Genomic DNA, 230,686 nt, shown 5'->3' on the forward strand with positions numbered 1-230,686 from the left:
GCAGCCGCCTCCCCCGCAGCAGCCCCCACAGCAGGGACAGCCGCAGCCGGCACAGCCGCAGTTCCAGTACGCCGGCGGTCAGCAGTATCCCCACGGTGGGCGCCCGCACCCCTCCGGCGACCAGCCGCCCAATCGCCGCCGTCCCTGGCTCATCGCACTGGTCGCGGTCCTCGTGCTCGTCCTCGGGGTGGGGATCGGGTGGGGGATGACGAATCTGCTGTCGCAGGACGACACCACTGCAGTAGCCGCCCCCAGTGAGGCGCCCTCGGCCCCGGCCTCGGCGTCGGCAGCACCTGCCCCCTCCCAGTCAGCAGGAGCGGAGGACGGCGGCCCCGGATCGGCGCCGGCAGAGGAGCTCCCCGACGACCCGTCGGAAGCGCTCACGCAGATCTCTGAGACCGACGAAGAAGAAGTGGTCGCGGAACTCGACGGCAAGTGGGTCCCGCAGATCAGCTCGAAGAAGGCCGGCATGGAGATCGACGGCAAGACGTGGACGGACGAGGACATCCTCGCCGACCACCAGGCGCTGCGCGACGAGCACCCGCGCGTGCGACTCGTCTGGTCCGGCAACTTCGGAAGCTTCAAGGAAGGCGACTTCTGGATCACGATCGCCGGGATCGGATACTCGGACGCCGAACAGGCACTGAGCTGGTGCGCGACGAACGGGCTCGGCCCCGATGACTGCTACGCGAAGCAGCTCAACACGGGCGGCGGTCACGAGGGAACGACCAAGCTGCAGTAACAGGTTCCCCACCGCATTCGTAGGGGATTCCCCCTCCCCGCGGGGCGGCTCCGGTCGTTAGCTTCGAAGTATGGGCACTCACTCATTCCGGCGCACAGGCTCATCCCGGCACACGCGCTCACCCCGACGAATTCACTCGCTTCGACACAGGGGCACCGTCGGCGCGCCGATCCCCCGTTGGGTCGCGATCGCCGGATGGGCGGCCCTGCTCTTGCCGCTGCCATCAATCGTCTGGCGGCTCGCGATGCTCAGCGGCATCGACATGGGGTTCCGCGACGCGGCGCTGTACCGCGATTCCGCGGAAGCCGCGATCTACGTGCTGGGACTCGACACCGTCCAGGTCCTGGTCGCGCTGCTGTGCTTCGGGCTCATCCGCCCCTGGAGCGAGGCACTGCCCCACTGGATTCCGGCCCTGGGCGGCAGGACGATCCACCGGCTGATCCCCACAGCGGTCGGAGCCGTCGGTGCCATCGCGCTGTGGTCGATCCTCCTGTCACTCGCAGTGGCCTTCACCCGCACGTGGATCGGGGCCACCACCGGGTGGACGCCAGACCTCGGGATGTCGGGCGGCGAGCGCGGCCTCCTGCTGGTCGCCTACATCCCGTTCTTCCTGTGGCCGATCGCCGTGTCCGCCGTCGTCGCGGGCTACTGGGTACGCCGGTCCCCGCACGGCACAGCCGGCCGCACACCGCTCACTGGTACGACACGAACCACGGGGTCGGTTCGACGTCCATCGTCTGCTCCGGCGTGAACGTGGGGTCGTCCTCGTCGTAGAAGTTCTTCCACGCCATCCGGATGCCCTCGGGCAGGTCTGCGCGCAGGCTGTCGTACGTGCCCATCTTCATGCCGGGAGTGCCGTTGCCGTCGGCGTGCAGCACCATGGCCAGCTCTTCGCGGGAGGCGTCGACATCCTCACGGTCGGCGATCATCGACCCGGAGAACTGATGCAGGATGAAGACCTTCTGCGGCAGGTTGTTCTCCTGCGTGAGATCGGCCAGCCAGGTGGCGACCTCGTTGACCTCCGCCGCATCGACGGAGCCGATCTGCTCGAGATGCTTCTGCCCGTCCTCCAACCGCCATTCGGGATCGAGCGCGAGGCCGACGTGCGGCTCCTTCAGCAGGTCCTCGTACAGCTTCGCCTGCTCGAGGAAGTGCGTGGTGCCGGGCTGCAGGTCGAGGACCACGTAGATCCCCTCCTCTGCCGCGCGATCGATCCACGGCCGCAGGGTCTCCGGGTCGACCTCCGCCGAATAGTCGCCGTCCGCCCCCGGCTGGCTCGAGGCGATGGTCGTGATGATCTCCATCGCGGGGAGCGCCGGGACGTCGCTGTGGTCGTCGTACTCGGCGGCGAGGTCCTGCACCCGTTGGACTGTCGCATCGAGGTCCTGTTCCCCCAGGATGCCCATGGACGGGACGCCCGGGGATCCGTAGGCGGCGATCATCCGGCGACCGGGGAACGCGAGCTGCCCGCCGCCGGGCAGCTCCGGCGCGGTGCGTGCGGTCGCCATGCGGCGCTCGACGACCTCGGCATCTCCGAAGGCCGCTCCCAGCGCGAGGACCCCGTCGCCGTCCGATGCCTGGGCCGCGGCGACACTGTCCGAGGTCGCTCGCGGATCTGCGGTCGGCACCTCGGCGACGGCGCCTGCGGCGGCCTCGACCGAGGCCCGGGCCACCACGGAACCGGGCGCCTCGGCCGGATCGAGCAGGAGGGTGGCGGCGGCCTCGGCGTCGGGTTCCGCGATCTGCGGCTCGGAGCCGTCCACTGAGAGGTCCTCGGGGTCGAACTCGAGGGTCTCGAGACCGGAGTCACCGGCCTCACCGTCGGCGCCGGAATCATCACCGTCCGCGCCCTCACCGCCGGTGTCGGACCCCGTCCCCGCGGGGACGAGCACGGTCTCCGCGCCCAGGCGCTCGAGTTCGTCGGCGAGCTCTGATGCGGAACCCAGCAGACCGGGGACACCCAGCTCGCCGGCCATGCCGGCCACTGCCTCGGCGGACTCAGCCGGTCCCAGGACGACGACATCGGCGGATTCGAAGGCGAGAGTCGATGCTGCGACGGTCGCCTCGACGGGATCGTCCGCGGGGGCTGCGGTCGTGGCGCCCGCCTGGGTCCGGGGGACGACCTCGGCCTCATCGGTGCTGCAGGCGGCGAGGCCACCGGTCGCGAGCACTGCGGTGAGCCCGGCAGCGGCGAATCGAGCGGTGGGGAACCGGTCGGCGGGGAAGGATCGGTGACGCGGCATGGATCTCCTCATCTGAGCGGCGGGCACATCAAGAATATCCAAGGTCAGTTGTCACCATGGCAGCACCCGGTCGGCCTGTCGCGCTCCGATTCCCGGAGGGCGCAGCGACCTCGCGCGGCCGCTGGTCGTGCTCGCGCGGCCGCTGGTAGCTTCAGGGCATGGATGACTCCGGCACGACCGCGATCGCGACGGTCCAGATCGACAACGACCTCACACGCGTGACGGAATGGCGGTTCCCGCCCGGCACGCAGACCGGGATGCACACCCACGCACTCGACTACGTGGTCGTCCCCACGACGAGTGGGACCCTGCGCGTGCGCACCCCGGACGGCGACTTCGACAACGTGCTGGAGCCCGGAGCCTCCTATACCCGCCCGATCGGCAGCACCCACAACGTGGTGAACGAGACCGATCAGGAGTGCGCGTTCGTGGAGGTCGAGTTCAAGCAGCGCGGCTGATCCGGTCCCGGGTCGACTGCTCACTCGGGCCGGATCTGAGCCTCAGACCAGTGCGACCTTCCGGTTCCACGACCGCACCGTGCGCCAGTAGCACACGACTCCGAGCAGCATCATGGGCGGGATGAAGGCCAGCGGCATGGCGTCGTCGGGTGTGCTCACACTGGCAGTCACCTCTGCGAGGAAGTCGAACCGCACGAACCCCAGCGTGCCCCCGGTCATTCCGATGCCCACCGGGAATGCGAAGAACGCGGCGAAGACGAGCACCTGGCAGAGTCCATAGAGGACGAGGTAGACGACGACCGGGCCGCCCAGGCCCAGTCGGTTGATCGGCGCCTCGCTGCCGATCGACGCACTGAAGGTGAACATCGCCTGCCCCGCCAGTACGAGGCCGAGGAGTGCCGCAGCAGCGCCGAGCAGCATGAGCGGAGAGAGGACCGCAGTGGTGGTGGCCCACAGCTCCCGCACCGCAGCGACCAGGCCGATGTCGACGATGCCGCCGGCTGCGAGACCCCACCATAAGAGGGGGATCAGCAGCACCGTCACGACCATGCCTGCGAGGACCACAAGGGTCATGTGCAGGAACTTCGCCGCGAAGATCTTTCCTCCGCTGATCGGCAGCGTCTGCGTGAAGTATCCGGTGCGGCCGTAGCTCGAGCGCCAGTAGTCGACGGCGAGGAGCACCTGGAGGACAGGAGCGTACGCACTGAGGACCACTGCGCCGAGGACGACACCGAAGATTGAGAGCCCTGGCCATCCGGGAGCGACCAGCAGCGTGGCCCCGACGACGCCGAGGACGGCGCCCCCCGTGACGGTTCCCACCATCACGCGCGTGCGCTTCCATTCGTATGCCATGAGTGTGGCGATCATCGGAACATCCCCCTGAAGATCTGGTCGAGGCCCGCGGAGTGCTCCTCGCGGAGCTCATCGGCTGAGCCGGCGAGGACGACTCGGCCTCGGTTCATGAAGACTGCCTCGTCGAGCGCCTGCTCGAGGTCGTGCACGAGGTGCGTGGAGATGAGCATGAGCGCGTCGTCGTCGAATCCGCGGAGGATTCCGTCCAGGATCGTCTGGCGCGCGGCGGGGTCGACTCCGGAGATCGGCTCGTCGAGCAGGTATATGCGAGCCCTCCTCGAAAGGGCGAGCGCGATCTGCACCTTCTCCCGCATGCCCTTCGACATCTGCTTCAGCCGCATGGACTCGTCGAGTCCGAAGAATCCGACGAGCTCATGGGCCCGGTCCTCGTCGAAGTCCGCGAAGAAGTCGCGGAACATCGCGATGCACTCGCTCGCCCTGGCGCCGTTGGGCAGCGCGCTCGCATCCGGGAGGTAGGAGACGAGCGCCTTCGATTCCGGCCCGGGCGCATGGCCGGCGATCGTCGCCTCTCCCGTATAGCCGGTCAGCACTCCGGCCAGGATCTTCAGCAGCGTGGTCTTCCCACATCCGTTCGGCCCCAGCAGCCCGACGATCCGACCCGGACCGAGGTCCAGGTCCACACCGCCCAGCGCCTGCCTGGCGCCGTATCTGAGCTGCAGGTCGCGGGTCCGCACGAGTGGCGGATCGCTCGTCTCATCGGTCATCGTGCCCGTGCTCCTCAGCTGTTCAGTCCTCATGGCTCGTGCCGTTCTCAGATATGCGGACAGCGGTGTCGCCGTCAGATTGCTCTTCCCACCTGTCGCTGCACCGGTCTCTGCCGTGCCTGTCGTCGCCGTTGCTGCGGTCATCGTGCTCGGTCATCTCCGTCATGCTGGTTCCATCTGTCATCGAGGAGTCGTTGGATCTGTGCGCGGTCCAGGCCCAGCCCCCGCGCCCGGGCGATGAAGTCATCCGCAGCGTCACCGACGAGCTCGACGCGCAACCGGTCCAGCCGGTCCCCGTCGTCGGTGACATAGCGGCCTGCGGTGCGCTCCGACCGGCAGAGGCCCTCGCGCTCCAGTTCCGCCAGAGCCCGCTGCACCGTGTTGGGGTTGACCCCCACGTCCACCGCGAGTTCGCGCACACCGGGGACGCGAGCACCCGCCGCCCACTCTCCCGTCGCCATCCGGCGCGAGAAGTCGGCGACCAGCTGGACCCAGATGGGAGTCGATGTATCGAACTGCATCCGCGCCTCCCCTCTCGTGTCACTGTATTAAGTGATTAATACAGTGACACAGAGTGCGCGGCGACGTCAAGAACTGCGCCCCGCGCCCTCGCCTGGTTGACGAGTCGCACCTGCTTGTCGAGTGCGCCTGGTTGACGAGTCGCACCTGTTCGTCGAGTGAGTGCAAACCGGCCCGCCGGACGGCTCGCCGGGACCAGGTTGTACTCACTCGAGCGCGGCCCACCCACTCCCCGGCGACTCACCCGGACTCCGGCAGCTCACGCGGGCCCCGCCACTCATGTCCACCGCCCACGCCCCACCACCCACGTCCACCGCTCACCCCACCTCCCACGCCCACCACCTACGTCCGCCGTTCACTCGCCGTTCCCCCGCGCGTCCATCGCACGTCGCTGATTCTGTGAAGAACCTGGGTAGTGTGTGAGCGTCACGTCACAGCCCTGCACGCCGTGCGGGCACCGACAGAACGAGGACTGGACTCCATGCACTCTCCCGCTCGCCCGCCCCTGCGGGCCGCGCTCGCTGCCGCCGTCACCGCCGCAGTGGTCACAAGCCCCCTGCTCCTGCCGATCTCCGCGCAGGCTGCGGACCAGCCCGAGATCTCCGAGATCGCCTATGCCGGCGGCAACGACACGGACTTCGTCGAGATCGCGGCGGAGCCCGGCACGGACGTCTCCGGGTGGACCGTCGGAACCGTCACCCGCGGGGGCAGCCCGCAGTCGGGCGAGCACGTGACGACGCTCGCCGACGGGGCGACCGTGGGCGACTCCGGCGCGCTCGCCGTCGAGGTGCCCATCACGAACTCGGTGAACTCCGGATCCGCTGCGGACGGGTCCTACGGATCCTCCGCGTTCGTCGTCGACGCGGACGGCGCACTCATGGACTTCGATCAGGTCGGCGGAGTCGTGGGCGGCGCCGGCGTCACCGCGACGAACTCGGACTCCCTGCCGGAGTCGGTGCGCGGTCAGGAGGCCACCCCCACCGGCGCCACGTCGTCACGCAGCGAGTCGATCCAGCTGGTCGACGGCTCCTGGGCCGCAGATGCGCCCACTCCGAACGCGCTGCCGGGTGACGACGGCGGCGAGACCGACCCGCCGGTCGAACCCGGCGAGGTCATTCCGATCGCAGAGATCCAGGGCACCGGTGCAGAATCGGACCACGTGGGCCAGACCGTCACGACCGAAGGCGTCGTCACCGCGGTCTGGGCCGATGGCGGCCTGAACGGCTACGCCATCCAGACCGCCGGGACGGGCGGAGCCGCGAAGTCGGCCGGCGATGCGTCCGACGGCCTCTTCGTGTACTCCCCGCAGACCGCCGCCGAGGTCTCCGCCGGCGATTCCGTCCGGGTCACCGGCGAGGTCTCCGAGTACTACGGGCAGACGCAGATCACCGTAGCGTCGAACGGCCTGCAGCCGCTCGAGGAGGCACTCGACGCCCCGACTCCGATCGAGGGGGCGTTCCCGGAGGGCGATGACGCCCGCGAGGCGCTCGAGTCGATGCTGATCCTGCCGACCGGCGACATCACGGTGTCGGACAACTACGGCACCAACCGCTACGGCGAGGTCGGGCTGGTCAACGGCACGGATCCGCTGTTCCAGGCGACGGACGTCGTCTCCCCCGGCGACGAGGCGATCGAGTACGAGGCGGAGAGCGCGCAGCGCGCTTACGTCCTGGACGACGGTGCGTCGGCCGATTACACCGGCTCGGCCTCCGACGTCCCCGTCCCCTACCTGTCGAACGATGAGCCTCTCCGTGTGGGCGGCGCCGCGACGTTCGAGGACCCCGTCGTCGTGGGCTACGGCTTCGACATGTGGCGCCTGCAGCCCACCCAGTGGCTGACCGGCGAGAACGCCGACGAGGTCCAGCCCGCGACGTTCGAGGACACCCGTGAGGCGGCACCGCAGGATGTGGGCGGCGACATCACCGTGTCGAGCTTCAACGTGCTCAACTACTTCACGACGACCGGCGACCAGCTGAACGGGTGCACGTTCTACGAGGACCGTGAGGGCAACCCGACGACCGTGCGCGGCGGCTGCGACGCCCGCGGCGCGTGGGATGCGGACAACCTGGAGCGCCAGCAGTCCAAGATCGTCGATGCGATCAACGGTCTGGACGCCTCCGTCCTGTCACTCGAGGAGATCGAGCAGTCCGCCGCATTCGACAAGGACCGCGACGAGTCGCTGTCGATCCTCGTCGACGCGCTGAACGAGGATGCCGGGTCTGAGAAGTGGGCGTTCGCGGAATCGCCGGAGGAGCTCCCGGAGAGCGAGGACGTCATCCGCACCGCGTTCATCTACCAGCCCTCCGATGTCCAGCCCGTCGGCGGATCCACCATCCTCACGGGCAGCGATGCGTTCAGCAATGCGCGCGAACCGCTCGCCCAGGCGTTCACGACGGGCGAGGACGACGAGCCGTTCGTCGCGATCGTCAACCACTTCAAGTCGAAGGGGTCCGGCTCCGGCGAGGGCAACGTCGACGACGGTGACGGTCAGGGCAACTCGAACGCCGACCGTGTGAGCCAGGCCGAGGCCCTCGTGGACTTCGCAGACCAGCAGAAGGAGGCCGCGGGTACGGATGATGTCGTGCTGCTCGGCGACTTCAACTCCTACACGGAGGAGGACCCCATGCAGGTCCTCTACTCCTCGGGATACGCGAACATCGGCAAGGACTTCACCGACGAGCAGACGTACCTGTTCGGCGGCCGCGTGGGCAGTCTGGACCACGTCCTCGCATCGGACGAGCTCGTCGCGGATGTGACCGGCGCAGACATCTGGAACATCAACTCCGTCGAGTCGATCGGCCTCGAGTACAGCCGGTACAACAACAATGTGACGGACCTCCACGCGGAGGGGCCCTTCCGGTCCTCGGACCACGACCCGCTGATCATGGGCCTCGCCCGCAGCGACGAGGCGCCTGCACCGGACCCGACGGACGACCCCACCGGTGACCCCACGGACGACCCGTCCGGGGATCCGTCAGAGGACCCCACCGACGACCCGTCGGATGATCCGACCGGCGACCCCAGCGATGACGCCACACCGGAGCCCTCCGATGACCCGTCCGACGACGGTCGCGATGACGACCAGGACGACGGCGGGGACCGGGACAACGGAGACGAAGGTGACCGAGGAGACGACGGCGACCGGGACGACAACGGCGACCTGCCGCGCACGGGTACCGGCCTCACCGCCCTCGTGGTGGGCGGCGTGCTCGTCGCCGCAGGAGCGATCGCCCTCCTCGTCGCACGCCGCCGCACGGTCTGACCAGACGGTCTGACCGGATGACCTGACCGCACGGTCGGGGCCGATCGATCGGCTCCGACCGTGCGGTCAGTCCTTGCCAGACGGCACGTCTGACCTCACCCTCCGGCACCGCGACGCAGGCGCGCCCCCGTGTCCGTGAGGGGCAGCGCGCCGGTGGACGGTGCCAGGTCTTCACCGATGGCCCTGCCGATCGCGTCGCACTGCGCGTCGGTGAGTCCCGTACGCAGCACTGCGTTCCAGTAGTGGACGGTCTCCGCGTGGTAGCTGTGCCCGTGCCCGCCGGGCAGCTCGACTGACCGGGGCATGTCCGCGGTGAGCTGCCAGAACGTGGCGAACGGGCGCCAGCGCACGCCGGGTGCGACATCGAAGCCCCGCGGTTCGCGCAGCCAGTCCGGCCGGCGCAGGAGCAGTGCGGGACCCCACCACACGACAGGGTCGGATGGGTGCTGCGCGTAGACGATGCGCGGACTCCCCCAGCTCGAGTAGGCGAACTCCTCCGGCGCACGGCCCAGATCCTCGGGGCGCGTGACGACGCGGATGTGGCGCCCGGTTCCGTACACGGGACGGACCTCGGTGCTGCCGTGCCTCCGATCCCGGAGCACGTGGGCGAGGATCCCCGTCGTCCGCGGCGTTCCCGTCCACACCGCACCGTCCAGTCCGCGCAGCATCGCCCCTGCGGAACGGAAGGCGCCGTGCCCGCCGAAGGCCCCGAGGGACTCCCCCGCCGCGTACAGGAGCGGCCGGCGCTCCGGCGGCAGCGCCCGCAGCCGGGCCCGGACGGCACGGTGCACCGCCCGGGCGATCTCGCGCGCGGGTCCCCTATGGATGAGGAACGCGAGCCACGAGCCGGCGAAGCTGTACTGCGCCGACACGACCGCGCAGTCTCCGCCCATGAGGTGTTCGAAGGCAGCCGTCGACCATGGCGGGACCCAACCCGAACCGGTGCCGGTCACCATGAGGATCGCCCGTCGCTCGAACGCTCCGGTCCTCTCCAGCTCGGCGACCGCGGCGGCAGCCGCCTCCTTCGGATCGGGGTGGCCCAGCCGCCCCACGAACACACGGATGGGCTCGCGCGCCTCGCCCGCACGGCGGGTCGTGCGCAGGACCTCGGCGATCCGGTCGCGGCGAGGTCCGCCGGTCACGAAGTCGCGCCCGTGCAGACCCATCGTCGCGAAGGGCTCCGCCGATGAGCGCGAGCCGGACCGCTCCGGTTCGACCGGGCCGGGACCCGCGCCCAGCGTCGCGAACGAACGGATCACAGCGTTCGTGTCCGCCCGGGCAAGCACCCGGGAGAGCACCCAGCCGTAGATGCGGACCGTCACGACCACGAGCGCTCCCGTCACGATGACCGGCGGGACGATCGGCAGCCGCTGCCGCAGGCGGGTGCCGATGCGAGCGCGCAGCCGACGCGACACCCGTCCCGTCGCGTCGAGCACCGCCCACCCGATGAGGCCCGCCCCGTATCCGGCCAGGTGGTGGATCCTGTCCCCGTCACCCGCGTCACCCGCGTCACCCACTCCGGTCACGCGGGCGACGTCGCTCTGCTCCCGGGCCGACCTCGCCAATGACACGCCGATGCCCACCGCGGATGCGCCGAGCACGCCGGCGCCGGCGGTCGACCGGAGTCCCGGGCGCGGGCCGCGCTCGTCACGGACGGGAGCGGGACGGGACCGGCCCAGCAGCCCGGGCACCGCACGCACACCTGCCCCCACTGCCTGCGCAGCACCCGATGCCAGCGCCGAGGCCGCGGCCACCGATGCTGCCGTCATCCACCACCGTCGGGGCACCAGGCTGGGAGTCAGTGCCGCCCAGGACGCGAGGAGTCCTGCGGTCAGCGGCACGGGGCTCATCTGCGCTCAGCCCGCCGGGACCACGACGTCGTAGCCGCCGCCGCTGTAGACGGTCTCCCAGTCGCCGCCGAAGCGCTCTTCGGCCCATGGCTCGATCGCTAAGTCGACGTCATCGGGTCTGAGAGCCACCGCCTCGGGGACCGCGTCCTCCATGCTTCCGTACCAGTACGTGCGCGCGTGCGGCGCGAGGTACGCGAGCAGCCGGACGTCGGTCGCGACGGAGCCGTACTGGGAGGCCTCCTCGATCGCGCCGCTCGCGTCGACCGCATAGCCGTCCGAGGTCCAGAAGAGGTCCATCTTCGTCTGGCTGAGCAGTGCGACGGCGGCGACCGCGGCGACGAGCGGTGCGAGGGTCCGATGCGCCCTGCCCGCGCCGTCGATGAGGCTCACGGCCGCGATCGGCATGAGGACGGCCGAATAGTGGAAGCTCGTGTCCCAGTAGCCCTCGACGTTGCCCGCGAACCGCCACGCGAGGGTGGGGAGCATGAGGAGCATGTACGGCGACCGCAGTCCGATCGCTCCGGCGGCGAGCGCGAGGAAGCCCACCGTGCCGATCTTCACCGTCAGACCGTCCGTCAGCGTCTGCGCCAGCGAGACGTTCTCCGTGTAGTCATAGCCGCCCTCCGGATTGAACAGCGGGAGGAAGAGGGCGACCGCGTAGACCGTCCAGCCCACGCCCCACGCGATGAGCGCCAGCGCGAGCTTGAGCTCGGACCGGTCCCGCAGCCAGATGGCGAGGCCGAATACCGCGACGGTCAGCCCCAGGTCCTCCTTGACGAAGACCAGCAGCCCGATCGCCACGATCGCGGGCAGCCGCTTGCCGCGCATCCACCACACCAGGCCGAACGCCAGCAGCGGCACGCCGAAGGCGATCTCGTGGAACTGGGAGTGCACTGCATTGAGGAGTCCCCAGGACAGCACGTAGGAGAAGGCCAGCAGCCAGGCGCCGCGCACGGTGAGCCGCTCGAACGCCAGGGACACGACGGGCCAGACCGATGCCGCGAAGAGCGCGGCCTGCGCGAGCATGAGGGTGAGCCCCGACGGGAAGACCCAGAAGAGCGGGGTCAGCAGGATGAGGATGGGGTGGAAGTGATCACCCCACAGGTTGAATCCGGGCCCCTTGATATCAACGATCGGAGCGCTTCCCTGCGCGTACTGCGTCAGCATCTGGGTGAAGATGCCCAGGTCCCACGACGGCGAGTAGTGGATGCGCCACATGAGGATCGCGAACGAGGCGTAGAGCACGAACGCGAACGCTGCTGCGATCGCGGGAGCGTGGGGAGTCAGGTGGCGAGCGGCGAACGACTGCACACGAGAACCTTACCGGGGTGGGGACGAAGAGGCCCCCGCCTGCGTCTCCGCTGGCGGGGGCCTCTTCCTGTGGTGCGCCACGAGGGATTCGAACCCCCAACCTTCTGATCCGTAGTCAGATGCTCTATCCGTTGAGCTAGTGGCGCGCCGTCGTTGCGACTCGCACTACTATACATAGAGGGTTCAGGCTTCTCAAACCCGCGCAGTGAGCTTCGCGTCACCCTCTGGAAACGACTCGCTGAAGCGTGACGATGGCCCTCCGAAGAAGCCTCGCCGGGACACCCGTCGGACAGATCACGACGGATGGCAAGAACGGTCACACATACGGCAAGACACGTCAGTCGATTGACCAAAAGACGCCATCGATGCGCTTCCTGTGAGTCACAGCACAGATCTATGGCGCCGCACAGGCGGTCCGCGCCGCGCTTCATCCGTAGCGTGTGAGTCAACCCGGAGGACCCGGGGGTGCCCGACCCAGGAGATACCCCACCATGACCGTCATCGACCGTGGCTCAGTCGAAGACCTTCTCGCGAACGCGCCGACGAAGAACCCCAAGGTTCTGGACTTCGTCCGCTCGATCGCAGAACGTACGACTCCCGATGCAATCGAGTGGATCACCGGCTCGGAGGAGCAGCGTCAGTCGCTCCTCTCCCGCGCGATCGACACCGGCACCATCGTCAAGCTGTCCGGCCCCAAGGACTCGTACTACGCGGCGTCCGACCCGGACGATGTCGCTCGCGTCGAGGACCGCACCTTCATCTGCTCGGAGAAGGAGGAGGACGCCGGCCCGCTCAACAACTGGGTGGCGCCCGCGGAGATGAAGGGCATCCTGAACGACGTCTTCGCCGGTTCGATGCGCGGCCGCACGATGTACGTGATCCCGTTCGTCATGGGACACGTCGACGCGACGCAGCCGATGTTCGGCATCGAGGTCACCGACTCCCCCTACGTCGTCCTCTCCATGGGGATCATGGCGCGCTCCGGTGACGTCGCACTCGAGGCGATCGATCGCCTCGACGCCGACTTCGTCGAGTGCGTCCACTCCGTCGGCGCTCCGCTGGAGCCCGGTGAGGACGATGTCGCCTGGCCCTGCAACTCCACGAAGTACATCACCCACTTCCCGGAGGAGCGGTCGGTCTGGTCCTACGGATCGGGATACGGCGGCAACGCGCTGCTGGGCAAGAAGGCCTACGCACTGCGCATCGCCTCCGCGATCGCCCACGACGAGGGCTGGCTCGCCGAGCACATGCTCATCCTCAAGCTGACCAACCCGGAGGGCGAGGTCAAGTACGTCGCCGCCGCGTTCCCCAGCGCCTGCGGCAAGACGAACCTCGCCATGATCGAACCCAACATCCCCGGCTGGAAGGCCGAGACGCTGGGCGACGACATCGCGTGGATGCGCTTCGGCCCGGACGGGCAGCTGTACGCGGTCAACCCGGAGTTCGGCCTGTTCGGCGTGGCGCCGGGCACCGGCTACGTCACCAACCCCACCGCGATGTCCGCGATCGAGGCGGGCGGCAACATCTTCACCAATGTCGCTCTCACCGACGACGGCGGTGTCTGGTGGGAGGGCATGACCGACGAGAAGCCGGCGCACCTCACCGACTGGCGCGGCAACGACTGGACTCCGGACTCGGAGACTCCGGCCGCGCACCCGAACTCGCGCTTCTGCACCCCGATCGCGAACGTCCCGACGATCGCGCCGGAATGGCAGAACCCGGACGGCGTCCCGATCTCCGCGATCCTGTTCGGCGGACGTCGCAAGACGACCATGCCGCTCGTGACGCAGACGTCCGACTGGAACCACGGCGTCTTCATGGGCTCGATCCTCTCCTCGGAGACGACTGCGGCAGCCGTCGGCAAGGTGGGCGTCGTGCGTCGCGACCCCATGGCCATGCGTCCGTTCATCGGCTACAACGTGGGCGACTACCTGCAGCACTGGATCGACATCGGCAAGACCGAGGGCGCCCAGCTGCCGAAGATCTTCTACGTCAACTGGTTCCGTCGCGCCGAGGACAACTCGTTCCTGTGGCCCGGCTTCACGGACAACTCCCGCATCCTCAAGTGGGTGTTCGAGCGTGTGAGCGGAACGGCAGATGCCGTGCAGACCCCGGTCGGCTTCGCGCCGGTCGCAGGCGGCATCGACCTGGACGGCCTCGACATCTCCGAGGAGCAGGTCCAGAAGGCACTCGAGGTCAAGCCTGACGAGTGGGCTGAAGAGCTCCAGTCGATCGACGCCTGGTACGACGAGCTGGGTGAGCACGTCCCCGCCGAGCTGCGTGCCGAGGTCGAGGAGCTGCGCGAACGCCTGGGCGTCAAGTGACGTCCTGAGTCCTCACGAACCAGAGGGCCCTTCGCATCCACGAGCCGGGATGCGAAGGGCCCTCTTTCGTACCCGCTCAAAGCTGTTCAGATCCGATCAGACCCGTTCAGTTCCGGTCAGACCCGCGCGGGCCCCTCCACCACGTCGAAGCGCACGGACGAGCCGGGAGTCAGCTGCGCGAGGACGTCGAGGTCGTCCGCGAGGACCGTGGCGATGACGGGGTATCCGCCGGTCACCGGACGGTCCGGGCCGAAGACGACGGGGGTCCCGCTGGGTGGCACCTGGACCGCGCCGGTGACCGTCCCCTCGCTGGCCAGTTCGCCGTCGCGACGGCGAGTCAGCGCGGCTGCGCCGTCAGCGGGCTCCAGTCGCGTGCCCACCCGGTTGGACTGCTCCCCCACCACCCAGCGCATCGCTGCGAACCGCGCGAACTCCTCGTCGGCGAACCAGTCATCGCGCGGACCCGCGACTGCGCGGAGGACCACGGCATCCGGCCCTGCTGCATCCGACCCTGCCGACCCCTCTTCCTGCGTCGCGCGCTCACCAGCAGACGGCTGCGCGGCCGAGGCGGCGGCCCGCTGCTCGTCGCGCCGCACCCGCGCGGGGTTCTGCGTCCCGTACCCCACGGAGGCGGCGGGACCGCGGACGGGGACTGCGACCTCGGCTCCGGCGAAGAGAGGGTCCGGGCCCAGCCCCGCCAGGACGTCCGCCGAGGCCGACCCCACCTCGTGCGCCGCGGACACGCCGCCGCGCACGGCCAGGTACGACCGCGCAAGGTCGGGGGCCGGGTCGAGGCCGAGGGTGTCCCCCGCTCGCAGCAGCTGCGGTGCCACGGTCGTGCCGCAGGCCGCACCGGCCACGGCGACGACCACATCGGCGACGCACGTGAGGCGCGCGGTGCCTGCGACCTCCAGGACGGGTGCTCCGGGCGGGTTGCCCACGGCCGTGTTGGCGGCCTCGGCTGACGCGAGATCCGCAGCTCCCGACGGAGACACTCCCAGAGCTCCGTGGCCAGGGCGGCCCGCGTCCTCGATGAGGGTGAGGAGACCCGGATCGTCGACGCGCAGCACCGTGCGAGTGCGCGGAGCGGAGTCGGTGTCGCCTGGGCTTGTGTCGCCATGGCCGGTGTCGCCTGGGCCGATCTCGTCCTGGCCGGTGTCGCCTGGGCCGATCTCGTCCTGGCCGGTGTCGCCTGTGCCGGTGTCGCTGTCTCCGTCCGCCGCGTGGACCTCGTCAGGGGACTCGCCGGACTCCGGTCGGGGTCGATCCGGGTCGACGGTGCGGGCGAATGCACGGACTGCCCGATAGCGGACGCGGTCGCCGGGGGTCAGGAGTGCGGGGCGCTCCGACTCCCCGGCCCACAGCACCGCATCCGTGCGTCCGATGAGCCGCCAGCCTCCCGGGCTGCGGCGGGGATAGGCGGCGGAGAAGGCGCCTGCGAGTCCGACGGCGCCGGGAGGGACTGCGGTGCGCGGCTCGGCGAGCCGGGGCACATCCCACAGTGGCTCGTCGGCCGCTGGTCCGGAGATCGCGGTGCAGTAGGCGAAGCCCGGTGCGAAGCCGCCGAACGCGGCCTGCCACACCGTCGCGGTGTGCGCGTCGACGAGCGCGTCGGGACTCATGTCGAGCAGGCGGGAGGTCTCTGCGAGATCGTCTCCGTCGTAGAGGACGTCGAGCGTGTGCTCGCGGGGCGCGGCGATCCCGGCCTGCGCGGGGGTGAGGGCGAGCAGGGAGGCGACTGCGGCCTCGGCGGCGGCAGCGGAGTCGAAGCGGACGAGCACGGTCCGTGCGGCGCCGACGACCTCGAGCTGACCGTCCAGCGGGTCGCTCTGGAGTGCCGACTGCCACGCCATTGCGGTCGTAAGCGTTCCGACATCGACGAGCAGGGCCCGGTCGCCGGCAGGTCGGATGTCGGGGGCCGACGGTCGGGTGTCCGGACCCGCGGGTCTCATGCGAACCCCTCGATCCGGGCCCCCGCACCCAGGAGAGCGCTGCGGATCGATCGGGCGAGGGCGACGGCATCCGGCGAATCGCCGTGGACGCAGAGTGATTCCGCGGCGACCCGGATCTCCGATCCGTCGACCGCGATGAGGGTGCCGCGGTCGGCGAGGCGGACGACGCGCTCTGCGACCGCTGCCGGGTCAGCGACGACGGCCCCGGGTTCTGTGCGGGGGACCAGCGTTCCGTCCGGCGCGTAGCCGCGATCCGCGAACGCTTCGCGCACGGGTCGCAGTCCGGCCGTTCGTGCGCGCTGCTCGACGACGGAGTCTGGGAGCACAAGAAGCGGCAGGTCGCCGAAAGCGCGGACTCCGTCTACGACGGCGCGCGCCTGCACGTCGTCGTGGACGATCCGGTTGTAGAGGGCTCCGTGGGGCTTCACGTACGCGACGCGCGTGCCGGCTGCGCGGGCGAGGGCGTCGAGTGCCCCGATCTGATAGAGCACCTCGTCCGCCAGGACGCCGGGGTCGTACTCCATCGGGACGCGGCCGAAGCCGGGCTTGTCGTCGTAGGCGACGTGCGCGCCGACCGTCACTCCGCGCGCGGCCGCGGCCGCCAGCGTCCGTGCGATGTGCGAAGGAGTGCCCGCGTGGAACCCGCACGCGACGTTCGCGCTGGACACGACGGTGAGCACGGCGTCGTCGTCGCTCACGGCGATACCGTCGATCGTCTCGCCCAGGTCGGCGTTCACGTCGATGTGCATGCTGGCCACTCCTCGGGGCCGGGGATCCGTGCGGAGCGCCGGATCAGACGTCGTCTTCGTAGGCGGGACCGCCCTCGCCCTCCCACGTGTCGATGCGACGCGCCTTCTCCGCGCTGAACTTGAGGCGCACGCCCACGCCGGTGCCCGCACCGGCGGCCTCATCGTCTGCGATGAACACGGCACCCAGCTCCTCGAGAGCGTGCTGGAGGGCCAGACGCTGCTCCTCGGTGAGGCGGATGCGACCCCGCTCGAAGTCCCGCACCTGTCCGCGGGTGAGTCCCGCTCCCTGGCCGGTGGTCGTGGCCGAGGTCTCGACGAGTGCGCGAGCCGCCCGTGCGAGGTACGAGGTGAGGGTGAAGGACTGCTCCGTCATGATCGACTCCGATCTCCGCGATGAGTGTGCGAACTGCTCCCCACCAGTATGCGACACGGAGAGGAACGCCGCGTCAGGGACCGCAGTGCGGACCGGAATGTCCGGCGAAGGTCAGAGAGCGGGGTCGTCGATGAGGAATCCCTCGACACCGAGCTGCGTGTACTCAGGATCATGGGCCACGAGGCCGGCCCCCCATGTCCACAGGTGCGCGCCCGTGGCAGTGATCCTGGAAGCAGTCTCGTGGCTGATGCGGTCCAGGTGCATGCCGACCGCATAGACGCCGTCGACGACGTCAGGGTGGCTGGTGCCGGACACGAGCTGCAGAGCGCTGAGACCGGCGCGGGTGAAGCTTCTCGTCACCTCATCGTCGAACGATTGGACGATGATCTGTCCTCTGAGTGGGCGCACGGCGTCGATGAACTGGTCCATGGCTTGCGGTGCCTTCAGCTCGACGAGCAGGATCTGGCCCGTTTCCGCATATTCGGCGAACAGCTCATCCACGAACAATGCCGGTTCGGACGCGCCGCCGTCGGGGTGCTCGATGCGGAGCGCCCGCCACTGGTCCGCAGTCATGTCCTGGACGCGGCCGCTCTCGCCATTGCTCGCCACTCGGTCGATCGTCTCATCGTGGTTGACGACGAGCGTTCCGTCGCTCAGGGCGTGCACGTCGCATTCGAGGATCACGCCAGGTCGCTCGCGGAGTGACGTCCGGGCGGCAGCGAGTGTGTTCTCCGGCGTGCGGACCTTCCCGAGCCGATGCACTGCTGCAGCCGGGTATTCGAGTTCCGCGACCGGAGTGCGTGTCCGATCGCGGACGACCAGGGCAGTCAGCGCACCGATCGCTGCGACGCCGGCGCCGGAGAGGATGAGGCGTCGTCGAGTGATGCCCACGTTCCGTCCGCCTCTACGTCAGCCGCCCCTCGACCCGTCCGCAACGATTGTTCCGGGTTCGAGCCGAGTCGTTCTCGCCATTCGTCGCTGAATGCAGCGGAAGGCTCCTCGATCCGCTTGTTCGTGCGGATCGAGGGGCCTTCCGAAAAACGCGGAGCCGGTGGGATTTGAACCCACGGTCCCCCTAACGGAGGACTCCACCTTAGCAGGGTGGTGCTTTAGGCCGCTCAGCCACGACTCCACTGCTGCGCACTGAGGCACAGCGTCTTAAGAGTACACAACGGGCAAGCCGCGCGGCAAAAGACGGGTGGTGTCACCAAAAGCTCAAGTTCAGTCCCTACTATTACCCGCGAGACACCTGACTGACACAGACGCGCTCCATCCGGCCGGACGATCACCTCGACCGTGTTCCGGGATGCGTGCCGCCCCGAGGAGACCCACTAGTGGCCGATGCCGACGACCGCCGCGGAGACGAGCGCCCAGGAAGTGACCCTTCCGCCCAGAGGCGCCCGCTGCGCGCGTCAGACCGTGCCCGACTCCGAGGCGAGGACGGTGTGCGTCGCGACGACTACTACGGTCCGCGCGCCACGGAGCCGGAGGCGCCCGCCGAGGAGGAGGCGCCTCCGGCTCCTCGTACCGGCACCGCTCCGTCGCATGCCCCCGCGGGTGACCCCGCGCCCCGCCACGCAGCGCACTCTCCTGAAGCGCAGTCTCCTGCCGCTCGCTCGACCGATTCCGCGTCAGATTCCGACGCGCAGGGCTTCATGTCCCGGCGTGCTCGCCGTGAGGCGCTCGCTCGCGACAAGAAGACGCCGCGCGGGCAGCGGAGCACAGGCACGGGTGCCTCCGCCCCGACGGCCGCCCCCACGTTCGAAGAGGAGCCCCGCCGCACGACCGACCGCACGAAGGCTCCCGCAGCAGCCGGTGCCGCAGCCGGTGCCGGCGCAGCAGCAGTGCCCGGCGCTGCAGCCGCTGCTGCGCCGAGGAAGGGGACAGCTCCCGGCCGAGCAGCCGCCACCGCAGACACCCACGACGACGACTTCCCCCGCCACTCCCGCAGGGAGGGCGACGCGTTCCCCTCCATCGTGAAGTGGACGACCCTCGGCACCCTGCTCCCGGGGCTGGGGATGATCCGCGGACGCTCCCGCGCCGGATGGATCCTGCTGCTGGGGTTCCTCGCGATGATCGTCGTCGTGCTCGCCTGGGTCGCCTGGCGGTCCCCCATCAAGGCCATCGCCCGCGTCGCCGGCTCCCCGACGATCCTCTATGCGCTCGCTGTGATCCTCGCGGTCGGCATCATCATCTGGGGATTCACCATCCTGAGGTCCTACGCCGTGCTGCGGAAGGGCCACCGGATGACGGACGTCCAGAAGTGGCTGGGATGGGGCCTCGTGGCCTCCCTCATCCTGTGCGTCGGCATCCCCCTGGGAGTCGGGTCGGCGTACTCGAAGGTCCATGCCGACGCCGTCGTCGAAGTGTTCGGTCGCGACGGGAAGCAGGGAGTCGACATCGAGACCCTGTGGGGGGACAAGGAGCGCATCAACGTCTTCCTGATCGGCCGCGACAACGGCGACGGACGCGAGGGCACCCGCCCGGACACGATGCTCGTCGCCTCGATCAAGCCCCACACCGGTGACGCGACCCTCATCAGCGTGCCCCGCAACCTGAATGCCGCCAGGTTCCCCGAGGGTTCCCAGCTCGCGGAGCGCTTCCCCGAAGGCTTCGACGCGTTCGGTCCCCAGGAGAGCATGATCAACGCCGTGTGGACCTGGGCGGAGGAGTACCCCGAAGACGTCGGCGAGGTCCCCGATGCGCTCAACCCCGGCATGGAGGCCACGATGCAGGCCGTCGAAGGATCGCTGGGCCTGGGCCTCGACTACTACGCGAGCGTCGACATGCAGGGCTTCGAGGACGTCATCGACGCGATCGGGGGCGTGGCGATCGATGTCGAGCGTCCGATCCCGATGGGCGGCGGCACGAACCTCAACACCGGCATGAAGAACCAGATCTACGGCTGGATCGACCCGGGAGAGCAGAAGCTCAGCGGGCAGCAGGCCCTCTGGTACGTCCGGTCCCGCGACGGCTCGGACAACTACGACCGCATGTGTCGACAGCAGCGGATGATCAAGCTCACGCTCGACCAGGTGAACCCGCAGGAGCTGGCGATCGCCTACCCGAAGCTCGCGGGATCCGCCGGCCGGAACATCCTCACGGACATCCCGCAGAGCCAGGTGAGCGCCTTCGTCGAGCTGGCCGCCGCGATGCAGGGCGGAGAGATCAAGTCCGCGCAGATCAACAACGACGTCACCTCGACGTCCAGCCCCGACTATGAGGAACTCCACGAGTGGGTGGAGGAGCAGATCAACCCGGCCGAGCCCAGCCAGGCGGAGGAGCAGGCGGCCCCTGAGACCGAGGAGCCGGAGGAGACTGAGGAGCCGGAGCCTACGGAAGAGCCGAAGTCCGGCATCGAGGACGACCAGGGCAAGTGCTACCCGAAGGGCTACGAGCCGGGATCCGGCTGGCCCGGCTGGCCCGGCCCCGAGGAGGCCTGAGCGGTGACCGCCCCTCTGCGGGTCGGCATCATCGGTGCGGGCCCGCGCGGCCTCACCGTGCTCGAACGGCTCGTCGCACACACCGTCGATGCCGGCGCTCCCGTCCACATCCGCGTCGTCGATCCCTTCCCGCCCGGAGCGGGCCGCGTGTGGCGGACGGACCAGTCACCGCATCTGCTCATGAATACGGTCCTGGAGGAGCAGACGGTGTTCCCCGACGCCACCTGCGACGTCGCCCACAGCGGAACCGGCCCCACGATGGCCGAGTGGGCGGACTCCGCGCCTCCCGCGGGCCGCTTCCCGCAGCGACGCGACTACGGGCGCTACCTCGCATGGAGCTGGGAGCAGATCACGGCCTCGGCCCCGGACCACGTGGAGATCGTCCACGAGCCGGTCGAGGTGACGACGATCCTCGACGCCCCGTCCGACGCGCAGACGCTGTGGCTGTCCGACGGACGCTCCGTCGACGTCGACGCCGTCGTCCTCTGCGTGGGGCACATCCCGGCCGCCCTGAGCGATGAGCGCGGCCAGTGGCAGCGGTTCGCCCGCGACGCCGGGCTCTCGTACCTCCCTCCGGGGCTGCCCGCAGAGACGCCCGTCGACGCGCTGCCGCCGGGCGAGCCCGTCCTCATCCGCGGATTCGGACTCAACTTCTTCGACCTCCAGTCACTGCTGACCCACGGTCGCGGCGGGACGTTCCGCTCCGATCCGGAGCGCGGCCCCCTCGCACTCACGTACACGCCCAGCGGTGACGAACCGATCCTGATCCCGGGCTCGCGTCGCGGCGTCCCCTACCGCTCCAAGCCGATCAGCCCGGACCACCCGCTGCCGGCGGATCCTCACGACCCCACGCAGCGGCTGCGGTTCTTCACCCCCCAGACGATCGCGCGGCTGCCGGTCCACGGCGACGGGCTGCGCTTCGACGCGCAGCTGTGGCCGCTCATCCTCGCGGACCTGCGCTCCGCCTGGTACTCCACTCTGGCCCGCACGCGCCCCGATGCGTTCGCGGAGGACCCGTCGAAGCTGCTGGGCGCCCTCTCCACCGGTGTCGAACGGCTCGTGCAGGCAGGCGCGGCGCACGAGTCGGAGCGGTGGCACATCCGCGAGGAGCGCGTGCTGCGAGGCGAGATCATCGCCGCCGAACCCCACTTCGTCTTCGATATGCGGCGGCTCCTCCGCCCGCTGGGCGATGAGTCGTTCCCCGACCGGGAATCGCTGCGTGCCGCGCTCATGGAGTTCCTCCGCACGGATCTGGAGGAGTCACTGATCGGCCCGGCGCACTCACCGCTGAAGGCGCTGTTCCCCGTCCTGTGGCAGGCGCGGGCACTGCTCAAGGACCTCGTCGTCGACGACCGGCTCTCCCCCGCGAGCTTCACGCGGGAGGTGCGCGGCTGGTTCGAGGACTTCGTCTCCGGACTGTGCGACGGTCCCCCGCCGCAGCGCTACGCAGAGCTCATCGCGCTCGCAGACGCAGGACTCGTCGACTTCGCGGGCCCACAGGTCCGCGTCACGACGTCTGGCGCCGGAGAGCCTGCGACGTTCATCGCGACGAGCCCCGCCGTGCCGGGCTCGCTCCGCGCACCCGCACTCATCGACGCGAGCTCGCCCGCGAACCGCGTCCAGCAGGCCGACGATTCGCTGATCCGGAGCATGCTCGACCGCGGCCAGCTGTGCGCCGCGACGCATGATCTGGAGGACGGCACCCGCGTCCCGTCCTCGGGACTCGCGGTGACGGGCACCCCGTACCGCACGGTCGACGCCCGGTCACGCGTGCACCCCCGTCGCTACTGCCTCTCGCTCCAACTGTCGTCCGTCCAGCTGGGCCTGGCCATCGCGGCCAACCCGGGCACCAACGCACAGACGCTGCGCGATGCGGACGCCGTCGCCCGCGCCGTCCTCGGCCTCGCCTGACGCCGGTGGGGCCGGTCCCTCACCCGCAGTCCACCGCGCCCGAGGTGCCGGTCGCCCCGCACTTGTGCCGACACTGAACGATCGATAGATTGCCAGAATGACTGCTGACGATGATGTCGCGCTCGCTGCGCCGCCGACCATGGCCTATGACGACGTGGTGCTGGGACGCCGCTCGATCCGCGGGTTCTCCGACAGGGACGTCAGTCGCGAGGTGGTCGAGCAGATCATCGACCTGGCCAGGAGAGCACCGTCCTCCCTCAACAGCCAGCCGTGGAACTTCTATGTGGTGACCGGCGAACCGCTGGAGCGGATCCGGGCGGGCAACGTCGAACGGAATCTGGCAGGCGTGCCGGACACCCGGGAGTTCCGGCCCAACCCCGCCTACGAGGGGCACCATCGGGAACGGCAGATCGGTGTGGCCAAGCAGCTGTTCGCCGCGATGGGGATCGAGCGCCACGACAAGCCGGCCCGCCAGGACTGGGTGCTGCGCGGCTTCCGCCAGTTCGACGCGCCGGTGTCCGTGGTCATCACCTACGACCGCGAACTGCACGGTGCGGACATCCCGGTCTTCGACTGCGGAGCGGTGACGAACGCGCTGGTGAATGCCGCATGGTCGCGCGGCCTGGGCTGCTGCATCAATTCTCAGGGCATCATGCAGTCCCCCGTGGTCCGCGAGCACGCCGGCATCGCCGACGACCAGGTCATCATGATCTGCGTGGCCATGGGCTATCCCGACGATTCATTCCCGGCCAACAGCGTGGTCTCCCAGCGCAAGGACGTGGCCGAGGCGGCTGTGTTCGTCGGCTTCTGAGAGGACCCTCAGGCGCCGCTGCGCGACAGCCGCGCCAGCCCGCTGCTGCCGGCCATGCGACCGCGCACCACCGCGATGAACGCGCCCAGGAGACCCAGCACCAGCCAGCCCAGCAGTCCGCCGTACGCAGCGCCGACCCCGGGGGCTCCCGCAGCCAGAGCGGCCACACCGTTCATCGCCGGCGTGAGCGGGAGGAACGGGGCCACTGCATCGAACCAGCCGGGCACTGCGCCCACCAGCCGTCCGGCGACCGCGAGCACGACCATCGCCACGGAGATGATCCGTCCGACGCCGCCCAGCAGCGCGGTCAGCGCGAAGGTGACGACCGCGAAGGTGACCGCCGCGAAGAGCAGCAGGACCAGCAGCGGGGCGAAGTCGAAGATCGGAAGCCCCAGGACGGCATGCGCGAGGATCGCGAGCACCACCGACTGGATGAGGCCCACGAACAGGCCCGGGCCCAGACCGGTCAGGAGCACCTTCCACGACGGGGCACGTGAGGTCAGTGCCCGGGCGGGAACTGCACGCACGATCGTGTACGTGATGAGCGCACCGATCCACATCGCCATGATGACGAGCAGCGCGATCGTCGATCCCTGCGTGAGGCCGGAGAAGCCGTCCTCGTCGCCTCCGATCGCCTGCGACACGGCTGTCGAGAGGTTGTCGCGCTCCGCGTCGGAGTAGCTGGGCACCTCCTCAGCGCCCTCCTCGATGCCGTCGGCGAACTCACCGGTCCCCTCCGACAGCTGCTCCGTCCCGTCCTGCAGCTGAGTCGTGCCGTCGGCCAGCTGCACCACGCCGTCGGTGTACTGTCCGAGGCCCACGGTGAACTCGTCCATGCCGGTGCCGAGTTCCCCGGCCCCACTCGCAAGCTCGCCCGCGCCGTCGGCCAGCTGGCCCGCACCGTCGCCGAGCTCGCCCACGCCGTCTGCGAACGCGCCGGCTCCATCGGCCAGCTGGCCCGCACCGTCGCTCGACTGCTCCACGCCCTCGACCAGGGGTCCCATGCCGTCCGCCAGCTGCTGCACGCCGTCGGAGAGCTCTCCGGTCCCGTCGGACAGGCCGGAGGCGCCGTCCCGCAGCTGCTCCGATGCCTCGAGCAGCTGCGGCGCATTGTCAGACAGCTCCGTCATGCCGTCGGCCAGCTGCGCGACGCCGTCCTGCGCCTCGCCGATGCCGCCGGACAGTTCGTCAGCGCCGTCCGCGACACCGGACGCGCCGTCTGCGAGCGACATGCCCGTCGCCGGGTCCTGCTCGTCGAGACCGGACGCAGCACCGCCGAGTCCGCCGGCCAGGCCGGAGGTGAAGCCGCGGAGGAAGGTGTCCTCGCACACGGCGGGATCCTCGGCCTGTCCGCACATCTGGCCCATCTGGCCCTCGAGCTGGGCGGCTTCGTCCGAGCCGATCACTCCCGCGTCCACGAGCGTGTCGACGGAGAGCGGCGAGGTCGACTCCGCGAGCCCGCCGGCGCCCGCAGCGCCCTCCTCGAGACCGGACTGGTACTCACCCAGGCCGTCGGAGACGCCCTGAGCGCCGTCGGAGAGCTGGTCGGCACCGTCCTCGAGCTCGCCCATGCCGTCGGCGAGGTCCTGGATGCCGCCGTCGTCGCCGTCGCCGGCGAAACCGCTGAGGATCTCGTCGATCCCCGTCGTGTAGTCGTCGACCCCGCTGCTCAGCTCTCCCGCGCCGTCGTCCAGGTCGGACGCGCCGTCGGCCAGCTGCTGCGTCTGGTCGGGCAGGTCGTCGACACCGTCGTGCAGTTCGCCGAGGCCGTCGGAGAGGTCGCCCGCGCCGCCGGCCAGCTCCTGCGCGCCGTCATCCAGCTGTCCGATGCCGTCCGACAGCGCGCCCGCGCCCTCGGAGAGCCCCGAGGCGCCGTCGGCGATCCCCCCGACACCGTCGTTCAGTGCGCCGGCGCCCTCGGTGATCCCACCCGAGTTGTCGGACAGCTGCCCCGCACCGTCGGACAGTTCGCCGACGCCGGAGTCGAGCTCATCGGCGCCGGTCGCGAGCTCGCCCGCGGCGTCGCCCATCTCGCGCATCTGCTCGCCCATGTCGTTGAAGCCCACGAACACGCCGTCCAGATACTGCTCGGACCACATCTGGTTGAACTGCGACTTCGCGGCGGAGGTGATGGCCTCGATGATGACCGTGTCCGCCAGCGGCGAGGTCTTCGAGCTCACGACGTCGAGCGTCGCCTGCTGCGCCGCCATCGGGTCCTCCTGGGTCCCGGATGCCACGGCTTCGGAGAAGCCCTCCGGGATCGTGACGGAGGCGGCGTAGCGTCCGTCGGACAGACCGGCGGCCGCGTCGTCCTCGTCGGACAGCACCCACGTGACGTTCTGATCCTGGTCCGCGTCGACGAGACCGGCGGACAGCTGACGACCCAGGGGCACTTGCTGCCCCTCGATCTCCGCGCCCTCGTCCTCGTTCACGATGGCGGCGGTGACCTCATCGAGTCGGTCACCGACCTTCCATGTGGCGAAGACGAAGCCCGCCGCGATGAGGAGGGGGACGAGCACGAGGCCCACCAGCGTGAGCCAGGTGACCCGCTTGTCCGTATCGGCGCGTTCGAACATCGCCATCAGTGCGTACCTCCGGTGGAAAGGGCGGCGAGGCGGTCCGCCTCGAGATCGAGCTGTGTGCAGTGAGCCCCGGACGGGATCATCCAGTCCGCTCGCTGGTCGACGAGTCCCAGGACGACGGCGGAGCCGTTCTCCACGGCTGAGTGGACGAGCGCCTCCATCGCGTCGGCGGTCTCGCGGTCTTGGGCACGGTCCGCGTGGTCCAGGACGAGGAGCGCGGGCGGGTTCTTCGCCATCTGTCGCATCGTGGCCGCGTCGACCATGAGTCCCGCGTCCGGGGAGTCGAGTGTGAGGAAGGGGACGTCGCGGCGGATCTTCCGGTTCTCCTCCGGCACCACCATCCCCGCGATCTTGAGCGTGCCGTGGTCCGGGACGATCCTGCCGGAGAGGGTGAGCAGCAGCGCTGAGGATCCGTGGCCGGAGACCGCGAGCACGTCGCCGGGAGCCACGGCGACGTCGAGGTCGGCGTAGACGGGCTCACCGTCCGCGTGCTCGATCGTGAGGCCCTCGCCGTATGCGGCGTAGTCGGCGCCGGCGTGCGGCCAGTCGCGCAGTTCGACCTGATGGACGAGGCCCTCACCCTCGACGTCGACCCTGGGCAGGATGCGGTCCAGCCAGCGCGGCAGCGCCCAGGCCTTGTCGCCCAGGAGTGCGAGCACGGCGGGCACCAGGGTCATGCGCACCAGGAAGGCGTCGGTGAACACGCCGACCGCCAGGCCCAGCGCGATGGATTTGATGATGGAGTCGCCGGCGGGGACGAACGCGCCGAAGACGGCGAACATGATGACGGCCGCGGCTGCCACGACCTTCGCCGAGGACGTGAAGCCTCTGATGATCGCGGTCCGGGCGTCCGCGCCGTGGACGTACGCCTCCCGCATGCCCGTCACGAGGAACACCTCGTAGTCCATCGCCAGCCCGAACAGGATGCCCATGAGGATGATCGGGAGGAAGCTGATGACGGGACCGGTCTCCGCGATCCCCAGCGGACCGGCGAACACCCCGTCGTGGAACACGAGGACGACCACGCCGAACGCTGTGACGACGGACAGGAGGAAGCCCACCGTCGCCTTGATCGGGACCACGATCGAGCGGAACACGATCATGAGCAGCAGCAGTGAGAAACCCACCACGAAGATGCCGAAGGGCAGCAGGGCCCCGCCCAGCTGGGAGCTGATGTCGATGGCGAGCGCGGTCGCACCGGTCACGGCGATCTCGGAGCCGTACTCGTCGAGGAACTGCGGTTCGAGCGCGCGAATCCGCTCCACCGTCTCCTCCGTCTCCGGATCGTCCGGCGCCGTCGTCGGGATCACCTGGATGATGCCGGTGTCCGCGTTGCGGTTGGGAGTGGCCATGACGACCTGCTCGACGCCCTCGACGCCCTCGATCTCGTCGCCCATCGCCTCGATGTCGCCCAGCGGGTCATCGGAGGAGATGATGTCGGCGGTCACCACGAGCGGACCGTTGAAGCCCTCGCCGAACTCCTCCGCGATGAGGTCATAGGAGACCTTCTGCGGAGTGCCCTCCTCTGCCCCGCCGCCGGTGGGCAGCGCGAGCTGGAGCTGGGACGCCGGGATCATGAAGAGGCCCAGGCCGACGACGATGATGAGGATGGTGACGACCGGGGCCTTGATCGCGGCCTTCACCCAGCCGGCGTAGAACCGCTCCGCCGGTGTCCGGCGAGGAGCGGCGGTGACGTCCGCCGAGGTCCCGGCCGGGGCCTCGGGCGCGGTCGCCTGCTGCTCGGCAGCCGTCTGTTCGGCTGTCTGCTGTTCGGCAGCCGTCTGCTTCGGAGCCCTTCGCTTCGAGGCCTTCGGCTTGGGCCGCAGGCGGTCGCCGGCGAAGCCCAGCATCGCGGGCAGCAGCGTCAGGGAGACGGCCACGGCGATGGCGACCGTGACGGCCGCGGCGATGCCCATGACGGCGAGGAACGGGATGCCCGCGACGGACAGTCCGGTCAGCGCGACCATGACGGTGACGCCGGCGAAGACCACAGCGGATCCGGATGTCGCGTTGGCGCGGGCCGCAGCCTCCTCCGCGGGCAGCCCATCCGTGAGGAACGATCTGTGTCGGGACACGATGAAGAGCGCGTAGTCGATGCCCACGGCCAGCCCGAGCATGAGCGCGAGCATGGGGGTCGTGGAGTTCACGGTGAAGAACGCGGTGGCCAGCACGACCAGCAGGAGGCCGATCGCCACGGACAGCAGCGCGGAGATCAGCGGCATGCCCGCCGCCCGCAGGGAGCCGAGTGTAACGAAGAGCACGACGAAGGCGACGATGACGCCGATCACCTCGACGATGGACAGGGACACGCCGGTGACGTTGAACAGCTCGCCGCCCGGGGAGCCCTGGGAGCCTTCGGGCAGATCTGCGATGAGCGCGTCGACGGCGTCCTCGAGATCCGTGAGCGTCGAATCGGGCAGGTTCGCGGCGTCATCGTCGTACTGGAGGGAGATGAGTGCCGCGGATCCCTCGTCGCTGATCGTGCCCTCGACCATCTCGTCGAAGGGGGACGTCGCCGTCTCGACGTGGTCGAGCTCGCCGAAGTCGTCGACCGCGTCCTCGATCGTGTCCCGGTAGGGGGCATCCTCGATGTCATCGCCGTCAGCGGCGACGACGATGACCTGGGCACTCGCGCCGGAGACCTCCGGAAAGGTGAGCGCGAGCGAATCGAGTGCCTCCTGCGCTTCCGCCCCGGGGAGCTCGAAGTCGTCCTCGAAGGACTGGGAGAAGAGGGCCACGGCACCGAGGATCACGGCCAGCAGGGCCACCCACACGGCGACGACGGTCTTGCGGCGGCGGAAGCACGATCGACCGAGGTCGTAGAGGAACGAAGACAAAGTCTCCCTTTCGCACAGCGGGTGGAGAATGGACCGGACGGCTTCGATACAGAACTGTATCGGATACAGTCATGTATTCTGACGCCTGTTCGGCACCGACGCAAACTCACCCAGACGACTCACGCAGATGATTCAGCCAGACGACCACCGAGGGGATCCGTGACCATCAGCCAGCGCCGCCAGCGCACCCGCTCCGCCCTGCAGGACGCGGCCATCACCGTGTTCGCCCGCCGCGGCGTGGCCGGCGCATCGATCGAGGAGATCTGCGAGCAGGGCGGCTTCACGCGCGGCGCCTTCTACTCGAACTACGCGACGAAGGATGAGCTGGTGCTCGGGATCATCGACGAGGAGTTCGCGCTCGCAGTCGCGGGGGCCTCGGACCTCAAGGATCGCCTGGACGGCGGCCCGATCCACCCGACGGACAGCGTCGCAGACCCAGAGGCGACCGGCACGGCGGCCGCGGGCAGCACTGCAGCGCAGCGCGACATCCTCCGCCGCGCGCTCGAGCATTTCCAGTTCCCGTTCTCCAGCACACCCGACCGCATCATCGCGATGCGCGACATCGAGGTCCACTCGCTGCGGCACCCGGAACTGCGGACGCGCCTGGACGAGGTGATGCGCACCCACAAGGAGAGCCTCTACACGACGGTCTCCGACATCCTCACCCACTACGGCGCCCGCTCGACGGTGCCTCTGCGCACGCTCGTCGACATCTGCCACAGCTGCTACGACACCGCCGCGAAGGATGCGGTCGTCGCACACCCCGGCGCCGAATCCGTGGACGTCGACCGATCCATGCTGCTGACCGTGCTCGTGAGCTTCGTCGAGTTCCCCCAGGACTGCCGCACGACGGACGGCGTCCCGTCCTGAGTCCGCAGTTCGGCAGCCGCGACTAGTCTGTGGGGATGTCTTCCGCATCGACCGACCAGACCGACGCCTTCGCCGCGTTCCTCGATTCGATGGATGAGCGGCTGAGCACCTTCATCGAGCATGGACTCCCCGAGACCGTGGAGGTCGGCGGGGAGGAGCGCACCTTCGTGAAGGACCTCTCCCCCGCATCGCTGCCATGGATCGAGGCCTATGCGGTGTCACGACTCCCCACGCCCGCGCTGGCGTCCGCTCCGGCGAACCAGCGCCTGTCCGAGGACCTCATGCGCTATGTGGGAGAGACGTTCCTCCGGACACTCGGCGGGTCGTGGCAGCACGACCCGGACGGGTCCGACCACGGGATGCCCTACATCCAGGTGCCGGATCCGGGTGCGGACGACGCGGCTGCTCCCGCTGAGGCCGATACCGCTGCAGACGCCCCGGCTGACGCCGCCACCGCGCCCGAGGCCCATGTCACCATCGACGTGTCCGTCCTGGGACTGCTCATGGCGGCACTGCAGAACCGGACGGGTGACGTGTTCGTGTCAGCGCTCCTGGGCATCGCGGGCGCGGAGGCTGAGGCTGAGACCGGCGACCAGACGGATCCGTGAGCCGTGGGGCCCGCCGACCGTGAGGCCTGCCGACCGTGGGGCCCGCCACGACGTGAGGACCGCCGACCGTGAGGCCTACTACCCGTGAACCGTGAGCAGACGCCGCTCCGGCGCCTGTGGCTGGCCCTCGGCGTCCTCATGGTGCTGCTCCAGGCGGCGGGGTTCTACACACCGTCATCGGGCGAGGGGACCCTGCCGTTGCCCCCGCACGGGGACAAGGTGTTCCACGCCGCGTCGTTCGCTCTCGCCACGGCCTTCGCCCTGCTGGCGCGGCTGCCGTGGGTGGCCGTCATCCTGTTCATGCTGGGCCACGCGATCGCCAGCGAGCTGATCCAGGGGCTCTTCATGGAGACCCGATCCGGAGACGTCGCCGACGGGGTCGCCGATGTCATCGGCATCCTCTTCGGCGTGCTCGCGGCCCGGTGGCTCGCGCGGAATCCGCCGGAGCAGCGGGAACCCGGCGTGACACCCCCAGAGTGATCTGGCCGGTCAGAGTGACCTCGCCTGCGTCACGCGGTGAGAGTCACCCAGTCGTCGGCTTCGGCCTTCGCAGGGCTGCCGGCGACGAGCCCGACTGAGCGGCTCGCGGCGTCCATGCGGACGCTGACCAGCGTCGCCGGCCGTTCCCACCGCGGCTTCTGCAGGTCGGGAAGCAGGCTGACGGGAGCCTCGGTAGGCGAGGTGCACAGCAGTGCGGCGAGCTCGTCAGCAGAACCTGTCGCCGACATCCCGCCGATCCGCTCCTGCAGCAGCGCGAGGCGCTCGTGCGAGCGTGTGACGGCCGACAGCTCTCGCGCACCGGCCTGCAGCTCGTCCGCGACGAAGTGATTCGTATGAGCGGCGACCCCGGTGACCGGCAGCTCGACGCTTCCGTGCGGACCGATCTCCACCATGCACACGCCGTCGGGCGCCACGACCGTGATCGTCGAGGAGGCCGAGGTCGCTGCCGACCGGATGATCTCCCGCGCCTCGTCGAGACTCGTCGCCCGATTGAGGACCGCTGCCAGGACCGCGTGCACCGGCACGCCGCCCGACCGGTCACCGTCATTCGCCAGGATGTTGAGCATGACGCCCACTCCGGCCGCATTCATGCCGATCTTCCCCAGCATCCCGGCTTCGGCGAATCCGACGTGCCCCAGAGTGCCCTCGCCCGCCTCCACGTGGTGGATGTGCCAGAGATGGGCGAGCGCGACCTGCCAGTCCCACGTCTGCGCGCCGACACCGGAGCCCGTCTGCGACAGACCGGCGAGCGTCGAGCACTCGGCCTCTGCAGCACCTGCCGCCGCGAGCACCTCCGTGCGGGCGACCACGAGGCCCAGTTCCTGCGGCGTCACCTGAGCCGCCTCCGCCACGGCGAGGACCTCCGCGTGCTGGAGCGCGTCCCAGTCGTGCAGCGCCTCGAGGCTCGCCGCCGCGGATGACGCCTGCATCTGCCGCGGGATTCCCCGCGCGTCGAAGAACGCCGTGTAGCCGTCCACCGCCGTGCGGATGAGTGAGCGCAGCTCTTCACCGCGCCTGCGGCCGCGCTCCTGCGCCGTCGCCTGCGGCAGACTGAGCGAGACGGGTCGGATCAGGTCCGGTGATGTGGAGTCGGCGTCTGCTCCGCCGGCGGCACCGAGGCCACCGGCGGCGCCGAGTCCGGCTCCGGCCGATGACGTGGACGCCGACTCGCCCGGCACGGCACTCACCGTCCCGACTCTCCGCCGTCCAGCGACGGGACGGGCATGTCCAGGTAGTGCATGTGTGCGGCGGTCTCCATGAGGGCCGCGTAGAGCTGGAAGCCGGTGAGCCCCTCGAACCCGCGCGCCCATTCCATCCCCTGGCACATCGAGTAGACCGACTGGTCATCCGTGGCCGCCGCGCGTTCCCGCAGTTCGGCCAGACGCTGGTCGTGGTGGGCCACCAGCTGGTCCGCGCGGATGTGCAGGCCGTCGAAGCGGTATCCGTGAGCAGGTGCGACGGCCACGTCCTCCGGAAGTCCGCGCATGCGCTCGAGGGATCCGAGGTAATCGCCCAGGCTGTGTCCGATCGAGGTGATGTCGAGGCCGATGTTCGGCGAGATGCTCGGCAGCACGTGGTCCCCGGAGAAGAACGTCTGGTTCTCCTCGTCGTGGAGTGCGATGTGCCCGAACGTGTGCCCCGGCGTCCACAGGACGCGGATCCGGCGACCGGGGATCGGCAGGAGCTCCTTGTCCTCGACCCGCAGGAGGTTCTGAGGCCAGTCGAAGGCGAATACCGTCCGGTCCGAGCTCGCGGAGCGGGCCTTCCCCGCGAACGACGAAGCCAGCTCTTCGATCCGCTCGGCCGGCAGGCCCAGGTTCGCGCCGAGCGCCATGGCGGATTCCGGCGTCGTGCGCGATGACCGGCTGCGGAACGACTCGACCGACTCGATGTCGTGGGAGTGCAGCGCGAGCCACGCCCCGGGCTGGAGGCTCAGCAGAGCGGGGACCAGGCCCAGGTGGTCGCGGTGGTAGTGGGTCACGACGATCCCGACGATGTCCGCCGGCGTGTATCCCGCGCCGGACAGACCCTCGAGAAGTGCCTGGAGCCGCGCATCGCCGTCCCACCCCGGGTCCACGACGGCGACCCCGTCGTCGGCCTCGAGGAGGTAGCTGTACGTGTACCGGAGAGGGTTGTCCGGGATGGGGACGGGAACCGCCCATGTGCCTTCCGCGATCCGCTCGGTGGCGGGCAGCACCCGGTCCTTCCACGCCTGTGCCTGAGCGGTGCTCAGTGGACGCAGATCGGTCTGCGATGTCATCCGAACCCCTTTCGTGCAGTGGTCTCTGTCACAGCACAGTATCGGATGACTGATCGGTCAATCAGCACCGTCTCACTCAGAGGATCAGTCTGCGACGCCCCTGCTGTCCCGCGCGCTGCGCGGAGGAACGGCGGAATCGGGCTCGTCCTCGCCGGCGCCGTCCTCATCCAGCGCCTCGTCCGCGTCCAGGTCCTCGCCCTGATCCTCGTCCTGATCCTCGTCCGAGTCGCCGGCCTTCGCCGGGCTCGAGAGGGTCATGCCCGGCGGCAGGCGATCGGGCTTCGGGGGCACTGAGAACTTCGCGGCCCACTCATCCTCCGTCGGTTCCTCGGTCACCACCGTGACGTCTGCGAGCTCGTCCGTGGCAGCGTCTTCCGCTGTCGCGTCCTCCACGGCTGTAACGTCCTCTGACAGTGGGGCTTCCTCCGCTGCTGGAGCTTCCTCCGCAGGTTCTTCCGCGAATTCGTTCGTGGATTCCTCTGTGGAGCGCTCGGTGGACCCCTCTGTGGAGCCCTCCGCAGAGCGATGCCTTCGCGTCCCGATGCGGTCGTCCTCGACAGCAGACCGACGGGGGAGGATGTCGGCGCCCTCTGCGACCTCGGCGATGGAGACGTCTCCTGCGGCACCGTCGTCGTCCGGAGCAGCGCCGGCCGGACTGCCGAACATGTCTTCGCTTGCCGAGCCCTCGCTGTCCGAGCCCTCGACCGCCGGCCCCGCATCCACCGACCGTCCGCCCACCGACAGTTCAGCCTGGTGGCTGTCGCCCAGAGTCGCGGCGAGCGCGGCCAGCGGAACGATGAGCCAGGCGGGCCGGTCCCTCATCTCCGAGACGACCTCGACCAGCAGCCGATCGATGAGTGCCGCCCGCAGCAGCGGGTCCGTGACGGACTTCGTCTCGCCGAGCGCATGCCCGTAACCGGACAGGAATGAGTTCGCGGTCTGCCGGCACCAGAGGTGCTCGGGCGCCGCGAGGTAGTCGTCGCGGAGCTCTGTGTCCTCCAGCCCCTGTATCGCCAGCGCACGGATCCGCGGCTCTCCCTCGGCCAGGGACCCCGTTCGCTGCAGCCACGCGTACCCTGCGGCGTAGTCGATGCTCCGGAGCATGGCGACGAGATCGATCTCCACGGGCCGGGGCTCGTCGGGGATCACCGCGAAGCTGATGACGCGGGGGCCCTCCGCCGTCCCGACCGTGATGTGGTCGAGTGTCAGCTCGCCATGGATCCGCTGGAGCGGACCGAGGCTGTCGATGTCGTCGAGCGAATCAGCGTGCTCGCGCAGTCGCTGCTCCATGGAGCCCAGAGCGCCGGGTGCACGGCTGATCGCCCAGTCGATGCGCTCGCGCCACTTGCGGATGAGGCGACGCGTGGGTTCGCCCTCGCTCCGCACACGGCCGAATTCCGTCCCGAGGTCGACGTGCAGACCGCCAACAACGGTTCCCAGCGTCGACGCCTGTCGGTTGAACGAGCCCACGGATCCGGAGTCCACCTGCAGCGCCGTCTCCACCGCCGCGCGCCACGCACGGCGGGAAGCGGGCAGCGCGTGCGACAGGAGTGCGAACGGAGCCGCGATCGTCGTGAGATCCGTGTCGTCGAACCAGCGCGTCTGCGACCACCCGACGGCAGGGTGCACAGACGCCGATTCCCCCGCGGTGAGTGCCAGGGGGTACCGCACGGCGGGAGGGTTCACGGCACCGATCTCCCGCAGGATCGTGAGGGCGAAGACGCCGGCCGGGCCGTCGATCTCGACGCGCGACTCACTGCCCAGGCCATCGGTCCGACGGAAGCGGTGTTCACTCGCCCGCTCCAGCAGGGAAGCGTCCGGCTCCGGTGCTGACCCGCGGGCCTGCTCAGGGTCGGCGTCCGGGAGCTCATCGCCCGCACGGAACGTCTGGAGCTGCTCATCGGCGGTCGCGTGTCCGTCGACGATGGCGTCCGCGAGTGCCAGCACGAAGACCGGGTCCGCTGCGCCGTCGTAGACGTAGCTCTTCCCCAGCAGCAGATCATCGACGACACCCACCAGGTGCGACCGCAGCGAGTAGTCCTCGACCGTCCGGATGGAGAGCGGGACGCACAGCCGCGTGTGACGGCGCGGGCCGCGCACCGTGAGCACCACGAGCAGGCACTGCACCGTGCCCGCATCGTCATCGGAGACCTCGGCGATCCTCGCGACTGACAGGGGCGTGATGTCGGGCTCCTCGCCCACGCTCCCGCCCAATGCCGGCATCCATCGCTGGCGCGGGAGCCAGCGGGCGAGCAGACGCTCCAGATCGCTGCTGATGGCCATGCGTGGTCCCCTCCGCTGCTCGACCGATACTCACCGTGCGACTTCTCTCCGTGCGACGGCGCGCGTTCATAGACTCTAGCCAAAGACAGGACCACGGTGTGGGACGGACTGGCCACCTGAGCGCATGGATTTCTCCGATGACGCACAATTGAGGGGTGCTGATCCATGAGAACGCCCGCCGAGCCCTGCCCACCGCCGATGATGTCGAAGCTGCGTCCGCTCGCATCGCCGATGAGGTCATCACCACTCCCCTCTATGTCTCCGACCGCCTGTCCTCTGCGACGGGCGCCACGGTCTACCTCAAACGGGAGGACCTCCAGGCGGTGCGGTCCTACAAGATCCGCGGAGCCTTCAACTTCCTCCTGCAGCTCACCGCGGCTGAGCGCAAGCGCGGGGTCGTCTGCGCGTCCGCGGGCAACCACGCCCAGGGCTTCGCCCGCGCCTGTTCGGCGCTGGGGGTGAACGGCACGATCTTCGTCCCGAAGACGACACCGCGCCAGAAGATCGAGCGCATCCGGCACTTCGGCGGTCGGCACGTGGACGTGATGATCGAGGGATCGACGTACGATGACGCCTCGGACCTCGCCAAGCGCCACGCCCAGGTGACCGACGCACTCGTCGTCTCCGCGTTCGACGACCCCCTCACGATCGCCGGGCAGGGGACCATCGCGCAGGAGATCCACACGCAGATGGAGCACGACCCGGACGTCATCGTGGTGCCGGTGGGCGGCGGCGGCCTGCTCGCCGGGATGGTCGCCTACGCGGCGGTGCACATGCCTGATACGACGATCGTCGGCGTCGAACCGGAGGGCGCCGCGTCGATGATGGCCGCGATGGCAGCCGGGCGCCCCGTCACCCTCAGCAACATCGACTCGTTCGCGGACGGCGCGGCGGTGCGGAGAGCGGGCGACTTCACCTATGAGCTGCTCGCTCAGCACGACATCCCGCTGTTCACTGTGCCGGAGGGCCGCGCGGCAACGGAGATGCTGGACCTCTACCAGGTGGAGGGGATCATCACCGAGCCCGCCGGAGCGCTCGCGTCCGCGGCCGTGGGCCCCACGGGGTCCGGTGCGCCGGTCACCGTGGCTCCCGGGACCTCGGTCGTGTGCCTCGTCAGCGGTGGCAACAACGACATCTCCCGCTACTCGGAGATCATCGAGCGGTCCCTCGTCCACGAGGGGATCAAGCACTACTTCATCGTGAACTTCCCGCAGGAGCCCGGCGCTCTGCGCCGCTTCCTCAACGACGTCCTGGGGCCCGACGACGACATCGCGATGTTCGAGTACGTGAAGCGCTCCGACCGTGAGACCGGCCCGGCCTTCGTCGGCATCACGCTGGGAGAGCCGTCCGACCTGGGCCGGCTGCTGGAGCGGATGGACGAATCGCCGCTGCAGATCGAGCGCGTCAGCCAGGACTCCCCGCTCTTCCGCATGTTCGTCTGAGCCGCCGTAGAGTGGTCGCATGCGTGCTATCACCCTCACCGAACACGGCGGTCCCGACGTCCTCACGGTCTCGGAGATCCCCTCGCCCACCGCACGGCCCGGGAGCGTCGTCGTCGACGTCCACACGGCCGGCCTCAACCGTGCCGACCTCCTGCAGCGCCAGGGCCACTACAACCCGCCGGCCGGAGCGAACACGGAGCACGAGGTCCCCGGCCTCGAGGTGTCGGGCACCATCTCCTCGATCGGCGACGGTGTGACCGACTGGGCGGTGGGCGACCGCGTCGCCGCGCTGCTCGCGGAAGGCGGATACGCGGAGCAGGTCGAGGTCCCCGCCGGCCAGCTGCTGGCCGTCCCGGACGGGTTCTCCCTCGCCGAGGCCGCGGCACTGCCCGAGGTCCTGTGCACCGTCCACTCGAACGTCTTCACCGCCGCCGGGCTGGCGCCCGGCGAGTGGCTGCTGGTCCACGGCGGCGGATCCGGCATCGGCACGGCCGCCATCCAGATGGCGAAGTCCCACGGTGCGAAGGTCGCCGTGACGGTCGGCAGCGACCGCAAGGGCGACTTCTGCCGCGACCTGGGAGCGGACGCCGTCATCAACTACAAGGAGGAGGACTTCGTCGAGCGCATCCGGGAGATCACCGGCGACGGTGACACCCCCGGCGACGGCGCTGACGTGATCCTCGACGTCGTGGGAGCGAAGTACCTCGACCGCAACATCAAGGCGCTGGCAGTCGACGGACGCCTCACCATCATCGGGCTGCAGGGCGGCGTCAAGGCGGAGGCGAACCTCGGACGGATGCTGCCCCGTCGCCTCACAGTCATGGCGACGACCCTGCGCGCGCGTCCCGAAGCGCAGAAGGCGCGCATCGTCGCCGATGTCGCGCAGACGTTCTGGCAGGAGGCGATGAACGGCGGGATCAAGCCGATCGTCGATTCCGAGTTCCCCCTGGCGGACGCGGCGCAGGCACACGCGCGCATGGAGGCCGGCGAGAACATCGGCAAGATCCTGCTGTCCGTCGCCGCCGACGGCTGAGGCCACGCCGGTGGGACTCCTGTCCGCGTTCCGCAGGGACCGCCGCAGCCCGCAGGAGAAGCGGTTCGGCACGGGGCTGTGGCGCCAGCACCGGGAGCGCTTCTCCCGGGCCGTCGACAGGTTCTTCGAGACGGCGAGTGCGCTGCATGAGGAGCACGGTGCGTCCGATGCGGCGGCCCAGATCGATGAGCTCGCGCAGCTGACCCTCGTGCTCAATGAGCTGGACGAGAGGGTCGCAGTCCTCGCCGAGGCCGCACAGCGCGCCGTGCCGCTGGAGGGGCTGGTCTTCCCGGCAGAGGGGCGCACACGGCTGGGCGACGTGCCGGAGCGGCTGTCGCGGGCCTCGGCGCTGGTCGCGCAGGCACTGCAGTCGGCGATGATGCTGCGCGCACGGCTCACGACGGGTCCGCATGGTCCTCACGGACAGTCGGCGAGGTCCGCCGAGTACGCGGACGCCGCCCGCACCTACGTGGAGCGGGCGGCGGGGCTGATCGCGGAGGCGGAAGCGGGCCTCCCGCCGGACCTCAGGCGGTAGAGGCCTCCAGGCGGTCGAGCTCAGGCGGCTGGGGTCCCGAGTGGAGACCTCAGGCGGTGGCGGCGGCTTCCAGTCCGAGTCGCTCGATGAGTGCGGTTGCGAGGCCGTCGTCGTCGACCGGATCCGTCACCACACTGGCGAGGGCCTTGAGCTCGTCCCCCGCCTGGCCCATGACGATGCCGTAGTCGACCCACTCGATCATCTCGATGTCGTTGCTGCCGTCGCCCGCACCGATCGTGTCCTCACGAGAGATGTCGAGCAGCTCGCTGACGATCTCCAGGCCGTGGGCCTTCGAGACGCCGTCCGGAGCGATGTCCAGCCAGTTGCTCCAGCCCACGGAGTAGGTGACGCCGTGGAGGCCCACCCGCTCCACCGCCTGGCGGAAGTCATCGGACGCGCCGTTGGGGTCGCGCATGACGATGCGGGTCGCGCGACGCTCCTTGAGCTCGTCGAACGGGACGATCGTGAAGTCCTCCATGTCCGCGAGCTCGCCGGAGGGGAACTCCGCCGACGCGTAGCGGTCGAGGTTCTCGTCCTCCACCATGTAGAGCGCCGTCGGCATGACGTCGACCATGCGCTCGAGCGCAGGGCGAGGGTCGAAGGTCTCCACGTGCTGGACGACCCACCCCTTCTCAGAACCCTGATCGAGCCGCACGACCACCGCGCCGTTCGAGGCGACGACGTAGCCGTCGGTGAGGCCCAGACGGTTGGCCGTCTCCAGCGCGCCTCCGACGGAGCGGCCGGTGGACACGACCACGTGGTGGCCTGCCTCGACGACCGCTTCCAGAGTGGTGCGCACCACCTCGGACATCCGGTTGTCGTAGTCGACGATCGTGCCGTCGACGTCGAGTGCCACGAGCTGCGGGCGGGTGACGGTCATGCTCACCGGTGATCTCTCCTGTCATCGGGGGCGTGCCACCGAGTCGTGGCGCGCGGGTGTTACGAGTAGATGGGCCCGTTCGGGCCGTAGGCGGTCATGCCGCCCATGTAGGGGCGCAGCGCCTCGGGGATCCGGACGGATCCGTCCGCCTGCTGGTGGTTCTCCAGCAGCGCGACGAGCCACCGCGTGTTCGCGACGGTGCCGTTGAGCGTGGCGACCGGACGTGTCCCGGACTCCACGCGCTCACGGACCTTGAGGCGACGGGCCTGGAAGTTCGTGCAGTTCGACGTCGAAGTGAGCTCGCGGTACGTCCCCTGCGTGGGGATCCACGCCTCCGTGTCGAACTTCCGCGCAGCGGAGTCGCCCAGGTCGCCGGCCGCGATGTCGACGATCCGGTAGGCGAGCTCGCACTTCGCGAGCATCTCCTCCTCCACGGCGAGCATGCGGGCGTGCTCGGCCTCGGCATCCTCGGTCCGGACGTAGGAGAACATCTCGACCTTCTGGAACTGGTGGACGCGGAGGATCCCGCGGGTGTCCTTGCCGTAGCTGCCGGCCTCGCGGCGGTAGCAGGGCGACCAGCCGGCGTACCGCTTGGGCCCGTCGGACAGGTCGAGGATCTCGTCCATGTGGTAGCCGGCCAGCGGCACCTCGGACGTGCCCACGAGGTAGAGGTCGTCTGCCTCCAGGCGGTAGATCTCGTCCGCATGCTCCCCGAGGAAGCCCGTTCCGGCCATGACTTCGGGCTTCACGAGCGTCGGGGTGATGGTCGGGACGAAGCCGTGGGCCTCGACCGTGTCGAGCGCCATGGTGAGCATCGCCAGCTCGAGGCGGGCGCCGAAGCCGGTGAGGTAGTAGAAGCGCGCGCCGGACACCTTGGCGCCGCGCTGCGTGTCGATCGCGCGCAGGGACTCGCCCAGCTCCACGTGGTCCTTGGGCTCGAAGCCGTCCGCCGTGAAATCGCGCGGAGTGCCCTCCCTGCGGATCTCCACCGAATCGTCCTCGCCGCCGGACGGGACCCCGTCGATGATGAGGTTGGGCAGGCGGCGCAGCAGGGCGTCGAAGCCGAACTCCGCGTCATCCGCGTCCGCCTGCAGCGCCTTGACCCTGGCGGACAGCTCCTGCGCGTCAGCCACGAGCGCGGCCTTCTCCTCGCCCTTCGCCTGGGCGACCTTCTTGCCGAAGCTCTTCTGCTCCGCGCGTGCCGCTTCGAAGGCAGTGAGTGCGGAACGGCGCGCGGCGTCCGCGGACAGCACGTCGTCGACCAGTGATTCGTCCGCGCCGCGGGCTCTCTGCGAGGCCTTGAAGACGTCCGGTTCGTCGCGCAGTCGCTGAAGGTCGATCATGCCCTCAAGCCTAGCCGACGACCTCCGCCCGGCGAGCCTCCAGGGAGTGGGCCACGAGCCGAGGCGAGCGGCCTGCGGGCTGAGGCGAGAGGTCCTTCGGCTGAGGAGTCGCCGCGAACCGCGCGGCCGCCGCCGTTTCCCCTGCGATGCCGCTGTACCGTGCTTGCATGACCTTCGAGATCCACATCGCACTGCTGATCGCGCTCGCCGCGGTCATCCTCGTCGTCGGCCTCCTCATCGGCCGAGCGCTGGTCCTCCGGAACCAGCGGGCCGCCGCGGCGCACGCGCCCGAGGCGACCGGCACCTCGGGCGCGGGGGTCACCGACCCGTCCGAGGACGGGACCGTCCACGAGCCGGAGCCGGAGCCGGAGCCCGTCCGCAGGGACCGCGCCGCACTGGTCATCAACCCCACGAAGGCGGGCGCCGACGAGGTGCGCCGGCTGCTGCTGCGGATCAGCCGAGAAGAGGACTGGGACGACCCGCTCGTCCTGGAGACCACGGAGGACGACCCCGGCGAGGGCCCCGCGCGCGAGGCGGTCGAGCAGGGCGTCACCGTCGTGATCGCCGCGGGAGGCGACGGAACGGTGCGCGCCGTGGCGGGCGTCCTCACGGGAACCGAAGTCGCGCTGGGCATCGTGCCGCTGGGGACCGGCAACCTCCTGGCGCGGAACCTCGACATCGTCCTCGACAGGCACGAGTGGGCGCTGCGCACCGCCCTGACCGGACGGTCCGCGCTCATCGACACGGGGAAGATCCGCATCGATCCGGAGGGGGATGCGCACACGTTCCTCGTCATGGCCGGCATCGGGTTCGACGCAGAGGTCATGGGCAGCGTGAACGAGGACCTCAAGGACAAGATGGGGTGGCTCGCGTACGTGGAGGCGGGCTCGCGGAGCCTGCTGGGCCACCGCGTCGACGTGACGATCTCCTCCGACGACGGCGAGGAGCGTGAGGCGAAGATCCGCTCCGTGGTCGCCGGCAACTGCGGGCGTCTGCAGGGCGGCCTGTGGCTCTTCCCCGACGCCGTGATCGACGACGGGCTCATCGACCTCCTCATCGTGTCGCCGCGCAATCTGGCGGAGTGGGTGGGGGTCGCGGCCTCGATCATGGGCAAGCGGGTGCGCCGCGGACTGCACACGGCGACCCTGCAGGCGGAGACCTTCACCATCCGCTCGAAGGAGCGCGTCGAAGTGCAGGTCGACGGGGACGCGCATGGGACGACGGACTACCTCGAGCTGACCGTCGACCCCGCGTCGCTGTACGTGCAGCGCCCCACTGCGGAGATCAAGCGGAGCATCCGCCGTGAGGCCTTCGGGCTGGGCACGTCGGGCGGCCCGTACCTGACGATCTGAGGTGGGGGCGGGAGTTGGGGCGGTGCTCCCGCCCCCTCACCTGCCGAGACGTCATTTCTGCACGCGATCCGCGCTGAATCTGTGCTCGAATGCCGGGTGGACGTGCCCGAATGACCGATGAACCGCGCCAGCATGTGCCCCGCGTCACGCGGAGACGGGTTCCGCACACTCCGCGCGCCGACTCCTTCCAAGATTCGCTCAGCGTTCACACAAGAGACGACTTCCGGTCGTTCCCGGTCTCGAGACTCTTACTGCACATCATTCGCGTCCGCCTGCGGTGATCCTCCCTTCCCCTCACCTGTCCGCGGACGCCATCTCTGCAGCTGAAGGGCCCCGCCGTGAAGAAGACGTCAATCCGCACCCGCACACTCGCCCCCGCCGTGGTCCTCGCGGTGGGTGCGCTGGTAGCCACCCCCGCGATCGCGACCACCACGACAGACGCGGAGCAGACGCCCGACACGGCAGCCACTCCTGCCCCTGCCGCTGAGGCTGAGCAGTCCACGGACACCAAGACGCAGGAAGCCGAGACACAGGAAGCTGCGGAGGCCTCCCCGGCCGAGTCATCGGAGACCGCCGACGAGGGCGGCGCGGCGACTCAGGAGCCGGAGACGACGGCGACTGAGGAAACGACTCAGGGGCCTGCAGAGACCGAGGAAGCCGCGGTGGCGCCCGCGGTGACCTTCCCGAACCAGCCGTCCGGCGAGGTCGACCGCGACTCGGGCGAGTCGATCAGCATCAAGGTCGCCTACGAAGGAGTGCAGTCCCTCGACCCGATCACGGTGTACGTGAACGGGGAGAAGGTCGAGCACGGTGAGGGCTACGAAGCCATCCAGCAGACTGATTACTTCAACGGCGGGTTCTGGCTGCGCCTGGACGGCGCCTTCATGGATGCTGCGGGCTCCGCTTCAGACACGGTGGAAGTCCGTGTGGGCGAGGCACGCGGCACCATCCAGGTGAACGAGATCACTGAGGATCCGGCGGACATCTCGCCGTCCGTGGAGATGGACCACCCGCTGCAGGCAGCCGATGTCAGCCGCGACGGCATCGAGGTGCGGATCAAGACCGCCCCGAACGCCGAGGTCGACGTCTCCAAGGTCAGCGTCATGTTCGACGCGGGCTACACCCTCTCCCCCGAAGGCGACTGGAACGGCACCGCCGACGAGAACGGCGACTACACCTTCACCATCTCCCCCGACACGGAGATCACCAGCGGCTTCAACCCCGACCGCAACACCACGGTCGGACAGCTGCGCGAAGGCGACTCCGTCATCGTCCAGATCCGCAGCAACGGCAAGAACTCCTCCCACACCGCTTCGGTGGAAGGGGAGCACCCCGCCGACATCTCGCCGTCCGTGGAGATGGACCACCCGCTGCAGGCAGCCGATGTCAGCCGCGACGGCATCGAGGTGCGGATCAAGACCGCCCCGAACGCCGAGGTCGACGTCTCCAAGGTCAGCGTCATGTTCGACGCGGGCTACACCCTCTCCCCCGAAGGCGACTGGAACGGCACCGCCGACGAGAACGGCGACTACACCTTCACCATCTCCCCCGACACGGAGATCACCAGCACCTTCGACCCGAGCCGCAACACCACTGTCGGACAGCTGCAGGACGGTGACGGAGTCGTCGTCCAGATCAGCAGCAACGGCAAGAACACCTCCTTCGCCACGGAGATCGAGGGCGAGGCCGGGCAGCCTGCGGAGCCGACGGTCGAGTTCCCCGACCACCCGGACAACGCAGCCAAGCGCACCCTCGGCGAGGACTTCACCACCACCGTCGCCTACACAGGCGCAACCGAAGGCAACGAAGTCCGCGTCATCGTCAACGGCAACACCCAGACACACGGCGAAGGCACCTACGAGGCACCCGCCACCGTCACCGAGACCGACGGCGAATTCCAGGTCACCCTGCCTGCCGACTTCCTCGACGAGGTCCACTCCGGCACCGCCGACGACCAGGACGTCCTCCAAGTCCGCGTCGGCACCACCCGCAACCACATCCGCATCACCGAGACCGAAGCCGCAGCCGAGCCCACGGTCGAATTCCCCGACTACCCCGACAACGCAGCCGAGCGCACCATCGGCGGAGACTTCACCGCCACCGTCGCCTACACCGGCGCCACCGCAGGCGACGAAGTTCGCGTCATCGTCAACGGCACCACCCAGACACACGGCGAGGGCACCTACGACGCACCCGCCACCGTCACCGAAACCGACGGCGAATTCCAGATCACCCTGCCTGCCGACTTCCTCGACGACGTCCACTCCGGCACCGCCGACGACCAGGACGTCCTCCAAGTCCGCGTCGGCACCACCCGCAACCACATCCGCATCACCGAGGTGGAATCGGACCCGACGGAGGAGCCCACCGAGGACCCCACGGACGACCCGACCAGCGAGCCGACCGAGGACCCGACGGACGATCCCACAGGTGATCCGACGGATAGCCCGACCGAAGACCCCACGGATGACCCCACCGACGAGCCCACGGAGGATCCGAGTGGCGATCCCACGGACGATGGTGACGACGAGCAGTCCGCACCGGCCCTGAGCATCGAGCCCGACCGCATCAGCATGTCGGACTTCGTCGACCCGGAACGTGGCGTCACGCTGACGGTCACGGGTCTGGAGCCGGGTGACGACATCGACTTCGGCGTCGACCCGGCCTCCGGCCAGAACGTTGACCCGGCGACTCTGCCGGCAGTCGCGACGGAGGAGGGTGTCGCCTCGACCGTCGTGTACGGCGTCAGCTCAGCCGACGCGGCTTCCTACATCGGCGACTTCGACGTGACCGTCGACGGCATCGACGACGCCGAGGCCCGGGCCGGTTCGGAGGCCGCCTCCCCGACCCCAGCCGCGGCGGACGCCGACGCCGTCGGCTCCTTCACGGTGCTCTCCGATGAGGACGCGGACGACGAGCAGGACGGCGACCGCGACGACGACGCAGGCGACGAGGATGATCGCGACGGTGAGGGCGACCGTGGCAGTGATGACGATCGCGACGGCGAAGCCGGTGAGGACGATGGCTCCGGGAACGGCTCCGACTCCGACGACGATGCGAAGCGCGACGGCGGCAAGGACCTGCCCCGCACGGGTGGGGAGTTCGGCGGGTTGGCTGTGGGCGGCGCGCTGCTCGCGGTCGGCGCTGCGGCGGTCATCGTGACGCGCCGCCGTATGAACCAGGGCTGATTTCTGAACCAGGGCTGATCTCACTGCCGAACCCTGACCGAGGTTCGAGCGGCTGACTGTCGAAGGGGCGGTACCACTGGAGAGTGGGCCGCCCCTTCGTCGCGTCCCGACCCGGCGACGGCCACGCAGACGCACGTGCGAGCGGGGACGCAGACGCACGTGCAGGCAGGGACGCAGGCACCCGAGGCAGCTCTCGACGAGTCGCGACCGACGAATCTGCACATCGACCGTGACCATAAATGATCACAAGTTCCACTCACCTGATCATTCCCATAACGTCGTCGGCATACGCAGTCACATCCGCGCTGATTTTCTCCGAAAGGCCACTCCGTGAAGAAGCTCCTCCTCGCCCCCGCCGTAGCCGTCGCGATCACCGGTTTCGGTGTTGCACCTGCAATCGCGACCGGTACTGTCGCGCCAGTCACCGCAGTGGTCGACGTGGTCCCCAGTGCAGCCGATCAGCCCGAACCAGCGCCCACCACGGATCCCAACGTCTACGTCAGCCCTGAGGTCACCCCGGAGGACTTCAAGACCAGTGGCATCGGCGTCGTCATCGCGAACGCGGAGCCCGGCACTGACGCCTCAGACAGTCTGGTGGGCGACCCCTGGGAGGTCGATGAGACCGGCGCCATCCAGTGGTCGATCATCGCCGAATTCGATGCTGAGCCGGGGACCGTCTACGACGTCGACATCACCTACACACCGGCAGGCGGCGAGGAGACGACCGTCTCCGCGTCCTTCGAGGTCGTCGAGTCCTACTCCGACGAGACCGAGGAGCCCACGGAGGAGCCGACCGAGACGGCCGACCCGACCGAGGAGCCGACCGAGACTGCTGAGCCGACCCCGACGGACACGGCCGAGCCCACGGACACCGCGGAGCCCACCGCCACACCCACCGACGACGAGGACGACGCGGACGTCGAGTACGCGCTCGCCGTCGACCCGCAGGAGATCAGCCCGGCCGACTTCGTCGACCAGGACAAGGGCGTCACGCTCACCGCGCAGGGCCTCGAGGCCGGCGAAGAGGCGGAGTTCTCCGTCGCAGCGGCCGGCAGCAACGTCGAATCCCTCACCGAAACCGCCACGGCGGACGAGAACGGCGTCGCCGTGTGGAGCGTCTACGGCATCGACGACTCGAACCCCAGCGCCTACCTGGGCGACTACAGCGTCACCGTCACCAACGACGCCGGCGAGACGATCGACGGCTCGTTCACGGTCACCGACTCCGCTGACAACGGCGAAGGCGGCGAGGACGACTCGGACGACAACGGCGACGACCGTGATGACGAGGGCGGCTCCGACCTCCCCCGCACCGGTATGGAGCTGGGCGGCCTCGCAGCCGGCGCAGCCCTCCTGACGGTCGGCGCAGCCACCGTCGTGCTCAGCCGCCGTCGCTCGACGAAGGCCTGATCGCCGAGCGCTCCAGCGCTCAGCCCGGCTCTTCTGCCGGTGACAGAGGCCCCCACACGAATCGTGTGGGGGCCTCGGCTCATTCAGGACGCATTCGTTGCATAAGGTGGACTCATGACCTTCGACGCGGACACGCTCACCACAGAACTCGACCTTCGCACGCTGGGCGAGCGGTTCTACCTCAAGACGCTCGACCAGATCTCTCCCAAGGGGATGGTCGAACCGTCGCTGCTGCCCAACTGGACCCGCACGCATGTCGCGATGCACGTCGTCCACAACGCCGAGGGGTTCATGCGCCTCCTCCAGTGGGCGCGCACAGGCGTCGAGACCCCCATGTACCCCTCGCGTGCGGAACGGGACCAGGAGATCGAGGACTCGGTCGCCCACACCGGTGGTGAGGACGCCATCGCGATCGCGCACGAGGTCGTCGACGAGCTGGACGAGGCCATCGCGGCGATGGGCGAGAGCGACTGGAAGGCCCGCATCGTCTCCGGCCGTGGCGACGACATCATCGCCGCGGAGATCCCCTGGCTGCGGACCCGCGAGGTCTTCGTCCACGCGCTGGATCTGGGCATCGGTGCGACCGCACTCGATTTCCCCGCATCGATCGTCGATCGCCTATACGAGGACATCGCGCCGATCTGGGAGAAGAAGGGCGTGAGCGCCCACTACCGCCTGGAGCTCTCCGACCGGGACGAGGAGCGGATCATCCGCGCGGGTGACAGCACGGACGAGCCGATCGTCGTGGCGGGTGAATCCGCCGAGGTCCTGTCCTACCTCATGGGCCGCGGCTGGCCCCGCTCCACCGCCGATGACCGGCGCAAGGGTGTGCGCGGCGGAACCGCGAAGGACCTTCCGACCCCTCCGGCCTGGCTCTGAGCGACTGCTGAGCCTGGGCCGCCTACTGAGCCCTGGCCGGCTGCTGAGCCTGGGCTGGTTGCTGCGCCTCCTGTGCCGGCGGCTAAGCTCTGGCCGAACCGCGTCCGTGCGGGCGGTACACGACCAGTGCGGAACCGGGGGTGCGACGGCGCGGACGTTCGCCTCGGAGGATCGAGAAGACGTCCCCGCTGGTCCCTGCCGCGAACACGCGTGACGACGGATCCTGCTCCGTCTCCAGCCGCGTGACCTGATCCTCCAGATCCCGCGTCCGGGCCCGCACGCTCCTCAGCTCGTCCTGCAGGTCGAGGATCTTGCGGATGCCGGCGAGGTTGATCCCCTCCTCCTGACTCAGCCGCTGGATGAGCTGCAGGCGGGAGATGTCCTCAGCCGAATATCGCCGGCCGCGCCCCACTGTGCGCTCAGGAGTGACGAGCCCCAAGCGGTCGTACTGTCGCAGGGTCTGCGGGTGCATGTCCGCGAGCTCCGCGGCGACGGAGATCACATAGACGGCTGCGTTGGCGGGAATGCGCATCGTCCATCACGCCTTCCGTGCCCTGTCGTCGAGGCCCTCGCGCGGATCGATGCCTGCAGTGGCCTCACGGTAGGCGGCGACCGCATCCTGCGCCTCCTGGGGCAGGTCCTTCGGCACCGCGATCTCGACGGTGACGAGCAGATCGCCCGTGGCCTTCTTCGCCTCCACGCCCTTGCCGCGCACGCGCAGCACGCGGCCTGACGGAGTGCCCGCAGGGATCTTCACGCGCACGGGCTGACCGCCGAGCGTCGGCACGGAGACCTCCGCGCCCAGAGCGGCTTCCGCGAAGCTCACCGGGAGCTCCATCCGCAGGTTGTCGCCGTCGCGGGTGAAGACGGGGTGCGGCTTCACGTTCACCGTGAGGATGAGGTCACCGTCCTCGCCACCGTTCGGGCTGGACTTGCCCTTGCCCTTCAGCCGGACCTTCTGCCCGTCCTTGACGCCCACGGGCGTGCGGACGGTCAGCGGCTTGCCGCCGGGCATCGTGAGCTTGACCGATGCACCGTTCACCGCCTCGGTGAAGGAGAGGTTCGTCGACGCCTTGTAGTCGCCGCCCTTCGTGGGGCCGGTGGAGAACCCACCGCCGTAGGGCGATCCGCCGTACGGGGAACCGCCGCCACCGAAGCCACCGCCGAACCCGCCCAGCAGGTCCGACAGGTCGGGCGGCACGTCGCCGCCCGTGCGGTAGCGCGCACCGCCGCCGGGTCCGCCGCCGGTGTTGAAGAGCCCGGAGAAGACGTCCTCGAAGCCGCCTCCGCCGCCGGCACCGCCGGATCCCGCGCTGAACCGCGCACCGCGGCCCATCTGCCGGACCTGGTCGTACTGCTCCCGGGTCTCCGGGTCCGCCAGCACCTGCTGCGCCTGGCCGACCTCCTTGAACTTCTCCTCGGCCTTCGCGTCCCCGGGGTTCTGGTCCGGGTGGTACTTCCGCGCGAGCTTCCGATACGCCTTCTTGATCTCAGCGTCCGTGGCGTCCGCGGAGACGCCGAGGGTCTTGTAGAAATCCTTCTCGAACCAGTCGTTCTGGGGTCCTGTATTCACCTGGCACCTCCTTTCGTCTGCTGGGCGGCCACCGCACCCGTCCCCACGATCGCGGGGACGGGACGGTCACCGTCCGGATGAAGCGCCCGGACCGGCTGGAGCGCCGGTCCGGGCGAGGGGCCGAATCAGTCGGCCGGCTGCTGGACGCCCACGCGGGCCGCGCGGATGATGCGCTCCCCGTAGCGGTATCCCGGCTGCATGACCATGAAGATGGTCGGGCCGTCGACCTCATCGCTCGGCTGCTGCATGAGGGCTTCGTGGTAGGCGGGGTCGAATTCCTCCCCCGCCTTGCCGTACTGGACGACGCCGGCCTTCTCCAGCGTGGCGAAGAGCTTCGTCACGTGGACCTCGAAGGGACCGGTGACGTCGCCGTTCTCCTCGGCTAACCGCGCCTCGTCGAGCACGGGGATGAGTGCTTCGGCGAGCGACACGACGCCGCTCTCCTTCGCCCTCTCCTGCTCCCGCGTCGCCCGCATCCGGTACGCCGCGTACTCCGCGTTGATGCGCTGCAGATCCGCGAGACGCTCAGCGGCGAGCTGCGCGTCCTCAGACAGCGGCTCGTCCGTCGCCGCGTCGTCGAGCGAGGAGGCGTCGTCGGGGATGTCGATCCCCAGGTCCGCCGCGCTCGCGTCCGCGTCAGCGTCTGCGCCCTCGGCCTGGGCCGGGTCGTCTGCCGGCACGGCCCCTTCGGGGGCACCCGCTGCCGAGGCCCCCGCGGGGTCCCCGGCCCGCTCACCTGAGCCGGCCGGGGCCTCGGCGGCGGTCGCATCCGTGTCAGGAGCCTGCTGGGCCTCGGGCCTCAGCTCGCCCGTCTCCGGATCGACGCGTCGCTTGTCGGTGAACGAGAAGCCCGGTTCGGTGCGCCCGTCCTGGGGATCCTCGCTGCCGGTCACTTGTTCTCCTCGTCCTTGTCCTCGTCCACGACCTCTGCGTCGATGACCTCGTCCTCAGCGGCTTCCGATGCGCCTTCGGCACCCTCGGCACCGTCGGCGGCCTCATCGGCCTGCTGGGAGTAGATCGCCTCGCCGATCTTCTGCTGGTTCTCGACCAGGCGGTCGTAGGCGGTCTTGACCGCGTCCTCGTCCTCGCCCTTCAGAGCTTCCTTGAGCGCTTCGACGTCGGAGTTGATCTCCGTCTTCACGTCCTCCGGCAGCTTGTCCTCGTTGTCCGTGACGAGCTTCTCCGTCTGGTACGCGAGCGTCTCCGCGTTGTTGCGCGTGTCCTGCTCCTCGCGGCGCTTCTTGTCCTCTTCCGCGTGCTCCTCGGCCTCGCGGACCATGCGCTCGATGTCGTCCTTCTCCATCGCCGAACCGCCGGTGATGGTCATCGACTGCGCCTTGCCCGTGCCCTTGTCCGTGGCGGACACGTGCACGATGCCGTTGGCGTCGATGTCGAAGGAGACCTCGACCTGCGGGACGCCGCGCGGTGCCGGCGCGATGCCGGTGAGCTCGAACGTGCCCAGCGCCTTGTTGTCGCGCGTGAACTCGCGCTCACCCTGGAAGACCTGGATGGAGACCGACGGCTGGTTGTCCTCTGCCGTCGTGAAGGTCTCGCTGCGCTTCGTGGGAATCGGGGTGTTGCGCTCGATGAGCTTCGTCATGACGCCGCCCTTGGTCTCGAGGCCCAGCGACAGCGGGGTCACATCGATGAGGAGTACGTCCTTGCGCTCACCCTTCAGCACGCCGGCCTGGACGGCCGCGCCGACCGCGACGACCTCATCCGGGTTCACGCCCTTGTTCGGCTCGCGGCTGGCGAGCTTCTCAACTGCTTCGCTGACGGCCGGCATACGGGTCGAACCGCCGACGAGCACGACGTGGTCGATCTCCGACACGGTGACGCCCGCGTCCTTGATGACCTGCTCGAAGGGCTTCTTCGTGCGGTCGAGGAGATCCTTCGTGAGGTCCTCGAACTTCGCACGGGTGAGGCCCTCGTCCAGGTGGATCGGACCGTCCTCGCTCATCGACAGGTACTGCAGCGAGATGTTGGTGCTGGACGCCGACGACAGCTCCTTCTTCGCCTGCTCCGCAGCCTCCTTGAGGCGCTGCAGGGCGGTCGTGTCGTTGGAGAGGTCGACGCCGTCCTTGTCCTTGACCGTCTTGATGAGGTGGTCGACGATCCGCTGATCCCAGTCGTCGCCGCCCAGCTTGTTGTCGCCGGAGGTCGCGCGCACCTGGATCGTGGAGAAGTCGTCCTCGTCCTTGCCGACCTCCAGGAGGGACACGTCGAACGTGCCGCCGCCGAGGTCGAACACGAGGATGAGCTCGTCCTCCTTGCCGCGCTCCAGGCCGTAGGCCAGTGCTGCGGCGGTGGGCTCGTTGATGATGCGCAGGACATTGAGGCCTGCGATCTCACCGGCGTCCTTCGTAGCCTGGCGCTCAGCGTCGCCGTAGTAGGCGGGGACCGTGATGACTGCGTCGGTGACGTCCTCGTTGAGGTAGTCCTCGGCGTCGTGCTTGAGCTTCTGGAGGATGCGCGCGGAGACCTCCGGTGCGGACATCGTCTTGCCGCCCAGCTCCGTGGTCCAGTCCGTGCCCATGTGGCGCTTGACCGACGCGACGGTGTTCTTCACGTTCGTGACGGCCTGGCGCTTGGCGATGTCGCCGATCAGCGAGTCGCCGTTCTTGTTGACTGCGACGACCGACGGAGTGGTGCGTGCGCCCTCCGCGTTCGCGATGACCTTGGGCTCGCCGCCTTCGAGGACCGCGACGACCGAGTTCGTGGTTCCGAGGTCGATGCCGACTGCTCGTGCCATGTTTTCACTCTCCTAGCTGATGGAAGATCATTGAGCCGGTGCGGCTCAGGTTCTGTCGCAAGTCTTGCGAGTGGTCGGGGTCGATGTCAAGCCGAACCTCACCAAACCTGCGTGCACCTGACTCAACTCTTAGGAGTGGGGTGTTATTCCCGGTAGGTTCGCCTGGGTACGGTCCGGATCTGCAGGTTCCACCTGGCGCGCAGCGCAGGATGTCGCTCTCCGGATGATTCGCCGCACTCACGGCTTGCTGCCAGACGAAGCGCTCCATACGACCAGCTCTATACGGCCAGGGCTGTCCGCCGCGGCCCAGACCTGGCGGAATGGGATCCCCGACCGGCGGCCAGAGCCAGGAGCAGTCCCAGGAAGGCCAGCGCCGCTCCGACGAAGGCGGGCGCCTGGTAGCCGAGGCCCAGGCCGACGACCGCCGCACCCAGAGCGGCGCCGAGCGCGTTCGCAACGTTCAGGGCGGCGTGGTTCAGAGAAGCCGCGAGAGACTGGGCTTCGGGCGCCGAGTCCATCAGCAGTGCCTGCAGTCCCGGAATCAGGATGGAGCCCGTCATACCGAGGATGAAGACCATGATCAGGGCCGGAACCGGGTACGGCGAGACCAGACCGAACGTGGTCATGAAGACCACCATCGCGCTCGTGGCGATGTAGATGCTGCCGCGCACCGACCAGTCGGCCAGGCGCCCGCCCAGGAGGTTGCCGATCACCATGCCCACGCCGTACAGCCCCAGGACCACCGGGACGGAGCCGAGGGGAAGACCCGTCACGTCCGTCAGCGTCGGACTGATGTACGTGTAGACGGCGAAGAATCCCCCGAAGCCCACGATGCCGGTGAGCACGGCCAACCACACCTGACCACTGCGCAGTGCGGTGAGCTCCCGCCGGATGCTGGCCTCTGCGCGGGCCGGCTCGAAGGGCACGAACAGCTTGATGCTGATCCAGGTCAGGGCACCCACGAGCCCGACGACTGCGAACATCCACCGCCACCCGAGCTGCTGCCCCATCCAGGTCACGACCGGCACCCCCAGGACGTTCGCGATGGAGAGCCCCAGCATCACCCAGGCGATCGCGCGACCGCGCATGGTGGCGGGCACCAATGAGCCGGCGAGAATGGCGGCGAGGCCGAAATAGGCGCCGTGGGGCAGCCCGGAGAGGAACCGTGTGAGAAGCATCCACTCGTAGTCGGGCGCCACCACGGAGGACACGTTCGCGATCGTGAAGAACGCCATGAGCCACAGCACCATGGTCTTGTGCGGAACACGCGCGCCGATCGCCGTGATCACCGGCGCGCCCACCACCACACCCACGGCGTAGGCGGAGATCAGCAGTCCCATGTCCGGGTTGGTCACGCCCAGGTCGACGGCGCCCTCCTGGAGCAGGCCCATGATGGCGAACTCCGTGGTGCCGATGCCGAACCCGCCCATCCCCAGGGCGACGACGGCCACCAGCAGGGCCCTGCCCTCGAGTCGCGTGCTCGTGGGTGAGGAGGTGTGACTCATGCGGGATCCTGCCTTCGTGCTGTGCGTGGAGTGCGCGGACGCGGAGTGCGGCGGCACTGACGCAGACCCACAGCAGTCTATGGAACTCCGGCGCAGCGCTGGAATGCGGCAGGAGCGAGACACGCCCATGACGAAGATCCGCTGGCGCGCGTCGCGCTTCGGAACCTGAACGGCTCCTCTGATGACGCACCAGGGCACGGGACCGTACGCTGGGGACAGGGCGGTCACCGTGGACAGCCCGTACTCCCGAGTTCGTGAGGACAGACATGCCTGATCTGCACACCCTCGCCCGCACCCATCTGGCCAACGCGCGAGCCGACGAGCGCGGCCGCAGCGCTGAACTGGTCGTCCATGACGGCGAGCTGCGCCAGACCGTCATCGCACTCGCAGCCGACGTGCGGCTGCCGGCCCACAATTCGCCACCGGCGGCCAGCATCCTGGTGCTGACTGGCCGCATCCGCGTCGAGTTGGACGCCGATGTGCAGGGCGAGCTCGGCGAGGGCGAACTGTGGACGCTCACCCACGAGCGCCACTCCGTCCTGGCGCTCGAGGACAGCGCGTTCCTGCTGACCACGGTCACGAGCGTGGGGCGTCAGTCGTCCTCCTAGGACGTACTCCGGTGACCCCGCAGTGACGCTTCAGTGAACTCGTCGGGGACTGCCCCGTTCTGCGTTGACCGCGCCGGCCCGGACCGGTGGAATGGCACGCGTGAACAGCGCAGACGGATTCTCAGACGGCCACGCAGACGGTGATGCGGTCGGCAGCTCCGACACAGCGGGGACGACCGATCCCGTCACCGGGATCGGACGGCGGACCGTCCTCCGGACCGGAGCATTCGGCGCGCTGGGAGCAGCGGCCCTGTGGGGCCTCGGCAGCGGTCGAGAAGTCGCCGCCGCACCCGCGCACGATGGCGCGTTCGGCTACGGGGTGGCGTCCGGGGACCCCACCGCGGACTCCGTCATCATCTGGACCCGGTTCACCCCGCGCGTGGATGGCGAGCCCGCCCTCCCGGGCTCCGGACAGGGCGCGCCGACGCCGGTGCGCTGGACCGTCTCCCCCACTGCGGACTGCACGGAGGCCGTCGCGACCGGCGTGGTGACGACGTCGCCGGACTCCGACCACGTCGTCAAGGTCGACGTCACGGGGCTGGACCCGTACACGGAGTACTTCTACGTCTTCGCAGCAGGCGACGAGACGAGCGAGGTGGGCCGCACCCGCACGGCCCCCGACGAGCCGGGAACCACCCACGCGCTGCGGTTCGCGCAGGTGTCGTGCGCGAACTACACCGGCGGCCACTTCGGCACCTACGCGGCGATCGCAGAGCGCGACGACCTCGACTTCGTCCTGCACCTGGGCGACTACTTCTACGAGTATGGCAACGGCGACGACCGGTACGGCCCGGACGAGCTGATCGGAGAGCGCGACCACCGGCCGGCCCACGAGATCGTCTCGCTCGAGGACTACCGGACGCGGCTGGCGCAGTACCGGGCGGATCCCGACCTGCGCGAGGCGCACCGGCTGCACCCGTTCATCACCGCCTTCGACGACCACGAGATCACGAACAACGCGTGGTCCGACGGAGCGGAGAACCACAACGAGGGTGAGGGCGACTACGCCGCGCGGATGTCCGCGTCGTTCCAGGCGTACACCGAATGGCTGCCGATCCGCGTGGACCCGGCGACCACGGAGGACGGCACCGTCTTCCACCGGCGCTTCACCTACGGCGACCTCGCGGATCTGTCCGTGGTGGAGACGCGCCAGCACCGGTCCGAGCAGGTCGCGTCGTTCGTCCTGATCGGCGGCCCCGGCACGAACGAGGAGCTGAACGACCCGGACCGCCAGATCATGGACGGCGCGCAGATGGAGTGGCTGCAGGACGGGCTGACCGCGCAGCGTCGCTGGCACCTCGTGGGCAATCAGGTGATGGTGTCCCCGCTGGCGTGGCCCGGGCAGTACATGGGCGACGTCCAGGGCTCGGTCATGATCAACGGCGATGCGTGGGACGGATACCGCGCGGACCAGAAGAGCCTGCTGACGCACATGGCGCGCCAGCCCGCGTCCTCCGGGGACACCGTCATCCTGACCGGGGACATCCACTCCTGCTGGGTCGAGGACCTCGTGGCGGATCCGGATGCGGTCCTCGAGACCGCGATCCAGTCCTACCCGCCGGCGGCGCAGGCGGCCGCGGAGACGGCTGCGGCGAAGGGCGCCGCGACTCCGGCGGCGAACCCGTCGCCGGCACCCGCGGCGCGTGAGGGGTCGCCGATTCCGCCGATGATCGCGGAGCCGGTCCCCGTGCCGGAGCAGCTCACGTTCGCGTCCGATCCGGCACCGGCCGGCGTCGAGTTCGTGTGCCCGTCGATCTCGAGCGACGGCTTCTACGAGATCGTCCGCAGCGTCCTTCAGTCACCGACCGTGTCCGTGGGCGCGGTGAAGCTCGCGGAGGCCGTGCTGGGTGCGATCAACCCGCATCTGCGCTGGATGGACGGGATCGGCCACGGGTTCATCCTCATCGACGTGACCGAGGAGCGGGTGCAGGCGGACTTCCACCTCACGGATGAGCCGTCGTCGTCGCAGCCCGACCCCCGCGTCGATCCGTCCCACCGCCCGCACCATCGAGTGTCGTTCCAGACCCTCGCCGGCAGCCGGGCGACGAGTAAGGCGAGCGGCCCCGTGGGGCCCCGCAGCGATGCGCCCCGCCGTGCGGACTGCCCGCCGGTGCCGTCGGACGAACCGACGTCACCGCACCCCACCGCGACCGAGGCCCCCACACCGACCAGCGGTCCGACAACTTCCGGATCGCCAACGCCTTCCCGCACGCCTTCGCCGACCGGGACACCGGTGCCCTCCCGCACTCCGTCACGGACACCCGCGCCGAACCCCACGTCGGAACCCTCCCCGTCGCAGTCACCCTCGAGGCCGCCCCGGCCCGCACCCTCCGGATCACCCTCATGGCCGTCAGCGCCTCCGTCGGACGATCCTCGCCGCCACCCTCAGCCGGGCGGGTCTGCGTCGCCGCAGCCGAACGACCGACTGCCCCGCACCGGCGGGGAGATGGGCGGCGCGCTCGGCCTGGGCATCGCCGCCGTGGCAGGCGGGATCGGCCTCACTGTCGCGTCACGGCGGCGCCGGGCTGCGGCACACGACGCGCGCGACGCGCACGTGGCGCACGAGGACCCCGCGGCCTCGGGTGAGGACCAGGCCGACTGAGCCCCGTCTTCCCGCGGGGTCCTCCCGCGGACGCGCACGCCTTCCCGCCCTCACCCTGGTGCGGACTGCGAGTACACGGAAGAATGCGTGGGTATGGAACTGATCCCGTCCCTCGAGCTCCTCGCGGAGCAGACGGTGTCCGGGGTCGCATTCGTCACGGCGTACGGGTTGACGTGGCTGGTCTGCGGCATCCTGTGGCGTCGGACGTCCGCACGCACCGCGGCCTATGCCACGCTCTTCCAGGGGATGGTCGCGTTCCCGCTGGCACTCGGCGGATCCGCCCTCATCGGGGCGATCGGTCAGGGACGACCGGTGGCGGAGGAGATCACGCAGCTGTCCATCCTCATCGGCACCTCCCAGCTGTTGGGGCTGCCCCTGCTCATCCTCTTCGTCGTGAAGCGGTGGTACACGCTCGTGCCGGTCGCGTTCGCCACGCTCACGTCGATGCACTTCGTGCTCTACTCGTGGCTGTACCGGACGCCCGTCTATATCGTGCTGGCCATCGCAGTCGCCGTGGGTGCGGTGATCGTCATGGCCACGGCGCCCGCCGCAGAGCGCAAGGCCCGGGACGATGTGCGGCCGATCGAGCCCGCCACCACTACTGCTGGCAGCGCTGTCGACTCCGCTGTCGGCACTCCCGCCAACACCGCTGTCGGCATCTCCGCGAGCAGCACCATCGGCGCGGCGCGGGTCTGCATCCTCACGGGCAGCCTCCTGATGGCATCCGCCGCGGCGCTCGGGGTGCTCTACGCCGGCTGACCGCCCACGGCCTCAGCCTGCCGCGCGGCGGACGAGCTCCCGCAGCCGTGCCTCGACGTCGTCGGTGATGCCGAGCACTGCAAACGAGGTCGGCCAGAAGACTCCGTCGTCCAGGAGCGCGTCCTCGTTGAAGCCGATCGACGCGTACCGCTCCCCGAACTTCGAGGCGGGGGTGAAGAAGACGACGACCTTGCCGTCGCGCGCGTAGGAGGGGAACCCGTACCAGGTCTTCGGGTCCAGGTGCGGTGCCTCCTCCACGACGATCGTGTGGAGTCGGTTCCCGATCTCGTAGTCCGTCCCCTCGAGCTTGGCGAGCGTATCCGCGCACGCCTTGGCCTCCCGCTTCTTCTTCGCGGTCCCGCTTCCGCCTGCGCCCTCCGCCCGCAGCTCTGCGGCGCGCTCCTTCATCGCGGCGAGCTCCGCATCGCTGAAGCCGCCGTTCTGCGTGCTCTTCTTCCCAGCCATGTCACGATCATTCCACCTGGCCGCCCTCACCGCGACCCCTCTTGCGCCGCAATCACCGCTGTGGTTGATTCGGGGCATCGGCCTCGCAGCCGGCCCCTCCGCGACGAAGGTGTCCCCGTGCTCGACCCTCGCCTCACCGTCCTCCGCACCTTCGCCGCGCGGGAAACCATCGCGGCGACTGCCGAGGCCCTGGGCTACTCGCCCTCCGCGGTCTCCGCACAGCTGCGCGAGTACCAGCGGGCGCTGGGCGTCCGCCTCCTCGTCAAGGACGGCCGGGGACTGCGGCTCACCGCCGCCGGCGCGGAACTCGTCGAACGGACGGACGACCTCGTCGCTCAGTGGGAGGAGATCCACGCTGCGGTCCGCGACGCGGCCGAACGCCTGACACCTGCGATCGTGCGCCTGGGCGGGTTCTCCACGGCGACGGGATCGCTGCTGTCCCCCGTCGCCGCACGCCTCCGCGCGCGTCACGAGGGGCTCGAGGTCCACATCGTCGAGGCGGACCCAGCCCGCTGCGTGGACCTGCTCACGGCCGACCGGCTGGACATCGCGGTGATCGTCGCGATGCAGATGACGCACGAGCTCGATGAGCGGAGGATCGAGCAGATCCCGCTCCTCGACGATCCGCTGGACGTGCTCGTTCCCGCCGATCATCCGCTGTCGGGACGAGAGTCCGCGGGTCTCGACGAACTGGGCGGGGATCCGTGGATCACGGATCGACCGGGCACCCCGTACCGGGCACTGTTCGTCACGGCGTTCGCGGCCGCCGGCGCCACCCCTCGAGTCGTCCACCAGGTCTCCGACTGGGGCTCGCAGGAATCGCTGGTGAGCGATGGGCTGGGCGTCGCGTTCATCCCCCGTCTGATGCGGCTGAGCGGAGATGCGCGAGCCGTCCGCGTCCCCCTGCACGGCCCGTCGGCTCCCAGCCGCCGGATCCTCGCGATCATGCGCCGCGGTGCGAGCTCGCACTCGCTCTTCGCCGAGGCGCTGACCGAGCTGCGCTCCGCCGCCGAGGCCACCCGCGCCCCCGACTGAGCCCGCACCTCCCAGCATCCGGCCCGCCCACCAGGGCGGCCACGCCCGCGGAATGGGCGACGTCAGAGTCCGCGGCCACGCCCGCGCAGGGGCGACGTCGGATTCTCAGAGGACAGCCCGGACCGCGGTCTCGAAGTGCTGGACGTGCTGCCGTGCGAGAGCCTCAGCCGTCTGCTCGTCTCCCGCCAGGATCGACTCCAGGAGCGGGATGTGCTCGCGGATGTGGTCACTCATCACCGGCAGCCGGTCGATGAGGAGGCACCACAGGCGAGTGACGAGCCCGTCCAAGCGCACCAGCGTCTCCTCGAGGTATGGGCCGGACGCTGCCCGGTCCATGATCCGGTGCACGGCCAGATCCAGCTCCATGAGGTCGCGGCGCGACTCCCTGCCCGTCACGGCACGCACTGAGTCGAGCACTGCCGCGAGTGCCGCGGACGATTCACCCCCGCGCACGGAGGCCGCCCGGCGGGCTGCGAGCGGGACCAGCACCCCGCGGATCTCGGAGATCTCCGCGAGGTCCGTGAGATCCACGGCGGAGGCGAAGGTTCCGCGTCGCGGGTAGGTCACGACCAGATGATCCGCCTCGAGTCGCTTCAGCGCTTCCCGCAGCGGGGTGCGGCCCACCCCGATCTCGTCGGCGAGCAGGGATTCGGACAGAGGATCGCCGGGGCTGATGTCGAGGAGGACGAGGCGCTCGCGCAGCACGCGGTACGCCCGGTCCGCCAGAGTCTCGCCGGCGGTTGCCACGTCGGCCGTCATATCTGTCGTCTCCCTGTTTTCGGTCACCGTCATCCCGGCAATCGTCATCCCGACCGTGTCCTCCGAGCCTCCGGCTCCCGGTTCGCGTCGCCCCGGTCCTCGCCCTCGCCCTCGCCCTCGCCCTCGCCCTCACATCCTGCCGCACCTCTTGCGCGTCACGAGGACCTCGTCCTATCATAAACACACAACTGATATATCAGTTGCGGTTCACAATCACAGCCGGCGCGAAGGAGCGCATCCGTGGCCGATCAGCTGCCGGAGCACCCGGCATTCCTCTGGCGGAATCCTGACCCGAAGCCCTCGTACGATGCGGTCATCGTGGGCGGTGGCGGGCACGGCCTCGCGACCGCCTACTACCTTGCGAAGAACCACGGGATGACGAACATCGCCATCCTGGAGCGCGGGTGGCTCGCCGGCGGCAACATGGCCCGCAACACCACGATCATCCGGTCGAACTATCTGTGGGACGAATCGGCGGCGATCTACGAGCACTCGATTCGGCTGTGGGAGCAGCTGCCGGAGGAGCTCGACTACGACTTCCTCTTCTCACAGCGCGGCGTGCTCAACCTCGCCCACACCCTGCAGGACGTGCGGGAGTCCCGACGACGCGTGGGCGCCAACCAGCTCAACGGCGTCGACGCGGAGTTCCTCGATCCCGACCAGGTGAAGGAGGCGTGCCCCATCATCAACGTCTCCGACGACATCCGGTATCCGGTCATGGGCGCCACCTACCAGCCGCGCGCCGGGATCGCGAAGCACGACCACGTCGCATGGGCCTTCGCCCGTGCCATCGACGCGATGGGCGTCGACATCATCCAGAACTGCGAGGTCACGGGCTTCATCAAGGACGGAAACCGGGTCGTCGGAGTGGAGACGGATCGTGGGCGGATCGGTGCGGGGAAGGTCGGCCTCGCGGCGGCGGGACACTCGAGCGTGCTGGCGGAGCGGGCCGGCCTCCGCCTGCCCATCCAGTCCCGCCCCCTTCAAGCGCTCGTGTCCGAGCTCTTCGAACCCGTCCACCCCACCGTCGTCATGTCGAATCACGTGCACGTGTACGTATCGCAGGCGCACAAGGGCGAGCTCGTCCTGGGCGCGGGGGTCGACGCGTACAACGGCTACGGGCAGCGCGGCGGCTTCCATATCATCGAGGATCAGATGGCCGCGGCGGTGGAGCTCTTCCCGATCTTCTCCCGCGCTCACCTGCTGCGGACGTGGGGCGGTGTCGTCGATACGACGTTCGACGCCTCCCCGATCGTCTCCCCCACCTCGATCGACGAGCTCTACGTGAACTGCGGCTGGGGCACGGGCGGCTTCAAGGGGACACCGGGAGCGGGCTACACGTTCGCGCACACGATGGCGACAGGGTCCCCGCACCCTCTGAATGAACCGTTCCTCCTGGACCGGTTCGAGACCGGCCACCTGATCGACGAGCACGGCGCCGCCGGCGTCGCGCACTGACGGACCTCACTGATCCCGCACGCTGACGGACCATTCCCACACCCCTGCCGAACCGCACCGGCACACCCCCGACGAAAGGCCTGACGGTCATGCTCCTCATCGACTGCCCCCACTGCGGGCCCCGGGACGAAGTCGAGTTCCACTACGGAGGCCAAGCGCACGTGCCGTATCCGGAGGATCCCTACGCACTCACAGACCGCGAGTGGGCCGAGTTCCTCTTCTACCGCGACAACCCGCGCGGGCCGTTCGCGGAACGCTGGCAGCACAGCGTCGGCTGCCGCAAGTGGTTCAACGCGGTCCGTGACACCGCGACCTACGAGTTCCTCGAGGTCTACCCGATGGCGGCGCCGGCGCCCTCCGCAGGGGGCGGCCTGACTGGAAACGGCCCGGTTGGAAGTGGCTCAACTCGAAGTGGCCCGGTTGGAAGCGGCTCAGCTGGAAGCGGCTCGGCATGACTGCAGGACGCGTGGGGCCAGACTGCTCCCCCGGCCACGGCATCGACCGGACCGCACCGATCACCGTCACCGTCGACGGCAGACCGATGGCCGCGTTCGCCGGTGACACGGTGGCGAGCGCCCATATCGCCTCGGGCCGGCTCTCGTGCGGCCCGTCGCTGTACCTCTCCCGCCCCCGCGGCATCGTCGCGGCCGGGGTCGAGGAGCCGAACGCCCTCCTCACGGTCGACGCGAGGACTCCCGGCGGCCCGTCCGAATCGATGCTGCCGGCGACCACCGTCGAGGCGGTGGAAGGGTTGAGCGCCCGCTGGCTGCAGGGCATGGGCGTGCTCGACCCCCTCGGCGATGACGCCTACTACGACAGGAAGTACGTCCACACCGACGTGCTCATCGTGGGCGCCGGCCCAGCGGGGATCGCCGCCGCGCGGGAGGCGGCGAAGACCGGGGCGCGCACAGTGCTCGTGGACGAGCAATCAATGCCCGGCGGGTCCCTGCTGTCCGGCAGGGGCGAGACGGTCGACGGCGTGGACGCCGTGGCGTGGGCACGAACCGCCCTGGAGCGCCTCACCGGACAGCCGGACTTCGCGTACATGCATCGCACCACCGCGATCGGTTCGTACGATGCGAACTACGTCGTGGCCGTCGAGCGGCGCGCGGCGGACGTCGACACCCCTGCCGCGCCCGGCGTGCCGCGGGAGAGGGTGTGGCACATTCGTGCGAAGCGCGTCATCCTGGCGACCGGGGCCCACGAGCGCCCCCTCGTCTTCGCAGACAACGACCGACCGGGTGTCATGCTCGCCGGTGCGGTGCGCACGTATCTGAACCGCTACGCCGTCGCCGCAGGGAAGAACATCATCCTCGCGACGACCGATGACAGCGTCTACGGACTGCTCGAGGATCTCCACTCCGCGGGAATCGCCGTTCCACTCGTCGTCGACTCCCGGCCGGAACCGTCCGCCCGGGCCCGAGCAGCACTCGAGGCGACAGGAGCACGGGGTGCGTTCGGCGCGGCAGTCGTGGGGACCTCGGCGGGTGCGGACGCTTCGACGGAGGTGGGCACCTCGGAAGGGGTGGGAACCTCGGCGGACGGACAGGCAGACGCCGGAGACGAGGGCAGGGTCACGGCGGTCTCGTTCGCACCTGTGGACGAGTTCGGGCGCCCCAGCGGTGACGTCGAGACCGCCGCGGCCGACACGCTCGCGGTCTCCGGCGGTCACTCCCCCGTCCTCCACCTCCACACCCAACGACAGGGCCGTGTCCACTGGGACGAGTCACTCGCGGCCTTCGTGCCCGAAGCTCCGGTGGCCGGGCAGGCCGTCGTCGGCTCAGCGAACGGGGCGGTCAGCCTCGGTGTGGCGCTCGAGCAGGGTGCGCACGCAGGCCATTCGGCGGCCGCGGAGACCGGGGCGCGGGGGCCGCTCGTGGTGCCCACGGCCTCGGCTGTGGCACCCGGGCCCGTGCGCCCGCTCTGGCTCATCGCCGCGCCCCACGGGTCCGCTGCGCCGGGATCTCCCGACCGGGACGGTGGCCCCGGAGAAAGTGACCTCGGAGAGAGCGCCGCCAGCGACGGCCGCTCTGGGGTCGGTGACTCCAGAGACGACCGTCCTGGGACCAGTGACGACGAAGACGATGACGCGGCTTTCGCACCCGAACGGTGGTCGACCCACTTCGTCGACCTCCAGCGGGACCAGACCGTCGCGGACGTCCTCCGCGCGATCGGCGCGGGGATGCGGTCGGTCGAGCACATCAAGAGATACACGTCGATCTCGACCGCCGGCGACCAGGGCAAGACGAGCAGCGTGAACGCCATGGGCGTCATCGCCTCACTCCTGGAGGACGCGGACCCCGCGTCGGTGGGGACGTCGACGAACCGGCCGCCGTATACGCCCGTGGCCTTCGCAGCTCTGGCAGGCAGGCGCCGCGGCGAACTGTACGAGCCCGCGCGGGTGACGAACATCCACCCGTGGCACGTGGCCCACGGCGCGGAGTTCGAGGATGTGGGCCAGTGGAAGCGCCCCCGATACTTCCCCCGGACGGACGAGGACATGGATGCCGCGGTGCTGCGCGAATGCGCGGCGGTGCGGACCACTGTCGGGTTCCAGGACGTGTCCACCCTGGGGAAGATCGAGATCCGCGGGACGGATGCCCCGGAGTTCCTCAACCGGATCTACACCAACGGCTTCGCGAAGCTGCCGGTGGGCAGGGGACGCTACGGACTCATGTGCGGAGCGGACGGGATGCTGTTCGACGACGGCGTGACCATGCGGCTGGCTGAGGACCGCTTCCTCATGACGACGACCACCGGCGGTGCGGCGGGTGTGCTCGACTGGCTCGAGGAGTGGCACCAGACGGAGTGGCCGCACATGGACGTGTTCTTCACGTCCGTGACGGAGCAGTGGAACACGATCGCAGTCGCCGGACCCCGATCGCGGGACGTCGTCGCGAAGATCGCACCCGACATCGACGTGTCGAACGAGGCGTTCGGCTTCATGGAGTTCCGGGAGGCGCAGCTGTCGAACGGCATCCCCGCCCGCATCTGCCGCATCTCGTTCTCCGGGGAGCTCGCCTTCGAGGTCAATGTCTCCGCCTTCTACGGGCTGGCCGCGTGGGAGCTGGTGGCCGAGGCCGGCGAGGAATTCGACATCACCCCCTACGGCACGGAGACGATGCACGTGCTGCGCGCGGAGAAGGGCCTCGTCATCATCGGCCAGGACACCGACGGCACCGTCACCCCGCACGACGCCGGCATGGGCTGGGCGGTGTCGAGGCTCAAGGACTTCATCGGCAAGCGGTCCTTCCAGCGCGCGGACACCGTCCGGCCGGATCGCAAGCACTTCGTGGGCGTCCTGCCGGTCGACGGGGTGACCCGGCTGGACGAAGGTGCACAGCTGATCGCCGCAGGGACCCCGGTGACGCCGGAGGCGGGGCCCGTGCCCATGATCGGGCACGTCACCTCCTCCTACGTGTCCGCGGAGCTGGGCCGACCCTTCGGCCTGGCACTCGTGGAGAACGGCTTCAACCGGATGGGTGAGATCGTGCAGTCGCCGGTGGACGGGACGCTCGTCGACGTCGAGATCACCTCCTCCGTCTTCATCGACCCGGAAGGGAAGCGCCGAGATGGCTGATCCACACACACCCGCGCCGAGGCCGGAGCCCGTGCACCTGCGCCGTTCGCCGGCACACGGAGCAGCCGCGGAGATGGCAGCGGCGTCCGTCGCAGGACCGCCCGGCGTGATGCTGCGCGAGATCGCATTCGCCCCACAGCTGGGGGTCCGCACAGTCCCCGGCAGTGCGAGCGCCTCCCGCATCGAACGCGCTCTGGGAGTGAGCCTGCCGAGCAGTGTCGGGGAGACGACCGGCGATCCGGATGCGCTGCACTGCGTGTGGATCTCACCCGATGAGTTCCTCACGATCGACGTGTCGCGCACGCAGGAGCACGGGGAGGCCGGCGCAGTCGCCGCAGCGCTGGATGACGATCGACCAGGGGCAGGGCGGGTGCCCGGACAGGTCGTGGACCTGTCCGGCAATCGCGCGATCCTGGAACTGACCGGGCCCAGCGCGCGAGCGGTGCTCGAGAAGGGCTGCCACGTCGATCTCCATCCGCGGGCGTTCCCCGTGGGACATGCGGTGTCGACGCTGGTGGGGCCGGTTCCGATGATCGTCCACCGGTCGCACGGGGAGACCTTCCGGCTGCTACCCCGGTCGTCCTTCGCGCAGTACACGGTGCGCTGGCTGATCGACGCGATGCTCGAGTTCCGCACGATCAGGGCGTAGATTCGGCGCCACAGCTGCTCAACCCAGGAGACGAAGATGTCTGCACGCACAGCCAGCGCCCCAGCCCAAGACCTCGACCACGTCGTCACCTTCGCCTGCGCGCAGCGCCGCGGGATCGTCCATGCGCTCACGGGTGTTCTCGTGGAGCACGGCGGGGACATCATCGAGCTCAAGCAGTTCGACGACCCGCTCACGGACCACTTCTTCTCTCGCATCCGCTTCTCGCTCCGGGAGGGGACGGACCTCGAACGTGTGCGCGCGGACTTCGCCGCGCTCAGTGGTGAGTTCGACGCTGAGTGGTCGTTTCGCCCGACCGAGCAGAAGCAGCGTGTCCTCGTCATGGTGTCGAAGTTCGGCCACTGCCTGAACGACCTGCTCTATCGCGCGCGGATGGGCGAGCTGAATGCGGAGATCGTCGCGGTCGTCTCGAACCATCCCGATCATCGTCAGACCGTCGAATGGCACGGCATCCCCTTCTTCCACGTGCCCGTCACGAAGAACACGAAGCCGGAGGCGGAATCGAAGCTGCTAGACCTCGTCGACAGGTTCGACGTCGACCTGGTGGTGCTGGCCCGATACATGCAGATCCTCTCCGACGAGCTCTCGCGCGCTCTGACAGGCAGGGCGATCAACATCCACCATTCGTTCCTGCCATCGTTCAAGGGTGCGAAGCCGTACCACCAGGCCTACGCGCGTGGCGTGAAGACGGTGGGCGCGACAGCCCACTACGTGAACGACGAACTGGACGAGGGGCCGATCATCACGCAGCAGGTCATCGAGGTAGATCACACGTTCGGACCGGAGGATCTGGTCGCGGCCGGCCGTGACTCGGAGAACAAGGCGCTGGCTGATGCGGTGAAGTGGCACTGCGATTCACGGGTCTTCCTCAACGGCGATCGGACCGTGATACTCAGGTGAGCGAACCTCTGCTGTGACGGATCAGGCGGGCACGTCTGCCGCGGACGTTCTGCGTGTTCAGTCGCGGACGCGGCGCCTCCGTCTGTCGCAGGCAGTCTGCGTGCTCAGCCGCTGAGCGGGAGTTCTGGAGGCAGGCCCAGGAGCACTACCCGGAATCGCGAGTGGAACAGCGTCCGTCTCCGCGGGTCGACGGCGCGTGGGGGAAGCCACCCGGGCAGCCCTCGTCGGAACACCGATTCCCAACCGGAGCGCTCGAACCAGCGGTGGTGGAACGGGCAGACCAGGGTGAGATTGTCGATCTCCGTCTTCCCGCCGCGGGCGTAGGCGACGATGTGGTGGGCTTCGCACCATTCGGCGGGAGCATCGCAGTCGGGGAACGTGCAGCCCTGATCGCGAGCCGCCAGGACCGCCATCTGACTGCGGGTGGCGAAGCGGCCCTGCGAACGGACTTCAACGGTCCGACCCCCGCCGTCAGCCAGGTGCAGGAACATCTGAGCGGCGTTCGACCATTCCTCCAGAGCATCGAGAGTCACTGGCCCGCCGGCGTGAGTGCTGAGTGTGGATCCTGGTGTGGTGAGCTCCGCCGCGCTGGCGGTGACGACGAGTGCATGGTCAGCACCGTGGAGGACGCGCTCGCGGGCAACGCTGCGCAGCAGGAAGGCGAAGCGGTCGTGACGAGCCAGTCCCGGTGAGTCTGATTCCCTGAGCTGCGCGAAGCTCCCACTCCGCCGGCCATCGTCGAGCACACTTCCGCCCTGACCTCCGCCCTGACCCTCCTCTGGCACATCCCCACCCGGCGGCGCACCGCTGCGGGGCGGGCAGATACCGGAGCCATCAGCATCGAACGTCGGTCCGCGACCGAGGATCTTCTCCCACACCGTCGATTCCGCGACGTCGGTGCCATCGGCGCGGACTCGGTCACGCAGGGACTGCACTTCTCGTGCGATCAGCTCCCGCAGGAAGACGGGCCAGCCATCGTTTTTCATGAGGAACTGCGGCTCGTCGTCGACGGCTGTGTAATTCGTCCCGTCGATCGCGACTCGCCCATCGGCATGGACCACGACCCGCGTGGCCTCCCAGACGGCTTCGCGCGGGATGTTCGGTATCGGCACGCCCTCGTCGTCCGTCGCAGACGTCACCGAGTACTCGTGATCGTCCCCGGGCGTTCGATTCGCCGAGTCGGGCAGTCCACTCGCCGAGTCGGGCACTCCGGTCGCTGGATCCCGCTCCTGGGTCGCAGAGGGGTCGTCGTTGCACTCCCGGTGAGGACGCACATCGACAGGAACATCGGTGTCCTTCATGCGGTGGTACAGAAGAGCGTGCAGGGTCGTCCCCGATGGGCAGTCGAGGAGCCCCGACAGGCGCCAGTCCCCGTTGCGCTGCTGGGACAGATTGACCCTGTACCGATGAGGATCGGTCTCGAACTTCGGAAGAGTCCCATCCGGATCCACATGACTGATGATCCGCTGGGTGAGCTTCGGCAGTTCCTTCAGCCGCACCGTCGGAGCCAGCTCGACGAGCGTCTTCTCCACCCTGTCCGCATACTTCGCTCGCGCCGACGGCGGCAGATCATCAACGGCGTCGCACAGCGCCCGCGCTTCGTCGGCACTGATGCGCCCGTCCGCGAAGTTGTCCGCGATCACCGGCCTCACCGGAGCCAGTGCCTCGCCGGTCTCGGAGATGCGGCCCGCCACGTACTCGCACAGCTGTGTCCGACGCCGAGCCTCCTGCGGCGTGATGCGGAATTCCCCGGCCAGCAGCGCCTCCGTCGTCCGATAGCCGTGCATCGCGCTGTCGCCGATCCGCTTGTATCTCGCCACGAGATCGGTGCTGAGGGAGTCCACCAGCCGCCGGACCACTTCGAGGGACCGCACCGCCGCCAGCACCTCCGGTGCTCCCAGCGACCCGTGCGAGCCGGTCTCACGCACCGCACGACCCACGTCGAGGAGCTCGACGAATCCCGGCGCCCTGCTCTCGAGAAGTTCCTGATCCGCGGAGTTGAAGGGGACGCGGAACGCCGGTTCATCGACAGTCCCATCAGGACTCTGCGACGTCGCCATGGCCACCTCCTCTGCCCCAGATGAACAACCCTGTTCTACCTGTCTTTCGAACAGTCTATTCGAAAGATTCAGAGAATGCCATAGTCTATTCGAACATTCGCGATCTTCTAGCGTCGGATGCGACTCATCCCTGCGTCGTAGACCGGCTCGGCCAGGACCTCGGCGCCGTGGACTCGGCCGAACCGCATGATCTCCAGCGGCGTCCCCGGTTCCGCGCGCTCCTCAGCCACCCACGCGAGCCCGATGACCTGGCCGGTGACGTAGCCGAAATCGGCGCTCGTGACCCAGCCGACGACCTCGGTACCGGCAAAGACGGGCGATCCGGCCTCCGGGCGGCCCGCATCCATCCGCATCCCGAAGGCTGCGAGCCTCCGCCCGCGCGAGGGCTGCCGCACAAGCGCGTCGCGGCCGATGAACCCACCGTCCTTCTCCATGCGCACGGCGAAGCCCAGACCCGCATCCTCCGGGGTGTCCTCCCTCGTCATGTCCGAGCCCCACGCGCGGTAGCCCTTCTCCAGCCGCAGGCTCGAGAAGGCCGCGCGCCCACCGGGCACGATCCCGTGCGGCGCCCCCGCGTCCATGAGCGCGTCCCAGAGGCGCAGCCCGTGGGCGGCCTCCGTGTACAGCTCCCACCCGAGTTCGCCCACATAGCTCACCCGCAGCGCGAGCACCGGCACCCCGGCCACCCGGATCCGCGCGGCGCGGAAGTAGCGCAGGCCCTCATGGCTGATGTCGCCCTCCGTGATCGGCTCCAGCACGTCCCGCGCCCGAGGCCCCCACAGGCCCACGCAGCACGTCGACGTCGTGATGTCGTCGAGCACGACGGTGCCGGATTCCGGCAGCAGTCGCGTGAGCCGGTCCAGGTCGAGCGGCCCGTTCGCCCCGATCATGTACTCCTCGCCGCCCAGACTGGTGACCGTGACATCGGAGAGGATCCCGCCCGTCTCATCGAGCATGAGCGAATAGGTGACCGCGCCCGGCAGCTTGCCCACCTTGTTCGTGTTGAGACGCTCGAGCCATGCGGTCGCCCCTGCGCCGCGCACCCGATAGCGCGTCAGTGACGTCATGTCGTAGGCGGCGACGCGGTTGCGGGTCGCCCAGGCCTCGGCTGCCGCGATGGGTGACCAGTTCACCTGGTCCCACGCATCGCGACGCGGCACGACCACGGGGACAGTGTCGCCGCCGCCCTCGGCCACACCACCCGGGACGGCCGGATCCTCCAGCGCCGTCGTCGCCGCAGCCGCCGCACCGAACGCCTTCACCGCCCGCGTCCGGAACTCCGGGTCGCTGAAGAGCTTCGCATTCTCCCCGTGCCACAGTGCCCGCTCCCAGCCGTTCGCCTCGTCGAAGTATCCGCCCGCGTCCTGGATCCGGGTGTGAAACGGGCTCGTCTTCAGTCCGCGCGTGACCACGGTCCCCTGGTGCGGGAAGGACACGTCGTAGACCTCGTCGTACGCCTCCGCCGCGCGTTCCCGGATCCACTGGTCACTCAGCAGCGCGGGATCGAAGCGTGCGGCATCGAGCTCCTGAGTCGCGACACCGGGGTCCCCGGTGAGCATCCAGTCGGCCAGCACCTCGGCACAGCCCGCCGAAGCCGTCACCCAGATCGCCTGCGCGGCCCAGAACCCGTCGAGCCGCGGCGAGGGCCCGAGCATCGGCCCGCCGTCGGGGGTGAAGGAGAAGACGCCGTTGAACTCGCCCTCCAGCGGCAGATCGGCGATCGCCGGGAGCAGACGAGCCGCCTCCGCACGGCAGAACTCGAAGTCCTCGCGGGTGAAGGCACGCTTCGCGGGCTCCTGACCCGATGCCAGCATGTGCGCGGTGTCGGTGAGATCCTCCGGCGCCAGCGGGATGGGCCTGTGCTCATACGCCCCGATCCCGATCCTGGTGCCGAACTCGCGCATGTACAGTCCCGCGCCCTGGTGCCGGATCATGGGACGCCCCGCCTGGTCGTCGCCCAGCGGCGAGCCGTCCGGGGCGGTTCCGGGCAGGTCCGGGACGGGCGCGGTCCACGCGTACCCGTGCTCCATCGGGTGCATCGGCAGGCGCAGGCCGCCCAGCTCCCCCAGCAGGTGCCCCCAGATGCCGCCGGTCGCGACGACGACGTCGGCCGGGATCGTGCGGCGGCTCGGGCTGGTCGAGTCGACCGCGGCCGAGGTCCCGCCCGCCGGCACCTCGGCGGCTTCCGCCCCAGCCCCACCCGTCGGCACGGTCGCGTCCTCGACGACGACCCCCGTCACGCGGCCGTTCTCCGTTTCGACGTCGACGACGCGCGTGAGGCCGATCGCCTCGGCACCACCTTCCTCCGCACGTGCCAGCTGATGTTCGACTGCGCGCTTCGAGTGGACGATCCCGTCGGTGGGCGTGTGGAGTGCACCGATGATCTGCGAGGTGTCGAGGCCGGGCCACAGCTCCGCGACGCGGGCGGGCTCGATGAGCTCCGCCGGCACGCCCCAGGCGAGCGCATAGCCGTATCGCCTCCGCAGCTCGGCGAGCTGCCCCTCCGTCGTCGCGACCTCGAGCCCTCCGATGCGGTCGAGGACGCGCCTGCCGTCGACCTCGAGCCCGTCCAGTTTGGCGAGGGTCCTCTGCGCCAGACCGCACATGACCCTGGAGCCGTTGACCTGGAACACGAAGCCCGGTGCGTGCGAGGACGAACCGCCGGTGACGGGCAGCGGCCCCTGGTCGAGGACGGTGACGCGGGTGCAGCCTCGCGTCACCAGTTCGTCCGCGAGCGCCGCGCCCACGACGCCCGCGCCGATGATGACGATGCGTGAGGACGGGTCGATCGCCCCGGGCGGTCGCGCGCTCACACGATCGGGAAGCGTCGTGGCAGCGCTGCTCGCGATGGTTCTGGGGACGGTGCCGGTCATGGCGTCTCCTGCATGCGGTGGTGTGGGGAGGGTGTGGTGAAGGGTGTGGTGAAGGGTGTGGTGAAGGGTGTGGTGAAGGGTGTGGTGACGGAGGTGGAGGAGCGTGTCGCGAGTCGTCGTCGACTCATTCGATGTTGCGCATCGCGCAACGCACGCGTATGGTGCAACCATTCAAGCGTGTGACACCCACCACGTCAAGGGTGCGGACGACCTGCCTCGAGCACCGCAGAACAGCCGAAGGGGACGCATGGGGATTCAGTCCATCGACCGAGCCGTCGAAGCGCTCGAAGCGCTTGCCGTCACCGGCACTGCGAGCGTCGGCCAGGTCGCAGACCGGCTGGGCGTCCACAAGTCGACGGCATCGCGGATCCTCGCCTCACTCGCCGCCCACGGGCTCGTCGAGCAGCGGGACGCGGGCGGCGCATACTCCTTGGGGTTCGGCCTGGTGCGCCTGGCGAGCGCGGTGACCAGCAGACTCGACTTCTCTCAGATCGCCCAGCGGCTCTGCGACCGGGTGGCGGAGGACCTGAGCCTCACCGCCAACGTCGCCGTGCTCGACGACGTGCACGCCGTGAACGTGTCGCAGGCCGTCGGCACGGGGCTGCTCGCGCCTCGGCACTACGTGGGTCTGCGGACACCGGGGCATGCGACCAGCTCCGGGAAGCTGCTGCTCGCGCACAGCGAATCCGCGAGGCGGACCATCGCCTCCCGCACACTCGACGCGCACACGGACCGGACGATCACGCGCAGCGACGCGCTGGAAGCAGAGCTCGGACGGGTCCGCACGCAGGACTGGGCAGCGTCGAACGAGGAGTGGGAGCAGCACATCACCGCCGTCGCCGTGCCCCTGCGCCTGCCCGATGGAACGGTCGAAGCCGCGCTCACCGTCACCGGCCCCACCCACAGCCTCCCGCCCGAGGCCTTCGCGCGGACGGCGCAGCGGATGCGCGAGCTGGCCACGGCCTCGGGCCGGTGGTCGTGAGGCAGGACCTCGGTCCTGCAGCCCCGACCCGACCGGCACCGCGGACGCTCTATGCTCAACTGCAGCTGACGACTCTGCTCCGAAGGGGCTTAGATGACCGATCCCTCCCATCCACCTGTCGAGGACCCCGCGACTGACCCCGCGACCGCTCCCGCAACCGGTCCCGCGAACGGTCCCGCGAACGGCCCCGCGCTCGCACCCCGGCGACGCCGCCGGATCCATCCCGCCTGGTGGGTGGCGGCCGTCGCGTTCCTCGCACTCTTCGCGGCCGCAGGGTTCCGCGGCGCTCCCGGTGCCCTCATGGTGCCGCTGCACGAGGACTTCGGCTGGTCGATGAGCATCATGTCGATCGCGGTGAGCATCAACCTCGTCCTCTACGGCCTGGTCGCACCCTTCGCCGCCGCGCTCATGGACCGGTTCGGGCTCCGCCGCGTCATCTCCTCCGCACTCGTCCTGATCGCCGTAGGCGCTGGCGGCAGCGTCGCGATGACGGCCTCGTGGCACCTGCTGATCTTCTGGGGACTCCTGATCGGCGCGGGCACCGGTGCGATGGCGCTCGTGTTCGCGGCGACGATCGCCGAACGGTGGTTCGTGAAGCGCCGGGGACTGGTCATGGGCGCGCTCACCGCCGGCGCCGCCACGGGGCAGCTGGTGATCCTCCCTCCCGTCGCGGCTCTTGCGGAGACGATCGGCTGGCGACCCGCATCGCTCGTCATCGCAGGAGTGGCGCTGATCGCCGTGCCGCTGGTCGCACTCGTGCTGCGCGACTACCCCGAGGACCGCGGCGTCATGCCGTACGGAGCGGATCCCGCGACATACACAGCACCGGTCCGCACGACCGGCGGTGCGATGAAGCGCGCGATCGACAGCCTCCGGTACGCAGCCTGCCACAGGACCTTCTGGGCGCTCGCGATCGCCTTCGCCATCTGCGGTGCGACGACGAACGGGCTGATCGGGATCCACTTCATCCCGTCGGCCCACGACCACGGCATGGCTGCGACGACCGCCGCGGGACTGCTCGCCGTCGTGGGAGTCTTCGACATCATTGGCACCGTGGCCTCCGGCTGGCTCACCGACAGGTTCGATCCGCGGATCCTGTTGCTGCTCTACTACGGATTCCGAGGCGTGGGGCTGCTGCTCCTCCCCTGGCTGCTGTCCGACAGCGTTCACCCGAGCATGCTGCTGTTCATCATCATCTACGGCCTGGACTGGGTTGCGACCGTCCCGCCCACCGTCGCCCTGTGCCGCGAGTTCTTCGGCGAGCGCGGGACGATCGTGTTCGGCTGGGTGTTCGCCTCCCATCAGATCGGCGCGGCGGCGGCCGCGGCGGGCGCCGGAGTGATCCGCGACGTGTTCGGCACGTACACCTACGCGTGGTGGGGAGGCGCTGCGATGTGTGCGATCGCCGCAGTCCTCTCACTCATGACGCGGACGAAACGTCGTGGCGCCGATCGGGATGTCGTCGCATCATCGGCTCGGTGATGAGATCCTGAGCGGGTGCGCACACGCAGCCCCCTCACCCGATCCGCCGTGCCCGCGGCGGCGATCCTCGCCCTCACCGTCCTCTCCGGGTGCATGAGCGCAGGTGAGCGCCCGACCGCGAGCCCCGGCCCGAGCGATCACCCGACCGATGGACCGGCACTGTCCACCGCCTCGGCCGCGGCCACGACGGACCCGTCCGTCGATCAGGAGCCCACGCCGTCCGGCGCGCCCACCACGTCGGCTCCCACTCCGCTGCCCACCGATGTCCCGGCAGCAGGCAGCGGCGACTGGGACACCGCCACGGCGGGATCGGAGGCCACGGGCGACGGCACGCCCTTCGACGTCGCCGTGCGGGTCGAGTCGAACCTGCCCGTCGACGTGGATGAGGCATCCGCGTTCATCATGGAGACGCTCCGCGACGAGCGGGGGTGGCAGGAACTCGACGGCGTCGCCTTCGGCCTCGTGACGGATGCGGACAGCGCGGACGCCGTGATCAGCGTCGCCTCGCCGAACACGACGGACCAGATGTGCGCGCCGCTCATCACCAACGGTGAGCTGTCGTGCCGCAGCGGCCGCGACGTCATCCTCAACGCGAAGCGGTGGGTGTCCGCGACGGACGAGTTCGACTCGCTGACCCAGTACCGCCAGTACCTCATCAACCACGAGGTCGGACACGCGTTGGGGCACGGCCACGAGAACTGTCCGGGGACGGGCGAGACCGCACCGCTCATGCAGCAGCAGACGAAGGGGCTGCAGGGGTGCGAGCCCAACGCCTGGCCGTCGGCCGGGTGAGGCTCGCCCGCTGTTCGCCCGCTCACGTGAACGTCACGACCGTCTTCCCCCGCGCATGACCGGACTCGACCCGCTCGACCGCCCGTGCTGCCTCGGCGAACGGCACGACGTCGTCCACGACGACCTCGAGCCTCCCGTCGGCCACCAGCGAGGCGAGCGCGCCGAAGACCTCGGTCGTCCGTCGCCGGACGACCCCTGAACCACCCGCGGCCGAGGCCCCCGCCGGGTCCGCGACACTGCGCACCCGGGTGCCCGCCAGCAGGCTGAGCGCGCCCGCGAGCGCGTCGCCGCCCACGCAGTCGAGGAGCGCATCGACCGGCCGCTCCCCCGGTCCGGGCTCGACCTCAGATCCGAGTCCGGCTCCTCCTGCAGCCCCACCACCGGCCACGGCTGCGCGGACGCGCTCCTCCCATCCGGATCCGGACGCGACGTGCTCGACACCGAGCCCCTCCAGCAGATCCCGTTTGGCCGCACTCGCGACGGCGATCACGCGCGCCCCGGCCAGGCGTGCGAGTTGGACCGCGTGGACGCCCACGCCGCCGCCCGCTCCGAGGACCAGGACCGTGTCTCCGTCTCCGCACGCGAGCTCAGCGATCGCATCGTTCGCGGTACCGACGGCCACAGGAATGCAGGCCGCGCGCACGGCGTCGAGGCCCGCGGGAACGCGGACCGCGCTCGAGGCATCGAGCAGGGCTGTCTCTGCGAACGCCCCGGTCCCGGGCGCACAGGAGCCGAACACGCGGTCACCGACGGCGATCCGATCCGACGCACCAGGCCCCACCTCGATGACGTCACCACACGCTTCACGGCCCATCGCCATCGGGAACTCGACCGGGAAGCCGCTCTGACGGGCGCCGGAGCGCACCTTGATGTCCGCCGGATTCACCCCGGCCGTGACAGTGCGGATCCTCACGCACCCGTCCTGCATCGTGGGTTCCTCCACCTCGTGGAAGCGCTGGACCTCGGGCCCGCCGTAGTCGTCGAAGCCGTAGATGCGCATGGATCCCCTCTCGTCTCCGCGCAGACGTGTGCTCGTGTGCTCACAGTGAGACGTGTGCTCGTAATGAGACGCGTGCTCGTGCTGACCTGCGCACATCAGTCTCTCCTGCGGACGCGCGCACGACCAGCGGCGTCCACCCTCCGAGCTGTCTGCGGACACACAGGCGGACACACAGTCGGAGCACCTATTCTGAGGTGTCCCGTCAGAGTGCGAGGAGCCCGACCCCGATGCCCGTCACGTTCGCTCATCCCCTTGCGGTCGCGCCCCTCGCCTGGCTGGGGCTGCCGCTCGGCGCCCTCGTCATCGGCACTGTCGTCCCCGACGTGCCGCTCTTCGCCCGTGCCGTTCCGGGCCTCGACGTCATGGGGCTCCTCATCGACGCTCCGGCTCTGCCGACCATGTTCGACCAGTACGAGTTCCTCCACTCGCTGACGGGCCTCGTGACGGTCGACCTCCTCATCGGACTGCTCCTTCTGGCCCTCTGGTGGCTGCTCCTGCGCCCCGCCTACAGAGACGCGCTGCCGAGGTCCCTGCGCGATCGGACGCATGATTCGCCGACGGGGATCCGGCCGTGGCTGCTCGCCCTGCCCGCCCTACTCGTCGGCTCGCTCACGCACCTCGCCTGGGACCAGCTCGCGGATGAGGGCGCCGCGGTCTCGCAGCAGATCAGTGCTCTGCAGGGGTCGATCGCCGGCTACTCCTACAGCCTGCTGCTCCAGTACGCATCCAGCCTGCTGGGGGCGATCGGCGTCCTCATCTGGCTGTACCTGCGCGTGTCGCGCCGGGACGCGCGTGCGGTCCCGCAGCGTCATCCCGAGCTCGCCGCCTGGATGTTCGCGGTCCCCGCCCTCGTCGCAGGCGTCGGGTCTGCGACGGTCCTCTACGGCGCGGCCCGGGCCTCCTCCGCAGAGACCCGGACAGCCGTCGGATTCTCCCTGCACGACTTCGCGTTCGACGCCCTCACGACGACCGTCGCGTACGCCGCCTGCGCGGCGATCGCCATGGCGATCGTGCACCGCCTCAGCCGCGGACGGCGAGGGCGAACGGAAGAACGCCCTCCGCACCGGCCAGCCTCAGCTCCCGAGCACACACTGTGAGCGTCCAGCGGGAGACGACCATGTCATCGACGAGCAGGACCGCGCGCCCGCGCACCTGATCGGCCTGCTCGGGCGACAGCGCGAAGGCGTTGTGCACCTCTTTGAGCCGGAAGGCGCTGTTGACGTCCGGCCCGCCGTGGTCATGGACCAGCTGCAGGTCCCCCAGGTCCTCGAGCTTGCCCGCGGCCGCCAGATTCGCCGCGAGTGAGCGGACCGTCTGGGGACGGCGCGAACTGGGGACCGCGATGATCGCGTCGGGGCGGCGCTCCCAGTTCCACTGCTGCAGTGTCTGCACGCACAGCGCACCGATGTCATCGGGCACGGGACCGTCCCCGGCTGCCGGAGCGAGGAACTCCCGCAGCCGCTGGCCGGGGCCCAGGTCCGTGAGGCGCGCGACCGCACGCCCCTCCTCCGCACGCTCCTCGACCGGGATGCGGCCGGAGAGCGTGACGCCCAGATTGGCCATCCCCGACGGCCACTGGCCCCGTGGGTCGAGGGGGATGCCGACGGAGGACAGCACCTGCCGAGCCTGATGGCGCGCCTCATCGCTCACGGAGTCGTCCCACCACTGCGCGTCGCAGTTGTCGCAGCGTCCGCAGTCCTGCGGGTCCGGGTCATCGAGCGCGTCGACGAGGTACCGCATGCGGCAGCCCGACGTCGTCTCGTACTCCAGCATCGACTGCGCCTCCGCGCGCCGCACCTCCGCCACGTGGCGGTAGCGCTCACCGTCGTAGCTCCATCCGACTCCCGTCGAGCTGTAGCCGCCGCGCACGCGCTGGACCGCGCCGTCGACGCTCAGGGTCTTGAGCAGCAGCTCGAGGCGGCCGCGCCTCACCCCCACCCGGGTCTCCAGCGCGGGGACGGACAGCGTCCCCTCCGTGTCCAGAGCGGAGAGCACCCCCTGTGCGTCCTCCTCAGAGGGCATCGAGGCGGTCGCGAAGTACTCCCAGATGTCGGAGTCCTCGTTGCCGGGCATCAGGAGCACGTCCGCGGACGACGTCGCGCGCCCTGCACGCCCGACCTGCTGGTAGTACGCGACGGGCGAGGACGGGGCACCCATGTGGATGACGAACCCCAGGTCCGGCTTGTCGAAGCCCATCCCCAGTGCCGAGGTCGCCACCAGCGCCTTCACCTGATTCTCCTTGAGCGCGACCTCCAGCCTCTCGCGCTCCTCCGTGTCCGTGCCGCCGGTGTAGGTCTCGACGTTCCAGCCCGCGTCCCGCAGCGCGCGCGTGGCGTCCTGCGCCGCCGACACGGTGAGGGTGTAGATGATCCCGGAGCCCCAGAAGTCGCCCAGGTGCTCCGCCAACCAGGCCAGCCGCACCCCGGGCGGCCGCACGGGTGTCACTCCGAGCCGCAGGGACGCCCGCGCGAGCTCTCCGCGGATGACGAGCGTGTCATCGCCCAGCTGCTCCGCGACGTCCGCGACGACCCGCGAATTCGCCGTGGCGGTCGTCGCGAGGACCGGGGTGCCGGGCGGCAGCTCGCGGATCATCGCGCCGATGCGCCGGTAGTCGGGTCTGAAGTCGTGGCCCCAGTCGGAGATGCAGTGCGCCTCGTCCACGACGATCATGCCCACGGAGCCGATCAGGTCCGGCAGCACGGAGTCGCGGAAGGCGGGGTTCGTGAGTCGCTCCGGCGAGACGAGCAGGACGTCGACGCGGCCCGCGGCCAGGTCTTCCCGCACCTCGTCCCATTCCGTCATGTTCGACGAGTTCAGCGTGCGCGCGACCACGCCGGCCCGGGCGGCCGCCGCGACCTGGTCGCGCATGAGCGCCAGCAGCGGGGAGATGATGAGCGAGGGGCCGCGTCCCGCACTGCGCATGAGCTTCGCCGCGATGAAGTACACGGCGGACTTGCCCCAGCCGGTGCGCTGAACGACGAGCGCCCTGCGGCGATCCGCGACGAGTGCTTCGATCGCCTCCGCCTGGCCGTCGCGCAGGCGCGCGTCCGGATTGCCGGTGAGGTCGACCAGGAGTCGCGCGGCCTCCTCCAGAAGTCCGTCCCTGTTCAGTCCGCTGTCCTGCATCTGGCGCCTCCGGTCTTCGCTTCCGTCCGGTACCGGCGGAGATCTCCACCGTATCGGCACTCTAGGTGAGGGGACGGACACAGCCGGTGAGAGGCCCTGACACGAGCACCGGCACGAGCACCGCCACGAGCACCGCCACGAGCACCGACGCGGGCATCGGCACAGGCTCCGGCACAGCACCGTCTCACGCCTCAGACCCGGGGTGTGTCGCACCACACGTCGGTTGCTACACTCGGTCCCACATGTTCCGGGGACGGTGAGATTCCGTACCGGCGGTGACAGTCCGCGACCCGCGTCCTCCCTCACAGGAAGACCGGTTGACTCGGTGGAATTCCGAGACCGACAGTAAAGTCTGGATGGGAGGAACATCGTGAGCGCAGGGCAGTCCTCTCGCGTCACGGGTCGCGCGATCGCACCCTGACCGCACCCTCGCGCAGGCACGCAGCACCCGCCGCGCAGCCACCTCCCATACCCCGGTGTAGAACCCGGGAGGGACGGATGGAACGGTCGGCGGAAGGCCCTTCCCCCACGTCAGTACCGCTCAGCACGCCGCCACAGCTCAGCACTGTGCACGCGGCCATGGATGCCGCCCTCGCAGCCGCGCGACGCGGCGTCCGCGGCGCGAATCCGCTCGTGGGCGCTGCCGTGCTCGCCCCCGACGGCACGATCGTCACCGGCCACCACCGCGGTGCCGGCACACCGCACGCCGAGCCGGACGCGCTGGCCGCCGCGCGCGCCGCAGGAATCGACCTCACCGCCTCGGTCGTCTGCGTCACCCTGGAGCCCTGCACCCACCACGGGCGCACCGGCCCGTGCACTGATCTGCTGATCGAAGCGGGCGTGCCCGAGGTCGTCGTCGCCGTCGCGGATCCCAACCCGTCCGCGGCAGGCGGCTGCGCACGACTGCGCGACGCCGGCGTGACGGTGCGCACCGGTGTGCGGGAGTCCGAGGCCCGCGCGCTCAACGCGCGCTGGCTGCAGGCCGTGGGCGAGCGCCGTCCCTACGTCACGCTCAAGATGGCGCAGAGCCTGGACGGACGGATCGCCGCAGCGGACGGCACGTCGCAGTGGATCACCTCGCCCGCGTCCCGCGAGCGCGTCCACACGCTGCGGGCCCGCGTCGACGCCGTCGTCGTCGGGACAGGGACCGCGCACGCAGACGATCCGCGTCTCACGGCCCGCCCCGCGTCCGAGGCCCCGGGCAGCAACCCGGTCGCGGTCACCCGGCCAGACTCCGGCACCCAGTCAAACCCTCACACCCAGTCGGTCCCAGATACTCAACCGGGCCCCGCCACACAGCCAGTCCCAGTCACCCAGCCGGTCCCGGTCGCCGTCGGGATGCGGGACCTCGCGCCGGATTCGCACCTGGCCCGCGATCCGCGCACCGTGCATCTGCGCACGCGCGATCCGCTCGCAGCGCTGCAGACCCTGCGCGAGCGCGGCCTCGAGCACGTCCTCGTGGAGGGCGGAGCCCATCTCGCCGGCGCTTTCCTCCGCGCAGGAGTCGTCGACGAGCTCGAACTGCACATCGCCCCGATGCTCCTGGGCGACGGCCTGCCCGGCCTCGCGGATCTGGGAGTGTCCACACTCGCCGAGGCCATCCGCTGGATCCCCGACGACACGCCTGCCGGGGTCTCCCCCGTCTCCTCCCCCGACTCCCACCGCGGGAACCCCGACACGATCCTCCGCCTCCGGCCGGCCGAGACACCCGAGCCCACACAGACGCCCGGAGCCACCCCGACGTCCGTTTCCTTCCCGGCCCCGGAAGCAGCCGAGACACCGGAGCCCACACAGACACCCGATCCCACACCTGCACCCGAGCCCACGAAGGGACGCTGAGACATGTTCACCGGAATCATCGAGGAGATGGGCGAGGTCGTCTCGCTCACACCCACTGACGCGGGCTCAGCAGTCCTGACGCTCCGCGCAGGCACCGTGCTGAACGGGTTGCCGGACGGCGGTTCACTCGCCGTCAACGGGGTGTGCCTCACGCAGGCACCGGAGTCTCTGCCCTCCGACGGCGCCGCCCGCTCGCTGACGACCGGCGTCTTCGTCGCCCACGTCATGGGCGAGACGCTCACCCGCACCACCGTGGGCGGACTGCAGTCGGGAGACCCCGTCAACCTCGAGCGCTGCCCTCGCGCGAGCGACCGCCTGGACGGCCACATCGTGCAGGGCCACGTGGACGGCACCGGCCGCGTGCTGGCCCGCGTCGACGAGGGCGACTGGGTCACGCTGCGCATCAGCGTCCCGGCGGACCTCGCGCCGTACACCGCCGAGAAGGGATCGATCGCGCTCGACGGGATCTCCCTCACGCTCTCAGCCGTGAGCCCCGCACCGGGAGGTGAGCCGACCGCCCGGCCGGCCACTGCCTCGGGCGCGGGTCCGTCTGTCGCAGAACCCTCCGACTCGGCCCAGCCCGATCCCGGCCACTGGGTCGAGGTCAGCCTGATCCCCGCGACGCTCGCCGCGACCCGCATGGGCGTGCTCGCAGTCGGCGACGAGGTGAACGTCGAGGTCGACGTCATCGCGAAGTACGCCGCCCGCCTCACGCAGTTCCAGGCGGCCGCGGACCGGACCTCCGCGCACCGAACCTCCGACCCCGCTCACGAAGCCGCCCCCACGAACGAAGCCACACCTGCTCACGAAGGAGACCTGACATGATCCGCCTCGACAGCATCGACGCCGCGCTGGCAGCGCTGCGCGACCGCCGACCCGTCGTCGTCGTCGACGATGAGGACCGGGAGAACGAGGGCGACCTCATCATGCCCGCCGTCGCGATGACGCCGGAGTGGATGGGCTTCATGATCCGGCACACCTCGGGCGTCGTGTGCGCACCCATGCCGGAGGCCCGCGCACGCGCACTCGACCTCCCGCCCATGACACAGGTCAACGAAGACGCGAAGGGCACCGCCTACACGCTCACGTGCGACGCCGCCGCCGGCATCACGACCGGCATCAGCGCCGCCGACCGCACGGTCACCGTGCACACGCTCGCCGCGCAGTCACCGGATCCCACGGCGATCACGCGACCGGGCCACGTGCTGCCCCTCATCGCCCGCGACGGCGGTGTGCGCGAGCGCCCCGGACACACGGAGGCCGGGGTCGAGCTGTGCCGCCTGACCGACAGCGGTGAGGTCGCCGTCATCGCGGAGCTCGTCCATGACGCGGGTCCGATGATGCGAGGCGAGGACCTGCGGACGTTCGCGGACGCCCATGGCCTGCCGCTCGTGTCCATCGCGGATCTCATCGTCCACCTCGACGCGCGGGACGGCGGTGCCGTCACGACCGTCCCGGAGGACGACACCCCCACCGCGCCCGAGGTCGTCGGCACCGAGCCCGTCGCCCTCCCCACTCCGCAGGGCACCTTCCTCACCCGCGCGTGGCGGGAGCTGGACTCGGCGGGACGGTCCGGCATCGAGCACCTCACGCTCGAGGCGGTCGCCCCCGCATCGGCTGGTTCCGCCCCCGCGTCGGCCGGAGCTGCCTCCACAACGGCTGCCGCGGCCTCGTCGCAGGACTCGCCTCTGGTGCGCGTCCACTCCGAGTGCCTCACGGGGGACGCGTTCGGCTCGCACCGCTGCGACTGCGGCGAACAGCTGGAGACGTCGCTCGACCTCATCGCGCAGCACGGCGGCGTGGTCGTCTACGTGCGCGGACACGAGGGCCGGGGCATCGGCCTGTGGGAGAAGATCCGCGCGTACTCGCTGCAGGAGGCCGGTGCGGACACGGTCGACGCGAACCTCCAGCTGGGTCACCCCGAGGACGCCCGTGACTACCGCGCGGCGGCCGCGATCCTCACTGCTCTGGATGTCTCGCGCGTCCGCCTGCTCACGAACAACCCCGCGAAGATCCGGGCGCTCGAGGCCCTGGGGGTCGAGGTCGTCGAGCGGATCCCCGTCGAGACCACGGCCCGCCCCCAGAACGCGCGCTACCTCGATACGAAGCGCACGCGGATGCAGCACCTCCTGGGCGGGAGCACCTCGCCCTCCCCTTCCACGCCCTCCGACCGAAAGGCATCCTGATGGCCCACCACGGCGCCCCCTCCCCCGCACTCACTCCGGCCGATCCGCAGAATCCCGAGGACTCCCTCAGCAGCCTCCGCGCTGTGATCCTCGCCGCCTCCTGGCATGACACCGTCATGGACGGGCTCATCGCAGGCGCCGAGCGCGCAGCCTCGGACGCCGGCATCGACGCGGAGGTCGTCCGCGTGCCCGGCAGCTTCGAGCTGCCAGTCGCCGCGGCGGAACTCGCCGATCGGTACGACGCGGTCGTCGCGCTGGGCGTCGTGATCCGCGGCGGCACGCCGCACTTCGACTACGTGTGCCAGGCGGCGACGGACGGCCTCACCAGGGTGTCGATCGATTCCCGCACCCCGGTGGGATTCGGGCTTCTGACCTGCGATGACGATGCACAGGCGCTCAACCGTGCGGGGCTCGCCGACCGCGGCGACGGCCAGCCGTCCGTCGAGGACAAGGGGTACGAGGCGACCGCCGCCGCACTGCAGACCGCCGCACTGCTCCGCAGCGTTCGCCGCAGCTGAGGCGCCTGTTCGGGGGCCGGGTGGAATCCGCTGCAGTGGACGTGCTCCAGGACTTCTGCGACGATTCCCTCCGGCCTCGCGCCGCCGGCAGGACCACTCTGGTCGTGCACGATCCCGAAGCGCCTGCATCGTCGCGACGATCATTCGTCGAGAGATGCGGGAGAAGGAAGATCCGAGCCGCGTCATGCAAGACACCCCCAATGAACAGAGTACGACCACCATGAGACAGGGTCGTCGGCGTTCCCGCCTCATGCTGTGGATGACGCTGGGCGCCATCGTCATGGTGTCCGCGTACAGCGCGATCTTCCTGGCCCTCATGGACCGCGAGGACCGGCCCTACGACTGGATCGACGCCGTCTACTGGACGATCACCACCATGTCCACACTCGGCTACGGCGACATCACCTTCTCCTCCAGCGCGGGCCGTCTCTTCTCGATGCTGGTCCTCGCCAGCGGGATCCTGCTCATCCTGGTGCTTCTGCCCTTCCTGTTCGTGCAGTTCATCGTGCGGCCCTGGATGGAGCAGCTGGAGAGGGCACGGGCGCCGCGCAGCGTGCCGGAGCACCTGCGCGGACACCTGATCCTGGTCGGCTTCGACGACGTGACCCAGACGCTGATCGCCCGTGCGAAGCGGGCCAGGACACCGGCCGTCGTACTCGTGGAGGATCCTGCGGAGGCCAGCCGCCTCCACGATGAGGGCTACCAGGCGATGGTCGGTCCCCTGGACTCTCCCGCCACGTATCGCAAGGCAGGGGTCGAGCGGGCCGTCATGGTCGTGTCGACGCAGGCCGATACGACGAACACCAACGTCGCGTTCACCGTGAGGCAGGTGAACAAGAGCGCCAAGATCGCGGTGACGGCGGACAAGGACGCCTCGGTCGACGTCTTGGAGCTGGCGGGCGCGGACCATGTCTTCCAGCTCAGCTCGAGCCTCGGGCGCGAACTCGCGAACCGTGCGGTCGGCACCCGCGGCCATGCCCACGTGGTCGGCTCGATCGGACACACGCTCATCGCTGAGGCCGCTGTGCGGGGCACACCCCTGGTCGGCCTCACGCTCGATCAGGTCACGCACCACCTGAAGTGCCCCGCTCGGATCCTCGCGATCATGCAGCGGGGGCGGCTGCGGCCCATGGGACCGGACAGCAGGATCGATGAGAGGGCCGTCCTGATCCTGGCCGGCTCGCGCAGTGAGCTGGACACCTTCAACGACCAGTTCCAGAGTCCCGAAGGCGTGGAGAGTCCCGTGCTGATCCTCGGGGGCGGACGGGTCGGGCGGGCCGTCGCCGGGACGCTCCGCGACTCCCGCGTGCCCACGACGATCGTCGAGAAGGTCCCCGGACGGGCGCCCGCCGGCTTCACCGTCGTCGAAGGGGATGCCTCCGAGATCGAGATCCTGAACGCCGCAGGACTCTCAGCGGCCTCCGCAGTCGTGATCACGACCCATGACGACGATTTCAACGTGTACCTCACCCTCTACTGCCGCCGGCTGCGCCCCGATCTGCAGATCGTCGCCCGCGCGACATCGGAGCGCAACGTGGCGACCCTCTACCGCGCGGGAGCGGACAGTGTCCTGTCCTACGCCACGATCGGCGCCACCGCACTGTGGAACGAGCTCGGCCGTGCCCACCGAGTCGTCATCGCGGAGGGCAACGAGCTGTTCTCGGTTCCCCGCCCGCGTTCACTGGGTGGCGCGGCACTGCGGGACGAGAAGATCCACGATGCGACTGGATGTCACATCGTCGCGGCGATCGACTCCCACGGGACCCTGCACGTCGAGACCGCAGGCATCCCCACCGAAGACCTCACGCACGTGGTGCTGCTGGGCGATCGCCACGCGGAGCGCGCGTTCCGGAACACGTATGCGAAGGGACGCTGAGCGCACGGATCAGGGACAATGGCAGTCATGCCCACCCTGCAGCACCGCTCCCCCGCGGACCACTACACACGGACCGCGCGCGCCGCTGCCCGGACGGTGATGCGGAGCTACTCGACGTCGTTCACGCTCGCGTCCTCCGCCCTGCCGCGCCGCATCCGCACCCACATCGAAGCGCTCTACGCGATGGTGCGGGTGGCGGATGAAGTGGTGGACGGAGCGTGGACGGGTGCCTCGCCCCAGAACGTCATCGGCGAGCTCGACCGGTTCGAGCAGGTCATCGCCCAGGCGGTGGAGCGCGGATTCTCCACGGATCTCGTCGCCCACGCGTTCGCGGCGAGTGCCCGTGCGACGGGCATCGGTCCCGCGCAGTGGGAGCCGTTCTTCGCCTCGATGCGCTCCGACGTACCAGCCGACCAGCCTCCACCCCCACCGAACCAGGACCTACCAACTTTCATCAGACCGCACACCAAAGAAGTTGTGCGGTCTGATGAAAGCTGGTGGGAACAGACTGCTGATAGTCAGTGGGAACAGACGGCACATGCGCGGGCGCTGACCGACGACGAGCTCGCCCGCTACATCCACGGGTCGGCCGAGGTCGTCGGCGAGATGTGCGTGCTCGCCTTCTTCGACGGGGCGCCGCTGCCCCGCGACGCGGAGGAGGCGCTGCTGCCGGGTGCCCGCGCGCTGGGCTCCGCCTTCCAGAAGGTGAACTTCGTCCGCGACCTCGCGCACGACTCCGCGCACCTGCGCCGCGGCTACCTCGTCGCACCGGGCCGCGCGTCGACGGACTTCACGGAGGAGCGGAAGGACCGCCTGGTCTTCGAGGTCTTCGATGAGCTCGCGACGGCCGCCCCGGTCATCGACGAGCTCCCGCGCACCGTCCGCGCGGCTGTGTGGACGGCGTTCGGTGTGTTCGCGGAGCTCAATCACCGCATCGCCATGACCCCGGCGCGACAGGTGGCGCGCCGGCGCGTGCGCGTCCCCGATCCGGTCAAGCTCACGATCGCAGCCCGCGCCGCGAGCGGACGCCCCCGCACCGCCTGGCCCGGGATGCCCGTGGCGTACTCGAGGAGGTCCGCATGAGCCGCGTCATCGTCATCGGGGCCGGCATCTCCGGCCTCGCGACCGCCGCACTCGCCGCCCAGGATGGGCACGACGTCACGGTACTCGAGCGGCTGTCCCAGGTGGGAGGCCGGGCCGCGACGCTCGAGGATGACGGCTTCCTCTTCGACACGGGACCGTCCTGGTACCTCATGCCCGAGGTGTTCGACGCGTTCTTCCGACGGTTCGGCACCACCGCGGAGCAGGAGCTCGACCTCGTCGACCTCACCCCGTCCTACCGCCTGTTCCCCGGCCACGTGCACCCGTCGGCGGCAGCAGAGACATCGAGCACAGCAGACCCGGCGAGCGGAGACCCCGGGCTCCCTGAACCCTTCGACCTCCCCGAGCCCCTCGACATCATCCCCGACCGGGCCGCCCTCCACGCGCTCTTCGAACGACTGGAGCCGGGGTCGTCGAAGGCACTCGACGACCATCTGGCGAGCGCCTCCCTGCTCTACGACCTCGCCCTCGAGCACGCCCTGCGCACCGACTTCGGCCGCGAGCACCGGGGCGCGGCCGGGATGCCGCGGCGGGTGCGGAGTCTTGGGCGCCTCGGCGCCGGTGTGCTCGCGGGAGCGGGCAGGGATCCGCAGGCGCGAGCGGCACTGCCCCAGCTGCCCGGCCTCCTGACAGGGTCGTTCCGCGACCACATCCACTCGCGATTCCGGCATCCGCTGCTGCGGCAGATCCTGCTCTATCCGACGGTGTTCCTCGCCTCCGATCCGGGGCGCACACCTGCGCTCTACCACCTCATGAGCCGGATGGATCTGATCGACGGGGTGAAGTACCCGATGGGCGGGATGGGCACGCTCATCGACGCGTTCACCCGCCTCGCGCTGGACGCAGGCGTCCGCATCACCACCGATGCCGAGGTCCTGTCCCTGCGCCCCGGGCCCGGCAGCAGCCGTGCGATCACCGAGGTCGTGTACCGGACCGCGGACGGGCTGCAGAGCATCGAACCCGATTGGGTCGTCGCCGCCTGCGACCTCCACCACGTGGAGACGCGCATGCTGCCGCCCAAGCTCGTGAGCGTGTCGAAGCGGGAGTGGGAGAAGCGCGACCCGGGGATGGGCGCGCTCACAGTGATGCTGGGGATCGAGGGGCGCGTGCCCGGCCTCTCCCACCACACCCTGTTCTTCACGGATGACTGGGAGACGAACTTCGCGTCCGTGTTCGGCGGGCGGGACGCGCGGCTGCCGGAGCCCGCGAGCACCTACGTGTGCGCGCCGACGGTCACGGACCCGTCCGTCGCCCCCGAGGGATGCGAGAGCCTCTTCCTGCTCGTCCCCTTCCCGGCGAATCCGACGCTGAAGGCGGGGCAGGACGAGATCGAGCGCTACGTCGACCGCGTCATCGACGCCGTCGGGGCACGAGTGGGTGCACCTGACCTGCGCTCCCGGGTCCGCGTGCGGCACGTGCGGGCGCCCGGTGATTTCGCGCTGAACCTGCGCGCGTGGTCCGGTACCGCCCTGGGTCCCGCGCACACGCTGAAGCAGAGTGCGATGTTCCGCGACTCGGTGGTCTCGCCGCAGGTGTCCAACCTCCTGCGCGCCGGGGCGTACACCGCTCCCGGGGTGGGACTGCCGATGTGCGTGATGAGTGCAGAGAACGCGTTCGATGCGCTGCGGTCGCTCGAGGGAAGGCGTGAGTCCGAGGGAGACCGTGGGGCCGAGGGGAGAGGAGACTCGTGAGCGCTCTCATGCCGTTCGCGTACATGAGCTGTCTGCTGTTCAGCATGTTCGGGATGCTCATGCTGGACTGGCGGCACCGGCTCTTCTGGTTCGCGGACTGGAGGCGGGCCGCGATCGTCCACGCGGCCGGGGTCGCGACGTTCCTCGTGTGGGACGTGTTCGGGATCGGGCTGGGGGTGTTCTTCCGCGGCGAGACGCCCTTCATGACCGGCGTCCTGCTGGCACCGGAGCTCCCCGTCGAGGAGCTGCTGTTCCTCACCTTCCTCTGCTGGCTGACGATGAACGTGTACGCCGGGGCGCGGAGGATCCTTCAGTGGCGCGAGCGGGTGGGGAGCGACGCATGACCTACTGGCTCCTCAACACTGTGTTCCTCGCGGGGGCGGTCGCCGTGCTCGTGTTCGCTCTGCGGTCGCGCGGTGCGCAGCGCTCCCCTCGCTCCCGTCTGCACCGATCCGCCCTCGTCGTCACCGCGAGCGTGCTGCTCGTGCTCACCGCCGTCTTCGACAACATCATGATCGGGGTGGGTCTGGTCGACTACGACGATGCGCGGATCTCCGGCATCAAGCTGGGGATCATGCCGGTCGAGGACTTCGCCTACACGATCTTCGCGGTGCTGGCGCTGCCGGCGCTGTGGACGCTGCTGGGTGCCAGGCGTGACGACCGCGCAGACGAGGCACGGTGACCGACCGCCTGCCGCCGGCCCGCGTGCTGCGGCACCTCGTCGTCACGTCCCGGCCCCTCTCGTGGATCAACACCGCGTACCCGTTCGGTGCCGCGTGGCTGCTGGCCGGCGGCGGGCTCGATGCGACGTTCTGGGTGGGGTGCTTCTTCTTCCTCGTCCCCTACAACCTGGCGATGTACGGCATCAACGACGTCTTCGACTTCGAATCGGATCTGCGCAATCCGCGCAAGGGCGGCCTCGAGGGCGATGTCCTGGACCGCCGGGTCCACCGCACGGTCCTCTGGGCAGCGGCGCTCACGTGCGTGCCGTTCGTGGTGTGGCTGCTGGTGGCGGGCGGGCCCCAAGCAATCACCGCTGTCATCCCGGTCCTGGGTCTCTCCCTCTTCGCAGTCGTCGCGTACAGCGTGCGCGGTCTGCGGTTCAAGGAGATCCCGCTGCTGGACTCGCTCACCTCGTCCACGCACTTCTCCTCCCCCGCCTGGGTGGCACTCGCCGTTCTGAGCACGTGGCCCTCACCGGCCGGCTGGTGCGGTCTGGCGGCGTTCTTCCTCTGGGGCGTGGCGAGCCAGGCGTTCGGTGCGGTCCAGGACGTGGGCCCCGATCGCGAGGCCGGACTCGGCTCGATCGCCACCGTCCTCGGGGCGCGGGCAACGGTGTGGGTGTCGCTCGCGGGCTATGTCGCCGCGGGGGTGCTGGCCCTCGGCGCGGGGCCGGTGCTCCAGTGGGCGGCGCTGGGAGCGGTGCCGTACATCGTGTCCGTCGCGCGCTTCGTCACCGTCACGGACCAGACGTCTGCCGACGCCCACCGAGGGTGGACGACCTTCCTCTGGCTCAACTACTTGGTGGGCTTCGGGGTGACGATGCTGCTGCTCGTCCACGCAGGCGCCCTGCCTGTGCCCGGTGTGCCGTCCGCTGCCGGGCTCCTGTCCGCGGCCGGGCTTACACTCGCGACATGAGCGCTCCCCGACTCCACATCATCGCCCTGGGAGGCACGATCGCCTCCGCACCGCAGACCGATGCCGCCTCCGGCGTCATGCCCACCATCGGTGCGGAGCAGATCGCCGCCGCCGCACAGCTCGACACGCTCACCCTCGAAGACGAGCCGCCGCTGGTCACCTTCGAGCAGCTCGCGCAGGTGGGCTCTGGGTCGATCACGCTGACCCACCTCTTCGACGCCGTGCGGTCGATCCGGCGAGCCGCGGCCGACGGGGCGGACGGCGTCGTCCTCACGCAGGGGACGGACACGCTCGAGGATTCGGCCTTCGTCCTCGCCCTGCTCAACGACGCGGGCATCCCCGTCGTCCTCACGGGTGCGATGCGCAACCCATCCCTACCGGGCGCCGATGGCGGAGCCAATGTGCGGTCAGCCGCCCGCACGGCCCTCGATCCTCGGATGAAGGAGCTCGCAGCCGACCGTCGCCTGGCAGCTGCCCTGGTCTTCGCCGACGAGGTCTTCGACCCGCTGTCGGTCACGAAGGCGCACACGACCTCGGTCGCGGCGTTCCAGGCCGGGCTGGGCCAGGGACCGCTGGGCTGGGTCTCCGAGGACCGTCTCGTCCTGCCCCACGCCCCCGCCGCCTCCCGCGCCGTCCCCGGCTGGTCCGTGCCTGATCTGTCAGTGCCTGACCAGTCCGTGCCCGACCAGTCCGTGCCCGAGGCCCCGACGAGCGACCAGCCCACTCCCGAACCTGCACCGGCCTTCCCCCGGGTCGCGGTCCTCGAGGTGGGCCTCGACGACGACCTGTCGCTCGTGGAGGAGCTCGCCGAGGCCGGGTACGCGGGCTGCGTGCTGGCCGGCGTGGGCGGTGGCCATGTGCCGCAGTCCACCGTCGCACGAGTCGCCGCGGTGGCAGCCGAGGTCCCAGTCGTCCTGGCGTCTAGGACCGGAGCCGGCGCGACGCTCGAGCGGACCTACGGGTACCCCGGCGCGGAGATCGACCTGCTGGGACGCGGACTCGTCCCCGCGGGGACGCTCAACGCGCGGAAGGCGCGGCTGGCACTGATCCTCGCGCTCCACTTCGGCACGGACTTCCCAGTTCTCTGACGACGTTCTCTGACGACCCTGCTCTGACGGCCCTCGGGCACCTCTCTGGCACCGCAGTCCCACAGTGCGGTCCGTCACCTTCTCCGGGAGCCTCGGGCGGGTTACGATCCGTCGCATGTCAGACACGACCCCTTCCTCGACATCGACGGCCGACCAGGCGATGGAGAACCGCGTCCTCAAGAAGGTGACGTGGCGGCTCATCCCGTTCATCATCGCGATGTACTTCATCAACTACCTCGACCGGACGAACATCTCCATCGCCGGTCCGGGCGGGATGAACGAGGAGCTGGGGCTCACCGCGACGCAGTTCGGGTTCGCCGCGGGGATCTTCTTCTTCGGCTACCTCATGCTCGAGGTGCCGTCGAACCTGGCCCTCCACCGCTTCGGGGCGCGTATCTGGCTGGCGCGGATCCTCATCAGCTGGGGCCTGGTGGCCTCGGCGATGGCGTTCGTGACGAACGAGTACTGGCTGTACGCGCTGCGATTCCTCCTGGGCGTGGCGGAGGCAGGGTTCTTCCCCGGCATCGTCCTCTACCTCACGTACTGGTTCCCCAGCAGCCGGCGTGCGCGTGCGACCGCGCTCTTCATGCTGGCGATCCCGCTGTCCAACGTCATCGGCGCACCGCTTTCGTCGTGGCTGGTATCCCAGGGCGAGAACATCCTGGGCGGCTTCTCCGGGTGGCGCTTCATGTTCCTCGTCGAGGGCTTCCCCGCGGTGATCCTGGGGATCATGTGCCTCTTCTACCTCACGGACCGCCCCAAGGACGCGAAGTGGCTGGAGCCGGAGGAGCGCGACTGGCTGAGTGCCCGCATGGAGGCCGAGGAGTCCTCGACTGCGCACTCGTACCACTACCCCGTCCGGCGCGCGCTGCTGCAGCCGCGCGTCTGGGCGCTGAGCTTCGTGTACTTCGGCGCCGTGTACGGCCTGTATGCGCTCAGCTTCTTCCTGCCCACGATCATCGCGGGCTTCTCCGAGACCTTCGGCACCGACTTCTCGATCGTCGAGATCGGGTTCATCACGGCGATCCCCTACTCGTTCGGCGTGATCGCGATGCTGCTGTGGTCCCGCCACAGCGACAAGACAGGCGAGCGGGTGTGGCACGTGGCGCTGCCCCTCTTCGTGGGCGGCGCGGCGATCCCGGTCGCGCTCTACATGAGCTCGCCCTTCACGACGATGATCGCTGTGACGATCTGCTGCATGGCGATCTGCGCGACGCTTCCCTGCTTCTGGCCGCTGCCCCAGACGTTCCTCGCCGGAGCCGCCGCCGCGGCGGGCATCGCCCTGGTGAACTCGCTGGGCAACTCCGCCGGCTTCTTCGCCCCCTACATCACCGGCGGGCTCGCAGAGCTGACGGGGACGCAGAACGCGGGCCTGTGGGTCGTGGGGCTCACGATGATCGCCGCCGGCGTCGTCACGCTCGTGCTCAAGGCCGCACCGAAGCCGGATGCGGCGGACGCGGCGACGTCTGTGTGAGCTGATCCGCTTCCGGCCGACCGTCGCCGAGGTCCCGGTCTGAGTCATCGTGCTCCCGTGCCCCATACTGGGACCGGACATCGACGTCGACGCACAGGAGAGAATCGCAATGCGGAAGCTGGCACTGGTGGGACTGAGCACGGCGCTGGGCACGACACTCGGAGCAGCGGGTGTCCTCGCAGGGCAGCGCATCGGCTTCGTGCCCGTCCCTCCGACGCCCGGTGATCCGTGGGAGACGACACCGGCATCGGTCCCCGCCGCCGAACAGGCGCCGCAGGCAGGCCCCGTCCGCTACCTGTCCATCGGCGAGGTCGCCGAACTTCTCGGCATCACGAACGTGGAGCTGGAGAGGGACGCGGACCTGCCGGAGCCCGACGCGACCGTCGCGCGGACCCGCGGATGGCACGAGTCGACGATCGAGCGCTGGCTCGGCGAGCGCCTGGCACGTGGCGGGAGCGGCGCGGAGTCCTGACGCCGCGGTGAGTCGTGGCCGCGTGGAGACGATCTATTCCGGCCGGTGCGCGAGGCTCGCCTCCTCGAAGACCCGCTCTCCCAGCGGGCGGAAGTCCACGCTGTCGACCTCGTACCACTCGTCCAGGTCCTGCAGCTCCCCGCCGTCCTCATAGCCGAGCTCCTCGACGATCCCCGTCCACTTCTCCGCCGAACCTGTCAGCTGCTCCCGGATGTCCTCGTCGATCCTGCCGTCCTCGATCAGACCGTCGACCAGTTCTTCCTGCGTGCCCTCCATCGTCTCCTGGACCTCCGGGGCGATGGCGCTGAAGGATCCGTCCGCCGCCTTGACGTCCTTGACGGATTGGAGGCTCGAGTCCATCGTGCTTGCGAGCTGACCGTGGAACATGGTCACACCGGCGTCGAAGATGATCTGCTGGTACGCCAGCGGGAGCTCCTGGAACCGCGAACCTGCGACGTGCGCGGCGGTCGCCCCGCCCGTCATCCGCTCGCCCTCGAACAGAGAGACGTGCGGCGCGACCTCCAGCAGCCCCGTGGATCCAGCCACCTGGCCCTGCACGAAGGTGCAGTCGACCGTGTTCCGCTGCAGTGCTTCGAAGGTCTCGCCGTACTCCATGGACACGGGCGAGGCCCCGATGCTCTCTGCGATCGGCCCCTGCGCGGTGCCGCCGATGCGGATCTGCCGACCGTCCCAGTCCCCCGGTCCAGACGATTCTGCGTTGCACGCCATCCAGTAGTCCCCGGACGACAGGAGCGGTGACAGCGGCGTCAGGCCCTTCTCGTCGTACTGCTCGATCAGCTGCGGGTCGTTCCAGGCCGCCTCGCTCATCATCGCCTGGGAGATCGCCTCTCCCGTCAGCGGTGCAGCGCTCGAATACTGCGTGAGCTTGTTGTAGGCGTCGATCGCCGGATAGGCCGCTGGGTCATAGATCGGCACGTGGTACGAGATGTCGACCCGACCGTCTGCGAGGGCATCGTCGATCTCCGGGTACCCCGCGATCGCCTGTCCCCACACCGTGTCCAGGGTGATCTTCCCGCCGGACCGCTCTTCGATCGCCTCGGCGAAGGCATGGCCGGACACTGCCGACGGCGTGTCCGGCGAGGTTGCGCTCGGCTGATAGACGAGCGTGACGGGTTCGAGGTCGTCGATCACTGCATCGACATCCTGCTGCGATGCCCCGTAGCCGAACCCCTCGCCGCCCGCGGAGCCGTTCTCCGTGCCGACGGAGCCGGCGCAGCCGGTGAGGAGGAGCAGCGGGACGATTCCAGTCGTCGCGAGTACTGCAGGGAGCGGGCCGTGAGGAAGCATCTTTCTCCTTCGAAAGGGTGCTCATCATCTGTGCTGCGCCTGTCGACTATGACCGGTGCAGTCAGTTTATGAAATCGACGTCGGTTTCACATTTTATGCTATAGCCGAGCATCGGGTCGGACAAGGGCACGTCCGCATACCGGCCGATCAGACACATCCGCGCTGACCACAGCGCTGCGACGGACAGACCACACTGCTTCAGCGGGCAGACCACAGCGCTGCGACGTGCAGAGACGCGAAGAGGGGCACCGGATCCCGGTGCCCCTCTGCGGTCTCTGCGAGACCGGTCGCCTCACTCCCCGATCTTCACGACCGTCTTGCCGAAGTTCGTGCCCTCGAGCATGGCGTTGAACGCATCGAGCACGTTGTCGAAGCCGTCGACGACCTCTTCCTGGTACTTCACGTCGCCGGACTTCACCCACGCCGTCATGTCGCGCAGGAAGTCGTCGTGCATCGCCTCGACGAACTCCGACTGGATGAAGCCGCGGATCGTCAGCGACTTGGTCAGCGACATCCGCATGACCTTCTCCATCGACCCGGCCGGAGCGAATTCGGCCGTCCCGTTGTAGTTCGCGACCATGCCGCACACCGGGACGCGGCCGTAGAGGTTGAGGCGCGGGAGCACGGCCTGCCACACGGGTCCGCCCACGTTCTCGAAGTACACGTCGATCCCGTCCGGAGCCGCCGCCTTGAGCGCGCCCCGCAGATCGTCGCCGCGGTGATCGAGCGCCTCGTCGAAGCCGAACTCCTTCAGCAGCGCGACCTTCTTCTCGCCGCCTGCGATGCCGATCGCCTTCGCGCCCTTGATCTTCGCGATCTGCCCGACGGCCGACCCCACGGGCCCGGTCGCCGCGGCAACGGCTACGGTCTCGCCCTCCTGCGGCTTCCCGATCGCCAGCAGTCCTGCATACGCCGTGAAGCCGGGCATGCCCAGCACGCCCAGTGCGGTCGTCATCGGCACCTCGTCCGGGTTCAGCACCCGCAGCCCTGCCGCGTCCTCGACCGAGTACTCCGCCCAGCCGCCGTAGCCCAGGACCACGTCGCCCACGGCGACGGCGTCGGATTCGGTGGCGACGACCTCGGACACGGTGGCGCCCACCATGAGGCCGCCGATCTCGACCGGCGGCGCGTAGGACTTCGCATCGTCCATGCGGCCGCGCATGTACGGATCGAGCGACAGGTAGAGGGTGCGCAGGACGGCCTGGCCCTCGCGCGGTGTGGGGATGGGCTTCGAGACGATGTCGAAGTCGTCTGCGGTGGGAGCGCCCTGAGGGCGGGCGGCGAGGCGATAGCTGCGGTAGGTCTCAGTCATGTGATCCACACTACTAGGTTGGTGAGCATGCCCGCCCACCCCACGCTGCTGCTGACGGCCTTCGGCCCGTTCGGCGGCGACCCGTACAACCCCACCGAGCACGCGCTGGCGCCCGTCGCCGAGGCCGCTGCCGCCTCCGCGCACGTCGTCACCGAGGTGCTCCCGGTCGAGTTCGACGCCGCGAGCACGCGGATCCGTCACCTCGTGCGGACCCACAAACCGGATGTGGTCGTGAGTCTCGGGCTCGCTGCCGGGCGCACCGCCGTCACTCCCGAACGGGTGGCCATCAACCTCGCCGAGGCTCGCATCCCCGACGAATCCGGCGCTCGGCCCGTCGGCCTCCCCCTGCGAGACGCCGCACCGGCGGCGCACTTCTCGACTCTGCCGCTCACCGCGATGGTCGCAGCGATCGCGGACACCGAGGTGCCCGCGGCCCTGTCGTACTCCGCGGGCGCGTTCGTCTGCAACGCGGTGATGTTCGCCGGTCTCGATGAGATCGCCGCCCTCAGGGCGGAGGACCCGACCGCGCCCGAGGCCGTCGCCGGCTTCATCCACGTCCCGCAGGTGGAGGATGGCGGGATGACTCAGGCGGAGATCACACGCGGCGTCACCGCCGCTGTCGTCACCGCGGTCGAGCACCGGGGCGAGCCGCCCGTCCCCGCGGGGACGGGCGACGCGCGCACGAGCTCCGACACGACTGCGCCGGGGGTCGGCGCCACGGAGTAGTGGTTCTCCCTCGTAGCGGCCATCCCCCGGCGCAGTCGCACACGTACCGCCGCAGCCGTCAGGCGCGGTCCGGGTCCTGGCGATCCTGGTCCTGTTCCCGACGGTCCTGCTCCTGATCCTGCCGGTCGCGATCCTGGTCGCCGCGATCCCGGTCCTGACCATCTCGGTCCCGGTCATCCCGATCCTGGTCATCCCGGTCGCCGTCACCCCTGTCGCCGTCGCCGCCCGAGCCGTCACCCGGCTCCGCGCCGTCCCAGTCGTCGGAGCCGTAGTGCACGTCCACACTGCCGCTCTCCGAGGAGACCGTCACGGGGACGACGCCCTCGCCGGGAGCCGTCTGCTGCACGGCGACGTCGGTCCATCCGGACGACGAGCTCGCATTCACCGAGTAGCCCGCCACGTCCTGCGCGCTCAGGCGCTCCTCGCGCGGCAGTGCGACTGTCACCGCTCCGTTCCTCGCGTGTGCCTCGATGCCCTCCAGAGGCACCGCGGCTTCGCTGAATCCGAGGTCGATCGCACCCGTCGCGGTCTGCGCCGAGGCGGTTCCGTCCACAGCGAGCTCAGGTGCGTCGATGTAGCCGGTCGTCGTCTCGAGAGTCAGATCCGTCATCGTCCCGGACACGCTGAGGAGACCCGTCCTCGTCCGCGCATCGACCGTGTTCGCGTCGACGTCGATCTCCATCGCCCCTGCCTGCGATTCCACGTTCACGGCACCGAACTCACCGGCCAGTGCGACGAAGCCGAAGTCGCTCGTCACATCGAGGTCGATGGGGTTCTCCTGGCCGGCCGGCAGCTCGACCGTCAGTGTGTCGCCGGATCCGACGTTCGGAGCCCACCAGCGGAACTCGGGCTTCGTCTGCGGCAGGGCGACCGTGACGGTCGACCCGTCCGCGGAGATGTCAGGAGCAGTGACCTCTGCGGATGCGCCCTCGTACGAGTGCAGGACCCGCGGCGCATCGATGTCATCGCGCACCTCCACCTCCACGGATGCGCTGCTCACATCGATCGCGAGGGCTTCGAAGTCCGCCGGGAGCTCGTGCGTCGTCTCCTCATACGTCAGTGTCGACAGTCCGACTCCGGTGTAGGCGAGCGCGGAGACCGGAACCAGCAGTGCGAGGACTCCGACCACCGCGACTCCCACGCGCATGAGCGATCGCGGCGCGGTGCCGACAGTCAGCGGCCGGGACGGGCCGGCCGAATCGGAGGTCGGCGGCTTCGGCGGGGCCTGGTGCGTGGCTCCCGCCGCCGGCTGGGGTCCGTGGACATGCGGTCCCGGGGAGCTCGGTCCTGGTCCGTTCGGTCCGGGCTGAGGCTGGTACTGGCCCGCAGCGACGTGGTTCGGCTGTGGCTGTCCCTGGTAGTGACCCTGGTACGGGCCCTGGGCATACGGGCCGCCCTGGGGGTTCTGGGGGTTCTGATTGAACTGAGGGTCCGGAGTATTCGGGGTGCTCATGATGTTTCCTCATGGTCATCGCAGCGTGCGCGTTGTGCGCGAATGCCGCGGAGGGTCTGCTGTGTCGTGGGGCGCATACCGGTGTCGGATGCGCCGGTGCGGTGGTGCGGAGCGCTCATGCTGCTCACGCGTCCAGGAAACGCAGGACGGCGAGGACGCGGCGGTTCTCGGCTGTGTCTGCGGAGAGGCCGAACTTCGTGAAGATCGAGCTGATGTGCTTCTCCACGGCTCCGGCGGACAGGTACATCGTCGAGGCGATGGCGGAGTTCGACTTGCCCGATGCCATGTGCTCGAGCACTTCGCGCTCCCGCCCGCTGAGGCCGGCCAGTCCATCCTGCTTCCGCGAGCGGACGAGGATCTGGGAGACGACCTCGGGATCGAGGACGGTGCCGCCGGCGGCCACTTCTTCAACTGCGTCGAGGAAGTCGCCGACGTCTGCGACGCGGTCCTTCAGGAGGTAGCCGAAGCTGGCTCCTCCGCCGGCGATCAGCTCGCTCGCGTAGCGCTCCTCGACGTACTGGCTGAGCACCAGCACTCCCACGTCGGGGTTCTGCTCCCGGATGAGCGTGGCGGCCCGGATGCCCTCGTCCGTGAACGTCGGAGGCATCCGCACGTCCACGACGGCGAGGTCGGGGTTGAGAGCGGCGACCGAGCTCAGCAGGCCGCTGGCCTCTGCCACCGCACCGACGACCTCGTGCCCGGAGTCGGTCAGCAGTCGGGAGATGCCCTCCCGGAGCAGGACGTTGTCTTCAGCGATCACGATGCGCATGGCACCTCCGCAACGATAGTGGTCGGACCGCCGATGGGGCTGGTGACCGTGAGTGTTCCCTTGGCTGATGCGATGCGGTCGGCCAGGCCGGCGAGCCCGGTCGAGGTGCCGCTGCGGTCGATGCGCGCTCCGCCTGTGCCGTCGTCGACCACGACGATCTGCAGGCGGCCCGGCTCCGAGCTGCGCACGGACACCCGAGCGCTGCGTGCCTGTGCGTGCTTGGCGATGTTCGTCAGCGATTCCGCGACGACGAAGTACGAGACGCTCTCCGCTTCCTTGTTCACGTCAGCGGGCACCTGCACGTCGACCGCGACGGGCACGGACGACCGTGCGGCGAGCGCACTGACCGCGGCGTCCAGGCCGCGGTCCTCGAGCACTGCCGGGTGGATCCCGCGTGCCAGCTGGCGCAGCTCCGTGATCGCGTCCTTCGAGTCCTGGTGGGCCTCGGCGACGAGTTCCTTGCCGCCCTCCGGGTCCGTGTCGAGCTTCCTCCGCGCCATCCCCAGCTTCATGCTGAGCGCGACGAGCATCGGCTGGACGCCGTCGTGCAGGTCGCGCTCGATCCGCAGCCGCTCCGTCGTCGCCGCGTCGACCGCCCCGCTGCGTGCGGTCTCGAGGACTCCCACCTCACGGGTGAGCGTGTCGCGCTCGGCTCGCAGTGCGGCGGCCCGCGTGGGCGGCAGCAGGCTGCGGTCCAGCAGTCGGTCCAGGACGGGCGACAGGCCGAGGATCACCAGGGCGACGACCGCGGCCGCGGCGCCGGCGATGGCGCTTCCGACACGGCCGCCCGTCGACGCCTCGGCGGAAATGAGGCTGTCGACGACCGCGGGGTTGACGGCGGAGGTGAGGGCGAACGTCGCGAAGGTCAGACCCGCCAGCAGGAGGATCCCGATGACCCCGCCGTAAAGGGTCTTCACGAGATGGTGCGCGGTCGACCTCCAGAATCCCTGCGACGTGAGGATGAGCCACTGCTGATGCAGCCAGCCCGGGAAGCCGGTGCGGCGGGTCCTCCGCGCGGCCGGAACGAGGTTCTGCTCGCCGTAGACCGCCTCCGATCGCACGCGCTCGAGGTGATTGACCCCGCGCTGCAGGAAGAACCACGCGGCGAGCGCGAAGATGCCCGCGCCCAGGGCGAAGATCCCGCCCACGCCGGTGAAGAAGAGGGCGATGGGGATCCAGAGCCACACGACGGTGAGCACCGCGGAGACCAGGACATTGAGCACCCCCATGACCCAGGGCATGCGCTGGGGCTCGAAGAGGCGGACGCTGTCTGCCGCGTCCGGGCCGTGGGTCCGGGGCGCCGTCTGCGCGGGGCTCACAGCCTGGTTCGGCTGCGCGGTGCCGGCGTGCTCCGGCACTTCCATCACAGCCGTCGGGGCGGGGATGGGTGTGGTCGTGGTCGCTGCGGGAGTGGCCGCTGCGGGAGTGGTCGCTGCGGGAGTGGTCGCTGCGGGAGTGGTCGGACTGTCGTCGTCGGGCCGCGGTGGCAGCGGCCTCGTGGTCTGCTCGTCGTTCATGTCATCCACTCTCCGCCCCACGGCTGATCCGAGCCACGGGGTCAACAGCAGAGCTCGGTAGGGAAAACCCTAGTCGTCCCGCATGAGGACCCCACCTCACTACGATGGGGGACAGAACCGATGCGGTCTCCGGCTGCGGCCGCGTTCCCGCCATCGGACCGCAGAACCCCCATCCAGGGAGCCCCCTCGCATGACCCAATCCATGCAGTTCCTTCCGCCGCGGCGCTCCAGGCAGCGCACCCGCGTGCTGCTCACCGCCGCGGTGATCCTGGGCATCCTGAACTCGATCGCCTATCACTCCGCTGCGCTCGGGGGCTGGATCCCGCACCTGCACGTGACCGATCGACAGCTGGTGGGAGTGCTGCTGGGCTCGGACCTGATCCTGGGGCTGCTGGCCCTGTCCCTCGTGCCCGCGGCGATCGCACACGACACGGAGGAGCTCGAGGAGGACTCCTACATCGGGCCGCCGTCGGCACTCGTCGGAGGACTCGTCGTGATCACGGTGTGGCAGATCGCTCCCTTGGCGATGGCTGCCGGAGCGGTCGTCATCATCTCCATCTCCTCGCGCGTCTCCGCGTCGTGGACCGTCCCTGCGATCTGCGCGTCGATCCTGTCCGCGCTCATCTCCCAACTGGCGTTCCAGCCGCAGCAGACGGAGATCAGCTGGGGGGCGATCGGGGCGACCACGATCATCACCCTGGTCCTCGTCGCCCTGGGAACGGTCCGCGGGAAGCACCTCCGCTCCCTGCGAAGGCCGCCCGACGGTTCCGCGGGCTAAGGGGCGAGCGCGGCGAGCGGGGCGACCACGGAGAGCACGGCGGGCGCGGCGACAAGTTCCCGCTCGGCTCGCTGACCTGGAGCGGGGCGCCCGGCCTCGCTAGATCGAATGAACGTTCTGTGGTTGGCTGAAGTCACGCACCCGGCGACGAAGCGGGGTGACCGATTCTTCAGGAGGAACCCCATGAAGGTGTTCGAAGTCGCGTCAGCAGGAGCCCCCGCGCAGGAAGCGGACAGGCCCACTCCGGATCTCACCGGCAAGGAGGTGCTGGTCCGGATCACGAACTCGGGTGTGTGTCATTCCGACGTCCACTGCGCGGAGGGCTTCTTCGACATGGGCGACGCCGGCAAGATGCCGGTCGAGTCGATGGGGATGTCATTCCCGCTGGTGCTCGGCCACGAGATCGTCGGTGAGGTCACCGCTGTCGGTCCCGATGCGAGCCTCACCCCGGGCACGGAGAAGTTCATCGTGTTCCCCTGGATCGGCTGCGGAGAGTGCGGCGCATGCAGCGAGGACCGCGAGAACTACTGCACCGGTGCGCGCAGGAACCTGTCCCTCCAGCACGATGGGGGCTTCGCCCGCGAGGTGTGGGTCCCCGACGAGCGCTACCTCATCCCGGTCGGCGATCTCGATCCCAGCTGGGCTGCGACGCTCGCCTGCTCCGGCCTCACCGGCTACGCCGCAGTGTCGAAGGCCCTCACGACCGAGGTCGACCGCCCGATCGCCGTCATCGGCACCGGCGGCGTGGGACTGAGTGCCGTCGTGCTCCTCAAGGCGCGTGGACACAAGAACGTCATCGCGGCGGACGTCTCCGAGGACTCGCTGAAGAATGCGGAGGCCGCCGGTGCGACCGCGACGGTCCTCACCACGGGAGAGAACCCCGTCAAGGACATCATCAATGCGGGCGGTGGGAAGCTCGCCGCCGTCATCGACTTCGTCAACAACACGGTGACATCCTCCATCGCGCTGGGCACGCTGGGGACCGGCGGGAAGCTGGTGAGCGTCGGTCTGTTCGGCGGCCAGCTCGCGTTCCCCACGACCGTCGTGGCGCTGCAGCAGCTGAAGATCGAGGGCAACTTCGTGGGCAATCTGCCCGAACTGCGCGAGCTCATCGAGCTGGCGAAGTCGACGCAGCTGCCCCAGCTGCCCATCACGGAGAAGCCGCTCGAGGCCGCAGAGGTGAGCGCCGCGCTGACCGCGATCACCGAGGGCACGATCTCCGGCCGGACAGTGCTCGTCGCGGACTGACAGTGCCCGCGAGTGAGTGCAATCCGGCCCCCGAAAGCATTTTCGGGGGCCGGATTGCACTCACTCGATCGGACGACAGGCGTCCGTGAGGCGTCTACCTCAGGCGGACACCGTCTGCTCGAGGTTCGCGCGCACCAGAGCGAAGCCCTCTGCCCACGCGACCAGGTCCTCGACCATGGGAGCGAACGTCTGCGCGGAGACCTCCTCCGGAGCGAACGAACCGTCCTGGAAGTCGGTGAAGACCGAGAACGACGCGGTGCCGCGCACCGTCGCCGCGCGGAAGTTCGCGAAGACCAGTCGCCACGCCTCCACCGCGCGCACGCCCTTGTCCGCTCCGTAGCTCACGAAGGCGACGGGCTTGTGGGCGAACTCCTGGCCGACGAAGTCGATCGCGTTCTTGAGTGGGCCGGGCACCGAGTGGTTGTACTCGGGCGTCACGACGATGTAGGCGTCGAACGGGCTGAGTGCCGCCGCCCAGGCCTTCGTGTGCTCGTTCTCGTACATGGCGGCTCCACCGGGGATCGCCTCGTCGAGGATCGGCAGGTCGTACGCACCGAAGTGCAGGACCTCGAAGTCGAGTCCGCGCTCGGTCAGCTGCGTCGAGACCCAGTCGACGACCTGCGGGTTGAGTGCTCCGGGACGGCTGCTGCCTGCGATGACTCCGATGCGCATGTGTGCTCCTCCTCGTGCCCGCGCGACGCGGGACAATGTAGTTGAGTTTCCAACTACACGATACGTCCATCACGAGACGCCGTCAGCGTGAGAACCCCCACCTCACGAGGGGGAATACACCTCAGATGCGACCGGTCTTCAGAATGTCGAGCGCGTATGACGCGAGGGATTCGACGCTCGCCCCCGCCTCCTCGGGATCCACGTCGATGTCGCCCATCTTCCCCTGCTTCAGCCGCGTGTAGACCCCTTCGCGGATGCACGCGAGCTTCCAGGCGGCGAACGCCGAGTAGTACGGCACGTTCGAGGTGTCGCGCCCCGTGAGCGTCGAGTAATGCGCCGACAGCTCCTCCGCGGTCGGCGACCCCTCCTCCACTCCGGGAGTCCAGATGCCGGTGAGCGAGTCGTCCACGAACATCATGGCCATCAGGTATCCCAGGTCCGTGACGACGTCGCCGATCGACGACAGCTCCCAATCGACGATCGCCTGCACATCGCCCGTGGACCGGTCGAAGAGCATGTTGTTCGGCTTCACGTCCCCGTGGACCATGCCGGTGGTGGTCTCCGGCGGGATGTCTTTCGACAGCGCCGCCTGGACCTCGCCGATGATCGGCAGGTCGCGGGTCGTGATCGCCTCGTACTGGCCCAGCCACCGCCGCAGCTGGCGCTCCACGAAGCCGCCGGGACGGCGCAGGTCCCCCAGTCCGATCGCATCGACGTCGACTGCGTGCACCTTCGACAGCGCACTGACCATGTCCAGCATCGACTCGCGGACCGACCCGCTCTCCGGGATGAGCTCGAGGTCCTCCGGCGCGTGGATCGTGAACCCCGGGCAGTGGTCCTGGAAGACGAACGGCACCTCGAGCACGTCCGGATCATCGACGATCTCCAGGACGTTCGGCACCGGCACGGGGGTGGGCCCCATGGCGGCCATGATCCGACCCTCGCGCTGGACGTCATGCGCGCTGCCGCCCGTGTGGCCGAGCGGCGGACGCCGCAGCACCCACCGGGGCGCGCCGTAGTACGTCACGGTGAATGTGAGGTTCGAGCGCCCCACGGAGAGCACCTGGAATCCGACGGCATCGGCGTCGACGCCCTGCTGCTGCGCGATCCATGCGCGGACGCGCGGGCCGTCGATTCCTCGCGGATCAGCGGTGCTCTGCTCTGGGCCGGACTGCACTGAGCTGGACTGCTCCGGGCTGGACTGTTCTGCGGTCATCGCCGTCGGTCTCCTCACTGAAGGGGCATCGCACCCGCGGACCCCATGGCGTCCTCGCCACACGCACGTCCGCGCCTGCACATCGCGCACGCGGGCACGCGTTGTCGGAACGTCTCACCACTCAAACTGATCAAACGTTCGGCCTGTATGCCCACTACGCTAGAAAGGTCTGTCGTGACCGTCAAGCGCGGTCCCACACCCTGGATGGCCCCGCACGACCCGTGCGCGACTATGGTCGATCAGGATCGCTTCGACGAGGAATGAGGAGACTTCGATGACCGCTCTGCCCGGCACCGCCCCATCGTCCACCCCGGGACCCCTGGACGGGATCGTGGTCGCGGACTTCGCGCGCGTGCTCGCCGGCCCGTACTGCACGATGCTGCTGGCGGATCTGGGCGCGACGGTCATCAAGGTCGAGAGCCCGGACGGCGACGACACCCGCGGCTGGATGCCTCCCGTGTACAAGGACCAGGCCAGCTACTACCAGGCGGTGAACCGCAACAAGCATTCGATCGCGCTCGACCTCAAGGACGAGGACGATCGCGAGACCGCACGTCGGATCGCGACCCGCGCAGACGTCTTCGTCCACAACTTCAAGCCGGGCTCCATCGAGCGCCTGGGCTTCGGCTACGACGACGTCCGTGCGCTGAATGAGTCGATCATCTACGCGCACATCAGCGGGTTCGGCACGAAGGGCGGCGCAGCGCTGCCCGGCTACGACGTGCTCGTCCAGGGCATGGCGGGACTCATGGACATGAACGGAGACCCGGACGGGCACCCGGTCCGCTCGGGGATCTCCCTCTTCGACCTCACGACGGGGATGATGACGGCGCTGGGCATCACCGCCGCCGTCCGCCACCGCGATCTCACCGGTGAGGGCCAGCTCGTCGAGAACAACCTCATGAGCAACGCGGTCTTCACGATGCTCAACCAGTACCAGTCCGCCGCCACGCACGGCGACGTCCCCACGCGCGGCGGCGCCGAGCACGCCTCGATCTACCCGTACAACGCGTTCCCCACCGGCGATGGCGACCTCATCGTGGTGGGAGCGAACAACGGCCAGTTCGCTCGGCTGTCTGCAACCCTGGGGCACCCCGAATGGGCCGACGACGAGCGGTTCAACTCGCCGGAGAAGCGCAACCGCAACCGTGGCGAGCTGCGCCCGCTGCTGGAGGAGGCGCTGTCCCACAAGGGCAAGGACGAATGGTTCGGTCTGCTGCGCGAGGCCGGACTCCCCTGCTCACCGGTGCAGAACGTGGGCGAGGGCCTGCAGACCGCACAGGACCTCGGCCTGGACCCGATCTGGCACACGGACGACCCGGACTCCGTCGCGACGATCCGGAACTCGCTGTCGATGTCGGCCACTCCGCCCACCTACCGCAAGGAACCGCCGAAGCTCGGCGAGGACGGCGACGCGATCCGCGCGTGGCTGGCCACCGACTGACACTCAGTCGGCGAACCCGCTGTCTCCCGAGGCCCTCCACACACGTCGTGGAGGGCCTCTTCCTCTGCGCCGGCGCCGGTTCTTCCACGGCCCAGCCCCCACCTCGTCACTGCCTCGTCACTGACTCGTCCGAGGCCCCGTCGCCACCCCGCCCGAGGCCCCATCCGAGGACCCGCCCGAGGACCCGTCCGAAGCCCCATCCGAGGCCCCGTCCGACCCTCGGTCCGCCCTCCTCTGCCGGGCCACCCCTTGCCGAAGACACGCTGCAGGCATACGATGTCTCTCACAAGAACGTTCGTTCTTGTGAGAGCGGCCGGCGCAGCCCGCACCGGCCGCCGCACCTCGAGATCGCGGCGCACAGCCCGCGGCACCCCTAGAACTCCCCCGAAACGGACTGACGATGAAGTCTCTCGCTGCTGGCCTGTCCCGCGCGTTCTACAGGTTCCTGCCCGAATCACTCGTCGTGGCGGTGTTCCTCACCTTCGTGACGTTCATCCTCGCGATCGCCGTGGAGCGGCAGAACCCGATCGACGTCACCCGGATGTGGGGCGGATCCGCGTGGGACCTCCTCGCGTTCTCCATGCAGATCGCGATGCTCCTGCTCACCGGCTACATGCTGGCGAACACCCCGCTGGTCGACCGCGGTCTCAACGTCCTGGCGAGCCGCATCAGCAGCCCCCGGGTCGCCGTCGGCATCGCGACGTTCGCAGGTGCCCTGGGCACGTGGCTCAACGTGGGCTTCGGCCTGGTGATCGGCGTCGTGCTGGCGCGCAAGCTCGCGAGGACCGTCCCGGGCCTGCACTACCCGCTCGCCGTCGCCGGCGGCTACGCGGGCTTCTCGCTCTACGGCATCGGGCTGTCCGGCACGATCCCGCTGACGATCGCCACCCCGGGCCACATCCTCGAAGAGCAGATGGGGATCATCCCCACGTCGGAGACGATCTTCCATCCGATCGTGCTGGCCACGAGCATCGTCGTCATCCTCGTCATGCCGGTATTCCTGGCCTTCCTCCACCCGTCGCGCAAGGACGAGGTCATCGAGTTCACGGAGCCGCCCGTCCAGGAGGAGGCCCCCGCGACCGCCGAGGACGAGGCCCGCAACACCTTCGCCGACCGCCTCAACGCGAACCCGCTCGTCGGCATCCTCCTGGGAGCCGTCGGACTCTTCTACGCCGTGCTGCACTTCTCGGGCGGCAACGGGGTGGACTTCGACATCATCAACCTCACCTTCCTGTCGCTCGCCCTGCTGCTGTTCGCGCGCCCCAACAACATCCTCGCGGGCCTGCGCACCAGCATCGGCGTGGTCGCAGGCGTCCTCCTCCAGTACCCGCTCTACGCCGGCATCATGGGCGTGCTCGCCGGGTCCGGCCTCATGATCACCTTCGCCGGGGGCTTCGTCGCGATCTCCACCCCGGAGACCCTGCCGTTCTTCAGCTTCCTCGCCGGTGGCCTCATCAACCTCTTCGCCCCGTCGGGCGGCGCCCAGTGGGCAGTCCAGGGGCCGATCATGATCGAGGCGGCCCAGCAGATGGGCGCGAACCACGCGGCCACGGCACTGGGTGTGGCCTACGGCGACCAGTGGACGAACGCCATCCAGCCGTTCTGGATCATCCCGGTGCTCGCGATCTCCGGCATCAAGCTGCGCGAGGTCATGGGCTACCTCTTCCTCGTCCTGATCTTCCTGGGCGTGGTCTACGGCGCCTCGATCCTGCTGCTCGGGTTCCTGTGAGGATCCCGGCCGCGCCCCACGCACCCGCGCCCCACGCACCCGTGCCCCACGCACCGCTGGCGCGCACACGCCCAGCACCCGCACCCCAGCCGCCCGCCTCACAGTCGGGCCGGATCGCCGGCCCGCGAAAGGACCTACGGTGACCTCACCCGCATTCCCCTCACTCGGCGCCCTGCCCGGGATCGCCCCCGGCACTCTGCTGGCGACGATCGCCGTCACGACGGAGTCGGGCACGCTCGGCCTCGCAGACGGAGCCGCCGCCTCAGCCCTGCGCCCGCTGGCCGCCGGCTCGGGCGACGTCCGGGCCGCGCGCATCGCCCTGGCACCCGGCGCCTCCGTCCCCGGCGATGCGCCGACGACCGCGCAGGCCGAGGCCGTCGTGACCGCACTCGTCGGCACCCGCGAGGGCACCGTCGCCGAGGTCGCCGTCACCCTCACGAGCACACCCACCGCCGACGTCCCCACGGCCGACGCCGAGGTCCTGGGCACCGTCGAGCTCTCCGTCCTCACGGACCTGCCGGCCCCGCAGCCCGGCGCGGCTCCCGGCACCCGCGAGTGGGCGGGCCTCCTGCAGGAGAAGCTCACCGCGGACAAGGAGTTCTCGGACCTCATCGAGACGTATGACGGCACGATCGGACTGCGGATCGGCGGACGCGAGGTCCACATCCGCGGCTACCGCGGCAGGGTGCTGGAAGTGACCTCCCGCTCGATCAGGGGAGCGGACTTCGTCATCGACATCAGCGGAGCGGAGTTCGTCTCCCTCATGAGAGCAGAATCCAACATGTTCATGGAGTCCGCGATGCTCAGGCGGCTCAGCTCCTCGGGCTCAGGGTACGAGTACCTCCGGATGACGACCGCCCTCATCCGCGTCATCGACCTGTGCCGCGGCCTCGCCGCCGAGGCCGGCTGGGGTCACCCCGCAGCCGCCACCGACACCGCACGCTCGGAAGGAGCCTCGGCATGACCACGACCTCCCCCTCATCCCCCGGCGCAGCCACGGCCGGCGACGGCGGCGCCGCAGCCGCTCAGCCGGCGACGGCCTCGGCGACGACCGCCTCCGCGACGGATCCCATCGCAGCGGACCGCCCCGCGCGCACCGCGCTGCGCGCGCACCAGCTGGAGCTCGACGGCCGCCTGGTGTTCGTCCAGGACTGGGGGCCGGTCGACGGTCTCCCGGTCCTCGCGATCCACACCGCCGGGCAGTCCGGCGTCCAGTACCGCGACGCCGCTCGCGAACTCACCGCCCACGGCTACCGGGTGATCGTCCCGGACATGCCGGGGCACGGGCATTCGGAGCAGGCGCCCGGCGGGCCGGTCACGGACCTGGGCGACTACGCGGAGTTCTGCATCCGGGTGCTTGACGCGCTCGAGGTGGCGCATCCCGTCGTCATCGGCTGCTCGATCGGCGGCAAGATCTCCCTGGATGTGGGCATCCGCATGGGTGACCGCGTCCGCGCGGTGGTCGCGATGGCGGCGAACGCGGATCGCGGCCAGGTGAATGTGAAGGCGATGCGGCGCGAGCTCAACGACATCTCCACCCCGTCCCGCTCCGATCGCACATACTGGGGCACGCGCGCCGTCGTCGGCAGCGCGGTCCCGGAGGCCCGCCGCGAGATCATCGCCCGCATGCACCGCCGCGAGGATCCGGACATCTCGAACTCCGACCTCATCGGCTGGGGCACGCACGACATCTTCGACCGACTGCCGGAGATCACCGCGCCCGCCCACCTGGTGGCCGGCAGCGGGGACCTCTGGATCGACCCGGACACCGTCCGCCGCGCCGCCGCGCAGATCCCCGGCGCGCAGTACACCCTGCTCGAGGGGATCGGCCACTACCCCATGGAGGAGATGCCGGACTTCGCACCGGTCCTCCACGGCTGGATCCAGGACGCCCTCGCATCCGACGCCAGGACGGGGCAGGATCATGGAGACACAGGAGGTTCATTCTCATGACGAGCACGGATCAGACGACTGCACGCACCCTCTACGGCCACCTGCACGACTGGGCCGCGGCGGATCCCGACCGCGTCCTGGTGACGCAGGTGGATCCGGGCGACCTCGGCACCACGCGCGTGACCACCGGTGATCTACTCGCCCGCACGCACGTCCTCGCAGCATGGCTGCGCACACAGGGGGTGGGCGAAGGCGACTGCCTCGCCGTATGGCTGCCGTCCTGGGCGGAGTCCTACGCATGGCAGTTCGCGGCGTCCGCCGTGGGCGCCCACGTCATCGGCGTGAACACCCGCTACAACGTGGCGGAGGTGAGCCACGTGCTCGTCAAGGCCCGGCCCAAGGTGCTCGTGACGGCTCACGGCTTCCAGCGCGTGGACTTCCTCGCGACGCTGCGCCGGGTCGCGGAGGGTCTGCCCGAGGACACTCCCACGCCCTTCGTCCTCGTCACCCCGGCCCCGGGTTCCGGTGAGGGACCGGACCTGGGTGCCTGGGACCTCGGCGCCGGCAGTGCGGATGCCTCCCAGCTGCAGGAACCCGCATCCGAGGCCCTGGCCGGCCTGCGCACGGACGGCGGCAGTGCTGCGGGGGGCGATGGCAGCCCGCTCGACAGTCGCGGCGACGTGCTCACGGTCGCCTTCACGACCTCGGGATCGACGGGCATGCCGAAGCTCGCCGCGCACGGCGAGGCCGACACCATCCACCACATGCAGTCCGCAGCTGCCCAGGTCGGATTCCAGCCGGGTGACCTCATGGTCGAGCCGCTGCCATACTCCGGCGTGTTCGGCTACGTCGCGGGGATGGTCGCGCTGTTCGGCGGGGCCGGTGTCCTCATCCAGCCCGTGTTCGAGCCCGAATCGCTGCTCCGGGAATGGGCCGCGGAGCGCGGGACGCACTACGTGGGCGGCGATGACATGCTCGCTCGGCTGCGTGATGTGTGGGACTCCAGCCGCGAGGACCTCTCCAGCTGGCGGTGGACTGGGATCGGCGACTTCCAGGGGATGTCTGAGGAGATCGCCCAGTGGGCCGCTGCCGAGTTCGGCACGCAGACCGTGGGCGTGTACGGCTCGTCGGAGGTCTTCGCACTCACGTCGTTCTGGACGCTCGGTGCAGACGTCGAGCCCCGTGTGGGCGGCGGCGGTCGCCTGGTCGCGGACGACTACACGTACCGCATCGCGGATCCCGCGACGGAGGAGGAGCTGCCGGACGGTGAGCGCGGCGAGCTGCAGCTGCGCGGCCGGAACGTGGTGACCAGCTACCTGGGCGATGCCGGCGAGGGGAAGAAGGCTTTCTCCGACGACGGCTGGTTCCGGACCGGCGACCTCGCCGAGGCGATCGACGGGCAGACGTACGCATACATCTGCCGGATCGGCGACGTGCTGCGGCTCAAGGGCTTCATGGTGGATCCCGCTGAGATCGAGATGCACCTGGCGACACACCCGGAAGTCATCATCGCGAAGGTCGTCGGCCGCGCGGACGCCGCAGGCGAGACGGAGGCGGTCGCCTTCGTCGTGACGACGCCCGGCGCGACCGTGACGGGCGAGGACCTGCAGGCGTACACGAAGGCGGAGCTCGCCCGCTACAAGGTGCCGGCGGAGGTGCGCATCGTCGAGGACATGCCGACCACCGCCGGGACGAACGGGCGGAAGATCCGGACAGTGACCCTGCGCGAATGGGCGAACGAGCCTGTCGCAGAGGGCGCGGGGAGCTGAACGGGGTGGTCGGCTGGCTCGGCACGGTCCGCTGGCCGGACTGCGCATCACTGAGCGAGACGACTTCCCAGTGGATTGATTACATTTGTACAATGACGAAGATCGATTGATACCACGATCGACGGTTGAGGAGATTTCGGATGACGCACAAGCCGCGCCCGCGCCCTGGCACACCCCACTACATGACCGAGGACCGGGTCGAGCTCCAGCAGCTCGCCCGTCAGTTCGCCCGCGAGGTCGTCCTGCCGATCGCCAATGAGGTCGATCCGGAGGAGGGCGACTTCCCGCCGGAGATGGTCCAGCAGATGGCCGACATGGGCTTCTTCGGGATCCTCATCCCGGAGGAGTACGGCGGACTCGATCTGGGAGTGTTCGAGTACTGCCTGGTCGCCGAGGAACTGTCGCGCGCATGGATGAGCGTGTCCGGCCTGCTGGCCCGCGGCAACGGCATGGGCGGCGGGTTCTCCGAGGAGCAGGAGCAGCGCCTGCTGCCGAAGGTCGCCACCGGCGAGTACCTGGGCGCCTTCGCCCTGTCGGAGGCCGAAGCCGGCTCCGACGTCGCGAACATCAAGTGCAAGGCCGAGAAGGATCCGGAGACCGGCGAGTGGATCATCACCGGCACGAAGATGTGGTGCACGTACGCCGATCAGGCGGATTACATCATCCTGTTCGCGCGCACATCCTCGCCGGATGAGGAGAAGCGCCACCGCGGGATCTCGACGTTCCTGCTGGAGAAGGAGCGCGGCTCCTTCCCCGAGGGCATGTCAGGCACACCCGCGCGGAAGATCGGCTACTTCGGGTGGAAGACCTGGGACCTGAACTTCGACGGCCTGCGCCTGCCGGCCGATGCGCTGCTGGGCGAGCAGGAGAAGGGCTTCTACCAGGCAGTGTCCGGCCTGGAGGTCGGGCGTGCGCACACTGCGGCCCGCTCGATCGGTCTGGCGCAGGCTGCGCTGGAGGACTCCATCGCGTACATGAAGCAGCGCGTGCAGTTCAAGCACAAGCTCGCCGACTTCCAGCACCTGCGGTTCAAGATCGCGGACATGGCCGCGCAGATCGAGGCCTGCCGTCAGCTGATGTACCACGTGTGCACGCAGATCGACACGGGCGCGCGCTGCGACCGTGAGGCCGCGATGGTGAAGTACCTGGCGGCTGAGATGGCGGAGAAGGTCACCAGCGAGGCCGTGCAGATCCACGGCGGCGCCGGCTACACGAAGGACTTCGCCGTCGAGCGCCACTGGCGCGATGCACGCCTTACGAAGATCTTCGAGGGCTCCTCCGAGATCCAGATGCGGATCATCTCCGACGACCTCCTGGGTCGCGACTGAGAACTGAGGGCTGGGCCTGGCAGGCGCCGCGGCCGCCCCTCACGAAACACCGGTTACGGGCTCGAAACACCCCCGCAGGGAGCGGTGCTTCGAGCCGGTAACCGGTGTTTCGCCGTGCAGGGCGTGTGTCAGGTGTCAGCGACGGTGCGGCGAACGCACCAGGCCGAGCGCGAGGTCGACCTGACGCACGATGATGTCGTCGGGGCTCAGCCGGCCATCCGGCCGATACCAGCCGGACATCGCATTGCACAGCGTCACAAGAGCTCGTGTGGCGAACCCTTCGTCCGCGACATCGAAGTCGCCCGCGCGCACTCCGGCCTCCACGATGCGCCGGAAGACGGTTTCGGTCCGGTCCCGCTCGTGGATGACGCTCGCACGGTCGTCGCCGGACAGATAGCGGAACTCCGTGATCCCGACGGTCGAGGCACTGGGCTTCGCAACGACGAACCGGATGTAGGCGGTGACGGCGGCGACGAGCCGGTCGATGGGCGACTCCCCCGCCTCGGCTTCGGCAGCATCGAGCGCATCTGCAAGCTCACGGCCGGTCGCCTCAAGGACGAATTTCAGCAGTCCGTCCTTGGAGTCGAAGTAGTTGTAGAGGTTGGACTGTGACGTCTGGGCCACGGCGGCGATGCCGCGCATCGAGGCGCCGTGGAAACCGCGCTCTGCGAAGACCTGCAGGGCAGCGGCGATGACCGTTTCACGGTCGATGAAGTTCGGCGCTCGTCGTCGCAATCCAGCTTCGGTCAAAACTCTCAGTCCTCGCCTGTGCCATTCTCAGCACGATCATCTCACGCGGTAGACCCATGGACGTCATGGACGCCATGGACGTCATGGACGTCATGGACGTCATGGACGCCATCGCACACCGCGAACCGATCCCCCTCAGCCCCAATACGCAGCGGGGGGGGATAAAAGTAATACAGCGCGGCCCGGGCCGCAGCAGCAATGCTGTCGCGGCCCGGGCCGCACTCTAGAGCGGGCACAGCTACTCAGTCGCTCACGCCTTGTCCAGCTCGTAGTTGTAGACGGCAGTCCTACCGCCCTCACCATCAGGCTGCGGGTCCAGCATCAGCTCCGGCTTCACCGCCTGTGCGACGTCGTCGTCATTGTGCTCATCACCCGGGAAGTACAGCTGCTGGATCAGGTCCTGGTGACCCGGAGCCTTCACGAGGATGTGCAGGTGGGCCGGACGCCAGGCATGCCCGTCGATGGCAGCGATCATCTTGCCTGTGGAACCATCCGTGGGGATCTGGTACGGAGCAGGCTGGATGGTGTTGATCTCGAAGTTGCCCTCGGAATCGACCGGCACGGTGACGCGCAGGTTCCACTCGGGGATATCCGGGGCGAACTGCGAGTAGTAGCCCTCCTCATCGGCCTGCCACAGCTCGATCGTGGCATCCGTGAGAGCGTTGCCGTCCACATCGGCGATACGACCGGTGAACTTCAGCCTGGTGCCCTTCTCATCGTCACGCATCGGGATGGTGGCCGGGGACTGGACCACAGGTGAGCCCGGGACGTAGTAGGGGCCGAAGATGGAGCCCTTGCTGCCCTTGCGGTCGCGCGTGACGATGTCCTCGATGGTGTGCTCCAGGAAGACGTCGAGCCACAGCGGCCACTCGCCGTCCTCGCCGACCTGGATCAGCCATCCCTTGAGGATGTTGAACTCTTCGTAGGTCATCGAGTGTTTCTCAGCGATGTCATTCATCGCCTTGATTGCATCGCCGATCAGAGCCTGAGCGCGCTCGAGCGGAATGTCAGCGCCGGCGCCGGAACGCCCGGACTGACGGAAGACGTCTGTGGCGCTTGCACCGGAGTCGGCAGCTGCGGGGGAGTGGGTATTCATGAGTAATCCTTCCCTGAGGGACGTGGATCAGCGATGAGGCGGTGCCTCGCTGTGGATACACGGGGGATCGAATGGCTGGTCATCTGAATCTAGAGGGTCAATTGAGGCGCGTTCAATACATCACGTCCTCCCAGTGAGACTGCACGGGCCTGATCCTTATGCTCGGACGAGATCGGGAGCTGCCTGCCGCGCCATGCTCTGTGCGAAGAACTCGGTGATCTCACTGCGCGCGCTCAACGGCAGAACATGCGCGACGTACATGTCCGGGCGGACGATGACCAATGCACCTGAGCGGTCGATCCCGCGGGCATCGAAGAAATCGTCGTCGGGGATCGTCGCATACACCTTCTCCCAGTCCGTCAGACGGTATTCGCCGACCTTCGGCCTGAAGAGACTCGGCACGGCATTGACGTCGACATCGTGGTAATCCTGCTGATAGATCACCTTGGCGTCGAAGACCCTGTCGATATCGGCGCCTGTCGGCGTGAAGAGGGTGACCGGCGAATCCTCCGAATCCTCCAGCCAGTCGGCGAGGTCGGCCACGGCGCTTCCGTCCGCGTCGGAGAATGCATAGAGCCGCCACCGCCCATCGGCCCGGAAATGGTGACCCACATGCACCGGCAGCGAGTCCGCCACACGGGAGACCAGCGCTGATTTGAAGCGCATACCTATCGGAAAGCCCTTGGCCAGATCCTGGTGATCAGCGGTTCCGGTGATCCTGGAAGGCTGGTAGTGCGTCTCGAAGCCGCCCGGGAAGTTCGCGGTGTCGACGAAGAAGTCCACGATCTCCTGCGGGCCCTCCATCTCCTCCGGACGCTTGGACATCATCGCCGACCATTCCTTGTCATAGTCGATGAGCTTCTGGGCGACGACCTGGCGCTCCTCGTGGTAGGTCTTCAGCAGGGACTCATCGCTGCGGCCCTCAAGCACCTGCCCGATCTTCCACGCGAGGTTCCACCCGTCCTGGATGGAGACGTTCATCCCCTGTCCGGCCTTGGCGGAGTGGGTGTGGCAGGCATCGCCGGCGATGAATACCCGCGGATTCGCGTCAGGGTCCTGCCGGGCGGCCGCATCGTCGAAGCTCTTGGCCACAGTGTGGCGGACCTCGTAGTTGCTGTACCAGGCCACCTTGCGGACATCGACTGAGTAGGGGTGCAGAATGCGGTTCGCCCGCTCGATGGCCTCCTCAGCAGTGGTGGACATGACCCGTGCCCGGTTCTCATCGTTCGGGCTCTCCAGGGAGACGTAGAACCGCGTCAGGAATCCTCCCTCACGCGGGATGAGGAGGATGGTGCCGTCCTTGTCCGACTGGATTCCGCTCCTGGTGCGGAAGTCCGGGAAGTCCGTGTTCGCCATGATGTCCATGACCGCCCAGGCCTGCGATGCCGAGTCGGAACTGACTTCCGCACCGATGCAGTCGCGCACCCTGCTGCGTGCGCCGTCACAGCCCATGACGTACTTGGCGCGGACCGTGCGCTCCGTGCCGTCCGCCTCGCGGAGCTGGACCTCGACCGGATACTCCCCGCTGTCGTGCACTGTCAGGTCGAGGAATTCGAAGCCGTAGTTGATGTCGATGCGCGCCGGCCCGTTGGCGGCCCGGGCTGCGAAGTAGTCGATCACGCGAGCCTGGTTCACCGTCAGGATGGGGAACTCACTCACCGATGCCGGCGGGTCGGGAGCACGGGCTCCACGAGCGATCTCGGTGGGGTTCTCCGGATGCGGTCCCCAGAAGCTCATCTCCCGCATATGAGCGGCCTCTTGGGCGATGGAGTCGTAGAACTCGAATGCCTGGAACGTCTCCCCGCTGCGGGGGAAGAGCCCATCGGCCCGGCCGGCCGCAAGCCGTGTGGGTCGGCGCTCGATGATGCGGGTGTGGACATCGGGATAGTCGGTCAGCTGGGCAGCTTGAACGATGCCGGCTGGCCCCGCACCCACAATGAGCACGTCCATCGTGTCCGGAAGGTCCTCAGTCCGATCGATACCGGTCCCTGCAGCTTCCCTGATGCGAGGGTCATGGCCGACGTAGCCGTCATGGTGATACTGCATCTTGTCAGCTCCTTTGCTGTGCGAGTCGAACCGCACGAGTGCGATCAACGAACAAGAACGACTGTTCGTTCCTAGTGAACTGTATCACAGGGCGCGCGGCGTTCAACCGTGAATCAACAAGTGCTGTTCATCTCCCCCGAAGAGTCCGGCGAGGCGCGCAGCACCCAGAACGCCGGCCATGCCGACCCCACCGCACCCCTCCTTCCGCGGCACTCCAGCGCAGCGAACCGGCGGACGGTTGCCAAACGTGGCGTGAGCTGGCACACTTCAGTCGACTCAAGAACGATCGTTCTTGAGAGTGGTCGGACTCACCGCCGAGGTTCCTGCAACCACGAGATCCGCCGCTCGCACCGTTCCACGCCGGCACAGTCGCCGGGAAGGAGATGACCAGATGAGCACCTCACACGACGACCTCGTGTCACGCATCCAGCGCCTCGAAGACATCCACGCGATCACTCAGTTGCGGGCACGGTACTGCCAGGCCCTCGACGATGGCCTCTGGGAAGACCTCGCCGACACCTTCACCCCCGATGGCGCCTTCGTCGGCCTGTCGACCGCCCGGGGCCGTGAGGAGATGCTGGACTTCTTCCCCTCCCTCAACGCATCGACCGTCACGTCGTGGTGGCACTTCAGCTCGAACGAGACGGTGGAGATCGACGGCGATTCCGCCCACGGCACCACGTGGCTGCTCCAGCCGTGCGTCGTCGACGGCGAGTCCCAGCTGGCCGCAGGGCGCTACGAGGACGCGATGGTGCGCACAGCGGACGGGTGGCGATTCCAGGAGCGGAAGGTGTCGTTCTTCTTCTGGTCGTCCCTGGAGTCCGGCTGGGACGCGGCGCGCTTCGACTTCCCCCCGGCAGTGGGCGCGGAGGACGCACGCACACGCGAACGCCTGGAACAGGGCGCGTGAAGCGTCCGCGACGGTCGCGGCACCGGGCATAGCGACTCCCCCACCGACACTCCTCTCAACGACGAAAGGACGGAGCATGCGCAGCAAGTCGATGGCACTGGCAGCCGTCGCGGGCACCGCAGCGATCGCCCTCACCGCCTGCGGACCCAGCGGGACCTCGCGCGTCGCCGACGACAGCGAGGGCAGAACCCTCACCGTCACCACGACGATCGGCGGCCCGGACAATTACCACAACACCCCGATAGACGAGTACTTCACCGCCGTCGAGGAAGCATCGGACGGCAGGATCTCCTTCGAATTCAGCTACGCGAACGCGATCGTGCCGCCGGCGGAGGTCGGCAGCTCGATGGCGGACGGCATCGTCGACTCCGGCCTGGTCGTCACGTCGTACAACCCGTCCGAGTTCCCCGTGAGCAACTGGCTGTCGAAGCTCGCGTTCGCCGGCGAATCAGGCCCTCCCGCGGCGGCGCTCGAACGCGCGGCCGCGGTGAACGAGTGGTGGGCTGAGAACCCTGAGCTGGCGGAGTCGGACTTCCGAGGCCAGGGACTGGTGCCGCTCACCCCCGGCTTCAACGCCCACACGGCCTATCACTTCATCTGCACGGAGCCGGTTACGAGCCTCGCGGACGCGCAGGGGAAGTCCATCCGCTCCCCCGGTGAGGCGTGGGCGGAATCCGCGGCCGCACTCGGCATGGAACCGGTATCGCTGCCCGGCGCAGAGATGTACGAGTCACTCCAGCGCGGAATCGTCGACTGCGTCATGGCCGATGCGACCGACATGGTCTCGTCGGATCTGACCGAGGTGGCCAAGCACTACACCACCGTGAACCTGCCCGGCTTCACCACCTACGGCCTCTTCATGAGCGAGCTCGCGTGGGAGACGCTCGACCCCGAGCTGCAGGAGATCCTCTGGGATCAGCTCCCCGTCTACCTCGACAACCTCGCGCACGAGGGCCTGGTGCTGCAGGAGGAGCTGCTCGAGACCTCGGGGATGGAGTTCCACACGATGGAGGCCGACCTCGCCGACGCCCTCGCCGCCCACCAGAGCTCGGTGCTCACGGATTCCATCGAGAACGCGCCTCCCGCAGTCGAGGACCCGCAGTCCGCGATCGACCAGCTCGACGACATGCACAGCAGGTGGGGATCGATCGTCACCGACGAACTCTCCGTTCCCAGCTACGGGACCTGGGCCGAATGGCACGACGACGGGCAGTCGGCGGACGCAGTCGACACCGGCGAGTTCGCGCAGCGCCTCCACGACGAGGTCTACGCGGACTCGATCCCCGAATGATCAGGACCGGGAGCGGGCACATCCCCGCAGAACCGATAGGAGCCCTCTGGTGAAGAAGGCAGTCACATTCCTCGGAGCGGCAGCGCTGCTGCTCATGATGACCTACACCGTCGCGAACGTGATCGTTCGGTCGATCACCGGGACCCCGCTCCCGGCAGCCGTCGAGCTGACGACTCGCTGGTGGATGGTCCCGATGGTCTTCGCCGGCTGGGTGATCGCCCACTGGGCGCGCGAGCACATCGTCGTCGACTTCGTGGTCGACGGGGCACAGCCTCGCGTGCGCGCCGTCATGGCCGTCATCAATTCCGCGATCCTCATCGTCTTCCTCGCCCTCCTCGCGTACGCGGGATTCGCGGGCGCACTCGAGAACCAGGCGCGCGGCGAGTACGGCATCGACACCGGCTGGCCCGTCTGGATCACCCGCTATGCAGTGCCGCTCTTCGCGCTCGTCTTCATCGGGTATGTCCTCTCCGACGGCTGGCGAGCGCTCACGCACCGCAGCCGCACGACCGCAGCGCACGACGGAACTCCCACCGACAGCCTCCCCGAGGGCGCGGCAGTGGAGACAGGAGCCACTCATGACCACTGATGCAGAGACCCTCACGAAGCGGGTTCACGACGCCGGCCCCGGACCTCGGAGGCCCCGGCGCCTCAGGAGTGCCGCCCCGATCATCCTCCTCGCCCTCGCCGCTGTCTTCATGGTCCTGGCATACCAGACCGTGCACGAGGTCGCCGTCGGGGTGTACTCGCTCGCGATGCTGCTGTGCCTGATCCTGTCCGGCCTGCATGTGGGCGTCGCGATGGCTCTGAGCGGCGTCTATGCGATCTGGGTGATCTATGGATCGGTCGGACTGGTGTCCGCCCTCAAGAACGCACCGTACGATTCCGCGTCGAGCTGGTCGATCAGCGTGCTGCCGATGTTCATCTTCATGGGCTTCCTTCTCTGGCGATCCAGCATCACGAACAAGCTGTACGCGGGTGCCGGAGTGTGGCTCAACTGGATGCCGGGCGGCCTCGCCGTGACGACGAAGGTCGCGGGAGCCGCGATGGGCGCGGCCAGCGGATCGAGTGTCGGCATCGCGTACGCACTGGGCAGGATCGCGCTGCCGGAGATGCTGCGTGCGGGCTACCCGAAGCGCATCGCGCTCACCTCGGTGCTCATGGCCGGCAGCGGTGGCCAGCTCATCCCGCCCAGCATCATCATGGTCGTGTATGCGGGCATCGCGGGGACGTCAGTGGGCCAGCAGCTGCTCACAGGACTGCTGCCCGGACTCGTCCTGGTCGGCGCGTACATCACGTACCTCATCGTCACCAGCCTCATCATGAAGTCGAAGTTCGACATCAGATCAGCGCCGCCCGCCACGAGGCAGGACCGCATCCGGAGCCTGAAGGACCTCTGGCAGGTGCCGCTGGTCATCCTGCTCGTGGTCGGCGGCCTGTACTCCGGATTCTTCACCGCGACCGAAGCCGGTGCGTTCGGCGCGTTCGTGGCCCTGGTGATGCTGTTCGTCTACCGTCGCGGCGAGAGCGGCCGGGCCCTGTGGGAGGCGGTGCGCGATTCACTTGCGTCGACCGGGTCGATCTTCCTCCTGCTGGCAGGGTCGGCGGTCCTGGCACGAGCGCTCGCGCTGACCGGTGTGACGCAGGCGGCGACCGACCTCATCGCGGGGAGCGACATGACGCGCGTCCAGTTCCTGCTCGCGCTGATCCTCTTCTACATCGTGCTGGGGCTGTTCCTGGACCCGATCGCGATGATCCTCCTGACGGTGCCGCTCCTGCTTCCGATCATGCCGGCGTTCGGCATCGATCCGCTGTGGTTCGGAGCCTTCATCGTGCTGCTGGGCGAGCTCGCCGTCATCACTCCTCCGGTGGGAGTGCTCCTGTACGTGATCTTCCGCCTCTCGCAGTCGAAGGAGGTGAACCTGGGGCAGAAGATCTCCATCACGGACGTCATGCGCGCATCGATCGCGTTCATCCCGATCACGATCGCTGTCGCGCTGATCCTGATCTTCTTCCCGGATCTGGTCACGATCCTGCCGGAGCTGTCATTCGCTGAGTAGCGCGAGTTCGCCGCTCTCTTCGATGCACCATCGTCGCGAGGGACACCCTAATGGTTCGGGGGGCGGGCGCACGCACCCGCCCCCCGAACCCTCCAACCGCCTGTCACGACAGGCGTTTCAGACCGGAATGCGCACCCGGAGGCTCCGGCCTCTCAGAATTGCGCTCTGGCACCTCGAGACCCTGCTCACACCGTCGTCCCGGGGCGCTCCGCGCCGCGGAATGTTCTGCGGTAGGCACTCGGCGTCGTGTTCAGAGTGTCCCTGAAGTGCTGGCGCAGCGAGACCGACGTACCGAAACCGGACCTCTCCGAGACCTCGTCGATCGGCAGGTCGGAATCCTCGAGCAGCTCGCGCGCCCGTTCGGTGCGCTGCTGGATCAGCCACTGCCGAGCACTCATGCCGATCTCCGCACGGAACCGCCGGGTGAACGTGCGCACGCTCATCGTCGCCTGTGTCGCGAAGTCCTGGAGCGACAGGGAACGATGCAGGTTCTCCAGCGCCCACTCCCGGGCCGCGCCGATCCCGTCGGAGGTCGGTTCCGTGACGGGAAGACGGATGTACTGTGCCTGCCCTCCGTCGCGATGCGGTGGAACGACGGTGGTGCGCGCGACGGCCTTTGCCACAGCAGTTCCGTGATCGTTCCGGATCATGTGCAGGCACATGTCGATGCCCGCCGCCTCTCCCGCTGACGTGAGCACCTCGCCCTCGTCGACGTAGAGGACGTCCGGCAGCAGCTCGACTGCGGGGTGCAGGGCACGGAATTCCTCGACGTGGCTCCAATGCGTCGTCGCTCTGCGGCCGTCCAGAAGCCCCGCAGCGGCCAGCACGAAAGCGCCCGTGCAGACCGAGGCGATGCGGACCCCGGGGCGCAACCGCGCGAAGACCTCTCGCATCTGCGGGGAGAGGCCGCCGTCCGGCAACGGCGCGTAGTCGTCCTGAGCGGCCGGGACCACCACGGTATGGGCCTGCGCGAGGACGTCCGTCCCGTGCTCCACCGTGATCGCGAAGTCAGTGTTCGTGCGGATCGTGCCGGGCTCCGGGGTGCACGTGAGGACCTCGTAGAGCTGAGCGCCCTCACTCGAGAGCGCGGAACCGAACAGCTGGTGGATCAGCCCGAGCTCCATCGGTCGCACCCCCGGGCGGACGAGGACTGCGATGCGGTGCCGTTCCGAGGCCGTGAAACCAGTCATGGCCGGATTCTTTCATATACTGGCCACCCGGCCACTCGAGCCGAGAGGCGACGCACTGGAGACTGAGAGGGACTCAGCCGCCGACCGAACAGGACCCCCATGAACGTCTTGTGGATCTACGCCCACCCGGACCAGGCCTCTCTGAACTCAGCGCTGCGCGACGAGGGCCTCGCGGCACTCGCGGAGGCGGGACACCCCTACCGCGTCTCAGACCTCTATGGCATGGGGTGGAAGCCCACCCTCGACCGCGACGACTTCACCGGGGACCACGACGATCCCGCCGGTATCGGCCAGGCATCCGGGCACGCCTATGAGCGCGGCGCCCTGAGCGAGGACATCACGGCCGAGCAGGAGAAGCTCGACTGGGCCGATGCGGTCGTCTTCCAGTTCCCGCTCTGGTGGTACGCGCCTCCGGCGATCCTGAAGGGATGGATCGACCGCGTGTTCGTGAAGGGCTACGCCTACGGGGTCACCGACCCGGATCACCCCGGCAGGACCCTGCGCTACGGCGAGGGGGTCCTGTCCGGGAAGCGAGTGCTCGTCCTCACCAGCATCGGGGGGCCCGAGGCCGCCTTCGGACCGCGCGGGATCAACGGTCAGCTGGATCAGGTCCTCTTCCCGCTGCTGCACGGCACCTTCTGGTACACGGGCATGTCCGTGCTCCCGCCCGTCGCCGTCTACAGCGCGAACCGTCTGGACGACCAGAGCTTCCGCACTGCCGCTGATGCCGTCTGCCGGCACGTCGCCGCGATCGGCGAGACCCGGCCGATCCCCTACCGCTCGCAGAACGGCGGCGACTACGACGAGGAGCTGGTCCTCAGACCAGAACTCTCACCCGGAGGCTCTGGCCTCGCGGTCCACGCATCAGCCCTCGCCCACGAGGAGGCCCAGGGCGAGCCGCAGGATCAGCCGGCGACGGCCTCGGCGGACTCGGCCTTCGCCGTCTCGAACGTCGACGTGTCGATGACGAACCGGAAGAGCACGTCTCCAGCGACCACGCGGTCGTAGGCGTCGTCCACCTCGTCGACGCCGACCTTCTCGATCCAGGAGCCCAACCCGTGCTCAGCGCAGAAGTCGAGCATCTCCTGCGTTTCGCGGATGCCGCCGATGTTGGATCCGGTGAGCACCTTCCCGCCGCCGATCAGCGCGCCGAAGCCCACGGGCTGCTTCTCCGGCGGCAGTCCGACGACCGCCATGACGCCGCGCGGTCGCAGCAGGCCCAGGTACTTGTCGACCGGGATGTCCGCACTGATGGTGTTGAGGATGAAGTCGAACTGGTTCCGGTGCGTGCGGAAGAAGTCGTCCTCCGTCGTCGCGAGCACGCGTGAGGCGCCCAGCTTCAGCGCGGTCTCCTCCTTCTTGAGGGTGCGGCTCAGCACGGTCACGTCAGCGCCCTTCGCCGCAGCGATCTGGACGCCCATGTGGCCCAGGCCGCCCAGGCCCAGCACGGCGACCTTCGTCCCCTCGCCCACGCCCCAGCGGGCGATCGGCGAGTAGGTCGTGATGCCGGCGCACAGCAGCGGCGCCGCACGGTCGAAGTCCAGGGCGTCGGGGATGCGCAGCACGAATCGGTCGTCGACCACGACCTTCTGGGCGTAACCGCCCTGCGTGATCGACCCGTCGACATCGACGGAGTTGTACGTGCCCACCTTCCGGCCCTTGCCTCCGGTGCACTCCTGCTCCTCGCCGTCCGCGCAGGCCGCGCATTCGCCGCACGAGTTCACCAGGCATCCCACGCCCACGCGGTCGCCCGCCGAGAACCCTGAGACCTCCGCGCCCACCGCCTCCACGACACCCGCGATCTCGTGGCCGACGGCGAGCGGGAAGTGCGCCTCGCCCCACTCGTTGCGGATCGTGTGGATGTCGCTGTGGCAGATCCCGGCGGCCCTGATGTCGATGAGGACGTCGCGGGGACCGACATCGCGCCGCTCGAGGTCCGCCACGCGGAACGGCTGGTCGGGACCGGTCTTCTGCAGTGCCTTGACGGTGATCGTCACTGTTCCTCCTGTGGGGACGGATGAGTCGCTGCCAGTATGTCAGCGGGACTGCTCGGGAGGCGATCCCCACCGTCGCACGAACCCGTGCGACGGCGGGCCGAACCCCCGCCGAGGTACCGGTCGGCCGCTGCGGCGTCCGGCACCTCGGCAGTCCGAGCGTATGACGGACGGTGACCGGAGGCAGGCCCGTGTCCGTACCCCCACGTACAGTCGGGGGCACGTTCCAGAGATGCGGTCGAAGGCCTGGCTGACCGCACGGCAACCCGATGATCGGCCGGGTGCCCCCAGGCGGAGAACGGGCCCGCGGTGTCCCCCGCGGGCAAGATTCGATGCGAGGCCCGGCCTCGGGGAAGCAGGACCCCATGTCCTCACCATCCACTCACGACCGTCCCAACCCCACCACGGATCCCTGGGAGGGGTTCACCCACGACGAGGCCCTCGCGTGGGCGCGGGTCACCCTCCGGTACCTGCCGCGGCCGTCCGGAGCGGGCATCCTCGGCATCAGGTCGTCCAGCCTCACCGCGGGCCGGGTCCCGCGATCCGCCGAGCAGGCCGGCAGAGCCAGGATCGCGGTCGCCCTGGGCTTCACGCCCGCGACCTTCGCCGCATGGATCGTGTCGCTGCGGTGGGTGCCGGCCACGCGGTACGCGGCGCACCCGCACAACCACACGGTCGAGCACCCGTTGAGCCAGCCGGGGCACACCTTCGACGCCGAGGTCTGGGCCGGCTGGCCGCTCCTCCTCACCCGGGGTCTGTCGCCCGAAGCCGCGACGCACTACGCACTCCTGCGCGCGGAGGAGCGCGGATTCGACCCGACGGCGTCGGACGCGTACGACACGGCGCGCGTGTACGCCGCCCGCTACGACGCGGTCCTGGCCCGGCGCCGCGCGCGCTACGGGCTCGATCCGCACGCTGACCCGAAGCGCTGGAGCAACGCGGATTCGCGCGAGCGGGACCGGCGCCGCAGATCGGTCGACGAATCGTCGCAGACTTTCCGCGAGCGCTCGATCCGTGCCCGCGCGGAGGCCGAGGCCGCACATACCCTGCTCGAAGTCCGCGACGGCTTCGACGGCGCGCAGCGCAGGTGGGCGGATGCGCGAAGGCGGGCGGACGAGCTGCGGGACGCCGTGGAGAACGGCGGCGTGCGGGGCGAGAACCGCCGACGGAGGTGGTGACGCCCCGACGACGCGCCGTGAATCACAGTCGGCAGGGCGCCTCACCCATGCCACCCGCTCACAATTTCGGGTAGTGTCTCAATATGTTCTTACCGAACGATCACTCAGATCGGTGAGACCGCAGACCAGAGCTCGTCCGAAGGGCCCACGCGCGGCAGTGTCGCCGTCACGTGGAAGCGCTTCCGACAGCGGATGACGAAAGAGGAGTTCGACGTGGCGACCACCAACGGACGCGCTGAGATCCTGCGCGCCGCGCGGATCACCTTCGCACGGCACGGATTCGACGGTGCGTCGATCCGCGACATCGCGCAGGAGGCGGGGCTCAGCCTTTCCGCACTGTACTACTACTTCCCGTCGAAGCAGGATGCACTGCACGAGCTCATCCACAACGCCTTCACGTGGTTCAGCGAGCGGGCGCGTGCCACCGTCGACGCAGCGGGGTCGGATCCGATCGACCGGCTCACCGTGCTGGTCCGCTTCACGGTTCGCTACCGGTCGATGTACCGCCAGATCAGCCGTGTGATCCTGCGGGACACCGAGCGCCTGAACCCTGAGAGCTTCGGGACGATCCGCGAACTCCAGAAGGAGTCCCGCAACATCTTCGCCGACGTCGTCGAAGAGGGCCGGGCCTCCGGCGTCTTCGCAGTCGAGAGCTCTGAGACCGCGTCGCGCGCGATCCTGTCGATCATCAACGCGATCCCCCTGTGGTTCTCCACGGACGGCGACATGACCGTCGACGACCTGGAGCGGGAGTACACGCGCTTCAGCCTGCGCCTGCTGGCCCATGACCCGGACGACGCAGAGCTCGAGCGCCTGCTCGCCCTCCCCCTCGAGGACATCGCGGACTTCAGCGGCCGACTCGACGGCACCGCGGCCCCCATCAAGCGCTGACGCTGATGCTGAGGCGGGCGTCCGCCTCAGCACGGCGGGTCCACGACCAGCTCACGACCGACGCGCAGCCAGCTCACCGCTGGCCTGAACCCGGCCCCCGTCCGCGGTCGTGCCTGATCCGCCACACATGTGCGGCTTCGGGCACGACGGCGTCATCGTCGGCGGCCCCCGCCTCACGCAAACTGGTCATATGACCAGCACGCGCACACACCGCCGCCGAGGCCCCTGTCCGGTCCGAGACATGCCTGCCGGTCTCCGCGCCCCCGCGCTCCTGAGCGGCCTCGCCCTCGTGCTCACCGTCACCGCCTGCGGCGAGGTCGGATCCGAGCCGGAGGTCGACTACGAGGCCTTCGCCGAATCCGTCGCCGAACTCCCGGCCGTCGAGTCGGTCGACACCGACGGGGACGGGGATGGGGAAGCGTTCACCGCCGAGATCTCCGCTGAGGCCGACGAGGCCGCGCTCCGGACGACAGGCCGTCGCATCATGCGGCTGCTCGGAGACGCCGGAGTCGGCTATGACGCCTCGCCCCTCACGATCGTCAGCGGACCGTACACCCTCGAGGGCGCGTACGGCTACAGCGATCCGGACACGGGCACATACCGATCGGACCGCCTGGACCTGACGGATCTGCCGCACCTCCATGCGCTGCCGGACGTCGCATCGGGGATCCTGCGCAACGGCACTGCGACCGTCACCCTCGCGGAGGGGGCGGACCTGCGCACCTGGGTCGAGGATGCCGTCACCCGGGACGGGCACACACGCGTGCACGCCTATCCCGCGGAGGAGGACTCACAGGAGACGGAGGGCCCCGACGACACCCCTGGGGCAGACGGAGGAACGGACGCGCAGACAGCCGCCGGCTCCGCTGCCGGCAGCTCGGCGGTCGACCGCAGGTGGGTCCCCGCGGACTCCGACGACCTCGAGGAATCATTCAGGTTCCACCTGGGCTCCGAGGCGAACACCGAGGCCGTCCAGAAGCTGTTCACAGCTGCAGACGCCGCGGACGCGACGGTCGTCACGGCGGAGGTCTACACCGAGGGAGACGTCGACGCCGACCTGGAGCTCCAGTCGCTCGACGCGCTCGAACAGCTCGATGACGTGTTCACCGACGAGTACGACGCACTGACCGGCTTCACGTTCCACACGGGCGACGGGCTCCGTCTGGACTACGGCTCGTCCGTCGAGAGCCACTACAGCCCGAGCGCTCCCTCGATCGACGACGTCCTGTCCGCCCACGAGCAGATCGAAGACCTGGGCGCTTCGCTGACCTCGGTGTCCGCGGGACTGCGGGAGGCTGAGGTGGAAGCACCCGACACCGGTGTCCTCCGGGACGTCGCGGACGCAGTGTCCTCGTCGTCGTGGCCGCTGGAGCCCACGGAGCGCGTCTCGCTGCACCACCCGGACTCACCGGATGCGGACTCCTCCCTCGCTGCTGAGTGGTGGGGCGAACGCGTGGACGTCCTCGCATCGCTGTGGGACGCGGGCTTCATCGACGCGACGGAGCGCGGCGAATCGGCCACCGCTGTCACGATCCATCGCGGCCAGGGACCGGACTTCACGACCGCTGCAGGTCGCGACGCCCTCATCGCAGCGCTCCGCGGCGCCGACTGGCAGGCCAACGCACGCATCACCCTTGAGGACTCCCAGCACCTCACGTTCGAGTCGACAGCCGACGGCAAGGCGCTGAACCCGCACAACCCCCAGGGCGACGCCTCCGCCGAGCTGTCCGAATGGGCACAGGAGTTCGTCGATGCCTGGGACGCGACGGCAGGCTGAGCGCATGCAGGCCCGCCGCTCCCCCGCCATCGTCGCCTCGATCGCTGCGCTGCTGCTTGTCGCGACGGGCTGCGGCCTCGCAGACGATCGTCCCGCCTCCGACTACGGGACCGCCGCCGAGGCCCTGCGCGCCCTGCCTGCCGTCGCCTCGGTCGACGGCCCGCACCTGCCCACGGACGAAGCGCATGGCGCGGACGACACCACCGCTACCGCCTTCACCGTCGCCCTCGACGAGGAGGCCGATGCGGCCGCGCTCCGCTCGACGGGGGACGACGCCTTCGCGCTCGTCAACGACCACCGCTATCCCGACGGCCCACCGCACGTGACGATCTCGAGCGGCCCCTTCACCGGTGAGGTTCCCGTTGACACCAGCACGAGCTGCAACTGCGTCCCCGAATCGGAGAACATCGACCTGAGTCTCCTCCCGCGCCTCCTCACGCTTCCGGATGTGAGTGCCGGCAGCCTCGGCGAGATCGGCGGCACGACGCAGATCGAACTGGACGACGGCACCGACGTGCACGCATGGGCCCAGGAGGCGGCAGACACCGCCGCAGAGACTGCAGAGGATAGCGGGGTCGTGCAGGTCGAGGCTGCGCCCGCGGACGATGGCGGCCCACGCTATCGGCTGGACCTCGGTGCCGTCGCAGTGTCCGAGGCGGCGCGCACACTCCATCGGGCCGCAGCAGACACCGGTACCGAGGTCGTCAGAGCTGAGATCACCGTCGAGCATCCCGACAGCAAGCACCCCGACGCGGACGTTTCAGACTCTGTCGATTCCGGCGACGCCGCGAGTGAGACGACCGGCACCACCGCGGACGAGAACGACTCCGACCCGGCCGCCGAGCACCCGCCTGTCGTCACGGAGGGCACGCTCACGGTCGCAGAGGACGCAGACGCGGTCCCCGCCCACCGAACGCTCCTCGAGCACTTCGATGACCAGACGATCGGCACGTTCACCGTCGAGGCCGACTCGGGACTCTCGATCGACGGTCCCGGCGACTCCGGCGACCTGGACGATGTGGCGGACGCGCTGGCCGCACTCGCGGATGCAGAGGTGGCGACGGCCTCGGCGGATGCCGTGGATGACACGCTCACCGCCCACGCGGCCGACGCGGACGGACTGCGCGCGGCTGCACGGCTCGTCTCCTCGCCGGACTGGCCGCTGGAATCCGACGCAGACGTCACCGTGAAGCACACCAGCGGAGCGGGAACCGGCTCCGTCTTCCGCGCCGCGGACTGGCCGGACCACATCGAGCTCGTCGCAGGGCTCTGGGAAGCCGGCTTCACATCCGTCGACGTCGAGGAGATCTCGCACGCCGCAGACCTGCGGATCCGCCTCGACCGGTCGACGGGACCGGATCCCCGCACGGCCGACGGCCGCACCGCCCTCGTCGACGCACTGCGCACCGGAGGGTGGGACGGCACCGCGGAGATCATCTTCGCCGATGACGACCGGCTGGCCTTCACCTCCACGGCGGACGGCACCGCGCAGGAGGCCGCGAACAGGCTCGCCGGAGCCGAGCGCACGCCTCGCGGGTGGGAGCAGGAGTTCATCGACGCGTGGGATGCCACTGCGACGAGCGGGTGAGACGCCGAGCGGGGGAAGTGCCGAGGCGCGGGTCACCTCCCCTGCCTCGGCACCTCTCACTCAGCGCAGTTCGCGCTTGGCGAGCGTCCGCAGGTGCACCTCGTCCGGTCCGTCGAAGAGCCGCATCGCGCGGTGCCAGCCGTACATCGCCGCCAGCGGCACGTCGTCGCTCACGCCCGCGCCGCCGTGGACCTGGATGGCCCGGTCGATGACCTGCAGCGTGGCACGCGGAACGGCGACCTTCGCGGCAGAGATGAGGCCGGCCGCCGCCTTGTTCCCGTGCATGTCGATGGTGCGAGCCGCGTGCTGGCACAGCAGTCGCGCCTGATCGATCGCGATGCGCGATTCGGCGATGTCCTGCTGGACCCCGCCCTGCTCCGCGAGCGGCTTGCCGAACGCGATCCGGTTCTGCGACCGGTCGACGAGCAGCGACAGCGCCCGCTCCGCCGCGCCCAGCGCACGCATGCAGTGGTGGATGCGACCCGGGCCCAGGCGCGCCTGGGCGAGCGCGAAGCCGGAGCCCTCCTCGTCCAAGAGGTTCGCCGCGGGCACGCGGACGTCGTTGAACTCGACCTCGCAGTGGCCGTGCTGGTCGTGGTGGCCCATCACCGGAAGATCGCGCACGACTGTCACACCGGGAGTGTCCATCGGCACGAGGATCATCGACTGCTGCTTGTGCTTCTCCGCATCCACATCGGTCTTGCCCATGACGATCATGATCTTGCAGCGCGGGTCCTTCGCCCCGGACGTCCACCACTTCCGGCCGGAGATGACGTACTCGTCGCCCTCGCGGCGGATCGTCGTCTCGATGTTCGTGGCATCCGAGCTCGCGACCGCCGGTTCCGTCATCGCGAACGCGGAGCGGATCTCACCGTTCAGCAGCGGCTGCAGCCACTGCTTGCTCTGGTCCTCCGTCGCGAACATGTGGAGCAGCTCCATGTTGCCGGTGTCCGGCGCCTGGCCGTTCGTGGCCTCCGGAGCCAGGTGGAGGCTCCACCCGGTGATCTCCGCGAGCCCCGCGTAGTCGAGCTGGCTGATGCCCGATTCGGACGGCAGGAAGAGGTTCCACAGTCCGCGCGACTTGGCCTCCGCCTTGAGGGTCTCCACGACGGGCGGCACGGACCCGTCGCGCGGGTCGCGCTCGGCCCGGTATGCGTCGTACTCGGCCTCCGCCGGGAACACGCTGGCATGCATGAAGTCGACGAGCTCCTCACGCAGCTCGAGTGCACGCGCCGAGGGGCGCAGGTCCAGGGAGTCGACGTCCGGTCTCACGGGCATCGCCTTCAGCTGATCGGTCATGATCTCTCCTTCTGTCTACGGCTTGCCGTGTATGGCTGTGTTCAGCTGTCTGAGTACTGGTGTGATGGGCATGTCTGGCTCGTCGGCTGTGTCTGGTGCACCTGGCTCTTGTGCTGGGCCTCGTGCGGTCGATGGTTCATCGACCGGATTCGACGGTGGCCGCTGCGAGTCGTACGTACCTCTGGGCCATCTGCTCCGGGGTGAGCTCGCCGTCCGGGCAGTACCAGGACGGGACCGATGTGCCCATCGCGATGAGCGCCCTCACGGCGTCCGCGGGATACGGGGTGGCGAACCCTCCGTCCTCGACGCCTCGCATGACGACGTCGCGGAACATCGCCTCCTGCTCGTCCCGCAGTGCGACGATCAGGCGGCGACCGTGCGGGTCGAGGCTGCGGATCTCCGATGCCCCGACGAGCGCCTCCGCCCTCCGTTCGGTGTGGAAGAGGAGCCAGGCGTGCATGAGCGCGCTCAGCTGTTCGTCCGGTCGGCGGCCTGCACGGAGCACTGCGCTGCGGGTGAGTGCGAGCCCATCGCTGAGCACGCGCACCATGATGTCCTGCAGCATCTGCTGCTTCGAGGGGAAGTGGCTGTAGATCGAGGCGACGGTCAGGTCTGCTCCCCGGGCGATGTCGCGCATGGTCGTCCCGTGGTAGCCGAGGCGCTCGAACCGATCCACGGCGGCGTCCAGGATCGCGTCCCTGGTCGACCTCGTCCGTGCCATCGTCTGCTCCTTCGCACTGCTGGCCGCAGCATTCGCCGATTCGCCCACGGCACCGGCTGATCGACACGCTACGCACCGAACGCTTGTTCGTCAACGACCAGCCTGCAGCCCTGAGAGAGCACCGTGCAAACCCAGTCGTCCTGACAGCTGGCCATTCTCTCCAGCAGCTGCCCCACAGGCACCCATTCCGCACAGCGGCCATGACCCCGAACGTGCGTTCGCCTCGAAAGCCCGCGCACCCCTTGACACCCCGCCAGGCGACGGCAATGCTGGCGGCACCGGCCAACGACGACCGGCACGCCCCGCGCACCTGATCATCCTCGCGGCCCCCACGGCGGATCCGCATCGCGCAGGCGTGAACCCTCCCGAAAGGCGTGACGATCATGTCCGATGCTCCGGATCTCAACGACCTCCTCGCAGACGCCCCGAAGAACTGGGGACGCTGGGGTGACGACGATGAGGTGGGCTCCCTCAACTTCCTGACGAACGACCAGGTCCTGCGCGGCGTCCGCAGCATCCGCGGCGGCGAGGTCCACACGCTCCAGCGCCTCATCGGCGATCCGAAGGGCGATCCGGTCTGGCCGTCACGGCTCCCCGCCGAGCGCGAGATGGTCATCGACGAATCCGCGTGGGACGGCGACGACGCCCCCGCCTTCCCCGGCGGCCTCCACTACGCGGACGACAAGCTCGTCGCGTTCCTGCAGGGGTCCACGCAGTACGACGCGCTGGGCCACGTCTGGTACGGCGGACAGATCTGGAACGGCTACGACGCGCGCACGACGATCGGCGGCCTGGACAAGGCCAGTGTCGAGCCGATCGCCCAGCGCGGCGTCGTGGGACGCGGTGTCCTCATCGACATGGCGCGGCACTTCGGCGTCGAGGCGATCGAGTCCAAGCGCACCTTCGACCACACCGACCTGCTCGCCGCCGCCGAGGCTCAGGGCGTGACCATCGAGAAGCACGACATCCTGCTCATCCGCACGAACCACCTGCAGCTGTTCTTCGAGCAGGGCGACGCGTTCTATGAGGACTTCTGCGAGCCGGGGCTCCAGTACAGCCCGGAGCTCGTGACGTGGTTCCATGAGATGGAGATCCCCAACCTCGTCACGGACACGATCGCGAACGAGGTGACGACCGACCCGGACACCGGTGTGGCGCTCACGCTCCACAACGCGCTCATGCGCAACCTCGGCATCGCTCTCACGGAGATCTGTGATCTGGAGGAGCTGGCTGCGGCGTGCGCTGCGGACGGCCGCTGGGACTTCCTCTACGTCGCAGCACCGCTGAAGATCCACCGGGCGACGGGGTCGCCGGTCAATCCGGTGGCCATCCGATGAAGCCGTTCACGGAATCCCTCACACCGGCCTCACCCACGATGCTCGACGCGTGGGAGCACCGGGTGCGGGAATCCGCTGATCAGCCGTTCCTGCACTCCTTCAGCGAGACGCTCAGCTTCGGCGAGGTCGACCAGCAGGCAGATGCCCTTGCGGCGTCGTTGGCCGGCCACGGCGTCGCTGCGGGAGACCGGGTCGCGCTGTACACGCAGAATGATCCGCTCTTCGCGGTCGGCGTCATCGCTGCATGGAAGCTCGGGGCGGTGGGCGTTCCCATCAACCCGATGAACACCGCCCGCGAGTTGCGCTATCACCTGCAGGATTCCGGTGCGAAGGCGCTCGTCACCCTGCCGACCCTGTGGGACGACGTCGCCGCCGAGGTCGTCGCGGACTCCTCCGTCCGCGTCACCGTGCTCGGTGGGTTCCTCCGCTGGCAGCCTGACGGTGGCGGCATCCGCGTCGAGGCCGTGCCGGCGGACATCGGTGCGGCTCGCCCTGCTCCCGACGGCAGCGTCCTGCTCTCCCTCGAGGACCTTCCGCGAGGGAAGAGAACCGCGGACCGGCCGGGGACCTCGGCGGCGGATCCTGCCCTGCTGACGTACACGTCGGGCACGACGGGCAGCCCCAAGGGCGCGATCAACACCCACGGCAACATCGCGTTCAATGCGGAGACGTATGCGCAGATGGGCGGATTGGAGCCGGGCCAGCCGATCCTGGCCGTCGCACCGCTCTTCCACATCACGGGGTCCGTGGGGCATCTGGCGTACGGCATCCGTGCAGGGTGTCCGCTCGTCCTGAGCCATCGGTTCCACCCGGTCGCGGTGATCGAATCGATTCGTCAGTGGCGTCCCGTCTTCACGATCGGTGCCATCACTGCGCTCATGGCGATCGCGGATTCAGCGGAGCTGCAGGACGGCGACCTCGCCAGTCTGGAGGTCGTCTTCACGGGCGGCGCCCCTGTGGCCCCATCGCTGTCGGATCGGCTGGAGAAGGTCTACGGCTCCTACATCCACAGCGCGTACGGGATGAGCGAGACGGCGTCGCCGATCACGGTCGGGCCGGTCGGTGAGCGGTCACCGGTCGATCCGGACTCGGGCTCACTGTCCGTGGGGCGTGCCGTGTACGACACAGAGCTGCGGATCGTGGACGACGCCGGAGCAGACCTGCCCGACGGCGAATACGGGGAGATCTGGGCGCGTGGGCCGCAGATCACCCCGGGCTACTGGCAGAACGACGCGGCCACGGCCGCGGAGATCACGGATGGCGGCTTCCTCCACACCGGCGATGTCGCGTTCCGGGATGCCGAGGGGTGGATCTACCTCGTCGACCGGAAGAAGGACATGATCAACGCGGCCGGGTACAAGGTGTGGCCGCGTGAGGTCGAGGGCGTCCTCTACGACCACGCTGCGGTATCCGAGGCCGCGGTCGTCGGGGTCGCGGACGATTACCGGGGCGAGACGGTCGCCGCATACGTCACCGTCAAGACGGGCCAGTCCGTCACGGAGGAGGAGCTCGTGGCGCACTGCCGCGAGCAGCTGGCCGCCTATAAGATCCCGCGCAGCATCGGGATCCTCGACGAGATGCCGAAGACCGCCACCGGCAAGATCATGCGCCGAGCGCTCCGGGACTAGGACGCGGACCAGCAGCGATGTGGGCCGGAAGGATGATCATCCTTCCGGCCCACAGTCATGTCCCCGCGCAGTTCAGTCCTCGGAATCCTCTGCTTCGTCGATCGAGGCCCCAGCGCTGCCGGTCGGTGTCGGAGTGGCGTCGCCACCCTCATCGCGCGTCAGAACGCCGAGCTCTTCGCCCTCGTCGTCCTGGATGTGCATCGTGTCGCCGTCGACCACGACCACGGTCACTCCACTGAGCCAGGTGTCGACACCCGGGCAGCCCTTGAGCGTGCCGGCGCCGCGCTCGATCTCTGCGGTGTCGCCGTCGATGTGGAACTCCCCCTGGAGTCCGTTGCATCCGTCGGACCCGCCCATCGTGCCGCCGCCCTCGTCGACCTCGGTGAACTCGAGGAATGCGTCGGCGGGGTCATCGGCGACCCAGCGCCCCTCGAAGACCGGATCCGCAGCGGGAGCGGCAGTGGTGGGGTCTTCCCCAGGACCGTCGTTCGTCCCGCATCCGACGAGTGCCAGTGCGGAGAAGACGGTGAGTGCTGCCAGGCGGATCGGTACCTTCATGGGTCCCTCCGTGGGGTAGGGGGTCGGCTGGTTCATGCTAACGGGCGAGGCTGAGGGACACCCGAATGCCCTCATGCCGGACGGTTCGGCTCTGTCCGACGACGAAGGGGCACTCGCGTGTGCGAGTACCCCTTCGTCAACCGTCAGCGTTCCGTCTCAGGGAGTCGGAGCGCCTCCGGGCTCAGCTGTGCTCAGGCCTTGCGGCGGCGAGCCACGTAGACCAGTGCGCCACCCAGGGCGACCAGTCCGGCTGCGCCGGCAGCCAGCGGAGCGGTGGTCGAACCGGTGCGCGGCAGGTCGTCGCCGCCCTCACCGTTGTCGCCATCGTCCTGGCCTCCGTCGCCGCCGTCTTCACCGATAACCACGAACGAGCTCTCGAGTGTCTCGCCCTCAGCCGTCACGAGGACTTCGTAATCACCGATGTAGGCCTCGGCCGGTGCCGTCGGCAGGCCCCAGACGCGGGACGAAGCGTTGCCGTCTTCGTCAGCGGTCACCGTGACCGACTTAGCCGGTGCATCGTTGGAGTCCTCGGCCGGTGCCTCTTCCGAACCCGCGTTGGCGGATGCGGAGTCGGTCGACGCGTAGGTGTCGAACGTGACGTCCGAACCGGGCTCCACTCCTGTCACGGAGTAGGTGACGCCGCGGTCCTGCTCGATGGCCTGGTCTTCGTCCTCGGCGAGGAACTGCTCAGCAGCGATCTCGCGCGGGTCGACGGTCAACTCAGCGTCCTCGTCCGCCTCTTCCGTCTCAGACGGAGTCGGCGCCGGGGTCGTGGGCTCGTCGGTAGCAGTCTCCGTGGGCTCCGGGGAGTCGGTGTCCGTCGGAGTCGGCTCCGGGGAATCCGTCTCGGTCGGAGTCGGTGCCGGCGTGGTCGGGTCCTCGGTGGGCTCGTCCGTCGGGTCCTCAGTCGCCGTCGGCGTGGGCTCCGGGGAGTCTGTCGCGGTCGGCGTGGGCTCCGGCGTCTCAGTTGCTGTGGGAGTCGGATCCGGCGTCTCGGTGGGCTCCTCAGTCGGATCCTCCGTTGCCGTCGGAGTCGGCGAGGGCTCCTCGTCGTCCGCGGTCGTCTTGACCTCGTAGTCTCCGGGGAGGTACTTGAGGCCTTCAGCCAGCTCAGCGACCCAGATCCAGTTGTCGTCGCCCTGGTCTTCGCCCTGGTAGTTGGACAGCGACGTGACGCCTACTGCCTGGTCGCCCATCATGACAGCGCCACCCGAATCGCCCGGGATGCCCAGGGCCTTCGCTGCGAACCCGTAGACCAGCGAATGGCCGCTCCCGTCGGGGAGAGGCACGACGGAGTAACCATCGACGATGCCGCCGATTCCACCTTCGTTTTCATCGGAGGGGATCGGTCCCGACTGCATTCCGGAGGTACGGCCGGAGCGCCAGATCTCCTTGCCGATGTCGTCGGTCGTCACATTGTGGACGCCCGCAACAGGCTTCGTCGAAGCGGAAAGATCGTCGCCCTGGGCCGTCGTCCAGTCCGTCACCTCGGGATGCGTGGTGACAGTGTCGTCTTCGAGCGTGATGACCCCGAAATCCTGCGTGCTCGCCGGGTTGTACAGGCTGGGATCGCCTGCTTCTGGGTCGTCAATATCGATCGGAGTCTCACCGAACTCGGAGTGCGTGAAGGAGCCGATGGGCTCTGACTTCAAGAGTTCGAACGGGCGCTCCGGGTTGTGGTAATCGTTGGCTCCGGCGTTCGACTGCGAGGGCTTCTCGAGGAGGACGTCTTCTCCGACCTCGCCGCAGTGACCTGCGGTGATGATCGCCTCTTCACCGCCGGGACCGGTAGCCGGGAACCCGAACGAGCAGAGCCCGTAGTTGGGCCCGCCCTTGGGCACTGCGTAACCGGCGCCGCCGACGACATCCTCAGCGTTCACCTCGCTGTATCCGTTGGGGATCTCTTCGACGAGGACCTTCTTGCTGTCCTCGCTCTTCGCAAAAGCAGTGACCGGCTTGAGCTCGTCAGACGCCGCGCTGATGCCCGAGCCCTCAACGACCTGCACGACGACGTCACGGTTGGCGTTGTAGCCGACGGCCGCGATCTGATCGCTCTTCTCAGCGGCCATGGCGACCGCCGCAGCCAGCTCTTCGGGCGCTTCGTTCGCAGCCATGGCGGGGACCGTGAGGGCCACTCCGCCGAGTCCGATGGCGACGGCCGCGCTCAGCGCGACGAACCGCTTGCCCGTCTCAGGGTTCTTCATACTGTTCTTCCTCTGATCTCTCATGACATCGAGTCGAAAATCTCCGACATCGCACAGCTGAACTACACGACGCTCAGTGGACACTGTGCCAAAGATCGCGGCGGCGTAACACTTCTGACCATTTTGATCACCGAATGATCACAACGGATTCGTTGCCCACATCACATGACAGCGCTCACACGCGGTCTACCCACACGCTGTCGGCTCACACGCAGCCGTCACACACAGCCATCCCGCACTCCCTCAACCGAGGGATGCCGCAAGCTGCTCCTGCATCGCCTTCTTGTCCGGCTTCCCGATCTTCGTCACTGGGATGCCCTCGACGAACACGACGTCCTTCGGAGTCTGGACACTCCCCTTCTCCTCGCGGACGAAGGCCCGGATCTCCTCGACGAGGCCATCCGCAGCCGGCCCGCGGCCCCCGGCAGGGACCTCGGCGGCGGTGCCGTTCGTCAACCCAGCGTCGCCCGTGAAACCATCGCCGCCCTCCGCCACTCGCGCCTCCCGCAGCACGACTGCGGCGACGACCCGCTCTCCCCAGTCCGCGTCGGGGACCCCCACCACACACGCCTGGGCGACGGCGGGGTGCTCGAGCATGCGGGCCTCGACCTCGGCGGGGTACACGTTGAGGCCACCGGTGATGATCATGTCCTTCTTACGGCCCACGATGCTGAGGAATCCGTGCTCGTCGAGACGGCCCAGGTCACCCGTGTGCAGGCGTCCGTCGCGCAGCGTCTCCGCCGTGAGCTCCGGGTTCTGCCAGTAGCCGGTCATGACGATGGGCCCGGAGACGCACACCTCGCCGACCTCGCCCACCGGCACCTCCCGATCCTCGTCGTCCCGGATCGTCAGATCCGCGCACGAGGTCGCCCTGCCGGCGGACGCAAGCCTGCCCGGAACCGTCGGATCGTGGTCCTCCCTCCGGAGGACGGTGATGAGGTTGGGCGCCTCCGACTGGCCGTAGAGCTGCAGGAACACCTGCCCGATCCGGGTCAGCGCCTCCTGCATCCGCGACGGGTCCATGAGGGACGCGCCGTAGACGACGGTCTCCAGCGACGACAGCCGGTCCAGCTGCTCCTGCGGCAGGTCTAAGATCCGGTAGATCATCGTCGGCACGAGGAACGTCGACGTGATCCGGTGCTGCGCGACCGCATCGACGAACGCCTGCGGCGAGAACTTGTCCAGCATGACCATCGAGCCGCCCTGCAGCAGGATCGGCAGGGCCATCGCACCCGAGGCGTGGGACATCGGCGTCGTCACGAGGAACCGGTTGTCGGCCGGCCACTCCCAGTCGATCACCGTGAAGAGCGCATTCGTCACCATCGTCCGGTGCGAGCGCACGATCCCCTTGGGCGTTCCGGTCGTCCCGCCGGAGAATCCGAGCGACGCGTCCGATTCCGGGTCCACACGCACGGGCCGGTCGAGGACGGAGAAGCCGGAGACGGCCTCGGCGCCCTGCGCCTGCGATGCCGGATCGAGGATCTCGACGGGGATGACGGTGAGGCCGGGGACGGTCTCCGCGAGTTCGCGCGCCATGTCGTCGAACCGCCCCTGCTCATAGAGCAGGTACTGCACCTGCGAGAGCTCGAGCGACTGGCGATGGTCGCGGATGCCGTTCTCCGGATGGAGCGGACTCACCCGCAGCCCTTCGAGGTAGATCGCCGACGTCGAGAAGAACGTCTCCGGCCGGCTGCTGCCCAGCAGCGCGCCGTAGTCGCCGGGCTTCGCCCCCGCCGCACGGAGCGAGTCGCGGATGGCCTGGACCCGGGCCGCCGACTGCGCGTAGGTGAGCGTGCGGTCGCCGTCGACGAACGCGGTGCGCCGATCGAAGCGGGTGAAGGCCGAGTAGAGGAGCTCGCCCATCGTACGGGTCGCCGGCTGCGGTGACGGCACCGCCGCCGAGGCAGGGGTCGCCGAGGCCGAGGTCGCTGCGGTCTGCTGCGTAGGAGTGTTCGCGGTCATCGGATCAGCTCCAGGATCGTGGCGTTGGCCTGGCCGCCGGCCTCGCACATGGTCTGCAGGCCGTACTGCGTGTCGGTCGCGCGCATGTGGTGGATGAGGTCGGTCATGATGCGGGCACCGGACGCACCGAGCGGGTGACCGTACGCGATCGCTCCGCCGTTCGGGTTCACACGGTCGGCGCCGACGCCGAACTCCTGCATCCATGCCAGCGGGACGGAGGCGAAGGCTTCGTTGACTTCGAAGATGCCGATGTCGGCAGCGGACAGGCCGGACTTCTTCAAAGCCTTCTCCGTCGCCGGGATGGGCGCGGTGAGCATGATGACCGGATCCGTGGCGGCGAGCGCAGCCGTGTGAACCCGGGCGATGGGGGTGAGCCCCAGGTCGCGGGCGCGCTCCGGCGTCATCACGAGGAGTGCGGAGGCACCGTCGGAGATCTGCGAGGAGTTGCCGGCCGTGACGACACCGTCCTCCTTGAAGACCGTCGGGAGGGTGCCGAGCTTCTCGAGCGTGCCGCCGGGGCGGATGCCCTCGTCCCTGCGGAAGTCCTGCGACTCTCCCTCCTTGGTGAGTCCGGAGATGGGGAGGATCTGCTCGGAGAGGACCCCGGCCTCGGTCGCGGCGAGTGCGCGCGCATGCGATTCGAGCGCCAGCTCATCGAGCTGCGTGCGCGTGAGGTTCCAGCGCTCCGCGACCATCTCCGCACCCTCGCCCTGGCTGAAGCCCTCACAGCCGTAGCGCTCCGCGATGGAGGGGCCGAAGGCCTTGCCCGGCCCGTTGTTCCGCTGGGAGCCCATGGGCACGCGCGTCATCGACTCGACGCCTCCGGCGATGACGATGTCGCTGTGGCCTGCGATGACGGAGGCGACGGCGAAGGTGAGTGCCTGCTGGGACGATCCGCACGCACGGTCGACAGTCGTCCCCGCGACGGTCTCCGGGAAGCCGGCCGCCAGAGCCGCCCACCGGCCGACGTTCGAACTCTGCTCCCCCACCTGGGTCACGCAGCCGAAGACCACGTCCTCGATCAGCGCGGGGTCGATCCCGTTCCGCTCCACGAGTCCGCGCAGCACGTGCGCCCCGAGGTCGACGGGATGGACGTCGCGCAGGGCTCCGCCCCTCCTGCCCACTGCTGTACGCGCCGCATCGACGATCACTGCTTCCGGCATCGACTCACTCCTTCGTGGGACTCCACTGTCCGTGCAGTCAGTAACTCTGTCAGTCCGCAGACTCTTTCAGTCCGCGGACTCTGTCAGTCCGCAGTCCAGTTGCACCGCTTTCGTGCACCCTATAGCGTGAAAACAATCTTAACGATTGTTCGATACCTCCGGAAAAGCCGTCCACATCTCAGTCAACCCCACCACAGTCAACGGAGACCCCTTCCATGCGCAGAACCGTCTACAACGAGGACCACGAGTCCTTCCGCGCCCTGGCTCGCGAGTTCGTCGAGCGCGAGCTGGCGCCCAAGTTCCAGGAGTACGAGGACGCCGGTCGGATCGACAAGGCCGTGTTCGCGAAGATGGGCGAACTGGGGCTCATCGGCCTGCAGATCCCGGAGGAGTTCGGGGGCGGCGGGCAGACCGACACCTTCAAGTACAACGCGATCCTCACGGAGGAGACCGCGCGGGCCTGCACCAGCCTGGGCTCGCTGCGCGTCCACCAGGACGTCGTGACCCCCTACATCCTCGAGTACGCGACTCACGAGCAGAAGGGCCGCTGGCTGCCGGGGATGGCGAACGGCACCCTCATGGCCGCGATCGCGATGACGGAACCGGGCACGGGCTCGGACCTCACCGGCATCCGCACGCGCGCGGAGCAGCGCGAGGACGGCGCCTGGGTGCTCAACGGGTCGAAGACGTTCATCTCCGGCGGTGCGAATGCGGACCTCGTGCTCGTCATCGCGCGCACCAGCGCGTACGACCCGGACGACCGCCGCGGAGGCCTCACGATCTTCGTCGTCCCGACCGACTCCCCCGGCTTCGAGGTGGGCCGGGACCTCGAGAAGATCGGCATCAAGAGCCAGGACACGGTGGAGCTGCACTTCACGGACCTCGTCGTGCAGGACGCCGACATCCTGGGCGAGCCGGGGCGCGCGTTCGAGTACATGTCGCACAACCTCGCGCAGGAGCGGCTGACGATCGCGGTGAACGCCGTGTCGACCGCGCAGTCGGCCATCCGTCTGGCATCCGAGTACGCGCAGGAGCGGACATCGTTCGGGCAGCCCCTGTCCTCGTTCCAGAACACGAAGTTCGTGCTGGCGGAGTGCTCCACGGAGACGGCCGCGGCGCAGGCGATGCTCGACCAGGCGCTCGAGGCGCACGACGCGGGCGAGCTGAGCCCGGCCGACGCCGCGCGGGTGAAGCTATTCACCACCGAGGTCCAGGGCCGCGTCATCGATCGCTGCCTGCAGGTGCACGGCGGCTACGGCTACATCCTCGAGTACCCGATCGCCCGCCTCTACACGGACGCGCGGGTCACCCGCATCTACGGGGGCACGTCCGAGGTCATGAAGACGATCATCGCGAAGGACATGGGGCTGTCGGCACGCCGGTCGTGAGCCGGCGGGGCTCTGACAGTCGAACCGGGCCCGAGGTCCGGGCCGGGTCCCGGCTCCGGTCTGGGTTCGGCTGGTCCGGGTCCGACTGACTCCCCGGCCCGGACCTCGGGCCTGCAATACTGAACATCCGTGCAGGACCTCGACGAGGTCGGCACCGCACACCCACTCGAAGCATTCGAAGCAAAGGAGCACGCATGTCGGAGAACACCGAGTCGCAGACCGCAGAGGTCCTCACCGAGGTCCAGGGCAATGTCCTCGTCATCACCCTGAACCGGCCGGAGGCGAAGAACGCCGCCACGCAGAACATGGCGCAGATGATGGCCCAGATCCTCGATGACTTCGATGCGAACGATGATCTGTTCGTCGCTGTCATCACGGGTGCGGGGAAGACCTTCTGCGCAGGCATGGACCTCAAGGGGTTCCTCCGCGGCGAGCGCCCGTCCATCGACGGACGCGGCTTCCTGTCGCTCACGGAGGCGCCGCCCAAGAAGCCGCTCATCGCAGCAGTCGAGGGCTACGCGCTGGCCGGAGGGTTCGAGACGATGCTCGCGTGCGATCTGGTCGTCGCGGCGGACACAGCGAAGTTCGGCACGCCCGAGGTGAAGCGCGGCCTGGTGGCCGCCGCCGGCGGTGTGACGGTCCTGCCGCAGCGCACGCACCGCGCGGTCGCGATGGAGATGGCGCTCACGGGCAACATGTACGGCGCGGAGTTCGGCCAGAAGCACGGTTTCGTCAACACGATCGTCGAGGACGGCAAGGCACTCGACGGCGCCCTGGAGCTGGCACAGACGATCGCCGCGAACGGACCCCTCGCGGTCAAGGTGTCGAAGCAGGTCATCGTCGAGTCGCAGGACTGGACGCAGGACGAGGTCTGGCAGAAGCAGGCACCGCTGGTCGCCGACGTCTTCGCGTCGGAGGACGCCAAGGAGGGCTCCCGCGCCTTCGCGGAGAAGCGCGCACCTCAGTGGACGGGGAAGTGACCTGACCTGCCGCTGACGCTCAGTGCGGACGCTCAGTCGCCGCCGACGCACAGGTCAGCCCGCCGCGGCCCCGCCTGCCCCTTCCGGGCGGCGGGGCCGCTGCGATTCAGCCCTGGCAGCGCTGGGTCACGTTCAGCTGGATCGCATTCAGCTGGCGCGGATTCAGCGGGGACGCCGCTGCCTGATCAGCCCGTCCTGGACGAAGGTGGCCAGCCGCTGACCATCGCGCGAGTACATCGCCGCATGCGACAGCCCGCGCCCACCGCCCGCCCACTCCGACCGCTGATCGATGAACACCCACTCCCCCGGGGTGGGGTCGGCGTGGAAGTGGACGGAATGGGTGAGCGTCGCCCGCGGGATGTCGGGCGCCCCCAGCATGACCCCATGGGGCACCAGCGAAGCCGCCAGCAGCGCGAGGTCACTGACGTACGTGATGAGACACCGTCCCCGCCACGGCTCCTCACCCTCAACCTGGGGCAGCCGCATCCACAGCTGCTGGCGCCCGTGATCCGGCACGGGATCGATGAGATTCTCCTCGACGTAGCGCAGGTCGAGGAACGACCATTCTGTCCTCCACGCACCGGAGTCCAGCGTGCTGTGCCGATCCATGACGTCGACCAGTGATGGCACCTCTTCCGGAGGAGCAGCCAGCGGCATCGGTGCCTCGTGCGCGAAGCCGTCTCCCTCTGCCTGGAACGAGGCCGTCAGTCGGAAGATCTCACGATGCCCCTGATGCGCACGGACCGCGCGCATATCCATGGACCGCCCGTCGCGCACCCGCTCGACCGTGAATCGGGTCGGACCGTCCGTGTCCCCCGCTGACAGGAAGAAGCCCTGCGCGGACACCGGCGAGCGCGAGCCGTCGACGGTGCGGCACGCGGCGGCGAGTGCTTGCCCCATCGTGTGACCGCCGAAGGTCTTCGGGAGGATCGTCCCCGTCCGAGGCTGCCCTTCGAACACGTCGGCCTCCACCTCCGACAGGTTCAGCAGAGCATCGATCATGTGCGCGGTCCTTCCGGATGGTCCAGGGCAAGTGCTGACGAGGCCAGATCGGGATGCGTCTCGCACCCAGCGCCCACCGTACACAGGCCGCCAGCGGCTCGTCGCGCCTGACCACCCGCCGCACGAACGCCCCTCCCACCAGGCGCTTTCAGTTTCCTGAACGTCGACTGAGACAATGTGCGCATGAATCGAATTACCGATCCGACCCTCGCGGCAAAGGTCACCACAGCTGACCGCGCCGCGGAGCATATCCGCCCCGGAGACACCGTGGGCATGAGCGGTTTCACCGGCGCCGGCCACCCGAAGGCCGTCCCCGCGGCACTCGCGGACCGCATCGACGCCGCGCACACAGCGGGAGAGGACTTCCGCATCAACCTCCTCACCGGCGCCTCCACCGGCGAAGAGGTCGACGGCGCACTCGCCCGCGTGAACGGCATCGCGAAGCGCGCTCCGTTCGTGTCCGACCCGGACCTGCGGAAGCAGATCAACGCGGGCGAGGTCGAATACACGGACACCCACCTGTCGCACCTCGCACAGCAGGTGTGGTTCGGGTTCCACGGCAACCTCGACGTCGCCGTGGTCGAAGTCGCAGCGATCCTGCCCAACGGCTTGCTGGTCCCCGGCAGCTCGGTGGGCAACAACAAGACGTGGCTCGACCTCGCGGACAAGGTCATCCTCGAGGTCAACGAGTGGCATCCGCGCGAGTACGAGGGGTTCCACGACGTCTACTACGGCACGAAGCTGCCCCCGCACCGCCGCCCGATCGAGATCCTCGATCCGCTCCAGCGCATCGGCGACCCCTACCTGCGCGTCGATCCGGACAAGGTCGTCGCCGTCGTCCACACGAACGCGCCGGACCGCGACAACACGTTCGCGGCGCCGGACGACGCGTCCGAGGCGATGGCCGACCACCTCATCGACTTCCTCCGCCACGAGGTCTCCGCCGGACGCATGCCGAAGAGCCTCCTGCCGCTGCAGTCGGGCGTCGGCAACGTCGCGAACGCGGTGCTCGCCGGCCTTGCGGACTCCGAGTTCGAACACCTCACCTCCTACACGGAAGTCATCCAGGACAACCTGCTGCGGCTCCTGGACTCCGGGAGGCTCGACTCGATCTCCGCCACGTCGTTCTCCCTCACCCGCGAGGTGGCGGAGGAGTTCAACCGGAACATCGAGTCCTACAAGGGCCGCATCCTCCTGCGCCCCCAGGAGATGTCGAACCACCCGGAGATCGTCCGCCGCCTGGGCGTCATCGCGATCAACGGGATGGTGGAGACGGACATCTACGGCCACGTGAACTCCACGGAGATCAACGGCTCGAAGATGATCAACGGGATCGGCGGCTCCGGCGACTTCGCCCGCAACGCCTTCCTCAACTTCTTCGTCTCACCGTCGACCGCGAAGAACGGTGAGCTGTCCGCGATCGTGCCGATGGTGCCCCACGTCGACCACACCGAGCACGACGTCCACGTGATCGTCACGGAGCAGGGCATCGCGGACCTGCGCGCGACAGCGCCGAACGAGCGGGCGAAGCGCATCATCGACAAGTGCGCCCACCCGGACTTCCGCGACCGCCTGCACGACTACCACGATCGTGCGTACGCCCAGAACACCACGGCCCGCCACGCCCCTCACCTCCTCGAGGAGGCACTCAGCTGGCACCAGCGGGCCGCGACGGACGGACGCATGTAGTGCACAGACGCATGTAGCGCCCGGGCTGCGGCAGACCGCCGCATGCGACGAAGCCTCTCGCGCGGGTGCGATCTCTGCGAGCCGAGTGCGCAACATCCGCACCATTTCGTACGACGAATCGCGCGGGTGCGCTCTCGCCGCCAGCAGCTTTCGCTCCGTTTTCTGCCCCCGCGCATTCGCCGCCATCCGCATCCACCCCCTCGTCTTGAACGAACGATCAGACAGTTCTATGCTCCGACAGTGAGTGCACGGCCCTGCACCGTGTCTGCGCGACGACCGCGCCACCAGTTCACTACGGAGGATCGATGACGACCACGGACCACGGAACCGCTGACCAGGGAACCGCTGACCACGACGCGCAGACGGGTTACTTCCCCGCCGGCATGCCGCGGCAGCTCGACTACACCCCCGCGGCGGTTCCGGAGATCCTCCTGTCCTCGGCGAAGCGCTATCCCGACCGCCTCGCCTTCATCGACGGGGAAGACACCATCACCTTCGCGGAGCTCCTCGCCCGGGCCTCGCGCCTCGCGCAACGGCTCGCCGCCGATGGCGCCGGACCGGGCCGGGTCGTCGCGATCCAGCTGCCGAACACCCTCGACTTCCCCATCGCCTACTTCGGCGCGCTGCTCACCGGGTCCGCTGTCACCCTTGTGAACCCCCTCCAGCCGGCGCCCGCGCTGGCCCGCCAGCTCACGGACGCGCAGGCCCACCTCCTCATCACCCACCCGGCGCACCTCGCCGCCGCACTCGAGACCGCCGACGACCTCGACCTCACCCGCATCCTCATCACCGGCGTCACCTGGGCGGGTCCGGCGACGGACGAGGAGCTCACCGCTGCCCGCGAGGCCGTCGACGACGCCTCCCAGCCCCGGTTCGCCTCGTTCGCCGCCGCGATCGCGGCTCCCGCCGCAGCATCCACCGCCGCCGAGGTCGCGGTCGCCGAACGATCGGACGCCGCCGCGCTATCCGCCTCGGTCGATGCCTCGGACGCCGCCTCCTCCTTCGCCCCCGTCCTCGCCGGTTCCGACGAGGTCGCCCACTACCAGTTCACGGGCGGCACGACGGGCCGCTCGAAGGCCGTGCGCGTCCTCCACCGCAACGTGATCGACAACGTCACGCAGGTCGCCGCATGGCGACTGCACGTCCGCATCGTGCGGGACGCGGACGGAGACCTCGACCTCGTCCCGATCGAGACTCTCGGCGAACCGCTCCTGCGCCGGGGCGCGGGCGTCGCGATCCAGGTGCCGCCGCTGTTCCACGCGCAGGGCATCGCGAGCATCGCACTCTTCACCCTGGGCGGCGTCACGACCGTCTTGACGGGCCGCTTCCGCCCGGACACCTTCATCGACCTGTGCGACCGCTGGCAGGCGGAGTACACGTCCGGCAACCCGCCCATGTACCTCACACTCGCGGCGCACGCGGCCAAGACCGGCCAGACCGCGCCGACCATCCGAGCCGCCATGTCCGGTGCGGCGCCGCTCGACGCGACGTCGCTGGGCAAGATCACCGAGGTCATGCCGAACGCGATCGTCGGCGAGGGGTACGGCCTCACCGAGGGCACCTGCGTCGTCACCGCCTCGGACATCACCGTCGGCGGCACCCGCAAGCCGGGCACAGTCGGCGTTCCGATCGCGGACACGCAGCTGGAGATCCGCTCCGCAGACGGCACCGAGGTCCTCCCCTCCGGCAGCGAGGGAGAGCTCTGGGTCCGCGGCCCCCAGGTCACCGCCGGCTACGCCGATGCTCCGGAGCTGACGGCGGCGCAGTTCGTCGACGGCTGGCTGCGCACGGGCGACGTCGCCTCCATCGACTCCGAGGGCTTCGTCCGCATCCACGACCGCGCGAAGGACATGCTCCTCTACAAGGGGTACAACGTGTACCCCCGCGAGCTCGAGGACATCCTCAGCGCGCACCCGAACGTCGCGCAGGCCGCGGTCGTCGGTCGCCCCGACGCAGACGTGGGCGAGGTCCCGATCGCCTTCATCGTGCATCGTCCTGACACTGCCCAGACTGACGGCGACGCCAAGGCGCTCATGGACTGGTTCGCCGGTCAGGTGCTGCCCTACCAGAAGGTCCGCGAAGTCCACTTCGTCGACGCACTCCCCACCTCGACCGCAGGGAAGGTGCTGAAGACGGAGCTGCGCGCACGCCTGTGACCGGGTCGGAGCAGTGACTGACGCACTCCTCTGACTGACGACGGCACCGCCCTGCTTCACCAGAGCGGTGCCGTCGTCCGCCGGTCGTTCCGGATCCGTCACACCTCCATACGATCCTCGACGGATCCGACTCGTAGACTTCTCCCATGGACAATCCACGCGCATCAGTTGACGAGATCCCCGAGGGCGCTCCGATCCTCGACGTCCGCGAGGACGACGAATGGGCGGCCGGCCACATCGAGGGAGCACTGCACATCCCGCTGGCGGATCTGCCGGCACGCTACGGCGAGGTGCCGCTCGACGAGGACGTCTACGTCGTGTGCCGCACCGGCGGCCGGTCGCGCCAGGCCGTCATGTGGCTCAACGACAACGGCTTCGACGCGATCGACGTCACCGGCGGCATGGGAGCCTGGAACCTGGACAACGGCAAGCCGATCGTCGCCGAGGGCGACGACGAGCCGTGGGTGAAGTGACCCGGTGACGACTCTCCGCACGATGCGGGGGCGGGCTGCGGCCGTCCTCGCCGCCTCGGCGCTCGTGGCCCTCACCGCCTGCTCACAGGACACCGACGCCGAGGCCGGGGCCACCACCCCGGCGCCCGACGCCTCCACAGCCCACGCCACCGATGAGGCCGCCACCGCGGCGGCGGATGATGACGACGCGGCCGGCGATGACTTCGCCGCCGCCATCACGCGCGAGCTCGACATCGACTTCGGTTCCGCGCCGTACGACCGGATCCCCGCCTGCCACCACGACGGCCCCGTCACCGTGGACGGCGGACGGGCGACGTTCGCACCGTCGAACCCCTCGCCGGAGCTCACAGACATGGGCGCCGAGGTCGAACTCACGATCACCGGCGGGGCCGGGTACGTCGAGATCGGACCGGACGGCCGCAGCTACGCGGCCGTGCCGTTCTCGTGCTCGGCGGTGGGCGGCGACGCACCGGACGGGGCCGAGGCCCTCCTCGACTCCGGCGAACTGTTCGTCGGCGGAACGCAGGACGCCCTCCAGGTCATGGGACTGGTCACCGCGGGCGACCCGATCACGGACGAAGCGGACGGTGACGAGGCAGAGGAGACCAGCGCCTCGGCGGTCGACCTCCTGACCCACGAGCCCGCCGGGATGGGCGTGGCCCTCCTCCACTCGAGCCTGCGCAACGGCGACGGCTACCGCTACTACGTGCGGCAGCAGCGCGACGGCGACACGGACGAGCCCAGCGGGATCGGCTGGAAGAACGTCGCGTGGGACATCGATTCCGGCTCCGTCCGGCAGATCGACCACGTCGAGGACTTCATGGACTCCGTGCCGCGACCGGATGAGACGCTCGTGGTGGGCGTCGACGGCGACAACGGGATCCTGCCCGGCCAGGAGGACCTCTCCGACCAGGAGGCCTTCGACGCGATCGCAGCCTCCATGGGCGAACCGGACGCCGAGTCCTCGGAGTTCTCCGAGGAGGGCGCCCACCGCGGCTACCGATCGGAGACGAGGACGTGGGGCACCTTCGAGGTCACCTACTACTCCCCCGCTGACGGAGAGCCGGACTGGGTCGGCACCTGCCTCGCGTGGGAGGCCGAGCTCGGCGAGATGCCGGACGACGTGACGCTTGCGGCGCCTATGCGGATGGGCATGTCCCTGTCCGAGTACCCGTACTTCGGATCGACGGCGGCCGACCATGTGGAGGACGGGGAGGCCCCGTCGCTCGTCACCACGGACGACGGCAGATACACCGTCGACGTGATGGGCGGCACCCGCATGGACGGCATGCTCACGAAGGTGTCCTCAGGCACCGGCTGCGCCCGCGTCTGACCCACCGGCTGCGCCCGCGCCTGACGACGGACGGCTGGTTCTGAAGCCGGTCAGCAGGGTCTCCACCGGGTCACGGCGGGGCCCCTGCTGCTGTCCCGGTTCAAGACCGCGGGGCCACTATGCGAGAATCCGGCCCCGGATCCATACCGTTTGTGCATAGTGAGGACATGCAGAATCGAGCAGGCCAGCCAGCGGAGGAGCGCGACCTCGTCGACATCCCGGAGCTCCTGGACGCGTATCACGACCTCGTCCCGGACCCGGTGGATGCCGCCCAGCGCGTGAGTTTCGGGACGTCCGGTCATCGGGGCTCGAGCCTCACGAGGTCCTTCAACGAGGCGCACATCGCCGCAACGACGCAGGCGATCGTCGACTACCGCCGCGCGCAGGGGCACACAGGACCGATCTTCGTCGGACGCGATACGCACGCCCTGTCGGAGCCTGCGTTCCTCACGACGATGGAAGTGCTCGCCGCGAACGCGGTGCCGGCCATGATCGATGACCGGGACGGGTACACACCCACTCCCGTCATCTCCCACGCGATCCTCGCCCACAACCGGGAGCACGCGGCGGCGCAGGGGCTGGCCGACGGGATCGTCATCACGCCCAGCCACAACCCGCCGACGGACGGCGGTTTCAAGTACAACCCGCCCCACGGCGGCCCCGCCGGCACGGATGCGACCGACTGGATCCAGCAGCGTGCGAACACCCTGCTCGAACAGGGGTGGGAGTCGATCGAGCGCACACCGTTCCAGCGCGCGTTCCACCTCGAGAACACCACGAACTTCAACTTCATGGACGCCTACGTGTCCGACCTGGAATCGGTCATCGACATGGACGCGATCCGGTCGGCGGGGATCACGATCGGCGCCGATCCCATGGGCGGTGCCGCCGTCGACTACTGGGTGGGGATCAGTGATCTGTTCGACCTGGACCTCACGGTCGTGAACCCGGAGGTCGATCCCGCGTTCGCGTTCATGACGCTGGACTGGGACGAGAAGATCCGGATGGACTGCTCCTCCCCCTACGCGATGGCGTCCCTCGTCGCGTCCCGCGACTCCTTCGACATCGCCACCGGCAACGATGCCGATGCGGATCGCCACGGCATCGTGACCCCCGATGCGGGCCTCATGGACCCCAACCACTACCTGGCCGTCGCGATCGACTACCTGCTGGAGCATCGCCCCGACTGGCCGGCGGATGCCCGGATCGGCAAGACGCTGGTGAGCTCCGTGCTGATCGACCGCGTCGTCGCCGCACACGGCCGCGAGCTCTACGAGGTGCCGGTCGGCTTCAAGTGGTTCGTCGAGGGGCTGCAGTCCGGCACCGTGGCGTTCGGCGGGGAGGAGTCCGCGGGGGCGTCGTTCCTGCGCCGCGACGGCAGCGTGTGGTCGACGGACAAGGACGGGATCATCCTGGCCCTGCTGGCGGCGGAGATGCTGGCCGTGACGGGGAAGACGCCCTCGCAGCGCTTCGCGGAACTCGCGGCGGAGCACGGGACCACGGCGTACGCCCGCACCGATGCTCCGGCCACCCCGCAGCAGAAGGCGGCGCTGAAGCGGCTGAACGCTCAGAACGTCACGGAATCGACGCTCGCAGGTGACCCCATCACCGATGTGCGCTCCGAGGCTCCGGGCAACGATGCCGCGATCGGCGGGATCAAGGTGAGCACGGACCACGCGTGGTTCGCCGCCCGCCCCTCCGGCACCGAGGACGTCTACAAGATCTACGCGGAGTCCCTGCGCGGCGAGGACCACCTCGCGCAGGTGCAGCGGGAGGCGCGCGCGCTCGTGGACTCCGTCCTCGGCTGAGCGGATCCGACGGCTCCCACCGCCGAGGTGCCGGTCGGCTGGTCGATGACCGGCACCTCGGCGGCGGCTGGCTCAGTCTGCAGCTGAGCCCCCGCGCCCGTCCGCAACCGTAGGATCAGCCCTATGCTGCGGACGTACTCGGAGATCTTCGCCCTGCCCGGGGCGCTGAAGTTCTCGCTCGCCGGTCTGGTCGCCAGGATGCCGATCGCCATCCTGGGCCTCGGGATCGTCCTGTTCGTCCAGGGCGAGACGGGATCCTACGAGCTCGCGGGGCTCGTCACGAGCGTCTTCATGGTCGTGCAGGCGGTCACGAATCCCCTCATCGCGCGGCTCGTGGACGCCCACGGGCAGTCGCGCGTCATGGTGCCGATCGTGTGCGTGCATCTGGTGGGGATCGTCGGCCTGCTCGCCGCGGTCCTCCTCGGGTGGTGGTTCGGGTTCGTCTTCCTGCTGGCAGGGATCGTCGGCGCCAGCGTGGGCAGCCTCGGGTCGCTGGTGCGCGCGCGGTGGAACGCACTCGTGCGGAACTCCCGGCAGCTCGACACCGCGTTCAGCTGGGAGGCGGTCGCGGACGAGTTCCTCTTCGTGTCCGGACCCGTCGTCGTCACGGCGCTCGCGACTCTGTGGTTCGCGCCGGCCGGCGTCCTGCTGTCCGGAGTGGCCACGGCGGTGGGGGCACTGCTCTTCTACCCGCAGAAGGCGACGGAACCCGCGCCGCGGGGCCGCACCGTCGGAGGCGGTGGGCGCGTGCTCACCCACCCGGGGATCCTCGCAGCGATCGTGTGCCAGATCTTCCTGGGCGTGCTGTTCGGGGCGATCGATGTGACCGCGGTGGGGTTCGGGGACGAGCAGGGGGCGAAGGCGTTCGCCGGGATCGCGCTGAGCGCACTGGCAGCGGGATCCCTGGTCGCAGGAACGATCTACGGATCGTACGACTGGCAGATGCCGGTGCGGTACCGCTTCCCCCTCATGCTCACCGTGCTCACCGCGGGCGCGTGGCTCCTGCTGCTGGCGAACGACATGGTGGTCTTCGCGGCGCTGCTCTTCGTGGTGGGGGTCGGGATCGCGCCCAGCCTCATCGCGGTCAGCTCCGTCATCCAGACGCTCGCACCCGCGGAGCGGCTCACGGAGTCACTCGCGTGGATCTCCACGGCGCTGGGGTTCGGGGTGGCGATCGGGTCCGCTCTGGCCGGCACCGTCATCGACCGGATGGGCGCGCACGAGGCCATCTGGATCATCGCGATCTGCGCGTCGCTCGGGCTCATCGTCGCCGTCATCGGGCTGCCGGGCATGGACCCTGCGCGGACGCCGGCGCTGCGCAGGCCGCGCCGCCAGACGATCGACACGGAGTCCCTGCCCGTCGTGGATCCGAACGGGTGACGCGGCCGGGTGACACAGTCGAGTGACGCAGCCGGGTGACGCCGTCGCGAACATGCTCTCACCTGCGGGAAGACACGTGTTCACCGGTCGGCTACACTGATTCCACCGTGGCGGTCAGACTGAAACATGTGTGGCCGCCACGGCTCAGTTCTCCGGCATGTGCGCTCTTGTCCCGTGACCAGACGGGCACTGTTTCCCGACCAGACCGACCGTGTGCCGCGACTAGGCTGAGAGCATGCATATCCTGCTCGCCTGCGACAAGTTCAAGGGAACCCTCACGTCCGCTCAGGTCGCTGCGGAACTCACTCCGCCGCTGACCGCCGCCGGCCACACCGTGGCCTCCGTGCCGATCGCTGATGGCGGAGACGGCACCGTCGCCGCCGCCCTGGCAGCGGGCTTCGAACAGCGCACGGCCACGGTCGCCGGCCCGCTGGGGCATCCCGTCGAGGCGACGTGGGCGCAGTCCGGCCGGACGGCGATCGTCGAACTCGCGGAGGCGTCGGGCATCGCGCTCGTCTCCCCCACGCGGGACACCGCTCTCAACGCCGGGACGCACGGGACGGGCGAGGTCGTCGCCGCCGCATTGGACGCCGGCTGCTCGAAGATCGTGCTCGCGGTGGGCGGTTCGTCGTCGACGGACGGCGGTGCGGGGATGCTCGCCGCGCTGGGAGCCCAGTTCCTCAACGATTCGGGTCAATCCGTCCCCACCGGGGGTCTGGGCCTGCTCGAGGTCGCCCAGGTCGACCTCACCGGTCTGGACGATCGCCTGCGCGACGTCGAGGTCGTGCTGGCGAGCGACGTCGACAACCCGCTGCTCGGTGAGACCGGGGCGGCCGCCGTCTACGGGCCGCAGAAGGGCGCCTCCGACACCGAGGTCGCTCTCCTGGACCGCGCGCTCACGCACCTGCGCGACCGGTTCGCCGATGCTGGCGGAGCCGACGCCGAGGCGATCGCACGGATCGCGCTCACCCCGGGTGCCGGCGCGGCGGGCGGCACCGGATTCGGAGCGCTGGCCGGGCTGGGCGCCCAGGTCCGCCCCGGCGCCGACTACATCATGGAGCTCGTCGGATTCGAGGACGCGTTCTCCTCCGCTGAGCTGGTCGTCACGGGTGAGGGGCGCTTCGACGTCCAGACCCTGAGTGGGAAGGGTCCCGGCGCTGTGATCGACCGTGGGCGCGAGGCCGGGGTGCCTGTGTGGGTGGTGTGCGGCGCTGCCGAGATCACCTCGGAGGAAGCCCCGGGCGTCTCCGGGATCGTCGAACTGCGGTCGCTCGCGCCTGAGGAGACGTGCATGACCAGTCCCGCCGCAGTGGTGCGGCAGGCGGGCGAGCGCCTCGCGGAGCTGCTCCGGGCGTAGGACACGGAGCTGCCCCGAGCATAGGGCACCCCCGCACACGACGAGGCGCCCCGCACGTGCTGTGCGGGGCGCCTCGTCGTCGGACTGTCTCGATCGTCGGGCTGCTTCGACCGTCGGACTGGCTCGTCATCGGGCCGACTCATCGTGAATCCGGTTCGTAGCCGGACTGACTCGTCCGCCCTTCAGTGGGAGTCGCTCACTTCGTGTCGGGCTTCTCCGGCGTCTCGGGGTTCTCCGGGTTGCCGGGAGTACCCGGCAGGCCCTTCTGCTTGCGGGTCAGCAACAGGATCACGAGCACCACGACCGCGAGGCCGCCCACGACGAGCAGGATCATCATCGGCGTCGACATGCCGCCGGAGTCCGCATCCTCACTCAGTGCGCCCTGGTCCTGTGCGCCGTCCTCCGGCTGGTCGACAGCGGCGCCGCCCAGCTCTGCGGGGCCGTCGCCGCCCTCACCCTCGTCAGCGCCGCCTTCCTCACCGGCGCCCACGGCATCGGTCAGGGTGAAGTCGAACTCGCCGGAGATCGGGTGGCCGTCCGAGGACACGACGCGCCACTGCACCGTGTAGTCACCGGGGGTCATGTTGTCCGGCAGCGCGGAGGAGACCGTGGTTCCCTCGACGGTCACCTCGCCGGCGGAGATGTCCTCGTCGCCGTCCTGGAGGACCTGGATCTCCGTCCCGACGTCCTGGATCTCTCCGCTGAAGTCGAGTTCGAGCCATTCCGGCTGTTCGTCGAGTTCCGCGCCCTCCTCCGGGTTCGACCCGACGAGCTGATCATGGGCGTGCGCGGCCTGGCCGACCGTCAGGCCGAACACCATGAGCAGCGCCGCGATGACAGCGGTGAGCGTGCGAGAGCGCAGAGTCACGAGACCTCCTGTGGATGTGCATAGGGTCCCGGCGGTGCGATGTCACACCCGGGACCCTTCCGATTATCCGTGATGAGTCTGGGAACTTCATCTTCCCGCGCCCGGGCTTCTAGTGTGGGGGTATGACCACCGAGCAGAGCACTGCGTCCGCTGACGCCCCCCAGATCCCCACGGACATCCGCCCGCAGGACGACCTCTACCTCCACGTCAACGGTGAGTGGATCGCGTCGCACACCATTCCCGATGACCGGTCCGCAGACGGTGTCATCCGCGGACTCTTCGACATCGCCGAGGAGAAGGTGCGGGACATCATCACCCACGCCGCGGAGAACACCGGATCGGATGCCGCCGCCGAGGAGGCGCGGAAGGTCGCAGACCTCTTCGCCTCGTTCATGGACGAGGACCGGGTCGAGGAGCTGGGCGTCCAGCCGCTGGAGGACGACTTCGCGGCACTGGAGGCGGCCGGCGACCACGACGAGCTCGTGCGCGTCCTCGGCCGGCTGGAGCGCTCGGGCAGCCCCGGAGCACTCGCGGCGTACGTGTCCGCGGACGCGAAGGACCCGGAGCACTACGTCCTCTACGTCCATCAGGACGGGATCGGCCTGCCCGACGAGTCCTACTACCGGGAGGACCAGCACGCGGAGGTCCGTGAGCTCTACGTCGCGCACCTCGCCCGCATGGCGACCCTCACCGGCATCGATGCACGCACCGGACGGGATGCGGCTGACATCGCGCAGACCGTGCTCGACCTCGAGACGAGGTTCGCGCGCGACCACTGGGACGTCGTGGAGACGCGCGACGCGCAGAAGACCTACAACCGCATGACGATCGATGAGGCCGCGCAGCTGGCCGATGGCTTCGACGTCCGCGGATGGCTCACCGAGGTCGGTGCCGGCGACGCGCCCCACGTGATCGTGGGCGAGCCCAGCTTCCTCGAGGGTCTGGGCACGGTGTGGGCGGAGGCCTCGCTGGATGACCTCAAGGTGTGGGCCATGCTGGGCACCGCCCACGCATTCGCCGCGTACCTGAACAGCGACGTGGTGGAGGCGAACTTCGACTTCTACGGTCGGTCGCTGTCCGGCACCCCGCAGCTGCGCGAGCGGTGGAAGCGGGGCGTGAGCCTCGTGGAATCGCTGCTGGGAGAAGCAGTGGGCCGGATCTACGTCGCGCAGGAGTTCCCGCCGTCGTCCAAGGAGGCGATCAGCGAGCTGGTCGACGCGCTCATCCAGGCGTACGACTCGTCGATCCGCACGCTCGACTGGATGGGTGAGGAGACGAAGGAGCGCGCGCTCGAGAAGCTCGGGCTGTTCACGCCGAAGGTCGGCTACCCCGATGTGTGGCGCGAGTACACGTCCGAGATCCGCGCCGACGACCTCGTGGGCAACGTGCGCCGAGCGACCGAGGCTGAGCATGAGCGCCAGGTGAAGCGGATCGGCCAGACCATCGATCGCACCGAATGGCTCATGACCCCGCAGACGGTCAACGCGTACTTCCACCCGGTGATGAACGAGATCGTGTTCCCCGCGGCCATCCTGCAGCCGCCGTTCTTCGACCCGGAGGCGTCCGACGCACAGAATCTGGGAGCGATCGGTGCGGTCATCGGGCACGAGATCGGCCATGGCTTCGACGATCAGGGGTCGCGCTACGACGGGCACGGGACGCTCAGCGACTGGTGGACCGAGGAGGACCGGGCACGATTCGAGGAGCAGACCGGATCGCTCATCGCCCAGTTCGATGTGCTCGTGCCCCGCGGCATGGCCGACGAAGACACGGTGAACGGCGCGCTGACGATCGGCGAGAACATCGGCGACCTGGGCGGTCTCTCGATCGCGTGGAAGGCGCTCCACCTCCGGGCCGCCGAGCGCGGCGTCGAGGTGACCGAGGACGACGGGCGAGCGTTCTTCGAGTCGTGGGCCCGCGCGTGGCGGACCGTGATGCGGGACGAGGAGCGTCGCCGCCGCCTGACGATCGACCCGCATTCGCCGGAGGAGTTCCGCTGCAACCAGATCGTCAAGAACATGGACGCGTTCGCCCAGGTGTACGGCACCCAGGAGGGCGACGGCATGTGGATGGCGCCGGAGGAGCGGGTCTCCATCTGGTGACGGCACGGAGCAGTCGGTGAGACGGAGCCGTCGGTGACACCGAGGAGCCGGTGAAACCGAGCAGCCGCCTCCGGCGGGTCTGAGGACCTCGCCCGAGGCGGCTGTTCCGTGTCAGCCTCGGGTGATGACGAGGCGGGTGAAGCGATCGATGAGGTCGGTCCACACCCGTCGCCGGGTGTCCGTGTCGTCGCCGATCTCTGCGGCGAGGGCCTCGATGTCGATGATGCCCATGTCGGCCTCGGGGCACATCGTGACGCAGCCGCGCAGCATCCGGTCCTCGGCGACGTCCGCGCTCACGACGACGGGCATCGGGCTGGTGTCGAAGGACGTGTGCTGACCGGTCGAGCCCATCTGCTCCCGAGCGGCGTCGAACACGATCTCCGCCCCCGAGGTCCCGATGCCGATGACCGGGGTCCCCACGGCGAGCGCGTCGCCGGCGAACTCGCGTACCGCCGCCACCGAAGCGTCATCGGCGTGCCCGTCGATGTCCTTCATGCCGAAGACGATGAACGCGGAGGCTGCCATCGGCCCGGGAACGGTCGTGCTGCGGCGGAGACGGTGCCGGAACAGCTCGGTGCCGGAGTCGTCGAGCCAGTCGAGGACCTCGGGCAGGGGAAAGCCGTCGGACATGGCGATCAGACCCACCGGGTGGCTCACGCCGTCCTCGGAGATCGTGCGCGTGGGCGACTGCTCCCCCGCCCGCACGGCGACGGAGAGGATGTTCTCGCGGACCGGTGCCGGGCAGGTCGCCCACGGCATGAACGCGAAGGGATAGACGACGGTGCGGTTGAAATCGAGGGTCACGACACCGTCCGGATCCGGCAGGCCGACGCTCAGCGTGCGCCACATGGGGGTGGTGTCGCCGTTCGTGCGGTCCTGGAAATCCACTGTGAGACCGGTCTGCAGGCTGCCGGTCGCCGTGAGCGTGTGGGTGGCGCCGCCGAACTCGAAGGTGAGGGTGCCGAGCGTCTGCTGGTCCATCTCCAGCCCCGGCAGCGCAGTCGCGATACGGCGGGAGCGGGGCTCCGAATACGGCACGAACACACCGGGCACCACTGCGGATCGCTTGAGCGGGAACGCGGGGATGTCCACGAAGTTCGACAGGAGCGCGGACTTCGAATCGCGCACGCGGACACCGATCCGACCGTCCCGGTTGATCGCTTCGTACGCGGTGTGATCGGCCACGAGCCAGGAGAGGGCGGCATCCTTCGCGAGGCGGATCCACGGCGTTCCGGACCGGTCCGTCCCGAGCGTCGTGCGCAGGGCACCGTTCGCGTGCGAGTCAGCGTCGCCTCGGGCAGGGGCCACGGTGTCTGGGCCGCCGACGGCGTCCTGCGCGCCTTCCGCCTCCAGCGCGGCACGGGTGGGCCCGGCACTGCGGCCGGTGCCGATCCGGAAGCGGATCGTGTCGCCGTCCAGGTCGAAGCTTCCCGGGGCGCCCTCCCAGGTGTTCTCTCCCTGCTGCAGCCAGTGGAGACCTGTGATGCTGAGGAAGCCGAACGGGGTGGCGAGAGCGGCAAGGCGGTCGTCATGCCACGCCTGCCATTCTGAGGTGAACTGTTCCAAGTGTTCCTCGGATCGTCGGGTGCGTACGCTCGGACGCCGACGGTCGGTCGGCGGCATCGCCCGATGCCACGGCTCGGCGGCATCGGTGGCCATACTAGGACACTTCGATGATCACACGCTCATGACGGGCTGACCGCCGACCGCAGACGCGGTCTGGGGCGCGAGACCAGTTGGAAGGCCAGGCCGAGCACCACGAGCAGGGCGCCCGACAGTGCCGGCCCCCACAGACCGGCGGCGAGGCCGACGCTGTCCAGGACTGTTCCGCTCAGTGCGGAGGCCGCGGACTGGCCGACGACCACGCCGGTGCTCATCATCGCCATGACGGTCGTGAGGCGGCCGACCGGGGACTGATCGGAGGCGATCGCGAAGAGGGTGACCAGGCTGGGCCCGATGCCCGCTCCCATGATGAGCAGCGCGATGACGAAGACGGTGAGCGTCTCCGCCTGCGTGTAGAGGAGGCAGCCCGCCAGTGACAGGGTCGAGAAGACCAGCCAGCGGGCCCGCAGCTGGAACGCCTCCGGGAGCAGGACGACCGACAGCGCACACACTGCGGAGCCGACTCCCATGACCCCGTAGAGGATTCCCGTGGCGTCGGCGTTGTCGAGCGTCTCCATGAACGCGGTGAGGCTGGTGAGGGTCGACCCGAAGAACAGGCCGATGCAGGTCATGCCGCCCACCGGCAGGAGCACCGCGGCGCGGAAGAGCATCGAGACCGGATCCGGTGTCCGGGTCGCATGGGACGAGGCAGCAGCTGTGTCTGCGGCAGCCGGGTCTACGGTCGGGTCTACGGTAGCCGGGTCTGCGGAAGTCGGGTCTGCGGAAGTCGGGTCCAAGGCAGGCGGGGCTGCGGGGGAGGCTTCCGCGGCACCTGCTGTTCCGGCGGCGCGCTTGCCGGTGCGGCCCTGCGCGTAGTCGGCGGAACGGTGGAGGGCGAAGGCGATGATCCCGACTCCTGTGAGGAGTGCCGCTCCCACCACCGGCGAGACAGTCCCCCACGCCACAGCAGAGACGCCGACGATGACGGGCCCGAAGACGAACATGAGTTCGTCGGTCATGGACTCGTACGAGAGGACCGCCGAGGTGGAGCGGCTCCGCGAGGCCGCCGGAACGTCGGAGTCGATGGCGAGCAGCCAGCGGGAGCGAACCATCGACGATGCTTGCGGAGCCGTGAGGCCGATGAGGATGCCCATGGTGAAGATGACGGAGGAGGCCGCCTCGCCGACGAGTGCCCATGCGAGACCCAGCAGTGCGGCCGCGTTGGCGACGCCGAGGACGAGCAGGATGGGGCGCTGCCCCCAGCGGTCGGCGGCGGCGCCCATGAGGGGGCCGGAAATCGCTGTGCCGAGCCCCACCAGCGCGGCTGTGATGCCCGCCTCCGCGTAGGAACCGCGCAGCGCAGACACCGCTGTCATGACAGCGACGACCGACATCGCGAACGGGAGTTTCGCGACGAGGGCGATGGGGAGGTAGCCCCATCCGAGGAGGCGGATCAGAGAAGCGAACACGACAGTCAAGGGTAGCCGTCGTGGAGCGGAAAGGCCCGACGACGTCGCTCAGATCGCGGTCGCGCACGTGATCTCGGACTCGTGCGCGTCGTCCATGAGTGAAGGCACAGTTGGAGGCCACTCTTGAGAACCACGGTTGAAGGCCACGGTTGAATGTCACGGCCGATCGTCACAGCTGCGAGCCCGCGTCATGCGCCGAGCGGCAGTTCGGGCGGAAGTCCGAGCAGCGCGACCCGGAACCGCGAGTGGAACACGGGGCGCTGGCGGGGGTCGATCGCCTGCGGCGGTCTCCACGCGGGGAATCCGCGGAGGAAGAGCGATTCCCACCCGGTCCGTTCGAACCAGCGATGGTGGAACGGGCAGACCAGGGTGAGGTTGTCGATCTCGGTCTTCCCTCCGCGCGAGTACGCGAGGATGTGGTGGGCCTCGCACCATTCGGCGGGGGCGTCGCAGTCGGGGAAGGTGCATCCCTGGTCACGGGCTGATAGCACTGCCATCTGCGTGCGGGTGGCGAAGCGACCGTGAGACCTCACCTCGAGCGACCTGCCGACTCCGTCCGTGACGTGGACGAACATCTGTGCGGCATTCGACCACGCTTCGAGTCCTCCAAGAGTGGTCGGCGCTCCGGCATGCTGGTCAGCACCCCACCTGGCCGGACGAGGTCTTCCGCTCGAGCGGTGACGACGAGGGCGTGGTCCGCACCATGGAGGACGCGTTCACGCGCAACGCTGCGCAGCAGGAACGCGAACCTGTCGTGCCGGGCAAGGCCAGGCATTCCACCTTGCGAAAGGCTGATCCGAAGCCCAGTTCGCGTGCCGTCCTCGAACACTCCGTCTGCGGTGACCGGAGTCTGCGGGGACTGCAACAGCATGTCAGTACCGGGGTCGTTCAGAGGTGATGAGCTGGAATCCGGCGGGTCAGCAGAACCCGCAGGGCCGGTGGCATCAGGTGGTCGACTGGGTTCTGGCGGCGGGCTGGGTTCAGGCGGCGGGTTCGTGGGCACTCGTCCGAGCACCTTCTCCCAGATCACGCTCGCCGCGACACCGGATTCCGACGACTTCGCCTCTGCGAGGAGCTTCTGCACCTCCGCGGAGACGCGCTCGCTCAGGTGCACCGGCCAGCCCGTCTCGTCGAGATAGAAGAGTGGTTCGTCCTCCAAGAACGTTCCGACCTTTCCACCCACGCTGATCGTCGCGTCTGCTTGGACAGTGATCCGGGTGTCTTCCCACATCACTTCAAGCGGGATCTGCGGCACTTCCTCGTCGGGATCGGTGTGCTCACCGGATTCTTCCGCACCACTACTCCTACCCTCCGGCACTGGAGGGGCCGAGTAGTCGAAGGCGTCATCGACCGCTGGGGCCGCAGAGGCGGCTGGGGTGCCGTCACCGCCAGTCGCACCTTCACCGCCAGTCGCACCTTCTCCGCCCGCCGCACCTTCTCCGCCCGCCGTTGCCTCATTGCACGCCGCATGGGGGCGGACCGCCACCGGGACGTCCGCATCCTTCATCCGGCCGTAGAGGAGCGCCTGCAGCGTCGTACCGGTAGGGCAGTCCAGCAGCCCCTTCAGTCTCCAGTCACCATTGCGCTGCTGAGACAGGTCGACGTGGTACTTCTGCGGTTCGGTCTCGAAGCGCGGCAGCTTCCCGTCCGGATCGATGTTCTGGATGATCCGCTGACTGAGCTTGGGAAAGTCCTTGAGCGACACCGTCGGGGCCAGCTCCACCAGCGTCTTCTCGACAGTGTCCGCATACTTCGCCCGGATCGTCGGCGGAAGATCGTCGACCGCGTCGCAGAGAGCCTTCGCCTCATCCGCGGAGATGCGCCCGTCCGCGAACTCCTCCGCTATAGACGGACGCACAGCTTCCTGCTGTTCGCCGACTGCAGAGATCCTGCCTGCGAGGTTGTCGCTGAGGCGGGTCCGCCGGCGCGCTTCTCCCGGCGTGATCCTGAACTCCCCCGCGAGCAGACTGGCCGTGGTCCGGTATCCATGTGCGGAGGAGTCGCCGATCCGCTGGTAGTGGGCGAGCATGTCCGTACTCATCGACTCGATGAGTCGGCGCGTCGCTTCGAGAGCGCGAATCGCAGCCAGCGCTTCCTGCGCACCCAGCGATCGGTGACCGGACGAAGCCGCGCGCACGTCCGCGGCAGTGTCGAGGAACTCGACAAGATGAGGCGCCCGGGCTTCGAGCAGCTCCCGATCCATGTCTGAGAAGGGACTGCGGAACCGCGGCTCCTCAACCCCATCGTCGCTTTCCCTGCTGGTATCCACACCCCACCCCCTTCGCTGGTGCTGCTTCTGCTGATCACGCCTCGTCGCGGTGCATCTCAAGAAGTCAGTTCTATGTAGATATAGAACAATCTATTCGATTTCACCTCTTTGTTCTAGTGCTTATTCGATTTTTCTTCCGCAGCAGCCCGGCGCCCCTCGTCCCGCCACCGCATAGGCTGGCCGCATGACCGATACGACTCCGCATGGAAGCACCCCCGGACCTCAGGACGATCCCGCGCTCCGACCATCAGCGCTCCGACCATCAGCACACCGGCCCTCAACGCACGGCCGGGCAGCGACGGGCCCTGGCCCCAGCCGCACCGGCTCGGCCGTCGACGCCGCTCTGGCTGCGGACCTCTCGTCGTTCGTCATGCGGTCTCCGTCGTCGTACCACGCGGCCTACGCGGTGCGTGAGCGCCTCGTGGACCACGGCTTCGAAGAGCTCGATGAAGGTGACCGGTGGTCCCTGGAGCCGGGCGGAAGGTACGTCGTGGTCCGCGACGGCGCAGTCATCGCCTTCGCAGTGCCCGACCCAGCCACGGCACCAGACGCGACCCCGGCCTCTTCCGAGGCCTCGGCCCCGCGCTCAGCCGCAGACCCCGCCCTCGCCTCGGTCCCGTTCCACGTCGTCGGCGCGCACACCGACTCCCCCGGCTTCAAGCTCAAGCCCCAGCCGGACTTCGTGGCGGAGGGCGCGCTCCAGGTCGGGGTGGAGATCTACGGTGGGCCGTTGCTCAACTCATGGCTCGACCGCGAGCTCTGCTTCGCTGGACGTCTGGTGCTGCGCGACGGCACGACCGTCCTCGCGCAGACGGGCCCGATCGCACGCATCCCCCAGCTCGCGATCCACCTGGACCGGAAGGCCAACGAAGGCCTCGCACTCGACCGGCAGCGGCACACCCAGCCGGTGATCGGTCTGGCCGACATGGTGGAGGCCGGGGGCCTCGGCGATCCGGACGCGGCAGGCTCGCACGTGCTGGGCCTCCTCGCGGAATCCGCCGGAGTCGACCTCGCCGACGTCGACGGATTCGATGTCCTCACCTTCCCCGTGCAGGAGCCCGCCGTGTTCGGAGCGCACAGCGAGTTCCTCGCGTCCCCGCGCCTGGACAACCTCGCGTCCGTGTGGGCGGGGACGAGCGCACTCGAGGACGTCGACCCCACACAGCTCACCGGGATCGCCGTGCTCGCAGCGTTCGATCACGAGGAGGTGGGCTCGGAGACCCGGTCCGGCGCCAGCGGTCCCTTCCTGGAGGTCGTCCTCGAACGAGTCACGACCGGCCTGGGAGGCGAGCGCGACGACCACCTGCAGGCGCTCTCCGCGTCCGTGTGCGTCTCCTCCGACGCGGGCCACGCGGTGCACCCGAACTATCCGGGCCACCACGACCCGGTCAACCGGCCGAGGCTGGGCGGAGGTCCACTGCTCAAGATCAACGCGCAGCAGCGCTATTCCACCGATGCCGTCGGCACCGCGGTGTGGGCGCGCGCGTGCCGCGACGCGGGGGTGGGGTTCCAGGAGTTCGTCTCGAACAACACGATCCCGTGCGGATCGACGATCGGCCCCCTCACCGCGACCCGCCTGGGGATGACCACGGTGGATGTGGGGCCGGCGCTGTGGTCGATGCACTCGGCGCGCGAGATGTGCGCGGTGTCCGATCTGGCGGACCTGCGGGCGGCACTGGGGGCCTACTTCGCCGGGTGATGAGGCGAGCCGATCAGGTGCGCCCGGCCAGACGAGCTAGATGGGTGACGTGAATAGACGAGACGCCTCTACCGGGTGATGCGATCACCCGGTAGAGGCGTCTGACGTCGTGGTCCTCAGAGGTCTGGGACCTCAGAAGTCCGTGGGCGAGGTCCCGGGTGCGCCAGCGGACCGGTGCTGGTCCTGTGCCTGGCTGCCGGAGTCCTGGCTGCTGGGGTCCTGGCCACCGGGTGCCTGACCCGCAGCCTCCTGCTCGGCCATCTTCGCCTTCTGCTCCTCGACCTGCTTGTGCACGTCCTCCATGTCGAGGTTCCGCACGCCGTCGATGAGCTCCTCCAGCTGCGGCGCGGCGAGTGCCCCCGCCTGGCTGAAGACGCCCACGCCCTGGCGGAACACCATGAGCGTGGGGATGGAGGTGATCCCGAACGCGCCCGCGAGCTGCTGTTCGGCTTCCGTGTCGACCTTCCCGAACACGATGTCCTCGTGCTTCGCGGAGGCCGCTTCGTACACGGGGGCGAAGTTGCGGCAGGGTCCGCACCAGTCCGCCCAGAAGTCGAGGATGACGATGTCATTGTCCCCAACGGTCGACTGCAGGTTGTCCGATGTGACCGTGGTTGTACTCATGCGCCCACGCTATCGGATGCGGCTGAACACGACGTGAGGGCGTCTCCTTCGAACACCACTGGCCCCCAGCCCCACTGACCCACCGGCCTCGCTGACCTCACTGGCCTCACTGGCCCCAACCTCACCGACCCACGAGCCTCACTGCGCCGCGTCGAGCTCCGCCTCCGCCAGCAGCCAGCCCAGCGCCCTCGTCGCCTGCTGCAGAGCCGGCAGCGTCGACGCGAGGAGTCGGCGGCGGAGGTCCGCGAGCTCGTCAGCGCTCACCTCGCGGCCGTCGGGACCTACGATCGGGGACGCCGAGTCCGCGCTGCCATCACCGACCGCCAGCCTCAGTGCCTCGATGAGGGCCGAACGACCGGAGGGCGCCGAGCTGTCCAACGGGTCCGACCCCCTCGCCGGCACGATCCCGTCGCCGTGAGCATCCAGCAGGCTGGCGCCCTCCCAGCGGCCGCCGGACCGTGCGGTGAACTGCGCTCCAGCCACCGAGTCGTCGGCTGACTCGCCACCGGCCGCGCCCGAGGTGCCCGCCGGCTTCCCTGCCCGCTCGCCGTCCCGCTGCGGGAAGACCACGAAGCGCAGTGCTTCGCTGAGCGCCGTCGCGAACGCCTCCTCGTCGCCGACCGCGTGCGCGGCGACGGCCAGCTGCGCCGCATCGGCGAGCCCCGCAGCTCCAGGGCCGCCCTCGCCCTCCGTGCTGCTGCGCAGCAGCGACCCGTGCTGATCCGCCAGCACGTCACGATTCGCCGACTCGTCACGATCCGCCGCCTCGTCACGATCCGCCGGCTCGGCACGATTCGTCGTCGCCAACGCGTCGAACGCGCGCTTCGCAGCCGCGGTCCATTCGTCGACCTCGAAGACTCGACCGGCGTCCATGAGCGCGGCGATCGCGAGGCCGTTCCACTCGGTCACGAGCTTCTCGTCGCGATTCGGCAGCGCGCGCCCGGACCTCCGCTCGGCCAGCTGTCGCCGAGCCTCGCGGGCCTCGGCCGTCGCCCACGGCGCCTCTGCACCACCCGGCACGTCCACCGGATCGGAGCCCGTGACAGCAGCACCGGTGACAGCAGAGCCAGCGTCAGCAGCGTCCTCAGCGGCGCTCTCCGCCGCAGACCGACCGCCCCCGGGCCCATCTGCGTCTTCAGCACCTTCAACACGATCGGCCGCTTCAGCACGATCGGCACCGTCTGCCTCGCCGTGCACCCATTCGGCGACCGCCGGGAGTCCGACGGCGAAGGGGCGCCCAGGAGCGGCGGCATCGACGGGGCCCAGCGCCACGAACGGCTCCGGGACCGAACTCCCCGCCTCCAGGTAGTACGCACCCTCCGTCCGTCGCCCGTCATCGTCCACCGAATCGGCGTCGAGCCCGGATGCGAAGCCCCCGCCCGGCAGCTCGAGCCGCTCCAGGAGGAAGCGGGCGGTGTCGTGGACCTCGCGCGCGGCGAGCGCGGTGTACCGGGATGAGGCACCTCGGCCCCGTTCTGTGACGTACCAGTGCGTGGCGGCCCTGAGGTGCAGCGCATTGTCGAAGAGCATCTTCTCGAAATGCGGGATGTGCCACTGTGCATCGACGCTGTAGCGCGCGATGCCGCCGTCGACCTGGTCCCGCATCCCTCCCGACGAGATCCCGGCGAACGTGCGGCGGACCGCCGCGAGCTCGGGACCCGAGGGGACCTCGGGCGTGGAGGAGCGGTCATGCCGCCGGAGCAGCTGGACGAGGCTCATCGTCGGCGGGAACTTCGGCAGTGAGCCGAAGCCGCCCCATCTCTGATCCTCCGCAGCGAGGAGGTTCTCCGCAGCCGCAGTGAGCGAGTCATCGTCGACCTCCGGGACGGGTGAGTCGGCCGGCAGCCCCATCGACAGATCCGGCAGGCGGACCAGCGACGAGGCGAGCTGGCTCGCGATCGATTCCGCACGCTCTCGCTCATCGGCCCAGGTCCGGGCGATCGTCGTGACCACCTGACTGAAGCTGGGCATCCCGCCGCTGGGCTCCGGAGGGAAGTACGTGCCGGCGAAGAACGGCCGGGCATCCGGCGTCGTGAACACGTTCAGCGGCCAGCCGCCCTGGCCCCGCATCGCGAGCAGCGCGTCCATGTAGAAGGCGTCGACCGCGGGCAGCTCCTCGCGGTCGAGCTTGATCGCCACCACCGATTCGCCGAGCAGGCGCCCGACCGCCGGATCCGAGAACGACTCCACCGCCATGACGTGGCACCAGTGGCACGTCGAGTAGCCGATGCTCACCAGCACGGGGACGTCCCTGTCCCGCGCCTCGACGAATGCGTCCCTGCCCCACGGGCGCCACTGAACGGGATTCTCCGCGTGCGCACGCAGATACGGACTGGTGGACGAGGCGAGCAGATTCGTCATATCCCCACCGTCTCATCCGCCGCCGCCCGTGCACAGGCCGCGCACGACCTTCGCACACCGCACCCAAGCGGCTCACGAGCTCTGTACCCAGGAGTCGACGTCGAACGTATGGTGGAGGGGTGACAGACAACGTCTCTCCCCCACCCGAACCGAACGAGCCGCCGCGGGAGCCGACGCCGCCACAGGCTCCGGGGCCTCAGCCGGGCCCGTACGTGTACTCCCCGCAGACGGGCGAGCAGCCACAGGTGCCGCCGCCCGGAGCCCCGCCGCAGGCCACGCCCCCGAGCTCTCCGAGCGCTCCGCCCCTCGCCCCCGCGAGCGACCCCTCGGCATACGGCTTGCCGCCGAGCGGCGCCTACCCTCCCGGCGCGTACCCTCCCGGCTCAGCCCCGCCTGGCGCCCACCACCCCGGCCCCGCTCACCCCGGTGCTGCGCATTCTCCCGCCAGCACCTACCCCGGCGCGTACGGCGCGCCCGTCGACACCCGGGACCCGCACACCCCGGCTCCGGGCCTGCCGTTCGGCTCCAGCTACCGCACTCCTCGCGCTCGGTGGTGGAAGGGCGCGATCAGCATCGTCGTCGTGATCGCAGCGATGCTGGTCTTCTCGCTGGTCCTGAGCCTGATCGCCGTCGCCGTCGACATGATTCTGGGGATGCAGGACGTCCAGGCCCTCACCGAGGGCACCATCGCGATGACCCCGGCGATCCTCGCGGCGACGAACCTCAGCCTCGTCGCCGGCGCCGGCGTGGCGATGCTCGCGCACCGCTGGATCAACGGTGTGAAGATCGGGTACTTCCACTCGGTCGCACCCGGCATGCGGTGGCGCTGGCTGCTGATCTCCTTCGCGATCGTCGCCCCGGTCTACCTGCTGTTCGCCGCCTCGAGCTTCCTCGACCCCGCCTATCAGTCGCTCACGTTCTCCGGCACCACGCTGGCGTTCCTGCTGATCATCATCCTCACGACGCCTCTGCAGGCCGCCGCCGAGGAGTACATGTTCCGCGGGGTCGTCCAGCGCTCCGTCGGCGGCTGGTTCCGCTCGAACCGCTGGGGCTTCATCGTCGGCACCGCGGTCAGCGCGACGGTCTTCTCCGCCGCCCACTTCGCCGGCGACATCTGGCTCATCGTCTACTACCTGCTGTTCGGCGTCCTCCTGTCGATCCTCACCCAGCGCACCGGCGGACTCGAATCCGCCATCGCGATCCACACGGCGAACAACCTGTTCCTGCTGATCGTCGCGTCTCTGGCGGGCCAGATGGATGCAGGGTTCGACCGATCGGCCGGCACCGGCGGCCCCGTCATGCTGGTACCGCTCGCCATCCTGGCCGTCATCGTCCTGGGGCTCTCCTGGTTCGCGAAGCGCCGGAGGCTCACGCTCGTCACGGGCGGGGACGGCACTGCTGCAGGCACCGCCGCCGAGGCTGCACCGGCGTCCGTGGACCGGCCCGGTCCCGGAGTCGGGCCGGTCCACGGTGCCGCCTTCGCCTCGGGCGCGGGCATCGCCCCAGCACAGCCCGCCACCGGGCCCATCCCGGTCACCACCGGTGACCCGAGGGCCGGTTCGGAGTCGCTCACGTCGGAGTCGCTCACGCAGGACCCGGCAGCGGCCGGCCCGGGTCACGCCGGCGCCACGACCGGACCGATCCCCACCGATATCGGACGCATCCCACCGCAGACCGGCCGCGAGCCAGGTGAGTGAGTCCATACTCACTGGTGGACGGACGACGCAGCCAGTAAACTGGAACCACTCAAGAAAGCGACACTGTCAGTGCTACTGAACGGTCGGGGCCGCCGCACGCAGCTCCACGCTCCACGGCGGCCCGCCGTGGCCACCCCTGAGGAGGGACGATCATGAACAACCTTCATCGCGAACTCGCACCGATCTCCGACGCCGCCTGGGCCGATCTGGAAGACGAGGTGAAGCAGACGTTCCGCCGCCACATCGCCGGCCGGCGCTTCGTCGAGATGCCCGAACCGCGGGGCTACGAGTTCTCGTCGCTCACGACGGGGCGCGTCTCCGAGGTCACCACGGACATCGACGGAGTCCGCGGCCGCAGCCGCGTGGCCCTGCCCGTCGTCGAACTGCGCGCGCCGTTCTCCGTCAGCCGCGACGAGATCGACGCGGTCGCACGCGGTTCGGTCGACGCCGACTGGGATCCGGCCAAGGACGCCGCGATGCGCCTGGCCAAGGCCGAGGACAACGCGGTGCTCAACGGCTCGGGCGACGGCGTCGGACTGTCCGGCATCATCTCCGCCAGCCCCCACAAGCCCATCCAGCTGCAGTCGGACATCAAGGACCTCACGTCCGCGGTGGCCGAGGCCATCACGAACCTCCGCCTCGACGGCGTGGGCGGCCCGTACAACCTGCTGCTGTCCGCAGAGCTGTACACGCAGCTCGCGGAATCCGCCGATGAGGGCAACCCGATCTCCGCGCACATCCAGCGCATCCTCAACGAGGGCCGCGTGATCTGGGCACCCGCGATCGACGGCGCGATCGTCGTCTCGCAGCGCGGCGGCGACTACGAGCTCCACCTGGGGCAGGACGTGTCGATCGGCTACGACTCGCACGACGGGGAGAAGGTCAACCTCTACCTGGAGGAGTCATTCACCTTCCGCGTGGCGAGCTCCGAGGCCGCCGTGCACCTCATGCCCTGATCTCCAGCACGATGCCCTGACCTCACGGCACCTCACGGCCTGACGTGGCTGGCTGGCGTGGCTGGCGTGGCTGGCGTTGGGCAGGAGCATCCAAGGAAAGGGGGCGGGGACGCAGCAGTGAGGCGACCCCGCCCCCTTCGGCATGCCAGGGCCTGCGTGTCTCTCCGGCGCCCCCACACGACGCCGGGGCCGAGGCCGGACCGAGTCAGTCCGTCAGCTCGCCCAGGAGGACGTGGGTGGAGTTCGGGAACGTATAGCGCCCGTCCACGGCGTACTCGTGGAAGATCCGCTCGAGGTCCGCGATGAGCGGCTCGCGGGCGGGATCGCCCTCCTTGGGCGCGTAGGACGTGGAGAGGTGGCGTTCGCGGAACGTCTCCCACCCGATCTCCTCGTCGTTGTCGAACGCGAAGCGCTGGAAGTGGGGCCCGCCGTAGAACTCCTCGAGGTCTTCGTCCGTGATCTCCTCCCCGAGCGTGAGCGCGACGAAGCCGCCCACGCGCGCACGGAACGCCTCTGCGACGGCCTGAACCGACGCCTCGCTGCGCCGTCGGAAGTTCCAGATGAGCGCGACCTGACCGCCGGGGCGCAGGATCCGCCGGCACTCGGCGCGGAACGAGGGGATGTCGAACCAGTGGAAGGCCTGGGCGACGGTCACGAGGTCGACCGCCGCATCCGCCAGAGTCGTCGCTTCAGCAGGTGCCCCCACCACGGTGAGGCGCTCGTCGTCCGCCAGGCGCGCGACGAGCGCATCGCGCATGTCGTCATTCGGCTCGACCGCGGACACGTTCCAGCCGCGGGACAGGAGCTCCGCTGTGAGCTTCCCCGTCCCCGCCCCGATGTCGGCCACGACGGGCGCACCGGCACGGCCGGCCTCGGGCACCTCGGCGGCGGTCGTGTCTGCCGCAGTCGAGTCAGCGCCAGTCGAGTCAGCGCTGGCTGGAGCAGCCTCGATCCGTTCTGCCGCAGCGGCCTCGACGCCGCCCATCCGCGCGGCCAGGAGGTCGAGCAGCTCTGTCGGGTACCCCGGTCGGCTGCGGGCGTAGACCTCACCCAGTCCGGTGAACTTGCCGGTGTTGTCCGTGGTCATGCTTCCCTTCCGTCGTGCCGGGGCCTCACTGCGCCGGCGTGGAGGCGGCGCCCGAGTGAGCGCGCCGCAGGGTGCTCAGACCCCTACGCCGCCCACGAACAGCCGGGTGGTGAGGGGGAAGCGCACCATGTCATCCTCGCGGTACTCGTCGAACAGTGCACGAAGGTCCGCGACGAGGGGCTCGTACGCCGGATCGTCCTCGCGGGGCGCGTAGGTGGCCGACAGATTGCGGCCCAGGAACTCGTCAATCGTGAGCATCTGGTCGTGGGGGAACTCGCGGTACTCGTACCCGTCGGGCTCGAAGAACGCGTCGAAGTCCGCGGCGCTCACGCGGTGGTCGCCGCTGAAACCGGGGAAGTCCCCGATGTGCCGGCGGAAGACGTCTGCCGTCGCGTGGGTGAACGCGCTGTCGCGGCGGCGGGAGTTCCACACGAGTGCGACCCTGCCCCCGGGGGACAGGATGCGGCGGCACTCCGCGCGGAACGCGGCCTGGTCGAACCAGTGGAAGGACTGCCCGGCCGTCACGAGGGAGATGGAGGCGTCCGGCAGCTGCGTGTCCTCTGCGGTGGCGTGCACGGCGGTGAGGAGGCTGGTCGTCGCGGCCTTCGCCTCGAGGATGCCCAGCATGTCCCGGTTGGGCTCGACCGCGACGGTGCGGATGCCCTGGTAGACCAGCTCCTCGGACATCTTCCCGGTGCCGGCGCCGATGTCCGCGACCTGGTTGGAGGTCCCCAGCCGGAATGTGTCGGCCAGCCATCCCAGGCACTCTGCAGGGTAGCCCGGCCGGAACCTGTCATAGATCCTGGCCAGGCCGGTGAAGCGAGTCGTCGCGTCACGGGGCGCGGTGCTCACGTTCATGATCGGTCCTCCCTGGCGAGCCGGCACGCGGATGTCGTCGGCGGGAGCCGGCGTCGAGCGCGACGGACATGATCGGTCAGCGTCTCTGCCGATACGATTGCTTCATTCGAGAGTACCCAGGGAAACCCCTCCGTGAAGCCTGAACGCATGAGGGTTCGATCACACTGGAAAGGCCTCTGGACACCGCTTGTATCCTGGTGGGCATGAGACATACGGGCATCGCACACGTGAGGATCCGCAGCCGCCGCTGACGGCGGACGCGGACTCGACTCACCCCTTTCCTCCTCCGCCGTCGGACGCGCAATGTTCCGACCGGCGCCTTTCGCGCGCCCGTTCCCCGGAGGACCCCGTGCCCCGCACACCTTTCCCATCTGTTCATTCGACCCCTGCTTCTGCCACGGAGGGGACTGTCCCCGAGAGGACTGTCCCGGAGGGCGCTGCGACAGCCGCGGCTCCCACCACCGGCGCCCCTCTCACCGAAGCCCCTCTCACCGGCGCTCCCGCGGGCGACCGCGCCCACATCCGCGCCCGTGGCATCACCCACTCCCCCGGCGGGCAGCCCCTGCTCACCGGCGTGGACGTCACCGTGTCCGCGTCGACGAAGCTCGCCGTCGTCGGCGAGAACGGCAGCGGCAAGACCACGCTGCTGCGCATCCTCACGGACCGGCTCACCCCCGACGGCGGCTCCATCGACCGTGCGGGCACGCTCGCGGTCGCGGACCAGGAGCTGCCCGCGTACCCGGACGTCACCGTGGGCGACCTCGCCGATGAGGCGATCACACCGGCCCGGGCGGCGCTCGCCGCCCTCGACGACGCGGCCGCCGCGATGGCATCCGATGCCGACGGCTCCGGGTCGGACGGCTCTGGCGGCTCCGGCGACGACTACTCCCGCGCGCTGGAGCTCTGCATCCTTCTCGACGCATGGGATGCTGAGCGGCACGTCGACATCGCTCTCGAGGCACTGGGGGCGGTCACGGACCGGACGCGGCAGCTCGCGCACCTGTCCGTCGGGCAGCGCTATCGCGTGCGCCTGGCCTGCGTGCTGGGCGCCCAGCCGGACCTGCTCGTGCTCGACGAGCCGACCAACCACCTCGACGCCGCCGGGCTGGACTTCCTCACCGCCACCCTGCGGTCGCGCACCGGCGGACTCCTCGTCGTGTCGCACGACGCGGCCCTGCTCGCCGACGTCGCCGATGAGTTCCTCGACCTCGACCCATCCGCGGACGGCGGCCCGCGCCTCTACGGCGGCGGCTGGGACGGCTGGCGCACCGGCCGTGCGCGGGACCGCGAGGCCTGGCAGGCCGCCTATGACGCGCAGCAGGCCGAGCACCGGCGCCTGCGGGAGTCCGTCGACCAGGCTCGTTCGCGACTGTCGACCGGCTGGCGGCCGGACAAGGGCGTGGACAAGCACGCCCGGCAGTCGCGGGCACCGGGCATCGTGCAGTCTCTCCACCGTCGCGAGGACGAGCTGCGTCGCCATGCGCTGACGGTGCCGCCGCCTCCACCGCGGCTGGCTGTGCCGACGGGGCGCACCCAGAAGGGCGCTCCCTTGCTGACCGCCGCCGAGGTTGCCGTCGCCGACCGCTCTTCCCATCCCGTCTCCGTCGGGCTGGCCGGCGGAGACCGCCTGCTGGTCGTGGGGCCGAACGGGGCCGGGAAGTCGACGCTGCTCGCGATGCTCTCCGGGGCACTCGAACCCGACCAGGGCTGGGTGCGCCGGCACGGCACTGTCACTGTGAGCCGCCTCGGTCAGGAGGACGAGATCGACGACGGGCATCGCTCCCCCGGTCAGCTGCGCAGACGGCGCCTCACCCAGGTGCTCGCGCAGGGGCCGGACGTGGTGCTGCTCGACGAGCCGACCAACCACCTGTCGATGTCGTTGGTCGACGACCTGCTTGAGGGACTCGAGGGAGCGAGCGCCGCAGTCGTCGTGGCGACGCACGATCGGCAGGTGCTGCGGCGGCTCGCGCACTGGCCGCGGGTGGAGCTGGGTGACGCGTCAGCCTGACCATGCCTCCCACAGGGCGGCGTAGCGGCCGCCCGCGGCGACGAGCTGGGCGTGCGGGCCCTCCTCGACGACCTGTCCGTGCTCCATCACGAGGACCCGGTCCGCCGCCTCCGCCTGGCTGAGCCGGTGCGCGATGACGAGCGCGCCCCGGCCCTCCAGCGCGGCCGCGGCGGCGGTCTCGAGGAGGTGTGCGCCCGTCGACCCCGCCTCGGCGGTCGCCTCGTCGAGGATCGCGATGTCCGGGTCCGCGAGCACCAGCCGGGCGAGCGCGATCGTCTGCTCCTGCAGCGGGGAGAGCCGCGCACCCCCGTCGCCCACCACGGTGTCGAGGCCGTGGGGCAGGGCGAACGCCCAGTCCGCGCCCACGCGGCGCAGTGCGTGCTCGATCGCCGCCGGGGGCGCATCGGGGACCGGCATCGCCACGTTGTCGCGGATCGTGCCGACGAAGGTGTGGACCTCCTGCGCGATCATCGCGACGTGTGCTCGGAGTCGGTGCTCGGGCAGGGTCGTGATCTCGTGTCCCGTGCGCGCAGCCGGCCCGTTCACGATCGCCGGCCGGTCCTCGATCACTGACCCGCTTTCGTTCACCGGCCCGTCTTCGCTCACTGACGAGTCCTCAATCACCGGCCAGTCCTCGATCAGCTGCGCGGAGCCGCTTGACGGCGCGGCGAGCCCCGCCGCGATCTTCGCGAGCGTCGACTTCCCGGCACCGGTCGTGCCGACCACGGCCACCACTTCCCCCGGTGCGACCGTGAGATCGACTCCGCGCAGGACGTGGTTCTGCTCGCCGGGCAGGGCCACCTGGTCGTCGTAGGAGTACCAGAGGTCCCGCAGGACCAGGCCCGCGGACCGAGCTCCGCCGTCTGCGGCGGCGACGGGACCGTCTGACCCGGGCACGGCCTCGGCGGCGGTGTCTGTCGCATCTGTCGCGGTGTCTGTTGCGGCCGCCTCGCGGTCTCGCGAACCAGCCGCGTCGATGACGCCGACCATCCGGGTGAGGGAGGCGCCCGCCGACTGGATCTGGTCGAAGAGCCCCACCAGCGCGCCGATCGGGTTGAAGAGCCGGTGGAAGACCAGCGCCGCGGTCGTGACTGCGCCCGGAGTCGTCTCGTCGAACCACACCAGCGCGAAGCCGGTGAGGAGGAGCAGGGAGAGGACGACGGCCTCGGCGCGGTTGTTGCGGCTGAAGGCGCGGGTGAGGAAGCGGAAGACTCCGATGGAGAGGTCGCGGGCCTCCACGGAGGCGGAATCGATGCGGGCGAGCTCGATGTGCTCGGCGCGGTGGGCCCGCAGCGTCCGGGCTCCGGTGAGGCCGCCCAGCAGCCGGCCCGACCTGCGACCGATCGCTGCGCGCTCCTGCTGATAGAGCGGGGCCGAGCGCGGCAGGTACCACCGCAGCGTCAGCCAGTACATCGGCAGGGCGACCAGGCCCACGAGGCCCAGCCGCCAGTCCACCGCCGCCAGCCCGATGGCGGACACGACGACCACGAGGACGGACTCGACGACGAGCGGCAGGATCTGCGTCGACGTCTCGCTGACCCTGCGCGAATCGTCTGCGACGCGGGAGACCAGGTCGCCGGTGCCCGTGCGCTCCACGGTCTGCGCGTCGAGCGCCAGCGCGGCGCCCACGACGTCCGTGCGGAGTCCCGCCACGGCCGGCATCGCGACCCGCGCCAGCGCCCACGCCCCGATCCATGTGCCCACCGCCATGACGAGGCCCGCGACGGCGACGGCGATCGCGCTCGTCCAGACGACCTCGGGGCCGGCTCCTGCCGGAAGCGCGTCGACCAGTCGACCGATCGCCCACGGCCCCACGAGCCCGGCTGCCGCATTGGCGGTGCCGGCGACGAGGAGGACGACCAGCCAGCCGGCCCGTCCTCGCAAGTGGGGCAGTAAGCGGGCGAAAGCGCGGCGCCTGGTCGCGATGGGCAGGGTGGGGGTGTCCGGCCGGGTGGAGGAGTCCGGCGGGCTGGTGGCGTCCGGCACCGTGGAATCCGTACTCATCGGGCCACCGCCTCCCGGTAGGAATCACCGATGGTGCCGGCGGCGCCGAGCAGTCCGCTGTGCGTGCCAGTGACAGCCGGGGCGTCGGCAGGCACGTAGACGACGGCGTCCGCGGCGGCGAGGAACGCAGGCGAACCTGTCACGACGAGGGTCACGGCGTCGCACCGGAGGGTGGCGATGCCGGCGGCGATCCGCGCCTCTGTCACGGCGTCGACCGCCGTGGTGGATTCGTGCAGGACCAGGATCCGCGACTGCGCGTGGAGCGACCGGGCCAGCGCGATCCGCTGCCGCTGTCCTCCCGACAGGTTGCCGCCCAGCTCCTGGATCCTGTGGTCAAGGCCGTCGGCGACCAGCCCCAGCAGTTCGTCCGCGCCCGAGGCCGCGAGCACATCCGCCGCCACGTCGCCGGAGGCTGGTGGGGCCGCCGGGGCAGTGCCGGGTGACGCAGTCATGTCCGTGCCGGATGACATCGTGATGTTCGACCGGATGGTTCCCTCGAACAGGTCGACGGCGTGGGGTGTCACGAGGAGGTGATCGGGCCCCAGCACGCGGCTCTGCGACGTGAGGGCTGTCAGGACGTCGTGGGCGAGCGCGTCCTCGTCGACTAGCACACAGAGGAGCGTCCCCGCGGGGACGTCGACGGCGGGGAGGGAGTCGCCGCTGACCGTCAGCCCCGATGCGTGAGCGGTCACGGCCAGGCGAGGTGCGCCGTGTGGGGGTGCTGCGTGCCCGGGCTCCGCCTGCGGGTGTGCAGCACGTGACGGTCCAGAGTGTGAGGGTCCATCGTGCGACGGTGCGGCGTGCGCGGGCTCGGTCGGGGCCTCGGCCGCGGAGTGGGTCTTCGGGTGGGTCTCTGCCAGATCCGTCAGCAGCGCCGCGATGCGCGACGCCGCGCCGTGGGACCGGGCGGTGAGCCCGACGATGTCGGCGAGCGCACGCATGGGCTCGGTGAGGAACGCAGTCATGCCGAGGATCGCGATGAGTGCCCCCGCACTCATCTGCCCGTCGAGCAGACGGAGGCCGGCGACGACGAGGACCACGGCGAGCACCGCGGACATCACGAGCGCGCCGACGCCGCTGAGCCGTCCGGAGCGCTCCCCCGTCGCGACACCGGCGACGGCTGCGTCATCGGACGTCGTGCGGAAGCGGCGCAGCGCCCACTCTGCACCGCCGAGCGCCTTGAGGACCCGGAGTCCACGCATGAGGTCTGCGGCGGAGTTCGCGGCGCGCGCCGTCGCCGCGAGCTGTGCACCGGCCTTCACGGACACGGCCCTGCCGGGCAGCGCCACGAGGACCAAGCCGACGGGCACGGCGATGAGCACCAGCAGCCCCGTGACGGCATCCGATAGGACGAGGAGGACGGCGGCGACGATCATGCCCAGCAGCGCGGCGACGCCGCGGCCCAGGTGGGCGAAGACCTCGGCAGCGAGATCGGCATCCGCAGAGGCGATCGACAGGACCTCACCGGACGCGCGGTCCGGCGGCAGATCCGGTGAGGTGAGCGCAGCGTGCGAGACCTCCACGCGCAGCGCGTGCGCTTCATGCTCCCGGGCCGCATTGCACAGGCGGGCACCGAACCGGTAGCCGTAGCTCAGGACGGTGAAGAGCAGCGCGATGCCCGCGATGGACACGGCGAGCATCGGCAGGGAACGGGGGATGATCGCGATGTCGACGACGGCCCCGATCACCACCGGGACGAGCGCTTCGCACACCTGCCACACCGACAGTGAGGCGACGCCCGGGAGCAGCAATCGGAGCCTGCGGACGAGCGCGCGCGACAGCAGTGTCCTGCCGGACGAGGGTGGGGCGGGCATCCGACCATCCTAGGCTCAACCGATCCGCGCCGTCACAGGGCAGACAGCGCCCGTGCGAGTCCGCCGAAACCGGCTGGCGCGCCCCCTTGCGGAGCCCTGATCCCGCAGTCACCATGTGACTATGGTCACGCGCGCTCAACACAACCCGATGCCTCCGCTCAATGCGTACGTGTCCTCACTGGGCGGTTCCCCGATCCGCAGCCTGCTGTCGCTGGCTCAGGACCCGGACATCATCAGCTTCGGCGGCGGTGCACCGGCCAGTGAGAGCTTCGACGTCGAGGGGATCGGGAAGTCCTATCAACGGGTGCTCGAGGAGCACGGCCCGCGCGCACTGCAGTACTCGTCGACGGAGGGCGAACCGGAGCTGCGCCGGGCCGTTGCCGAACGCATGACGTACAACGGCCTGTACACGGAGGCGGACGATGTCCTCATCACCTCGGGCTCCCAGCAGGGGCTGGGTCTGATCGGTCAGGTGGTGCTGGATCCGGACTCCATCGTCCTGACGGAGAACCCGACGTTCGTGTCCGCACTGCAGGCGTTCGCGCTGTCGCGCGCGCAGTTCCGCCCCGTCGACACGGACTCCGGCGGACTCGTGCCGGAAGCGCTTGAGGCCGCGATCCTCCAGTACGCGCCCCGCGCGGTGTACCTCATCCCCACGTTCCAGAACCCCACGGGCGTGACGATGCCGGAGTCCCGCCGTCGCGAGGTCGCCGACGTCCTCGCCCGGTACAACGTGTGGCTCATCGAGGACGACCCGTACTCGGAGCTGCGCTACGACGAGTGGACGATGACGCCCATCAGCGCGGACCCCCGCCTCACCCACAAGTCCCTCTACCTGGGGACGCTGTCGAAGGTGATGGCGCCCGGGCTGCGGATCGGCTGGGTGCGCGGACCTCAGGAGGCACTCGACACACTCGCCACGACGAAGCAGGGCACATCCCTCCAGACGTCGACCATCGACCAGCTCGCCGCCGTCGACTGGCTCGAGCACAACGACCTCGACGCGAAGCTCGTGCCCATCCGCGCCGAATACCGCAGGCGCCGCGACGCGATGGTCGAGGGCCTCGACGCGGTCCTGCCGGAGGGGTACACGCTCAACACGCCGATGGGCGGGATGTTCCTGTGGGCGACGCTGCCGGAGCCGTTCGACGCGAGCGAATCCGTCATGGACGCCGTGCGCGCGGGGGTGGTCTACATCCCCGGCATGCAGTTCTACGTGGCGGATCCGAAACCGTCGACGCTGCGGCTGAGCTTCGTGTCGAACCCCGTCGACGTCATCGCGCAGGGGTTGGAACGGCTGCGCACGGTCTTCCAATGAGGCGAGAACCCCGAGGCGGCGGGGACTCGGGGTGGCACACTGGCCTGTGAGGCCCGACGACATCCGCGGCTCTCACCCACACCCACCTCCGAAGGGATCCCGCAGTGGATGCGTTCCTCGACTTCATCACCAGCGTCGACGGCTTCCTGGGCTACGTGCTCGTCGCCGTCCTCATCCCAGTGGGTCTCTACCTGACGATCCGCACCGGAGTCGTCCAGCTGCGGCTCCTGCCGGAGATGTTCCGACTGATCCGCGAACCCGCGGGTCATGACGCGGACGGCAACAAGCAGATCTCGCCGTTCCGGGCGTTCTGCATCTCCGCCGCCTCCCGCGTCGGCACCGCGAACATCACGGGCGTCGCCCTCGCCATCAGCATCGGCGGGCCCGGTGCGATCTTCTGGATGTGGGTGACCGCGATCGTGGGCGGCGCGACCGCGTTCGCGGAGTCCGCACTGGGCCAGCTCTACAAGGTGAAGGACGGCGCCTCGTTCCGCGGCGGACCTGCCTACTACATCACGCACGGACTGAAGGCGCCCGTCGTCGGCGCGCTCTTCGCCGTGATCGTGGCGGTCGTCTACGGAATCGTCTTCAACACGGTGCAGTCGAACTCCATCACGGACGCCCTCGCCGCGAGCTTCGACGCCGAGGCATCGGGCAGCGGCTTCGCGATCATCGTGGGTCTCATCATCGCCGTCGCCGCCGGCATCGTCTTCGTGGGCGGCGTCCACCGCATCTCCGCGATCGCCTCGGTCATCGTGCCGGTCATGGCGGTCCTCTACCTGATCCTCGGGATCATCGTCGTCATCCTGAACATGGACGCGGTCCCCGGGATGATCACCACGATCTTCGCGGAGGCCGTGGGCCTCCAGTCGATCGGCGGCGCCGCGCTGGGCACCATCATGATGGAGGGCATCCGCCGCGGGCTCTTCTCCAACGAGGCCGGCATCGGCTCCGTCCCCAACGCCGCCGCCACGGCGTCCGCATCCCACCCCGCGAAGCAGGGACTCGTCCAGTCGCTGGGCGTCTACTTCGACACCCTGCTCGTCTGCTCGATCACCGGGTTCATCGTCCTCCTGTCCAACCCCGAGTACGGGACTCCGCAGGGGTCGCAGCTCACCCAGACGGCGCTCGCCAGTCAGGTCGGACAGTGGGGCGTCCACTTCCTCACCATCGCGATCTTCTTCTTCGCCTTCAGCTCGATCCTGGGCAACTACTACTACGGGCAGACGAACATCGAGTACCTCACGAACTCGAAGGCCGCGCTCAACGGGTACCGGCTCGTGGTCGTCGTGGCTGTGTTCCTCGGATCCGTCGTCGCACTCGATGCCGTGTGGACCGCGGCGAACATCGCGATGGCGATCATGGCCTTCATCAACCTCATCGCGGTCCTGCTGCTCAGCAGAACGGTCCTGCGGATCCTGCGCGACTACCAGAAGCAGCGGAAGGAAGGCGTCGAGCCCATCTTCCACAAGGACCGGATGAGCGACCTCGACGGCCTGGACGCATGGGACGGCACGGACGAGGTGACGCAGACGGAGTTCTGGGAGCAGCGCAGCCAGCGCTGAGATGCGCAGCGGCTGGAGCACCGGAGACGGGGCCTCTTCCGGGTTATAGGCCAAAATGCGTGAACAGCACCACACCCTCTTGTGGTTTAAGTTTCAACGACATACACTGGTGTCATAGCCCTCGCACAGCAACCCTGGGAGACACCATGAACGCCGCAGCCCCCGCCACCACAGACACCATCCTCAACCCCGCCACGACGATGGACGCGGTCACGCTCCACGTCGGCGATCTCGAGAAGATGAGCTCCTACTACGCGCAGGCCCTGGCGCTCACACCGATCGAGGAGCGCACGGCCGGCCGTGAGGTCGTCCGCATCCTGGGCCGCCGCGGCGTTCCGCTGATCCGCCTCATCGCAACCCCGGGGCTGCCCGGCGTCGACCGCCGCCAGGCAGGTCTCTTCCACACCGCGTTCCTCTTCGAGGACGAGGCGTCACTCGCGGCGACCGTCGCCCGGGCCGCCCAGCATCCGGAGAGCCGCTTCGCCGGGTCGAGCGACCACCTGGTCTCCGAGGCGTTCTACTTCACGGACCCGGAGGGCAACGGCATCGAGCTGTACCGCGACCGCCCCCGCTCCGCCTGGACCTACCAGCCCAACGGCGACGTCGACATGGCGTCGCTCTACCTGGATCCCAACGCGTACCTGCAGACGCACCTCACCGAAACGGCACTCACCGACACGGAGAACCACGCCGGCATCATCGGCCACGTGCACCTCCAGGTGGGCGACATCGCCCGCGCCCGCGACTTCTACGTGGGCGCCCTGGGCTTCGAGACCATGGTCGGCACCCACCCCGGGGCGCTCTTCGCCTCAGCCGGCGGCTACCACCACCACGTCGCGATGAACACGTGGAACAGCGCAGGTGCCGGTCCCCGCGCATCCAGCCTGGGCCTCGGCGACGTCGCAATCACGGTCCCGGGCCGTGAGGACCTCGACGCCCTCACCGCACGCCTGGGCGGTACAGGGCTCCAGTCCGCAGACGACGGCGACCGCGTGACGGTCAACGACCCGTGGGGCACCCACGTGACGGTGTCCGTCCCCGGCGCCTCGACGACGGAATCGCTGCTGACGCGGTGATCAGCGGCGTCTGACTTCCTGTGGACGCAGCGGTGACCACGCATGCGAACGGTGAGTGAACCACGCCTCAGCGCCGCATTCTCGTCACCTCCGAGTCACGTGCGCGAATCGTTCCGATCGTCGTTCTTCTCGACATGAAGGCATGTGGTCCGACAGTGCAAAGCATGCGGGTCCTGCCGCCATCCCCCGGTTCCCGCCACGGGGGCCGGACCTGTCGGCGGCCAGGAACCGTTCAGCCGGGCTGTGTTCGGGTGGAGACGCACCGACCACGGTGCACATGCACTCGTGCGACGCACGAAGCCGACCGAGGAGACAGGTGAGTACTATGACGCCCATCGACCGCACTCCCGCAGACTTCGACTCGAGGAACTCCGCCCACACGAAGAGCACCGCCCGCTCATTCAGCCCCGTTCACGCGGCCGGACCCGACGCGAGGGCTCACCGCTCCGCGCTGCGCCGCGGGCTCGGCTCCGCACTCGGCCTCGCAGTGAGCGCCGGACTCGTCGTCGGCGGCCCCGCACTCGCGGCCAACGCCGCGGACGAGGCCCCTGCCCAGTCATCCACGCAGCAGACCGCCGGATCGGTGCCCGCGTCGCAGCAGCAGGCGGCCTCCGACCGGATCTACAGCTCACCAGTACCCGAGGGCACCGGTGCGCCCACCAGCGAGTTCGCGTCGCCTGAGCGCCCCGAGCATGTCGGCACGGACTTCGCCGTCCCGGTCGGGACTCCCGTCTCGTCCGTGTCCGAGGGCACCGTGCTGCGCACAGCGACCACCGGCGAGGGCGGCGCCCTCGACCACCACACCGGCAAGGGCGTCGTCGTCGACCACGGTGTGATCAACGGCGACCGCATGTACTCGTACTACGGCCACCTCGACGAGGTGCAGGTGGAGCCGGGCGACACCGTCGAGGCCGGCACCCAGATCGGGAAGTCCGGCAACACCGGCAACAGCACCGGACCCCACCTCCACCTGGGTGTCTTCATGAACTCCAAGGACCCGAACGGCGCCATCTGGAACGCAGACTCCGGAGTCGGATTCATCGATCCGGTCGACTGGCTGGACCGCAAGGGCGTCGACGCAGGACAGGACGCACCCGTCGAGCCGTGACGCCTCCAGACACCGCCTGCCGCAGAGGATCGGACAGCGAGTGAGTGCAATCCGGCCCCCAGGAATCCTCCCGGGGGCCGGATTGCACTCACTCGCCGATCAGGTTCGGACCTGCCCGATCAGGTTGGGGCCTGCGCTCAGCACTCCACGACATGCCAGCACCCCACGACGTGTCAGCAGACCTGTCAGCACTCCACGACGTTGACGGCGAGGCCGCCCATCGCGGTCTCCTTGTACTTGTCGCTCATGTCCGCGCCGGTGGCCTTCATCGTGGCGATGACCTCGTCGAGGCTCACGTAGTGGTCCCCGTCGCCCCACATCGCCATCTTCGCCGCATTGATCGACTTGCCCGCACCGATCGCGTTCCGTTCGATGCACGGCACCTGGACCAGCCCGGCGATCGGATCGCACGTCAGCCCCAGGTTGTGCTCCATCGCGATCTCCGCGGCGTTCTCCACCTGCTCGACCGAGCCGCCCAAGACCTCCGCGAGGCCGCCGGCCGCCATCGACGAGGCGGACCCCACCTCGCCCTGGCAGCCCACCTCAGCACCGGAGATCGACGCACCCTCCTTGTAGAGCACTCCGATCGCGCCGGCGGTCAGCAGGAACCGCACCGTCGCCTCGTCCCGGGCCGCGTCACCGCCCTCCTGCACCCAGTCCACATAGTTGAGCGCGTAGTGCAGCACGGCCGGGATGATCCCCGCCGCACCGTTCGTGGGCGCGGTGACGACGCGTCCGCCGCTCGCGTTCTCCTCGTTCACAGCCAGGGCGACGAGGTTGACCCACTCCTGGTAGTAGCGGGGATCGCGATCCGGGTCCTCCTCCTTGAGCCGCAGGTGCCAGTCATGCGCGCGCCGGCGCACCGACAGGCCACCGGGCAGGTGCCCCGACCGGTCGAGGCTGTGCGCGGCGCACTCCTCCATCACCTTCGCGATGTGGAGCAGTCCGTCGCGGACCTCCTGCTCCGTGCGGCCCGCGCCCAGTTCGTTCGCGAGCATCACCTGCCAGACCTCCAGACCCTCGCGGTTGGCGATCTCCAGGAGCTCATCCCCGGTCCGGAAGTCGTGCGGCGTCGCAGGCTCCCGCGCGGACTCGCCGGCCTCGGTCCCGAGGACGGCGGCCTCCTCATCGGACTGGGTGACGACGAATCCGCCGCCCACCGAGTAGTAGATCTCGTGGGCCAGCTCCTCGCCCGTCGCAGTCCGCGCCCGCAGCTCGAGCGCATTCGTGTGCCGCTCCAGCACGGTGAGCGGCCGCTGCCGCATGTCTGCGACGGCGAACGGGATCTCCACCCGGTCGCCGAACCGGACGATGCCGGACTCCGCCATCCGTGCGGTGCGCTCGTCCACCTCGTCGGGCAGGACCTCGTCGGGTCGGCACCCCTCGAGTCCCAGCAGGATCGCATCGAACGTGCCGTGTCCCCGGCCGGTGGCCGCGAGCGAGCCGTAGACATCGACCTCCAGGGCTGCGACATCCTCGGTCCGGTCCCCCACGAGGTCGACGAAGCTCGCCGCGGCCCGCATGGGGCCGACGGTGTGCGAGCTGGACGGGCCGATCCCCACTGTGAAGAGATCGAAGACGCTGATGGGCATGATCGCCTCCAAACGCATGGTGTCGACGGGGCCTCTTCGACCCGTCGGGCCGGGACCGCGCAGGTCCCGGCCGGGCCACCTCCGGAGAGGTGGTTGGCACCTCAGGAGAGGTGGTTGGCTTCCGCATAGGCGGCATGGTCCATGAGCGGACCCGCCTCAGTCACCGCGACCTCGAACAGCCATCCCTCGCCGTAGGGATCGGAGTTGAGGATCCCGGGGTTCGCGGACACGAGCTCGTTGACGGCGGTGACCTCGCCGGTGACCGGCGAGTACAGGTCGGACACCGACTTCGTCGACTCCACCTCGCCGCAGGTCTCGCCCGCGGTCACGGTGTCGCCCACCTCGGGCGCCTCGACGAAGACGACCTCGCCCAGCGCGTCGGATGCGACGGCGGTGATGCCGACCTTCACGGTGGTGCCCGCGACGCTCTCAGCGGTCGCGTTCACCCACTCGTGCTCCGCGGAGTAGGAGTAGTCCTTGGGCAGTGCGGGGAGTTCCGCCATGATGGTTCCTCTTTCGATGCAGAAGGGGTGGAGTGTCAGCCGCGCGCGCAGTCAGCGGCACGCTAGTCAGCCGCGCGAGTAGAACGGCAGGTCGACGATGCGGAAGGGGTGCGCCTTGCCGCGGATGTCGACGACCAGTTCGGTGCCCGCACTCGTGTGTGCCTGGTCGACGTAGGCGAGCGCGACGGGATGCCCGAGCGTGGGCGACGGCTGTCCCGATGTCACGGTGCCCACGACCTGGTCGTCGACCAGGACGTCAGCACCGGAGCGTGCGGCACGGCGTCCGTCGGACACGAGTCCCACGAGCTTCCGCGCGGGCTCCGACTCCGTGATCGCTGCGAGGGATTCGCGCGCGAAGAGGTGCTCCCGCTTGAGCGCGTTGAGAGCCATCTTCCCCATGCCGATGTCGACCGGGGTCGTCTCGAGCGTGATCTCGTTGCCGTAGAGCGGCATGCCCGCCTCCAGCCGCAGCGAGTCGCGGGCCGCCAGTCCGCAGGGGGTCAGGTCGATGCCGGCCCGCTCCGCTCCCGCGACCAGCGCGTCCCACACGGGCTCCGCCGCGTCGTTGCCGAGGTAGAGCTCGAACCCGTCCTCGCCGGTGTAGCCGGTCCGCGCCAGCAGCACGTCCTTCTCACCCGCGGCGGTGCTGACGGTGATGCGGGTCCACGCGTAGTACGCGACCTCGCGCACGGCCTGCGCACCCTCGTCGCCTCCGCCCACGACGGTCAGCAGGATCGCCTCGGAGCTGGGCCCCTGCACGGCGACGAGCGACGTGTCCGGCGACTCGTCCGTCACGGTGGCGTCCGCGCCCGGCACCAGCTGGGTGGTGAACTCGCGCTGGCGGGCGGCCAGGGCCTCGGCGACGGCGACGGCGTTGCCTGCGTTCGGCACGACCAGGAACTCGTCGTCGGCCAGGCGGTAGGTGATGAGGTCGTCGAGCACGCCGCCCGATCCGTTCACGATGAGGCCGTACTTCGCACGGCCCACTTTCAGGATCGAGTACTTGGCGAGCAGCGCGTAGTCGAGGAACGCGGCGGCATCAGCGCCCGTGATCCGCACCTCGCCCATGTGGGAGAGGTCGAAGATCCCGGCGGATTCGCGGACGGCCCTGTGCTCGGAGAGCTCGGATCCGTACTTGAGCGGCATGTCCCAGCCGCCGAAATCGGTGAAGGACGCCCCCAGTCGGGCGTGCAGGTCGTGGAGGGCAGTGGTCTCAGTCATCGGTGACTCCTGGTGGTGCGAGGGGATCCGCCGGTCCCCGCCGGCGCCCGAGGTGCCTGCTGGCACCCAGCGCGGGCGGGCTCCCGGCGACGGATGCGGATCAGACGGTCTCGAAGGCCTCCGGCGGCGGGCAGGAGCAGACGAGGTTCCGGTCGCCGTATGCGCCGTCGACGCGGCGGACCGGTGGGAAGAACTTCGTCAGGCGCAGGCCCTGGACGGGGAAGACGGCCCGCTCACGGGTGTATGCGCCGTCCCAGTCGTCCATCACGCAGGTCGCGGTGTGCGGGGAGTTCGCGAGCGGCGACTCCTCGTAGGAGTAGTCGGTGCCGATCGCATCGATCTCCTCCCGGATCGTGAGCATCGCCTCGATGAAGCGATCGATCTCGCCCTTGTCCTCGGACTCCGTCGGCTCCATCATGAGGGTGCCGGCGACGGGGAACGCGAGGGTCGGCGCGTGGAAGCCGAAGTCGATGAGGCGCTTGGAGACGTCCTCTGCGGTGACTCCCGTGCGCGCCGTGAGGGCACGCAGGTCGAGGATGCACTCGTGCGCGACGAGCCCGGTGTCACCCGTGTACAGCGTGGGGAACGCGTCCGCGAGCTTCTTCGACACGTAGTTGGCGGTGAGCAGCGCGGTGCGGGTCGCCTCCGTGATGCCCTCACCGCCCATGAGCCGCATGTACGCCCAGCTGATCGGCAGGACGCCGGCGGAGCCGAACATCGTGCCGCTGATGGGGTCGCCCAGTCCGTCGAACTCGCCCGCGACCAGGCGCGGGTCCGTCGCGTCGCCCGGCAGGTACGGTGCGAGGTGCTCGCGCACCGCGACCGGGCCCACGCCGGGGCCGCCGCCGCCGTGCGGGATGCAGAACGTCTTGTGCAGGTTCAGGTGCGAGACGTCGCCGCCGAACTCGCCCGGCTGCGCCAGGCCCACGAGCGCGTTGAGGTTCGCGCCGTCGACGTAGACCTGACCGCCCGCCTCATGCACCTTCTGGCAGACCGTGCGCACGTCCTCCTCGAAGACGCCGTGCGTCGACGGGTAGGTGATCATGATGCCCGCGAGCGTGTCCGCGTGCTTCTCGAGCTTCGCGTCGAGGTCCGTCAGATCGATCGAGCCGTCCTCCGCGGTCTTGACGACCACGACGTCCAGCCCCGCGAGCACTGCGGATGCGGCATTGGTGCCGTGCGCCGACTGCGGGATGATGCAGACGCGGCGGGCGTCGTCGCCGTTGGCCAGGTGGTAGCGGCGGATCGCCAGCAGCCCGGCGAGCTCGCCCTGGGAGCCGGCGTTGGGCTGCAGCGACACGCGGTCGTAGCCGGTCACCTCGACGAGCAGGTCCTCGAGGTCGCCGATGAGCTCGCGCCAGCCGGCGGACTGCTCGGCCGGGACGTAGGGGTGGATCGAGGCGAACTCGGGCCACGTGATCGCTTCCATCTCCACTGCCGCGTTGAGCTTCATGGTGCAGGAGCCCAGCGGGATCATCGTCCGGTCGAGCGCCAGGTCGCGATCCGCCAGCTTGCGCATGTAGCGCATGAGCTGGGTCTCCGAGCCGATCGAGCGGAAGATCGGGTGGGTGAGGAACTCCGTGGTGCGGTGGAGGTCCGTCGTCCAGGCCGGGGCGGCGATCGCGGCATCCCCGAACGCGCCCTCGCCCGCGGCGTCGAAGGACGCCTCGTCGATCGTCTCAGTCGCTCCCAGCGCGCCGAGCACCGCGTTCGCATCAGCGACGGTGTGCGGCTCGCCGAAGCTCACGGCGACGGTCGTGGAATCGATGCGGCGGATGTTCACGCCCGCCTCATCGGCGGCACGGACTGCGGCATCGGCGTCCGGGACGGTCAGCGCGACGGTGTCGAAGAACTCCGCGTCGTCGCCGCCGGCCAGCGACGTGCCGTCGACCGAGACGACTGCGGCGGCGAAGGAGGTCGCCAGTCGGTGGACGCGCGACGCGATGCGGCTGAGGCCCACGGGTCCGTGGTAGACGGCGTAGAAGCTCGCCACGACCGCCAGCAGCGCCTGCGCGGTGCAGATGTTGCTCGTCGCCTTCTGCCGGCGGATGTGCTGCTCGCGCGTCTGGAGCGCCAGGCGGTAGCCGGGCTTGCCGTCCTTGTCGTAGCTCACGCCCACGAGGCGGCCGGGCAGCTGGCGCTGCAGGCCCGACTTCACGGCCATGAAGCCTGCGTGGGGGCCGCCGAAGAACAGGGGGACGCCGAACCGCTGGGCGGAGCCCACCGCGATGTCGGCGCCCTGCGAGCCGGGGTCCTTGAGCAGTGTGAGAGCGAGGAGGTCCGCTGCGAAGGTGACGAGCGCGCCGCGCTCCTTGGCACCTGCGATCGCGTCGTCGAAGGAGCGGATGCGGCCGGAGGTGCCGGGCTGGGCGACGACGATGCCGAACACCTCTTCGCCCACGAGGCCCCGGGAGAGGTCCTCGACGCGGACGGTGAAGTCCATCGCACGGGCACGTGCGCGGACCACGGCGATCGACTGCGGGTGGAGCTCGGAGTCGAGCACCACGGTCGATCCCTTCTTCGAGGCGCGGCGCATGAGCAGGACGGCCTCTGCGACCGCAGTTGCCTCGTCGAGGAGCGAGGCGTTCGCGATGTCGAGTCCCGTGAGGTCCTGGACCGCGGTCTGGAAGTTCAGCAGGGCCTCGAGGCGGCCCTGGCTGATCTCCGGCTGGTACGGGGTGTAAGCGGTGTACCAGGCAGGGTTCTCCACGACGTTGCGGCGGATGACCGCCGGGGTGGTCGTGTCGTGGAAGCCCTGCCCGATCATCTGGACGCGCATCGTGTTCTTCGCGGCGAGCTCACGCAGCCGTGCGAGAGTCTCGCGCTCCCCCATCGGAGCGTAGGTGAGCGGATCCGCCTGTGCGATGCTCGCCGGCACGGCCTCGGCGGCCAGCGCCTCGAGCGAGTCGTAGCCCAGCTCTGCGAGCATCTCCTGCGTCTGCGAAGCGCGCGGACCGATGTGCCGGTCAGCGAAGGGGCGGGGTGCGTCTCCCCGTGCCGCACTCACGTGCGACAGTGCGGCGGCCGCATCAGGGGTCCGGGTTTCAGCGCCTGCGGTCATCGAGGATCTCCTCCGTCGGGTGCGTCCATCACGGGGACGGACACTGATCGGTTCGTCCTCCCCGCTCTGTCGACGTCCTGCACTGCCCGTCCGGATCTCTCCGGACGCACGGTCAGCCCGCTTCAGAGTCGCCTGCACATCGCGGTACTGGGCCTGAGAGTTTCCCGGGGAGGGATTGCACCTACGGCGCCGCCTGAGCGGCTCTCCCACGCTGTGTCGTATCGGCGTATCTGGAATACAGGATAGGCGACGGGGCACCGGACTGGCCACCCCTCGTGCGTCAGCCGGGTCGCACGGCCCACGTGTCAGCCGGGTCGCACGGCCCACGTGTCAGCCGGGCTGGAAGGCGCTGATCAGCTGGTTGACGCCGAGCACCAGGAAGATCAGCGTGATGAGCACGAAGACGACGTTGAGGATCCAGCCGTTGCGCCACTCCTTCGGCATGTGCCTGCCGTTGAGCAGGAACAGGAGCGTGACCGCGAGGAACGGCATGAAGAAGGATCCGAGCACGCCGTAGGCGATGATGATGCCGACCGGCTTGCCCAGCAGGAGCAGCAGCATCGGCGGGAACGTGAGCCACAGGACGTAGAACTTGTAGTACTTCCCGCCCGAGCGGCGGGCCGGATGGTCCTCCGGCCGCTTCCGCACGCGGCCCCAGAAGTCCGCGAACATGATCGACACGCCGTTCCACACGCCCAGGATGGACGAGAACGATGCCGCCCAGAAGCCGATGAGGAACAGGTGGCCGACGAACGCCCCGTATTCGGCGGCGAGCACATCGGACAGCTGGACCAGGCCCTCGTCACCGGATTCGATCGCGATGTTCGCCGAATGCAGCAGCTCCGCACCGATGATGAGCATCGCGATGACGAAGACGCCGGAGAGGACGTAGGCGAAGCCGTTGTCGATCCGCATGACCTTCATCCACTTCGGCGTGTACCAGCCCTTCTCCTTGAGCCAGTAGCCGTAGGCCGCGAGCGTGATCGTCCCGCCCACGCCGCCGGCGATGCTCAGGGTGTAGATCAGACCGCCCTCCGGGATGGTCGGGATCAGGCCCTGGAGGGCGTCGAGCAGGTTCGGGGCGGCGAAGGCGGCGGATCCCACGACCGTGACGAACATGAGGCCGACGAAGAACGCGACGACCTTCTCCAGCGCGTGGTACCTGCCGAACCAGACGAGCGCGGCGCCCACGAGCCCGGAGAAGATCGCGTACGCGATGAAGGGGATCTGCGGGAAGACGGTGTAGATCGGCAGTGCTGAGGCGGACATCGCGGTCGCGCCGTACACGAAGCCCCACACCAGGATGTACGGGCCGAAGTAGACGGACGTCCACTTCCCCAGGCGCCGCCAGCCCTCGAAGATCGAGTGACCGGTGGCCAGCGACCAGCGTCCCGCCCCCTCCACGAGGAAGATCTTGATGATGACGCCCGCGACCGCCGCCCACAGGAGTGCGTAGCCGTACATGGATCCGGCCACGAGCGTCGCGATGAGGTCACCGGCTCCGATGCCGGTCGCCGCGACGACGAGGCCCGGCCCGAGGACCCTCCACTTCGGCTTCTCACCGGGCGCGATGTCGTCGGCGCGTGCCGTGTCGGAGGTGTCGTGGTCGTGCGGGGAGCCCTCGCCCGCCTGCTCGTCCGTCATACGGGCAGTCTACAGAATGTGGCCTGCGACACAGAGGTCGATACCGCCGATCACGCCCCTCGCACCCGGCCCCTCACACGCGCCCCCCACACGCGCCCCTCACACCCGGGCGAAGGCGACCTCGCCGGCGACAGCGGTGAGGTGGACGGTCGCGTCGCGCACCGCCTCGGCGTGCTCGAACAGCGCCTCCTCGCTCGCGTACTCGCCCGTCACCCCGCTGCCGCCGTCGGCTCGCAGGGGGTCGACGTCCACCGCGATGAGGTCGGCGGCCATGCCGGGGGCCAGCGTGCCCACGGTCCCTTCCAGTCCGGCCGCATACGCCGCCCCCGAGGTGTGGGCCGCGATCGCGTCCCATGCCGGGATCCGCCGGCCGGGCTCGAACGTCGTCGACGGATCGCCTCCGAAGTCAGCACGGGTCATCGCGGCGTAGATCGCGGCGAACGGGTCGGTCGGCTCGACGGGGCCGTCCGAGCCGAAGGCGACCGGAGCACCTGCTGCGAGCAGGTCCTTCCACGCGTAGGCCGCCAGCCGCGGATCCGGCCTGAGGGAGTCCAGCAGGTGCAGGTCGGAGATGCAGTGCCGCGGCTGCATCGACGCCACGATGCCCATCTGCGCGAAGAGCCGGACCTCCTCCGGCCTGACGAACTGCGCATGCTCGATGCGGTGGCGCAGGGGCCTGTCGTACCGGGCCTCCGCCTCACGGGACGCGGCGCGGGTGCGGGAGAAGGCCCTCAGCACGTGGTGGTTGGCCCGGTCGCCGATCGCGTGGACCGCCAGGCTGATGCCCGCCTGGAGCGCCTCCGTGATCTGCTCGACGAGCAGATCCTCGCCCGCGATCGGCAGACCGTAGTTGGGGAGGTGGTCCTCGCCCGGGCGCGTGGGGAACGGATCGGTCATGTACGAGGTCTGCGATCCCAGCGCTCCGTCGGAGAACAGCTTGAGTCCGCCGCGGACGAACCATCCGTCGCGCGCCGGATCGTCCCACGAGAGCGCCGGCTCCGGCATCCCCGTGGGGCTCGTGCGCCTCCGCCCCACCTGGTCACCCGTCCGCCAGCCGACGGCCCGCGCCCATTCGAGCTCGTCGAGACGGAGGTACTTGACGACGCGCATCAGCAGCCCGTCGTTGGCGCGCAGCGCGTCCCACGCCTCCTGCGACGCCGCCCCGTCGATGTCGTGGACCCCGGTGAGACCCTCCGCCAACCATTTCCGCTGCGCCATGCGCATGTTCTGCGCGCGCTGATCGAGGGAGAGCGCCGGCATCGCGCGCTCAGCGATCGTGGCGGCATCCTCGCGCAGGATGCCCGTCGCACGCCCGCTGCCGTCACGGACGATCTCGCCGCCCACCGGATTGGGGGTGTCGTCGTGGATACCTACAGCCTCGAGTGCGGCGCCGTTGAGCCAGAGCGTGTGGTAATCGATCGACCAGAGGGCGACCGGTCGGTCCGGCACAGCTTCATCCAGCAGCCCGCGATCGGGCTGGTATGAGCCGCCGCGGCCCATGTCCCACGTGTTCGAGTCCCATCGGCCGCCGGTGACCCATTCGCCCGGAGGAAGGGTCGCGGCGTGGGCGGCGACGGTGTCCACAGCGGCACGGAGGCTGCGCACCTGGCGGATGTCGACCTCGGAGATGGTGCTCGCGGTGGACACCGCGTGGAGGTGAGCGTCGACGAAGCCGGGGAGCACGATGCGACCCTCGAGGTCGACCTCGTCGACCGGCGCCGCACCCGCGCGATCGCGCAGTTCGTGCGCGGACCCGACGGCGACGACACGGCCGTCGCTCACGAGCACGGCCTCGGCGGGATCGCCGGCCTCGGCAGCCTCGGCAGCCTCGGCGACCTTCGACGAACCAGCGAATGCGTGCACGCGCCCGTTCGCGAACAGGCGGTGGATTCCGGGGGCGCCGGGGGTGCGGGAGGAGTCGACCGTGTGCATGGTGCCATCGAACCACAGGCGCGCGCGGCCCGCGCTGCGACGTCCGGATCTGCCGCGGATCCGCATGTGGACTGGATCTCACTTACGATAGATGAGCTTTACCTAATCCCATTCTGTGTGCACACTGTGTAGGTGAGGCTTGGCTCACTACGAGCTGACTTCCCATTCGATGCGCTGCGACCCGCCATCCGGCCCGACGCGCATCGGATCCCACACACCGCACAGAGGAGCACCCCCATGCACAGACCGAACGTCCGTCTCACCGCCGTCATCGCCTCCACCGCCGCACTCGCGCTGGGGCTCACCGCCTGCGGGTCGGGCGACGCCGGCGGCGCATCAGCTGAGGCCGCATCCGGCGAGTCCGAGACCGTGACGATCGAGGCGAACGGCGGGTCCGTCGACGTGCCCTCCCCCGCCCAGAGCGTCGTCGCCCTGGACAACCGCACGTTCAAGCTCCTCGACGACTGGGGCGTGGAGCTGTCCGGCGGCGCCGTCTCGCTCATGCGCGCGGACCTGTCGTACAAGGACGACGAGAGCATCCTGGACATCGGCAGCCACCGCGAGCCGAACCTGGAGAACATCGTCGCCGCAGAGCCGGATCTGATCATCTCCGGCCAGCGCTTCGCGCAGTACGACGCGGACATCGCGGACCTCGCGGAGGCACCGATCGTCAACCTCGACCCGCGTGAGGGCGAGGACTTCGGCGACGAGCTCAAGCGCCAGGTGACCACCCTGGGAGAGGTCTTCGACAAGCAGGACGAGGCGCAGGCGCTGGTAGACGACTACGACGCCGCCGTCGAACGCGTCTCGGCCGCCTACGACGCGGACGAGACGGTCATGAGCGTCATCACCTCCGGCGGCGACATCAACTACGCCGCGCCCACGGCCGGACGCACGCTGGGGCCCGTCTACGACTCGCTCGGCCTGACCCCCTCGCTCGAGGTGGACGACGCCTCCAGCGGCGACCAGGGCGACGACATCTCCGTCGAGGCGATCGCGGACTCGAATCCCGACTGGATCCTCGTCATGGACCGCGACGCGGGTGTCAGCGCGAACTCCGGTGAGGAGTACACCCCCGCACAGGACCTCATCGCCGATTCCGCCGCCCTGCAGAACGTGACGGCCGTGGAGGAGGAGAACATCGTCTACATGCCCGAGTACACCTACCTGGATGAGAGCCTCCAGACCTACACCGAATTCTACGAGTCGGTGGCAGACGCGATGGAGCAGGGCAACTGACCTCGCAGCCCTCACCGCAGAGCTCGGCAGCGGGCCCGGCGCCGGACGTCACGTCCGGCGCTGGGCCCGCTCACCCGCCTGCCCACGCGTCTGCGCGCCCGCCTGCGCGCGGAGATGCCGGTCGGTCGCAGCGCGGCCACCGCCTCTTCACCTGGCCGATGGCCATCGGGCTGCTCGTGACCGCGGCACTCGTGGTCACGAGCCTGTTCGTCGGCGAGTACGACGTCCTGGGCGCCGAGGACGGTGCGCAGATGTTCGGCATCACCCGCATCCCGCGCACCGTCGCGCTCGTGCTCTCAGGTGCCGCGATGGCGATGTGCGGCCTGGTCATGCAGATGATCACCCAGAACCGCTTCGTCGAGCCCACGACGACCGGCACGACCGAGTGGGCGGGCCTGGGACTGCTGGCCGTCATGATCCTCGCACCCGATTCGCCGCTGGTCGTCAAGATGATCGCGGCCGTCGTCTCCGCCTTCATCGGCACCATGATCTTCTTCGCGTTCCTGCAGCGCGTCACCCTGCGGTCATCGATCATCGTCCCGATCGTCGGCATCATGCTGGGCGGGGTCGTCGGCGCCGTGTCCACGTTCTTCGCGCTCCAGACGAACATGCTCCAGAGCCTGGGCATCTGGTTCGCCGGCTCCTTCACCGGCATCATCCAGGGCCAGTGGGAGCCGCTCCTGGTGGTCGTCATCGTGGTCGTCGCGGTCTTCATCGCCGCGGACCGCTTCACCGCCGCCGGCCTGGGCGAGGAGTTCGCCACGAACATCGGCCTCAACTACCACATGGTGGTGCTGCTGGGCACCGGCCTCATCGCGATCGCGACCGGCATCGTCACCGTCGTCGTGGGCAACCTGCCGTTCCTGGGCCTCATCGTCCCGAACATCGTGTCGATGTTCCGCGGAGACGACCTGCGCTCGAACCTGCCGTGGGTAGCCCTCGTGGGCATCTGCACCGTCACCGTCTGCGACCTCATCGGCCGCACGATCATCTCGCCGTTCGAAGTGCCGGTCTCCCTCCTGCTCTCCGTGGTCGGGGCGATCGTCTTCATCGCACTCATCGTCAGGAGGCGCTGACGTGACCGCTCATCACATGCGCACCACGTCCCGGCTGCACGCGGATGCCGCAGAGGCCGCACACGCCGAGGCTGTCCGGCACGACCTGACACAGACCAGGCCCGAGGCGACGGCGGACCGCGAAGCTGCCGCGCCCGCGGCCGGGGCCGGATCAGAGGCCGGGGCCGGGTCGGAGGCCGGGGCCGGGTCGGAGGCCGGCGTCGGGTCGGAGGCCGGCTCTGCCGAGGCGCCCCGGGCCTCGGCGGCGGCGAGGTCGGGTCCTGCAGGATCCAGCTCCCCCGCGCCCAGCCGCACGGACCACGATCGCGCGGACCGAGGCCGCACGTCCCGAGACCGGCAGTCCGGGCCGCTGCCGGGCCGGCGCGCGCATAAGCGGTACTGGCTGATCTTCTCCGCTCTGTGCGTGCTCGCGGTGCTCATCACGTTCGGCAGCCTCGCTTATGAGAACCCGATGCCGGTGGGCTCTCGGGGCTTCTGGCTCATCGCAGAGATGCGCACGACGAACCTCGTCGTCGTCCTCGTCGTGGCCTTCTGCCAGGCGATCGCGACGGTCGCCTTCCAGACGGTCACGAACAATCGGATCCTCACCCCCTCGATCATGGGGTTCGAATCGCTCTACCGCCTGGTCCAGACCGGCGCGGTCTTCTTCATCGGGGCAGCCGGCCTCGTCGCCGTCACGGGCCTGTGGCAGTTCCTGCTGCAGATCGCGCTCATGGTCGGCTTCGCCGCGGCCCTCTACGGCTGGCTGCTGGCCGGGCGCGGAGGGAACCTGCAGGTCACCCTGCTCGTGGGCATCGTGCTGGGCGGCGGCTTGGGCGGTCTGGCGACGTTCATGCAGCGCCTGCTCACGCCCAGCGAGTTCGACATCCTCACCGCCCGCCTCATCGGCTCCATCGCGAACGCGGACACCTCCTACCTGGGCGTGTCGATCGTCCTCGCCGGAACCGCCGGCGGCCTGCTGTGGGCGAAGGCCGGCACCCTCAACGTCCTGTCCCTGGGGCGGGAGACCGCGGTGAACCTGGGTGTGAACCACCGGCGACAGCTCATCATCGTCCTGCTGCTGGTGTCCGTGCTCATGGCCGTGTCCACCGCGCTCGTGGGCCCCATGACGTTCCTGGGCTTCCTCGTGGCGATGATCGCCTACCAGCTCGCGGACACCTACGACCACCGGCTGGTCTTCCCGATCGCGTGGCTCACCGGCTTCGTCGTCCTGGCGGGCTCGCACTTCGTGCTCAAGCACCTCTTCTACGCGGAGGGATCCGTCGGCATCATCATGGAGGTCGTCGGCGGAACCTTCTTCCTCGTGTACATCCTGCGAAAGGGCCGACTGTGATCACTCTGAGCACCGTCCTGCGCCGCTACACCTCCGACGTGGCGATCGGGCCCGTCGACCTGGAGATCCCGCCGGGCGGCATCACCGCCATGGTCGGGCCGAACGGGGCGGGCAAATCGACGCTGCTGACGATGATCGGCCGCCTCATGGGCATGGACGCCGGCACCATCACGGTGGGCGGCCTCGACGTGTCGAAGACTCCGTCGAAGGAGCTGGCGCGGAAGGTGTCCATCCTGCGCCAGGAGAACCACTTCGTCGCACGCCTCACCGTCCGCCAGCTGGTGGGCTTCGGCAGATACCCCCACTCGAAGGGCCGCCTCACCGTCGATGACGAGCGGCGGATCAGCGAGGCGATCGACTTCCTGCACCTGGGCGATCTGGAGACCCGCTACCTCGACGAGCTGTCGGGCGGGCAGCGGCAGCGCGCCTACGTCGCGATGGTGCTGGCCCAGGACACCGAGTACGTCCTCCTGGACGAGCCCCTCAACAACCTCGACATGCAGCATTCGGTGCAGATGATGAAGCACCTGAAGCGGGCAGCGGTGGAACTGGGCCGCACGATCGTCATCGTGCTCCACGACATCAACTTCGCAGGCCACTACGCGGATCACATCTGCGCGCTCAAGCACGGGGAGATCGTGGCGTTCGGGACTCCGGAGGAGATCATGGTCCCGGACACCCTGTCATCGATCTTCAACACACCGATCGATGTGATCGACGGCCCCCGGGGCCTGCTCGCCTGCTACTACTGACGGACGATGCGGGGCCCGTGGTGGCCGAGTCGATGCGCAGGCCACTGTCATCCTGTCATCTGCCGACCGGTCCACGGCTGCCGACCGGTCCACGGCTGCCGACCGATCCCGTCACGGTCCTCGCAGACCCGCTCGGTCAGCCGTGGGCCAGCAGGAACTCGAAGCGCTCGCGGGTGTCCGCGACGACCGTGAGTTCCGCCGCGGGCCCCCGCATATGCTCGTCACCGCCCGAGCCGCCGGCGGACGGCGGTCCGGCGGGGGCCTCGGCGTCGTCGGGTTCTGCTCCTGGGGCTGCGGCCGCGCCCGGGACTGCTGCGGCTGGAACCGCGATCGACGCGCCGGTGTCCTCTCGCAGGAAGGCATCCGCGCGCCGGTGCACGAACCGTCCGGCGCATTCCGCGATGTACGCCCCGCCGGCGAAGTCGTAGACGCCCAGTCCGCGCTCGTAGTAGGCGTTCACACGCCCCTCGGCCGCCATGCAGAGATCGATCGCGGCGGATCCGCAACGGCGGATGTCATCGAACCGGGTCATCACCCGGCCGAGCGCCGCGTGCTGCTGGGCACGACGGTCAGCCGCGTAGCCGAATCCGGTCGCGACCACGCGCCCGGTGGTGGGTGCGCTGCTTCCCGTCAGCGGCCGCACCGGCGTGCTCGGATCGGTGAGGGCGGACAGCGGAGCGACCCAAGCGGCACCCGCCCGCGCGAACCAGACGCGATCGAGCAGCGGTGCCGCCACGAGTCCCGCGACCCATCCGACGTCCGGGGATCCGGGTCCGGCGGACTGGAGGCGGGCTCCCGCGGAGAAGCAGTAGTGCTCGATCCCGCGGACGAAGTTCACGGTGCCGTCGATCGGGTCGATGTGCCACTCGACCGTGTCCGGGTCACCGTCTGGGGCTGCGCTCTGCGCGGTTCGGGCGGCGTGCGTGAGGATCGACTGGATCTCATCGCCCGCGGGGTGATCCGCAAGCGACAGTGCTTCCGACCCCTCCTCGCCCACGACGGCGTCCTCCGGTCGCAGCAGCCGCAGGTGGTGGCGGACCAGCGCCTCGATCTCCGCATCAGCCTCGGTGACGAGATCGTTCTTCCCGTCCTTCGAGCTGACCGATATGGGACTCAGTTCGTCAGCCCACGCCGCCATGCGGTGCGTGGCGATGACCGCGGCTTCACGTGCGGAGTCGAGGAGGGGGTCGCGGAAGAGGATGCTCACCGCTTCATCGTTGCACACGTCCTCTCACGTGACGTGCACTCAGACTGGCAGCGAACTCAGACTGGCGACGTACTCAGGCCGACGCACTCAGAGCGCGGTAGAAGGAGTCACCTGTGATGTGCCGGGGCCACCACTGCCGGCGGCGCCCGAGCCTCCCGGCTGCGAGTGGTCGTCGTCACCGGTGATGGCGGCGATAGCTCCAGCGGGCGCCCCGACCGAGGAGGCACCGCGGTCCTCCGGATCCGATATCGAGGCGGCGTTGTCTCCACCTGCGGAGTCCTGGTCTCCTGTCGCAGGGTCCTGGACTCCGTCGACCGACGTCAGCTGCACCTTGCGGTGGCGGCGCACGATCTCCTGGACGGCCTGTGATGACGTCCCCACCGCGTCTGCGATGGACGCATACGTCACCCCGGATTCGCGCGCATCGACGATCGCCGTCACGTACGCGTCGTTGATGCGCGTCCGTTGACGGGCGACCCTCCGCACAGCCGTCAGCACCGACTTCTGCTCTGCGGTGAGTGCTCGCGTCCTTCTCGCCATGTGAATCGACCTCGTGGTGGGCAAGCCTTCGCGGCAAGCCGGATAGTTCGTGGGCTGGAATCAGTGACCCACAGAGCGTTTCATTCCCCGAACCTCGTGCAGGTCGTACGCAGTCATCGTAGTACGCGGTGCCGGTCGTCCGGCTTCCCTGGCGACAGTCACGCGCTTCAGGCGTCGACTGTTACCGAGACGTGACACCATGGCCATCCTCTATGCTTCCACACGTCACTGTGCGGACACTCACATAGGCGTGTGCGCAGCCTCCACGTCCTGCGGGGAGAGGCACCCGAAGTCCCGTGGGGAAGGCACCCGACAGGCGGGCCGCGCAGATCATCACAGGGCCGCGCAGGTGTGCGACGATGGGCCTCACACAGCCGCATAGCGCCCCTGCACTGCCGCAGGGGGAGCGTCGGACGCTTCCGCCCGACCCGCCACGCCCCGTCAGAAGGAGTCACTGTGAACGGTGCCGATTCCCTCCTCGCCGCGCTCGAGCACAATGGCGTCACCACGTGCTTCGCGAACCCCGGGACCTCCGAGATGCACTTCGTCGCCGCTCTGGACGAGACTCCGGCCGTCCGCGGCATCCTGGGTCTCTTCGAGGGCGCCGTCACGGGCGCCGCCGACGGGTACGGGCGGATGGCCGACCAACCCGCCGCCACGCTCCTCCACCTGGGACCGGGGCTGTCGAACGGGCTGTCGAACCTGCACAACGCGCTGCGGGCCCATTCGCCGGTCGTCAACGTGATCGGCGACCACGCGAGCTACCACCGCGACCTCGATGCCCCGCTGACCAGTGACATCGAGGGCACAGCGCGCCCGTTCTCGCACTGGGTGCGCACGTCCGTCGACGAGCACGCCCTCTCCTCCGACGTGGCCGACGCCGTGACGGTCGCCCGCCGCGGTCAGGTCGCCTCGCTCATCCTGCCCGCTGACGCGGCGTGGAATGAGCTGCCCGCAGCGGTCAGCCCGACGACCGCGCAGCCCGCACCGCTCCCCGTCGTCGATGAGCTCGCCGTCGAGTCCGCCGCACGTGCCCTGGTCGAGGCTGGCTCGCGCGGCGCCATCCTCATGGGCGGCCGCACTCCGCGCGAGGACGCACTCGACGCGGCCGGACGGATCGCCACGGCGACGGGCGCCACGGTGCTCACCTCGACCTTCTCCCCGCGCGTCACCCGCGGCGCCGGCCGATACGCTGCGATGAAGGTCCCGTACGCGGTCGACCCGGCACAGGAGCTGTTCGCCCAGTTCGACACGATCGTGCTGGTGGGTGAGAAGCCGCCCGTGGCGTTCTTCGCGTACCCCACGAAGCGAAGCACCCTGTATCAGCCGGGCACCCGATTCATCGATCTGACTCCTGAGACGCCGCGCGCGGACATCCCCCTCACCGCGGTGCTCGACGCGCTGCCGGAGGTGGTGCGGGCGAGGGCCGCGTCAGTGCAGCTGGCGGACATGGCGCTGCCGCAGCGGCCCACCGGTGCGATCACCGCGGAGAAGCTCGGTACGTTCATCGCCGAGGCGATCCCGGAGAACGCGATCGTCGTCGACGAATCGATCACGACCGGCTGGAACTTCAATGCGGCGACCGTCGGCGCCCGCCCGCATGACTGGATCAACGTGACGGGCGGTTCCATCGGCTGGGCGATGCCCGTCGCCCTGGGAGCCGCGATCGCCTGCCCCGACCGCAAGGTCGTCACCTTCGAGTCCGACGGTTCCGGCATGTACATGCCCCAGACGCTGTGGACGCAGGCGCGTGAGGGCGTCGACGTCGTCACCCTGATCCTGGCGAATCGCAAGTACCAGATCCTGCGGAACGAGATGTCGAATGTGGGCGTCGACGTCGTCGGCGACACCGCGGCGAAGCTCCTCGACATCGATCGGCCGACGATCGACTGGGTGTCGATCGCGCGCGGCTTCGGGGTCCCGGCGGAGCGTGCGGAGACGATGGAGGAGCTGGGTGCCGCGTACGACCGCGCACTGGCGACCGAAGGACCGGCACTCATCGAGGTCGTGCTCTGAGGCACGCGGGGCGCCGCTCACCCGGCGCCTCCCCGCTGGCCCTCGTCGCGTTCCTCCCCGCTGGCTCCCTTCGCACTTCTCCCCGCTGACCCCCTTCGTCGAGTGAGTGCAAACCGGCCCCAGACCCGGCGTTCGGGGACCAGGTTGTACTCACTCGCTGGAGAAGGACCGGGCTGCCCACCGCCACAGGGGGGAATATGGCCCTCAGGAATAGGCGCTCAGGAACGGGCACTCCGCGGTTGCGGGGTCAGTGCGCGCTCGGAAAGCGGAGAGTTCCCGCACGCAGCGCCGCGAACCGCTCGGTCAGAACGCCGATCAGCTCCACGAGTCCGGTCCTCTTCGTGAGCCGTTCGACGAAGTAGCCGGCTGAGCGGAAAGCGTTCGCACGCTCGATGTCGGCCTCCACCTGCCACCTGTTCGTGCGATGCTGCTCTCCCTCGTACTCGATCGCAGTGCGGATGTCCTCGTAGAGAAGATCCGGCGTCAGGTGACGCCGCAGCTCCGCGATCCACACCGCTCGGCCCACAGCCGGTTCGGGAAAGCCCCAGTCGACGAGGTCGAGCCGGATCTCCGACTCTCGCGGCGATCCGGCACCCGGCCGAGCCCTCGCCCGTGCGTTGCGCAGCTTCCGTGCACCGCGTCTCCCCGGGTTCTCCCTCATATGCCGGTCGATCTGCTCCAGCGCGACCGGTGAGCCTCTCCACGGACCGATGAGGGCGTCGATCGCGACCACGAGGTCGCGTTCAGCCAGGAGCGGGGCCAGCTGCATCACTGTCTGGAGGTGGCCGGTCACCTCCACCCCGCCGGTCGTGACCGACGGCTCGGTGAGCGAACCGCGATGGCCGTGGGCGCCTCGGGCCTGGACTGCGTTCGTCACCGGGCTCAGGACATGGATCGGCGCGTGTCTGCCGCGGAGGTGGGACGGCAGTGGGATCCCGAGGAGTTCCGCCGCAGACGTATGCGATCCGATGGCGTCGGGCCGCAGTGTCTGCAGCGCGGCCAGCCGGGACCGGACGGCGAACCATTGCGGCTCTGCCCAGCCCGGGTGCTCCACCGTCTCCGTTGTCCGCGATGACAGTCGGACACCGTAGTGGGGCGCCCGCATGCTGTCCCCCGCCAGCGCTTGAGCCCGGGTGAGGCCGGCACCGCTGGGGTCGTCGACCCCGAAGACCAGCGGCACCTCGGACTTCTCAGTCGTATTCCGCGTATATGAGGGAAGGTCGGGGTCGTGCGGATCCGTCCCGGCCGTCACGATCGGCACCCGCGCCGCGTGGTCGGCGAACGTCGGAGCGCTGCGGCGGGTGCGGGGCCTGCGTTGCTTCGGCATGGCCACAGTCTGCGGTGCTTCCTGTGCGGCCTGGGACGGGACAGGATTCCTGTGGATGACGGTGAAGCTGGGATCCGGAACTGTGACCTGCAGTCGACGGCAATCCGGGGACGGGCACCCACACCCACCGGCACGGCGTCGAGTGAGTGCAAACCGGCCCCTGATCAGGCGTGAGTGGACCAGGTTGTACTCACTCGACGCCGGGGGTGTGTGAGAGGGCGCTCCAGACGACTCATGTGAGGACACGAGGAGCCAGACCCGTCAGGATCTGGCTCCTCGTGTCCTCACTCGGCGCGAATAAGGGTGAAGATGTCAGGGGGAGAAGGACCGCGTCGCCATCAGTCGCGGACGGGGCCGACCGTCCACTTCGGCAGATCCTGGCCCGTCCAGGCAGGCGGGACGTCCTCACCGGACTCCTCGTCGATCTCCGCATCCTCAGCGGTCGGGTGGATGCGCCCCTGCGCGTGGTGCACCGGCGAGTAGATCGAGTACAGGCGCAGCGGCTCCGATCCCGTGTTGATCACGTCGTGCCACACACCCGCCGGCACCTGGATCGACCAGTCATCCGAGACGTCCTGCTGGAAGTTCAGCTGATCCTCCGCGGGCCCCATGACGCAGCGTCCCTCACCGGCCTCGATGCGGAGGAACTGATCATTCTCGTCGTGCACCTCGAGACCGATCGACTCCCCCACGGGGATCGACATGAGCGTGACCTGCATGTGGCGGCCCGTCCACACGACCGTGCGGTAGTTCTCGTTCTCGACGGTCGCCTCTTCGATGTTGAAGGCGTTGGGGTTGGGGCCGTTGTCGATGATGTCCATAGAGTGCATTCCTCCCTGTCGATACGTCCGATACGTCGGGGCGCCGGAACCGATTCCGGAGGCCGGACGACAGTCCTCGTATGTGAGAACCCTAGCCGTCCGAACCGCGCGCCGACAGGGAGGGACGCCTATCCTCAGACCGCGGTGTCCCTAACCTAAGACCGCAGTGTCCCTAACCTCACACTGCGGTGTCGAGCCCCTTCTCCCGCAGCCGTTCGCGCTGGCTGGGATTGGTGGAGGGGCGGAACGGCATCGCGACGACCTCGGCCGCCACCGGCACCCCGGGCTCGTCGGCGTACTCGTCCGGGAGCCACACCCACAGCTCGGTGCCCAGCGCGGTGTCGCGCAGCGGCACGTAGCCCATCGCGATGTTGTTCTCGAGCTCCGGCGAGTACCAGGGCGAGGTCACGTATCCGATCGGCTCGCCGTGCTGCTGCTCGCTGATCAGCCAGAAGTCAGGCGCGTAGTCGTCGATCGGCCGGCCTCCCAGCTTCAGTCCCACCAGCTGCAGCGAGTACGGCGGCCGCCCGTCCTCGATCTCATTCCGCGCGGCCTCGAGCGCTTCCTTCCCGATGTACTCCCCTGCCTTCTTCCGCGGGACCTGGTAGGCGAGGTTCACCTGGAACGGGAGGGTCTCCGCATCCATGTCCTGGCCCCACGACAGGATGCCCGCCGCGATCCTGCGGTGGTGCGCCGGCGCCACGACCCGCAGACGGTGCGCCGCGCCCACCTCGAGGATCGCGCTCCACAGAGTCTCCGCGTTGAGAGTGGAGTCCTGCAGATAGATCTCATAGCCCTTCTCTCCGGAGAACCCGGTCTGGGAGATGATCACCTCACAGCCGCGGATCGTCGCCGCCATGAGCCCGTAGCTGGGAATCTCCGCGACCGCGTCGCCCACGAGGTCGATCATGAGGGCGAGCGACTTCGGCCCCTGGATCTGCACCGGCGAGACATCGATCTCCGCTATGTCGACGTCGAACCTCCACCCGACGTTCACGCCCTGCAGCCAGAGCATGAGGTCGGAGTCCGACAGGCTGAACCAGAACTCGTCCTCCGCCACCCGCAGCAGGACGGGGTCGTTGAGGATGCCGCCCGCCTCGTTGCAGAGGATCACGTACCGGGCCCGCATGACCGGGATCTTCGTGGCGTCGCGCGTGATCACCCGGTCGACGAACGACTCCGCGTCCGGGCCCGTGACCCGGATCTGCCGTTCGACGGCGACGTTCCAGAGCGTCACGTCGTTCACGAGTGAGTCGTACTCGACCATCATCCCGCCCTCGTCGGGACGGACGTAGCCGCGCGGGTGGTACATCCGGTTGTAGACGGAGGCGCGCCAGCAGCCGTGCTGCATCGACAGGGCCCAGTACGGAGACTTCCGCACACGGGTGTCGATGAGCATCTCCACGGGAGTCGGCCCTGACTGCCGGAGATTGATGGGAACCAGCCGGTCGCGCTGGTCGATGGACGGGACGTTGAAGTTCATGGCATCCTCCTCAGCGAGTTCTGCCCTCCGGGAGTTCTGTCCCACATCCCGGGCTTATATCATAGAGTTCTGGACTACCTGCGGACAAGAGACTGTTCCCGCACGACGAACCGCAGGTTTCCAGCATGGACAGGACCCACGGGTCCGCGGCGACAATGGGATCCCCGGTGAAGGGAGAATCCGATGACCGGCGACACGAGCACCATCGCCCGCCTCCTCCGCACGGCGCGGCTGGAAGTCCTGCCCACCGATTCGATCACCGCCGAGGTCCGGGCCCACGCACCGCAGCACCGCACCGTCACGATCACCGCGTCGGAGAGCCTGGGGCTCGACGCGACCCTCGCCGTCGCCTGCGCACTCCGCGCCGACGGCCGTCGAGTGGCCCCCCACCTCGCCGCACGCATGGTGTCGGGCCGCTCGCACCTCGAGGACATCGTCGACCGCCTGCACGCAGCCGGCGTCGACGCCGTGTTCGTCCCCGGCGGCGACGCGACCCCGGGGCCGGGCGCCTACACGTCCTCACTCGCACTGCTGCGCGACCTCGAGCAGATGGACCACCCGTTCCGCGACATCGGCGTCGCCGCCTATCCGGAGTCGCATCCGACCATCCCCGACGCCGAGGTCGTCCGGGCTCTGGCGGACAAGCATCCGTTCGCGACGGAGATGGTGAGCAACCTCTGCTTCGACCCGGACGCGCTCAGTGCATGGATCCGCTCTGCACGGGATCGGGGGACCGCCCTGCCCCTCTGGCTGGGCGTCCCCGGCCGCGTGGACGCCGCCCGCCTGGCGAGGGTGGGGGCGCGCATCGGGGTGGGCCAGTCGCTGCGGTTCCTCAAGGGGAAGCTCGGGACGATCACGCGTCTCGTCACCCCCGGCGGCGTCGACACGCACCGTCTGCTCACCCGGATGAGCGGCACGCTGGACGATCCGACGTCACGGATCGCGGGGCTCCACCTCTACACGTTCAACCAGGTGGAGCTAACGGAGGCGTGGCTGCACGACACCGGCGGCTGACAGCGCGGCCGAGGCCCCGCACGAACCTGAGACCGCCTCGCGGCCGAGGCCCGCGACTCACTCCCCGACTCACTCCCCGCGAGCGGGAAGCTTCGCCAGACCGCGCGACAGCAGATCCGCCTCACGGACCAGGAGACGACCGAACTCCTCGATGCGCTCCGTCATCCGCACCGCCGGCCCGGAGATGCCGATCGCCGCGAGCACGGCCCCGCCCTGCCCGCGCACCGGTGCCGCGACCGCGTCGAGTCCCAGCTCGAAGTCACCGTGCGTGATCGCGAAGCCGCGGGTCCGGATGAGCGCGGCGTCCTCCACGACGCTGGCCTCTGACAGCACCACCCCGTCAGAGCAGCGGGTCAGCGATCCCTTCGGCAGCTCCAGCGGACCGAACGCGCTCAGCACCATCCCCAGCGCGGAGCAGTGGATCGGCACATCGATGTCGACCCAGTTCGCGGCACCCAGCACGTAGGTCGAATCGACCTGAGCCACGTGGACCACGCGCCCCCCGCTGGGCAGACCCAGGTTGACCGTCTCCCCCGTCTTCTCCCCGATCCGCTCGAGGGTGGGGGTCGCGGCGGCGGCGAGCGCCTCGGTCCTGTCGAAGCGCGCGGCGTACGCGGCGAACAGAGCGCCGCCCCGGTAGGCACCGTCCGGCATCCGCTCGAGCAGCCCGTTGTCATGCAGCGAGGCGAGCAGGCGCGACACCGTCGAGCGCGCCATGCCGGAATGCTCGACGACATCCGTGAAGGACACCGGCGCCGGGGCATTGATGACGAACATCAGGAGCGCGGCGGCCCTGTCGATCGATTGCGTGCCCTGGCCCATCGGTTCCTTCCACCTTGTCCTCTGTGGACTGGACCACAATCATACGACCGACGCCGAGGTGCCGGACCCCTCGGAGGGGTCCGGCACCTCGGCGTCGGTCGCTGTACCGGTCACCGCGCCGGGCTGGGAGGCGATGCCTCCGTCAGCCGGCGACGGGACTCACGCGGCGAACGGGTAGGGCATCCGCGCCGCCCGGTCGACCATGAACCGCTGGTAGGCCTCCACGGTGAAGGAGTCCGGCAGCTCGTCGCCCAGCGCACCCCAGCGCAGCAGCTCCGCGGATTCGCAGAAACGGTCCAGCGGATTGCGCGAGGTGATCGCGAGCTCCTCCGCCACGTACCGGTCCACGAGCACCGTCGTGAGCACGCGGCCGTTGTCCATCTTCACGCCGCGGCGGATCCACTGCCAGATCTGCGCACGGGAGATCTCCACGCTGGACACGTCCTCCACCAGGTGGTCGACCTTGAGCGCGCCCTTCCCCGACAGCCACGCGTCGAGGTAGGCGATGCACGCGCGGATGTTGGTGCGCACGCCGTCCTCGCTCACGTGCTCGCGGAGGTCCTCCGGCGTGGGCAGACCGTCGCGGGACAGGAGGTCGGCCGACGTGATGCGTCCGTTCTCACCGGTTCCGTTCGTCGCGGGGATCCGCTCGATCTGGTGGTCGGCATCCCCCAGCACCGCGTCGAACGCCTCGCGCGCCACGGGGATGAGGTTCGGGTGCGCGACCCAGGTGCCGTCGAAGCCCTGCGCGGCCTCGCGCTCCTTGTCCTCGCGCACGCCCTGCTGCGCGACCGCAGTCAGCTCCGGGTCCTCGCGGTCGGGGAACGCCGTCGCCATGCCGCCCAGCGCGTGGATGCCGCGGCGATGGCTCACGTCGATGATGCGCTGCGCGTAGCTCTCGAGGAACGGCAGCTCCATCGTGATCTCCTTGCGGTCGGGCAGGAGGAAGGAGCGGTCGTGGCGGAACGCCTTCGTCATCGAGAAGATGTAGTCCCAGCGACCCGCGTGCAGGCCCGCGCAGTGCTCGCGCAGCTCCCACACGATCTCCTCCATCTCGATCGCCGCACTCAGCGTCTCGATGAGGACCGTCGCACGCAGCGTGCCCGGCTCCAGGCCCAGGAGCTCCTGCGCCCGGAGGAACAGGCGGTTCCACCAGCGCGCCTCCGCGGCGCTCTCCACCTTCGGGATGCAGAAGTAGATGCCGCTGCCGCGGGCCGCCAGCTCCTCCGCGTTGTGGAAGAAGTACAGCGCGAAGTCCACGAGCGAGGCCGCCGCCGAGGTCTCCGATCCGTTCCGGTCGACGTACCGCAGGTGCGCCTCCGGCATGTGGAGACCGCGGGGCCGCACGACGATCGTCGGCTGCTGGGCTCCCGCGCGCCGGCTCGCCCGCTGCTCGTAGTACTTGCCCACGCGCGTCACGTGCTTGAGCCGGCTGCGCACTGCTGCGCGCAGGTTCACCTGGCCGAGCACCACGTTCGACCACGTGGGTGACATGGCGTCCTCGAAGTCCGCCAGCCACGAATCGGCGTCGGAGTTGAGTGCGTTCACCGCCGTGCGGCCGTCCGGCGCGCCCGTGATCTCCACGCGGCGGCGGGACAGCCCCGATGCGCCGGCGTGGCCGATCGCACGCCAGTCAGCGTCCTCACGGATGTGGCGGGTGTCCTCGCGGTGGCTCGGCAGGTCGCCGCGGGCGATCGCGTCGTTGCGCGGGCCGCGCTCGGTGAGCAGCCGGCGGCGCTCCGTGAGGAACTCCGCGTGCAGCGTCGCCAGGAAGTCGAGCGCCTCGTGGGTGAGGACCGTATCGTACGTGGGCTCCATGGGGCCGGCGACGACCATGCGGCCGCCGGCGGTCCGAGCGGACGGGGACGGGTGCAGCTCCTGTGCGGAGGAGGTCGAGAGGGTGGACATGGCTGCTCCTGAACGAGTCATGTGGCGAAGTGTGGCGAGTGGGCGGACCGCTGTGGGCGGGCCGTGGCGAGCGAGGCCGGGTACGGCGGTTGAAGAAATCGGCCGCCCCAGCGCAGGGAAACCCCAGAAACCCTGCACCGGAACGGCCGATCCGCTTCCTCCGAGGCCGCCGGCCGGCTCAGCCGGCGGCGTCGGAATGGTGAGGTCCACGAGCGTGGTGGCCGGGACCTCGGCTGCGGGCTCAGCTGCTGAACTGAGCGGCTTCGGTCGAATCCTTGAGCGCGGTGGTCGTGGAATCGGGATTGATGGCGGTCGAGACGAGGTCGAAGTAGCCGGTGCCGGACTCGCGCTGGTGGCGCGTCGCGGTGTAGCCGCGCTCCTCCGCCGCGAACTCCTTCTCCTGCAGCTCGACGTACGACGCCATCTGGTTGCGGGCGTAGCCGTGGGCCAGGTCGAACATCGAGTAGTTCAGGGCGTGGAAGCCAGCCAGCGTGATGAACTGGAACTTGTAGCCCATCGCACCGAGCTCGCGCTGGAACTTGGCGATCGTCGCGTCGTCCAGGTGCTTCTTCCAGTTGAACGACGGCGAGCAGTTGTACGCCAGCATCTGGTCCGGGTACTCCGCGTGGACGGCGTCGGCGAACTTCTTCGCGACCTCGAGGTCCGGAGTGGAGGTCTCCATCCAGAGCAGATCCGAGTACGGAGCGAACGCCAGCGCACGGTCGATGCAGGGCTCGATGCCGTTGCGGACCTTGTAGAAGCCCTCCGCCGTGCGCTCACCGGTGACGTACTTCCGGTCGCGCTCGTCGATGTCCGACGTCATGAGGGTCGCGGCCTCGGCATCCGTGCGGGCGATGACGAGCGTGTTGACGTTCTCGACGTCCGCCGCCAGGCGAGCCGTGTTGAGGGTGCGGACGTGCTGTCCGGTCGGGATGAGCACCTTGCCGCCCAGGTGGCCGCACTTCTTCTCGGAGCCGAGCTGGTCCTCGAAGTGGACGCCCGCAGCACCCGAGTTGATCATGCCGCGCATGAGCTCGTAGACGTTGGCGGTGCCGCCGAAGCCGGCCTCGGCATCCGCGACGATGGGGGCGAACCAGTCGTCCACCTTCATGTCGCCCTCGGAGCGCTCGACCTGGTCGGCGCGCATCAGCGCGTTGTTGATGCGGCGGACGACGGCCGGAACCGAGTTCGCCGGGTAGATCGACTGGTCCGGGTAGGTCTGGCCCGCGAGGTTCGCGTCGGCCGCCACCTGCCAGCCGGAGAGGTAGATCGCCTTGAGGCCGGCCTTGACCTGCTGCACGGCCTGGTTGCCGGTGAGGGCACCCAGCGAATTGACGAAGTCCTCGGTGTGGAGGAGGTCCCACAGGCGGTCCGCGCCGTGACGAGCGAGCGTGTGCTCCTCGATGAGCGAGCCGCGCAGCTTGACGACGTCCTCCGCGGTGTAGTCGCGAGCGACGCCCGCCCAGCGGGGGTTGGTCGCCCAATCGCTCTGGATGGCCTGTGCGTCGTGGATGTTCTGCTGCGTCATCGTCGCTCTCCTTCAGGGGTTCTGTACTGCGTCTGTGCTGCGTTGTGACATCCAGTCTTCCGGAGCGGAACCCGTTGGACGAGACTTTTTCACGTGAAGTTCTGCCGGATTTCTGCTGGAGTGAAGAAGTTGCGTTCTTTCGCAAACCCGTCTGTTCTGTCAGAGTGGTCACATGGTGATCACCTCACGCGTGAAGCGCGCGACAGACCACTCCGACGACAGCGGGCCGGGGCCCTCAGCCGATGCCCTGAGCATCGGTCGTCGGATCCGCCACTATCGGACGGCGGCGGGACTGACGCTGGGCCAGCTGGGCGAGCGGATCGATCGCGCGCCGTCGCAGATATCCGTCCTGGAGAACGGGAAGCGCGAGCCCGGCCTGGGGCAGCTGCGGGACCTCGCGGCCGCACTGGGCGTCACGACCGACGACCTGCTCGACCCGTCCCCCGTCGACGCGCGGCAGGCGCTGGAGCTCGAGGTGGAACGGAACCAGATGTCGCCGCTCTACAGCTCGCTGCACCTCCCCGCCGTGAAGGTGAAGTCGCTGCCGCAGGACGCGCTCGAGGCGATCGCCGGCCTCCAGCGCCAGCTCACGACCATGGTGCGGCGGCGCGCGGCCACTCCGGAGGAGGCCCGCCGGGTCAACCGCGCACTGCGGGAGCAGATGCGCCAGCAGGGCAACCACTTCCCGGAGCTGGAGAAGGTGGCGGGCGAGGTGCTCGCGCGGATCGGCTACGACGGCGGGCCGCTGTCGCAGCGCCAGACCGCTGCGGTGGCCGACCACCTGGGGTACTCGCTGCACTACGTGTCCGATCTGCCCTCGTCCACCCGGGCGGTCGCGGACACGGAGAACAGGCGCCTCTACCTCTCCCACGAGGACGTGACGGGACACGATCCGCGGTCCCATCTGCTCACGGCGCTGGCGTCGCACATCCTGGGCCATTCCGCCCCTGCGGACTACGAGGAGTTCCTCACCCAGCGGGTCGAGGCGAACTACCTGTCAGCCGCGCTCATGCTGCCCGAATCGGAGGCTGTGCCGCTGCTGCAGCGAGCGAAGAAGAACCGGTCGATTTCTGTGGAAGAGCTCCGTGACGTGTTCGGAGTCTCGTATGAGACCGCCGCGCACCGATTCACGAACCTCGCGACGGCCCACCTGGGGCTGCCCGTGCACTTCATGAAGGTCCATTCTTCTGGAACCGTCCATAAGGCGTACTCGAACGACGGACTCCCGTTCCCCACGGATCCGCTGGGAGCGATCGAGGGGCAGTACGCGTGCAAGCGCTTCACCTCACGGACCGTGCACCGGGTCGCGGACCGGTTCAGCCCCTACTTCCAGTACACGGACACCCCGGGCGGGACCTTCTGGTGCACCGCGCGCGTGCTGCCCGGCGGGGACTTCTCCGTGAGCGTCGGGGTGCCGTTCGCCCACGTGGGGTGGTTCGAGGGCCGCGAGACGACGAAGCGCTCCGCCTCGCGCTGCCCCGATCCGTCGTGCTGCCGGGAGGCGCCGGATGAGTTGGCGAAGAAGTGGGAGCACGCGAGCTGGCCGTCGGCCCGCACCCACGCGTCGCTCCTGGCCGCCGTCCCGCCGGGCATCTTCCCCGGCGTGGACACCACCGAGGTCTACACCTTCCTGGAGCGCCACGAGCCCGACGAAGGGTGAGCCAGACGGACGGTGAACTCGACGCGGGGTGAGCTCGGCGAATGGCCAGCCCGACGAGAGGTGGGTTCGACGAAGGGTGAGCCAGACGACGCCCGCTGGCAGCTCGCCTCAGCGGACGATCGTGAGGTCGATGCCCTTGCGCTCGGGCAGGCGCCACGCGGCCCACAGTGCGAGCGCCGCGGCGAACGCGATGAAGAGGTTCGAGGCCCACGGGACGCCCTGGCTGACAGCCAGCTCGTTCACATACGGGGTGGTCCCGCCGAACACGGCCGTCGCCAGTGAGTAGGCGAAGCCGATCTTCGCCGTGCGGCTGGAGGTGGGGAACGTCTCCGCCATGACGCTGGCCAGCAGGGCCGCGCCCGCGGACAGCAGGAACAGTGCGATCGAGGTGGAGGCGAACAGCGTCCAGGGACGATCGTCGATGAAGCCCATGAGCGGGAAGACCGTGACGATGGTGCCCACCGCGAAGACGTAGAGCACGGGCTTCCGACCCCATCGGTCCGAGACCGCTCCCCAGAAGGGCAGCGACGCGAGTCCGACGACCAGTGCGGCGACGAGCGCCCAGTACGCACCGCTCGGGCTCATGCCCTCCTGGGTCTGGGCATAGGTCGACACGTAGGACGTCCACGTGTAGTTGCTCGCGGCGACACCGGAGACCAGGAAGAAGATCAGCACGATCGACAGCGCGGGACTCAGCGGCTTGAGGGTGTCCGCGGAGAACGAGTCCTCCCCCAGCCCATCGCGAACGGCTACGCGGTCGGCCTGACGGGTGACGGCCTCGGCCGCAGGTGCGGCGGACCCGACTTCAGCGACCCGGTCGGCCTGCTGGTCCGCAGGAACGGCCTCGGCGGCGGAGGCCGCGGCCGCGGGGTCCGCGGCGGCCGGGTCCTCGTCGTCCGTGCCCTCCTGGAAGACCTGCGATTCGACCATGCCGATGCGCAGCCACAGCGCGACGACGGCCAGCACCGCTCCCAGCAGGAACGGGATGCGCCAGCCCCACGCCTGCACCTGGGGCTCGGAGAGCGCTCCCGTGATGACGCCGCCCAGCACGAACGCGAGGAACGCGCCGCCGAAGATCGTCATGAACACGGCGGATCCCCAGAGCCCGCGCTTGCGCGCCGGCGCGATCTCCGCGATGTAGGAGTTCGCGGTCGCGGACTCGCCGCCGTGCGCGAACCCCTGGATGATCCGCGCGAGCAGCAGGAGCAGCGACGCGGCGAGCCCGATCGACTCGAAGGTCGGCAGCAGGCCGATCGCCACGGACGCGCTGGCCATCATGAGCATCGTCGTCACGAGGACGAACCGGCGGCCTCGGCGGCCTGCGATGCGTCCGAACACGATCCCGCCCAGCGGACGGAAGAGGAACCCGATCGCGAAGACGCCGAAGGTCGCCAGCAGGCCCGAGACCGCGTCATCGGGGTTGAAGAGGGCGAGCGCGATGAACGGTGCGAAGACCGCGTAGGCGCTCCACTCGTACCACTCGAGGAGCTGTCCGACGATGCTCGCGAGGAACGACTTCCGCTGGCGCCGCCGTCCGAGGCGGGCGAGCTGGGCGTCCTCCGGAGTCGCCGCGACCGCAGTCTGCGCAGGTGTGGTCATGGTCGCGTCCTCCATCGGGTGCGTACGGGGGCAGGCTCGGGTCACCTCTGGCCGGTCGCCTCTGGCCGGTTGGCTCTGGCCGGTTGGCCGTGGCCGTTTGGCTGTGACCAGCTGGCTGTGGCCGGTGGGCTCTGCCCGGCCGACTCTGGCTTGATCGTGAGAAGGCATGGGGTGCCCCTGCCGGCTCAGGTGTTCGTGTGAAGCCTGCCGCTCTCGCACCTCCTCGATGACCGCAGCCGTCATCTCGAGTCACAGAGCGTCACACTCGGACGCACAGGCGCGCGCTGGCGTTGCGAGTGAGGCACGCCTTACCCTGGCGGAGGACTCTTCGTGTCCCACACCTCACTCTGCCCCTCAGGAGGCACCCCACCCATGGCACCTCGCTCCGCTTACCGCCCCTTCGCCGTCACCCTGGCCCGTCGGACACGGCTGAGCGACAACTTCTTCCGCCTCACCTTCACCGGTCCCGCACTGGACGAGTTCGCGGACACCTGCCTCGACCAGCGCATCAAGCTGGTGTTCGGCACGGACGCGCAGCTCGACGAGGCCGCCGCGACCGACGACTGGGCGACCTGGTGGCGCGAGCAGCCGAACGAATCCCGCCCTGTCATGCGCACCTACACGGCCCGGTACGTCCGTCGCGACGCCCGCGAGGTCGACGTCGACTTCGTCACGCACGGCTCCGAAGGCCCCGCCAGCCGCTTCGCGCTCAACGCCGAGCCCGGTGCTCCCCTCGTCATCGTCGGCGCGTATGCCGACCACCCGGAGGCGGACACGCAGGGCCTCGCCTGGCGTCGCGACGGCGCCCCCTCCGTCCTGCTGGTGGGCGACGAGACCGCGCAGCCCGCGATCGCGAACATCCTCCGCAGCCTGCCGGCCCACGTCACCGGCGCCGCCTTCGTCGAGGTCCCTTCCCCCGGCGATGCGATGGAGATGGACACCGCCGCCGAGGTCGCCGTCACCTACCTGCCCCGCTCCCGCTCCGATGTGCGCGGCTCCCTCCTCAGCGCAGCCGTCTTCGCCTGGGCCGACGAGCGGACGGGTGAGCAGGCCGACGGTTCGGCGACCGGCACCTCGGCGGCGGGCACCGCCTCCGACGACGAGGACGCGACGACCACGGAGACCGGCATCCTCTGGGAGGAGGGTGCAGCGGGTTCGGGTCTGCGGGTGTGGGTCGCCGCGGATGCGCAGACCGTCCGCGAGCTGCGACGCGGACTGCTGCGGGAGCGGGGCTTTGACCGGAAGTCCTGCTCGTTCATGGGGTACTGGAAGCAGGGTTCGCGCGAGGGCGAATGAATCTCCCGCCGGTCGAGATTCGAAAGGTACCCTGTTGTTGCCGAACAGCAACAGGCGACACCAGATGCGCACACCGATCCGCGCTTCGGGACTGTCACCGCTGGAAGTATGAAGGCGTACACAGACACAGTCACAGCGCCACGAGGAGATCACGATGCGCACCACCACACTCATGCGAACCGCAGTCGCCACGGGCGGATTCGCCGCACTCATGACACTGTCCGCCTGCGATGGGATCACCATCAACTTCGGCGAGGAAGAGGGCCAGGAGCCCACCACGAGTGAGCCCGCCGCAGATCCGGACGCCGGCACCACCGAGACCCAGCCCGCGGGCGACACGGCTGGCGGAGACACGAGTGGTGGAGACAGCGCGGGCGGCGATACGGCCGGCACGGACACCTCGGGCGGGAGCGCTGACGGAGGAGACACGACCGGCGGGGACGGTTCCGGCTCGGACACCTCCGGCGGGGATTCCGGCGACGACACATCGAAGCAGGACGCAGGCTTCACCCTCGACGAGCATGGCAGCGGGGAGATCCCCGAGGCAGTCCTCGAAGAGGACATCAAGCAGGCCTACTCGGACCAGGGCACCACGGTGGACTCGGTCGACTGCTCCAACCGAATGCTCGTGAACAACAAGCAGGGCTCGCAGACCTGCGACGTGACCGTGGGCGGCAAGGAGTACTACGGCGTCGTCAAGGTGACAGACGTCGTCGGCCAGAACGTCTACTACGAGCTCGAGTTCGCCGGCATCGACTTCTGAGTCGCCGGACGGCCGGGTCGACGTCTCGGACGGCCGATCCGCTTCCGTGCACGAGCAGTGCACACTCCACTCATCGAGGAGATCTCCATGCAACCGATCCGCACACGTGCGGCCCGCGCACTCACCGTGGCCGCCGGAACCGCGCTCGCACTGTCGCTCGGGGCCTGCGGCCTGCTGGGCGGCGACCAGGGCGACGAAGAGGCCCCACCGACAGAGACCCCGGAGGCTGCGCAGTCGGCCGACGCGGGAGGCGGCCCCGAGGGCATCTCGTCCGAAGGGGACGGACTGACGGTTCCCGGCGAGGGCTCATCCACTAAGAGCGCTGAGGGCAGCTCCGAAGGCGACCCTGAAGGCGACTCCGCGGACGATGAGTCAGGGGACGAATCGGGCGAAGGCTCCGACAACGGTCGGGAAGGCGTGGGCCCGGAGGACGGCGAACCGCGGACGGCATCTCTCGCGGGCGACGACTCGATCGAGATCGACGAGGACGGAAACGGGGTCGTGCCGAAGGAAGCGCTCGCCATCGACATCGAGGACCTGTTCGTCAACAAGTACGACATCCCCGTCGAAGAGGTCACCTGCAGCGACGACATGAAGATCGTCGCCGAACGCGGGTCGCAGAACTGCGAGATCGTCACGGCGGATCGGACATACTTCGGCACGACCGCGATCGTGGGCTTCGACGGAGAGATGGTCGAGTACGAGCTCTACTTCCCCGGTCTCGACGAGGATGCGCTGGACCTCGCGGACGACTGAGTGCACGAGCACGAGGCGCCGACGTCGATGACGTCGGCGCCTCTGCTGTGTGCGGCGGCTGCGTGTGGTGCCGCTGTGTGCGGCGTGCGGTGTTGCTGATCAGTGTCCCGACCAGCCGACTGACCAGTCCGCAGATCAGTCGGGCAGCACTGCCTCCGCCTCAGCGGAGTCGAGGCCCGCGCTCTCGTCGACCGCGGCCTCCTCCTCGAGCGAGAAGCCGTCGTCCTCGAGGAGTGCCTTCGACGTCGTCGCCGCCTTCTGCTCGTCCTCGACGACCGTGAACCGGATGGTCTCCGTGAACTCGCGGTCGTACCGGTCCGTGCCGGTCACCTCGGCGGTGTGCGTGCCCAGGTCGAGGTCGGACGGGATCTCTGCGCGCCACAGGTGCGAGCTCGTCTGGCCGACCCCGCCGGAGGTCCGCAGGTTCTGCGAGGCGGTGTACGGATCCGTGTACTCCCAACCCTTGCGCAGCTCCTCGCCCTCACCGGGCTGCGTGTGCTCGGCGACGACGGGGCTCGTGCCGTCGAAGCTCACCTCGACGCTCGCGTCGCTCGTCCCGGCGAGGAAGCTCGATGTCAGCCAGGTGTCGCCCTCGGCCAGGTCGTCGCGGGTGACGACGCGCTCGGAGATCGCCTCCGGCTCTTCGCCCTCCTTGTCCGCGTCCTGCCAGTCCTGCGCCTCCTGCGCCCAGTCGCGCCACTCGGGGGAGTTCACGCCGAGCAGCAGCTGGTGGTCGTCGGACTCGTTGCGTACCGTGTAGCGCTCGCTGCGGTCGGCACCGTCGAACTCGAGGGTGAGGATGCCGGGCTCGGATGCGTCGGAGGTGAAGGCGTACGGGAGGCCGTCGGCGTTGAGTCCGCCCGAGTACCAGTCGCCGGAGACCGCGCCGGCGACGATCTGGGTGTGCGAGAGCTCGTCGATGCCCTCTGCGGCCCATTCGGCGCGCTGCTCGCCGGCGACCAGGTTCTCCTGCGTGTGCGTGTGGCCGCCCACTGTCACCGCGTTGGGGTAGTCCGCGATGATGTCGTAGAAATCAGTCGCGTTCTGGATGACCGCGCTGCGGTGTGTGACGACGGGCACGTGCGACGCGATGACGACGTGCGCGTTCTCCGGCACGTTGGCCAGGTCGTTCTCGAGCCATTCGAGCTGATCTTCGCTGAACCTCTCCGTGTACTTGTGCGTCGACTCGTCACCGGAGTAGTCGATGCCGTCCAGCACGACGAAGTGCGTCTCGCCCACGTCGTAGGAGAAGTGGGACGGACCGAACTGATCGCGGAACGTGTCGAGCGAGTGCGCGTCGTCCTCCGAGTCGAAGTCCATGTCGTGGTTGCCGGGAGCGGCGCGGACGGGACCGTTGACATCCGAGTAGATGTCGCGGAGGTCGTCGTTGAGGCTCAGGTCGTCGCCGACGTTGTCGCCCAGGAGGAGGACGCCGCACGCCCCATAGTCGTCGCGCTCGACGAGGTCGCGCACCGCACCGTCCCGTGCGTAGCCCATCTCCGTCTTGTCGTACGCCTGGGTGTCGGACGCGATCGCGCAATCCTGCTCCGCCTGAGCGGTCCCCTGGGACTCGATCATCGGGAAGTTCACGGCCCGCGGCGTGTCGCCGGTGGGCTCGATGCCCCCGTACTTCAGATCCGGCGAGCCCTCCGGCATGTGGTTGTAGCTGAACTGCGCGAAGTTGTCCGAGTCGACGGGCACCTGCCAGCCGGAGGGCTGGGTGACGGAGACCGTCATGTTGTCGCGGACGGGCAGCTCGTACGTGCCCTCGCCGTCGGTCTGCACGACGTCGATGCCGTTGGACACCGCGACGCCGGGCACGCCGCGCTCGTCCTCGTCGAGCTTCGAGTTCTGGTTCACATCGTCGAACACCTGCCCCTCGAGGACCTCGGCGTCGTCGGCCTCACCGCGATCGACCTCGACGTGTCCCTCGTAGAGCTCTGCGGGCGGATCGGCGGCCTGGGCCGGTGCGAGCGGTGCCATCAGCGTGAGAGCGGCGACTGCGCTCACACCCGTCACCGCGGATGACAGGAATCGTCTCTGGTGCATGTTCTGGTCCTCTTCTCAGCAAGTTGGATGCGTGCCGAGAGAAGACGCTATGGAGGCTGAAAGACGATGGAGCGGAGATGCTCTGACCAGCGGATGAACGGTGATCATTCAGGAGTTGAGCAGATGTTGAAGGATCAGGCTTCCGGTTTTCCGAGCGTCTCGACCGATCCGCACGGCGGCAACGCTGCGGACGCTTCAGTGTGCGTCACCTCAGGGATTCGACCGCCGTATCGACGACGTGCTCCGCGATGGCCAGCGAGCTCGTGGCGCCCGGCGACGGCGCATTGCGCACCTGGGTGAGACGACCGCGGGAGGTGACGACGAAGTCGTCCACGAGCGTGCCGTCCGGATTCATCGCCTGGGCGCGCACGCCGCGGGGTCCCGGACTCACGGCGTCGGCATCCAGCGTCGGCACGAACTTCTGCGCCTCCGCGATGAACGCCTGCGGGCTCAGCGCGGTGCGCGCTTCGCGCGCCGCTGCGCGCAGGTTCTGCGACGCGAACTTCCAGAAGCCCTTGTAGCCCAGCGTCCGGCCCAGGTCGCCGAGGTCGATCCCGCCGATCGGGCCGATCTTCCGCTCGTACTTCTCACGGCCCAGCGAGAGGAACGCGTTCGGGCCCAGCATGAGCGACCCGTCGATGCCCCGCGTGAGGTGGACTCCCAGGAACGGGTACGCAGGATCCGGCACGGGGTAGATGAGGCCCTTGACGACCTCGGCGGCGGGGCCCTGCGCGACGAAGTAGTCGCCGTAGAATGGGACGATCCGCGGCTCCTCCTCGAGTCCGCTCGCCACGGCGAGCCGGTCCGACTGGAGGCCCGCACAGGTGACGGCGAGGTCGAAGGTGCCGCCGTCCTCGGTGATCTTCGACCCCTGCGCGCCAGGCAGCGCGAGCATGACCCGGACCTCGGAGGACAGCGTGTCGAGGCGGGCGACCTCGGAGTCGAACCGGATCACGCCGCCGGCGGCCTCCAGGTCCCGTCCCAGCGATTGGGTGAGAGCGGCGTAGTCGATGATCGCGGTGTGCGGTGAGTGCAGGGCGAGGACGCCGCGGACGTTCGGTTCGACCTCGCGCATCCGGTGCCGGTCGAGCAGCTGCACGTGCGGCACGCCGTTGGCCTTCGCGCGCTCGAAAATCGCCTCGAGGCGGTCGACCTCGTCCGTGTCCTGCGCGACGACGAGCTTGCCGCACTCGTCGTAGGGGATGCCGTTCTCCACGGCGTAGCGGATGAGCTTCTCCACGCCCGTGCGGCACAGCCGTGCCTTGAGCGATCCGGGCTCGTAGTAGAGGCCCGCGTGCACGACGCCGGAGTTGTGTCCGGTCTGATGCGCGGCGAGGGTGGATTCCTTCTCGAACAGGGTCACGGTGGCGTCGTCGAAGCGGTGGGCGAGCTCGCGGGCGACGGCGGTGCCGATGATCCCGCCGCCCACCACGGCGATGCGCTGGGGCTGTGCTCTCATGGGGCCAGTCTTGCAGAGTGGCGGAGGATATGGCGGGGATTCAGCGAGCGGCGCTGACGGAGGGCACGGTGTCGTGTCAGCATGGAGGTGACGGGCGGCGGGCACGCCGTCCTGCACCGAGCCACACCGGAGGAGGAGCCATGACCGATACAGGCGAGGATCCGATGGACGCAGCGCACTCCGACGACCCCACCCTCGCGGAGCCGACGCCCGGCGAGATCCGCGACGCCGCCGCCGAGGCCGGAGAGACTCCGGGGATCGGCGAGGAGCTGGCGGATCGGGACACGGCAGACGGCCTCGGCGTGACTGAACCCGGCGCGGAGGGTCCTGAGGGCACGGGCATCGAGGGCGCGGACGACGCACTGGTGGACCTGGAGGACGACGCCGGGCCGATCGGCGACGCCTCCGGTTCCGTGAGCGACGCTTCCCCTGACCTCGCAACGGCCGCTGACCAGGGCAATCGCGAGGGCGACGAGATGCTGGCGGAGGGCGACGACCCGGACGCACCGTGAGAGCGGCGTCCGGGATACTGGGAGCGTGACAGACCCGAACCCGGACAGCCTCGTCGTCGAAGGCGATAACCTCGCCGTCCTGCGCGCCCTGCTCCCTGCACACAGGGGCACGGTGAAGGTCGTCTACATCGACCCGCCGTACAACACCGGCAATGCGCACGTGTACCGCGACCGGTTCGGCGCATCCGGGCCGGCGACGGGTGCGGCGAGTCATGCCGCATGGCTGGCGTTCATGCGTCCGCGGCTCGAGCTCGCCCGTGAGTTCCTGCGCGAGGACGGCGTGCTGTTCCTCCACATCGACGACCGGGAATCGGCGTACGCGCAGATCCTCGGCCACGAGGTGTTCGGGGAGCACAACAGCCTGGGCACGCTCATCCATCAGCGGGCCAAGGGCGGTGGGAACGCCCGCATGTTCGTCCGCGGCCACGACTACATCCACCTCTGGGGGAAGGATGCGGAGCAGGTCGCGCCCTTCGTGACGGAGAAGAAGCCGCCGGCCCGCTACGAGACCATCGACGGGCGACGCATGCTCGTCGACGACGACTTCCTCCGCGTGAGCTTCGGCCGCTACCAGCGCGGCCAGGAGCGTCGCCTCATGTACGAGGACATCGAAGCCGTCCGCGGGATCGCGAAGAAGGTGGAGGTGGATGCGCGCCTGGCCTCCGGCGACTACTTACTGCGGCCGTGGGGCGAGCCCGATCCGGCCACGGGCGAGCGCAAGCACGCGGTGCTGCGCCTGACCCCCGCGGAGCAGGCGACGTCCAAGCTCTACTCGATCATCCGCGTCATGAACGCCGACGGCAGCGCCGACCTCGATGCCCTGGGGCTGGGCGGTGTCTTCGGGTACCCGAAGCCCGTCGAACTCCTGCGCATCCTCGTCGAATCGCAGACATGGTCCGACCCGGACGCCGTCGTGCTGGACTTCTTCGCGGGCTCCGGCACGACGGCAGAGGCGGTCATGCGCGCCAACCTGCGCGATGGCGGGCGTCGCCGCTTCCTCCTCGTCCAGGTCGCAGAGCCGCTGAGGACCGCGTACTCGTCGACGGGCGGGCGCACGATGGCCGCGGCTGTGACCCGAGGGGCCGAGGACGACGGTGCGGCAGTGGAGCAGGCCGGGACCTTGAAGGTAGAGCCTGCCGGGGCCTCGGCGGGGGAGCCTGCCGGGACTACGAAGGTGGATCCTGCCGGGGCCTCGGCGGCGTTCGCCACGATCTCGGACTTCTGCGCGGAACGGGTGCGGCGCGCGGCCGTGGCGCACGAGGACGCGGGCGGCGCACCCGTCGCAGTGCGGTTCCTCGGACAGGGTGACCTGCCGGACGTCTGACCAGCGCGGCTGCACGGCGGTCGGGCCCGATCCGGATCACTCGACGTCTGCGGTGCGCGACCTCTCGCGCTGCCCACGGCTCCGGGGCTAGTCTTCCACCATGTGCAGGACCTGAACCGGCGCACCTCCTGAACTGGCGCACCGCCTGCATTGGCGTATTACCCGCACTGACGATGACGTCACGACCGGAGGAGCCCACCATGAGCAAGCCGACCGACAGCCACTCCCCCCGCGCGGAGGTGAGTGAGACAGGCCTCGTGAAGGCGCTCGGCAGCTGGGATGCCCTGTTCGTGGGGTTCGGCGCGATGATCGGCTTCGGCTGGATCGTGCTGACCTCCGGATGGCTCCAGAGCGCCGGCACGCTGGGTGCGATGCTCGCGTTCGCGGCCGGCGGCGTGATCATGATCTTCGTGGGCCTCGTGTACTCGGAGCTCGTCGCCGCGATGCCGTTCGCCGGCGGTGAGCACAACTACCTGCTGCGCGGCATGGGGCCGCGGGCGGCGGTCTTCGGGTCATGGGCGATCACCGGCGGCTACATCTCCGTCGTGATGTTCGAGGCCGTCGCGATCCCCCAGACGGTCGAGTACATCTTCCCGAACCTCTCGCAGATCTACCTGTGGAACTTCGCGGGCTCCGACGTCTACCTCACGTGGGCGCTCGTCGGATCCGCAGCGGCACTCATCATCGGCCTGATCAACATCCGCGGCATCAAGACGGCCTCGCTGGTCCAGACGTTCGTCGTGAGCTTCCTGCTGATCGTCGGCCTCCTGCTGATCTTCGGCACCGCTGTGGGTGCCGAGCCGTCCAACGCACAGCCGCTCTTCACCGGCGGTGTGCCCGGCATGATCGCAGTGCTGGTCGCAGTGCCCTTCCTCTTCGTGGGCTTCGACGTCATTCCGCAGTCCGCGGAGGAGGTGAAGGTGCCACCACGGCGGATCGGCGCACTCGTCGTCGTCTCCGTCCTCATGGCGATCGTCTGGTACCTGCTCATCATCTTCACGTCGTCGATGGCGATCCCGTCGTCCGACCTCGCGAACTACGAACTCGTGACGGCGGATGCGCTGGCGATCCTGCTGGGCCACGAGATCTGGGGCACCATCGTCATCGCCGGCGGTCTCGCGGGCATCATCACCTCATGGAACGCCTTCCTGATCGGCGCGTCGCGCCTCATGTTCTCCATGGCGCGGGCGCGGATGATCCCACTGTGGTTCGGGAAGCTGCACCCGAAGTACCGCACCCCATCGAACGCGGTGATCTTCATCAGCGCGCTCGCATTCATCGCTCCGTTCCTGGGATCGGGGATGCTGGGCTGGATCGTCGACGCCGGATCGCCGGCGATCATCATCGCCTACTTCATGGTGTCGGTCGTGTTCCTGGTGCTGCGGAAGAAGGAGCCGCGCATGGACCGCCCGATGCGGGTGGGCGGACGCGGCAATGCCGGCGGCACCGTGATCGGCGTCCTGTCCGTCATCCTCACGGCGCTGCTGCTGTTCATCTACATCCCGGTGACGCCCTGGTCGGCGCAGCTGGGCTGGCCGTCGTGGGTGATGTTCGGTGCCTGGATGCTGCTGGGCATCTACTACCTGGCACGACTGCCGGGCGGCATCAAGCCGGGTGAGAACGCGGAGGATCAGCTCATCGCCGCAGTGAAGGCGAAGCGCGGGGAGCGGTGAGGTGTTGGGGGTGGGGCTCTCCTCAACCCACCAGCCTCACCTCACCAGGTACAGCGCGAGGCACCAGCTTTCATCAGACCGCACAGCTTCTTTCCTGTGCGGTCTGATGAATGTTGGTGGGTGGCGGGGAGGGTGCGCCGTGGAGGTGCGCGGTCAGGCCACTCCGGTCGATACCTTCAGCGCCTCGATCTCATCGGCGGTGAGGCCAGCGGAGGCCAGCAGCTCCTCCGTGTGCTCGCCCACTCGGGGCGCACGCGCCGGCTGCACGTAGGGCTCACCGCCGCCGCGCACCTGACGAGCCGCACCGTCGACCGCAGCCTCTGCACTCTCGGCGTCCGCACGCCCAGCACCCTCGACGGCAGCATCCGCACGCCCAGCGTCCGCACGTCCGGCACCCGCACGTCCAGCATCCGCTCCCCCGGCCCATGACGCCCCGCCGAGGTCCGCGAAGCGCGGTGCCGGTGCCGGCTGGCGGACGTCCGCCTCGTCCCGGTAGAAGAGGTCGCGGGCGACATTGTGGGGATCGACCTCGGCCTCGGCCCACGACCGGATCCCCATCGTGCACGCATCGGATCCCGCGAACAGCTCGTCCAGCTCCGCCCGCGTCCGCGCAGCGATCGCCTCCGTGAACACGGCGCGCTGGGCGGCCCAGTGCTTCGGGTGCCGGTGCTCCCCCGGGCCCATCGCGGGCAGGCGATCAGCGATCCCCATCTTCTCGACGAACTCCGCGTAGAACTGCGGTTCGATGCAGCCGACGCTCACGAAGTCGTCGTCCGCGGTCCGGTACACGTCGTAGAACGGGGCACCGGAATCAAGCATGTTGCGACCGCGGCCCTCGCGCCACAGCCCCTGCGCCTCGAAGCCGAACTGCATCGCCCACAGCAGGTTCGCCCCGTCGCCCATCGTGGCGTCGACGACCGCACCGGTGCCGGAGATCCGTGCCCGCAGCAGCGCGGCGACGATGCCCAGGGCCAGCTGCATGCCGCCGCCTCCGAAATCGCCTGCGAGGTTCGCCGGGAACTGCGGCGCTTCATCCGCACGTCCCAGCTGCGCCAGCAGTCCAGACCCCGCGATGTAGTTCATGTCGTGGCCCGCACGGTGGGAATCGGGACCCGTCTGGCCCCAGCCGGTGACGCGGCCGTAGACGAGCGCGGGGTTCTCCGTCATGAGGTCCTCGGGGCCCAGGCCCATCCGTTCGGCGACACCGGGCCGGAACCCTTCGACCACACCATCCGCCGTGCGCGCCAGGCGGCGCACCGCGTCGACACCCTCGGGAGACTTGAGGTCGAGCACGATCGAGCGCTTCCCCCGGTCCAGCACCGGGTTCACCGGATCCATGCCGACGCCATTGCGGTTGCCGGCGGCTTCCTGGGGACGGTGAACGCGGATGAGCTCCGCGCCCAGGTCGGCGAGCACCATGCTGGCGAACGGGCCGGGGCCGATCCCGCCGAGGTCGATGATGCGGACCCCCGCGAGCGGCAACGGAGGGGTGTGTTCGGTCATGACGACTCCTTCGTCGAGTGGCTACGCACACGTCCCGTGAGACGCACTATGCGAACGATTGCTAAGTTGGACACTAGACTTCCGCTCACGAGCGGGCAAGACGGCTGACGCCCGCGCCCGCTTCGCACACCACAGGAGACCCGAGACACCGTGACTGTTTTCCCTGCTTTCGTCGCCACCCCGCAGATCCGCTGGTCGGATCTCGACCTGCTGGGCCACGTGAACAACGCCCGCATCGTCACGCTCATCGAGCAGGCCCGCATCGACTGGCTCAACACGATGCGCGACCGCGAGGCGATCGCCGCGCCCAAGCTGGTCGCCCGTGTCGAGCTCAACTACCGCACGCCGGTCCTCTATGGCCCGGAGCTCCAGGTGCAGCTGGGGATCGGCCGCGTGGGCGGGTCGTCGTTCAGTATCACGTGCCGCGGAATCCAGGACGACACGGTCGTCTTCGACGGACTCAACGTCATGGTCATCCTCGACCATGAGACACAGCGCCCAACCAGGATCCCGGACATCGACCGGGAGTTCCTCTCCCAGTTCGGCACGTTCGATCCGGCACACGTCATGGATGTCACCGCGAAGCCGCTGGCCTCGGCGGTCAGCTGACCCGCAGCCGCAGCCTGCGGACCGACTCCGCAGTCGGCTGACCATCCCACGCGACCAGCTGGCCGCCGCTCACACTCCGAGCGGTACATGCTCGCGGATCCCGAACTGCTGCGCCAGCACGTCGCGGGCCGCGTAGAAGCCCGCCATCCCGTGGACTCCGGGCCCCGGCGTCGTCGCCGCGGAGCACAGGTACGCCGAGGTCCCAGCCAGCCTCTTCGTCTCCCACGCCCACCGCGGCCGGGCTACGAGGCGCGCGAGTCCCAGCCGTCCGCCGCTGATGTCGCCGCCCACCAGGTTCGCGTTGTGCTCCGCCATCCGGCTGGCGGGCGTCCCTCGCACCGCGACGATCCGCTCCCGCAGTCCCGGGGCGAATCGCTCGAGTTGGGCGAGCACGAACCGGGTCGGGTCGATCGGACAGTCGGCGGGGACATGCGCGTAGGCCCACACGGGTCGCAGACCGTCCACCACGCGTGACGCGTCGAACCGCCCCGGATCGCTCACCAGCACGACCGGTCGCGCAGGCATCCGACCTGCGACGACCTGCGACTCCGCCGCCGCCATCTCCGCTCGCGTCCCGCCGACGTGCACGGTCCCCGCATCGCCGAGGCGCGGGTCGCCCCACGGGATCGGCCCGTCGAGTACCAGGTCGACCTTCGCCGCACCCGGCCCGTGCCCCAGATCCTGCAGGCCCCGGCCCACACGAGCAGGGAGGGTGTCGCCGAGGACGGCGGCAGCGGCCTCGGCGGTGGTGTCGAAGAGGACCGCGCGGGCAGGCGGCAGGTCCTCGACGGACCGGACGCGGACGCCCGTGCGGGTCTCGCCGCCGTGGGCCTCGAGGTCGGCGAGGAGTGCATTCGCGATCGCCTGCGAACCACCCACGGGGATCGGCCAGCCGTCGGCGTGACCGAGCATCGCGAGCAGTATCCCAGTCCCCGCAGTCGTGACCGAGGGCTGGCGACCGATCGCGTGGGTCGCGACCCCGGTGAGCAGCGCCTTCGCCTGTTCGGTGCGCCACGGCAGATTCCACAGCGGAGTGCCCTCGCCCCCGACGCGGAGGCCGAAGGAGGCCAGCGCGCGGGCTGCGGCAAGACGGTCGGCGGCGCGCGGACTGGCAGGGGTGCGCAGTCCGGAAAGGGCGTCGCGCCGGGCGCCGACGCCGTAGCCGTAAAGACCACCCAGACCGCCTGCGAGCCGCGGCAGTGAGCGTTTGTCGCCCAGTGCGGCGGCGACGATCGCGTCCGGCGCGGCGAGCAGCGGGCGGAAGAACCGCTCCCACGTGGGAGCGTCGGGCCCCAGACCAGCCACAGTGCGTCCGAGGTCCCGGTGGGCGAGCGCCGCCCGCCGACTGTCGAGCGGCTGACCGTAGGAGACGTCCGGCGTGACGAGCTCGACACCGCGACTGCGGAGGTCGAACGCACGGAAGAACGGACTCGCAACTGCCAGGGGGTGCACTGCGGAGCAGAGGTCGTGCGTGATGCCGGGCGCCAATCCGAGGTCGAGTGTGCGAGCACCGCCGCCCAGCGTCGATTCGGCCTCGAGGACGAGGACGGACAGACCCGCCCGGGCCAGGACGACCGCGGCGGCGAGCCCATTGGGGCCGGAACCGACGATGATCGCATCAACGTCACGCGCAGGACCGGCACTCATGGCGTCATCGTAGTGCGGCAGTCCCGCACACCTGCGCTGCGGAGCCGCCGCATCTCGACCTCACGGCCCCCACCTTCACGAAACTAGGTCATTGACGTAATTACGTACTTCCGTAGACTGGTGGCATGAGCACCCCACCTGACGAGGCACTCCGCACTCGGATCGCCGAACTCGAGGCGCGCGTGGATCGTCTCGAAGAAGAGGGCGAGCGCGCGGATCGCCGCGAGGACGGCGAGCGCACCCTTCCGGATCCGGACCCCGCACAGGCAGAGACCGCTGCCAGTGGCCCCGCGTCCTCCAATCCCGCCCGGCAGGCCGACGATGACGACCCCTACTGGGTGCTCACGGGCCTGCAGGAGCGCTATCCGGACGATGACGTCGTCCTCTACGGCGGCACGATGTCGACCGACGGCGGCGGCTACCGCTGGCAGTACGGCCTGCCGACGCAGACGGTGCTCGACGGCGACTTCGCCGATGCCGCTCCCGCCCTTGCCGCACTGTCGCACCCCGTGCGCCTCGCTCTGCTCCAGGCCGTGCTCACCGGCACGCACGCCACCGCGGACCTCGCCGCTCTGCCCGGCCTGGGCACGAGCGGACAGGTCTACCACCACCTCAATCAGCTCTCCTCCGCCGGCTGGCTTCGCTCCCCCCGCCGAGGCCGCTGGGAGGTCCCCGGCGAACGCACCATCCCGCTGCTGGCCCTCATCATGGCCGCCACCACCTGACACACGCCCGGACGCTATCCACCGTCGACTAACAACTGCCAGACCCTCCGGACTGACCCCCGTTGGGAAAATCCTGCTCCCGTTTCTCCGAAGGAGACGCCTCGTGGACTCCACGACCACTGCCGCCGAAGCCCCTCCACCTCCCGCAGAGCCCTCCACGGCTAGAGAACCTCAACCACACCGATCCCCCACCCGCCGCATCCTCGCCGCAATAGTCGCAGTCACCTCCATGGTCGCGCTCGCAGCGTTCACCCCGTGGGAGCGCGGACTCTCCGGCACGCCCACGGGCGACGCGCAACTGGCGGCGGAGCTCGAACCGTTCCTGGACTCGGGCTACATGCGCGACGTCTCCGCCGCGGCGATCGAGCCTGACGGCACTGTCCGCTTCACCGGCTGGGGAGCTGATGAGCACGACCAGTTCGAGATCGGATCCATCACGAAGACCTTCACTGCCGCCCTGCTCTCCGACGCGATCGAGCGCGGCGAGCTGACGGCGGAGACCACGCTCGGCGAGGTGTTCGCGGAACTCGAGGGGACCTCGGTGGGAGACCTCACGATGGAGCAGCTGGCGACCCAGCACACGGGACTGCCCAAGTCGATCGACGCCGCACCCGTCACCCAGATCTGGAAGGCCTACCTGCGGCTCGACCCGTATGTCGAGGACCTGCCGTCGCTCCTCGAGCGTGCTCAGGACTTCGACACGGATCCCGGGACGTACGTGTACTCGAACACCGGGGTCGCTCTGCTGGGGCACGCGGTCGCGCAGGCCGCCAGCACCGAGTATCCGCAGCTGGTCCACGAGCGTCTCCTGGAACCGCTCGGCATGGAGGAGACGATCGTCCCGGAGTCGCCCGCGGACCTTCCGTCCGACGCCCCAGCCGGATTCACGAACTCCGGGGTGCGCACCGGCCCGTGGACGCTGGGGGCCGAGGCGCCGTCCGGCTCCATCCGCTCCACCGCGCATGACATGGCGATCTGGATGCAGGCAGTCGCCGATGGCGACGCCCCGGGCGCTGACGCCGTCGAACCGCGCACGGAGCTGGAGGGCGGCGGCTCGATCGGCTACGCGTGGCACGTCACTCCCCTGGACGGCACGGAAGTCACGCGGCACAACGGCGGTACAGGCGGCTACCGCTCGTATGCCGGGTACTCACCGGACGGCCGGGCGGTCGTCGTCCTGTCGAACACGGAGACATGGGTCGATGGCGCAGCCGGCTACCTCACAACGGATCCCGACGGTGAGGGCGGACCGGGTGCGCCGCCTGAGCCCGAAGCCGCCGACGACACGACCACGGAGGAGTGACCATGTTCGAAAGCCTCGTCATCCCGCTCATCGGCACGGTCGTCCTCCTGGGCTGGCTGGTGCCCGTCGCGTGGGCGCTGCGCCCCGCCCACACCCGTCAGGCTGATGCGCTCGTCGCGGGTGGATCTGGAGACGGCTTCCCATCGGCAGCCGCTGTTCCGACACAGCAACACAGCTCGCTCGCCGGTGCGAAGGTCGCACGTGCCCTCACCCGGAATGGGCTGCTGGGGGTGCCGCTCGCAGTCCTGACGGTCTTCCTCGTGGCCCGACTGCTCTTCGACCTGCCGGGGTGGTTCCAACTCGCCTGGGTCGTCAGCATCCTCATCGCGGGCTACGCGATGTGGCGGTGCGCCCTGCTCTGGCCGAGCGCCGGACGCGAAGAGGACCTGCGTTCGGTCGTGACGGCACACGGCATGCGGCCGGTGGGGCTCCCCTGGGCCATGATCGTCACGGCACTGGTTGTCCTCGCGGTCTGGTTCGTCCCGCCGCTCTTCTTCTGACACCGTTCGGCACTGCAAGTACGAGGTGCATCTCGCTGGCATCCAGACCCACCACCGCCTCGGGCCACAGTCCCCACGCGTTCCGGATCACAGTCCTGACGCAGGCGCGGCCGGTAGTCTGTGCGTGTGAGTGGAACGGGCGCGACCGAGGCGGCACGGGGCCACGCGACTCTGTTCCTCGACGTCGACGGCGTCCTCAACTCCTACCCCGTCGCGGGGCTGCGGTACGTGAAGGAGCGTCGCCGGAAGGCACGCGCCTGGGCGTTCGAACTCCACTATCGCCCGCAGATCGTCCGCGCGCTGGACCGCCTCGTGGAGACACACGACGTCGACATCGTCTGGCTGTCGACCTGGTCGCATCGCTGCACCGATGAGCTGGAGCCGGCGCTGAAGTTCCGGCACTCGTTCGACGTGGTGCCGATGCCGGACGACTCCTTCAACCGGTTCGCGGGCGACCCGCAGGTGTGGTGGAAGGCGATCCACATGACCGCGTGGCTCGACGAGGACCCGGACCGCCGTGCCGTGTGGGTCGACGACGACCTCGCCGCGCCCGTCACCCGCGCGCACTTCGCCGAGCAGTACCCCGATCGCCTCCTCATGGTCGCGCCGACGTTCTCCGAGGGCCTGCAGGCACCGCACCTCCGCACCATTCGCGACTTCCTGGATCCGAGGTCCCGCAGGGAGCGTCGCGCTGCCCGCCGGGCCGGCCGCACGGATGGAGCCCGACTGCTCACAGGGAATGCCACCAAGACCGACCGGGAGGACGCACAGTGACCATCGCCGCTCCTCCCCCACAGACGGACGGTCCCGCCCTGCGCATCGGTTTCCTCGATTCCGGCCTCGGGCTGGTGGGATTCGCCGACGCCCTGCTCACCCGCGCGCCGTCGACGGACCTGGTCCTCGGGATGGATCCGGCGAACAGTCCCTACGGAGCGCTGACCGCGCAACGGCTCACGGAGGTCGTCCTGGCGTCCGCGGGCTCGCTCGCGCAGTGGGAGCCGGACGCGATCGTCGTCGCCTGCAACACCGCGAGCGTGCACACGCTGGGCGCGCTGCGGGCGGAGTTCGAACCGCGCATCCCCATCATCGGGACGGTGCCGGCGATCAAGCCGGCTGCAGCCACGAACCGTCCCTTCGCGGTGTGGGCGACGGACGCGACGACGGCCAGCGACTACCAACGCCGCCTCATCGACGCCTTCGCCGCGGACCTGCCGGTCACCCGGGTGGCGGCGACCGGCCTCGCGGATGCGATCGATGCAGGTTCTCCCGAGCGGATCGAATCCGCCATCGCCGAGGCCGCCGCCCAGACCCCGACCGATATCGCCTCCGTGGTCCTGGGCTGCACCCACTACGGACTGGTCGCGGATCGTATCCAACACGCGCTGGCACAGCGCGGCATCACCGGCCTCACACTGTTCGACTCACCGGACGCCGTCGCCGCGCAGACGCTCCGCCGTGTGCGGGCGACACATGCCGCGGGTGTGGCTGCGGTCCCGCTGGGCACGGCGACAGCACCGCTGCCCATCCAGGCGACAGGTTCGTACGGTGCGGACAGCGGGGGCCGCATCCTCGCCACCTACCTGTCCGGGGAATCAGGTCGCCTACCGGCGGTGTTGGACACGTATACCGCGGGACGACGACTTCTTCAGAGGGAGACACCATGACGATGCCGATCGGCGGATTCCAGTCCGCCGGAGACCCGGACGTGCTCACACGGATGCTGGGACGGCTGCGGATGTCGTTCATGATCCAGGGCGGCTTCGCGATCGTCGCGGGCCTGCTCTTCCTCGTGTGGCCGTTCGAGTCCGCGACCGCCTTCGTGTTCGTATTCGCGGTGTGGCTCCTGGCATCTGCGGTCCTGTCGGCGGTCTTCTCCGTCGTCCGCAAGCAGGGCAGTCTGCTGGGCACTTTGGTGCCAGCCGCACTCGGCATCCTGCTCCTCTTCATCCCCGAGGCCGCGGGCGCCATGATCGTCTTCCTCGTCGCCTTCGCCTCTCTGCTGGTGGGCGGGCTGTCGGTCGCCCTCTCGCTGAGTGTGCGTCGCATGGGCGTGAAGGGGTGGTGGCTCACGCTGCTGGCGGGCATCCTGGCCGTCGCCTACGGATTCCTCGCCCTCTTCAACCCCGCCGCTGCACTCACGGGCCTGCTGTGGGCGCTGGGCGCGCTGCTCATCGTCATCGGCGTGGCCGTCATGATGCTGGGCTGGCGCATCGGGAAGATGGCGATCCACACCCCGGGCGCCGGCGGACCGGGCATGCCCGGGATGCCAGGGTTCGGCGGTCCCGGGGTAGGCGGCCCGGGTCGGAGCGGCACCGGGGGCTCCGGTCGCGGTGGGCGCGACGACGACGTCATCCCTGGCGAAGAGGTCTGAGCCTCGGTCCGCTTGTGTCGGGCCGACCCAGCTCGGTCCCGCCCGCAGGCCCTCATCGCAGACGTGCGGTGAGGGCCTGCGCTGTTCGGTGGACAGGCTGAACATGCACCGGCGCGGCTGCAGCGGCAGTCGCTCCGACCTCGGGGGCGGTACCAGGTGCTGTCCCTGCCGCCTTGTTGGCCACGCTCACACCGATCGCCGCGATCGGCCTCTCCAGCACGTCGAATACCGGAACCGCGATGGTGCGGCCGCCCGGGGTGACCTCGCCGTCCTCCTCCGCGTACCCGCGTCGGCGGGTCAGAGACAGCTCGGCGCTCAGCTGCGAGAACGTCCGCGGTCCCCGCCCCGTCCGGTTGACGAACTCGGTCTCGCCCTGCAGAGCCGCCAGCAGCTCGGGCTTCGGCAGATGCGCCATGATCGCGCGCCCCGTGGCTGTCAGGTAGCCGGGCAGTCGCACACCGGCCGCGGTGATGAGTGCCAAAGACTTCGGCGAGCTCTCCTTCAGCAGGTACACCGTCTCCCACCCTCGCAGGACTGCCAGCTGTGCCGTGCCGCCGGTCTCCTCCGCGAGCTGCCGCACCAGCGGAGCCGCGAGGTTCTGCAGCGGGTTCGTCCGCAGATACGAGGCCCCCAGCTCGTGGACGCCCGGGCCCAGCACGTAGCCGGATTCGAC

Annotated in this window: 181 protein-coding genes, 2 tRNA genes and 3 riboswitches (1 of these 186 cut by a window edge); of the genes, 102 read left to right on the forward strand and 81 right to left on the reverse strand. The window is 69.3% G+C overall.

Annotated features, from left to right (window positions below; translation table 11 throughout):
- On the forward strand, positions 1-742 hold a 742-nt coding region (locus FM105_RS00005), incomplete at its 5' end, for a hypothetical protein (protein WP_256970109.1).
- Positions 743-953: 211 nt separating this feature from the next.
- Positions 954-1,493: a hypothetical protein gene (locus tag FM105_RS00010; RefSeq protein ID WP_143275768.1), complete on the forward strand. Its 540-nt coding sequence runs from the start codon at positions 954-956 to the stop codon at positions 1,491-1,493.
- Here the strand turns inward: FM105_RS00010 and FM105_RS00015 are convergent.
- A complete protein-coding gene (locus tag FM105_RS00015) occupies positions 1,435-2,985 on the reverse strand; it encodes a hypothetical protein (RefSeq protein WP_179206991.1) in 1,551 nt (516 codons plus the stop codon). The two genes, FM105_RS00010 and FM105_RS00015, sit on opposite strands and share 59 nt — an antisense overlap.
- 158 nt (positions 2,986-3,143) lie before the next feature.
- On the opposite strand from FM105_RS00015, the gene FM105_RS00020 reads away from it, so the two are divergent.
- Positions 3,144-3,443, forward strand: a complete 300-nt coding sequence (locus FM105_RS00020; RefSeq protein ID WP_087002852.1) for a cupin domain-containing protein — start codon at positions 3,144-3,146, stop codon at positions 3,441-3,443.
- Between the two features lie 42 nt (positions 3,444-3,485).
- Here FM105_RS00020 and FM105_RS00025 read toward each other — a convergent pair whose 3' ends face one another.
- From FM105_RS00025 to FM105_RS00035, 3 genes are all read right to left on the reverse strand, one after another.
- Positions 3,486-4,310 carry a hypothetical protein gene (locus FM105_RS00025; RefSeq protein WP_087002855.1) on the reverse strand — a complete coding sequence of 275 codons (825 nt, stop codon included), beginning with the start codon at positions 4,308-4,310 and terminating at the stop codon, positions 3,486-3,488.
- The gene (locus tag FM105_RS00030) at positions 4,307-5,020 is read right to left on the reverse strand and encodes an ABC transporter ATP-binding protein (protein ID WP_218777877.1); all 714 of its coding nucleotides are present in this window, start codon (positions 5,018-5,020) and stop codon (positions 4,307-4,309) included. The genes FM105_RS00025 and FM105_RS00030 overlap by 4 nt, the downstream gene beginning before the upstream one ends.
- Positions 5,021-5,160: 140 nt before the next feature.
- Entirely contained in the window at positions 5,161-5,541 is a 381-nt protein-coding gene (locus FM105_RS00035) for a GntR family transcriptional regulator (RefSeq protein ID WP_087002858.1), read from the reverse strand.
- Positions 5,542-6,020: 479 nt separating this feature from the next.
- Here FM105_RS00035 and FM105_RS00040 point away from each other — a divergent pair, with 479 nt between their 5' ends.
- On the forward strand, positions 6,021-8,801 hold the full coding sequence (locus FM105_RS00040; RefSeq protein WP_087002861.1) for an ExeM/NucH family extracellular endonuclease: 2,781 nt from the start codon (positions 6,021-6,023) through the stop codon (positions 8,799-8,801).
- 95 nt (positions 8,802-8,896) lie between these two features.
- Here the strand turns inward: FM105_RS00040 and FM105_RS00045 are convergent, their stop codons facing one another.
- The 3 genes from FM105_RS00045 to FM105_RS00055 all read right to left on the reverse strand — a co-directional run bounded on the left by FM105_RS00045 (position 8,897) and on the right by FM105_RS00055 (position 12,108).
- Positions 8,897-10,651, reverse strand: coding sequence for an alpha/beta-hydrolase family protein (locus FM105_RS00045; protein ID WP_087002864.1), 1,755 nt, complete (start codon positions 10,649-10,651; stop codon positions 8,897-8,899).
- A gap of 6 nt (positions 10,652-10,657) precedes the next feature.
- A complete protein-coding gene (locus tag FM105_RS00050; RefSeq protein ID WP_256970110.1) occupies positions 10,658-11,962 on the reverse strand; it encodes a DUF2079 domain-containing protein in 1,305 nt (434 codons plus the stop codon).
- Between the two features lie 70 nt (positions 11,963-12,032).
- Positions 12,033-12,108 (reverse strand) — tRNA-Arg (locus FM105_RS00055).
- 345 nt (positions 12,109-12,453) lie between these two features.
- Here FM105_RS00055 and FM105_RS00060 point away from each other — a divergent pair.
- Positions 12,454-14,286 (forward strand): phosphoenolpyruvate carboxykinase (GTP), encoded by a 1,833-nt coding sequence (locus tag FM105_RS00060; protein ID WP_087002867.1) that lies wholly within the window; start codon positions 12,454-12,456, stop codon positions 14,284-14,286.
- A gap of 116 nt (positions 14,287-14,402) precedes the next feature.
- Here FM105_RS00060 and FM105_RS00065 read toward each other — a convergent pair whose 3' ends face one another.
- From FM105_RS00065 to FM105_RS00085, 5 genes are all read right to left on the reverse strand, one after another.
- A complete protein-coding gene (locus tag FM105_RS00065; protein WP_087002870.1) occupies positions 14,403-16,238 on the reverse strand; it encodes a 5-oxoprolinase subunit B/C family protein in 1,836 nt (611 codons plus the stop codon).
- Positions 16,235-16,987, reverse strand: a complete 753-nt coding sequence (locus FM105_RS00070; protein WP_087002873.1) for a LamB/YcsF family protein — start codon at positions 16,985-16,987, stop codon at positions 16,235-16,237. Before FM105_RS00070 ends, FM105_RS00065 begins: the two co-directional genes overlap by 4 nt.
- A gap of 43 nt (positions 16,988-17,030) precedes the next feature.
- Positions 17,031-17,360, reverse strand: a complete 330-nt coding sequence (locus tag FM105_RS00075) for a hypothetical protein (protein WP_087002876.1) — start codon at positions 17,358-17,360, stop codon at positions 17,031-17,033.
- 111 nt (positions 17,361-17,471) lie between these two features.
- Positions 17,472-18,251: a glycerophosphodiester phosphodiesterase gene (locus FM105_RS00080; RefSeq protein ID WP_087002879.1), complete on the reverse strand. Its 780-nt coding sequence runs from the start codon at positions 18,249-18,251 to the stop codon at positions 17,472-17,474.
- Positions 18,252-18,403: 152 nt separating this feature from the next.
- A tRNA-Ser gene (locus FM105_RS00085) sits at positions 18,404-18,492 on the reverse strand.
- 313 nt (positions 18,493-18,805) lie between these two features.
- On the opposite strand from FM105_RS00085, the gene FM105_RS00090 reads away from it, so the two are divergent.
- The 3 genes from FM105_RS00090 (at position 18,806) to FM105_RS00100 (ending at position 23,525) form a co-directional block, all read left to right on the forward strand.
- Entirely contained in the window at positions 18,806-20,803 is a 1,998-nt protein-coding gene (locus FM105_RS00090) for an LCP family glycopolymer transferase (RefSeq protein ID WP_143275769.1), read from the forward strand.
- Between the two features lie 3 nt (positions 20,804-20,806).
- Positions 20,807-22,714, forward strand: a complete 1,908-nt coding sequence (locus FM105_RS00095) for an FAD/NAD(P)-binding protein (RefSeq protein WP_087002885.1) — start codon at positions 20,807-20,809, stop codon at positions 22,712-22,714.
- 97 nt (positions 22,715-22,811) lie between these two features.
- On the forward strand, positions 22,812-23,525 hold the full coding sequence (locus FM105_RS00100) for a nitroreductase (RefSeq protein ID WP_218777878.1): 714 nt from the start codon (positions 22,812-22,814) through the stop codon (positions 23,523-23,525).
- A gap of 8 nt (positions 23,526-23,533) precedes the next feature.
- Here the strand turns inward: FM105_RS00100 and FM105_RS00105 are convergent, their stop codons facing one another.
- Positions 23,534-26,107, reverse strand: a complete 2,574-nt coding sequence (locus tag FM105_RS00105; RefSeq protein ID WP_256970111.1) for a YhgE/Pip domain-containing protein — start codon at positions 26,105-26,107, stop codon at positions 23,534-23,536.
- Positions 26,107-28,944, reverse strand: a complete 2,838-nt coding sequence (locus tag FM105_RS00110) for an MMPL family transporter (RefSeq protein WP_087002888.1) — start codon at positions 28,942-28,944, stop codon at positions 26,107-26,109. The genes FM105_RS00105 and FM105_RS00110 overlap by 1 nt, the downstream gene beginning before the upstream one ends.
- Before the next feature lie 159 nt (positions 28,945-29,103).
- Here FM105_RS00110 and FM105_RS14750 point away from each other — a divergent pair, with 159 nt between their 5' ends.
- From FM105_RS14750 to FM105_RS00125, 3 genes are all read left to right on the forward strand, one after another.
- Positions 29,104-29,814 carry a TetR/AcrR family transcriptional regulator gene (locus tag FM105_RS14750; RefSeq protein WP_218777879.1) on the forward strand — a complete coding sequence of 237 codons (711 nt, stop codon included), beginning with the start codon at positions 29,104-29,106 and terminating at the stop codon, positions 29,812-29,814.
- A gap of 35 nt (positions 29,815-29,849) precedes the next feature.
- The gene (locus tag FM105_RS00120; RefSeq protein ID WP_087002891.1) at positions 29,850-30,422 is read left to right on the forward strand and encodes a hypothetical protein; all 573 of its coding nucleotides are present in this window, start codon (positions 29,850-29,852) and stop codon (positions 30,420-30,422) included.
- An 84-nt stretch (positions 30,423-30,506) separates the two neighbouring features.
- On the forward strand, positions 30,507-30,902 hold the full coding sequence (locus tag FM105_RS00125) for a VanZ family protein (RefSeq protein ID WP_087002894.1): 396 nt from the start codon (positions 30,507-30,509) through the stop codon (positions 30,900-30,902).
- A 29-nt stretch (positions 30,903-30,931) separates the two neighbouring features.
- Here FM105_RS00125 and FM105_RS00130 read toward each other — a convergent pair whose 3' ends face one another.
- The 3 genes from FM105_RS00130 to FM105_RS14595 all read right to left on the reverse strand — a co-directional run bounded on the left by FM105_RS00130 (position 30,932) and on the right by FM105_RS14595 (position 35,466).
- Positions 30,932-32,110 carry a C45 family autoproteolytic acyltransferase/hydolase gene (locus FM105_RS00130; protein WP_087002897.1) on the reverse strand — a complete coding sequence of 393 codons (1,179 nt, stop codon included), beginning with the start codon at positions 32,108-32,110 and terminating at the stop codon, positions 30,932-30,934.
- Positions 32,107-33,183 (reverse strand): MBL fold metallo-hydrolase, encoded by a 1,077-nt coding sequence (locus tag FM105_RS00135; RefSeq protein ID WP_087002900.1) that lies wholly within the window; start codon positions 33,181-33,183, stop codon positions 32,107-32,109. The genes FM105_RS00130 and FM105_RS00135 overlap by 4 nt, the downstream gene beginning before the upstream one ends.
- Positions 33,184-33,267: 84 nt before the next feature.
- Positions 33,268-35,466, reverse strand: coding sequence for a maltokinase N-terminal cap-like domain-containing protein (locus FM105_RS14595; protein WP_087002903.1), 2,199 nt, complete (start codon positions 35,464-35,466; stop codon positions 33,268-33,270).
- Between the two features lie 158 nt (positions 35,467-35,624).
- Here FM105_RS14595 and ilvA point away from each other — a divergent pair, with 158 nt between their 5' ends.
- From ilvA to FM105_RS00155, 3 genes are read left to right on the forward strand one after another with little or no spacing between them, the layout of a single operon-like run.
- The gene (gene ilvA / locus FM105_RS00145) at positions 35,625-36,908 is read left to right on the forward strand and encodes a threonine ammonia-lyase IlvA (protein ID WP_087004176.1); all 1,284 of its coding nucleotides are present in this window, start codon (positions 35,625-35,627) and stop codon (positions 36,906-36,908) included.
- 19 nt (positions 36,909-36,927) lie between these two features.
- On the forward strand, positions 36,928-37,941 hold the full coding sequence (locus FM105_RS00150; protein ID WP_087002906.1) for an NAD(P)H-quinone oxidoreductase: 1,014 nt from the start codon (positions 36,928-36,930) through the stop codon (positions 37,939-37,941).
- 10 nt (positions 37,942-37,951) lie between these two features.
- On the forward strand, positions 37,952-38,476 hold the full coding sequence (locus FM105_RS00155) for a hypothetical protein (RefSeq protein ID WP_087002909.1): 525 nt from the start codon (positions 37,952-37,954) through the stop codon (positions 38,474-38,476).
- Between the two features lie 49 nt (positions 38,477-38,525).
- On the opposite strand, the gene FM105_RS00160 is transcribed toward FM105_RS00155, so the two are convergent.
- From FM105_RS00160 to FM105_RS14600, 3 genes are read right to left on the reverse strand one after another with little or no spacing between them, the layout of a single operon-like run.
- Positions 38,526-39,356: an HAD family hydrolase gene (locus tag FM105_RS00160; protein WP_179207025.1), complete on the reverse strand. Its 831-nt coding sequence runs from the start codon at positions 39,354-39,356 to the stop codon at positions 38,526-38,528.
- Between the two features lie 59 nt (positions 39,357-39,415).
- Positions 39,416-40,699, reverse strand: coding sequence for a serine--tRNA ligase (gene serS, locus FM105_RS00165; RefSeq protein WP_087002915.1), 1,284 nt, complete (start codon positions 40,697-40,699; stop codon positions 39,416-39,418).
- Positions 40,700-40,709: 10 nt separating this feature from the next.
- Positions 40,710-40,868, reverse strand: a complete 159-nt coding sequence (locus FM105_RS14600) for a hypothetical protein (RefSeq protein ID WP_179206992.1) — start codon at positions 40,866-40,868, stop codon at positions 40,710-40,712.
- Here FM105_RS14600 and FM105_RS00170 point away from each other — a divergent pair.
- From FM105_RS00170 to FM105_RS00185, 4 genes are all read left to right on the forward strand, one after another.
- Complete coding sequence (locus FM105_RS00170) at positions 40,867-42,051, forward strand: diacylglycerol/lipid kinase family protein (protein ID WP_087002918.1); 1,185 nt, start codon at positions 40,867-40,869, stop codon at positions 42,049-42,051. The two genes, FM105_RS14600 and FM105_RS00170, sit on opposite strands and share 2 nt — an antisense overlap.
- Positions 42,052-42,389: 338 nt before the next feature.
- The gene (locus tag FM105_RS14605; RefSeq protein ID WP_087002922.1) at positions 42,390-45,239 is read left to right on the forward strand and encodes a PT domain-containing protein; all 2,850 of its coding nucleotides are present in this window, start codon (positions 42,390-42,392) and stop codon (positions 45,237-45,239) included.
- Between the two features lie 330 nt (positions 45,240-45,569).
- A complete protein-coding gene (locus FM105_RS00180; protein WP_087002925.1) occupies positions 45,570-46,649 on the forward strand; it encodes a hypothetical protein in 1,080 nt (359 codons plus the stop codon).
- Between the two features lie 114 nt (positions 46,650-46,763).
- Positions 46,764-47,528, forward strand: coding sequence for a maleylpyruvate isomerase N-terminal domain-containing protein (locus FM105_RS00185; RefSeq protein WP_087002928.1), 765 nt, complete (start codon positions 46,764-46,766; stop codon positions 47,526-47,528).
- A gap of 82 nt (positions 47,529-47,610) precedes the next feature.
- On the opposite strand, the gene FM105_RS00190 is transcribed toward FM105_RS00185, so the two are convergent.
- The 5 genes from FM105_RS00190 to FM105_RS00210 form a co-directional block, all read right to left on the reverse strand.
- Positions 47,611-48,060 carry a heat shock protein transcriptional repressor HspR gene (locus FM105_RS00190; protein WP_087002931.1) on the reverse strand — a complete coding sequence of 150 codons (450 nt, stop codon included), beginning with the start codon at positions 48,058-48,060 and terminating at the stop codon, positions 47,611-47,613.
- Positions 48,061-48,066: 6 nt separating this feature from the next.
- Positions 48,067-49,101 (reverse strand): DnaJ C-terminal domain-containing protein, encoded by a 1,035-nt coding sequence (locus FM105_RS00195; protein ID WP_087002934.1) that lies wholly within the window; start codon positions 49,099-49,101, stop codon positions 48,067-48,069.
- 125 nt (positions 49,102-49,226) lie between these two features.
- On the reverse strand, positions 49,227-49,994 hold the full coding sequence (locus FM105_RS00200) for a nucleotide exchange factor GrpE (protein ID WP_087002937.1): 768 nt from the start codon (positions 49,992-49,994) through the stop codon (positions 49,227-49,229).
- Complete coding sequence (gene dnaK, locus FM105_RS00205; RefSeq protein ID WP_087002940.1) at positions 49,991-51,853, reverse strand: molecular chaperone DnaK; 1,863 nt, start codon at positions 51,851-51,853, stop codon at positions 49,991-49,993. Before dnaK ends, FM105_RS00200 begins: the two co-directional genes overlap by 4 nt.
- Positions 51,854-52,131: 278 nt before the next feature.
- Complete coding sequence (locus FM105_RS00210; RefSeq protein WP_087002943.1) at positions 52,132-53,358, reverse strand: MFS transporter; 1,227 nt, start codon at positions 53,356-53,358, stop codon at positions 52,132-52,134.
- 266 nt (positions 53,359-53,624) lie between these two features.
- On the opposite strand from FM105_RS00210, the gene FM105_RS00215 reads away from it, so the two are divergent.
- The 3 genes from FM105_RS00215 (at position 53,625) to FM105_RS00225 (ending at position 57,327) form a co-directional block, all read left to right on the forward strand.
- The gene (locus FM105_RS00215) at positions 53,625-53,966 is read left to right on the forward strand and encodes a cupin (protein ID WP_087002946.1); all 342 of its coding nucleotides are present in this window, start codon (positions 53,625-53,627) and stop codon (positions 53,964-53,966) included.
- A gap of 100 nt (positions 53,967-54,066) precedes the next feature.
- Positions 54,067-56,568 (forward strand): alkaline phosphatase D family protein, encoded by a 2,502-nt coding sequence (locus FM105_RS00220; RefSeq protein ID WP_179206993.1) that lies wholly within the window; start codon positions 54,067-54,069, stop codon positions 56,566-56,568.
- Between the two features lie 93 nt (positions 56,569-56,661).
- Entirely contained in the window at positions 56,662-57,327 is a 666-nt protein-coding gene (locus FM105_RS00225) for a DUF7010 family protein (protein WP_087002953.1), read from the forward strand.
- A gap of 12 nt (positions 57,328-57,339) precedes the next feature.
- Here the strand turns inward: FM105_RS00225 and FM105_RS00230 are convergent, their stop codons facing one another.
- Positions 57,340-57,792, reverse strand: a complete 453-nt coding sequence (locus FM105_RS00230) for a hypothetical protein (RefSeq protein WP_087002956.1) — start codon at positions 57,790-57,792, stop codon at positions 57,340-57,342.
- Positions 57,793-57,909: 117 nt separating this feature from the next.
- Between FM105_RS00230 and FM105_RS00235 the strand changes: the two genes are divergently transcribed.
- Entirely contained in the window at positions 57,910-58,827 is a 918-nt protein-coding gene (locus FM105_RS00235) for a LysR family transcriptional regulator (protein ID WP_087002959.1), read from the forward strand.
- A 105-nt stretch (positions 58,828-58,932) separates the two neighbouring features.
- Here the strand turns inward: FM105_RS00235 and FM105_RS00240 are convergent, their stop codons facing one another.
- The gene (locus tag FM105_RS00240) at positions 58,933-59,586 is read right to left on the reverse strand and encodes a GntR family transcriptional regulator (protein WP_087002962.1); all 654 of its coding nucleotides are present in this window, start codon (positions 59,584-59,586) and stop codon (positions 58,933-58,935) included.
- Between the two features lie 240 nt (positions 59,587-59,826).
- Between FM105_RS00240 and FM105_RS00245 the strand changes: the two genes are divergently transcribed.
- The 5 genes from FM105_RS00245 (at position 59,827) to purU (ending at position 66,191) form a co-directional block, all read left to right on the forward strand.
- Positions 59,827-61,044, forward strand: coding sequence for a sarcosine oxidase subunit beta family protein (locus FM105_RS00245; RefSeq protein ID WP_087002965.1), 1,218 nt, complete (start codon positions 59,827-59,829; stop codon positions 61,042-61,044).
- Between the two features lie 89 nt (positions 61,045-61,133).
- The gene (locus tag FM105_RS00250) at positions 61,134-61,499 is read left to right on the forward strand and encodes a sarcosine oxidase subunit delta (protein ID WP_087002967.1); all 366 of its coding nucleotides are present in this window, start codon (positions 61,134-61,136) and stop codon (positions 61,497-61,499) included.
- The gene (locus FM105_RS00255; protein WP_087002970.1) at positions 61,496-64,624 is read left to right on the forward strand and encodes a 2Fe-2S iron-sulfur cluster-binding protein; all 3,129 of its coding nucleotides are present in this window, start codon (positions 61,496-61,498) and stop codon (positions 64,622-64,624) included. The genes FM105_RS00250 and FM105_RS00255 overlap by 4 nt, the downstream gene beginning before the upstream one ends.
- Positions 64,617-65,273, forward strand: a complete 657-nt coding sequence (locus FM105_RS00260; protein ID WP_087002973.1) for a sarcosine oxidase subunit gamma — start codon at positions 64,617-64,619, stop codon at positions 65,271-65,273. The genes FM105_RS00255 and FM105_RS00260 overlap by 8 nt, the downstream gene beginning before the upstream one ends.
- Before the next feature lie 36 nt (positions 65,274-65,309).
- The gene (gene purU / locus FM105_RS00265; protein ID WP_087002976.1) at positions 65,310-66,191 is read left to right on the forward strand and encodes a formyltetrahydrofolate deformylase; all 882 of its coding nucleotides are present in this window, start codon (positions 65,310-65,312) and stop codon (positions 66,189-66,191) included.
- Between the two features lie 104 nt (positions 66,192-66,295).
- Here purU and FM105_RS00270 read toward each other — a convergent pair whose 3' ends face one another.
- Positions 66,296-68,251, reverse strand: coding sequence for an HNH endonuclease signature motif containing protein (locus FM105_RS00270; protein ID WP_087002979.1), 1,956 nt, complete (start codon positions 68,249-68,251; stop codon positions 66,296-66,298).
- A gap of 107 nt (positions 68,252-68,358) precedes the next feature.
- The gene (locus FM105_RS00275) at positions 68,359-71,124 is read right to left on the reverse strand and encodes an FAD-dependent oxidoreductase (RefSeq protein ID WP_087002982.1); all 2,766 of its coding nucleotides are present in this window, start codon (positions 71,122-71,124) and stop codon (positions 68,359-68,361) included.
- Between the two features lie 247 nt (positions 71,125-71,371).
- Between FM105_RS00275 and FM105_RS00280 the strand changes: the two genes are divergently transcribed.
- The 3 genes from FM105_RS00280 (at position 71,372) to FM105_RS00290 (ending at position 74,380) form a co-directional block, all read left to right on the forward strand.
- A complete protein-coding gene (locus tag FM105_RS00280) occupies positions 71,372-72,106 on the forward strand; it encodes an IclR family transcriptional regulator (RefSeq protein ID WP_087002985.1) in 735 nt (244 codons plus the stop codon).
- A gap of 93 nt (positions 72,107-72,199) precedes the next feature.
- Complete coding sequence (locus tag FM105_RS00285) at positions 72,200-73,588, forward strand: MFS transporter (protein ID WP_087002988.1); 1,389 nt, start codon at positions 72,200-72,202, stop codon at positions 73,586-73,588.
- Between the two features lie 15 nt (positions 73,589-73,603).
- The gene (locus FM105_RS00290; RefSeq protein WP_256970112.1) at positions 73,604-74,380 is read left to right on the forward strand and encodes a DUF3152 domain-containing protein; all 777 of its coding nucleotides are present in this window, start codon (positions 73,604-73,606) and stop codon (positions 74,378-74,380) included.
- A gap of 22 nt (positions 74,381-74,402) precedes the next feature.
- Here FM105_RS00290 and FM105_RS00295 read toward each other — a convergent pair whose 3' ends face one another.
- Positions 74,403-75,380: an NADP-dependent oxidoreductase gene (locus FM105_RS00295; RefSeq protein WP_087002991.1), complete on the reverse strand. Its 978-nt coding sequence runs from the start codon at positions 75,378-75,380 to the stop codon at positions 74,403-74,405.
- Positions 75,381-75,607: 227 nt separating this feature from the next.
- On the opposite strand from FM105_RS00295, the gene FM105_RS00300 reads away from it, so the two are divergent.
- Positions 75,608-76,477, forward strand: coding sequence for a DUF4184 family protein (locus FM105_RS00300; protein ID WP_087002995.1), 870 nt, complete (start codon positions 75,608-75,610; stop codon positions 76,475-76,477).
- Here the strand turns inward: FM105_RS00300 and FM105_RS00305 are convergent.
- Positions 76,401-78,506: a RecQ family ATP-dependent DNA helicase gene (locus FM105_RS00305; RefSeq protein ID WP_087002998.1), complete on the reverse strand. Its 2,106-nt coding sequence runs from the start codon at positions 78,504-78,506 to the stop codon at positions 76,401-76,403. The two genes, FM105_RS00300 and FM105_RS00305, sit on opposite strands and share 77 nt — an antisense overlap.
- A gap of 239 nt (positions 78,507-78,745) precedes the next feature.
- Positions 78,746-78,878, forward strand: a riboswitch (FMN riboswitch).
- Positions 78,879-79,085: 207 nt separating this feature from the next.
- Between FM105_RS00305 and ribD the strand changes: the two genes are divergently transcribed.
- The 13 genes from ribD (at position 79,086) to FM105_RS14755 (ending at position 92,389) form a co-directional block, all read left to right on the forward strand.
- The gene (ribD, locus tag FM105_RS00310; RefSeq protein ID WP_087003000.1) at positions 79,086-80,345 is read left to right on the forward strand and encodes a bifunctional diaminohydroxyphosphoribosylaminopyrimidine deaminase/5-amino-6-(5-phosphoribosylamino)uracil reductase RibD; all 1,260 of its coding nucleotides are present in this window, start codon (positions 79,086-79,088) and stop codon (positions 80,343-80,345) included.
- Between the two features lie 3 nt (positions 80,346-80,348).
- Complete coding sequence (locus FM105_RS00315) at positions 80,349-81,170, forward strand: riboflavin synthase (RefSeq protein WP_087003003.1); 822 nt, start codon at positions 80,349-80,351, stop codon at positions 81,168-81,170.
- Positions 81,167-82,531: a GTP cyclohydrolase II gene (gene ribA, locus FM105_RS00320; RefSeq protein ID WP_087003006.1), complete on the forward strand. Its 1,365-nt coding sequence runs from the start codon at positions 81,167-81,169 to the stop codon at positions 82,529-82,531. The genes FM105_RS00315 and ribA overlap by 4 nt, the downstream gene beginning before the upstream one ends.
- Positions 82,531-83,049 (forward strand): 6,7-dimethyl-8-ribityllumazine synthase, encoded by a 519-nt coding sequence (ribH, locus tag FM105_RS00325; protein WP_087003009.1) that lies wholly within the window; start codon positions 82,531-82,533, stop codon positions 83,047-83,049. The genes ribA and ribH overlap by 1 nt, the downstream gene beginning before the upstream one ends.
- A 220-nt stretch (positions 83,050-83,269) precedes the next feature.
- Entirely contained in the window at positions 83,270-84,925 is a 1,656-nt protein-coding gene (locus tag FM105_RS00330; RefSeq protein WP_087003012.1) for a potassium channel family protein, read from the forward strand.
- A 27-nt stretch (positions 84,926-84,952) separates the two neighbouring features.
- On the forward strand, positions 84,953-86,008 hold the full coding sequence (locus FM105_RS00335) for a phytoene/squalene synthase family protein (RefSeq protein ID WP_179206994.1): 1,056 nt from the start codon (positions 84,953-84,955) through the stop codon (positions 86,006-86,008).
- Positions 86,005-87,717, forward strand: a complete 1,713-nt coding sequence (crtI, locus tag FM105_RS00340; protein ID WP_087003018.1) for a phytoene desaturase family protein — start codon at positions 86,005-86,007, stop codon at positions 87,715-87,717. Before FM105_RS00335 ends, crtI begins: the two co-directional genes overlap by 4 nt.
- Positions 87,714-88,061: a lycopene cyclase domain-containing protein gene (locus FM105_RS00345; protein WP_373404764.1), complete on the forward strand. Its 348-nt coding sequence runs from the start codon at positions 87,714-87,716 to the stop codon at positions 88,059-88,061. Before crtI ends, FM105_RS00345 begins: the two co-directional genes overlap by 4 nt.
- Entirely contained in the window at positions 88,058-88,399 is a 342-nt protein-coding gene (locus FM105_RS00350; RefSeq protein ID WP_087003021.1) for a lycopene cyclase domain-containing protein, read from the forward strand. Before FM105_RS00345 ends, FM105_RS00350 begins: the two co-directional genes overlap by 4 nt.
- Complete coding sequence (locus FM105_RS00355; RefSeq protein ID WP_256970113.1) at positions 88,396-89,355, forward strand: prenyltransferase; 960 nt, start codon at positions 88,396-88,398, stop codon at positions 89,353-89,355. The genes FM105_RS00350 and FM105_RS00355 overlap by 4 nt, the downstream gene beginning before the upstream one ends.
- On the forward strand, positions 89,352-90,443 hold the full coding sequence (locus FM105_RS00360) for an asparaginase domain-containing protein (protein ID WP_087003023.1): 1,092 nt from the start codon (positions 89,352-89,354) through the stop codon (positions 90,441-90,443). Before FM105_RS00355 ends, FM105_RS00360 begins: the two co-directional genes overlap by 4 nt.
- Positions 90,444-90,558: 115 nt before the next feature.
- The gene (locus tag FM105_RS00365) at positions 90,559-91,917 is read left to right on the forward strand and encodes an MFS transporter (RefSeq protein ID WP_256970114.1); all 1,359 of its coding nucleotides are present in this window, start codon (positions 90,559-90,561) and stop codon (positions 91,915-91,917) included.
- 109 nt (positions 91,918-92,026) lie between these two features.
- Positions 92,027-92,389: a helix-turn-helix transcriptional regulator gene (locus FM105_RS14755; protein WP_087003026.1), complete on the forward strand. Its 363-nt coding sequence runs from the start codon at positions 92,027-92,029 to the stop codon at positions 92,387-92,389.
- Between the two features lie 33 nt (positions 92,390-92,422).
- Here FM105_RS14755 and FM105_RS00375 read toward each other — a convergent pair whose 3' ends face one another.
- Positions 92,423-93,697 carry a hypothetical protein gene (locus FM105_RS00375; RefSeq protein WP_087003028.1) on the reverse strand — a complete coding sequence of 425 codons (1,275 nt, stop codon included), beginning with the start codon at positions 93,695-93,697 and terminating at the stop codon, positions 92,423-92,425.
- A gap of 292 nt (positions 93,698-93,989) precedes the next feature.
- Entirely contained in the window at positions 93,990-95,009 is a 1,020-nt protein-coding gene (locus FM105_RS00380) for an NADP-dependent oxidoreductase (RefSeq protein WP_087003031.1), read from the reverse strand.
- A gap of 27 nt (positions 95,010-95,036) precedes the next feature.
- Between FM105_RS00380 and FM105_RS00385 the strand changes: the two genes are divergently transcribed.
- Positions 95,037-95,735, forward strand: coding sequence for a pyroglutamyl-peptidase I family protein (locus FM105_RS00385; protein ID WP_087003034.1), 699 nt, complete (start codon positions 95,037-95,039; stop codon positions 95,733-95,735).
- A 58-nt stretch (positions 95,736-95,793) separates the two neighbouring features.
- On the opposite strand, the gene FM105_RS00390 is transcribed toward FM105_RS00385, so the two are convergent.
- The 3 genes from FM105_RS00390 to FM105_RS00400 form a co-directional block, all read right to left on the reverse strand.
- Entirely contained in the window at positions 95,794-97,188 is a 1,395-nt protein-coding gene (locus FM105_RS00390) for a DUF4097 family beta strand repeat-containing protein (RefSeq protein WP_087003037.1), read from the reverse strand.
- A 124-nt stretch (positions 97,189-97,312) separates the two neighbouring features.
- Positions 97,313-97,957: a response regulator transcription factor gene (locus FM105_RS00395; protein WP_087003040.1), complete on the reverse strand. Its 645-nt coding sequence runs from the start codon at positions 97,955-97,957 to the stop codon at positions 97,313-97,315.
- The gene (locus FM105_RS00400; protein WP_179206995.1) at positions 97,945-99,474 is read right to left on the reverse strand and encodes a sensor histidine kinase; all 1,530 of its coding nucleotides are present in this window, start codon (positions 99,472-99,474) and stop codon (positions 97,945-97,947) included. Before FM105_RS00400 ends, FM105_RS00395 begins: the two co-directional genes overlap by 13 nt.
- 190 nt (positions 99,475-99,664) lie before the next feature.
- On the opposite strand from FM105_RS00400, the gene FM105_RS00405 reads away from it, so the two are divergent.
- Complete coding sequence (locus FM105_RS00405) at positions 99,665-100,252, forward strand: hypothetical protein (RefSeq protein WP_101601640.1); 588 nt, start codon at positions 99,665-99,667, stop codon at positions 100,250-100,252.
- A gap of 183 nt (positions 100,253-100,435) precedes the next feature.
- Complete coding sequence (locus FM105_RS00410) at positions 100,436-101,500, forward strand: alcohol dehydrogenase (RefSeq protein WP_087003048.1); 1,065 nt, start codon at positions 100,436-100,438, stop codon at positions 101,498-101,500.
- A gap of 99 nt (positions 101,501-101,599) precedes the next feature.
- On the opposite strand, the gene FM105_RS00415 is transcribed toward FM105_RS00410, so the two are convergent.
- Together FM105_RS00415 and FM105_RS00420 are read right to left on the reverse strand one after the other, a co-directional pair.
- Positions 101,600-102,172 (reverse strand): NADPH-dependent FMN reductase, encoded by a 573-nt coding sequence (locus tag FM105_RS00415; protein WP_087003051.1) that lies wholly within the window; start codon positions 102,170-102,172, stop codon positions 101,600-101,602.
- 121 nt (positions 102,173-102,293) lie between these two features.
- Positions 102,294-103,388, reverse strand: coding sequence for a phosphotransferase family protein (locus tag FM105_RS00420; protein ID WP_087003054.1), 1,095 nt, complete (start codon positions 103,386-103,388; stop codon positions 102,294-102,296).
- Between the two features lie 274 nt (positions 103,389-103,662).
- Between FM105_RS00420 and FM105_RS00425 the strand changes: the two genes are divergently transcribed.
- From FM105_RS00425 to FM105_RS00450, 6 genes are all read left to right on the forward strand, one after another.
- Complete coding sequence (locus FM105_RS00425) at positions 103,663-104,832, forward strand: CaiB/BaiF CoA transferase family protein (RefSeq protein ID WP_087003057.1); 1,170 nt, start codon at positions 103,663-103,665, stop codon at positions 104,830-104,832.
- Positions 104,833-105,232: 400 nt separating this feature from the next.
- Complete coding sequence (locus FM105_RS00430; protein ID WP_087003060.1) at positions 105,233-106,561, forward strand: short-chain fatty acid transporter; 1,329 nt, start codon at positions 105,233-105,235, stop codon at positions 106,559-106,561.
- A 139-nt stretch (positions 106,562-106,700) separates the two neighbouring features.
- Positions 106,701-107,525 carry a hypothetical protein gene (locus FM105_RS00435; protein WP_087003062.1) on the forward strand — a complete coding sequence of 275 codons (825 nt, stop codon included), beginning with the start codon at positions 106,701-106,703 and terminating at the stop codon, positions 107,523-107,525.
- A complete protein-coding gene (locus FM105_RS00440; RefSeq protein ID WP_218777880.1) occupies positions 107,522-108,514 on the forward strand; it encodes an alpha/beta fold hydrolase in 993 nt (330 codons plus the stop codon). The genes FM105_RS00435 and FM105_RS00440 overlap by 4 nt, the downstream gene beginning before the upstream one ends.
- On the forward strand, positions 108,511-110,223 hold the full coding sequence (locus FM105_RS00445; RefSeq protein WP_087003065.1) for an AMP-binding protein: 1,713 nt from the start codon (positions 108,511-108,513) through the stop codon (positions 110,221-110,223). Before FM105_RS00440 ends, FM105_RS00445 begins: the two co-directional genes overlap by 4 nt.
- Positions 110,224-110,363: 140 nt before the next feature.
- Positions 110,364-111,551 (forward strand): acyl-CoA dehydrogenase family protein, encoded by a 1,188-nt coding sequence (locus FM105_RS00450; protein ID WP_087003069.1) that lies wholly within the window; start codon positions 110,364-110,366, stop codon positions 111,549-111,551.
- Between the two features lie 135 nt (positions 111,552-111,686).
- On the opposite strand, the gene FM105_RS00455 is transcribed toward FM105_RS00450, so the two are convergent.
- The 3 genes from FM105_RS00455 to FM105_RS00465 all read right to left on the reverse strand — a co-directional run bounded on the left by FM105_RS00455 (position 111,687) and on the right by FM105_RS00465 (position 115,443).
- Positions 111,687-112,301 (reverse strand): TetR/AcrR family transcriptional regulator, encoded by a 615-nt coding sequence (locus FM105_RS00455; protein ID WP_179206996.1) that lies wholly within the window; start codon positions 112,299-112,301, stop codon positions 111,687-111,689.
- 250 nt (positions 112,302-112,551) lie between these two features.
- Positions 112,552-113,397 (reverse strand): catechol 1,2-dioxygenase, encoded by an 846-nt coding sequence (gene catA, locus FM105_RS00460; protein ID WP_087003076.1) that lies wholly within the window; start codon positions 113,395-113,397, stop codon positions 112,552-112,554.
- Between the two features lie 156 nt (positions 113,398-113,553).
- Positions 113,554-115,443 (reverse strand): FAD-dependent monooxygenase, encoded by a 1,890-nt coding sequence (locus tag FM105_RS00465; protein ID WP_087003080.1) that lies wholly within the window; start codon positions 115,441-115,443, stop codon positions 113,554-113,556.
- Positions 115,444-115,834: 391 nt separating this feature from the next.
- Between FM105_RS00465 and FM105_RS00470 the strand changes: the two genes are divergently transcribed.
- The 4 genes from FM105_RS00470 to FM105_RS00485 all read left to right on the forward strand — a co-directional run bounded on the left by FM105_RS00470 (position 115,835) and on the right by FM105_RS00485 (position 119,704).
- The gene (locus tag FM105_RS00470) at positions 115,835-116,353 is read left to right on the forward strand and encodes a nuclear transport factor 2 family protein (RefSeq protein WP_087003083.1); all 519 of its coding nucleotides are present in this window, start codon (positions 115,835-115,837) and stop codon (positions 116,351-116,353) included.
- 76 nt (positions 116,354-116,429) lie between these two features.
- Positions 116,430-117,644, forward strand: a complete 1,215-nt coding sequence (gene dctP / locus FM105_RS00475; protein WP_087003086.1) for a TRAP transporter substrate-binding protein DctP — start codon at positions 116,430-116,432, stop codon at positions 117,642-117,644.
- Between the two features lie 49 nt (positions 117,645-117,693).
- Entirely contained in the window at positions 117,694-118,233 is a 540-nt protein-coding gene (locus FM105_RS00480) for a TRAP transporter small permease (protein ID WP_143275771.1), read from the forward strand.
- Positions 118,223-119,704 carry a TRAP transporter large permease gene (locus FM105_RS00485; RefSeq protein ID WP_179206997.1) on the forward strand — a complete coding sequence of 494 codons (1,482 nt, stop codon included), beginning with the start codon at positions 118,223-118,225 and terminating at the stop codon, positions 119,702-119,704. The genes FM105_RS00480 and FM105_RS00485 overlap by 11 nt, the downstream gene beginning before the upstream one ends.
- 185 nt (positions 119,705-119,889) lie before the next feature.
- On the opposite strand, the gene FM105_RS00490 is transcribed toward FM105_RS00485, so the two are convergent.
- Positions 119,890-120,894: a GlxA family transcriptional regulator gene (locus tag FM105_RS00490; RefSeq protein ID WP_087003092.1), complete on the reverse strand. Its 1,005-nt coding sequence runs from the start codon at positions 120,892-120,894 to the stop codon at positions 119,890-119,892.
- Positions 120,895-120,993: 99 nt separating this feature from the next.
- On the opposite strand from FM105_RS00490, the gene FM105_RS00495 reads away from it, so the two are divergent.
- The gene (locus tag FM105_RS00495; RefSeq protein WP_087003095.1) at positions 120,994-121,902 is read left to right on the forward strand and encodes an NAD(P)H-dependent oxidoreductase; all 909 of its coding nucleotides are present in this window, start codon (positions 120,994-120,996) and stop codon (positions 121,900-121,902) included.
- On the opposite strand, the gene FM105_RS00500 is transcribed toward FM105_RS00495, so the two are convergent.
- On the reverse strand, positions 121,800-122,891 hold the full coding sequence (locus FM105_RS00500) for an NAD(P)-dependent alcohol dehydrogenase (RefSeq protein WP_087003098.1): 1,092 nt from the start codon (positions 122,889-122,891) through the stop codon (positions 121,800-121,802). The genes FM105_RS00495 and FM105_RS00500 overlap by 103 nt on opposite strands.
- A 220-nt stretch (positions 122,892-123,111) precedes the next feature.
- Positions 123,112-123,223: riboswitch (SAM riboswitch) on the forward strand.
- Between the two features lie 30 nt (positions 123,224-123,253).
- Here FM105_RS00500 and FM105_RS00505 point away from each other — a divergent pair.
- From FM105_RS00505 to FM105_RS00520, 4 genes are all read left to right on the forward strand, one after another.
- A complete protein-coding gene (locus FM105_RS00505) occupies positions 123,254-124,066 on the forward strand; it encodes a hypothetical protein (RefSeq protein WP_087003101.1) in 813 nt (270 codons plus the stop codon).
- Between the two features lie 213 nt (positions 124,067-124,279).
- Positions 124,280-124,957: a TetR/AcrR family transcriptional regulator gene (locus tag FM105_RS00510; RefSeq protein WP_087003104.1), complete on the forward strand. Its 678-nt coding sequence runs from the start codon at positions 124,280-124,282 to the stop codon at positions 124,955-124,957.
- Positions 124,958-125,198: 241 nt separating this feature from the next.
- Positions 125,199-126,734, forward strand: a complete 1,536-nt coding sequence (locus tag FM105_RS00515; protein WP_087003106.1) for a hypothetical protein — start codon at positions 125,199-125,201, stop codon at positions 126,732-126,734.
- Entirely contained in the window at positions 126,709-128,322 is a 1,614-nt protein-coding gene (locus tag FM105_RS00520) for a hypothetical protein (protein ID WP_087003109.1), read from the forward strand. The genes FM105_RS00515 and FM105_RS00520 overlap by 26 nt, the downstream gene beginning before the upstream one ends.
- A gap of 60 nt (positions 128,323-128,382) precedes the next feature.
- Here FM105_RS00520 and FM105_RS00525 read toward each other — a convergent pair whose 3' ends face one another.
- Entirely contained in the window at positions 128,383-129,621 is a 1,239-nt protein-coding gene (locus tag FM105_RS00525) for an acyl-CoA dehydrogenase family protein (RefSeq protein ID WP_087003112.1), read from the reverse strand.
- 136 nt (positions 129,622-129,757) lie between these two features.
- The gene (locus FM105_RS00530; protein WP_087003115.1) at positions 129,758-130,342 is read right to left on the reverse strand and encodes a TetR family transcriptional regulator; all 585 of its coding nucleotides are present in this window, start codon (positions 130,340-130,342) and stop codon (positions 129,758-129,760) included.
- Positions 130,343-130,725: 383 nt separating this feature from the next.
- On the opposite strand from FM105_RS00530, the gene FM105_RS00535 reads away from it, so the two are divergent.
- Entirely contained in the window at positions 130,726-131,679 is a 954-nt protein-coding gene (locus FM105_RS00535; RefSeq protein ID WP_087004197.1) for a cyclase family protein, read from the forward strand.
- The gene (locus FM105_RS00540) at positions 131,676-133,307 is read left to right on the forward strand and encodes a class I adenylate-forming enzyme family protein (protein WP_087003118.1); all 1,632 of its coding nucleotides are present in this window, start codon (positions 131,676-131,678) and stop codon (positions 133,305-133,307) included. The genes FM105_RS00535 and FM105_RS00540 overlap by 4 nt, the downstream gene beginning before the upstream one ends.
- A 72-nt stretch (positions 133,308-133,379) precedes the next feature.
- Here FM105_RS00540 and FM105_RS00545 read toward each other — a convergent pair whose 3' ends face one another.
- The 4 genes from FM105_RS00545 to FM105_RS00560 form a co-directional block, all read right to left on the reverse strand.
- Positions 133,380-133,865 carry an META domain-containing protein gene (locus FM105_RS00545; RefSeq protein WP_179206998.1) on the reverse strand — a complete coding sequence of 162 codons (486 nt, stop codon included), beginning with the start codon at positions 133,863-133,865 and terminating at the stop codon, positions 133,380-133,382.
- A 191-nt stretch (positions 133,866-134,056) separates the two neighbouring features.
- Positions 134,057-136,069 (reverse strand): S1 family peptidase, encoded by a 2,013-nt coding sequence (locus FM105_RS00550; RefSeq protein ID WP_087003123.1) that lies wholly within the window; start codon positions 136,067-136,069, stop codon positions 134,057-134,059.
- A gap of 243 nt (positions 136,070-136,312) precedes the next feature.
- On the reverse strand, positions 136,313-138,031 hold the full coding sequence (locus FM105_RS00555; RefSeq protein WP_087003126.1) for an AMP-binding protein: 1,719 nt from the start codon (positions 138,029-138,031) through the stop codon (positions 136,313-136,315).
- The gene (locus FM105_RS00560) at positions 138,028-139,194 is read right to left on the reverse strand and encodes a thiolase family protein (RefSeq protein WP_087003129.1); all 1,167 of its coding nucleotides are present in this window, start codon (positions 139,192-139,194) and stop codon (positions 138,028-138,030) included. The genes FM105_RS00555 and FM105_RS00560 overlap by 4 nt, the downstream gene beginning before the upstream one ends.
- A 215-nt stretch (positions 139,195-139,409) precedes the next feature.
- Here FM105_RS00560 and FM105_RS00565 point away from each other — a divergent pair, with 215 nt between their 5' ends.
- Both FM105_RS00565 and FM105_RS00570 read left to right on the forward strand, forming a co-directional pair.
- Entirely contained in the window at positions 139,410-140,582 is a 1,173-nt protein-coding gene (locus FM105_RS00565) for an acyl-CoA dehydrogenase family protein (protein ID WP_087003132.1), read from the forward strand.
- Positions 140,583-140,776: 194 nt separating this feature from the next.
- The gene (locus FM105_RS00570; RefSeq protein ID WP_087003135.1) at positions 140,777-141,562 is read left to right on the forward strand and encodes a crotonase/enoyl-CoA hydratase family protein; all 786 of its coding nucleotides are present in this window, start codon (positions 140,777-140,779) and stop codon (positions 141,560-141,562) included.
- 162 nt (positions 141,563-141,724) lie between these two features.
- Here FM105_RS00570 and FM105_RS00575 read toward each other — a convergent pair whose 3' ends face one another.
- Positions 141,725-142,564 carry an acyl-CoA thioesterase gene (locus tag FM105_RS00575; RefSeq protein ID WP_179206999.1) on the reverse strand — a complete coding sequence of 280 codons (840 nt, stop codon included), beginning with the start codon at positions 142,562-142,564 and terminating at the stop codon, positions 141,725-141,727.
- 183 nt (positions 142,565-142,747) lie between these two features.
- On the opposite strand from FM105_RS00575, the gene FM105_RS00580 reads away from it, so the two are divergent.
- The 7 genes from FM105_RS00580 (at position 142,748) to FM105_RS00610 (ending at position 152,760) form a co-directional block, all read left to right on the forward strand.
- Positions 142,748-144,253 (forward strand): acetyl-CoA hydrolase/transferase family protein, encoded by a 1,506-nt coding sequence (locus FM105_RS00580; RefSeq protein WP_087003138.1) that lies wholly within the window; start codon positions 142,748-142,750, stop codon positions 144,251-144,253.
- A gap of 305 nt (positions 144,254-144,558) precedes the next feature.
- Positions 144,559-146,409, forward strand: coding sequence for a class I adenylate-forming enzyme family protein (locus tag FM105_RS00585; RefSeq protein ID WP_087003141.1), 1,851 nt, complete (start codon positions 144,559-144,561; stop codon positions 146,407-146,409).
- 146 nt (positions 146,410-146,555) lie between these two features.
- Positions 146,556-146,882, forward strand: coding sequence for a rhodanese-like domain-containing protein (locus FM105_RS00590; RefSeq protein WP_087003144.1), 327 nt, complete (start codon positions 146,556-146,558; stop codon positions 146,880-146,882).
- Between the two features lie 4 nt (positions 146,883-146,886).
- The gene (locus FM105_RS00595; protein ID WP_087003147.1) at positions 146,887-148,215 is read left to right on the forward strand and encodes a hypothetical protein; all 1,329 of its coding nucleotides are present in this window, start codon (positions 146,887-146,889) and stop codon (positions 148,213-148,215) included.
- Positions 148,216-148,382: 167 nt separating this feature from the next.
- Positions 148,383-150,023: a phosphoglucomutase (alpha-D-glucose-1,6-bisphosphate-dependent) gene (gene pgm / locus FM105_RS00600; protein WP_087003150.1), complete on the forward strand. Its 1,641-nt coding sequence runs from the start codon at positions 148,383-148,385 to the stop codon at positions 150,021-150,023.
- Positions 150,024-150,146: 123 nt separating this feature from the next.
- Positions 150,147-151,403, forward strand: a complete 1,257-nt coding sequence (locus FM105_RS00605; protein WP_256970119.1) for an MFS transporter — start codon at positions 150,147-150,149, stop codon at positions 151,401-151,403.
- A gap of 235 nt (positions 151,404-151,638) precedes the next feature.
- Positions 151,639-152,760 (forward strand): glycerate kinase, encoded by a 1,122-nt coding sequence (locus FM105_RS00610; protein WP_179207000.1) that lies wholly within the window; start codon positions 151,639-151,641, stop codon positions 152,758-152,760.
- 196 nt (positions 152,761-152,956) lie between these two features.
- On the opposite strand, the gene FM105_RS00615 is transcribed toward FM105_RS00610, so the two are convergent.
- Entirely contained in the window at positions 152,957-153,628 is a 672-nt protein-coding gene (locus FM105_RS00615) for a copper resistance CopC family protein (RefSeq protein WP_256970120.1), read from the reverse strand.
- A 122-nt stretch (positions 153,629-153,750) separates the two neighbouring features.
- On the opposite strand from FM105_RS00615, the gene FM105_RS00620 reads away from it, so the two are divergent.
- The gene (locus tag FM105_RS00620) at positions 153,751-155,730 is read left to right on the forward strand and encodes a M13 family metallopeptidase (protein ID WP_087003153.1); all 1,980 of its coding nucleotides are present in this window, start codon (positions 153,751-153,753) and stop codon (positions 155,728-155,730) included.
- A gap of 111 nt (positions 155,731-155,841) precedes the next feature.
- Here FM105_RS00620 and FM105_RS00625 read toward each other — a convergent pair whose 3' ends face one another.
- The 4 genes from FM105_RS00625 to FM105_RS00640 form a co-directional block, all read right to left on the reverse strand.
- Positions 155,842-157,296 carry a DUF1684 domain-containing protein gene (locus tag FM105_RS00625; RefSeq protein ID WP_179207001.1) on the reverse strand — a complete coding sequence of 485 codons (1,455 nt, stop codon included), beginning with the start codon at positions 157,294-157,296 and terminating at the stop codon, positions 155,842-155,844.
- 119 nt (positions 157,297-157,415) lie between these two features.
- On the reverse strand, positions 157,416-158,801 hold the full coding sequence (locus tag FM105_RS14430; RefSeq protein WP_143275772.1) for an MFS transporter: 1,386 nt from the start codon (positions 158,799-158,801) through the stop codon (positions 157,416-157,418).
- A 188-nt stretch (positions 158,802-158,989) separates the two neighbouring features.
- Positions 158,990-159,376, reverse strand: a complete 387-nt coding sequence (locus tag FM105_RS14825) for an HNH endonuclease signature motif containing protein (protein WP_256970121.1) — start codon at positions 159,374-159,376, stop codon at positions 158,990-158,992.
- The gene (locus FM105_RS00640; protein WP_256970122.1) at positions 159,331-161,004 is read right to left on the reverse strand and encodes a 13E12 repeat family protein; all 1,674 of its coding nucleotides are present in this window, start codon (positions 161,002-161,004) and stop codon (positions 159,331-159,333) included. The genes FM105_RS14825 and FM105_RS00640 overlap by 46 nt, the downstream gene beginning before the upstream one ends.
- 250 nt (positions 161,005-161,254) lie before the next feature.
- Here FM105_RS00640 and FM105_RS00645 point away from each other — a divergent pair, with 250 nt between their 5' ends.
- A complete protein-coding gene (locus tag FM105_RS00645; protein ID WP_087003158.1) occupies positions 161,255-162,769 on the forward strand; it encodes a M18 family aminopeptidase in 1,515 nt (504 codons plus the stop codon).
- A gap of 132 nt (positions 162,770-162,901) precedes the next feature.
- Here the strand turns inward: FM105_RS00645 and trxA are convergent, their stop codons facing one another.
- Positions 162,902-163,393, reverse strand: coding sequence for a thioredoxin (gene trxA, locus FM105_RS00650; RefSeq protein ID WP_087003161.1), 492 nt, complete (start codon positions 163,391-163,393; stop codon positions 162,902-162,904).
- Positions 163,394-163,531: 138 nt separating this feature from the next.
- Positions 163,532-165,754 carry a thioredoxin domain-containing protein gene (locus FM105_RS00655; RefSeq protein WP_087003164.1) on the reverse strand — a complete coding sequence of 741 codons (2,223 nt, stop codon included), beginning with the start codon at positions 165,752-165,754 and terminating at the stop codon, positions 163,532-163,534.
- Positions 165,755-165,873: 119 nt separating this feature from the next.
- On the opposite strand from FM105_RS00655, the gene FM105_RS00660 reads away from it, so the two are divergent.
- The gene (locus FM105_RS00660) at positions 165,874-167,451 is read left to right on the forward strand and encodes a CPBP family intramembrane glutamic endopeptidase (protein WP_256970123.1); all 1,578 of its coding nucleotides are present in this window, start codon (positions 165,874-165,876) and stop codon (positions 167,449-167,451) included.
- A 152-nt stretch (positions 167,452-167,603) separates the two neighbouring features.
- Entirely contained in the window at positions 167,604-168,407 is an 804-nt protein-coding gene (locus FM105_RS00665) for a family 1 encapsulin nanocompartment shell protein (protein WP_087003167.1), read from the forward strand.
- Positions 168,408-168,612: 205 nt separating this feature from the next.
- Here the strand turns inward: FM105_RS00665 and FM105_RS00670 are convergent, their stop codons facing one another.
- Positions 168,613-169,494: a class I SAM-dependent methyltransferase gene (locus tag FM105_RS00670; RefSeq protein ID WP_218777881.1), complete on the reverse strand. Its 882-nt coding sequence runs from the start codon at positions 169,492-169,494 to the stop codon at positions 168,613-168,615.
- A 75-nt stretch (positions 169,495-169,569) separates the two neighbouring features.
- The gene (locus tag FM105_RS00675; protein ID WP_087003170.1) at positions 169,570-170,352 is read right to left on the reverse strand and encodes a class I SAM-dependent methyltransferase; all 783 of its coding nucleotides are present in this window, start codon (positions 170,350-170,352) and stop codon (positions 169,570-169,572) included.
- A 520-nt stretch (positions 170,353-170,872) separates the two neighbouring features.
- Here FM105_RS00675 and FM105_RS00680 point away from each other — a divergent pair.
- Positions 170,873-172,360 (forward strand): ATP-binding cassette domain-containing protein, encoded by a 1,488-nt coding sequence (locus tag FM105_RS00680; protein ID WP_218777890.1) that lies wholly within the window; start codon positions 170,873-170,875, stop codon positions 172,358-172,360.
- Here FM105_RS00680 and FM105_RS00685 read toward each other — a convergent pair.
- Complete coding sequence (locus FM105_RS00685; protein ID WP_087003176.1) at positions 172,352-174,364, reverse strand: ABC transporter ATP-binding protein; 2,013 nt, start codon at positions 174,362-174,364, stop codon at positions 172,352-172,354. The genes FM105_RS00680 and FM105_RS00685 overlap by 9 nt on opposite strands.
- The gene (locus tag FM105_RS00690; RefSeq protein WP_087003178.1) at positions 174,361-176,178 is read right to left on the reverse strand and encodes an ABC transporter transmembrane domain-containing protein; all 1,818 of its coding nucleotides are present in this window, start codon (positions 176,176-176,178) and stop codon (positions 174,361-174,363) included. The genes FM105_RS00685 and FM105_RS00690 overlap by 4 nt, the downstream gene beginning before the upstream one ends.
- A gap of 121 nt (positions 176,179-176,299) precedes the next feature.
- On the opposite strand from FM105_RS00690, the gene FM105_RS00695 reads away from it, so the two are divergent.
- The 4 genes from FM105_RS00695 to FM105_RS00710 all read left to right on the forward strand — a co-directional run bounded on the left by FM105_RS00695 (position 176,300) and on the right by FM105_RS00710 (position 181,245).
- On the forward strand, positions 176,300-177,496 hold the full coding sequence (locus FM105_RS00695) for an aminotransferase-like domain-containing protein (protein ID WP_256970124.1): 1,197 nt from the start codon (positions 176,300-176,302) through the stop codon (positions 177,494-177,496).
- A 104-nt stretch (positions 177,497-177,600) separates the two neighbouring features.
- The gene (locus FM105_RS00700; protein ID WP_087003185.1) at positions 177,601-179,061 is read left to right on the forward strand and encodes an alanine/glycine:cation symporter family protein; all 1,461 of its coding nucleotides are present in this window, start codon (positions 177,601-177,603) and stop codon (positions 179,059-179,061) included.
- Between the two features lie 146 nt (positions 179,062-179,207).
- The gene (locus tag FM105_RS00705; RefSeq protein ID WP_087003188.1) at positions 179,208-180,137 is read left to right on the forward strand and encodes a VOC family protein; all 930 of its coding nucleotides are present in this window, start codon (positions 179,208-179,210) and stop codon (positions 180,135-180,137) included.
- Positions 180,138-180,462: 325 nt separating this feature from the next.
- Positions 180,463-181,245 carry a M23 family metallopeptidase gene (locus tag FM105_RS00710; protein ID WP_256970164.1) on the forward strand — a complete coding sequence of 261 codons (783 nt, stop codon included), beginning with the start codon at positions 180,463-180,465 and terminating at the stop codon, positions 181,243-181,245.
- Positions 181,246-181,430: 185 nt separating this feature from the next.
- On the opposite strand, the gene FM105_RS00715 is transcribed toward FM105_RS00710, so the two are convergent.
- The 6 genes from FM105_RS00715 to FM105_RS00740 form a co-directional block, all read right to left on the reverse strand.
- Positions 181,431-182,837, reverse strand: coding sequence for an L-serine ammonia-lyase (locus FM105_RS00715; protein ID WP_087003196.1), 1,407 nt, complete (start codon positions 182,835-182,837; stop codon positions 181,431-181,433).
- Positions 182,838-182,938: 101 nt separating this feature from the next.
- The gene (gene gcvH / locus FM105_RS00720) at positions 182,939-183,340 is read right to left on the reverse strand and encodes a glycine cleavage system protein GcvH (RefSeq protein ID WP_087003199.1); all 402 of its coding nucleotides are present in this window, start codon (positions 183,338-183,340) and stop codon (positions 182,939-182,941) included.
- A gap of 66 nt (positions 183,341-183,406) precedes the next feature.
- A complete protein-coding gene (gene gcvT / locus FM105_RS00725; protein ID WP_087003202.1) occupies positions 183,407-184,561 on the reverse strand; it encodes a glycine cleavage system aminomethyltransferase GcvT in 1,155 nt (384 codons plus the stop codon).
- Between the two features lie 100 nt (positions 184,562-184,661).
- On the reverse strand, positions 184,662-187,622 hold the full coding sequence (gcvP, locus tag FM105_RS00730; RefSeq protein WP_087003205.1) for an aminomethyl-transferring glycine dehydrogenase: 2,961 nt from the start codon (positions 187,620-187,622) through the stop codon (positions 184,662-184,664).
- Positions 187,623-187,754: 132 nt separating this feature from the next.
- A riboswitch (glycine riboswitch) is annotated at positions 187,755-187,841 on the reverse strand.
- 111 nt (positions 187,842-187,952) lie between these two features.
- Positions 187,953-189,266, reverse strand: coding sequence for an Nramp family divalent metal transporter (locus FM105_RS00735; RefSeq protein ID WP_087003208.1), 1,314 nt, complete (start codon positions 189,264-189,266; stop codon positions 187,953-187,955).
- A 99-nt stretch (positions 189,267-189,365) separates the two neighbouring features.
- Positions 189,366-191,198 (reverse strand): amidohydrolase, encoded by a 1,833-nt coding sequence (locus tag FM105_RS00740; protein WP_087004215.1) that lies wholly within the window; start codon positions 191,196-191,198, stop codon positions 189,366-189,368.
- Positions 191,199-191,435: 237 nt separating this feature from the next.
- On the opposite strand from FM105_RS00740, the gene FM105_RS00745 reads away from it, so the two are divergent.
- From FM105_RS00745 to FM105_RS00760, 4 genes are all read left to right on the forward strand, one after another.
- On the forward strand, positions 191,436-192,437 hold the full coding sequence (locus tag FM105_RS00745; RefSeq protein WP_087003211.1) for a siderophore ABC transporter substrate-binding protein: 1,002 nt from the start codon (positions 191,436-191,438) through the stop codon (positions 192,435-192,437).
- A gap of 158 nt (positions 192,438-192,595) precedes the next feature.
- Positions 192,596-193,513 (forward strand): ABC transporter permease, encoded by a 918-nt coding sequence (locus FM105_RS00750; RefSeq protein WP_087003214.1) that lies wholly within the window; start codon positions 192,596-192,598, stop codon positions 193,511-193,513.
- A 1-nt stretch (position 193,514) separates the two neighbouring features.
- Positions 193,515-194,846, forward strand: coding sequence for an iron chelate uptake ABC transporter family permease subunit (locus FM105_RS00755; protein ID WP_306298542.1), 1,332 nt, complete (start codon positions 193,515-193,517; stop codon positions 194,844-194,846).
- Entirely contained in the window at positions 194,843-195,598 is a 756-nt protein-coding gene (locus tag FM105_RS00760) for an iron ABC transporter ATP-binding protein (RefSeq protein WP_087003216.1), read from the forward strand. Before FM105_RS00755 ends, FM105_RS00760 begins: the two co-directional genes overlap by 4 nt.
- 136 nt (positions 195,599-195,734) lie before the next feature.
- Here FM105_RS00760 and FM105_RS00765 read toward each other — a convergent pair whose 3' ends face one another.
- The gene (locus FM105_RS00765; RefSeq protein WP_101601711.1) at positions 195,735-196,805 is read right to left on the reverse strand and encodes an inositol monophosphatase family protein; all 1,071 of its coding nucleotides are present in this window, start codon (positions 196,803-196,805) and stop codon (positions 195,735-195,737) included.
- Positions 196,806-196,892: 87 nt separating this feature from the next.
- A complete protein-coding gene (locus FM105_RS00770) occupies positions 196,893-197,345 on the reverse strand; it encodes a hypothetical protein (RefSeq protein WP_087003222.1) in 453 nt (150 codons plus the stop codon).
- Between the two features lie 456 nt (positions 197,346-197,801).
- Here FM105_RS00770 and FM105_RS00775 point away from each other — a divergent pair, with 456 nt between their 5' ends.
- Positions 197,802-199,361 (forward strand): acetolactate synthase large subunit, encoded by a 1,560-nt coding sequence (locus tag FM105_RS00775; RefSeq protein WP_087003225.1) that lies wholly within the window; start codon positions 197,802-197,804, stop codon positions 199,359-199,361.
- A 247-nt stretch (positions 199,362-199,608) separates the two neighbouring features.
- Here FM105_RS00775 and FM105_RS00780 read toward each other — a convergent pair whose 3' ends face one another.
- From FM105_RS00780 to FM105_RS00790, 3 genes are all read right to left on the reverse strand, one after another.
- Positions 199,609-200,688 (reverse strand): hypothetical protein, encoded by a 1,080-nt coding sequence (locus FM105_RS00780; protein ID WP_087003228.1) that lies wholly within the window; start codon positions 200,686-200,688, stop codon positions 199,609-199,611.
- A gap of 338 nt (positions 200,689-201,026) precedes the next feature.
- Positions 201,027-201,509, reverse strand: coding sequence for a cupin domain-containing protein (locus tag FM105_RS00785; protein WP_087003231.1), 483 nt, complete (start codon positions 201,507-201,509; stop codon positions 201,027-201,029).
- Positions 201,510-201,687: 178 nt separating this feature from the next.
- Complete coding sequence (locus tag FM105_RS00790) at positions 201,688-202,992, reverse strand: glycine cleavage T C-terminal barrel domain-containing protein (protein WP_087003234.1); 1,305 nt, start codon at positions 202,990-202,992, stop codon at positions 201,688-201,690.
- A 183-nt stretch (positions 202,993-203,175) separates the two neighbouring features.
- Here FM105_RS00790 and FM105_RS00795 point away from each other — a divergent pair, with 183 nt between their 5' ends.
- On the forward strand, positions 203,176-204,006 hold the full coding sequence (locus tag FM105_RS00795; RefSeq protein ID WP_087003238.1) for a methylenetetrahydrofolate reductase: 831 nt from the start codon (positions 203,176-203,178) through the stop codon (positions 204,004-204,006).
- A gap of 69 nt (positions 204,007-204,075) precedes the next feature.
- Here FM105_RS00795 and FM105_RS00800 read toward each other — a convergent pair whose 3' ends face one another.
- From FM105_RS00800 to aceA, 3 genes are all read right to left on the reverse strand, one after another.
- Positions 204,076-204,828: an IclR family transcriptional regulator gene (locus tag FM105_RS00800; protein WP_087003241.1), complete on the reverse strand. Its 753-nt coding sequence runs from the start codon at positions 204,826-204,828 to the stop codon at positions 204,076-204,078.
- A 159-nt stretch (positions 204,829-204,987) separates the two neighbouring features.
- Complete coding sequence (locus FM105_RS00810; protein WP_256970125.1) at positions 204,988-206,736, reverse strand: malate synthase; 1,749 nt, start codon at positions 206,734-206,736, stop codon at positions 204,988-204,990.
- A gap of 241 nt (positions 206,737-206,977) precedes the next feature.
- Positions 206,978-208,264: an isocitrate lyase gene (gene aceA, locus FM105_RS00815; protein WP_087003247.1), complete on the reverse strand. Its 1,287-nt coding sequence runs from the start codon at positions 208,262-208,264 to the stop codon at positions 206,978-206,980.
- Positions 208,265-208,436: 172 nt separating this feature from the next.
- Between aceA and FM105_RS00820 the strand changes: the two genes are divergently transcribed.
- Entirely contained in the window at positions 208,437-209,924 is a 1,488-nt protein-coding gene (locus FM105_RS00820) for a helix-turn-helix transcriptional regulator (protein ID WP_087003250.1), read from the forward strand.
- Positions 209,925-210,032: 108 nt separating this feature from the next.
- On the opposite strand, the gene FM105_RS00825 is transcribed toward FM105_RS00820, so the two are convergent.
- Complete coding sequence (locus FM105_RS00825) at positions 210,033-211,523, reverse strand: MFS transporter (RefSeq protein ID WP_087004223.1); 1,491 nt, start codon at positions 211,521-211,523, stop codon at positions 210,033-210,035.
- Positions 211,524-211,895: 372 nt separating this feature from the next.
- On the opposite strand from FM105_RS00825, the gene FM105_RS00830 reads away from it, so the two are divergent.
- The 3 genes from FM105_RS00830 to FM105_RS00840 all read left to right on the forward strand — a co-directional run bounded on the left by FM105_RS00830 (position 211,896) and on the right by FM105_RS00840 (position 214,338).
- The gene (locus FM105_RS00830; protein ID WP_087003253.1) at positions 211,896-212,819 is read left to right on the forward strand and encodes a siderophore-interacting protein; all 924 of its coding nucleotides are present in this window, start codon (positions 211,896-211,898) and stop codon (positions 212,817-212,819) included.
- A 154-nt stretch (positions 212,820-212,973) separates the two neighbouring features.
- Positions 212,974-213,582: a DUF4333 domain-containing protein gene (locus FM105_RS00835; protein WP_087003256.1), complete on the forward strand. Its 609-nt coding sequence runs from the start codon at positions 212,974-212,976 to the stop codon at positions 213,580-213,582.
- Between the two features lie 87 nt (positions 213,583-213,669).
- The gene (locus FM105_RS00840; protein ID WP_143275773.1) at positions 213,670-214,338 is read left to right on the forward strand and encodes a hypothetical protein; all 669 of its coding nucleotides are present in this window, start codon (positions 213,670-213,672) and stop codon (positions 214,336-214,338) included.
- 135 nt (positions 214,339-214,473) lie between these two features.
- Here the strand turns inward: FM105_RS00840 and FM105_RS00845 are convergent, their stop codons facing one another.
- Both FM105_RS00845 and lhgO read right to left on the reverse strand, forming a co-directional pair.
- Positions 214,474-216,387: a calcineurin-like phosphoesterase C-terminal domain-containing protein gene (locus FM105_RS00845; RefSeq protein ID WP_087003262.1), complete on the reverse strand. Its 1,914-nt coding sequence runs from the start codon at positions 216,385-216,387 to the stop codon at positions 214,474-214,476.
- A 205-nt stretch (positions 216,388-216,592) separates the two neighbouring features.
- Positions 216,593-217,846, reverse strand: coding sequence for an L-2-hydroxyglutarate oxidase (gene lhgO, locus FM105_RS00850; protein WP_087003265.1), 1,254 nt, complete (start codon positions 217,844-217,846; stop codon positions 216,593-216,595).
- Positions 217,847-217,986: 140 nt separating this feature from the next.
- Between lhgO and FM105_RS00855 the strand changes: the two genes are divergently transcribed.
- The 3 genes from FM105_RS00855 (at position 217,987) to FM105_RS00865 (ending at position 221,355) form a co-directional block, all read left to right on the forward strand.
- Complete coding sequence (locus FM105_RS00855) at positions 217,987-218,358, forward strand: hypothetical protein (RefSeq protein ID WP_087003268.1); 372 nt, start codon at positions 217,987-217,989, stop codon at positions 218,356-218,358.
- A 25-nt stretch (positions 218,359-218,383) separates the two neighbouring features.
- On the forward strand, positions 218,384-219,682 hold the full coding sequence (locus FM105_RS00860) for a site-specific DNA-methyltransferase (RefSeq protein WP_087003271.1): 1,299 nt from the start codon (positions 218,384-218,386) through the stop codon (positions 219,680-219,682).
- A 200-nt stretch (positions 219,683-219,882) separates the two neighbouring features.
- Entirely contained in the window at positions 219,883-221,355 is a 1,473-nt protein-coding gene (locus FM105_RS00865; RefSeq protein WP_087003275.1) for an APC family permease, read from the forward strand.
- Between the two features lie 153 nt (positions 221,356-221,508).
- On the opposite strand, the gene FM105_RS00870 is transcribed toward FM105_RS00865, so the two are convergent.
- The gene (locus FM105_RS00870) at positions 221,509-222,858 is read right to left on the reverse strand and encodes a CaiB/BaiF CoA transferase family protein (protein WP_087003277.1); all 1,350 of its coding nucleotides are present in this window, start codon (positions 222,856-222,858) and stop codon (positions 221,509-221,511) included.
- Between the two features lie 150 nt (positions 222,859-223,008).
- Here FM105_RS00870 and FM105_RS00875 point away from each other — a divergent pair, with 150 nt between their 5' ends.
- Entirely contained in the window at positions 223,009-223,467 is a 459-nt protein-coding gene (locus FM105_RS00875) for an acyl-CoA thioesterase (RefSeq protein ID WP_087003281.1), read from the forward strand.
- Between the two features lie 69 nt (positions 223,468-223,536).
- Here FM105_RS00875 and FM105_RS00880 read toward each other — a convergent pair whose 3' ends face one another.
- On the reverse strand, positions 223,537-225,114 hold the full coding sequence (locus FM105_RS00880) for a phytoene desaturase family protein (RefSeq protein WP_087003284.1): 1,578 nt from the start codon (positions 225,112-225,114) through the stop codon (positions 223,537-223,539).
- 125 nt (positions 225,115-225,239) lie between these two features.
- On the opposite strand from FM105_RS00880, the gene FM105_RS00885 reads away from it, so the two are divergent.
- The 6 genes from FM105_RS00885 to FM105_RS00910 all read left to right on the forward strand — a co-directional run bounded on the left by FM105_RS00885 (position 225,240) and on the right by FM105_RS00910 (position 230,013).
- Complete coding sequence (locus tag FM105_RS00885; protein WP_087003287.1) at positions 225,240-225,839, forward strand: ArsR/SmtB family transcription factor; 600 nt, start codon at positions 225,240-225,242, stop codon at positions 225,837-225,839.
- A 229-nt stretch (positions 225,840-226,068) separates the two neighbouring features.
- Positions 226,069-227,142, forward strand: coding sequence for a serine hydrolase domain-containing protein (locus FM105_RS00890; RefSeq protein WP_087003290.1), 1,074 nt, complete (start codon positions 226,069-226,071; stop codon positions 227,140-227,142).
- Between the two features lie 2 nt (positions 227,143-227,144).
- Entirely contained in the window at positions 227,145-227,642 is a 498-nt protein-coding gene (locus FM105_RS00895) for a hypothetical protein (protein WP_087003293.1), read from the forward strand.
- Between the two features lie 126 nt (positions 227,643-227,768).
- On the forward strand, positions 227,769-228,416 hold the full coding sequence (locus tag FM105_RS00900) for an HAD domain-containing protein (RefSeq protein WP_256970126.1): 648 nt from the start codon (positions 227,769-227,771) through the stop codon (positions 228,414-228,416).
- Positions 228,413-229,306 carry a glutamate racemase gene (locus FM105_RS00905; protein ID WP_256970127.1) on the forward strand — a complete coding sequence of 298 codons (894 nt, stop codon included), beginning with the start codon at positions 228,413-228,415 and terminating at the stop codon, positions 229,304-229,306. The genes FM105_RS00900 and FM105_RS00905 overlap by 4 nt, the downstream gene beginning before the upstream one ends.
- A complete protein-coding gene (locus tag FM105_RS00910) occupies positions 229,303-230,013 on the forward strand; it encodes an HdeD family acid-resistance protein (protein WP_087003299.1) in 711 nt (236 codons plus the stop codon). Before FM105_RS00905 ends, FM105_RS00910 begins: the two co-directional genes overlap by 4 nt.
- A 52-nt stretch (positions 230,014-230,065) precedes the next feature.
- On the opposite strand, the gene FM105_RS00915 is transcribed toward FM105_RS00910, so the two are convergent.
- Positions 230,066-230,686 carry the 3' portion of an IclR family transcriptional regulator gene (locus FM105_RS00915; protein WP_087003302.1) on the reverse strand. Its footprint extends 168 nt past the window's final position, so 621 of the gene's 789 nt are visible here — the last part of the coding sequence; its start codon lies off the right edge, out of view; the stop codon is at positions 230,066-230,068.

This window comes from Brevibacterium yomogidense, assembly GCF_900163715.1.
GTDB classification, from domain to species: domain Bacteria; phylum Actinomycetota; class Actinomycetes; order Actinomycetales; family Brevibacteriaceae; genus Brevibacterium; species Brevibacterium yomogidense_A.

Coding starts and splice junctions, on each gene's coding strand:
- aceA (WP_087003247.1), bottom strand. CDS start 208,264: ATGACGCAGCAGAACATCCACGACGCACAGGCCATCCAGAGCGATTGG.
- FM105_RS00025 (WP_087002855.1), bottom strand. CDS start 4,310: ATGATCGCCACACTCATGGCATACGAATGGAAGCGCACGCGCGTGATG.
- FM105_RS00420 (WP_087003054.1), bottom strand. CDS start 103,388: ATGACCGCAGAACAGTCCAGCCCGGAGCAGTCCAGCTCAGTGCAGTCC.
- FM105_RS00560 (WP_087003129.1), bottom strand. CDS start 139,194: ATGCCGGAAGCAGTGATCGTCGATGCGGCGCGTACAGCAGTGGGCAGG.
- FM105_RS00840 (WP_143275773.1), top strand. CDS start 213,670: ATGCAACCGATCCGCACACGTGCGGCCCGCGCACTCACCGTGGCCGCC.
- FM105_RS14755 (WP_087003026.1), top strand. CDS start 92,027: ATGCGGAAGCTGGCACTGGTGGGACTGAGCACGGCGCTGGGCACGACA.
- FM105_RS00315 (WP_087003003.1), top strand. CDS start 80,349: ATGTTCACCGGAATCATCGAGGAGATGGGCGAGGTCGTCTCGCTCACA.
- FM105_RS00880 (WP_087003284.1), bottom strand. CDS start 225,114: ATGAGTGCCGGTCCTGCGCGTGACGTTGATGCGATCATCGTCGGTTCC.
- FM105_RS00545 (WP_179206998.1), bottom strand. CDS start 133,865: ATGAAGGTACCGATCCGCCTGGCAGCACTCACCGTCTTCTCCGCACTG.
- FM105_RS00105 (WP_256970111.1), bottom strand. CDS start 26,107: ATGGCGATGTTCGAACGCGCCGATACGGACAAGCGGGTCACCTGGCTC.
- serS (WP_087002915.1), bottom strand. CDS start 40,699: ATGATCGACCTTCAGCGACTGCGCGACGAACCGGACGTCTTCAAGGCC.
- FM105_RS00705 (WP_087003188.1), top strand. CDS start 179,208: ATGAACGCCGCAGCCCCCGCCACCACAGACACCATCCTCAACCCCGCC.
- FM105_RS00780 (WP_087003228.1), bottom strand. CDS start 200,688: ATGCCGAAGCAACGCAGGCCCCGCACCCGCCGCAGCGCTCCGACGTTC.
- FM105_RS00585 (WP_087003141.1), top strand. CDS start 144,559: ATGACGACCACGGACCACGGAACCGCTGACCAGGGAACCGCTGACCAC.
- FM105_RS00870 (WP_087003277.1), bottom strand. CDS start 222,858: ATGACCGAACACACCCCTCCGTTGCCGCTCGCGGGGGTCCGCATCATC.
- FM105_RS00160 (WP_179207025.1), bottom strand. CDS start 39,356: ATGACCGTCACCCGCCCGCAGCTCGTGGCACTCGACGTCGACGGCACG.
- FM105_RS00565 (WP_087003132.1), top strand. CDS start 139,410: ATGCGCAGAACCGTCTACAACGAGGACCACGAGTCCTTCCGCGCCCTG.
- FM105_RS00020 (WP_087002852.1), top strand. CDS start 3,144: ATGGATGACTCCGGCACGACCGCGATCGCGACGGTCCAGATCGACAAC.
- FM105_RS00645 (WP_087003158.1), top strand. CDS start 161,255: ATGACCGATACGACTCCGCATGGAAGCACCCCCGGACCTCAGGACGAT.
- FM105_RS00910 (WP_087003299.1), top strand. CDS start 229,303: ATGACGATGCCGATCGGCGGATTCCAGTCCGCCGGAGACCCGGACGTG.
- FM105_RS00620 (WP_087003153.1), top strand. CDS start 153,751: ATGACCACCGAGCAGAGCACTGCGTCCGCTGACGCCCCCCAGATCCCC.
- FM105_RS00120 (WP_087002891.1), top strand. CDS start 29,850: ATGTCTTCCGCATCGACCGACCAGACCGACGCCTTCGCCGCGTTCCTC.
- FM105_RS00280 (WP_087002985.1), top strand. CDS start 71,372: ATGGGGATTCAGTCCATCGACCGAGCCGTCGAAGCGCTCGAAGCGCTT.
- FM105_RS00665 (WP_087003167.1), top strand. CDS start 167,604: ATGAACAACCTTCATCGCGAACTCGCACCGATCTCCGACGCCGCCTGG.
- FM105_RS00820 (WP_087003250.1), top strand. CDS start 208,437: ATGGTGATCACCTCACGCGTGAAGCGCGCGACAGACCACTCCGACGAC.
- FM105_RS00520 (WP_087003109.1), top strand. CDS start 126,709: ATGCCTGGGACGCGACGGCAGGCTGAGCGCATGCAGGCCCGCCGCTCC.
- gcvP (WP_087003205.1), bottom strand. CDS start 187,622: ATGACCGCAGGCGCTGAAACCCGGACCCCTGATGCGGCCGCCGCACTG.
- FM105_RS00835 (WP_087003256.1), top strand. CDS start 212,974: ATGCGCACCACCACACTCATGCGAACCGCAGTCGCCACGGGCGGATTC.
- FM105_RS00885 (WP_087003287.1), top strand. CDS start 225,240: ATGAGCACCCCACCTGACGAGGCACTCCGCACTCGGATCGCCGAACTC.
- FM105_RS00810 (WP_256970125.1), bottom strand. CDS start 206,736: ATGTCCACCCTCTCGACCTCCTCCGCACAGGAGCTGCACCCGTCCCCG.
- FM105_RS00640 (WP_256970122.1), bottom strand. CDS start 161,004: ATGGATCGGGAGCTGCTCGAAGCCCGGGCGCCTCATCTTGTCGAGTTC.
- FM105_RS00375 (WP_087003028.1), bottom strand. CDS start 93,697: ATGCTTCCTCACGGCCCGCTCCCTGCAGTACTCGCGACGACTGGAATC.
- crtI (WP_087003018.1), top strand. CDS start 86,005: ATGAGCCGCGTCATCGTCATCGGGGCCGGCATCTCCGGCCTCGCGACC.
- catA (WP_087003076.1), bottom strand. CDS start 113,397: ATGAATACCCACTCCCCCGCAGCTGCCGACTCCGGTGCAAGCGCCACA.
- ribD (WP_087003000.1), top strand. CDS start 79,086: ATGGATGCCGCCCTCGCAGCCGCGCGACGCGGCGTCCGCGGCGCGAAT.
- FM105_RS00675 (WP_087003170.1), bottom strand. CDS start 170,352: ATGAACGTGAGCACCGCGCCCCGTGACGCGACGACTCGCTTCACCGGC.
- gcvH (WP_087003199.1), bottom strand. CDS start 183,340: ATGGCGGAACTCCCCGCACTGCCCAAGGACTACTCCTACTCCGCGGAG.
- FM105_RS00450 (WP_087003069.1), top strand. CDS start 110,364: ATGACGCACAAGCCGCGCCCGCGCCCTGGCACACCCCACTACATGACC.
- FM105_RS00790 (WP_087003234.1), bottom strand. CDS start 202,992: ATGAACTTCAACGTCCCGTCCATCGACCAGCGCGACCGGCTGGTTCCC.
- FM105_RS00230 (WP_087002956.1), bottom strand. CDS start 57,792: ATGGCTGGGAAGAAGAGCACGCAGAACGGCGGCTTCAGCGATGCGGAG.
- FM105_RS00695 (WP_256970124.1), top strand. CDS start 176,300: ATGGTCACGCGCGCTCAACACAACCCGATGCCTCCGCTCAATGCGTAC.
- FM105_RS00185 (WP_087002928.1), top strand. CDS start 46,764: ATGACCTTCGACGCGGACACGCTCACCACAGAACTCGACCTTCGCACG.
- FM105_RS00505 (WP_087003101.1), top strand. CDS start 123,254: ATGTCCTCACCATCCACTCACGACCGTCCCAACCCCACCACGGATCCC.
- FM105_RS00470 (WP_087003083.1), top strand. CDS start 115,835: ATGAGCACCTCACACGACGACCTCGTGTCACGCATCCAGCGCCTCGAA.
- FM105_RS00405 (WP_101601640.1), top strand. CDS start 99,665: ATGACCCAATCCATGCAGTTCCTTCCGCCGCGGCGCTCCAGGCAGCGC.
- lhgO (WP_087003265.1), bottom strand. CDS start 217,846: ATGAGAGCACAGCCCCAGCGCATCGCCGTGGTGGGCGGCGGGATCATC.
- FM105_RS00495 (WP_087003095.1), top strand. CDS start 120,994: ATGAACGTCTTGTGGATCTACGCCCACCCGGACCAGGCCTCTCTGAAC.
- FM105_RS00825 (WP_087004223.1), bottom strand. CDS start 211,523: ATGACCACACCTGCGCAGACTGCGGTCGCGGCGACTCCGGAGGACGCC.
- ribH (WP_087003009.1), top strand. CDS start 82,531: ATGGCCCACCACGGCGCCCCCTCCCCCGCACTCACTCCGGCCGATCCG.
- FM105_RS00745 (WP_087003211.1), top strand. CDS start 191,436: ATGCACAGACCGAACGTCCGTCTCACCGCCGTCATCGCCTCCACCGCC.
- FM105_RS00300 (WP_087002995.1), top strand. CDS start 75,608: ATGCCCGTCACGTTCGCTCATCCCCTTGCGGTCGCGCCCCTCGCCTGG.
- FM105_RS00015 (WP_179206991.1), bottom strand. CDS start 2,985: ATGCCGCGTCACCGATCCTTCCCCGCCGACCGGTTCCCCACCGCTCGA.
- FM105_RS00240 (WP_087002962.1), bottom strand. CDS start 59,586: ATGACGGCCGACGTGGCAACCGCCGGCGAGACTCTGGCGGACCGGGCG.
- FM105_RS00390 (WP_087003037.1), bottom strand. CDS start 97,188: ATGAGCACCCCGAATACTCCGGACCCTCAGTTCAATCAGAACCCCCAG.
- FM105_RS00295 (WP_087002991.1), bottom strand. CDS start 75,380: ATGCGCATCTACGGCTTCGACGACTACGGCGGGCCCGAGGTCCAGCGC.
- FM105_RS00040 (WP_087002861.1), top strand. CDS start 6,021: ATGCACTCTCCCGCTCGCCCGCCCCTGCGGGCCGCGCTCGCTGCCGCC.
- FM105_RS00250 (WP_087002967.1), top strand. CDS start 61,134: ATGCTCCTCATCGACTGCCCCCACTGCGGGCCCCGGGACGAAGTCGAG.
- FM105_RS00135 (WP_087002900.1), bottom strand. CDS start 33,183: ATGACATCGCAGACCGATCTGCGTCCACTGAGCACCGCTCAGGCACAG.
- FM105_RS00895 (WP_087003293.1), top strand. CDS start 227,145: ATGTTCGAAAGCCTCGTCATCCCGCTCATCGGCACGGTCGTCCTCCTG.
- FM105_RS00740 (WP_087004215.1), bottom strand. CDS start 191,198: ATGCACACGGTCGACTCCTCCCGCACCCCCGGCGCCCCCGGAATCCAC.
- FM105_RS00415 (WP_087003051.1), bottom strand. CDS start 102,172: ATGCGCATCGGAGTCATCGCAGGCAGCAGCCGTCCCGGAGCACTCAAC.
- FM105_RS14825 (WP_256970121.1), bottom strand. CDS start 159,376: ATGTTCGTCCACGTCACGGACGGAGTCGGCAGGTCGCTCGAGGTGAGG.
- FM105_RS00070 (WP_087002873.1), bottom strand. CDS start 16,987: ATGCACATCGACGTGAACGCCGACCTGGGCGAGACGATCGACGGTATC.
- FM105_RS00655 (WP_087003164.1), bottom strand. CDS start 165,754: ATGACGAATCTGCTCGCCTCGTCCACCAGTCCGTATCTGCGTGCGCAC.
- FM105_RS00365 (WP_256970114.1), top strand. CDS start 90,559: ATGTCAGACACGACCCCTTCCTCGACATCGACGGCCGACCAGGCGATG.
- FM105_RS00540 (WP_087003118.1), top strand. CDS start 131,676: ATGAAGCCGTTCACGGAATCCCTCACACCGGCCTCACCCACGATGCTC.
- purU (WP_087002976.1), top strand. CDS start 65,310: ATGTCTGCACGCACAGCCAGCGCCCCAGCCCAAGACCTCGACCACGTC.
- FM105_RS00385 (WP_087003034.1), top strand. CDS start 95,037: ATGCCCGCCCACCCCACGCTGCTGCTGACGGCCTTCGGCCCGTTCGGC.
- FM105_RS00225 (WP_087002953.1), top strand. CDS start 56,662: ATGGAACTGATCCCGTCCCTCGAGCTCCTCGCGGAGCAGACGGTGTCC.
- FM105_RS00275 (WP_087002982.1), bottom strand. CDS start 71,124: ATGACCGGCACCGTCCCCAGAACCATCGCGAGCAGCGCTGCCACGACG.
- FM105_RS00335 (WP_179206994.1), top strand. CDS start 84,953: ATGCCCACCCTGCAGCACCGCTCCCCCGCGGACCACTACACACGGACC.
- FM105_RS00430 (WP_087003060.1), top strand. CDS start 105,233: ATGAAGTCTCTCGCTGCTGGCCTGTCCCGCGCGTTCTACAGGTTCCTG.
- FM105_RS00610 (WP_179207000.1), top strand. CDS start 151,639: ATGCATATCCTGCTCGCCTGCGACAAGTTCAAGGGAACCCTCACGTCC.
- FM105_RS00215 (WP_087002946.1), top strand. CDS start 53,625: ATGCCTGATCTGCACACCCTCGCCCGCACCCATCTGGCCAACGCGCGA.
- FM105_RS00735 (WP_087003208.1), bottom strand. CDS start 189,266: ATGACGGACGAGCAGGCGGGCGAGGGCTCCCCGCACGACCACGACACC.
- FM105_RS00830 (WP_087003253.1), top strand. CDS start 211,896: ATGGCACCTCGCTCCGCTTACCGCCCCTTCGCCGTCACCCTGGCCCGT.
- FM105_RS00550 (WP_087003123.1), bottom strand. CDS start 136,069: ATGAAGAACCCTGAGACGGGCAAGCGGTTCGTCGCGCTGAGCGCGGCC.
- FM105_RS00440 (WP_218777880.1), top strand. CDS start 107,522: ATGACCACGACCTCCCCCTCATCCCCCGGCGCAGCCACGGCCGGCGAC.
- gcvT (WP_087003202.1), bottom strand. CDS start 184,561: ATGACTGAGACCACTGCCCTCCACGACCTGCACGCCCGACTGGGGGCG.
- FM105_RS00525 (WP_087003112.1), bottom strand. CDS start 129,621: ATGACCGATCAGCTGAAGGCGATGCCCGTGAGACCGGACGTCGACTCC.
- FM105_RS00425 (WP_087003057.1), top strand. CDS start 103,663: ATGACCGCTCTGCCCGGCACCGCCCCATCGTCCACCCCGGGACCCCTG.
- FM105_RS00750 (WP_087003214.1), top strand. CDS start 192,596: ATGGCCATCGGGCTGCTCGTGACCGCGGCACTCGTGGTCACGAGCCTG.
- FM105_RS00575 (WP_179206999.1), bottom strand. CDS start 142,564: ATGATCGATGCTCTGCTGAACCTGTCGGAGGTGGAGGCCGACGTGTTC.
- FM105_RS00690 (WP_087003178.1), bottom strand. CDS start 176,178: ATGCCCGCCCCACCCTCGTCCGGCAGGACACTGCTGTCGCGCGCGCTC.
- FM105_RS00030 (WP_218777877.1), bottom strand. CDS start 5,020: ATGACCGATGAGACGAGCGATCCGCCACTCGTGCGGACCCGCGACCTG.
- FM105_RS00285 (WP_087002988.1), top strand. CDS start 72,200: ATGACCGATCCCTCCCATCCACCTGTCGAGGACCCCGCGACTGACCCC.
- ribA (WP_087003006.1), top strand. CDS start 81,167: ATGATCCGCCTCGACAGCATCGACGCCGCGCTGGCAGCGCTGCGCGAC.
- FM105_RS00190 (WP_087002931.1), bottom strand. CDS start 48,060: ATGCGCATTCCCGCCAACGCAGCCGTCTATGTGATCTCCGTCGCCGCG.
- FM105_RS00350 (WP_087003021.1), top strand. CDS start 88,058: ATGACCTACTGGCTCCTCAACACTGTGTTCCTCGCGGGGGCGGTCGCC.
- FM105_RS00710 (WP_256970164.1), top strand. CDS start 180,463: ATGACGCCCATCGACCGCACTCCCGCAGACTTCGACTCGAGGAACTCC.
- FM105_RS00715 (WP_087003196.1), bottom strand. CDS start 182,837: ATGCCCATCAGCGTCTTCGATCTCTTCACAGTGGGGATCGGCCCGTCC.
- FM105_RS00590 (WP_087003144.1), top strand. CDS start 146,556: ATGGACAATCCACGCGCATCAGTTGACGAGATCCCCGAGGGCGCTCCG.
- FM105_RS00170 (WP_087002918.1), top strand. CDS start 40,867: ATGACCTTCGAGATCCACATCGCACTGCTGATCGCGCTCGCCGCGGTC.
- FM105_RS00270 (WP_087002979.1), bottom strand. CDS start 68,251: ATGGCGACGTCGCAGAGTCCTGATGGGACTGTCGATGAACCGGCGTTC.
- FM105_RS00795 (WP_087003238.1), top strand. CDS start 203,176: ATGACCGGCGACACGAGCACCATCGCCCGCCTCCTCCGCACGGCGCGG.
- FM105_RS00685 (WP_087003176.1), bottom strand. CDS start 174,364: ATGAGTACGGATTCCACGGTGCCGGACGCCACCAGCCCGCCGGACTCC.
- FM105_RS00515 (WP_087003106.1), top strand. CDS start 125,199: ATGCCTGCCGGTCTCCGCGCCCCCGCGCTCCTGAGCGGCCTCGCCCTC.
- FM105_RS00305 (WP_087002998.1), bottom strand. CDS start 78,506: ATGCAGGACAGCGGACTGAACAGGGACGGACTTCTGGAGGAGGCCGCG.
- FM105_RS00770 (WP_087003222.1), bottom strand. CDS start 197,345: ATGGCGAGAAGGACGCGAGCACTCACCGCAGAGCAGAAGTCGGTGCTG.
- FM105_RS00465 (WP_087003080.1), bottom strand. CDS start 115,443: ATGCAGTATCACCATGACGGCTACGTCGGCCATGACCCTCGCATCAGG.
- FM105_RS00075 (WP_087002876.1), bottom strand. CDS start 17,360: ATGACGGAGCAGTCCTTCACCCTCACCTCGTACCTCGCACGGGCGGCT.
- FM105_RS00800 (WP_087003241.1), bottom strand. CDS start 204,828: ATGGGCCAGGGCACGCAATCGATCGACAGGGCCGCCGCGCTCCTGATG.
- dnaK (WP_087002940.1), bottom strand. CDS start 51,853: ATGGCACGAGCAGTCGGCATCGACCTCGGAACCACGAACTCGGTCGTC.
- FM105_RS00400 (WP_179206995.1), bottom strand. CDS start 99,474: ATGAACGACGAGCAGACCACGAGGCCGCTGCCACCGCGGCCCGACGAC.
- FM105_RS00605 (WP_256970119.1), top strand. CDS start 150,147: ATGCTGCGGACGTACTCGGAGATCTTCGCCCTGCCCGGGGCGCTGAAG.
- FM105_RS00150 (WP_087002906.1), top strand. CDS start 36,928: ATGCGTGCTATCACCCTCACCGAACACGGCGGTCCCGACGTCCTCACG.
- FM105_RS00410 (WP_087003048.1), top strand. CDS start 100,436: ATGAAGGTGTTCGAAGTCGCGTCAGCAGGAGCCCCCGCGCAGGAAGCG.
- FM105_RS00530 (WP_087003115.1), bottom strand. CDS start 130,342: ATGGCACGGACGAGGTCGACCAGGGACGCGATCCTGGACGCCGCCGTG.
- FM105_RS00045 (WP_087002864.1), bottom strand. CDS start 10,651: ATGAGCCCCGTGCCGCTGACCGCAGGACTCCTCGCGTCCTGGGCGGCA.
- FM105_RS00260 (WP_087002973.1), top strand. CDS start 64,617: ATGGCTGATCCACACACACCCGCGCCGAGGCCGGAGCCCGTGCACCTG.
- pgm (WP_087003150.1), top strand. CDS start 148,383: ATGCAGAATCGAGCAGGCCAGCCAGCGGAGGAGCGCGACCTCGTCGAC.
- FM105_RS00890 (WP_087003290.1), top strand. CDS start 226,069: ATGGTCGCGCTCGCAGCGTTCACCCCGTGGGAGCGCGGACTCTCCGGC.
- FM105_RS00570 (WP_087003135.1), top strand. CDS start 140,777: ATGTCGGAGAACACCGAGTCGCAGACCGCAGAGGTCCTCACCGAGGTC.
- FM105_RS00785 (WP_087003231.1), bottom strand. CDS start 201,509: ATGGACATCATCGACAACGGCCCCAACCCCAACGCCTTCAACATCGAA.
- FM105_RS00380 (WP_087003031.1), bottom strand. CDS start 95,009: ATGACTGAGACCTACCGCAGCTATCGCCTCGCCGCCCGCCCTCAGGGC.
- FM105_RS00360 (WP_087003023.1), top strand. CDS start 89,352: ATGAGCGCTCCCCGACTCCACATCATCGCCCTGGGAGGCACGATCGCC.
- dctP (WP_087003086.1), top strand. CDS start 116,430: ATGCGCAGCAAGTCGATGGCACTGGCAGCCGTCGCGGGCACCGCAGCG.
- FM105_RS00670 (WP_218777881.1), bottom strand. CDS start 169,494: ATGACCACGGACAACACCGGCAAGTTCACCGGACTGGGTGAGGTCTAC.
- FM105_RS00485 (WP_179206997.1), top strand. CDS start 118,223: ATGACCACTGATGCAGAGACCCTCACGAAGCGGGTTCACGACGCCGGC.
- FM105_RS00100 (WP_218777878.1), top strand. CDS start 22,812: ATGACTGCTGACGATGATGTCGCGCTCGCTGCGCCGCCGACCATGGCC.
- FM105_RS00555 (WP_087003126.1), bottom strand. CDS start 138,031: ATGACCGCGAACACTCCTACGCAGCAGACCGCAGCGACCTCGGCCTCG.
- FM105_RS00845 (WP_087003262.1), bottom strand. CDS start 216,387: ATGCACCAGAGACGATTCCTGTCATCCGCGGTGACGGGTGTGAGCGCA.
- FM105_RS14600 (WP_179206992.1), bottom strand. CDS start 40,868: ATGCAAGCACGGTACAGCGGCATCGCAGGGGAAACGGCGGCGGCCGCG.
- FM105_RS14595 (WP_087002903.1), bottom strand. CDS start 35,466: ATGGCCATCAGCAGCGATCTGGAGCGTCTGCTCGCCCGCTGGCTCCCG.
- FM105_RS00060 (WP_087002867.1), top strand. CDS start 12,454: ATGACCGTCATCGACCGTGGCTCAGTCGAAGACCTTCTCGCGAACGCG.
- FM105_RS00210 (WP_087002943.1), bottom strand. CDS start 53,358: ATGAGTCACACCTCCTCACCCACGAGCACGCGACTCGAGGGCAGGGCC.
- FM105_RS00255 (WP_087002970.1), top strand. CDS start 61,496: ATGACTGCAGGACGCGTGGGGCCAGACTGCTCCCCCGGCCACGGCATC.
- FM105_RS00580 (WP_087003138.1), top strand. CDS start 142,748: ATGAATCGAATTACCGATCCGACCCTCGCGGCAAAGGTCACCACAGCT.
- FM105_RS00865 (WP_087003275.1), top strand. CDS start 219,883: ATGAGCAAGCCGACCGACAGCCACTCCCCCCGCGCGGAGGTGAGTGAG.
- trxA (WP_087003161.1), bottom strand. CDS start 163,393: ATGAGTACAACCACGGTCACATCGGACAACCTGCAGTCGACCGTTGGG.
- FM105_RS00395 (WP_087003040.1), bottom strand. CDS start 97,957: ATGCGCATCGTGATCGCTGAAGACAACGTCCTGCTCCGGGAGGGCATC.
- FM105_RS00445 (WP_087003065.1), top strand. CDS start 108,511: ATGACGAGCACGGATCAGACGACTGCACGCACCCTCTACGGCCACCTG.
- FM105_RS00855 (WP_087003268.1), top strand. CDS start 217,987: ATGACCGATACAGGCGAGGATCCGATGGACGCAGCGCACTCCGACGAC.
- FM105_RS00535 (WP_087004197.1), top strand. CDS start 130,726: ATGTCCGATGCTCCGGATCTCAACGACCTCCTCGCAGACGCCCCGAAG.
- FM105_RS00330 (WP_087003012.1), top strand. CDS start 83,270: ATGAGACAGGGTCGTCGGCGTTCCCGCCTCATGCTGTGGATGACGCTG.
- FM105_RS00035 (WP_087002858.1), bottom strand. CDS start 5,541: ATGCAGTTCGATACATCGACTCCCATCTGGGTCCAGCTGGTCGCCGAC.
- FM105_RS00065 (WP_087002870.1), bottom strand. CDS start 16,238: ATGAGACCCGCGGGTCCGGACACCCGACCGTCGGCCCCCGACATCCGA.
- FM105_RS00490 (WP_087003092.1), bottom strand. CDS start 120,894: ATGACTGGTTTCACGGCCTCGGAACGGCACCGCATCGCAGTCCTCGTC.